Here is a 192900-nt window from a genome sequence, read left to right as displayed (position 1 = left end):
GTCCAGATTTAAATCCAATAGAAAATATGTGGTCACGAGTCAAGGCGATTCGAACTAAGTTTAGAGTTAAAGATATTGATAAATTATTTAAAGATTACTGTAATGATTTATTTGGTATTTAGCTATAAAAAGACCTGCAATGCTGCGTCATTATTCACCAAACGATGCATTTTACTTACCCAACGCATCGGCATTGGCAATCCGGATAATGGTGTATGTGCTGTCACATGAGCCAGTGGACTGCCCACGCGGCTCATAAATTTATTTAAAGAGACTTTATCACGCACGGTTTGATTTGAAGTGTCTAGAAAGGTCATACCGACGATGCCTTTGACCTTTTTATTCTTTGCCGCCACGTGATAGGTCAACATACCACCTGCACTGAGCCCATACAAAACGATAGGACGATTATCTTTTTGTCGCTCGGCTTCAATGAGGTCATTGCCTGCTTGAACCCAGTCATCATAGCGAATTTTTGAGCCCTTTTTGACTTGGGTTAGGCCATAACCGGGCATATCAATAGCGATAGTTTCATAGCCACGCTGTGCCAAAGGATGACCCAAAATCATCGACATTTGTCGACCATTTGTTCCTACACCATGAAACAGAATCACCTTCACTTTTGCCTGTGGATTTCGATAAGTATCTAAGTGAACAGTATGACCCTGCCAATTCCACCACTCTTCTTTAGGGCGCTGCGTTTCATCTAAATGGTATTCTTTGGGTAGATAGTGCTGAATGTTCTGCCAACTGTTTTGATCTGCATAACTTGCTAATGGTTGTGTAGCAGGTAGCTGATCATCTGCAAATGCCATGATTGAAAGTAACGATGCAATGCCACTCATCAACCACTTAAATAAGGCACTCAAAATTTCTGATAAGGTGTCTGATTTTGGAGAAGTCATTTTTAGACAAAATATTTTATGTGTAAATGCTGATGCTAATCAGCGGCAGAAACCGATGCCATGTGTATGTGGGACAGTACTATGTCACTTTATCCAATTATCGTTTTCTCTGCAAAGTGCTTCAGAATATATTTGAAGCAGGACTTACATGCTCCTGTAATAATCGACCTTTAAAATCTTTTAACATTCAAGATTTTATCCTTTAGAAATTCATAACCTTATTTCGATTTTTAATATTGGTAACGCATGAGCCAGTCCATACCACAACGAAACCTTGTCATCTTTCTCACCTTTTTAAGATTAGGGTGTATTGCATTTGGTGGACCTGCTGCGCATTTAGTGTTGTTTTTTCAATATTTTGTGAAACAAGAAAAATGGATAACGGAGCATGAATATGCGCATTTGCTTGCCTTGGCTCAAGTCCTTCCAGGCCCAACAAGTAGCCAGCTCGGCATGGCAATTGGATTTCAACTCAACCGCTATCAAGGTGCTTGTTTTGCATGGTTAGGATTTACTTTACCTTCAGCCCTGCTGATGTGTGCCGCGGCCACTTTAAGTATAAAACTCAGTAATCAACTCTCAACTTTATTCTTTCATGTTATTCAGTTAATTGTACTAGCCGTTGTTGCATGGGCATTTTGGCAAATGATGCGAAGCTTCTGTAAAACAAAATTTCAGTATCTAGTCATGCTTTTAGCTGCATTTTTTATTTATTTCTTTCAATTTTCTTTAAATCAAGTTTTGGTGATTTTATGCGCTGCAATTATCGGTTTAGTTTTATCGTCAAATCAATTACACAGCCAAAAGCCAAATATCGCCGAAACATTTCCACCCAAACATGATAATTTTAGCCGGAATGCACATGAAAATACTTGCACCTCTTGGCTATGGCTTCTCGCCTTTATCAGCCCTTTTTTCGTTCTGCCATTCTTCGATATACAACATAGCAATATATTGGCTTTCAGCTTAGAAAGCTTCTACCGCACAGCATCCCTCGTCTTTGGTGGTGGACATATTATTTTGCCATTTTTACATCAGGACTTTGTCTCTACAGGACTGATCAGTAATGAAAATTTTGACTTAGGCTATGCCCTTGCACAACTCATGCCGGGACCTTTGTTTAGTTTCGCCGCCTATCTCGGCACACTTTTACCCATGACCGATGTGCCAATCTTGAATGCCGCACTCGCGACGTTAGCGATATTTTTACCATCATTTTTATTATTGTTTGGCTTATTACCGTTTTGGAATAAATTGATGAAATACCCGATGCTTTTTGGCACCTTAAAAATAATCAATGCGGCTGTCGTTGGTTTATTACTGTGTCTACTATTTCAAATGAGCCAAAAATACATCATTCAATGGACAGACTTTATATTTGTTGCCGTCGTTATTGCTTTACTTCGCAGCAAACTGCCAGTTTGGTTCAGCTTAATAAGCAGTTTTATCGGCTATTACGCTTTTTTAACTTTTCTGCCTTTTTAAACTTAAGCAAAAAAAACTAGAACTCAAGGAGTAAATTAATCCTCATCGATTAAGCTTGCGCCCTTGACCACGGTCTTCCCCTCGACTTGATCTAGTTGATAATGCTGCACATCACTATACTGTTTGATCATTTCAACCAGCTCATTGGAATGTGTGGTCAACCAAAGCTGCGTATAGCGGCTTGCTTCGGCAATCAGCATCGCCAAGGCAGGTAATAAATCGGGATGTAAGCTATTTTCAGGCTCATTCAGTGCCATGAAATTTGGGGGTCTAGGACTCAATAAAGCCACAGCTAAACACAAAAATCGTAACGTCCCATCTGAAAATTCTGCACTTTCTAAAGGTCTTAAAATCCCTTGCTTTTGCATCATCATTTGAAAGCGCCCACCCATTTCCTGCACATAAAATTGGGTCTGCGGAAAGGCTTTTTCTAGTACTTCAAACAAGGTTTCACTGTTGCCCCGCTCACGCAAGGTTTCAAAAGCTGCGGCTAAATTTGTACCATCATGCGCTAAAACTGGCGAACGAATGCCCACCTGTGGGACACGGATCGGTGAATTTCCACTGACTGAAAACTCATGATAAAAGCGCCAGTTTTTCATGGTCTCACGCACTTGTGAAACTTCGGGATATAAGTGTGGATCGGACAATTGTCCAAACACCGACTCTTCAGGTGTTAAAGACATCGGATAAGCAATCCGTTCTTCATCAACATTTTTAAGAAATGCCGCTTGGTTGGTTCTCTCTAACAACTCACTCATTTTTCGACGTTGATAGCCGCTCAACCAAATTCCTTCAACTTTGACCAAAGGATCGAGTGCAAACAAGGTAATGAGCGGTTCAGGAAAACCAATTTCAAGTTGATATTCATAATGCTCCATCTCCACTGCAAGCTTCATGCGCTTAGGATCTTTCGATCGATCACCCGCACGGTGACCACCTGCCCACATGATTTTTTGAATCCCGCCCTCATTTGCAATAGCTTGGGATAATTGGCCATTTGCAGCTTCATGCAGGAGACGTACAGCTTTATATAGATTGGATTTACCACAACCATTCGGACCACTGACAATATTCAGACGCGATAAGGTCAGATTCATATGATGAATAGATCGAAAACCTTGAATGGTCACTGAACGGATCGTCATAAACTACCTAAAATGAGTTGGAAATGCTGATGATTATAAGTGGATTGACTGTATATTTTGCATGCACTTTATTCTACCCATAGAAAACCCGCAAGCCGAAACTTACGGGTCTTTCATTGTACATTCTAAGTTCAATTTAACCTTAGAATAAGCGGTTCATACCGTTCAATGTTGCAACACGGTACGCTTCCGCCATAGTCGGATAGTTGAATGTGGTTTCTACGAAATATTTAATCGTATTGTTCGGGCTGTTCATCACGGCCTGACCGATGTGAATAATTTCCGCAGCATTATTACCGAAGCAATGAACACCTAAAATTTCTAAAGTATCACGATGGAACAAGATTTTAAGCTCGCCCACGGTGTCACCTGTAATTTGCGCACGTGCCAAATGACGGAAAGATGCCTGACCCACTTCATACGGAATTTTTTCTTCCGTTAACTGTTGTTCAGTTTTACCAATCGAAGAAATTTCAGGAATTGTATAAATACCTGTAGGAATATCCGTTACAGGTGCAATTCCTTCTTCACCGCTCATGTTAGAACCAGCACAGCGACCTTGGTCATATGCAGCAGATGCAAGTGAAGGCCAACCGATTACATCACCCGCAGCAAAGATATTCTCTACTTCAGTTTGATATTGATCATTCACAGTTAATTGACCACGGCTGTTTGGTTTGATACCTACATTTTCTAGGCCTAAACCATCGGTATTACCAGAACGGCCGTTACACCACAAAATCGCATCCGCTTTAATTTTCTTACCACTTTGCAAGTGAAGCACCACGTGATCATCATGTGTTTCAAGATGATCAATCTGCTCGTTGTGGCGAATCAGTACACCCTGCTCACGTAAACGATATGACAATGCATCTGAAATTTCATCGTCTAAATAACTGAGTAATTTGTGCTGTGTATTGATCAAATCGACTTTGTGGTCTAGACCAATAAAGATAGAGGCATATTCACAACCAATCACACCTGCACCATAAATGATGATTTTTTGGATTGAATAATCCAGATCCAAAATTTTGTCTGAATCAAATACGCGAGGATGATTAAAGTCTAAAGCAGCTGGACGGTAAGGACGTGAACCTGTAGCAATCACTAATTGCTGGAATACTAAAGTTTCCGTCATACCTTCATTGCTAAAAATCAAAACAGTGTTTTGATCTTGGATATACGCACGGCCGTGGAAAATATCAATTTTATTACGGTCATAAAAACGTGAATGCGTTTCAACTTGTTGTTGAATCACTTTATGCGCATTACGTAACACCTGTTTCATCGTGAACTGTTTCCATTCACCGACTTTTTGGAACATAGGGTCACGTTGGTAACGTAAAATGCTTGAAACGGTCTGACGTAATGCTTTACTTGGAATTGTTCCTACATGGGTACAGTTACCACCAAGCTGTTCACGCATATCTACAATAGCAACTCGCTTACCTGATTTAGCAAGTTTCATTGCAGCGCCTTCACCCGCAGGGCCAGAACCCAGAACTACCGCATCGTATTTCACGAAAGTTCCACTAACGACCTCTTTCTTACGTGGCATTCAACGCTCCTTTACAAATATTCTTTAATCTAGGCTGTATTATGACGTATATCCTAACTTTTTTGGATATTTAGCTCACATATATTATGTGATAACCACATTTATTATATGAATATCGTTTTCCCCCTATTTAAGCTCAAGTCCGCTATAATGATCGAGCTAATTTTTTGAATATCTCCTTGTCAAAAACAGTGGAAAAGTTGAATATGTCTGAGAACCGTAAACCTGTACAGGGTGTAAAACTTCGTGGCGCAGAAAAAGTCGCTCGCATACCTGTGAAGGTCGTGCCAACGGTTGAAACGCCTCGTAAGCCTGACTGGATTCGGGTCAAAATGGCTGCCCCTGATGAAGTTCAACGTATTAAAACAACTTTACGCGCACAAAAATTACATACCGTGTGTGAAGAAGCGGCTTGCCCGAACTTACCTGAATGTTTCGGTGGCGGTACTGCAACCTTTATGATTATGGGCGATATCTGTACTCGTCGTTGCCCATTCTGCGACGTTGCGCATGGTCGTCCCAATGCTCTTGACCCAGATGAACCACGTCACATGGCAGAAACCATTGCCAATCTTGGTTTGAAATATGCCGTAATTACGTCGGTCGACCGTGATGACCTAGTTGATGGCGGCGCACAGCACTTTGTTGACTGTATTAAAGAAGCTCGTGACTTGAGTCCAAAAACACTTTTGGAAATTCTAGTTCCTGACTTCCGTGGTCGTATGGATGTTGCCCTTCGTATTATGACGGAGTGTCCACCTGATGTCTTTAACCACAACATTGAAACCGTGCCACGTTTGTATAAAGCAATGCGTCCGGGTTCTGACTACCAACACTCTTTAAACTTATTAAAAATGTTTAAAGAATACTGCCCAGATGTTCCAACAAAATGTGGTTTGATGGTCGGTATTGGTGAAACTGAAGAAGAAGTGATCGCGTTATTAGACGACTTAAAAGCACACGATGTTGACTATGTCACCATTGGTCAGTACTTACAGCCCTCTAAAGAACATGCACCGATCGATCGTTTCGTTACACCTGAAGAGTTTGATCGTTACACAGCACATGGTCAAAAGCTTGGTTTCAAAAACATTTGGGCTGCACCAATGGTTCGTTCAAGCTACTTTGCTGACCGTCAATACTATGGTGAGCCAGTACCTGCGGTACGTCGTAAAACTGATCCTGCAAAGAAAATTGCAGTTCAAACGATTGAAGCTTAATCACGCAAAGATTTAAAACATCGCAAATTAAAGCCCTCATTGATTGAGGGCTTTTTTTGTGGCTTTCACACACTCAGCCCAATTCGTTTCCCAATATAAGATCTTTCGAAAATAGTGCGTTCCTTAAACGTTATCCAATATATCGAATCATCCAAGTTTACGTAATGTGACATTTTTTTGCCCGATAGGGATTGTATTGTGATTATTTATTAATCAATCTATTGATAACACTTTATTTACGCTTTCATTATATTCGCGCAATTGTCCAATCATACTCACCAGCCGAGTGATGCCATTTTGACAGTCTCATGCACTTTAAAATCAGAAAGACAAAAGATAAGATCATTTTTAAACGCATGTAGGCTGTTTTAAACGCATAACGCTCTGGCCCTTGTCACTGGAGCCATAACAAATGCTATTTATACTCAGTGCAGTACTCTTTATTTTTGCTCTTTGGGCCGTTTTTTTCTTTGAACTTTCACGAGCTGTAGGCGCAATAACACTGATATTTGTTTCAATTGCACTCGCCTTTTTAAGCCCATGGTCATTAATACTTGGCATCCCGCTTATTGCTTTAAGTTTAGTTATGTTGATTGACCCACTGCGGCTCAATCTGCTCACCAAACCTGCCTATAAAACCTTAGCAAATGCGATGCCGAGTATGAGTATTACGGAACGTGAAGCGTTAGATGCAGGAACAAGTTGGTGGGAAAAAGAGCTATTTATGGGCGCGCCTGATTGGAAAAAATTTGAGGCTTATCCCTACCCTCAGCTCAGCGCTGAAGAACAATCCTTCATTGATAATGAAGTCGAACAACTTTGTGCCATGCTCAACGAATGGGATATTCACCATAAACACAAAGACCTCCCACCAGAGGCTTGGCAATTTATTAAAGATAATGGTTTCTTAGGACTGGTGATTCCAAAATCTTACGGGGGCCGTGAATTTAGTTCATTTGCACAAAGCCGTGTCATGAGCAAAATTGCATCCCGATCACTGACTGCCGCAGTCAGTTGTATGGTGCCCAACTCGCTTGGACCCGGGGAATTGCTTCTACACTATGGTACTGAAGCACAAAAAGACCGATATCTCCCAGGCCTTGCCAAAGGTGAAGAAATTCCATGTTTTGGACTCACCAGTCCTGAAGCCGGTTCGGATGCAGGCGCTATTCCAGATACAGGGGTCGTCTGTTATGGCACCTTTGAGGGACAACAAGTGCTCGGCTTAAACATGAATTTCTCTAAACGCTGGATTACCCTTGCACCGATTGCCACTGTCATTGGTCTGGCATTTAAGTTATACGATCCAGATGGCTTATTGGGAGATAAAAATAAAACGGAATATGGCATCACCTGCGCGCTGCTACCGGCGAGTCATGACGGTGTCGTTACAGGTCCACGTCATAATCCAGGCTCACCGTTTATGAATGGGACAGTTGAAGGCAAAGATGTCTTTATCCCCTTAGATTGGATCATTGGTGGGATTGAAAATGCCGGCAAAGGCTGGCGTATGCTAATGGAATGTTTAGCGGTCGGTCGTGGTATTTCACTCCCTGCATTGTCAACGGCAGCTGGAGAAATGGCATATTTAAATGTCGGTGCATTTGCCAAAGTTCGTCAGCAGTTTAAAATTTCTGTAGGTAATTTTGAAGGTGTACAGGAAGCTTCGAGTGATATCGCATCAGATGCTTATATGCTTGAAGCATTTCGCTATTTGGTGACTTGTGGTTTAAACCAAGGCGGCAAACCTGCTGTAATGACTGCAATGGCCAAATACTATGCCACTGAAACCATGCGTAAAGTAGTCAATCATGGCATGGACATCGTCGGTGGACGTGCCGTGCAAATGGGACCTCGTAATTTTTTAGCTTTGAATTATCAGGCCATTCCCGTATCAATTACCGTCGAAGGCGCCAATATTTTAAGTCGCTCTCTGATGATTTTTGGACAAGGCTCCATGCGTTGTCATCCATATTTATTTGAAGAGCTACAATTACTTCAAGCCGAAGATAAAAACACTGCACTCAATACATTCAACGAAATGCTCTTTAAGCACTTGGGCTATACTTTTAACCGAACTGCACGTGCCTTTGCTTATGCGTTCACTGGTGGCCCATCAGACTCACCTGCTTCAGCAGATGAATTTAGTCGCCCCTACTATAAAAAAATTAATCGATTCAGTGCCGATTTCGCGCTGACTGCAGATATGTGTCTTGGCCTTTTAGCCGGCGATATTAAACGTAAAGAAATGCTTTCGGGACGTTTGGCGGACATTCACTCTTATTTATTTATAGCAACGGCTATTCTTAAATATTATGAACAAGGTCAAAGAAGCGAAGCTGAACAATTACATGCGCAACTTGCATTAGATAAAGCTTTGTACAATGTTGAAGAAGCTTTCCACGGCTTATTTAATAACTTCCCAATGCGACTAGCAGCAAGCGTAGTAAAAATCATCTGCTTTCCGTTTGGACGAGTTGTTGCTAAACCGACAGACCGTTTAAAACGTGAAGTTGCCACTCAAATGATGCTAGACAATACTTTCCGCCAAGAACTGAAAAAGCACGTGTATTACAGCACTGCAGCAGATGAAGTTTCTGGTCGTATGGAAAATGCCTTTTTACAATTGTTGAAAATTGAACCGCTGTGGAACCAATTTAAAAAAGCTGAATCTAAAGGCCAATTTAAAGGTTTAACTTTTGAAGCACATATAGCCGATGCAATTGCACAAAAAGTCATTACTGCCTCCGAAGCTGAACAGCTCAGCACTTACAACATTCAACGCTATGACAGTATGCTCACAGATGTTTTCGATATGCAACTCATCCACGAACTTGAGCTATCCAATCCACATTTAACCATTGCACCAGAAGTGAAAAAGCAACAACACACCGATGATGAACCAGAAGCATTTCTGCGATATTAATCAGCTTCTGCATCGCTTTTAAACTTAATTTTACTCAAAATAAAAGCCATTCCACTGTTAAACAATGGGATGGCTTTTTTATACGACCATCAGCCAATGGTATCGCAGAGTCAAAGGTATAGGCTGTACTGCAAAATTACATCACAGAGGGTTTGCTGCATGTCAAAACAAGATTATGAAAATGGCTTAAAAGTTCGTACTGAAGTTATGGGTGAGAGTTTCGTCAAACGTGCGCAAGACAATACCGTGCCATTTACTCAACCTTTGCAAGATTGGATTAATGAGCATGCATGGGGTTCAACTTGGCAGCGTGAAGGCGTTTTACCCCGTAAATATCGCTCACTGATTACTATTGCATTTTTAACAGCACAAAAAAGTCCGACAGAACTCAAAGGTCATGTCCGAGGTGCTTTAAATAACGGGGCGACTGTAGAAGAAATTCAGGAAGTATTACTTCATAGTTTGCCATATTGTGGTGCACCAGCGACTCAAGAAGCCTTTCGTGCGGCGCTTGAAGTCATTAACGACTATCAAAAATCTGAATAAGATACTGCGTTATAAAACAGTTTTAGAAAACTACGCTTAGCGTGGTTTTCTAAAGGGTTTCATCTTGTTTTTAACTTAGGACCTTAAATGCAGTGAATCCCGAATCAAATCCAGTAGACATTAAAATTATAGAAGAATTCATTCACTTCAAATCGAACTTGATATCCCAATTCTGTAAGCTCAGCAGATAAACTTCGAATCTCTTCTAAAGCTAAATGCTTGGGTAAAACCGTAAATACGGCGGTATTCCCCTGTTTGGCATTTTCCTCAATCAGCAAAGCCAAACGTGTCTTATATAAGGCGATATCTAAATTGGCTTGACTGGATAAAACTTTGGCATGTTCAGCGGGTAAAAAGCTCATATTCTTATACGCTTATCTGATTATTATTGCTTATAAATTAAGCCAAATTCAGCAAAGCGTGCAATGCATTTTTGTAATTGATATTTCAATTTCAAAGCGCATTGTTTGGCGCAAACGAAGCTCTTCAAAGCGATGTGCAAAAAAGGAACTCAAAAAAAATCCCTCATGAAGAGGGATTTTCTATGCTAGCGGGGTAATGGAATATATTGCGAGTCACTGTTTTGAGTTTGCGGTTTACGCTCTCCCACTTGTACCGGCAATGTCATCACCTTTCCGTCTCGCTCAATGTCAATTTGCATAGTGCTCAATGGCGCTTGTTGTGCAACGTAGTTGATTAAATGCGAAGTCGAGGTAATTAGCTCATTATTCACTTTCATGATTTTATCACCACGTTTTAAACCTGCTTGTGCTGCAGGTCCATTGCGAATGACATCTGCGACAATCACGCCATTCACCCGTGGATCTAAAATATTTTCTTGTTTAATTGGAAGTAAACTAATACCTAACCAACCACGTACCACTCGCCCATCTTTTAAAATAGCGTTCAGCACTTGTTGGCACACTTTTGCAGGAATGGCAAAACCAATCCCCAAAGAGCCACCTGACTGCGAGAAGATCGCGGTATTTACACCAATTAAGTTCCCTGCAACATCAATTAAAGCACCACCAGAGTTGCCGGGGTTGATCGCAGCATCTGTTTGAATAAAGTCTTCGTAAGTGTTGATTCCCAAATCTGAACGACCTGTAGCTGAGATAATCCCTTGCGTAACCGTCTGACCCACGCCAAAAGGGTTACCAATCGCTAGGACGACATCACCGACTTCATTGCCACTTAGCTTAAATGGCAAAACCGGTAATTGACTCATTTCAATCTTAATCACAGCTAGGTCTGTATCTGGGTCTGTACCCACAACTTTCGCTTCAGCACGACGACCATCATGTAAAGCCACAACGATCTGATCGGCCTGCGCAATCACATGGTTATTCGTCAAAATATAGCCATCTGGACGAACAATCACACCAGAACCTAAACTATTTTCGTTTTGATTGGTTTGATCTGGAAGTTGATTACCAAAAAACTCACGGTAAACCGGATCATTTAATAAAGGATGATCCAATTGTTTCACTTTTTGCGTAGTGAAAATATTGACAACCGCTGGAGCCGCAACTTTTACCGCAGCACTATACGAAACTACACCGCCTGTACGCGACGTATCAATGAGGGGCTCAACCTTTTCTGCAGGCATTTTGACCCCATCTGGGGCAATGGGTGCTTTAGGTTTTTGAACCTGTTGCCATGTAAAGAAACCGATGATCACAAGTATTAATAATACCCAAGGTAACCATGTAAAGGTCCGACGCACGTCTATATCCTCTAAATTTTATAATTCATTGATGGCTAAATAATTTATATCGTATTGTAATGTAATATTTTCAACAAACTTAAAAATAAACACAGAGATTTGTGATTCTTTAGTTACAATTTAAACAATCGTAAATTTTGATGCATCTTTTTGAGATTTTGGACAGTATATGGCTCAGTTAAGTGAAATTATTCAATGGTGTGATAGCACACTCAAAGCACATGAATTTAAGGACTATGCTCCCAACGGCTTGCAAATTGAAGGCTCAGCAGAAGTGCATAAAATTTTATGTGCAGTTACCGCGTCACAAACAGCGATTGAAGCCGCGATAGCAGCAAAAGCTGATTTGCTATTGGTACACCATGGTTATTTTTGGAAAGGTGAAGCTTACCCAATCACAGGTATGCGTGGCAAACGAATCAAAAGCCTGATCAAAAACGATATTTCACTCGTTGGTTATCACTTACCTTTAGATAGTCACCCTACTTTAGGTAATAATGCAGCGATAGCAGATTTGCTCGAATTAGAGAATATTGAAGCCTTAGATCCTACTGAGCGCAATCCTATTGGCAATGTTGGTTATTTAAAACAAGCCATGACTCCAGCGGCGTTTAAAGAGTTCGTTTCTGAAAGATTAGGATTTGATGCCATTCACCTGGCGGCAGATAAACCCTCTATTCAAAAAATTGGTTTTTGTACGGGTGGCGCACAGGACTTTATTGGCAAGGCGGCTGCATTAGATTGTGATGCGTACATTTCAGGTGAAGTGAGTGAACGCACTTTTTATGAGGCTGAAGAATTAAACGTGCATTATTATGCATGTGGACATCATGCAACCGAGCGTTATGGTGTACAACGACTTGCGAAAGCTATTTCAGAACAGTTCAATATTGAGTATAGTTATTTCGAATTAAATAACCCGATTTAATTTAAATCGTCCTGGTCTTTGGCTCAGTCCTTATACGTATATTTTCAGGCTTTATTCTGTATTGTTATTTATAAGCAATGCGCATTTTACTGCAAGAATCTATTACAATAACGGCACTTAATGTCAAAACCCAGCAAAATGCAAGGAATTGAAAACATGACAACGATTACTTTACCAGCGTTACCTTACGGTTACGAAGATCTTGCTCCTCATATCAGCAAAGAAACTTTAGAATACCATCACGACAAACACCACAATACTTATGTGGTTAACCTAAACAAAGCAATTGAAGGTACTGACCTTGCTGGCAAAACTTTAGAAGAAATCATCACTGCTGTTAAAGGCGATGCTTCTAAAGCTGGTATCTTCAACAATGCAGCTCAAGTATGGAACCACACATTCTACTGGAACTGTATGGCTAAAAACGGTGGCGGTAAAGCTACTGGCGCTTTAGCAGCTAAAATCGACGAAGCTTTTGGTTCTTACGAAAAATTCGCTGAAGAATTTGCAAATGCTGCTGCAACTCAGTTCGGTTCAGGTTGGGCTTGGTTAGTTGCTGACGAAGTAAACGGCAACCTTTCTATCCTTAAAACTTCAAATGCTGACACTCCACTTGCTCACGGTAAAGTTGCTGTGTTGACTATCGACGTTTGGGAACACGCTTACTACATCGATTTCCGTAACGCTCGTCCTAAATACATCTCTACTTTCTTAGAAAGCCTAGTGAACTGGGACTATGCAAACGCTAAATATGCAGGTCAAGCTGCTGGCGTTGAAAAATAAGTTTTAAAACTTATTCAAAAGTCAAAAAAATCACCCTTTTAGGGTGATTTTTTATGCTTTAAATATCATACTGCCACAACAAACAATACTACACAAAAGAATGAATCAAGAGCCATTACTAATCATAAAAGCAAAATATACCAAAATATTAGTGATGTTTATCTTTATCACTATAATCCAGTATGTGAGTTACTCTTATGTTCAAGAATCTATTAAATATAGCTTTAATTCAGCACTAATATTGACTGGATTATCAATTATGGAATTCGTCTTAATTTTACTTATCATCAAAAATGGACTGCCACAAATTAGATTTTTCGAAAGTCATTGTATAATTCAACTTTATATAATGAAAATTCAGTTTAACTATGATCAAATAGAAAGCATATCCATTAACAACACAAAAAGTCACTATAAACTATTACCTGTCGGTAATGAATATTTATTAAGGATTGTATTCAAACACAATCAAAATCTTTTTAATCTACTCCAAAACACCATTAAACCTGTTATGTCTTTTTCTAAATTTCATTTAGACACCTTCGCAAACCATCAAATTTTAGAAATATATTTATTATTCCAAATTATAATTCCTTTAGATCAAGAGAAACGTATAACTACGCTTAAAAATTTAAATCTACAAAATTTGACGATAAAGCAAATCAGCAACCTAGATGATATAAAAAACTTCAAAAATAACCGCTATTTAAGAAAAAATTTCTAGACTTGAACAATAAAAAAACATTCAAATGGTCATTTCATCAAATCTGCTTGACCACTTTAAAATTCATCCCTAAAATGCGCATCAGATTCTCCAATAGCTCAGTCGGTAGAGCGACGGACTGTTAATCCGCAGGTCCCTGGTTCGAGCCCAGGTTGGAGAGCCATCTATTCTTCCATAGCTCAGTCGGTAGAGCGACGGACTGTTAATCCGCAGGTCCCTGGTTCGAGCCCAGGTGGAAGAGCCAGATTCTAAAAAGCCCACTCATTGCGAAGTGGGTTTTTTATCGCCAACTATTTAACAAAGCATACCTACTTTTTTGTTTTTGCTATCCTAAAAAGTATCCGTATATGTACCAAGTTGTCTGATTCGGCTATTTTTAAAACACTTAATTTGATTTTTAAGTATTTTATTTAAATCAGGCTTGACCACCCTCCCATACATCTTTAGAATCCACTTCAGATTCTCCAATAGCTCAGTCGGTAGAGCGACGGACTGTTAATCCGCAGGTCCCTGGTTCGAGCCCAGGTTGGAGAGCCAAATTCTAAAAGCCCACGCATTATGTCGTGGGCTTTTTTTATGCTCTGACTTTTGTTTTAAGATAAGTATAACTTGCTCTATGACCTAAGCTATTCACTTAGCTCTCCGACCACATTAGAAAGAATAGTCAGAGCTTAAGTTTTAAAAACGCTTTATATTAAAGGTGTTTATATTTAATACATTCAGCCTAAATTTCCTTATTTTTTGCAATTCTGACTTGACCTCACTGCATTTGCCCCATAGAATGCGTGCAGATTCTCCAATAGCTCAGTCGGTAGAGCGACGGACTGTTAATCCGCAGGTCCCTGGTTCGAGCCCAGGTTGGAGAGCCAAATTCTAAAAAGCCCACGCATCATGACGTGGGCTTTTTTCATATATGTAGTTTATTCCGTGCCAGATCTAAGTCAGTTCATATTTTTTATTATTGGTTGCTTGGCAACTTTTGCCCTTGTCTGCTTAGTCTTTCCGAGACTGTTTAGAAGCAAACAAAAGTTTTTCCCACGTCGTGTAATCACTGCCTTTGAAAGTAAGATGTTTCATCGTTTAAATGAAGCATTTCCGGACTACCACATTTTAGCACAAGTGGCGTTTAGCGCACTGATCACCACTCAAAATTACAAAATCAGAAATAGATTTAATCGAAAAGTCACTGATTTTGTCATACTTGACCAAACTTACGATGTGCTTGTAATTATCGAACTGGATGACCCCAGTCATATAGGCAAAGAGCAAGAAGATGCTGAACGTGATGCAATGCTTGAAGAAGCTGGCTACCGTGTAATCCGCTACACCAGTATTCCAACAGTTCACACGCTCAGGCATGATGTAAATAAATAGTTGTAAAATACGTAAATCAAAATCAAACATTGAGTGAATGCGCATTGCATTCACATCCACAATGTAAGCTGAATTTTATTGAGCATTTGACTCTTGAACAGCCAGCACTTCTGATACTGCTTGGTCAGCCTCAGCAGCCAAAGCCGCATCTTGAGCTTCTTTTTCTTTAATACGCTCAATCATTTCAGCTTGTTGTTGCTTATACTTTTCTTGGTTTTTAGCATCACTATTGACTGCAAGAAAAGCCATACTGACCAAAAATATAGGAATCAATAGCCCAAGTGCCATCAAAATGATCATCTTTTTGGTATTGGGTTTTGGCTTAACTTCAGACATAACGATTCTTTCATTTACATAAATAATTCGACGCCCAATATAGCAAAAAACAAAATTCGCTCAAGCCTTCATATCATTCTTTGCTCGAACTAACGATGCCCCTCATTTTCACGGATTGAATGATTAACAATCCAATATTCAATAAAAAAAGGAGACATGCTCCTTTTTTATTATTTAAAAACTTAGCTTGAAGCAGCTATACCCGTACAATGTGGACTTTGGCTCGCATCTTTTTGCTCATTGGTTAAATCGATACCTGTACCTGCGGACATTTTAGCTTGAATAAATTCGACCGCTTGCGCATTTCTACAGATAATCGCCTGTGTATGACTTGCATTTGGCACAACGTCTAATTGATAACCTTCAGCATAATTTGCCTCTGGGAAATACTTCGTCGCTTGCGTTTTCATATTTTCAAATAAAGCTTGAGTCACAGGAGGTAATACAGCTTTATCTTCTTCACCTTGAATAATATAAACAGGGGCTTTAATTACTTTGGCAGCAGTTGCATTTGTCGCTGGCTGATTATCATTTAAAAATTTCTGAACAACGGGATCGGTATCGATTTTATTCAAATCAATTCCGTACTGTGAAACCGTATGCGTTGGATCTTTTAAGAATTCAATCACAGCTGCTTTAAACTGTTCTTGCAAACCATTTGCGCCATTTGGATCGGCATAACTTAAACATGCACCGTCATCCCCTGTACGCCCATAGGCTTTTTCTGCAATAACACCGGCATCAGCAGTAAAAATATTTTTTAAATCATAATTTGGCTCATAGGCTTTAATACCTGAACTGGTCAATGCAGCATATGCCAAAAGCTCAGCATAGCCATCTGCAATTTGATCAATTAACGCTTGTGCTTGAACCTCCGAAAGCTGCCCCATACTAAGTGCATAACGCACTTGTGCCAACTGTTCATCCAATCTATTCAATCCATGGGCTTTAGGTTGACCATTTGCATCAACATTTAGTTTTGGATCTAAATAGATCTTAATAATCGTGCCTAAACTCGACGCAGGTGCGGCTGCTACTGCACCTTTATAATTAGTATCGGTATTCGCAAATTCCGCCGTCCCTAAGGATGCATGACCACCTTGCGATTGACCAATCGACATCCACTGACCATTGAGTTGCTTACCATAATGTTCTTTTGCCGCTTTAACTGCAGTAAGCGCCGAATTTGCCGCACTCGATAAATTAAGGTATGGATGAACTCCCTTGGTTCCTAAACCCTCATAGTCTGGTGCCACAATTACATAACCTGCCGCCATAAGCGTGTTAGCTAGAATTTTAAAGCGTGGATGAATTACATTTTTACTTGGCGCACATTCATCTCCAGCTCCGACTGTTCCATGCTCCCATACCACAACACGATAACCATCTTTAGGTTGAGTAGCTTTTGGAAACAACACTAAAGCCGTTGCTGTTGCTGCTTTCCCCTGCACATTGGTCATGTTATACGTCATGACTTTTATGGACGATGTATTGTCTACAGTATCTAAAGCATAATTTGCTTCAGACACAAATGTTGATTTTTGATTCGAAGATGATGAGTCATTATCATCGTCATTACACGCGGTTAAAGACAGCATAGAAACTGCAACTGTCAAAGCTAATGCTATTTTTGAACGTTTCATAAAATATCCTTTTTAATCATTATTCTTTAAACATGAAACTACATGCCTTTTTATTAATGCATAAAAAAAAGCACCCGAATAGGATGCTTTAGTTCATTTTAAAAAGTTTCAGATCAATGACATTAAAGCGTCAGGGCCATGAAAATTCCAATAAAAATCATAAGCCCTACCCAGCGGTTATGGCGAAACGCCCAAAAACATAACTGCGGATCACGGCCTCTGGTTTTAGTCCATTGGTAAATAAAATCGGCAGCCACAGCCAACATTGCAACTAAACCAAATGGCATCAAGAGATCTTCTAAATACAACGCAGAACCAATCAGTACAATGCTTAGCGCCTGTAATAAAGAAATGATTTCTATATCATATTTACCAAATAAAATCGCAGTTGATTTCACGCCAATTTTCAAATCATATTCACGGTCAGTAATGGCATATTGTGTGTCATATGCAACGGTCCACGCCAAATTACCAAAGTACAATAACCAGCAAGTCAAATCAGGTGTTTGCCCCACAGCGGTGTAAGCCATAGGAATCGACCATGAAAATGCCGCGCCTAAAAATACTTGTGGCAGATGCGTGTAGCGTTTCATAAAGGGATAAATGAACGCTAAAAACAATGCACCAAAGGACCAATAAAAAGTTTCTATCGGTAAAAAGAACAACATACATGCGCTAGCAAGTACCAAGATCAAGAACACATATATGGCTTCTTTAGCACTAATCACTCCAGTGGCTAAAGGACGATGTTTGGTTCTTTCCACAGCACCATCGACTTTACGGTCAGCAAAGTCATTAATCGCACAACCTGCTGCACGCATAAATATCGTGCCCAAAATCATGGGAATCAAAATACTGAATTGCGGTGTTCCTTGATTGGCAATCCACAGTGCCCACATGGTTGGCCAAAAAACCAGTTCCGTGCCAATTGGCTTATCGAAGCGACATAAATAGTAATAAGCTTCTAAACGCTGCTGCCAAGTAATCTGTTGCACCACGGCCATGACTGTCCTTCATCTGGTAATGTTATTTCTGCAAATATTGTTCAAAACTCGCTAAAAAAGTTTCCTGAACAATAAATTTACAACCATGCCAAGTATAACAGCTCTGACGTGTCCAACCATCGTCTAGCCACAGTACACGCCGCTCACACTTCGGATTGGTACGCTGAAATAAAAAATGTCCGATCGGTTTTTTACCAATATGCTGAAAAATCCGCGCACGTCCTTGTATGCTAAGGATTGGAAATATACTTTTTGCCTTGACCCACGGCTCAGCTTCACAGCCATATAAATAACTTTCACGTACCCAAGCTGTGTGCTGTATTGGCATTTGTAGCCACCGTGCATCTTGAAGCGTCATACGTTGAAATTGCTCAATACTCGGCTCAACTTTAAATACACCTTGGGCAAAATCTGTTAATTGTTGGGTTAATGAACCCGAAGCATACAACCATGTTCTTAATTCAGGAGACATTCTTTTATCCCGCATTTCGCATGCTTGACGCTGCATATTTCATTTCCCTTTAACCATTTGCTGAGTATAGCGAATCATTAGTGTAACCAACTCAACATCGTTTTTCATGACCAATAGCTTGTTTTCAGTAAAATGAGCAAAACCAAAACAGCTTAAGCACTTCATTACATATGCAATCAACACAAACCTCACATACACAGTATGATGTCGTGGATAACCACTAAATTACACAAGCATAATGTTTCCATTTTACCCGCTACATGTTTTTATTTTTTTCGTTTTACTTTGTGCCAATATCACGGTTCAAGCAAAATCTATTGCCCTCAGTTTTGATGATGGATTAAATCCAGCGTTTAACGCACAAGCGGAACAAATCAATGCTCAAATTTTAAAGCATCTGCATGATCAGCAAATCAAAACTATAGTTTTTCCGAGCCTGATTAAAATTGGTGATTATCAAGGCAAGTAACTGATTCAAGCGTGGGGACAATCCGGCCATCTGATTGGCAATCACAGTGCATTGCACCAAAACCTGAATAAACAAAGTGTCACTGTACACGATTATCTACACAGCATTGAACAGGCGGATACCGTGCTAAAAACGTTGCCGAATTACACACGTATTTACCGCTATCCATTTTTAAAAGAAGGTAATAGCGCTGAAAAACGTGATGCTGTCTATCTATGGCTAGCACAGCATAAATACCGCATTGGCGGAGTCAGTATAGATGCCAGTGACTGGTTTTATAACCAAAAATATCTCGACTATGCCAAACAGCAAGATCAGGACAAATTAGACCCCCTAAAACAAGCGTATATTGCTCACCTGCTTCACCGAGCAGATTATTATGACCAACTTGCCCAGCTCACCATAAATCGTTCACCACAGCATGTTTTACTTTTACATGTGAATGCTATTAATGCCGCATTTTTAAAAGATCTCCTTACCGCCTTTCAGCAACATGGCTGGACTTTTATTTCAGCAGCAGACGCCCTACAAGACCCACTATATTCACAGCGCAGCCAAAACATCCCTGCGGGAGAGAGTGTGATTTGGTCCATTGCCAAAACCAAAGGATTCGAAAACTTACGCTACCCTGCCGAAGATGCGCCATATGAAATCGATAATTTAAAACAGCATGATTTGCAATGATGGTTGGTGAATTGCTAGACATTCAATAAAAATGACCTGCTGTGTTTCAGGTCATTTTTTAAGTTCAATTTTTTTAGTGTTGAATTAAAAGTTATCTGTCTTGGCAATGGCTTCAAACTTGCCTTGCGGCGTTTTTATTAAAACCAACCCTTCGGTCGTAATATAAAAACTTTCAGGGTATTCAAACTCCAATGCCAGCTCTGGGTTTTTCAGCTCGACAAATTGAGCCTGCTTATAACCTTCAACTGTCCGTCCCACTTCCAAATAAGTCACTTCTGAGAAGTTGAGTTTAAATCCCTTTGCCTGATCCGCTGGATCAATCCAAGGGAAAAAACCGGTATGTTTTTTACGTGGTTTTGCCATGTTTAGATATTCATTCAACTCTTTGCTTTATCTTAACCCATCCCATAAAAAAACCCGCACAAGGCGGGTCTTTTTACAGTGAAATTCTGTACAGAATTACAAGCTGTAGTACATGTCGAATTCAACTGGGTGAGTAGTCGTGTTAAGACGACGAACTTCTTCAGTTTTAAGTTCGATGTAGGCATCAAGCATTTCTTTAGTGAACACGCCACCTTTAAGAAGGTAATCATGGTCAGCTGCAAGAGCTTCAAGCGCCATATCTAAGCTATGAGCCACTGTAGGGATTTTAGCTTCTTCTTCAGGAGGAAGGTCGTACAAGTTCTTGTCAGCAGCTTCACCTGGGTGGATCTTGTTTTGAATACCGTCAAGACCAGCCATAAGAAGTGCAGCGAAACCTAAATACGGGTTCATCATTGGATCTGGGAAACGTGCTTCGATACGTTTGCCTTTAGGGCTAGAAACATAAGGAATACGGATAGAAGCTGAACGGTTACGTGCTGAGTAAGCAAGCATAATCGGTGCTTCAAAATGTGGAACTAAACGTTTGTACGAGTTAGTCGAAGGGTTTGTGATTGCGTTCAATGAACGAGCATGTTTGATCACACCACCAATGAAGTATAACGCCATTTCTGAAAGACCAGCGTATTCATCACCAGCAAACAAGTTCTTGCCGTCTTTAGAGATCGACATGTGAACGTGCATACCAGAACCGTTATCGCCAACCATTGGTTTAGGCATAAACGTAGCAGTTTTAGCATATTGGTGAGCAACGTTCCAAACAGCATATTTGAACTGTTGTACTTCGTCCGCTTTACGAACCATAGTGTTGAAGCTTACACCGATTTCAAGCTGGCAAGATGCAACTTCGTGGTGATGTACTTCTACACGACCTGGGCCCATGATGTCTTCAATTTTTGCACACATATCTGCACGCATATCTTGTGAAGAATCTACAGGAGGAACTGGGAAGTAACCACCTTTCACACGTGGACGGTGACCAGAGTTACCCGCTTCGTAATCTTTACCAGTAGACCAAGCAGCTTCTTCAGCGATTAATGTGTGACGCGCGCCAGACATATCGATGTCCCATTTTACTTCGTCAAAAACGAAGAATTCTGGTTCTGGACCAAAGAAAGCTGTATCACCGATACCAGTTGATTTTAGGTATTCTTCCGCACGGCGAGCAATAGAGCGTGGGTCACGTTCATAACCTTGACCAGTTGAAGGTTCGATAACATCACAAGTCACAACAACTGTAGCTTCTGCAAAGAACGGGTCGATAAAACAAGTTTCTGCATCTGGACGTAAGATCATGTCAGATGCTTCAATGCCTTTCCAACCAGCAATTGAAGAACCATCAAACATTTTGCCATCTTCAAACGTATCTTCGTCGATTGAATCTGCTGGGTAAGTTACGTGTTGTTCTTTACCCTTAGTATCAGTAAAGCGAAAATCGACCCATTTTGCGCCACTTTCTTGGATGAGTTGAAGGACCTTGTTCGCCATGCTCATTTTGCTCCGATGATTTTTTTGTGCACACTGAAGTGCGTGTTAGTAGTTGGTAGTTATTAAGCAATTACCGTACCAACTTTTAAAAGCTAAGCTAAAATACTGAATTCCTTATCAGAATAGAAGATTTTAGCTCCTTGCTTTTCGACTATTATACTGTGTGTAACAGTAAATGCACCATATTCAGCCACTCTTCATCACTTTTGTTTAAAAACTTCTCGCAGGTGTATCAAAATAGTGCAACTTGGTTTTGCACCAGTATGCACCAAAATGATTAATCGCTTTCAACGATAAAATTATTAGGATTTTATTCAAGCTTTAAGGTCGAATTTAAATACGATAGAAACTAATGGTTTAGCTAGTTCTAGATGGAAAAATACCAGCGTGATAACTATATTCATGATCGATATTTAGGTTTTTTGAGCCCTTAAAGCACTCTTTTTTTGAAGTAGATTTAACCATTTTGTTTTAATTTTGATCAATCTACCTTTGCATTAATTGTGCTCCATTTTGGTGATTTTGCTTCAAAACGGTTCATATTTTTCCAGCTAGAGCCTGAATTGCAATTTTTAACGACAGTAAGCAGATCTTTTTAAAATATCAATTGAACACATTTTAAACACTTAAATTCAGCCTATTGCTTTGTTCAACTTAAATCCTAAATTTATAAGTCGATAATTTGCTGAAATGATTTCAGTTGCGATGAACTTTGGCGAAATTGTTCAGCAGAAATTGAATAATATTTGCTATGATTGGCTGCATTCTAAATATTTCACTATTTTTCTATTTAAAATATCCACACGATATTTGGGTCAATATACAACTATTTAGAATCATTTCGGACTATTCTAAGCACAGTTAAGTGCATAAATTTCAAAGGTTAATACGCTCATGCTTTTGATGATCGACAATTATGACTCTTTTACCTACAACATCGTCCAATATTTTGGCGAGTTAAATCAGGAAGTAAAAGTTGTACGTAACGATGCCGTGACATTGGAAGATATCGAGCGATGGCAACCGAAGTATTTAGTCATTGGTCCTGGCCCTTGTTCGCCAAGTGAAGCAGGTATTTCAATTCCTGCGATTCAACACTTTGCGGGAAAAATTCCTTTACTCGGTGTGTGTTTAGGCCACCAAGCCATAGGACAAGCTTTTGGCGGCGATATTATTCGCGCTAAAAAAGTGATGCACGGTCGTTTATCTGACATGTATCACAGCGATCAAGGCATTTTCAGCAACCTCCCTTCGCCATTTTCAGCAACGCGTTATCACTCTTTGGTGATTGATCAAGCGACTTTGTCTGAATGTTTAGAAGTGACCTGCTGGACCAATGAAGAAGATGGCACGATGGAAGAAATCATGGGAGTCAAACATAAGACATTGCCTGTCGAAGGCGTGCAGTTTCACCCTGAATCAATTCTTAGTGAACATGGCCATCAAATCTTTAAAAACTTCTTAGAAATTTACGCATAATCGAGTGCAAAAAATATTATGAATATTCAACAAGCTTTAAATAACATCACGAAAAATATTGAACTCACTCAACCTCAAATGGAAGAAGTGATGCGTACCATCATGCAAGGTGAAGCGACCGATGCTCAAATTGGCGCACTCATGATGGGCTTACGCCAAAAAGGTGAAAGTATTGATGAAATCACTGCCGCAGCACGTGTAATGCGTGAATTTGCGATCAAAATTGATGTCAGCGATCTGCCACATTTGGTAGATATCGTTGGCACGGGTGGTGATGGTCAAAACTTATTTAACGTCTCTACTGCGTCTAGTTTTGTTATTGCAGCAGCAGGTGCAACTATTGCTAAACATGGTGGTCGTGGTGTTTCATCAAAATCAGGCTCTTCTGATCTTTTAGAACAAGCAGGGATTAACCTTGACCTTAACATGCAGCAAACTGAACGCTGTATTCGTGAAATGGGCGTGGGTTTCCTCTTTGCACCTAATCATCATAAAGCCATGAAATATGCTGCTGGTCCACGTAAAGAATTGGGCTTCCGTAGTATTTTCAACCTACTTGGCCCGCTTACGAATCCGGCCGGCGTAAAACGTTTTGTGATTGGTGTTTTCTCTACAGAATTATGTCGTCCTATGGCTGAAGTTTTAAAACAACTCGGTGCAGAACATGTCTTGGTGGTGCATTCAAAAGACGGTTTAGATGAAATTAGCCTTGCATCAAGTACTTATGTTGCAGAACTTAAAGATGGCGAAGTCACTGAATGGGAAATTCAGCCGGAAGCTGTAGATATCGAGTCGCAAACCTTAACGGGTCTATCTGTAGATAGTGCTGCGGAAAGTCTAAAATTAATTAAAGATGCTTTAGGTAAAAATAAATCTGCACTCGGTGATAAAGCCGCGAATATGATTGCCCTAAATGCAGGTGCCGGTATCTATGTTTCAGGCTTAACCAAAAGCTATAAACAAGGTGTTGCATTAGCACATGACATTATCTATGGCGGTCAAGCCTTAGAAAAAATGGGCATTTTGTCTGAATTTACTAAAACTTTAAAAGAATACGAAGCTTAAGATTAGGACACAGATCATGGTAGATATCGCCAATACAATTTTAGGTAAAATTGTTGACCGTAAAAAAGAAGAATTTGCAGCCCGTCTTAAACAACGTAGCTATAAAGATATCGAAGAGCTAGCCCAAGCAGCTACACCCGTTCGAGGTTTTGCACAAAACCTCGGCTCTAAACGTCCGGGGGTGATTGCTGAAATTAAAAAGGCATCACCATCGAAAGGCATCATTCGTGAAAACTTTAACCCTGCTGAAATTGCGCAGCAGTATCAAGATGCTGGTGCAGCATGTTTGTCTGTTCTCACCGATGCGGATTTTTTCCAAGGCGCAGATGAAAACATTCAGATTGCACGTACGAACTGTGACTTACCTGCGCTTCGTAAAGATTTTTTAATTGACCCTTATGGCGTAATTGAAGCACGTGCATTACATGCTGACTGTATTCTTTTAATTGTGGCTTGTTTATCAGATCAGCAATTGGAAGAAATGTCTAAAACAGCTTTTGAACATAACTTAGATGTGTTGGTTGAAGTGCATGATGAAGATGAGCTGGAACGTGCAATGCGTCTTTCTGACAATTGTCTACTAGGCGTCAATAACCGTAATTTAAAAACCTTTGATGTTGACCTCAACACATCATTACGTTTGAAAAAGTTACTTGAACCTTCTCGCCTACTCGTGACAGAAAGCGGTATTGCCACACCCACAGATGTTGCCATGATGCAAGAACATGATATTCATGCATTCTTGGTCGGTGAAAGTTTTATGAAGCAGCCACGCCCTGATCAGGCGTTTAAGGAGCTGTTTGGTGTGCCTGATAAAATATAAATGAAATATGTAGGGTGAGTTCGCTCACCCTTTTTCTCCTTTGCATCCATATTAAAAAAATTACACATCCTTTTTATAATTTTTATTCATTTGAGAATTAAAAATAATGAAGTCGATTATTTCTTCTACTCTTCTATTCATTTCATTAATCTTGGTTTCACTACACCAGATGAGTTGGGCAAAAAATATAACTCTGTATACAGGCTCACCGTATCTTATTGACCAAAATCATATCCTCTACTTTAATATTTCCACTATGCCCGAAGGCATCATTGCTGCGCAGATTGACCTAAATCAAATTTTTCCAAATATAAATACTCACGTGCTAAAGGGCAAAAATTATGATTTCAATAAGAATCAAATTGAAATCATTAGTTATCAAGGCTTACCAATAGTCATTAATTACTCAATCAATACTAAAAACAAGAATATTGAAAATTCAACCTATTTTTCTATTTCTAAAGAACATAAAAATTCTTTATCAAAACCAATCAATATTAAATCTCACCCTATTTCCATGGAAAAATTAAATTATTTTGAACAGATTTTTTATAAAGATATCCCTCATTTATTGAAAAAAAATTTAGCTGATGAGCCATATTTAATAAATATATTCATGTTCCATGCAGCAATAAATGATTTTGATGATATGAATGATTTTTTCCAAAATGCGATAAAGAACCTGACACAGAAAAATGATATTGATAATTATGAAAAAGCCAAAAATTTGTATCTTGAATATTTAAATTTTGGTGAAAACAATGAATTTTATGATACCACCTTAATTATGGCGGCTATCGAGCACACAGATATTTCTTTCATCAAAAAAATGAAGCTGAGAAAAATAAATGAACTTGTAGTAGATGAAGTTGAACCACAAACATATTATTTCACTAGATGCTCCCCATTAGGTAAAGCTATCCGCCTAAATCAATATCAGATAATTTCTTATTTACTTGAAAAAGGCGCTTCAACCGAAATCGTGTGTATTTCTAAATTTAATGAAGAACAATCAGCATTAGCTCTTGCAGAACAATATAAAAATAAAAAAGTTATTAAATTAATTAATTCAACTTTGAAGCCCAAATAGGACTTGTAATGAATTAGGAGATCTTCTTTATATAAAGTCTTTCCAGTTCAAATCAGTGCCATTTAAGGCTATAATTGCACTAAATTTTTGTATATTTCCCGTTTTTTCATTATGAGCAAACACGATTCTTCGCTTTCAAAAGATCAGTACAACCTACTGAAATCTTTTAAAAAGCAAATTACGAATCCACATTCCTCAACGATTGCTAAACAGCCTGAGCCAACGCCAAAGACTGTTGAACAAGAGCAGGAAGAAGACTTCGCGCTTTTCCAAAAGCAAATGCAAGGTGTTCAAAAAATGAATGCAGGAAATACTGCAAAAATGGAAAAAGTGGGTCGTAAAAAACCTGATGCGCAAACGTTGGCTAAACGTGCTGCTGCAATTGGTCCTATGGAAACAGATGATGCATTACTTTCTGATACGCAAGCGATGCTCAACCCTGTTGCCAGTCAAGCTGCTTTAAGCTATCGCATTGCAACCTTACAACATAAAGTTTTTGAAGATTTGAAAGCTGGTAATCTACGTTGGTTTGAAGCTGTCGACTTACACGGTTGCACTGTTGAAGAAGCCCGTTCTGCCGTGCTGCAAATTATTCAAATGGCGAAAGATGACAATCAAAACGTCATTAAAATTGTGCATGGCAAAGGTCCAGAAGCAATTTTAAAAACTTATGTAAATAGTTGGTTACGTCAACACCGTGACGTATTGGCATTTGTGAGCGCCCCAGAAAAACAAGGCGGTACAGGTGCTGTACTGGTTCTGCTTAAACGTGCAGAAAAGAACCCACAGTTTAAACAATAATCGGATTTAACTCCAAAAGAAGGCATTGTAATAGTTTTCTGCTACAATGCCGTCCTTGTTCAATCTCTCAGTGTAAGTGAACACGTCTTATGTCTATGCAGCAATCCTACGCAAATATCCTAACTGCCGTTGGTGAAGATCTGAATCGCCCAGGTCTTAAAGATACGCCTATGCGTGCTGCTAAAGCTTTTTCATATCTTACTTCTGGTTATAGCCAGACACTTGAAGAAGTGACCAACAATGCGGTTTTCCCATCCGATAACCGTGAAATGGTCTTAGTTAAGAATATCGAATTCTATTCTTTGTGCGAGCACCATTTATTGCCATTTTATGGCCGTGTACATATTGCTTATCTCCCAGAAGGCAATGTTTTAGGTTTATCAAAATTTGCACGTATTACAGAAATGTTTGCCCGTCGCTTACAAATTCAGGAAAACCTCACTCAGCAGATCGCTGAAGCTGTGGCTGAAGTGACTGGTGCACGTGGTGTTGCTGTGGTGATTGATTCAGCTCACATGTGCATGATGATGCGTGGTGTAGGTAAACAAGAGTCTACAACACGTACCGTTTCTTTTGTCGGTGACTTTAAAACCAATAAAGAAGAACGCCGTGAATTCTTAAGTGCTGTGCCTGAAAGCTATTAATAGAACATTCAGCGTTAGCACTCATAAAAAAAGCCTCGAGCTCTTGAGGCCTTTTTTATTTGTGTTTTAATGTCGCAAATCGTTTGCTTTGATAGCAAAGCACTATTTTCAGGATGAATCATGTCAGATGTATATATTGCCGGTCAGGGTTTAGCGCAAGCCAAACACAGCATAGACTTCCCTCGCCCAGACCGTTTGGTTCAGGGCAATCCTAAACGTGAAACTGCAAGCCTGTATGTACACCCCAATATGGACTGCGGGATTTGGCAATGTGAAGTTGGCGCATGGAATATTGTCTTTGCACCGAACAAACAAGAGTTTTTTACTATCCTTGAAGGATTAGTACGTATTCATGATCAACAAGGCGGATATATCGAGGTTTCCGCTGGCCAAGCGGGCATTATTCCCCCATCGTTTCAGGGCAAGTTTGAAGTTGTCGAAGCCGTCAAAAAATACTATGTGGTTGTCGAAGTTTAAATTACGGTACATCTCGCATAAAGCGTATTTACCCATAAAAAAAACTCCCATATGTGGGAGTTTTTATTCTCAGGATGAATTAGATATACGACAAATGCTTTGTGACTTGAATACAGTTTCGACCATTATTTTTTGCTGCGTACAAGGCATGATCTGCGGCATCTAAGAAACGCTGATAGTCAGGATGTCCATCATACTGCACACAACCAATACTTACGGTAAAACTAAATTGCTGACCTTGTGCCGTTCGGATCAGGCCCTTTTCAATATATTGGCGAATATTTTCTGCAATTTTCATCGCACGGTTTACACCAGTATCCACCAAGAGTAATAAGAACTCTTCCCCACCGATACGGAATGCATAATCGCTACCTTGACTATAACGCTGTAAGGCTTCGGCAATAAATTTAAGTGCAAGATCACCTGCCGCATGACCAAACTTATCATTGATCATTTTAAAATAATCCGCGTCAAAGGCGAGCAAAGACAACGGCGTTTCATTTTGCCGCGCAAAGGTAATTTCACGTGAAATAATCGTACTGAGATAACGACGGTTCAGAAGTTGAGTTAAAGAATCATTGCCAGACTCAATATATTCAGCCACTTGAAATAGTTGATCGACTAAATGCTGAATTTCACGGTTCAATTCACGAATCTGTTGAATCAACTGTTGCAGCTGATCTTTTTCCGTCATCTGCATCGTTTGCTGGGTTAATTGATCGACTTCATAAATTCGGTCAATAATCAGTTGCACCTGATCTGAACCTGAAAAAGCATATGCCGCTTTATTAATGAACCATAGCCCAAACTCTGATTTTGAAAATAAGGGATGATAAAAACCAACATTGCCCGAAAAGATTTTAAACATCAGTTCATTTTCCCAATCGAGCAATGAACCCCGTTGTTTATCTTTATGCACGGCCACATCTTGCATCGCAGAAAATAAGCGATAATTGTGTTTTGTTTCTTGGTTTTTTTCCGTATTGATCTCATAAGATCGGCACATGATTTCAGTGCTGAACCCCATAATTTGTACAATATAACTACACATATGGAGAATATTTTGTGTTTGGTTTAACTCTAAAATTTCAAATATTTTACGTTCTATTTCACGCACACCACGTATGATGAACCATGACGGAATACCAACACGCGCGTGTACCATTCCAACTTTCTGCTGTCTTTTGACTGAGCTTTCAAATTCACCATTCAGTGCGACATTAAACGTTTCTAACAACCATTTTCTTAAAGTGTCGATGAGCCTTTTTTGAATGATATCGTCTTTAAAAAATTCAGCTGACTCTGGCTCACGTGACATTTGTTCATAAAAAACAGTAACTAAATGTTCAACATGCCTTTGGATAAATTGCAATGCTGCAAGATGTTCATTTTCAGTATATTGATCACAAATATCTTTCCAAGCCTGACTTAGACCTGTAATACATTCTTGATTCATTCGGTGACACAAACCACAGCTATTACAAAGCTAGCAATCATACCTTGCTTTACTTACATAAAAAAACAAATTTATTTGATATTTCATATTTTATCTATCTTAAAAATTAATAGAAAAATACATAACTCAATTTCATTTTATTCCAATCTTGATCATCTTGTTGCTGGTATTCGTATCCTAGTCTTAAGGCATGTTGTTGGGTTACGATATATTGTAATTCAGCATCGAGTTTCAGATTCCATTGATGTGTATCTTCCCAATACGGAAGCTCTGCCTGAACCAAACTGTTGAGTTTTTCTGACCAAATATTTTGGCAACCCAGTGTCGGCCCAAGGCCAACTCGCCAGCCCTGATCGAGAGACTTACCGCCCTGCACCTGCATTTGAGACTGCACATAACACAAATGCGTGCGTTCTTGATTGGCCCAGCTATATCCAGATTGAGCTTTTAATTCAGCTACACCATGTTGTTTCGTTTCGCTAAATTGACCTGCATCTACTGACACTTGCTGCCAGCCAAAATTAAAACCCCAGCTTAGCGGTGTTTTAAATGGCGTGATCGGGTTGTAAGAATTGACCGATAAAAAATCAAAATGATTGATCTTGAATTGGTCGTCTCGATATTGGATCGAGCCATCCCAAAACATCAACTGCGTACCAATCCGAAAGCCACCTTGCGGATCGATCAAGTCATGATATGCCTGACGATGCCCGAGTTCGATATATTTTTCACCTTGAACTTCGCCTACTGCGGCTGAAAAATTTCGCGCATGATGTCCATTGACTGGGTCTAGACTTGGCTGCTTAGGTTCAGTCCGTTGTTTGGGTTGTGAAGATTGGCTACGTAAGGCCAAGATTTGACGCAATTTAGGCTGCGTTTCTTCCGCACTCACCTTTCGACCAATCAGTAATAAATACAGATGGTCGTACGCCATTTCCAATATTTTCGCTTGCTCTGCTTCATTAAACTGAGCGACTGCTGTCGACATGTTATCAGGTTCAATTTCAGCGAGCTTATGCGCTTCACGTGCTAAACGATATCCATGTTGCTGCGCTTGTGACAAAAGCTGCGTTTCTAATGCAGGACGATACACCGCTGCTTGAATCAGTTGTTCATCATTGATTACTTTGATCGTCTCAACGGGAATGGAAGCGACTTTAAATTTCTCGGTTAAATTCAGTGTGGGGCGAACCAAATCCATTAAGCCCAATAATCGATATGCACAGTTATCACTGGCGAAATAATAGGGAAAACTTACATTTTGCATTTCCCAAATATGTTTAACCAAATAACTGGTTTCTTGCTCGGTCAGTGCTAGCTCATATTCCCACAAATCACGACTTTCAAAATCACCATATTCTTTCACTTTACGGTAGTACGGCATCAAGGAATATTCACCAGGATATTGCCCTGTTAATCCTTTCCATGCATAAGACCAGTTATCTTCACCTGCAACTGTCGCTGCATAGTTAATGGCATAGGACACCAAATTTAGTTCTTTCTGATCTTTCGGATCGAGACGCAATAAGGTATGTCCAAACATAGAACTTGGATTACCCATAAAGTCTGTGGCGTAAATTAATGTCGCTTTATACGGCTTAATTTTTCCAAACCATTCATCAAACTCAGGGCAACTTACCACAGGTAACTGCTCCGAACGGATGGCTAACTCTTGCATCAGCCACTGACTACGCGCAGGGAAACGACAACGAAAGGCTTGATTAGGTTCGGCGGTTTTAAACAGTGCAGCGACATCTGCCTCTAATTCAGCTTGAGCACTTTGACGGCCATTTTCAGCTAAAAAATAACCTGTATAGGCAACTTCACTTTGTCCTTTATGATCTGTATATAAAAGTCGCTGCCAACTGATGTGTTCAGACAGTTTTTTTGATTGTGCAAGTTCAATATATCGTTGTACCTCAGCGGTTTTAGAGAGGTTTGGATCTACAACTTGCTGAGCATATAAGATACTCGGAATCATAAAGGTACAAAATAAAGCAATTGATTTCATTCAGTTATATTCATATCCATTTTTATATATTTTAGATAATAAAAAACCCTGCCGAAAGACAGGGTTTTAAAAGCATCAATTAAACGTATGCTTTAAGTACTTCGTCTTTCGCCATTACGCTTTGTAATGAAGCAAGTACTTGTAGAGAAGACTGGTTTTCAGCTGAATAGATTTCAGCAAAATTTGCTTTAGACACAGCAAAGAAACGTGCTTTATCTGTCGATTGAATGTTTAAAAGCTCAGCCAAAACATTCAGGCTCTCACCTTGACCAACCGCCATATCACGAGCAAGTGATTCAGCATTTTCATTGGTAAATGTTACTGCTTGAGCAGTCACTGTACCTGTACCGCTACAACCTAAAGTACCAAAGGTGATACCAAGTAACTGGTTAGTAAAAATACCGTTGGTAGTCGCAGCTAAAATTTTAGGAATTTTACCTGATTGACCAGCCCAAACTTGAGAACCAACACCACAACCTACGTCACGGTCAGCAAAAGCAGCTGTAGAACCTAGTGCAACGACTGCAACTAAAGCTAATTTTTTTAACATAGCACTTCTCCAGGGAATTTTATTCCATTGTTTTTAATTATTAAAACATGTGTAGTTTTGATTACACACCTGTAGATTAACTTGATCTTTCAGATAAGGCAAAACATTTTCATCTAAAACTTTTGGCTAAAAATAATACGTTCTTTTTCACTATTTTTTGAGCAACCAAGTACCATTTTCGTCACGTTTTCCAAGGATTTTGAGTACTAAAACCAGACTGAGTAATAACAGCAAATACCAAGAACCGAGTTTACCCCACCCGACCATATGCCATGCATCAACTTGACTTGGATATAACCAAATTTGATAGAAGGTACTGATATTTTCTGCGATCCAAATCAAAAATGCCAAAATCAACAGTACCGGTAACATAGGCAACTGAATCACATGATTTTGTAATTGAAAACTGAGCTTGGTTTTCCAAAAGATCACCACACTCCAAGCAAACAAAAGCATACGGATATCTGGCACAAAAAATTTGGTCATAAAATTAAGATATGACAAAACGGCTAAGCACAGCATATTGCCAAAATGCGGTAAGTTACTAAACGATACCTGATATAGACGTAACGAACGTGCAAAGAAACTCCCCACCGCCGAATACATGAAACCTGCAAACAATGGCACGGTCAGCAGTTTGAAAACCGCAGGCTGCGGATATTGCCATGAGGCAATATGTGGATGGGTCAGAAATATTTCCATCCCCATTGCAAGGATATGAAACAGTGCTATGACTTTGGCTTCCGCCCAAGACTCGAGTTTTAAGCAGAGTAAACACACTTGAATGATCAGTGCATAAAACAATAAATAGTCATAACGGAAAAAGCCAAAATATTCCTGACTTCCCATTGCTGCAGTTAAAGCAAAAGCGATCAGCAGTAATATCCCAAATAAGGCAGCCGAAGCTGCCTTATAAGAGAACTCAAAACACGATTTTATCATCTTGACCACGGTTGAATCCTAAACCAATTTCCCTAAAGCCTTATAAATACTTGGCACTATATTCGTGTACCGTATCAATAAAAGCTTTTGGATTGGCTGGATCTACCCACTGGGTAATACCATGACCTAAGTTCGCCACATAACCGGTTTTTTCACCGTTGGCATATGCGTCATCTAACATAGCACGCGTCGCTTTCGCGATTGCTTCAGGCGAACCATATAATGTTGCTGGGTCTAAGTTACCTTGCAAAGCTGCACGGCCTGCGACTGTTTGACGTGCTACATTTAATGGCGTAGTCCAATCTAAACCAAAAGCATCTGCACCCGTTGCAATCATTGGCTCTAACCATTGACCACCACCTTTGGTAAACAAAATCACAGGGACTTTGCGTCCATCTTTTTCACGCTGTAAACCTGCCACGATTTTTTGCATGTAGTTCAGTGAAAATTCAATGTATTCACGGTGTGCTAATGCCCCCCCCCAACTATCAAAGATTTGTACGGCTTGCGCACCTGCATCAATCTGCGCATTGAGATATTCAGTCACCGCCACAGCCAAACGGTCTAATAAGGCATGCAGCACTTCAGGTTGTGCATACATCATTTGTTTTGTAAAACGGAAATCTTTGCTTGAACCGCCTTCCACCATATAGGTTGCCAGTGTCCAAGGACTGCCTGAGAAGCCAATCAAAGGAACTTGTCCGCCCAAAGCTGAACGAATCGTAGTCACGGCATTCATGACATAATCTAGGTCAGATTTGGCATTAAATTTAGGTAAATTCAGTACATCTTGTTCGGTACGTACAGTTTTATGAAACTTCGGACCTTCACCTGCTTCAAAATACAGTCCCAAACCCAACGCATCAGGTACTGTCAAAATGTCTGAAAATAAAATGGCTGCGTCTAAGTCATAACGACGCAAAGGTTGTAAAGTAACTTCACAAGCAAATTCTGTATTTTTACAAAGGGATAGGAAATCACCCGCTTTTGCACGTGTTTCACGATACTCTGGTAAATAACGGCCAGCCTGACGCATCATCCAAACCGGAGTGGCATCTACCGGTTCACGTAATAAGGCACGCAAGAAACGATCATTTTTTAAGGTCGTCATTCACTTTCCCAACTTAATTCGATATTCACATCATCATATCAAAAAGGTTGTAAATATAATAACTTCTCAAGCATTTAAAAACCGATCATGTTGAGTACCAAAAATGATATTTACACAAAACAACTACTGCATCTCCACTTTTTTTCTGTAATACTTAGCCAGTTTTTAATACACAGTAAATGAATAATTCTTAAGGTTGAATTACATGTTCGTTCGCACCATGCTCGCACTGAGCCTAAGTTGCATATTTGCTGGTACAGCTATTGCCGCATCTACTGCTGAACAACCATTAACGCCAAAAAAAGTGACTAATGTTGCAGTTCAGGATCCCATTGATCCGTTAGCGACTGAAGCTTCATCTGCAACTAGCCAGATTAGCGCTCAAGAACAAGAAGATCTGAACCAAGCATCGCAAACGTTAGACAGCTTGCAACAATCAGAAGATGTTAAAGCCGACATCGGTGCTGCACCTGCTACAGCGACTGCTACAACTCCAACACCAACTTCGCCTGCTGCCAAAGTTGCTTGGGGTTTAAATGACCTAAATAATGCTCAGTGGTATGACAACATTGGTAAAGGTCAATTCCCTGTTTATGCACGTGCGCATGTCATGCTCAATAATGCACATGCTTCACCGGGTGCAATTGATGGTACCAGTGGTAAAAATACCCTAAAGGCGATCGCTTCATTCCAACAAATGAATGGGTTGAAACCTACAGGGACTTTAACTAAAGAAACTTGGGATGCGCTGATTGCGAAACAAGGTTCTAAACCTGCATTCATTGAATACACGTTGACTGATGCAGACTTGAAAGGTCCTTATGCAGCATCAATTCCACACGACTATGCATTACAAGCAAAAATGAAAGGCTTGTACTACACACGTGTGACTGAAATGTTGGGTGAAAAATTCCACATGGACGAAGACTTTTTGAAAAAGTTGAATCCAAAAGCGACATTTAAAAAAGCTGGTGAAAAAATCTTAGTTGCGAATATTCGTAACGAAGTTCCTGAAGATATTCACTTAATCGTTGCACATAAAGGCGCGAAACAACTTTACTTGTTTAATAGCCGCAACCAAATGATCGGTTCATTCCCTGCAACGATTGGTAGTTCAGATACACCATCACCTACAGGTACATACAAAGTTACAGGTGTTGCACCAAACCCATGGTACAGCTACTCACCGTCTAACTTTGTTCAAGGCAACAACAAAAAACCACTTTCATTACCACCTGGTCCAAATGGCCCTGTCGGTAATATCTGGATTGGCTTGAGCAAAAAATCATTTGGTATTCACGGTACACCGAACCCATCTGCTATCTCTAAAACTGCATCACACGGTTGTATTCGTTTGACCAACTGGGATGCAAATGACTTAGGTAAGAAAGTGAAATCTGGTGTGACTGTTAAATTCTTAGAATAATTTTAGTCACGTAAAAGAGCCTGCTTGATGCAGGCTTTTTTTATAGCTGTGCATTCATGTATAAAAAAAAGACTCAATCTTGAATGATCGTTGCAAAAATAGGATGATTTGTCGCTAAAAAACTATATATCCCGATTTAGTTCAATCTTAAAATAGGCACATGTTCAATAATTAAGATAAGGATGAATGCCATGAATGCTTTTTTACATCCAAGTGAAAACCGTGGTCACGTAAAAATGGGCTGGCTTGAGTCTAAACACAGCTTCTCTTTTGGTAACTGGTATGACCCGAAATACATGGGCGTTAGTGCGCTTCGTGTAATTAATGATGACTTAATTGCAGCCCATGAAGGTTTTGGTCAACACCCACATGACAACATGGAAATTTTAACGTGTGTGTTAAAAGGCACCATTACGCATAAAGACAGCATGGGCAACCATGGTGGCATTTCTGCGGGTGAATGGCAGCTCATGAGCGCAGGTACAGGTGTGCGCCATAGCGAAATGAACCAAGGTGATGAAGATGTGCATTTACTACAAATTTGGATCGTTCCAAATGAACGTGATGCTGAACCGACCTATCAACAAATTAAATGTGATCCACGTGATCAACCCAATCAATGGCATTTAATTGTCGGTCCAAATGACAATGCAGCTATGCATATTCGTCAGCAGGCGGAAGTTAAATCTGCATTTTTGACGAAAGGTCAATCTTTAGACATCCATGCAACGCAGCATATCAATTATATCCATGTTATTTCAGGTTCAGTGCAAATTGCTGAACATAAAGTTGAAGCTGGTGGTGCAATTGCGTTCTTAGAAGATAGCCAAATTGAAGCGCTTGAAGATGCTCAAGTGATTTGGTTTGATTTACCCGAAGTTAAATAATTAAAAGCCCTCAAATGTGGGGGCTTTTTTTATGCAGCTTGGCTAAGGCGTTCACTGCGTTTATATAACCACATCAACACTAAAGACGGAATAATAAATCCAGCAGCCACCATGATGCCATGTAGGATTGAGGCATAAGGTTCAGCAAGCATGGCCACATGTTTCATTGGAGATGTCAATGGATGGAATCACTTTAAACATCTCGAAATCAAGCATTTTGAGATGTTTTTAAATGACGCTCAGTAGCTCAACATTTAGATAAAATTCATCAATCAAAGGTGTTTTTATTCTATTGCTGATGCAATCTATCTAATCAGCCTTCAGCTTCCACGCGATAAAAATGATTTTGCATAAACACGTTAAACATAGAGAAAAATAATTGCCGATCTTGTTCAGTTTGAAAGATGCCCCCGAAATAGTCTCGATCTATGGTTAAAATTAAATTTAAGAATGTTGCCTGCTTGGGAACCACTCCCTTTCTTTGGCAATATGCAAAATATGCGCTGACATCTTCAAATAAAATCCACCACTCCTGTGGACTTCCAATCTGAACGCCACCTAATGAATGCTCTAGATCAAACATCGCATTGAGCAGATACTGAAAATTTTGCTGTGAACTTTGAAATTGAAATCTCGGATAATCTGTTGTTAGATTTAAATCGATCAGATGTAAATGGACGCTCCGAGCACGCTCTAATCTACGTTTAACTTTGACATATTGTTGATACCGACGTCGATCTTTTGCTGTGACCGAAGTTAAGCGCGATAAATCCATATTGTCATGCAAATCACTAAGTTTCACTTCACACGCAATTACATTTTTAGCGGTACGCTGCGCAGCTCGAAATCGGTTCTCACCTGCTGCTTTTGTCAGTGCCTGTATCGCATCAATAATATGCGTTTGAAAACCCATAGCGCGAAGCTCATCCGTCGTTGTCTCTGTATCTTCTAAAATGTCATGTAATACAGCGACGATTTTAGCATCGGGATGTTGCACATTTTGCATCACACGAAGTGGATGCTGAATATAGGCTTGACCCGCTTTATCGACTTGTCCGAAATGGCGTTCAGTCGCCAAAGAAATCGCGTTTTCTAAAGTTGAAATATAGAACCTCCCCTTCGTGGTTTTTTTTATTTTGCTCCATCATATTAACCAATGAATATAGATATTAGTAGCTCTAAGCGCGACCTGAACGACACAGATTGACTCGTAAAATGCATATTTTCCAAGACTTTCCATGAGGTAGATCTTTTGCAAATACTTCTATGCCATTCGCGCCAACATTTCCAAAGTAATTTTTTTCACCTCTTCTTTACTTTGCTGAATATGGCTGCGCATTTTCTCCAATGCCGCTGTCACATTATGTCCAAGGATCAATTGTAAAATCTGTTGATGCTCGGCATAAGTGGCTTCAATTCGATAATCTTTAGAAAAATCTAAGCGACGAATAATACGGATTTTTTCACTCACATCCCGATGCACTTTCGCCATTTCACTATTGCCAATCGCTTCAACCAATTGGCAGTGAAATGCTTCATCTTGCATCGATAAAGTTTTTAAATCATGCAAATACTGTTCAGGCTGAATACACCATAAATTTACCAAGTCTTGTAAAGCCTGTTTGAGTTGTTCTGGTTCCATTTTGCAGAGCTGCTCAATGGCATAGCATTCAAGCAAAATCCGTAAATCATAGAGTTCTTCATAGGCTTTAAAATTGAGTGGCTTCACTTCCCAACCGCTACGAAAATGTACTCTTACATAGCCATCTTGCTGTAAACGGTATAAAGCCTGCCGTACGGGTGTACGGCTCACTTCATACAACTCGGCAATTTCAGATTCGGTAAAACGTGCGCCCGGTTTGAGCTGGAAATCAAAAATATCGTTTTTTATTTTTTGGAAAACCAGCTCAGACAAGTTGTCTGAGCTTTTCCCAACAATGGTGGTTGTGGTCATGTTTATTCCATATAAACCAGCGGTTCACCGCTATGTACCGTTTGTCCTGCACGGCAAATAATCGCTTTCACGATACCATCATCATCGGCATAGACTGGAAGCTCCATTTTCATCGCTTCAATAATGGCTACAGTCTCACCTTTCTTCACAGACTGTCCAGCTTCGACAAAAATTTTCCAAATGTTGCCGGTCATCGATGCATTTAAAGCTGCATACTGGCTATAGTCGGTATCATCTTGCAGGATTTCCATTTCCGCAGGTGCATCAAACTCATCTTTCCAGCGTTCAACTTCAGTTGTAAATGCCTGTTGCTGCTGCGCTTTAAATTCTGCAATACTGTCCTTTTCTATTTCCAAAAAGGCTTGATAGGCTGCAAAATCAAATTCAGTTTCTTCAATTTTGATTTCCGCCACACCATTGGCAAAGTCAGCACGGAATTGATCCAGTTCAGCTTCAGTTACTTCATAATATTTAATTTGATCAAAGAAACGTAAGAACCATTGCTGATCACCAAACTGCTTGTTCTTTTTAAACTTATTCCAAATAGGTAAGGTACGACCAATCAATTGATAACCGCCCGGTGAGTCCATGCCATAGATACACATGTACATACCGCCAATACCCACTGTGCCTTCTGCAGTAAAAGTACGTGCAGGGTTATATTTCGAGCTAAGTAAACGATGACGTGGATCAATTGGCACCGCACAAGGTGCAGTTAAATACACATCGCCTAAGCCTAAAATCAAGTAATTGGCATCGAAAATGATGTCTTTGACTTGCTCACGGCTGTCTAAGCCATTAATACGCTGAATGAAATCGACGTTATTTGGCAACCATGGCGCTTTGGCACAAACACTTTCTTGATAACGTTCTACAGCACCTAAAGTTGCCGAATCCTCAAATGCCATCGGCAAGTGAATAATACGGGATGGAATTTTAATTTGGCTCAAATCTCCCATCTCATTTTCGAGACCCAATAAGAACTGAATCAAATTCGCTTGGCTGAAACGCAATCCATCATATTTAATTTGCAGTGAACGTACACCTGGTGAAAGCTCTAAGATGCCATCAATGGTCGCTTCACGAATGAGCTGCATCAGTCGATAAACACGTAAGCGTAATGCAAGATCGAGGACATTTTCGCCATATTCAAGCAAGATGTAACTGTCACCTGCCTGACGATACACCGCTTTCGGCGCATACGCATCTGCTTCACGCACAGCCAATATCCCTTCAGGCTTGCATTCAAAATTGACCAACTCTGACTTTTCAGGTGTTTGAGCAAAGTTTTGAATATCTACAATTTGCTGAACTTCTAAGGCATTGGCCTGTTCCACACTCATTGGATAGAAACTGATGCTGTCATCTGCCTTCAGTTGACCGATCTTCCAAAGTTCTGCTTTGGCAATCGTCACTGGGCAAACAAAGCCACCGAGGCTTGGGCCATCTTTAGCCAAAATCACAGGGAAATCACCAGTGAAGTTAATCGCCCCAATAGCATATTCACAGTCATGCACATTGGATGGATGCAAACCTGCTTCACCGCCATTTTCACGTGCCCAGCATGGTGTCGGGCCTGTTAGGCGAATACCTAAACGGTTTGAGTTAAAGTGCACATTCCATGTTGAAGCAAAAAATTCTTCAATATATTCAGGTTTAAAGAAATCTGGTGCGCCATGCGGGCCATAGAGCACACCAATTTTCCATTCTTTGCCATAGCTTGGAATACGTTCTGCAGCTACAGCTTGCGGTGCTGCTGTTGCAATTTCCAATCCATCTAAAGGCAAGCTTGGATTGACCATTTTAATCATGTCACCTGCACGCAGCACTCGCCCTGCATGACCGCCAAAATTACCCAATGCAAAGGTTGAGCGGCTGCCTAGATATTCAGGTACATTTAGTCCGTTGCGGATTGCAAGATACGTACGGCAACCCGACTCAACTTGTCCAAGTACTAATGTTTGCCCTGCTTTGATGCTGATCGGTTGCCAAAAATCGACATTCACACCATCTAGAGTCGCGCTACATGGCGCACCTGCAATGGCTACAATGCTATCGGCATGAAATTTCAGGCTTGGTCCTTGTAAGGTAAACTCAAAACCTGCTGCCGATTTTGGATTACCCACAACTTGATTGGCCAACTGAAATGCATAATCATCCATCGGGCCTGATGGCGGTACGCCGATATCCCAATAGCCTACACGCCCCGGATAGTCTTGAATCGAACTTTGCGTGCCCGGTTGCAGCACTTCAATTACATTTGGCACATATTTAAAATCATCCAGCAGGCGTGTCCAGATTTGCATATTTTCAAAGCGTGCATCTGATACTACGGTATGTGCATAGTCTAAGTTGGTGCTGATGCCATTCAAGCGGGTTTCCGCCAAGGCTATTTTTAACTTAGCAATCGCACTGTCTCGGTCTGCAGCATGCACAATAATTTTGGCAATCATCGGGTCAAAATATTGTGAAATTTCAGTCCCTGTAGACACCCAAGTATCCACACGAATATCTTCAGGGAAATACACATCCATCAACACACCCGGACTTGGCTGGAAGTTTTTCACTGGATCTTCCGCATAAATTCGCACTTCAATGGCAGCGCCATTGGGCTGAATATTGCTGAGTTTTTCCCAATCTAAAGCATCACCTGCCGCCACTTTCAGCATGCATTCAATCAGGTCTAAGCCCGTCACCATTTCAGTGACTGGGTGTTCAACCTGCAAACGGGTATTCACTTCAAGGAAATACACTTCATCACGGGCAGCATCATAGATAAACTCAACCGTACCTGCGCTGCGGTATTTCACCAATTGACCAAGCTCTACAGCAGCACGGTGCAATTTTTGACGGGTTGCTTCTGGTAAGTGCGGTGCAGGTGTTTCCTCAACGACTTTTTGGTTACGGCGCTGCAATGAACAATCGCGCTCCCCAAAGGCAACGACTTGACCTAAACCATCACCAAAAATTTGTACTTCTACGTGACGGGCTTTATCGACAAAACGTTCGAGGAAAACACCTGCATCCTTAAAGAATTGCTCGCCTAGACGCTTTACACTTTCATACGCATCTTTTAATGATTGTTCATCATCACAGCGGGTTAAACCAATTCCGCCACCACCTGCGGTGCTTTTCAGCATGATTGGATAGCCAATCTCTGCAGCAGATGCGAGTGCTTCATCCAAACTTGCCAATAAACCTGTGCCTGGTGTCATGGGTACATTGGCGGCCGCAGCCAATTCACGTGCACGATGCTTCAAACCAAACTCTAAAATTTGTTCAGCCGTTGGCCCCATAAAGGCGATACCATTTTCCTCACATGCATGGGCAAAATCAGCACTCTCAGACAAAAAACCATAACCTGGAAATATTGCTTCAGCGCCAGTTTGTTTGGCTGCTTGAATCAATTTTTCAATACTTAAATAAGTCTCTGCAGGTTTGATGCCCTCAAGTGAAACCGCCACATCTGCATCTAAGACATGTTGTGCATAACGGTCTGTCTCTGAATATACGGCAACCGACTGAACACCGAGTTTCTTTAATGTACGAATCGCACGAACAGCAATTTCACCACGGTTTGCAATTAAAACTGTTTTAAACATGATTATTTCCCCGAATTTTTTAATTTGATTTTGCTGTTGTTGCTTGCAGTGATTGGATATAGGCGCGCCAGCCGCCAAATTCACTGATATTTTTTGCACCGTTTAGGCCATAAGGTTCACAAATAAAGCCTTTCACCCAACGTCCATCGGCAAGCTCGATATTGCCCATACCCAGTGGTGTTGGAATTTCGGCGACAAATTCACCAAAGCGTGCTTTTGGAATATCCCAAAGCTCGACAATAATTTTTTGACCCGCTTCCTGACGCGCTAAACCTGGTTTCGGTGGTACTGTGCCCGGCAGTGCATAGAGGGCGTAATCGGCAGAAGTCGTTGTGGTTTCAACATGCACGGCTTGGCGTGTTGTCAGTTGGAAATTGAGTGGCATGCCTGTGAGATGTGCGCCTACGACTGCAACTCGAAAATGTTGTGCGGATGGTGCAGACATGACTGAATTTGCTTCAGGCAATGTTTTCGCTACTGCACCGAGTGGTAATTTCAGATGCTTTTGCCATTTTTCGGCAAAATCTGCTAAAGCCGTATCGTGCCAAGCAGGCGCAATTAAAGTAATCCCAAAAGGCAGCCCGTCGGCACGAAAGCCTGTAGGTACAGCGATGGCACTGAGGTCTGCTAAATTGGTAAAGTTGGTATAGGTGCCAAAGTGGCTATTATTTTCAATTGGCGATTCAGCCATTTCAGCCAGTGTGTGAATGGTTGGCGAGCTTGGCACCACTAAGGCATCAAATTGCGCTAAGGTTTGCTGAATGTCTCGAGCCAATTCTTGCTTTAAATATTCGGCGTTATAAGCATCAACCGCAGTGTACTGCTGACCTTTTTGAATAATTTCTAAAACTGTTGGGTCAAAGTCTTGCACCGATGTTTCTAATAAGTCTGCAACTGCAGCAGTTCGCTCTGCGACCCATGCCCCTTGGTAAAGTTGGCTCGCCAATTGACTAAAAGCACTGAAATCAATTTCAGTCAGTTCTGCGCCTAAGTTTTTCAATTCAGTCAGCGCTTGCTGAAATGCATCCGCCGATTGAGCATCGCCAAAAAATTCTAATTGTTTTGGAATGGCTAATTTTAATTGTGTGCTGAACTTTGCACGTGCTGTAGCAGGATTCACACGTGAATAGCTGTCGGTTACATCAAAACCTTCCATAACATCTGCCACAGCAGTTGCATCAGCGACGGTTAAGGCAAAAATTGAAATGCAATCTAAGCTTTTACACGCAGGCAATAAGCCGGTATTTGAAAAGCGCCCTTTGGTTGGCTTTAAACCGACAATATTATTGAAAGCTGCAGGAATACGCCCTGAACCTGCGGTATCTGTACCGAGTGCAATCGGGACTAAACCGCGCGCCACTACACTGCCTGAACCTGAGCTTGAACCACCGCTTACATAGTCAGGATTAAAAGTATTTGGCACTGCACCAAATGGGGAACGTGTACCGACTAATCCTGTGGCAAATTGATCTAAATTGGTTTTGCCTACAATAATCGCACCCGCTTGTTTTAAGCGTTGCACCACAAAGGCATCTTCAGTTTTAATTTCGGTAAATAATTTAAATGCAGCCGTCGATGCAAAACCCACCACATCAATATTGTCTTTCACTGCAATAGGCACACCAAACAAAGGTAAAGCCGTAGCATTTTCAATTTGTTTTAAAGCTTCAATCTGCGCAGTTAATTGTTCTATCGATGCAATTGAAATCCATGCTGGGTCTGCATGGTCAAATTGCTCGACCAAGGCATATAAGTCTTCGAGTTGAATTGTGTTATTCGTGTAGCCCGCTTTCCATTCCGCTAAGGTCCAGCCTAAAGTTTTTATTGAGTTCATTGATGTGCTCATTCTTGTATCCAAGTTTGAATACTGTGTTGCACACATCATGCCAATTATAATTATTCCTTATTTTTCAAAAAGTTAATAAGTTTCACCAATCATTTACCTATTTTATTTAGGATGTACAAAAGGATAAGTGTTCTATTAAGTTTCCAAGCTCCACTATTTTGGTGCATGACTTTTATAATCGTGTTTTCAATAGAATCTTTTCATTTAGATGCAGATATAAATACAGTGAACTTTCTATTTTCAATATTTATAAGTTTTCGATTTAAATATTTTGTATGACTTTGAACTTAGAATAAAAACAACTGAGAAATATTTTGAACTTTATATAGAAAAAGATACATCAATGATGGCTAAAGCAATATTGGGCTTTGAGATTGATCGGGTTGAATAGAAAAGTAGTAATAAAAAAAAAGCTATTGATTCGCAAAATTTAGTTAAACAGTCAAAACTAAAAAATGGTGCGCTCAGCGGGACTCGAACCCACGCCACAGGCTTCGGAGACCTGTACTCTATCCAGTTGAGCTATGAGCGCTTATTTTGGATTGCGCACATCATAACAAAAAAAACTGTAAGGTAAAGCAACTATATAGATGTTAGGCTTTTTTCTGCTTAAGCTTTATACAACGTTCTATTTTTAAAATGCAGAATTCCATACGATTTACTTGGTTTATTTGCCCCGATATCGCACAATACTCACACTATTTATAGAGTGAATTATTTATGACTGATGCACTAACGTTAAAGCAGCTGTCAAAAACCTATAAAAATGGGTTTCAGGCGCTTAAAGGTATTGATTTAACAGTACCCGAAGGTGAATTTTATGCACTTTTAGGTCCCAATGGTGCAGGAAAATCTACCACGATTAGTATTATCAGTTCACTAACCCGTAAAACTTCAGGTACTGTCGAAATTTTTGGGCACAATTTAGATACCCATCCCTCGCATGCAAAGCAGTGTTTGGGCGTTGTACCTCAAGAATTTAACTTTGGTCAATTTGAAAAAACATTTGATATTTTGGTGACTCAAGCTGGTTATTACGGTATTTCTAAAAAGATAGCAGAGAAACGTGCAGAGGAATATTTAGAAAAGCTTGGCCTTTGGGAAAAACGTAGCACCCAAGCACGCATGCTATCGGGCGGTATGAAACGCCGTTTAATGATCGCTCGTGCCATGATGCATGAACCTAAACTGCTGATTTTAGATGAGCCGACTGCTGGTGTTGATATTGAACTACGCCGTTCGATGTGGGATTTCCTCACTGAAATGAACGAAAAAGGCACGTCTATTATTTTAACGACACACTATTTAGAAGAAGCTGAAATGTTGTGCCGTCGAATCGCAATTATTGATCGTGGTGTGATTAAAGAAGACACCAGCATGAAAGGTTTCCTCAGCCAGTTGAATGAAGAAACATTTATTTTCGATCTAGCCGAACCCATTGAACCGATCCATATAGAAATTATTGGTGTCCGTTTCAACTTAGTAGATCCTGTCACCTTAGAAGTCACTATGGATAAAGGCCATACCTTGAATGATTTATTCCAACTCATGGAATCTCAAGGTATTCAAGTTCGAAGTATGCGTAATAAATCTAACCGACTAGAAGAACTATTTGTCCGTATGGTCGAAAAAAATCTTGAAGGTGCAGCACAATGAATTTTAACCAACTGTGTATTGCCCTCTACACCTTAGTGTATAAAGAAATTCGCCGTTTCATGCGTATTTGGCCGCAAACCCTTCTCCCACCGGCAATCACCATGAGTTTGTACTTTGTGATTTTCGGTAATTTAGTCGGTTCACGCATTGGGCAAATGGGTGGTTTTAGCTATATGCAGTTCATCGTGCCCGGCTTAATTATGATGGCGGTCATTACCAACAGCTATGCCAATGTGTCATCCAGTTTCTTTAGTGCAAAATTTCAAAAAAGCATCGAAGAATTAATCATGAGTCCAGTGCCGTTACACATGGTGCTTTGGGGTTATGTGATCGGTGGTGTTTGCCGTGGTGTTTTAGTCGGTTTTATTGTCACTGTGATGAGCCTATTTTTTACTGAATTACACCTGACCAATATCTTCGTAACTATATATACAGTTCTCATTACTTCGCTGCTGTTTTCTCTTGGCGGATTTATTAATGCTGTTTATGCAAAATCTTTTGACGACATTTCGATTATCCCGACTTTCGTCCTGACTCCGCTGACTTATTTAGGCGGTGTTTTCTATGCCATCTCATCACTGAGTCCTTTTTGGCAAAATCTCTCTTTAATCAACCCTGTCGTGTATATGGTCAATGCTTTCCGCTACGGTATTTTGGGCCATAGCGATGTGAATGTCGGCATTTCACTGACAGTTATTACTGCATGTTGCGTTGTACTTTATGGCGTGGCGTATCATTTACTTTCTCGTGGTTCAGGAATGCGTGAATAATGAGTGTAGAACAATCCCTTTTAGGTAAAGACACCAACTACCCAACAGAATATCAACCCGATATTCTGTTTCCGATTGCACGTGCCACTGCACGTGAACAATATGCCCATGTGGAAGGCATCCGCCAAGGTAAAGACTGGTGGCATGTTTTTGAAATTTCTTGGTTAAATGCTTCTGGTGTGCCTCAAGTTGCTATTGGTCGTTTAACTTTGCCAGCAAGTTCAGACAACCTGATCGAATCGAAATCTTTAAAGCTCTACTTTAATAGTATGAACTTTACCAAATTTGATTCTCAGGCAGCGTTTAAAGCAACTGTAGAAAAAGACTTATCAGCAGCAGCCAATGCCGCTGTGACTATTGATCTATTTCATGTCGATGATGTTGAAATTTCAAAACCGCAAGGCATCTGTATTGATGACTTAGAACCCACCCAGTTAGAAAATCATCCAAATGCAGCTTTACTCTCTTTAGATGAAGATGCAGCGCAAGAAGAAGTTGAAATTCAACTTTATTCACATTTATTAAGAAGTAACTGTCCAGTCACGGGTCAACCTGATTGGGGAACGGTATTTATACGGTATAAAGGTACTAAGCCTTGTTATCGTAGTATTCTGGCTTATATTATTTCTTACCGTCAGCATAATGGTTTCCACGAACAATGTGTGGAGCAAATGTTTGCCGATATTTGGCAACATTTAAAACCAAGTCAGCTGATGGTATATGCTGCCTATACACGCCGTGGTGGATTGGATATCAACCCTTGTCGTGTATCGGATTTAACATGGATGCCTCGCCCCATTCGATTGGCGCGACAATAAAAAAATTGAGGTTAGTGATGCCATTTTTTGGTTTTATTCCTTCTGAGGAACTTCTAAGCAGTATCCAAACTGGTCACGCGAAAAAAAATTCGAGTGAACCACTTTATCCTTTACGTGATAAAACAGCTTTGCTGATTAATGAAGAAATCATTGGTGCAACTATATTAGCTCCTGTTCATCTGTTTCCTGCAAGCGACAAGCGCGACACAGCAGAAAAACTGGCTGGCTATGTCAAATCAACAGTCGCTGTATTGTTAAAGCAGCTATTGGGTAAATCTCCGAATGATGTGGTGAAACAATCCATTGAATTTTCAGAACGAAGTTTATTTCAGGACACAGTCGGCGCTCATCGTGTAGGTCTGAGCTTAGATGCAGGACTGGTCACTAACCTTAAGAACAGTTATGCCGAAATTAAATCAGGTGTAGATGTCAATAAAGCTGCTTTTGGTGAACTGTATAAACAGTTTGCTGAAGCTGCAGTACGTCATTTTATGAATGACTTTAATAAAACACTCGATTTAGGCATGATTAAACGTAAAGCAGCCGATATCGGATCTTCTGCCGTGATTAAAGCAATACATATCGCGATTGATAAGATTTTCCCAAATCTAACCAAAGAAGAGCTAGGTGCCCTTGCAGAAGCACACGATGCGATGTTTAACAAATAATTCATGCTACAAATAAAAACCTAGCTTCGGCTAGGTTTTTTTATGGTTAAACGCATAAAACTGAATCCCGATACAATGACTATATATAGTCATGCAAACACAGTTCTAGAATATGAACTGATCTCAATTAAATGACAGTACATTTATATGTACTATTTTTAAAAATCCACACAGAAAAGAAAGAACCTGATTACAAACAGGATTTGAATGCTTGCCGTCATTTTGGCTTAAATTTCAATGCATCCATTTCAATATTCAATCTCTTTCTTTTTTAACATTCAGTCTATATTTCTACTATATATAGCAACGTTTTCAACAGCATTGAAGCGTTGGCGAACAAAAACTATGTAATGAATAAACCACTGCTTGCATATGGGTGTTTTAGACCGGTACCTTTTTAATCCTGTCCCTTTATTTTTAGATATAACATTGCAACTTATGTAGCTTCTAAACAGTATTTCGCAACGCGATAAAGTTTACTCGTTCTGCGTTTTTATGACGCATGAGTTTTAGAGTCATCTTTATTTCAAATGATTTGTGAATATTTGCAAGTTATGTAAATGAATATGTCACTTTTCAATATGTTAACTGCGAAAAAACCCTTTGCTTTGTCTTTTTTTGTATATCTATTTATGAAAGCATGCGCTGTCAGTGGTATCTTAGTTGCTATTGGTAACCTTTACCTTTAATGAGCTATGAAACCAGAAGGTCATCACAATTTTCAGGATCTTTTCCCCTCGAAATTTTGTTCATACTCATCGCTAAAGCAACTGGAAATTTTTTATTTATGCTAAATCGAAATTTTTATAAAAAACTATCACATATTGCCATTATGGCCGGTTCAATTTCACTGACCAGTTTTTGTCAGGCTAACGACTTCCAATCTCATCCGGCATATGCAAGCTTTAAACAAAATGCAATGCAAACCTATGGTCTGAGTGAAAATCAAATTGATTGGGCAATGCAAGGCAGTAAAAACCTACCCAACATTATTAGTATTATGAATAGACCTGGCGAATCAAAGCCTTGGTACCAATACAAAACCAACTTTTTAGCTGAAAGTACAATTCAACGCGGCGTTCGCTTCAAAAATCAATATGCCGACACTTTAAATCGTGCAGAACAACAATTTGGTGTGCCTCAATCCGTGATTTTAGGCATTTTGGGTGTTGAAACAGGCTACGGCAGCAATAAAGGTAATTTTATTACCCGTGATGCTTTGGCGACCCTTGGTTTTGGCTATGAACGTCGTGCGCAATATTTCCAAGATGAACTCGCTGCACTGATTGCTTGGTCATATAAAGATGGTGTTCCAACCAACTCTGTCGTCGGTTCATATGCAGGTGCTGTGGGTTATCCTCAATTTATGCCAAGTAACATTCCAAAATTTGGTGTGGACTACGATGGCAATGGTCATGTTGACCTGCGTAATTCGGCTGTCGATGCCATTGGTTCAATTGCAAATTATTTAGCAAATTATGGTTGGCAGCGTAATCAACCGATTGCTTTTGCTGCTCGCTATAGCGGAAACAACCCAGATGCTATTATTGCAAAGGATTTAAACCAGCCAACACCCTATGGTGTACTCAAGGCTCAAGGTGTAACCCCTATGAATCCATTGGTAAAAATCGATGATCTCGATTTAGTCAATGTCATCCAATTGCAAGATAGTTATGGACCAATTTATTACATCACTTATCCAAATTTTCAGGTCATTACAACCTATAACAAAAGCCGTATGTATGCGACTGCACTATGGCTTTTAGGCACTGAAGTTACCAGTCGATAAGACTGGTTTTTTCTTATAAAGCAAAAAAGTCAACAAATATTTTCACCAAAATGAGCATTTATTCGACATTCTACACACCTTGTTACATTATTGATTGTTTTTTAACCAACTATTGTTAATTTTTTAGACATTTTCAAAGTATTTTAATTAAACACTAGACAGCCTATCGATGGCATGAATATTATCCATCTCGTTAAATGTAGTTGCAAAAGTGAAATATCAGACGTGTTTACATGGATATCAGCGACTTAGTTGAACCAGTAAATATGCCATTGGGAGATAAACAATGCAGTCATCAATTTTTAAATATGCCTTAGCGGTTGCCACGGCAGTTGCGCTAAGTCAGTCACAAGCTGAGATGGTTCAGTCATCATCATTCAATCATGATAATGACAACTCGCGTCTTGCAGCTCGTGTATTGAATAAAGAAGCTCAAAGCTTCAATTCAAACTTTACGAATTTAAGTAGCCTTTCAATCACTGAGCGTTCTGGCGATAAAATTCGTCGTCAAACAATCGCTGCTAAAATCGAAATCCCTGAAGATGAGCCTTCAGTGATTGAAAAGTTAAACACTGTCGCTTCGAATACTGTTCGTAAGTTCACTCAAACTGGTACTGCTTCTTGGTACGGTCGTCAATTCCACGGTCGTAAAACAGCAAGCGGTGAAACGTTTGACATGAACGCACTTACAGCAGCACATCGTAGCCTGCCACTTAATTGCTTTATTCGTGTTACGAATCGCAATAATGGTAAAAGCGTCGTGGTCAAAGTAAATGACCGTGGTCCATTCCATGGTAACCGTGTTCTCGATTTATCTTATGGCGCTGCTAAGCAATTGGGTATTACCAGTGCGGGTACTGCAAACGTGAGCATTGAACGCGTAGACGGTCCAAATTCTTAATTCTCCAATGAAGTGACTGCATTTAACAGACCACGCCTAGCGTGGTTTTTTATTTGTAGCCTCTTAGCCTTTCAAATCTTCAGTAACCCGATTTTGACCCTTACCCCATTCTTGTTTTTATTGGAGTCCTTCCCCATGATTAAGGACTATCATGAAAACAATCAACGAATGGTTTGATGAATACAGCGAAAGTCATCAAAATAAAACCAATAAAATGATTCACTGGATTTGCGTACCTACGATTTATTTTTCAATCGTTGGCATATTGGCACATTTTAGCGCGCTACTTACTGCTGTCTTACTTGCATTAGCATTTATCTTTTACGCACGTTTAAACATTGTGCTTGCTGTTGCAATGGCCGCGTTAACATTAATCATGGCATGGCTAATTTGGGTGTTACCAGTTGGATACGGCTTTTATATCGCACTCTTTGTATTCGCATGGATTGGTCAATTTTATGGCCATAAAATTGAAGGTAAAAAGCCCTCTTTTTTCAAAGATCTCCAATTCCTCCTCATTGGCCCTATTTGGTGTTTAGATACATTTTCAGGTAAAGTACTTGGTAATTGGAAAATACGCCATAAATCGCAAATAAAGAGCATTTAGAGCACGATTAATTTCATGGATCTCTTTTTCAGTTATTCCAGATCGGTTTTCTTCATATTCGATGCTTAAAACCCTATTATTTATAGGTGTATTTATCTCTGGTATTTCCAATCATTTTTTCTATTTATACGACCAAAAAGTCAGTGTTTAAACACTGGCTTTTACTCAATATGATTAATCCAATTTTATGTTTATAGCTTCATCTGAATCATGATCATTTAAATGACTAAAGTTAAAAATGACTACGTGATTTTTATTGATAGGTTTTACCTTGATGCTTTAACCAACCATCCTGATGACGTCCATTAGGATCGTGATGTGTCCAGTGCATCACACCCCCCTGATCTGAATATTCATATTCACCGTAAAATTGAACTGTATCGCCTTTTTGCAAGTTATCAATTCGTGGGGCTAGATCGATATTATGTGCAACTAAAAGGGTTTGACCATTATTTAAGGTCAAAATGAACTTTTGATGGCGACTACCTTCATTATCATCTCGAAGTACCGCTTTCACTCGACCTGTACCCTCAACCTGAACATTACTGAGTTTATTTTTAAATGCATGCGCAATAACATCTTCAGCACTCTGCCCTTTTTGTTGAGCATCTACAGGTTGTACTGATTCTATTTGTGGCTGTGCGTTTTGTTCCGCTGTCGTCTGAACTGGTGCAGATTTTTGTTGTTGTAAATCGATTCCGAAATAAGCGGCTGTAAGCGCAACAATAATTCCGCCGATGGTTAAATTTGTTTTGTTTGCCATAAGATAGTTTAAATCTAAATTTTCAACTCATTATAGTCATTAATATGGATAAAAATAGAATCTATGCACAAGAATGCACACAATATAAAGTTTAAATAGCTTTGAAATCAGTAAAGCTACAGCCATAAAAAAAGCCCTCTAAAACGAGGGCTTTTTTCTACAAATAATCAGAGATTATTTTGCAGCAGCTTGAGCAGCAGCAACTTCTTCAGCGAAAGAAAGTTCAGCTTTTTTCTCAATACCTTCACCAACTTCGAAACGTACGAAGTTAGCAACAGTAGTACCAGTTGCTTTAAGAACTTCTGCAACTTTCTTATCGTTGTCGATAACGTACATTTGGTTCTCAAGAACAACTTCGTTCAAGTATTTCTGAACTGAACCAGTTACCATTTTTTCAACGATGTTTGCTGGTTTACCAGATTCAATTGCTTTCGCTTCAGCAATTTCTTTTTCTTTAGCGATAAGTTCAGCAGAAACGCCAGCTTCGTTTACAGCAACTGGGTTGAATGCAGCGATGTGCATAGCCAAACCTTTACCAGTTTCAGCATCACCAGCATATGCAACTACAACACCGATTTTTAAACCATGTTTGTAAACTGCAAGGTTGTCGCCTTCAACGATTTGAGCACGACGTACTTGGATGTTTTCACCGATTTTTTGAACAAGCGCGATACGAGCTTCTTCAACAGTAGCACCATCTTCAAGTTTCAATTCAGCAATTTGAGCAACGTCAGTTACACCAGCAGCAAGCGCAGCAGCAGCAACTTTAGCAGAGAAACCAGCAAAGTTTTCGTCTTTAGCAACGAAGTCAGTTTGACAGTTCACTTCTAAAAGGATTGCTTTGTTGCCTTCTTGAGCGATAGTGATCGCGCCGTCAGCAGCAATGTTACCCGCTTTTTTAGCAGCTTTAGCTTGACCAGATTTACGAAGGTTGTCGATCGCTAATTCGATGTCACCGCCCGCTTCTGTTAATGCTTTTTTACATTCCATCATTGCAAGACCAGTACGATCGCGCAATTCTTTAACCATGCTTGCTGTAACTGCAGTCATGTTAATCTCCTAAATACGGTAGAAAATGAATTCTTTTTAGAACAGAAACGGCCCAGAGCTGTCTCTTGGGCCGTCTGCATACATGACGCTTACTTTGCCACCATCACGTGTCGCAAAAATGACAAGCTTACGTCAAACGCATTAAGCCTCAGAAGCAGGAGCTTCTTCGCCTTTAGCTTGTGCATTTGCTTGTGATTGAGCATATTCTTTACCAGCAAGAATCGCATCAGCCATAGCAGAAGCGTAAAGAGTAACTGCACGGATCGCATCGTCGTTACCAGGGATAACGTAGTCTACGTTGTCTGGGTTAGAGTTTGTATCAACGATACCGATAACAGGAATACCAAGGTTTTTAGCTTCTTTAATTGCAATTGCTTCGTGATCAACATCGATTACGAATAATGCGTCAGGTAAACCACCCATGTTTTTAACGCCGCCAAGAGCGCGTTCAAGTTTTTCCATCTCACGAGTACGTTCTAAAGCTTCACGTTTAGTAAGTTTAGCGAAAGTACCGTCAGTAGATTGAGTTTGAAGGTCTTTTAGACGGTTGATTGACTGGCGAAGAGTTTTCCAGTTAGTCAACATACCACCCAACCAGCGGTGATCAACATATGGTTGACCTGCACGTTGAGCTTGTTCACGGATGATTGCAGAAGCTGCACGTTTTGTACCAACGAACAAAACTTTGTTCTTTTTGCTAGCCAAGTTGTTAGCAAAGTTCAAAGCATCATTTAACGCAGGAACAGTGTGCTCAAGGTTGATGATGTGAATTTTGTTGCGCGCGCCGAAGATGTATTCGCGCATTTTTGGATTCCAAAAACGTGTTTGGTGACCGAAGTGTGCGCCTGCTTGAAGAAGGTCGCGCATGCTTACGTTGTAATCTGCCATTTTCTTTACCTTAAAGTTTGGGTTAGGCCTCCATATACCCGCATTCTCCACCTAAAAAGGCACCCAGAGAAATGTGTCGATATATGTGCGGATTTTATTGCCCCATCGCACAAAGCTCGTGAAAGATATTCACGAAAAAGCATTTGATAAAATGGGCGGCTATTTATACCATAGTCACATACAAATTTCCAAAAGTTTTTAGAGATCATGAACAGTACTTACGAAGCTCCACGTCGATTAATTAAAACGCCTGACGAAATTGAAAAAATGCGCGTCGCGGGTCGACTGGCGGCAGAAGTTTTGGATATGATCAAACCGCATATTGTTCCAGGTGTGACTACCCTAGAACTTGATACGATTTGTCATGACTATATTGTCAACAAACAAGAAGCTATTCCTGCTTGTTTAGGTTATGGTGCTGCGCCGGGTCGTCCAGCGTTCCAGCACGTGATCTGTACTTCAGTGAACCATGTGGTGTGTCACGGTATTCCATCTGAAAGCAAAAAGTTAAAAAAAGGTGACATCTTAAACATCGATGTCACTGTGATTAAAGATGGTTACCACGGTGATACCAACATGATGTATATCGTAGGCGGTGAAACATCTATTTTAGCGAACCGTTTATGTAAAGTTGCTCAAGAAGCCATGTACCGTGGTATGGCGGTGGTAAAACCAGGCGCAACCATGGGTGATATTGGTAATGCCATTCAACAATATGTTGAATCAGAACGTTTTGGCGTTGTACGTGAATACTGTGGTCATGGTATCGGTACTGTTTTCCATGACGAACCACAAGTTTTACACTACGGTCAACCAAATACAGGCATGATCTTAGAAGAAGGCATGACCTTTACCATCGAACCAATGGTGAACGGTGGCGACTGGAAAACCAAACTTCTTGGTGATAAATGGACTGTCGTGACTAAAGATCATAGCTTGTCTGCACAGTACGAACACACGCTACTTGTAACAAAAAATGGTGTAGAAGTGCTAACTGCTCGCCCCGAAGAAGATCTATCGCGTTTTGTTCAATAAGCAAAGTATTTGAAGCACAAAATTTTATTAAAAATGGTCACACATATTGTGGCCTTTTTTATGCCTTTTTTTTATCCGTGACTTTAAGAATTTGCCATAAAATTTGATTAAAAATTTAAGTAACTCAATGTAAATTTTCTCAATTATATGGTTAGGATAGAATATCACACTTTTTTGCACATTGTTGATTTTGCCACTCCCCATTACTGTGCATTTAAGCTAAGATAGTGTGCTTTTTATTTTTTAATCCCTATAAGAAGGAATACTGCCGTGGACGTACGTCTGTCTGATCGTGTAAATAGCATCAAACCGTCCCCTACACTTGCTGTTACTAACAAAGCTGCTGAATTGAAAGCTGCTGGTAAAAACGTAATTGGTTTAGGCGCAGGTGAACCGGATTTCGATACCCCACAACACATCAAAGATGCTGCAATTGCTGCTATCAACAATGGCTTCACTAAATATACAGCTGTTGACGGTACTCCAGGTCTTAAAAAAGCAATTATTGCTAAATTAAAACGCGACAATAACCTTGATTACGCTGCAAACCAAATCTTGGTTTCTTGTGGTGGTAAACAATCTTTCTTTAACTTGGCACTTGCTTTGTTAAACAAAGGTGACGAAGTAATTATCCCTGCTCCTTACTGGGTAAGCTACCCAGACATGGTGATCATTGCTGAAGGTACTCCTGTAATCGTGAAATGTGGTGAAGACCAACGTTTCAAAATTACGCCTGCTCAATTAGAAGCTGCAATCACTGACAAAACTCGTTTAGTGGTTCTAAACAGCCCTTCTAACCCAACAGGTATGATCTACACTAAAGAAGAATTACTTGCTTTAGCTGACGTTCTACGTAAATACCCTGAAGTTTTAGTTGCTTCTGATGATATGTACGAACCAATCCGTTGGGACGACGAATTCTACAACATCGCAACAGTTGCACCAGACCTTTACGATCGCGTAATCGTTCTTAACGGTGTATCTAAAGCTTATGCAATGACTGGCTGGCGTATTGGCTACGCAGCGGGCCCTGCTAAACTTATTGGTGCGATGAAAAAAATCCAATCTCAATCAACTTCAAATCCAACTTCTATTTCACAAGTTGCTGCTGAAGCTGCATTGAATGGTCCTCAAGACGTTCTTGAGCCAATGATTGAAGCATTCAAACGCCGTCACGACCTAGTTGTGAAAGGCTTGAACGACATCAACGGTATTACTTGCCTTCCTGCTGATGGTGCATTCTATGCATACGCAAACATCCGTCCATTGATTCGTGCAAAAGGTTTAAAATCTTGCACAGAATTCTCTGCATGGTTATTGGAAGAAACTGGTGTTGCAGTAGTTCCTGGTGATGCGTTCGGTCTAGGTGGTTATATGCGTATTTCTTATGCAACTGCAGACGAAGTTCTTGTAGATGCGCTTGCACGTATCAAGAAAGCTGCTGACTCAATCGAAGGCGTAGACGCTGCGATTGCTTCAATTGCTGCTGAAAAATAATTTGATCTAAAGATCAAATCAAAAAAAAACCCGCGAATATCGCGGGTTTTTTATACTCATCAAAAGAATAAATTAATACTCTTCACTTCAACACGCTTTTGATCAATTTTTTTCGCGGTTCAAACTAAATAACAAAGCTCATCCAGCCCATTTGACTTCCTTCAAATCGACTTAAATATTAAAAAACCAAACGATAAAACCTAAAACTAACCTTCATATTCAAATCCTTGGTTTGCATTCTTTTTACATTTTCAGCTATGTTATTTAAATAAGTTTCATTTTAGAACCCAGAACAACCACAAAACTAACCTATCCAGAGATCTACCAATGAACATCAAAGAAATGACTGGACTAGAAATTTTAAAGGCAATGATGCAAGGCCAAATTCCTCCAGCAAGTATTAGCGAAACTATTCCTATGCAGCCTTATGAAGTATCTGAGGGCAGTATTAGCTTTAAGGCTAAAGCAGATGCACGACACATAAATCCGCTAGGCGGCGTGCATGGTGGCTTTGCTGCTACGGTACTCGACTCGGTGACAGGTTGTGCCATTCACACGCTATTAGAGGCAGGTGTAGGTTATGGCACCATCGACTTAAATATAAAAATGTGTCGCCCAATCCCAAAGAATGTTGAACTTACTGCTATAGGAACAGTCATTAATATCAGTAAAAATTTAGGGATTTCTGAAGAGAAAATTATTGATGACAATGGCAAACTTTATGCACATGCAACTGCAACCTGCATGATTATACGTCCTTAATATTTTTATTTTTCTGCTCGCAATTCAATGCGAGCAGATGATGATTCAAACTTAAATTGCTGAATGTAAGGCACGAATTAATTGGCCTTCGCTTAGATCAATGCGATTACTGCCCTTTTGAAAGCAGTAATATTTTAAAGCACTATCTAACTCAACACGAAGTTCTTGTTGTTCTGAAATAGACCATACTTTAGAACGATTTGAGCCTGATAACGCATTACCGGCCAATTGGTATAAATACAAATCTTGCTTGCGTTGCAAAGGCACACGACGGCCATCATCTTGATGTTCAAAACGTAAATGACATGGCGTGTTGATCAACCATTTTTCACTAAACCACAGTTGTAATAAATCACCCAATGCCAAGTCACGTCGACCCAAAGGCCAAACGTCAACGTACGCACCTTCGACAGGTGTTTGATATTGCTCTTGATTACTAATAATGGAAAGATAGTTTTCTTGGTAAAAAGAAAAATTTGAAAAAATCTGAGAAATAGTCAGCGTATTCATTCGCTTTCTCCTGTTTAGCCATTTTAGTGCTGGCAAGTTGGGTTTAAATCCACACTGTTTAAACATATGTTTAAACGCTCTGTTGTTGCATTCAGACTATCAATTGAATTTTTTCTTTGCAAGCCTAAGATTCATTTTTTCTAAAAAATCCTTCTTTTTGTTCAAATAAAAAACATCTATCACGCATTTCTCCTCATATTGGTATTTTTAGCTTGACCCTCTTCAAAATCTGCTTATAATCGCATTCAGATTCTCCAATAGCTCAGTCGGTAGAGCGACGGACTGTTAATCCGCAGGTCCCTGGTTCGAGCCCAGGTTGGAGAGCCAAATTCTAAAGCCCATTTATTTAAATGGGCTTTTTTAATGACTATGATTTACATATAATCTATAAGTCATTGTCATTAAAATAAAAAAATGTTCATTCAAGTTGATGCTGAATCAAATAAAACTGCCTTAAAACACTATCTCACTGCATTCATTTTTCTTTTAATTTTTATCAGCCCATTTGCAATTTATTTGGTGAGCTGCACACCCGAAAGTGAAATTGAGCAACATTTCAAAACACCACCCAATTTATATAATAGTGAATCGAACACCCTTCTTGACAGCAAGCTACAATGGTTGATTCCACCTCAGCAGTTTCAAAATCACAATACTATTCCCGAAATATCTGAATCTGTATTGAACGAGATGACAGAAGGACTATATTGGTCAAGCACACCAATTACGCTGCAAAACCAATCTGATCAGTTATATGTTCATATCGATTTTGCAGGTCAGCAACAAACTCGAAAAGATCTTGAAATTTCGGTACTGCCGTTATGTATTGTTCACGAGAAAGAAACACCATGTATGAAAGCTGGGTTAAATGCAACTGGACAACTTTTTAACATCTCAACTCAAAAAAATACGCAATATCACACACTAGAGACCAATAAGTCATGGATGTTTTATGGCCATGAATTCCAAGAAAATTATATTATTCCACCACAAGCCACTCTCAAATTTTTAGTTAAAGCCAACATCCCTGAACACTTAACCCTGCAATGGCTTAGGCTAAGCATCAGTACTAGCCCCATTGTTGAGAAACAGCAAAATTTTATGCTCATGACGCAAAACAGTATAAGAATAAAATATGCACTTGCTCTATTGCCATTCTTCATATTAGCTTTGATGCACATTTTTCAAGGGTTTGAAAGCCTGCGTAATTTATCTATCGGCGCACTTTCAGCACTTTTATTTGCAATCAACACCATCATTTGGGATATCCATTATATGGTGATTGGCTGCCTGATTTTATGTTTTGCAAGTGTCTGTTATTGTTTTGAGAGCCGATATTATCGATTGCTTTATTTAACGGGTTGTTTACTGATTGCAGGCTATTCGCAGCAATATTATGGTGGTTTTAATAAACACTTTTTCACTCAAACCAGTTTAATTTTATTGATAGGTTTATCGATGTTTTATCTTGAACCTAAAGATAGCTAAATCATTTTCATAAAAAAGCTCCGCAAATCGCAGAGCTTTTTCTCTTTAAATCACATTAAAACTCAAAGTATATTTATATCGTTTTAATGCGTGTTCCTTCATTTCAAAAGGCTGTTGATAATCCATTTTCAGCAAATACTGACCACGATCTGATAGGTTAAAATTCAAATTTCCATCTTGATCAGTTTTAAGCGTTTTATAAACTTTTCCTTCACGGCTGTAATCCGTGGTTTGCTGCAAAATTTCAACCTGTAAACCCGCAACCGCTTTTTTCTGATCTAGCACTTTCAGTTGCACAGGCTCATTATGCTTTATAGCATTTGGATGGGTTTTAAATTGCACATCAAAGCCATCATGTAAATGATTCACCACATGTGTAGAGGTTGCACGGCGTGATACAAAAGTTTCAATGATTTCCTGCGTTTGAATACTTTTGATTTGCGACTTTTTAGTCAACTCGGCTGTATAAATGACATTTGCATTCGCAGTTTTTTGAGGATCACGCACACCATTGATTAACGCTTTCCACTGCTTTTGATCATAAGCAAAACGCGCTGTACTTCCCTGCTTTTCACCGCGAATACGATACGTGCCATCTTGCTTATTTTCTAAACTATAGCTGCTGACTGTTTGCGTTTTTGCCCAATCAGTTTCCGTTAAATGTAGCTTATCACCTGACGGTGTATGCACATGGAAATTAAAGTTTTTAATAGCTATTTCAGAAACAAATGGATTGTCATAAAAACCTGAAAGAATGGCACTGTGATTATTAAATGTTTGATAGTTTAGAGGCGCAACATAAGGATAATGCGCTTCAGCCTGACCAACCGCACACAAAGCGAAACAGAGTAAAGTGAATTGTAATTTCATATTGAATAAGAGAGCTTAAATTGTTTGATTCATAGAGATCGTTTCATTTTAGATTCACCCAAGCATATTGTAAATAATTCTTATTATCACTTGATTTATATGCATAAAAAATCCCCCATTCTGGAGGACTCTTTTATCAGGCTGCTTTAACGGGCACACCACTATGAAAGCGAAATAATTCATCTGGGCTGCTAATCAGATTTTTTTCAACTTCACGAATATGCTCAATACGCATCTGAATATCTTCTTTCGGGTTCTTTAGCTTATTGGTCGTCGCTACGTCCATAGCTAATGCTAAATAGTCCTCATAATGGCGTGATTCAGACTTTAGCAAATAGCGGTAGTAACGCCCCAACTCTTCATCCACATGTGGTGCAAGCGCATAGAAACGCTCGCATGACCGTGCCTCAACGAATGCACCAATCACCAAGATATCAATTAACGCTTCTGGCTCATAAGTCCGTACTTCTTTGCGTAGACCACCTGCATACCGACCAGCACTGATTGCAGTCCATTCCTGACCACGTTTTGCCATCAGTTCCAGCACTTGCTCATAGTGCAGCATTTCTTCACGAACTAGCTGTGCTAGTTTGATTTGTAAATCAGAGAAAAAACTATAACGAAACATCAAATTCATTGCTGTACTTGCAGCTTTCTTTTCACAATTGGCATGATCCTGCATTAGGATATCCAAATTATTTAAAGCTTCATCTAGCCATGCTTTTGGTGTTTCACACCCCAAGAAGCCAATGACTGGCTTCATTAGGGCATCATAATCAATATTTGACATATACTTTACTTAAAAAATTAACGTGCGGCTTTAATCGCAGCTTTCATTTGTTTCACAGACTGTGCCAATCCAATAAATAGAGCATCAGCAATAATCGAGTGACCAATATTCAATTCATGAATTTGCGCAATGCGAGCAATTGGAGTGACATTTTCAATATTTAAGCCATGACCAGCATTCACAATCAATCCTTTAGATGCCGCATATTCAGCACCTTGAATGATACGCTCCAGCTCTGCTTTCTGCGCTTCAGGTGTTTCAGCATCTGCATATGCACCTGTATGCAACTCAATCGTTGGCGCGCCACAGGCAATCGCCGCATCAATTTGAGCAAAGTCAGCATCAATAAATAATGAAACTTCGCAACCAATCGCTGCGAGTGCTTGAGTCGCATTTTTTACATCTTCAAAATGCCCAACAACATCTAGACCGCCTTCAGTCGTGACTTCTTCACGCTTTTCAGGAACAAAGCATACATGATGCGGCTGAATCTCTTTGGCAAATTCAACCATTTCATCGGTCACTGCCATTTCAAGATTCATATGGGTTTTTAATACAGAACGCATACGACGTACATCATCATCTTTAATATGGCGACGATCTTCACGTAAATGCAGCGTAATCCCTTCCGCCCCCGCTTGCTCACAAATAATTGCGGCATTTACAGGATCTGGATAAGTTGTCCCACGTGCATTTCGTAGTGTTGCCACATGGTCAATATTTACACCAAGCAAAGCTGCCATAATTCTTTCCTAATGACGTTGAGTTTGAGAATTCTGTATCCACAATTGACGACTTTTTAATGGACGATCGCCAAGCAAGGAAGTAATCATTTGTCGGTACAACTTAGACAGTAATTGTAACTGTTCAGGATTAAATTCCCCACCTTTTTCATAATCACACATACTTAAAATATGTTGACCTGACAATGTTGCGCGTGAGGCTTTAATGACAGGTTGAAAACCTTCATTTAAATGAAATTGATAATTTTCATGAGGCTGAATTTGCTGTTGATTTGCATCAGTTGAATAATCCAGCGCATAACCCAACTCTTCAAGTAGCTCATGCTCAAACTGTCTAAGGATTTGTCGCAAAAACAGGTCAGGATTTTCTTGCGCAGACATGCATTGGAGTTGTTCTAAGGTGTGTGCATATTGAGCAAATGTCTCTGGCATCTCGACCTCTAAGGGACATAGCCTCAATAAGACTTCATTCAAATAAAACCCTGAAAAAAAAGCATCCCCATAAAAGAATATGGGTTGATTTACAATTTCAAGTTTACTGAAATTTTTAAGTTCAGACTTGCCGGATGCTTGCAAGCAAATCGGTTGATACTGAGGCGGAGGTGTTTGCCTGAGAATACCGTCAACTCGGCCATGCTCCTGCGTAAACAAGTGCACGATATGACTTTTTTCACGATATTTACGATGGTGAATTAAATAACCATGCAGTATCTCATTACGCATGATTTAAAATATTAATCCTTGTCTTTCTTTTTCTTTTCGTCTTCATCTTCTTCATCATCCCCATCTGGAATGACTGCACCTACAACTGCAGCGGTCCCTTTGACCACGCCTTTTGTGGTTTTATAAGCCACTTTGACAGGAACGGTAACGATTTTATGAATACACCCTTGTAGAAACAAAACACATGCCACTACAGCTATTACTTTCATCATTACTCTTCCCTCAAAGTTTTAAATGTCTAGCAATTAAATGTCGCTATAACCCAAGCTTTTCAATGCACGCTCATCATCAGACCAACCACCTTTGACTTTCACCCAAAGTGTTAGCATGATTTTTTGCTCGAACATTTTTTCCATATCTACACGTGCATCCATACCGATTTTCTTCAGTTTGGCACCTTTTTCACCAATCACAATAGCTTTTTGGCCAGAGCGATCGACAAAAATCGTCGCATCAATATAGGTACACGCCGCTTTAGGACGACCTGTTTTTGGATTAATTGTTGCTTCTTCTGTTTTAAACGACTCAATTTGAACCGTTAAATCATAAGGCAGCTCTTCACCCAATTGACGCATGATTTTTTCACGGATAATTTCAGATGCAAGGAAACGCTCTGAACGATCAGTCAATTGCTCAAGTGAATACAGTGGTGGTTGGAACGGCAGATATTTCTCAATCGTACTGCGCAAATGATCCAAATTTGCACCGCGTAACGCTGATACAGGAACAATTTCTGCAAAATTCATTAATTTTGCACGTTCTTGTATCAAGGGTAATGCATGGTTTTTGTTTTCTAGCGTATCAATTTTATTGATCACAAGAATAACTGGCATATCGGCATTTTTTAGCTTCTCTAACACTAAATCATCATTCTGTGTCCATTTGTCTGCATCAATCACAAACAAAACCAAGTTCACATCACGAAGTGCAGAATGTGCCGCACGGTTCATCATTTTATTGATGGCACGAACTTCTTTTTTGTGCATCCCAGGCGTATCAACAAATACCGCTTGAGACTTTTCACGTGAGTCAATACCCACAATTTTATGACGCGTCGTTTGTGGTTTACGAGACGTAATTGAAAGTTTTTGACCCAAAATATGGTTCATTAACGTTGATTTACCAACGTTTGGACGACCAACAATCGCCACAAAACCACTTTTAAAATCGGCAGGGATTTCAGTGCCTTGTGCACTAAAAAACTGACTAATTAAATCGTTACTGTCGCCTTGCGACTCGTGATCAGCATCTACGTGATCGGAATGAGTAGTCATTAAGACTTTTTCTCCAAAATTTCTAAGATTTCTGCCGCTACAGCTTGTTCAGCAAAGCGACGGCTTGAACCTTCACCGTATTTAACAGGGAGCCCTTCGACTGTACATTCAACTTTAAAATGTTGGTTCGGAGCATCACCCTGAATATCTACAACCTCGTAAACCGGGAGAGGTTTTTTACGTGCTTGTAAATACTCTTGCAAACGTGATTTAGGGTCTTTCAGTTGATCGGTCGGTTCAATATGATCTAAATATGGCACATACCATTTAAGAACAATCGGTTCCAGAATTTTTAAATCCTGACAATCGACATAGATTGCACCAATGATCGATTCAACGGTATCCGCAAGTATAGACTCACGATGATGACCGCCAGATTTCAACTCACCTGTACTCAAGATTAATTCTTGACTGAGTTTTAAGTCATTGGCAATTTTTCCTAGCGCTTCCTGACGAACCAGTGTCGCACGCATACGCGTTAGACGCCCTTCATTTTCATGCGGGTAGGCATGGTACAGATAATTGGCAATTATCATACCCAATAATGAATCGCCCAGATATTCTAGGCGTTCATAATTGTATTTATGGCTCACCGATCGGTGGGTCAAGGCCAGTTGTAACAATTCAGGTTGTTTAAACTGATAACCGATACGACTTGCTAAACGAGCTTCATTTAGCTTGGACTGAGCTTTGATCAAAACTTTTCTCGAACTTCAACACAATATCAATATTCAATAAGAAAGGTTTTCTTATTTCATAATCTGTTTTCACTTGTAGACCATCTACATTAGTGACTTGAGCAATATCTTTAAAATTTAAATCACGTACACCATTCATATCTAAACGCTGTGACATTTGTGACTCAAACTTACTCGGAGCAATATTTTTAGGACTGCTCTTCATCAATTCTTCAATTTCATTGTTGACGAGACGGTCGTCAACATACGGTCCCCAAACCGCAATTAAAGCTTTAGCTAAAAAAGCAAACCCAATAATAGCAATTAAAATTGCGATATAAGACGTTCCCCGTTGATGTCTCATTTTATTTTCCTGATGTAAGACTAATCAATACTGCCATTACGACTAAATGAAGGCAGTTTTAAACCAGGTTCCTTATGCATCCACTTGTAAAAAGCACGTCCAGTGAGGTTTTCTTCAGGCACAAAGCCCCAAAAACGACTGTCCGCACTTTGATCGCGATTATCCCCCATCGCGAAATAGTGACCTTCAGGAACCTTAACTTCCCAATATAAACCATTTTCTGTTGAATATTTACCATTTTCAACATAGTTGATAAATGGTGCTTGGCGCGCAACATTGACGCCTTCAAGCTCACGCATGGTAAACGTATGCTTACCCATGGTTTCTTTATGATAAATCGATGTAGGTGTATCAAGTTGATCTTTTTCACGGCTAAATTCTACAGGAACTTTTGCCACCTTTTGACCATTCACACTCAGTTGACCATGATCGTAAATAATATGATCACCTGGTAAACCGACCACTCGTTTAATATAGCTGATGGTTGGTTGTGGTGGATAACGGAATACAATGACATCACCACGCTCAGGTTCACCGACATCAAGAATTTTTTTATTGACGATAGGTAAACGTACGCCATACTGATATTTATTCACCACAATAAAATCACCTGTTTCTAAGGTTGGAACCATAGAGTCAGATGGAATATTAAATGGCTCATATAAGAATGAACGCATCACCAAAACTATCGCTAAAATCGGCCAGAAATCATAAGCCCATGCGATAACGACATTTTCATTCCCCTTACCTTTGGTCTGCCGTTGCTTCCAGACAAACTTATCCAACAACCAAATTAAGAAAAAAATGACTGTGGCAGGAACAAGGATCAAATTAAAGTCAAAATCCATGAGCTCATAAACCTCTATTTATTATCTTTCTACTTTCAATACCGCAAGGAACGCTTCTTGTGGGATTTCGACGCTGCCCACTTGTTTCATACGTTTCTTACCTTCTTTTTGTTTCGCAAGAAGTTTCTTCTTACGCGACACGTCACCACCATAACATTTAGCCAAAACGTTTTTACGCATCGCTTTTACAGTTGAACGTGCAATGATCTGTGCACCAATCGCTGCTTGAATAGCCACATCGAACATTTGACGTGGAATTAAATCTTTCATTTTTTCCACAAGTGCAATACCACGATGGCGAGCATCTTGTCGGTGGCAAATCATGGCCAAGGCATCAACCTTTTCACCGTTGATTAACACATCTACCTTAACTAAAGATGAACTCTCAAAACGCACAAAGTTATAGTCTAACGATGCAAAACCGCGTGAACATGATTTCAATTTATCAAAGAAATCCATCACTACTTCAGCCATTGGGATTTCAAACGTGATCGCTACTTGGTTCGCCATAAACTTCATATTTTTTTGAACGCCACGACGTTCAACACATAACGTCATCACATTACCCAAGTACTCTTGCGGTACCAAGATATGACATTCAGCAATTGGCTCACGTAAATCTTCAACTGTTGAACCATCCGGCATTTTAGAAGGACTATCGATGTAAATAGTTTGACCATTTTTCATCACCGCTTCATAAATTACGGTTGGTGCTGAAGAAATCAGGTCCAGATCATACTCACGTTCTAAACGTTCTTGTACAATTTCCATGTGCAGCATACCCAAGAAGCCACAACGGAAGCCAAAACCAAGTGCATCTGAACTTTCAGGTTCAAAGAACAACGCTGAGTCATTAATTTGCAGTTTGTGCAGCGCCTCACGGAACGGTTCAAATTCACTTGAATCGATTGGGAATAAACCTGCATAGACCTGTGGTTTCACTTTTTTGAAACCCGGTAAGCTTTGAACTTCTGGTGTAGTTGCCAAGGTAATCGTATCACCAACTGGAGCACCAAAAATATCTTTAATACCCGCGATCACGAAACCAACTTCACCTGCTTCGAGCATGTCAGTTTCTGTATGTTTAGGATTAAAAATACCTACTGAGGTGATGATGTGCGTTTGACCAGTTGATTTCATCAACATTTTATCGCCTTTACGCACACGACCTTCTTTAATACGAACTAAAGAAACCACGCCCAAATAGTTGTCGAACCAAGAGTCAACAATTAAGGCTTGTAATGGTGCATTACGATCGCCTTCGGGTGCAGGAATAACATTTACCAGTGTTTCAAGCACCCCTTCAATGCCTAGACCGGTTTTAGCTGAACATGTAGGTGCTTCAGTCGCTTCGATACCAATAATGTCTTCAATTTCTTGAATAACACGCTCTGGCTCTGCTTGCGGCAAATCAATTTTATTTAAAACAGGTAGGACTTCTAAACCTTGTTCAATTGCGGTATAGCAATTCGCTACAGATTGTGCTTCTACCCCTTGTGCAGCATCGACAACCAATAGTGCACCTTCACACGCAGCCAATGAACGTGAAACTTCATAAGAAAAGTCAACGTGCCCCGGTGTGTCAATGAAGTTGAGTTGGTATTCTTCACCATTAGGATGGGTGTAATACAAAGTCACTGACGCAGCTTTAATCGTAATACCACGCTCACGTTCCAATTCCATAGAATCTAGAACCTGCGCCTGCATTTCACGATCTTGCAAACCACCACAAGTTTGAATAAATCGGTCGGCAAGGGTCGACTTACCATGGTCGATATGCGCAATGATCGAGAAGTTACGAATGTTTTTTATATCAACAGATTTTTTAGCTTGCGCCATGGGCTACCTTGGAAAAATAAAAGCGCTATACATGCAATTCTTTATGCATAGCAAAAGCCGAATAGAAATTGCCGAGGATTATAGCAGATGGATTTTTCAAAGTATCGAAAATAATGCATTGCTTTTATGCAAGTCATTCATCCTACATGGAGAACTTGGCTAGTCTTGGTTTGAAATTTTGCGATAAAATCAAACTCAAAGATCATAAGCACTAAAATCCAGCGGATTTAGGCTATCCGCAATAGGTTGATACGCTTGGGTAAAGGTTGGCGACATGCGTTTTGGACGACCTGTGGCAATTTCAATGCATGCCCACTGCGTATTGCCTGTAAATAATATCGCTTTGTCTTTAGGTCGATAAAATACATACTGACGAAATGAATACAACGCATTGATATCATTGAGCCACGTTCGCAGAATAATCTCCTCACCTTCAACTGCTGCTTTGCGATATTGCACATGATGCTCAACAGCAACCATGGCATGCTTCAATTCAATATATTCTTTTAAACCTAAACCCAAGGCTTCAATATGTGCTGTCGCGACATCTTGCATCCAACTGACGTACACCACGTTATTCACATGATTTAATGTGTCGATATGTTCAGCTTGAACTGTAATTTTTAAATCAAAGATATCGCTCATAGCGTCCTGCAAATTTTAAAATATGCTCCACAGTCTACTCATTTTTATCTAAGGGTAAATTGCAAAAACACTAAAGTTAAAAAAACCACTCGCTTGGAGTGGTTTTCATTCAGCAAATCATTATTGAATGCGCATGCCCACAATCGCACGTTGCCCCTGACGAATCAAAGAAACACGTGCAATGCTGCCATTTTTCAATTCTGAAATAACTTTCACAAAATCTTCTGCATTATTCACAGCTTTATTATTAACTTGAGTCACAACGTCACCCGGCTGAATTCGCGCTTGTGCAGCAATACCACTAGCTCGTACATCTTGAATTAATACACCACCTTTCACACTCAGTTGCTTTAATTCATCTGCAGTTAAATTACGAATTGACACCCCAATCACCGGGCCTTTTTTCACAGGTGCAATTTCAGCTTTTGCAGGCGTATCATCTGGTGCAGTGATCAAGGTTGCTGAAATGTTTTGGCGTTTATCATCACGTAATACTTCAAGCTGAATACTTTGATTAGGACCTGTACGATTGAGATAATTCAGTAGTTCGCCAGTACGTGAAATCGGTGTACCATTAAATTTCAAAATGACATCACCCGCTTTAAAGCCAGCTTTTGCTGCGGGTGAATTCGGTGCAACTTGAGTAATCAATGAGCCCTCAGGTTTTGAAAGGTTATAGGATTCAGCAAGATTCCGATCGATATCTTGCAGCATAACGCCTAAGTAAGCACGTGTCACCTTGCCGTTTTTCTTTAATTGGTCTGCAACATCCATCGCCACATCAATAGGAATCGAGAACGATAAACCCATATAACCACCCGTACCACTAAAGATACGAGAGTTCACCCCAACCACTTCACCAGACTGGTTAAATAAAGGGCCGCCTGAGTTTCCGGGGTTCAATGCCACATCGGTTTGAATAAATGGAACCGAGGTTTCTCCCATCATATTGCGCATTTTCGCACTGACAATCCCTGCCGAAGCTGAATAGTCAAAACCAAATGGTGAACCAATAGCCAACACTGGCTCACCTACACGTAAACGGTCAACATTACCTGTGCGTAGCTCTGGAAAATTTGAACCTTTCACCTTTAGCAAAGCCACATCAGTCCGCTCATCACTCCCCACAACGGTGGCATCAATTTCACGGCGGTCATTCAATACGATGGTGACTTTCGATGCATCTTCTACCACATGGTGATTAGTTAATAGATAACCATCTTTACTAATAAAGAATGCGCTTCCATAACCGGTCTTTTCTTGCGGCATTTTTTGCTGCGGGATAACGACCTGATTACCGAAAAAGCGTCGTAATATTTCTGGGACTTGTTGCTGCAAAAGCTCTTCTTGACTAAGCTTTTTAACCACATTCACGCTTACGACAGCTGGGCTGACTTGTTCAACCAAATTGGAAAAATCAACAGGACCCGCTGCCTGAGTCTGCACGCTAGCAACCGTAAACACAGCTGCATAGAGTCCCTTTTGTAAATACGATTTATTCATTGTTAGCATTCACTCAATTGTGCTTATCATTTGAAATACGTTAGTTTTTATCACAATGCAAGTCTAAGCTTCGTAATAAAATGTTTGATGATTATTTATGATAAACAATCTTAAACATTCCTTAAATATTACAGATCTATGAATATTTTTCATTATTTAGTTAATTTATAGTCATTGCGTTTTTAGGCAAAAACAGTTGTGATGATCGGACATTTTTAAAATTAGCTGATGGACATGTCTAATTTAAACACGACACATCAATTTGATGTGATTATTGTGGGAAGTGGCGGTGCAGGCCTAAGTTTAGCCCTATCGTTACCAGATCATTTTAATATTGCTGTTTTAGCTAAATCGACGCTGACGGATGCCAGTACATATTATGCCCAAGGTGGTGTTGCTGCCGTCCTCGATAAAACAGATTCTATTGAACAACATATCAATGACACCATGATTGCCGGTGCGCATTTATGTGAAATGGCAGCGGTAAAACAAACCGTTGAAGGTGGTAAATCTTCTGTCGATTTTCTACTGAATCAGGGTGTGCAATTTACTTTAGACGACCAAGAACAGTTACATCTGACACGTGAAGGTGGTCACTCTCACCGGCGGATTATCCATGCAGCAGATGCCACAGGTCGTGCTATTTCCACAACATTGGTTGAACGTGCGCAAGAAAAAGCCAATATTCATATTTTTGAAAATTTTATTGCAATCGATTTAATCACCGCACAAAAATTAAATCCTGAAGCTGAAAACCGTGCTCTCGGTCTATATGCTTTAGATGAAAAAACCGAAAAAGTACATACCTTTTTAGCACCGTTCACTGCCCTTGCCTGTGGTGGTGCCATGAAGGCATATTTATATACATCAAATCCCGACATTGCGACGGGTGATGGTATTGCCATGGCGTATCGTGCAGGCTGCCGTGTTGCCAATATGGAGTTTAACCAATTCCATCCAACCTGTTTATATCATCCTCAAGCTCGCTCTTTCTTAATTACCGAAGCGATGCGTGGCGAAGGTGCCTATTTACGTCTCCCTGACGGTGAACGCTTTATGCTGCGCTTTGATGAGCGTGCAGAATTAGCACCACGCGATATCGTAGCGCGCGCTATCGATTATGAAATCAAACGTCTAGGAATCCGTCATGTTTGGCTTGATATCACCCATAAACCTGCAGAATTTGTCAAAGAACATTTCCCAACATTGTATGCACGCTTAATGGAACTCGGTATTGATATTACCAAAGAAATGATTCCGGTGGTTCCGGCAGCACACTACACCTGTGGTGGCGTTGTGGTTGATGAAAACAGTCAGACCGATATTCCAGGCCTATATGCCATTGGAGAAACCTCTTATACCGGCCTACATGGTGCAAACCGTATGGCAAGTAACTCCTTACTTGAATGTTTCGTCTATGGTATGAGTGCTTCAACACATATCACAGCACAGCATCAAGGAACTTATCAGGCGCCTCATGTCCCAGAATGGGATGACTCGCAAGTGACCAACCCTGATGAAGACGTGGTGATTTTGCAGAATTGGGATGAACTTCGCCAAACCATGTGGAACTACGTGGGTATTGTCAGAACAACCAAACGGCTTCAACGTGCGCTCCATCGTATTGAAATGCTCAATCGTGAAATTACCGAGTATTACCAAGACTACCAAGTCAGTAAAAATCTGATTGAATTACGTAACTTAGTGTTGGTTTCAGAAATGATTGTACGCTGTGCAATGGAACGTAAAGAATCACGTGGACTGCATTTCACTTTGGACTATCCTGAACAAGCAGCAGAATTACGAAAAACAGTCCTAACTCCACCCAATTTCCAAGTGGAATGTCCATTGGTGAATACAGAACTGGTTTCTTAAACATCTAAAATGTCTAAAAACCATAAAAAGCCGAATGTAAATTCGGCTTTTTATTTGAATCAGCAAATGCAATTGAGCCTTTATAATCGCTTCGGTGGAATAGAATAGCTCCCTGTTATATGTGCAACAGGCTCATCCACACCTTCTGAATACACCAACACCTCACCATAAATTATACTTTTGCCCACTTTTAACAATCGACACTCGCCTATTAAGTCTTTATTGGCTTCTGGTTTTCTTAAAAAATTAATATTCATATTGGTCGTGACCGCAAGCCCTACAATCCCGATCTCCCCCAATATAGCCACATATAGCGCAAAATCAGCCAAAGTCATCATGGTTGGGCCAGATATCGTATTGCCCGGTCTTAGATCTTGTTCTGTAACATGCCAAATTAAGGTCGCGGTTTGCTGTCCAACTTCTTTAATCGTGCAGTTTTTTAAACTTGGGGCAAATTCACGTTGTAAAAAATCAATAATCGCCTGCTTTCGATGCGGCATAAAAAAATCATCCATAACTTATGCTATGAATGATTTTTAAATCAAATACCTAAAGATTACTATGGCATTTTAGATCTGTTGCAAATGCAATAATGCCTGTTGAAAAACCTGTTCAGGTGTTTGCGTCGCATCGAGGCGCTTCATGCGTGCAGGCTCTTTTTCATGGATTTCAGCAAAACCTGAACGCACTTTCTCAAAGAACGTTGCTTTCTCTTGCTCAAATCGATCCAAAGCGCCTCGTTCACGCGCACGTAACATGCCCGTTTCAATTGGAGCATCCAGCCAAAAGGTAATATCAGGCATACGCGCCACAAAACCGTCATTTAAAACTTTCAGTTTTTCTCGGTCCAAACCACGACCTGCACACTGATATGCAAAACTCGAATCTGTAAAACGGTCACATAAAACGATTTTATCTGCAGCCAACGCTGGCAGAATCACGGCTTCTAAGTGCTGCGCACGTGCCGCATACATGAGTAATAATTCAGTATCATTACTCATGGTTTCTTCGTGGTTCACCGAAAGCAACAATGAGCGAATTTGCTCTGCCATAGGTGTACCACCCGGCTCACGGGTTAATACCACATCTTTTGCTAAGTGTTGGAAATGCTCATGTAGTTTACGAATCAACGTGGTTTTACCCACACCTTCCGTGCCTTCAAAACTAATAAACATGCTCACTCCTCAATTTTTCGCACGAATTACCGATAAATACTCTTGTACCGCTCGGTTATGGTCTGACAAATTACTGCTAAATTTATGACCACCGTTACCTGTAGCCACGAAATAGATGTTATTTGACGCATCTGGATGCATCGCGGCTTCAATAGCTTTTTGACTCGGCAAAGCAATCGGTGTAGGTGGTAAGCCGTTGATCGTATACGTATTATATGCAGTAGGTGTACGTAAATCTTGGCGAGTGATATTGCCTTGGTATTTATCGCCCATACCGTAGATCACAGTTGGATCTGTTTGCAAACGCATCCCTTGTTTGAGACGACGCACAAATACACCAGACACTTGCTCAAGCTCACTATCAATACTGGTTTCTTTTTCAATAATCGATGCCATGATCAAGGCTTCATATTTATCTTTATAAGGTAAATTTTGAGCTCGATTGTTCCAAGCCTGATCTAAGGCTTTGATTTGTCTGTTATACAAATCCTTCAAAATTTTGCGATCAGACTCGCCTTTTGCAAAGAAATAAGTATTCGGAGCAAATAAACCTTCTGGGTGTGAATAAGGAATACCCAGTTCCTGCAAAATCTTTGAATAAGGCAGATTGCTAATGTCATGTGTCACCAAAGGGTCATTTTTTAACGCGTCTATCAGTTGCTTAAATGTCGTCCCTTCGATCACTAAAATTCGATTCATTTGCGCATTTTCAGAGTTAGAAATCAGTTTCATGACTTCACGTACGCTCATGCCTTCATGGATTTCATACACACCAGCTTTCAGGGTGTCATTGATCATGAACTTTTGGTACAACTTTAAAATAATAGGAAAATGAACTTGTTTCTCTTTGGAAAGTCGGTCAATAAAACCTGAATAGGTATCCCCTGCACCAATCGCCAACATTTGCTTTTTGCCTTCCACAGGATAGGCTTTAAATAAACTCGACCACAGTAAAATCGCCACAAGTACAACGATACCAAGTAGCACAACCAAACATGCTTTAAATGGAAAACCTGCTTTGGCAGATTTTTTCTTATTTGTTTTTTTAGACGCGGTGGACATATTAACGAATCTGACTTAATTGAAGTGTTCGGAAAAGTTCAATACAAGCTTGAACATCTAACTCAACTCCATTCAGAGTTGATGCAATTTTCATGGGACTTAAAGCATTGCAGAAAAAAACACTCTGAAAATGCGTAATTTCATCCATATTGACGTGACGTTGAGTACATGCAATCTGATGCTGCTGCATCCGTTTTAAAATTTCTGCACGCATGACACCATGCACGCCATTATAACGAAGTTCGGGCGTAATCCATCCTTCATTTGTACGAATAAAACAATTACTGCTCACACCTTCGACAACTGTACCTTGCACATCCGTCACCAAAGCTTCCCCCCATGGGGTTTGATCCAACTCTGCTTTGAGCATGACTTGTTCTAATCGATTTAAGGACTTCAAGCCCACCAAACTTGGCATGGTTAACCCAATGGCTTGATGTAATACACCACTTTCGACATTTTCGTACTCAAAATCTGCAACGGTTTTGGGGTAATAAAACACCCAAACATCTGCTGGATGCTCAGGTAAACTATAGCCACGCTGACCGATACCACGACTCAACACGATTTTCAAAGTGCCATTGACGACATCTTGTTTACGTAACAATTTTAGAGTGTCTTCAATGAGGCTTAAATCTGCATTTAGCTTTAATCGCTCATTACTCAGTTTTAATCGTGCAATATGCAAAGCTAAAAGTTCTATTTGTCCTTGGCGAATACGTGCCGTGCTAAAACAGCCATCGCCATAGTGAAAGGCTCGATCAAGTAAATCAACTTGTTCTATTTGCTGCGCATTTTTAAAACACTGCATACATCGTCATCCCAATTACATCACTTTATTTTAAAAAATAATCGTTCAGCATATATTTCTTTTTTGTTCATATTAAATTCTTTTTTAATTATTTTTTCTGCATAAAAACTACAGATATTCTTGCCTCATCCAACAAAACATGTATAAAAATTGAGGACAACATGAATCTATCGAAATTAAAACTTGGGGTTTTGGCTGCATTCATTTCTGCCACAGCATTCAGTGCATCTGCCAAAGATTTCTTAAATGTGTCATATGATCCAACCCGTGAATTGTATGACAACTTCAATAAAGACTTTAGCGTTTACTGGAAAAAAACCACAGGCCAAGACATTAACTTTAAACAATCTCATGGTGGCTCAGGCAAACAGGCTCGTGCTGTTATTGATGGTCTAGATGCCGATGTCGTCACTTTGGCCTTGGCTGCAGATATTGATGAAATTGCTGCACGTGGTTTAGTTGCAAAAGACTGGCAAAAGAAATTTCCGCAAAACTCAACGCCGTATACATCGACCATTGTGTTCCTAGTGCATAAAGGTAACCCGAAAGGCATTAAGGACTGGGGCGATTTAATTAAACCGGGTGTCGACATTATTACCCCGAACCCAAAAACATCCGGTGGTGCGCGTTGGAACTATTTAGCTGCGTGGGCTTGGGCCAAACACCAAGCAGGTGGTAATGATACAAAAGCCCAAGAATTTGTCCGCCAAATCTATAAGCAAACCAAAGTCCTCGACTCAGGTGCTCGTGGTGCAACAACTACATTCGCTGAACGTGGTATTGGTGACGTGTTATTGGCTTGGGAAAATGAAGCACATCTGGCAGTTCGTGAACAGCCGGGTAAGTTTGAGATTGTGACCCCTTCACTTTCTATCTTGGCCGAGCCACCTGTTGCGATTGTAGAAAAAAATGCCAAGAAGGATGGCAATGAAAATTTAGCCAAAGCATATTTAAATTATCTGTACTCACCTGCAGGTCAAACCATTGCAGCACAGAACTATTATCGTCCACGTAATGCTGCGGTACTGGCAAAATATAAAAATGTTTTTAAACCTTTAAAATTAGTGACTATTGATAAAGAGTTTGGTGGTTGGAGCAAAGTGCAGAAAAAACATTTTGAAAATGGTGGTGTCTTTGATCAAATCGTGAAGATCAATAATTCAAAATAATGCTTTAAATACTGAAAAGCATCTTCCTTTCGAATAAGGTCGATGCTTTTTTTTCATAGACATGCCTTTTATCTTTTTTATTCATATAAAATTCGTTTTTAATTATTTTTTATGCATAAAGATTGGCGCTATTCTTCACCCATGTTACAGATAAAGTAAAAATTATTGAGGTTCACATGAGTATTTCCGCAAAGTTAAAATTGGGTGTTCTTGCTGCAGTCATTTCGACGGTTTCTTTTGGCGCAGCTGCAAAAGATTTTTTAAACGTATCTTACGACCCAACGCGTGAACTCTATGAAAGTGTGAATAAAGACTTCAGCAAATATTGGGAAAGCCGTACAGGTCAAAAAATTAATTTTAAACAATCTCATGGTGGTTCAGGCAAACAAGCGCGTGCAGTCATTGATGGCTTAGATGCCGATGTAGTGACTTTAGCACTTGCAGCGGATATTGATGTGATTGCAGAAAAAGCCAAACTTTTACCTGCAGATTGGCAAAAGAAACTTCCACAAAACTCAACACCATATACTTCAACCATTGTGTTCTTAGTCCGTAAAGGCAACCCAAAAGCAGTTAAAGATTGGGGCGATCTGGTTAAACCAGGCGTGGGTATTATCACCCCAAACCCGAAAACCTCAGGCGGTGCACGTTGGAACTATTTAGCTGCGTGGGCTTGGGCAAAACATCAAGCGGGTGGTAATGATACAACGGCTCAAGAATTCGTCCGTAAGATTTATAAAAACACCAAAGTACTCGATTCAGGCGCACGTGGTTCGACTACGACCTTTGCTGAACGTGGTATTGGTGATGTATTGCTGGCTTGGGAAAATGAAGCACATTTAGCGATTCGTGAACAACCGGGTAAGTTTGAAATTGTGACCCCTTCACTTTCAATTTTAGCTGAGCCACCTGTTGCTGTTCTAGAAAAGAATGCGGAGAAAAAAGGCAATCTTTATTTAGCCAAAGGCTATTTAAACTTCCTTTATTCACCACGTGGTCAGCAAATCGCAGCTCAGAATTTTTACCGTCCACGTAACGCCACAACACTTGCACAATACGCATCAGTCTTTAAGCCACTTAAACTCGTAACCATTGATAAAGAATTTGGTGGTTGGGATAAAGTCCAAAAAGCACACTTTGAAAATGGCGGCGTGTTTGACCAAATCGTCAAAGCCAACAATGGAAAATAAGACCAGTCATTGGCTGAATCAGGAGAACTTGACATGACACATACAGTAATTGTCCCGGGTGTAGGCGGTAGTGAACACGCGCATTGGCAATCTTGGTTACAACGTCAGCTCATGTCTAGCTCTCGTGTTCAGCAAAAGGATTGGAATCACCCTGTACTAAAAGAATGGATTAAACAATTCGTTCAAACCGTACGACCGTTACAGGGTGAAATTCAAATTGTGGCGCATAGCTTTGGTTGTTTAACCACGGTGGCAGCATTGGCCTTGCATCCAGAACTCAATAAAAAAATCAAAAATTTAGTTTTGGTCGCACCCGCCAATCCAGCACGCTTTGGAGAAAACGGCTTTGCACGCGACAGTACAACGGATTACAAAGCATTTTTTCATCAGCTAACTATTCGTGTGCCGACAACGATGTTGATTAGTGAAAATGATCCTTGGCTTGGCTTTGAAGATGCAAAACAACTTGCAGGTGCTTGGAAGCTTTACCCTGTGAATATGGGCGCTGTGGGTCACATTAATGTTGCATCAGGTTTTGGGCCGTTTCCTGAAATTTTCAATTACTTAATTTCAGAAAACCACATGAAACATATCAGCTTTACTGATGAAAACAAGTATTTATTTCAATTTGCTTTTTAAGTACTGAGCATTAAGCTTGTCGCAAAATCATTTATTCAATTTTGCTGACCTTTTAAGTCAGCTTTTCTCATTTTGAGGAGTCATCATGTCGCAGCGATCCCGAGTGCTGCCAGGATTTGGTCTTTCTCTAGGCTTTACCCTAGCGTATTTATCCTTAATTGTGCTCATTCCCCTTTCGGCCGTATTTATTAAATCGTTAGGTATCGGTTGGGAAGGACTATGGGAGATTTTAAGCTCAGAACGTATTTTAAAATCGTTACAACTGAGTTTTAGTGCCGCCATTATTGCTGCGTTAGTCAATGTGGTTTTTGGTTTGCTCTTAGCATGGTGTTTGGTTCGCTATACCTTCCCGGGTAAACGTATTATCGATGCATTGGTTGATTTACCTTTTGCATTGCCAACTGCCGTTGCTGGTATTGCACTGACTTCGTTATATGCACCGACTGGTTGGATCGGTCAGTACCTTGAACCCATTGGCATTAAAGTCGCATATACCCCGATCGGTATTACCTTGGCCCTCATCTTTATTGGTATTCCTTTTGTGGTTCGCACTGTACAGCCTGTACTGAGCGACCTAGAAACTGAACTTGAAGAAGCAGCTTCTGCACTGGGTGCAAATCGCTTTCAGATCGTGACCAAAGTGATCTTACCTATTCTATTTCCTGCGCTGTTAACAGGTTTTGCTTTGGCATTTGCTCGTGGTGTGGGTGAATATGGATCGGTGATTTTTATCGCAGGTAACCAACCCTTCAAGACTGAAATTGCCCCATTGATGATTATCTCTCGCCTTGAAGAATATGATTATGCAGGTGCGACCACGATTGCAGTTGTGATGCTGGTGATTTCTTTTGCTATTTTATTCTTAATTAACTTGGTTCAAGCATGGGCAAGTCGCCGTACAGGGAGAACTGCACGATGAATACGAATAGTAATGCGCTTGCGGAAAAATTACAGTCGCGTGATGCAACGCGTGAACCAACATGGGTTCGTTATACCCTGATCATCATTGCTTTAATTTTCTTCTTAAGCTGCCTGATTCTGCCATTGGTTTTGGTTTTCGTTGAAGCCTTTAAACAAGGTGTTGGCGTTTACTTCCAAGCACTGGTACATCCAGATACATTATCAGCAGTAAAACTTACGTTACTGACAGCTGTGATTGCCGTACCGTTGAACGTCGTCTTTGGTGTAGCTGCGGCATGGTCTGTTGCCAAGTTTAATTTCCGTGGTAAATCTATTTTAACCACGATTATTGATATGCCATTTTCAGTCTCTCCAGTTATTGCTGGCTTAATGTTGGTATTGATTTTTGGTACTCAAGGTTGGTTAGGCGGCTGGCTGATGGATAACGACATCAAAATTTTATATGCCGTTCCAGCCATTGTCCTTGCTACTGTGTTTATTACCGTTCCTTTTGTGGCACGTGAGTTGATTCCATTAATGGAAGCTCAAGGGACTGAGGAAGAAGAAGCAGCTATCGTATTGGGTGCTTCAGGCTGGCAGACTTTCTGGAAAGTGACACTTCCAAATATCAAATGGGGCTTAATCTACGGCGTGATTCTATGTAATGCACGTGCAATGGGTGAGTTTGGTGCTGTTTCTGTAGTTTCAGGTCACATTCGTGGCGAAACCAACACCTTACCGCTACACGTAGAAATCCTTTATAACGAATATACCTTTAGTGCTGCTTTTGCTGTGTCTTCACTATTAGCGCTCTTGGCGATTGTGACCCTGATTTTAAAAACATGGGTTGAACTACGTCAGGAACGACAAGACAAGCGTAAAGAAGATTCACAAGTTTCTTAAGGAATGACCTCATGAGTATTCAAGTAAAAAATATTGAAAAACACTTTGGTGCATTCCATGCACTTAAAAATATCTCTTTAGATTTCCCAGATGGTCAGCTCGTTGCGCTGCTTGGCCCATCAGGCTGTGGCAAAACCACCCTGCTCCGTATCATTGCAGGACTTGAATCTGCCGATAGCGGTCAAGTCATTCTAGAAGGTGAAGATGCCACTAAAGTTCATGTCCGTGAACGTGAAGTTGGTTTTGTATTCCAACATTATGCACTGTTCCGCCATATGACCGTATTTGACAACATTGCTTTTGGTTTACGTGTACGCCCACGTGCAACACGCCCATCTGAAGCCGAGATCAAAAAGCGGGTTACTCGTTTGCTTGATCTTGTTCAGCTTGGTTTCTTGGCTGACCGTTACCCTGCTCAACTTTCAGGTGGTCAACGTCAACGTATTGCACTAGCACGTGCTTTAGCGGTTGAGCCGCGTGTGTTATTACTGGATGAACCTTTTGGTGCATTGGATGCCAAAGTTCGTAAAGAATTACGCCGCTGGTTACGTACCTTGCATGACGAACTCCACATTACCTCTATTTTCGTGACCCATGACCAAGAAGAAGCGCTTGAAGTGGCCGATCAAATCATTGTGATGAATAAAGGCAACGTAGAACAGATTGGCTCGCCACGTGAAGTTTATGAAAAACCTGCAACACCGTTTGTATTTGACTTTTTAGGTCAAGCCAACCGTTTTGAAGGTCAAAATAGCAATGGCCTTATTCAAATTGGTGAAGACCGAATTTTGTTGCCACAAAATGCCAATGCACCGCAAGGCAATGTCATTGCCTTTGCTCGTCCGGATGAACTGCGTATTCATGCACAGCCGCAAGAAAATGCCATCCAAGCGACTTTTGTACGTGAGCTTTGGATTGCAGGTAAAGTCATTGCTGAACTGCATGACCGCCAAGGCAATCTGATCGAAATTTCATTAACGGCTGATGAAGCGAAAGCGCATCAATTCCGCCCAAATCAAACGGTATGGTTAAGTGCAACAAACTTGCATTTATTTGAAAACCAAGTTGCATAAAACAAAAAGTTGGGGCCGTCACAAGCCCCACTTGCTTTTAAGGTAAAATAAAATTATGAATTTCCAACAATTAAGAATTATTCGAGAAACAGTACGTCAGAATTTTAATTTAACAGAAGCATCTGCTGCACTTTACACTTCGCAGTCTGGCGTGAGTAAACACATCAAAGATCTAGAAGATGAACTTGGTGTACAGCTGTTCATCCGTAAAGGTAAACGTTTACTCGGTTTAACCGAACCAGGCCAGTCATTATTGGGTATCGTTGAACGCATGCTTGTAGATGCAGACAATATTAAACGTCTAGCAGATGACTTTAACAAAGTGGATGAAGGGACATTAACGATTGCGACTACACATACGCAAGCGCGTTATGTCTTGCCGCCGATTGTGAACCAATTTAAAAAAGAATTTCCAAAAGTTCATCTAATTTTGCAACAAGCAAGCCCTGTTGAAATTACAGAAATGCTCCTTCAAGGTGAAGCGGATATTGGGATCGCAACCGAATCGTTAACCACCGAAGATAACCTTGCAAGTGTGCCTTACTATAACTGGCAACACAGTATCATCACACCACAAGAGCATCCACTGACCCAAAAATCAAATATCACCATTGAAGATTTGTCGAACTATCCAATTATTACTTACCACGGTGGTTTTACGGGTCGTTCAAAAATTGATAAAGCCTTTGAAGATTCAGGCTTTGATGTTGATATCGTGATGTCCGCACTTGATGCAGACGTTATTAAAACCTATGTTGAACTCAATATGGGGGTTGGTATTGTCAACGATGTGGCATATGACCCAGAACGTGACTACCGTTTAAAACAAATTCCAACCGATATTTTTGGGGTCAATACCACTTGGATTGCTGTTCGCAAAGGACATTTACTACGCGGTTATGGCTATGAGTTTATTTCTTTATGTTCACCAGATGCTGACATCAAAGCGTTGAAAAAAGTCGCTTACCCAGAAGAATGATAGGCCAATTGACGAATTAAAGAGGACACCTACTGTCCTCTTTTTTTGGTAAACACATATTTTATCTAAGTTTTCTTGGCTTTATTTTTAATTTTGATTAAAATACATCCAACACAATAAAAATTAAAACCTTATTACTTCCGACCCATATTTATGAAAAATCAATTCGTCGCAGTGGCAGTCGGTATCGTCTGTCCCATACAAATCATGTATGCAGCAGGGATAGAAAACTCAGATCAATCGATCTCGGCCTTTCTTGAACCCGGAAATTATACTGAAGTCAGTTTCGCTTACGTCGATGCTCAAGTGGACGGCAAAGTTCAAAACCAAGGTTTAATCAGTGAGTTGGGCATCACTGATTTTTCTACAGGGAATCTCGCCCATCAACAATTTTCTGGGAAATTGGCACTCAAAATTCAACCACATAAAAATATTTCTGCGGGGGTGATTTATGAACAACCCTTTCATACCGATATCAGTTATCAATATAGTCCTCGCTTACTAGATGGCTCAAATATCGATATTGAAAGCGCCGATATTAACTTTAGAACGCATAACCTAACTGGACTGGTAGGCTATCAACCCAATAATAATTGGAATATTTATAGCGGTTTAAGCCTACAAACATTTAAAGGTGATTTAAAAATTTCTGGGCAACAATATGCTGCTCTCAATGGCTACCATGCCGATTTTAAACAAGATGAAGCGCTTGGTTGGCTGCTCGGTTTAAGCTATCAAATCCCTGAATATGCTATTAAAACTAGCCTAACCTATCGTTCAAAAATCAAACATGAAAATAAGACCTCTGAATCGACTTTGTATTCAAATGGTCCTTTTCAATTAGTACCAGACACCCATACCTCCATTCAAACGCCACAAAGCGTCAATTTTGAATTTCAAACAGCCATTAGCCCACATAATGTTGTATATGGCACAGTTCGGTGGATTAATTGGAAACATTTCAACATTCAGCCACCGCAGTTTAATGCCGTGCTTCAATACGCAGCACTCGATCCACAATACCGTGATTTAGCTGATATCCAATTGGTGGAATATCAGAAAGATCAATGGTCAGGAAAGTTAGGGATTGCACATCAATTGAATCCGAGTTGGCTCGCTGCTGCAGAGTTTATTTGGGACAACGGGACAGGAAATGCGGCGTCTACCTTAAACCCAAGTGATGGCTATCGAGGTTTAGGTTTAGGTATGATGCATAAATTTAACCCGAACAATTTTCTAGCGACTGGCCTGTATTATATGAAACTCTCAAAACCATCGAATACTGAAACATCTCATATTTCAGGTCTTGCAAGTGTCTCAGACAATGATGCCATGATCTATGGTCTGAAATTTGGTCACAGATTTTAAACGCTTTCTAAAAACAAAAAAAACGAGCCGAAGCTCGTTTTTTTATTTCAGTAAGAACTTACCAATGGTAGCTCACACCTACTTTACCTACTGGAAGCCATTCGTATTTGTCATCTTGTTCGATGCTACGTTCATGATCAGCAAGTAATTTGCGGTCATCAGCAGTACCACCAACAGCCGTTAATTTTGCAGTTGGGTTACCAGTGTAATAAGCACCTACTTCACCAAATACGCCCCAGTTTTTATTCAATTTTGGTGCAAAACCAAAACCTAGGTATGGTGCGATATCGTTATCGTAAGACACTTTACCGTTTAGACGATCGAAAGAAGTTTCTTTACCATCGATTTCGATTTCACCGCTTTTCGCTGTAGATTTCAAACCATATTCAGTGTCGATATAACCTACACCCGCAGCAACATAAAGACCTTGAGCCCATGGATTAGCACTTGCACCCCAAGGACGTACTTCTGCATTTAAGTAAGCTACTTTGTTATCCATATCCATGTCGTATTTTACGCCATCTACAGATAAGTCATCTGACCATGAAATATCACCACCGTTATAACCTAAAGCAAGGCCGACGTATGGGTTCGCAGTCCAAAGTAACGCACCACCATAACCAGTCGTACCCACTTCTAGACGAGCGCCAGTTGGGATAAGTTGGTTTTGATCAAATGCATAGCCATCATGAACTACAGAGGTATCTGCCATTGCAGTACCTGCAGCAGTAAGTAGAGCAGCTACTGTTAATAAACGTAATGATTTCATGTGTTTCTCCTCAAAATAAACTGTTATTCAGATTTTACAGACTTGTTATATGGCACATGTTAAAAGGAAACAAAGCTCAACATTTATGCAAATTTACTGATTTTTTGTTAACTTTTGATACATTTAGATTTTAATATTGATTAATAAAGAGTTTTTGTTTCACTTTTTTAAATATAATAATGATGCTTGAGAACAATTCTGTATATTTTGCGTATTTTTTATACAAACCTTATGAAAGTGCTACATCCATCACTCTTAATTTCTTGGTTTTAGTACTTGCTTAATAATTAATTCCGATCCTAGGCCGATTTACCATCTATTTTTAACTCAATTTAGTGTAAAATCTTGGAAAATTTTTTTCTGGATGGAAGAACATGTCTCAGCTTTCAACAATCATTGAACAAGCGTTTGAAGACCGTGCTAATTTCACTGCAGCTGACTGTCCTGCTGAAGTACGCGCAGCAGTAGAAGAAGTAATCGCTGGCCTAGATAACGGTACATTACGTGTTGCTGAAAAAATTGATGGTGAATGGATTGTTCATCAATGGGTGAAAAAAGCCGTTTTGCTTTCATTCAAATTGAACGACAACAAACCAATGGAAGCTTGTGACTTACGCTTCTATGACAAAGTAGATACTAAGTTCTCTGACTGGACTGAAGAACAATTTAAAGCTGCTGGTGTACGTGTAGTACCACCTGCTGTAGCACGTAAAGGTTCTTTCCAAGCAAAAAATGTTGTATTGATGCCTTCATATGTCAATATTGGTGCATATGTTGACGAAGGTACGATGGTTGATACATGGGCAACTGTTGGTTCATGTGCTCAAATTGGTAAAAACGTACACTTATCTGGTGGCGTTGGTATTGGTGGCGTTCTTGAACCACTTCAAGCGAACCCAACAATCATTGAAGACAACTGCTTTATCGGCGCGCGTTCTGAAATCGTTGAAGGTGTGATCGTAGAAGAAGGTTCTGTGATTTCAATGGGCGTATTCATTGGTCAATCGACTAAGATTTATGACCGTGAAACTGGCGAAATCCACTACGGCCGTGTTCCTGCGGGTTCTGTTGTGGTTTCTGGTAGCCTTCCATCTAAATGTGGTAAATACAGCCTATACGCTGCAGTAATCGTGAAAAAAGTTGACGCGAAAACTCGTGCAAAAACAAGCTTGAACGAATTATTACGCGAAGACTAAGTCTTTATTTCAGCGGAGCATTCGTGTTCCGTGGAGCCTCTATCGCTCCTCGTCTCTACGGTTAGCAATGATCGTAGAGATTTTTTGTTTTTTTATATCTGGTTAATTTTGTTATGAGTACCCTTCGATCTTCCGCTATTCCTGTTTCTGATCCGTCTGCGGGTTTACGTATTACGGAGATTTTTTATTCATTGCAAGGTGAAGCCAATACCGCAGGTTTGCCTACGGTCTTTATCCGCTTAACGGGCTGTCCGTTACGTTGCACTTATTGTGATACAACCTATTCGTTTGAAGGTGGTGAACGCCAATCATTAGAAGAAATTATTCAAACCACTTTAGATTTTAAAACCCCTTATATTTGCGTGACGGGTGGTGAGCCGCTTGCTCAACCGAACGCCCTTCCCCTCATGACTCGTCTGGCCGATTTAGGCTGCGAAGTATCTGTAGAAACCAGTGGTGCTTTAGATGTGTCTAAAGTTGACCCGCGTGTTTCAAAAGTTATGGATTTAAAAACCCCGACATCGGGTGAAGTTGCACGAAACTTGCTTAGCAACTTCGACCATTTAACGCCACATGATCAAATCAAATTTGTGATTTGTAATCGTGAAGACTATGAATGGTCAAAACAGCAAGTTGATCGCTATAAGCTAAACGAAAAAGTCAACACCATTTGGTTCTCTCCGGCCTTTGCCGTTGAAAAAGGCGCTGTTCGTTTACCTCAGCTTGCACGTGATTTAGCACAGTGGATTTTAGAAGACCATCTCCCTGTTCGCTTCCAATTGCAATTACATAAATTGCTTTGGAACGATGAAACTGGTCGTTAAGTTTTAAAGAATTATTTGGAGTAATGCATATGCGCCCTCGTGCCATAGTTTTATTGTCTGGCGGCTTAGACTCAACCACTTGTTTAGCTTGGGCTCAAGCACGTTATGAATGTATCGCCTTAAGTTTTATGTATGGTCAACGTTCTACGACAGAACTGGATGCTGCTCGTGAGTTAACCAAGCAGGCTGGTGTAGAACATCGTGTCATTAATATCGATTTAGGTAACTTAGGTGGCTCTGCGTTAACGGACCATAGCATTGAAGTTCCTGATCATGAACAAGCCGGTATTCCTGTAACTTATGTACCAGCGCGTAACACGATTTTCTTGTCATATGCTTTAGCTGCGGCGGAAGTTTTTGGTGCAGAAGCAATTGTCATTGGTATTAATGCGGTTGATTACTCAGGCTATCCAGACTGCCGTCCAGAGTTTATCGAAGCCTTTGCCAACATGGCTCGCCTTGCAACTAAAGTTGGCGTTGAAGGAAAACCACTTAAATTTGAAACACCTCTGTTACATTTATCCAAAGCAAATATCATTCGCTTAGGTATAGAACATGGCGTAGACTACAGTCAAACGGTGTCTTGCTATCAAGCAGATGACCAAGGTCGTGCTTGCGGTAAATGCGATAGCTGCCGTCTTCGTAAACAAGGTTTCGTTGACGCAGGTATTGAAGATCCGACACGTTACATACCGAAATAACAAGGTAGGGTTTATGAAAAATTTAAAATCAAACATTATTCTTTCTGCTGCTTTCTCTGCAGCTGCATTGTTTGCTTCAGTTGCACACGCTGACAACGACAAGCTTCAACAAGCATATAAGAGCACTAACGTAAAATCTTCGTTAATTAATGTTTGTAAAGAAGAAACTGGCAAAGGTAAAAAACTAACTGCCGCTGAAGTTAGCAAATACTGTACTTGTGCTGTTGAAGCAGATGGTCGTTTAACCAATGCTCAAAAATGGGAAATCCAAAGCACAATCAACCAGAAGAAAAGCCCTGCAACACTCGCTTTTGTTCAAAAACAAAATAAAGACCTTCAAGCATGTTTCGGTCCTCAGTTAACAGGTAAATTAAAAAATTTAACTGAAGAAGCAATGAAATCTGCTCAAGCGAAAAAATAATTTTCGTCTTAAAAAAGCCTGCAAATGCAGGCTTTTTTATTGCTTTAAGTTCAAAGTAAATTCTGTATGATGGTCATATTTCACATACTTTGTTTAAGCCCATTTAGGGATAAGACATGAAAAAGGAAATCTTCATGACTGAAATTAGCTTACCAAATCAAACCTTCCCAACCACCTCAGGTGAAGTCAACCTTGCAGAACTAAACAATGACTGGCTGATCATCTACTTCTACCCTAAAGATTCAACACCAGGATGTACGACGCAAGCCATTGGGTTTTCATGCTTAAAAGATCAGTTTGATGCGCTTAATACACCAATCTACGGCATTTCTCGCGACTCGGTTAAAGCCCATCAAAACTTCACTGAAAAGCAAAATCTAAGCATTGATTTAATCAGTGATAAAGAAGAAGTGCTATGTCAGCATTTTGACGTAATTAAAGAAAAAAATATGTATGGCAAAAAGGTTATGGGCATCGAACGCTCAACCTTTATTTTCCATCATGGCAAGCTGGTAAAAGAATATCGTAAAGTCAAAGCCGCAGGCCATGCAGAACAAGTCTTAGAAGATTTAAAAGCATTACAAGCAGCATAAAAGTAATGATTTGAGCCCGCTCCTTTAGGAATGGGCTCAAACTTAATAAGAAGCTTCTAACTAGAGCAATAATGAGGCTGCAATTCCCCACATCACAACGCCAATAATAAAATCTAAAACTTTCCATGCCTTTGCACTTTGGAAGAGCGGTAATAAATAGCGCGCACCAAATCCGAGGACAAAGAAAAATACCCATGAGGCTGTGATTGCTCCAGTCGCAAAATAGACTACTGTCGATTCAAACTTCGTGGAAATAGACCCAATCAGCACAACCGTATCGAGATATACATGTGGATTTAACCATGTTAAAGCCAAGCAAATCAGTACCAACTTCAATAATTTTGTTTCATTCTTCTCACTGGGCGCTAAACTGCTCGAAGTTTTAAAGGCTTGCAGAAAATGCTGTACCCCATAAACTGCTAAAAACGTTGCGCCCAAATATTTAGCTCCATTGACAATTTCCGGATGACTTTCAACCAATTGGGAGAATCCGAGCACACCTAGTAAGATGAGTATCGAATCAGAAGCAGCACAAATAGCGCAGAGCCAAAAGACATACTGCTTTTTTAACCCCTGCTTGAGAATAAACGCATTTTGCGCACCAATCGCGATAATTAGGCTAAATCCAATTGCGAGCCCTTGCATATAACTGTGCAACATTTTTAACTACACTTTCAAAGCTTTAAATGAATCTTGCTATTATCCAAGCTAATTGCTAAAAATAAGTATTTATAAATAAATATCAATATAACTAAGTTTTTCTTAGTTTGTGAAATTTCTAATGCTCATAGGTGACTCATGTTACAAAGCAAACATAGCGAAGCTTTTCTTGCAGTTGCTGAAACAGGAAGCTTTGAACAAGCGGCACTGCGTTTAAACATTACGGCATCTGCGGTCACGCTCAGGCTGCAAACCTTAGAAAAGAAATTAGGTCATGTACTCATTGTACGTGAACGACCCTGCCGCCCAACACTCGCGGGCCAATCATTATTACATTATTTACAACACAGCAAATTACTAGAACATAATTTTCTGCAAAATCTAACAGGACAAACGGCGAATGCTTTCTATCAAGTCAATATTGCGACCAATGCTGACTCACTTGCGACATGGTTGCTTCCGCTACTCAAAGATCTCTTAATTGAAGAAAAAATCGTGATTCATTTTCAGGTCGATGATCAGTCACAAACACATCATTTATTAGAAGCAGGACTAGTCAATGCCTGTGTTACAACAGAATCAGAAGCCATGAAAGGCTGCGTTGCAGAATATCTGGGTGAAATGCATTATCGCTTTGTAGCAACCCCTGATTTTATCCAAAGATGGTTCGGTCAAGGTGTGACGCGAAATGCGTTAAGGGCTGCGCCTGCACTGATTTTTAATGAGAAAGATGACTTACATACACAATCGATTCAGAAGAATTTCGGACTCAACCCTTCACAATATCCACATCATTTCATTCCCTCTTCAACGGCATTTTTTGATGCCATTACGATGGGCTTGGGCTATGGATGGTTACCCGACTATCAAAGTAAAGACTTATTAGCAGCGGGAAAATTGATAGAGCTTTCAACAGAACTCAGTATTGATCTAGCTTTGTATTGGCATCATTGGAACCAACAATCTGTTCAATTACAAAAATTGACTGCTGTTGTGCTGCAACATGCCAAAGATCATATGTGTTAAACCCTGTAAGACTACGGTTATTCAAGCCGCCATTGGCCTTTGAGCTGTATCAATACTTGCTCACCTACTCCACCGAGTGCTTTACGCATACCAAAATCACTACGCTTAATGGTTGCTAAAGATTGAACATCCAACACTTTTGGATTTTGCGGGCTTGGGGTGAGTGTGGTATCGAAGATCACAGGTTTAGTGATACCACGAATGGTGAGATCCCCTCGAATCATATATTTCGCATAAGCCACGGGTTCGATTTGTTTACTTACAAACTTCACTTGCTTAAATTCAGCGGCATCAAAATATTCACTGCCCAAGATTAATCCCTTTAAGCTTGGATTACTAAAACTGATGCTATCTACATCTAACAGTAAATGCGCTGAACCTTTATGCGGAATTTCAGGATCAAATTTTAGGTTCGATTGAACCTTATTAAAGCGCCCTTCAACAATAGATAGCCCCACAGATTTAATGCCAAATGTGACCTGACTATTAGGCGTTAGCGTCCACTCAGCAGCATGTAGGGGCAATACGCAGCATAAAGCGAAGGCTCCCATATATTTTGCTAAGGTTCCGTGACGCAAATTCATGTTTTTCTCCTGAATAAAACACAGCCTAAAATCACTACAATGTTTATTTTTTTGCTCCATTGTAGTGCTAGAAATTTTAGCGTTTTTTTATAGCAGATTTGTTTTATCCTGAGTCATAAATTTGTGTTGAAGTTGTTTATAAATGTCTGTCTGTTGAAATTTTTTCAAAAAATCGACGGTACCTTGAGGAAAAGCATCATGCTGAATTTCACCACGATAATACGCTTCACGTACCGGTGTCGCTGAAATGGCTCCTTCTAGACTATCCAACTCAACCATTTCCCATTCGGGGAAGAATTTTAAATAATAAGAAGAATCATCTTTAAAATGCCCGATCAAACCGACTTTTGCATTCGTTTCAACTACGTCATTCACCAAAGATTTGACTAACTTTTGCCATTTTTCATCGTTATATACATCAATCACATGTACAAACTTAATTCGCTTCTGATCTTGCTCTGAAAAACTTGAAAGGATCATCTGCTCACGTTCTACAGCCAAAAATGGATTTTTGATATTTCGTTCATTTTGCGCCGAACCCAGTGCTAAAAGCACATATTGACTTTGTTGCAAGGCAATTTTAATGGTTTGCAAATGCGCTAAATGGAACGGCTGAAATCGCCCAATGAAAACCAAATAATCAAATGTATATTTCATATCAAATCAAACTTTTTATGAACTGAGCAGTTGTGCCACAGGCTGAAATATGCGACATAATGTTGAGCATAAAATCAAAACGAAACTTTTACGCAAGGATAGTACGATGACACTGAGCTGTATTCAACAACCCCATGAACATTTGAATGCGAATTTGGACAATGGCGTACTGACCTTAGCCATCAACCGACCTCAGGCGAAGAACGCGCTGTATACAGAACTATATCTGTGGATTGCAAAAGCATTAGATGAAGCTGATGAAGATACTTCAGTGCGTGTAGTTGTACTCCGTGGTCAAGATGCGGACTTCAGTGCGGGCAATGACATGCAAGATTTTATGAAATCTGCTGCTCAAAAAGGGCAAGCTCCAGCTTCTGAAGGCGCACCGTTCATTTTATTAAAATCTGCTGCTCAATTTTCTAAGCCGCTGATTGCTGCGGTTCGCGGTGTTGCCATTGGGATTGGTGTTACGATTCTGCTTCATTGCGATCTAGTCTACAGCGACAATACTGCCCTATTCCAAATTCCGTTTGTGAGCCTTGGTCTATCGCCTGAAGGTGCATCGAGCAAGCTATTGGTTCAACAAGCCGGCTACCATAAAGCGGCGGAATTACTGTTAACTGCTCAGAAGTTTGATAGTGCGACAGCGCTTTCAGCAAATTTGGTCAATAGCATTGAAGAAGATGCTTATGCGACAGCTGCGAAAAAAGCAGCACAGTTATCTGCACTTCCACTAGCGTCTTTGGTTCAATCAAAAGCATTAATGAAACATAATGTAGATGAAATCGTGGCATGGATTGACCATGAAGCTGAAATTTTCATGGATCGAGTAGGCTCTCCAGAAATGATGGAAGCTGTTGCCGCCTTTATGCAAAAACGCAAACCTGACTTCTCTCAGTTCAATTAATGTTTTAATGGAACTAAAAAACCACTCATATTTGGGTGGTTTTTTTCATCTCAGCCCCAATCTATTTTCTAAATTAAAAAACTGGATGTTTCCACATGACTGCAGTATCACAAACTGAAACTAAACCTGAAAAGAAACGCTACTACGAGCCTGCGCCTGAAGGCATCGATATCGAGAATTTTAAAAAAGTTGTACAAAGCCGTCGTTCTGTACGTAAGTTTACCGACAAGGCCATTCCAAACGACGTTTTAGATGAATGCTTAGACCTCGCCTTGCTTGCACCGAATTCATCGAATTTACAACCGTGGACATTCTATGTCGTTCAGAACCCTGCAAAGAAAAAACAATTGGTGAAAGCTTGCTTAGGGCAACTAGCTGCAAAAACTGCTGCTGAATTGATTGTCTGTGTCGCGCGTACCGACCGTGTAGATGAAATGGCAAAACGGAATATTTCGGAATTTCCATTTCCTGAAGCACCTGCAGCGGTACAGAAGTATTACAAGTTTATTCCTTATAACTATAAAACTGGTTACTTCAACGCCCTAGGTAACTTTAAGAAAGTTGCTTTCAAAGTAGCACGTACACTGGATAAACAATTGCCTGTAACAGCATTTAATGAAGCAGATGCTAAACTTTGGGCGAGCAAAACTACAGCATTGGCTTGTGAAAACTTAGTTTTGGCTTTACGCGCCTATGGTTTTGACAGTTGTATGATGGAAGGTTTTGATGAACCTTTGGTGAAGAAGATTTTAGGATTAAATGCACAGCAATACCCAGTGATGGTGATTGGTGCAGGTGAACGTGCTAAAGATGGTGTATTCTTCCCTCAGTATCGTTTTGATCGTGAGCTGTTTATTCAGAAAATATAATTTGCTTTCAAAAGAATAGTCACAACCACAATTAGCTACGTGACTTTAGTTTATAACGCGTAGGTATTACGTTACTTTGAAGGATCAAAGTAACCAAAATCCCTTGTTAGACAGAAGATTCATCCTTGAATCTCTGTCTAACGGGTTACATCCATGTCACCCTTCGTGTATCTACTTTTTTCTATAACTTAAAAATTTAAAAGCATCATTAAAATTGAATATCCACCATTTGAATAAACTCAAATGCTGGCTCTTCATAAGGATGACTTACTTTTAAAGCCCTTGCGACCTCACTCGCTTTATCTTCAGGCACGATGGTTTCCACACGCCATTCAGGGATAGATTCAAGCTGATCCAACTCACCTATAAAAGGATTTGCGCCTTTTACAGGTTTAAATTGCCCCTTCCCTAAAACTTGCCACGCGCAGTGTTCATAGTTGCCTATACCGCCTGCTCCTGCTTCAAATACGGCCAGTTTGGTAGATTCAAGATGTGATTCTGGGACGTAATAGATGAGTTTGAGCATTTTTTTACAGCCTATCGAATTCCAAATTTTATAGTAGAATAACTTTACATTGCCTATTGAGCTAAAAAACACCCATAAAAATATGAATATTATTGACCTCCAACGTATTCTATATCCCATGTCAAAATGCTTACAAACTGTAAGAAAAGACTATTTCTATTTGGGGTATTCAGCTGATCTAGCAATTTCTATTAAAAATATATCAGATGAAAAATGGGAGCTAAAGACGTATGAAAGAGGTCAAATTATTAGCCAGGAATTCTATTTAAGTGAATACATTACTTGTTTAAAACTTTTGCATCATATTGATAAAATTTCCACTGATGATCCAAACACTATGAAACTGATAGATTATTCAGAAGATTGGGCACTTTTAGAAAAAAAAAAGAATTTTATTTTTGTATCCAAAGTTCCAGACCATATCTTTATAGAGACTTTTCAATAAATTTAACCTCTACAGAAATTCAAAACTATAGATCCCTAGGTTGCAATTTTCTTTTTTCATTACAAGCTGAGATTGATGCAAGCATCCCAATCAGAACATCATCAAATTATCATAAAAGGAAAATTAATAATAATTTAGAGAATGAATTATCTAATAGGCTGCTAGATGAATTTGAACTTCTAGATGTTTTTGAATTAAATACTCAAGAAATAGTTAGCACTTCAAAGCAATCTAAATTAATTAATGACTCCACAACATTTATTAAAAACCAAATATCTCAACCACGTTATATTCTTCCATCTATTATTTTCATTTATATAACTCTGAACTACTTTTTCAACAAATAACACATAAAAAAAACCGCCTCACGGCGGTTTCTATATTTCAAATATTACATCTGCAACGCATAACCCAAAACTAAAAACACCAACTGCAAACACACCACTGCACCAAAAAGTTTCCAGCCCTTTCTACGCAGTGCAGACTTATCAACTGCCGAATATTCCACTGTTTTAATCATGTCATCACCTCATCATGAGTGTTGAGACTGAACTCGTTTAGTTATCCATCTTTCTTTTATTTTGCATAGCTATTGTGCATACATTACACACTAGCATGTTTCCACAAATATAAAAGCAAAATCTAAACCAAGTTCAGCATGGGAGACTACAAAAGTTGCAGACACAAAAAACCACCAAATAGGTGGCATAATAATGAGGCATCTTAACCAATGTTTTAATATTTTTCCATAAGGTAAAATTAAGACATTATTTTACCTTATTATTTACTACACAAATTATCATTAGCCAATGTCATTACAGTTCCATCCAGAGCCTGACTAAATGCTAAATGCGCTTTAAAACGTATTTTAGTATTCATGGTAATTGCACTGATATCTTTAACAACCGTCATTGCTCTAGGTAATTCATCTACTGGAAAACGTTCATAGATACACCCTATCGCACGTGATTTCTCAAATGAAATATGTTTAACCTGCGCTAAGTCTAGTTTATTCACTAATAGGCTTTTTTGTAATTGCACTGCATATTGGCTAACTGCCCTTTGCTGCTCTATTTGCTTAAAATTTTGAGTGATATAAAGATCAATGTCATCACGGATACCATTCAGATCTGCATCCACTCCCATTAAATTATTATCGACATTCAGCTGAAGTTGTCCGCCTCTTTTTTCCACTTCATTGAGCTGTACAACATTCTGCCGCCACATATACGCTTCACAGCCATTCAGAAAAATAATACTCGGAATAACAATCAAGGAAATTTTTACTAATTTTTGTAGATTCATAAGCAATGTATTTTTTATTTTAGCAACTCATCTTAAACGAAAAGCTAAACCATTTAAACGGCTGAAAGGTGAGTATCTCTTCGCCATAAAAAAAGCCCCTTTCGGGGCTTTTCAATTTGTTGATTAAATCAATTAACCAATAAATTTACGTGCATTACGGAACATACGTAACCAAGCACCGTCTTGATCCCAATCTTCAGGTTTCCAAGAGTGCTGAATCGCACGGAAGTTACGTTCAGGGTGCGGCATCATAATCGTTGCACGGCCGTCTTTAGACGTTACACCTGAAATCGCTTCTGGTGAACCGTTCGGGTTCATTGGGTAATGCTGTGTTGGGTTGCCTTGGCTATCTACATAACGCAAGATCACTTGATCACCTGCATTCAATGCTGCAATGTTTTCCGCGCTAGCAACCACACGGCCTTCACCATGTGCAACAGCGATAGGAAGAATCGAACCTTCCATACCTTCTAACAATACAGAATTTGATTTTTCAACGCGTACGTTTACAGCACGCGCTTCAAACATCTCTGAAGTATTGCGGTGGAAACGAGGCCAAGCTTCTGCACCCGGAATGAGTGGTGCAAGCTGAGACAGCATTTGACAGCCGTTACAAATACCTAGAGAGAAAGTTTCATCACGGTTGAAGAATTTCTCAAATTGGTCACGAAGTTTAGGATTGAATAATACTGATTTAGCCCAACCGCCGCCTGCGCCCAATACGTCACCGTAAGAGAAACCGCCACATGCCACTAAACCTTCAAAGTCATCAAGACTGATACGGCCAGCAAGCAAGTCGCTCATGTGTACGTCTACAGTGTTGAAGCCGACTTTATCGAATGCAGCAGCCATTTCTACATGACCATTTACACCTTGTTCACGCAGAATCACCATGTTTGGACGGCGTTCATTGATGTACGGTGCTTCGATTGGCTCGTTCAAATCAAATGTTGGTTTTGCAATTAAACCTGCATGTGATTTGTCAGCAATCAACGCATATTCTTGATCCGCAGTTTCTACGTTGTCACGCAGACGTTGGATTTGATGCGACACTTCAGTCCAAGCTTGCTGTAATTCAGCACGGTCTAAGCTCAAACCATTTACAGTTAAAGTATCTGTATCGTTTACAGTACCCACAACCGCAATTGCATCTTTAAGGCTAGACGCTGCAACTTCAGCTTCTAATGCAGCCCAATCCGCTTTGCTGATTTGAAGCACTGCACCAATTTCTTCTGCAAACAAGCTTGCAGTCGATTGATCTTCAAGTGCTGCACCTAAGCGTGAAGCAAACATCATTTCTGCAACAGTTGCCAATAGACCACCATCACCGATGTCATGGTAAGCCTTGATTAGACCACGGTTGTTCCAGTCTTGAACCAATGCAAAGAATGCTTTGAAGTCATCGAAGCTGTCTACGTCAGGTGTTACAGAACCAATTGCTTTATAAACCTGAGCAAGGATCGAACCGCCTAGACGGAATTGACCTTTAGACAAATCAATACGTACCAGTACAGACTCGATATTTTTAAGTTCAGGTGTCAATGTTTTGCGAACATCCGTCACAGGTGCAAATGCTGTGATCACGCCTGACATTGGTGAAGTGACAGATTTGTCTTCGCCTTCGTCATTCCAAGTGGTACGCATAGACAATGAGTCTTTACCTACTGGAATTGCGATACCTAGTGCAGGACACATTTCCATACCGATGGCTTTAACACCTTCGAATAGCGCTTGATCTTCACCTTGTTGACCTGCAGCAGCCATCCAGTTTGCAGACAATTTAATGTCACTGATCTGGTCGATTTTTGCAGACATAATGTTTGAAATCGATTCTGCTACAGATAAACGTGCAGAAGCAGCAGGATTCAACAACGCAACTGGTGGACGCTCACCCATTGCCATTGCTTCACCTGTATAACCGACAAGGCTAGTCGTTGTTACCGCAGCATCCGCTACAGGAACTTGCCACTTACCAACGAACTGATCACGTGCAACCATACCTGTAATCGAACGGTCACCAATCGTGATTAAGAACGATTTAGATGCAACAGTCGGGTTTTTAAGAACGCGGTAAATCGCATCTTTCAAATCTGTTACAGTTTCAGCAGTGAAGTCATCGCCTTTACGTTCAATGGTTTTGTATGAACGGCTCATACGCGGTGTACCGCCAAGCATTACTTGCATTGGCATATCCACAGCTTTGTTTTCAAATAATGGATCGTTCACAGTCAATTGACGCGCTTCAGTTGCTTCACCTAATACAGCGAATGGGCAGCGTTCACGTGCACACAGTGATTCAAATAATTCTAATGAGCTTGGACGAATTGCTAATACATAACGCTCTTGTGCTTCGTTCGACCAAATCTCCATTGGAGACATGCCTTTTTCAAGCGAAGGAATTTTACGTAGATCAAGGATTGCTCCTAACTCGTGATCGTTCACAAGTTCAGGCATTGCATTTGAGATACCGCCTGCGCCTACGTCATGTACAGACACGATTGGGTTATGATCTTCCATGCGCCAGCAAGCATCGATGACTTCTTGGCAACGGCGTTCCATTTCTGGGTTTTCACGCTGTACAGATGCGAAGTCTAGGTTTTCACCCAACTTACCGCTGTCTACAGAAGACGCTGCTCCGCCGCCTAAACCAATCAGCATTGCAGGACCACCTAGTACGATCAGTAAATCGCCTGGTTGAATCGCATCTTTTTCTACATGGTCAGGACGGATGTTACCGTAACCACCGGCAATCATAATTGGCTTATGGAAGCCTTTTACATCGCCATTGACATTTTGTTCAAATGTACGGAAGTAACCATTTAACGCAGGACGACCAAATTCATTGTTAAACGCTGCACCACCCAATGGGCCTTCAATCATAATTTGAAGTGGAGATGCCATACGAGATGGTTTGCCGTAGTTTTCTTCCCATGGCTGTTCAAAGCCTGGAATGTTCAAGTTAGATACGGTAAAACCTGTTAAACCTGCTTTTGGCTTACCACCACGACCTGTTGCGCCTTCGTCACGGATTTCACCGCCCGAACCTGTTGCTGCACCAGCAAATGGTGCAATCGCTGTCGGATGGTTATGGGTTTCCACTTTCATCAAGATGTGAGCGGCTTGACTCTTGTATTTATAAACGTGGTGACCTGTTTCAGCGTCTTGTTTTGGATAAAAACGCTGTGTGTCAAAACCAACTATTACAGAAGCGTTGTCTTTATATGCCGACAATACATCTGTAGGTGATTCTTTATAGGTGTTTTTAATCATTTGGAACAATGACAATGGTTGAACTTCACCATCAATTGTCCATTCAGAACCGAAAATTTTGTGACGGCAATGCTCTGAGTTCGCTTGGGCAAACATCATCAATTCGATGTCATGCGGGTTGCGACCCATTTTTGTGAATGCATCGGTTAAATAATCGATTTCTTCATCAGAAAGCGCAAAACCAAATTCAGAGTTAGCTTTCACCAACGCTTCTTTACCTTGACCCAAAATATCAATTGAGTTTAAAGGCTTTGGTTCAGTTTCAGAGAAAAGTGCCGCAGCATCTTCAATAGCATTGAAAACGCTTTCGGTCATGCGATCATGTAATGCTAGTTTTACTTCATCAGAAACAGCATTTACACCCTTCAAAGTAAACAAAACACCGCGTTCAAGGCGATGAACCGGTGTATTACAGTTGGCAAAAATGTCTGTTGCCTTAGACGACCACGGAGAGATGGTTCCAACACGTGGCGTCACTAAAATTTGGACTTCGTCACTTGCTGCTTGGTGCAATTCAAAAGATTGACCATCGTTGAGAAGCTGTAAAGCGGATTGCTGTTGTTGCTCGTTGAGCGCTTGGTCAAAAAGGTAAACCCATTGACTTTCAATTGATTGAACAGAACTAATTGACGTTAAACGTGATAATAGTTGAGTTTTCTTAAATGAAGAATGTGCAGGTGCACCGGCAACGATAAACATGCTAATTTTGGCTCCACGGGATGATCGAAAAGACCATGCCACAATGTGACTTGAGAGAGCGCATATTCTACTGTGTATTAGTTAAATCAGCTAGATGGGAAAAGCATTTTCTGTTCGAGAATGGCACAAGATTTTTTAAATTTTGTTTTTATTTTCAGTCAAAAAGATTGAATACAGCAGTGCAGCTTAGCACAAAATAAATTGTAAAAAACATTAATCGAAAATTAATATCAAATTTAGAATTTTGAAGCTTTCAAGTCCGCATTACCAATGGGTTTGAATCAGCGAATAGTCTAGCCAATGAATAATATTTATCTTAAAAACACCCTACCTTAATACGAATATTCTACACCTACACCGATACCCTTAAATAAAGTGTCAAGCTATGACGCGACCCACTATTACTTTAGTCACAAGTTTGGCATCATAGTTTTTAGTAAATAACTGAATAATGATAAATGACTCAAATGCGTTGGCTTGAACTGCTTTCTACAGTTCGTATTGGTAGTAATAAACATAGCTCTGAACAGGCACGTAGCCCCTTCCACAAAGACTACGACCGCATTATTTTTTCTCAAAGCTTTCGACAATTAAACCGCAAGACCCAAGTCCATCCCCTCACCCAACATGATGGCATTCATACTCGCCTGACTCACTCTTTAGAAGTGTCTTGTATTGGACGTTCATTGGGGATGCTCGCGGCTGAAAAAATTAAAGATGAACTCCCGATGTGGATTTCACCTGCCGATGTTGGTGCAATTATTCAAGCTGCGTGCTTGGCACACGATATTGGCAATCCACCTTTTGGACATGCAGGCGAATATGCCATTCGAGAATGGTTTGATGATGCATCGCATACCAACTTTTTACAGGACTTAAGCCCTGAAGAAGAAGCCGATGTGCGTCAGTTCGAAGGCAATGCCCAAGGTTTACGCCTACTAACTAAAATTGATTATCATCCGAATGATGGTGGTATGCGTTTAACCTATGCAACTTTAGGTGCATATTTAAAATACCCGTGGCTTTCAAAAACCATTGCATCGCAAGGCAATAAACCTGCGAGCCAACGGGCTAAATTTGGCTGCTATCAGGCAGAAAAAGAAATCTTGCAGCAAATTGCAGAGCAACTCGGTTTAATTCAACTGGGCGAATATCACTACTGTCGTCATCCGTTGACCTATTTGCTTGAAGCCGCAGATGACATTTGTTATGCCTTAATTGACCTTGAAGATGGCATTATCCTCAACATGTTGAACTATAACGAAGTTGAGCCAATTTTCCTTGATCTGGTCGGTGACTATGGCATACCTGCCGAATTGGCGATGACTGATACCACTTGGCAACAAAAAATAGCTGCATTACGTGGTCGTGTGATGAAACGTCTAGTCGAAGAAGTCACGACAGCCTTCGCCCGCCATCATCATGAAATTTTGTCAGGTCAACTTAAAGGCAGTTTATTGCAATATTGCAGTGAAGATATTGAGCGTGGAATTAACCGAGCAAAAGAATTAGCCCGCGATAAAATTTTTGAACATCCACAAAAAGCAGGCTTAGAGATTATTGCGCATCAAAGTCTACAAAATATTTTAGATGCCTTTATTCCTCTAACTACGCCAAATAAAACTTTGAGTTTTAAAGAACAACGACTGATGTCCATTCTTCACCGTTCGGGGGCACATTTTGGGCCGTTGCATTATGAAAACATCATGCAAGTATTGGATATTATCTCTAAATTTTCAGACCATCAGGCTTATAACCTTGCACAAGAACTTCAAGGCAATAAAGTTGGTTTCTTTTAAACCTGAAAAAATGTGAAGGCTAGTAATTCGCTGGCCTTCACGCTAATCTCGCAACAAATTGAAATTGAGCAAATGGCTCAGACTAAACTGAAATAAAGTGAATAAATGACATGATCGGATGTTTAATTGGCGAAGTGCTGGCATTGGAAGCACCAACAGTATTACTCAATGTAAATGGTGTGGGCTATGAGATTGACACCCCACTTTCTACATTTTGCCAACTACAAAAAGGTCAAAAAATTACCCTGTGGACACATCTGGCTGTTCGTGAAGATGCACAACTGCTGTATGGATTTAGCAATGCTCAAGAAAAACTGATTTTTCGCACACTTTTAAAAGTTAACGGCGTAGGCCCTAAAATGGCACTGGGCATTTTATCAACATTAAGTGTTGAAATGCTGATTCACACGGTTGAACATGAAGATGTAAACACTTTAGTCAAAGTTCCGGGTGTAGGCAAAAAGACCTCTGAACGCCTCATGATTGAGTTACGTGATCGCTTTAAAGCCATGGCTTCAGGCACTGCACCAACGAATTCAACTGTTGAACAAATTCAATTTACGGGCAACTCTGCCGTAGCCGAAGCTGAAGCGGCCTTACAGTCTTTAGGTTATAAACCTGCTGAAGCACAAAAACTGATTAATGCCGTCAAAGCTGATTATACTGAAGCCAGCGACATCATTCGCGCTGCATTAAAGTCGATGAATAAATAATTTTTAGTTTCTAATGAGCACTGCATCCTTTGCCTTTTAGAGCTATAGACAGTATGTGAATCACGCAGGCGACAAGGATGTCGCCGTTAAACTGTGCTACAAGGACGTAGCATCAGTTTAACAAATGGGTTTTGTCACTTTTGCCCAGTCAAAAGTGAGAATCGCCTATACAATGGCATTTAAAGTTCAATCGCTTTTTGAGGCTGTGATTCTTCCACAACGATATAGAGATTAGTTAAATAATTATGCAAGACCGTCTTATCAGTGGTTCAGAAAAACCCGAAGACCACTTCGACCGCGCCATTCGCCCAACTTCCCTCGATGACTACATCGGGCAGCCTGTCGTCCGTGAACAAATGGAAATCTTTATCGGTGCTGCACGTGGCCGTGAAGAAGCACTCGATCACACCTTAATTTTTGGCCCACCGGGTTTAGGTAAAACCACACTGGCCAATATTATTGCCCGTGAAATGGGTGGTAACTTAAAATCGACATCAGGCCCTGTCCTTGAGCGTGCAGGCGATTTGGCTGCAATGCTAACCAACCTCGAAGAAGGTGATGTTTTATTTATTGATGAGATCCATCGTCTTTCACCGGTCATCGAGGAAATTCTCTATCCAGCGATGGAGGATTACCAACTCGACATCATGATTGGTGAAGGCCCTGCTGCCCGTTCGATCAAACTGGATTTACCACCCTTCACTCTTGTTGCAGCGACGACTCGTGCAGGCCTACTGACCTCTCCTTTACGTGACCGTTTTGGTATCGTACAACGCTTAGAGTTTTATTCTGTCAAAGACTTAACGCATATTGTGACTCGATCTGCAAACTTGATGGATGTACCCATGACTGCCGAAGGCGCACAGGAAGTTGCACGCCGTGCTCGTGGGACACCTCGTATTGCAAACCGTTTATTACGCCGAGTCCGTGATTATGCGCAAGTTAAAGGTACGGGTGAAGTAACCCAAGAGATGGCTCAACGTGCTTTGGACATGCTGAATGTCGATAAAGATGGTTTAGACACACTAGACCGTCGTTATTTATCAATGCTGCTTGAGCGTTTTGATGGTGGCCCTGCAGGTGTAGAAGCTCTAGCTGCTGCTATGGCAGAAGACTCAGGGACCCTAGAAGATGTGATCGAACCCTACCTCATTCAGCAAGGCTATGTCATGCGTACTGCACGTGGACGTATTGCCACCAATATGGCGTATTTACAGTTTGGGATGACACCACCAGAGCCGAAAGATAAGTAAACGATTATTCACTGAACAACTTTAGGGAGTTAAATGCTCCCTGCATGTTTATTTAAATTTTTAAAATAAATTCAAGCCACTACAAACAATAGACTGATATGATAAATCTTGAGAATAGAATAATTAACAAAATTAATAGCGACTACATTCAAAACCTACCATTAGACAGTGCCATTGAACACATTCCCAGAGAACAACCTATCAGTTCATTTAGCCCAAAACAAATGAGTGATTTTGAAAGCTTATTCCACACCGAATACAATTATTTTATCACTGTCGAATGTGAAAACATTCTTAGCAAAGAAACCATAGAAGTAAGTGAAGATAATATCTTAACTATTAAACAATCGCCTTCTGCATATCATATAAAAAACCTGAGCTTCAACTATACTTCTGCCCTCATTTTTATTGGGATGTACTATCACGACGACGTACAAGCTTTGGTCAAGGAAAACTTTAAGCCAGCAAAAATTAATACATTGTATTTCAGCTTCTCATTCTTTGCTTTAGTCATACTCGTTTATGTGTTTTTCTGGATAGATCAACCTAATAAACTTTTACTCATGCTAGTTATTGGCCTTGGCTTTTGCTGCTTAACGTATATGTATGAATCTTTAAAAGCATTACTCCCAAAGCAACAGAAAAAGAAAATGGAAGAAACTCACTTTCATATTGCGGGATATTTAGCAGCTCATCTACAGGATTTTGTCGATGCAAAATTTAAATTAGATGAACAAACAAATTAAAAGCAGCCACTTTTTAACCAATAATTACAACTACGAAAGTTAAAGATTTACGTGAGTTGAAACCTTGTGCCATTGGACTGATGACTCACGGTGCTAAACTGCCCGTCATTGAAGCACTTGACGAATCATTGAATTATCGCCATTTTTAAATGCTCTAATTCTTTGCTGAAGTGCAGACCAATATTTTTCAGATTTTATAAAGACGGAACACTCTCATGGCGAATAAATTCGAATTCAACATTCGTGTATATATTGAAGATACAGATGCAGGTGGCATTGTTTACCACGCAAATCATATTCGCTTTATGGAACGTACCCGCACAGAATGGCTACGCGCTTCAGGTGTAGACCATTATTGGCATCAAAAGGATTACAACTTTGTCGTTCATAAAATTAATGTGAAATATTCACGTCCTATATTAATGGATGACCTGATTACTGTTACAGCAAGTGTAGTTTCGTGTAAGGCTACGTCATTTGTGTTGCAACAAAATATTTATCGTGGTGATATTATGCTGGCATCAGGTGAGGTAGAATTGGCATGTATCAGTGCAGAGATGAAACCCCGTCGCCTTCCTGATGAAATACGTGAACTGATTCTGAAAGAATTGGAACAAGATTAAAAAAATTATTTGGCACATGTAGTAACTATGGCAACTCAACTAGAATCAACACTCAAAGTTTCAGACCTCATCTTACAAGCAAGTCCTGTCGTACAACTGGTAATGCTCCTGCTGCTCTTAGCTTCGTTATTCAGTTGGTATCTGATTGCCAAGTTACACATGAGTTATAAAAAAGCGCAGGCTGACGATGAACATTTCCAAAAAATCTTTTGGTCTGGTGCCGAACTCAACACTTTATACAACAATGCTCAACTCAACTCGAAACGTGTTGGCCTTGAAGATGTTTTCTATCAAGGTTTAGGCGAGTTTTTCAAACTTAAAAAACGTAATGCCAGCGCAGAACAATCAATTGAAGGTACAGAACGTATTCTTCGTGTGGGTTTAAGCCGTGACCAAGGACATTTAGAAAATGGTTTAGGCGCGCTTGCGAGTATTGGCTCGGTTGCACCCTATGTCGGTTTATTCGGTACCGTTTGGGGCATTATGAATGCCTTTATTGGTTTGGCAGATGTTGACCAAGTCACCCTTGCTACGGTTGCTCCTGGTATTGCAGAAGCATTGATTGCAACGGCCATTGGTCTTTTTGCGGCAATCCCTGCTGTACTTGCATTTAACCATTTTACAGCCAAAGGTGAAGCCGTTTATAACGATCGTGCGCTTTTTGCCGAAGAAATGGTTGCGTTATTACAACGCCAGTCTGTAGGTTCAACTCAGGACAATGACTAATGGCTATTCAACGTTCTGGACGCTTTGAGCGCATCAAAAAACCATTAAAAAGTGACATGAACGTCGTGCCTTATATTGATGTCATGTTAGTTCTTTTGGTGATTTTCATGGTCACTGCACCTATGATCACCACAGGTGTCAAAGTCGACTTACCACAGGCGAATGGCACGCCTATGCAAGCGGAAGATCGCCCTGCGATTGTTACACTTGAGGCGGATGGGACGATCAAACTCGAAGATAAAAATCATCAAAATGATGTACTCACACTCGATGAACTAAAATCTGTTTTAACGGCCTCGCAAAATGAAGCGAGCGAACAGAAAAAGCAAATGAGTGTCCTGATTAACGGCAGTGAATCTCGTCCTTATGGTGAAGTCATGAAACTCATGTCTGCCCTTCAAGATGCAGGTTTAACACAAGTAGGTTTACTGACTGAGCCATTAAAATAATTTATGAAAGATTTCAACAAGCCGCCTTTTAAACAAAAAGCCGTTGCGATTGGTTTCACACTAGGTGTGCATATCGTCGCTGTGGTTGGCTTACTTTATCTTGGCATGAGTAAACCACCTGAGCCCCCTAAAAAAATAACCACTGTTTTGGTAAAACCGGAAGATTTAAAACCTGTAACACGTGAAGTCACTGAGTTTGATGAAACCGCGCATGAAAATGTAGCTGAACAAATCACGCAAACAGCAGAACCTAGCGTTGAACCGGCACCCGAGATTCCAACGGCTGCACCACCTAAGCCAGCAGAACCACCTAAGGCAGATCCACAGATTGCTGCTCAACAGGCACTCGCTGCGGCAAAAGCACAGCAGCTTGCTGAACAAAAAGCTGCGGACAATGCAAAACGTGCTCAAGAACAAGCTAAAGCTGCTGAAGCTGCAAAACTAAAAGCACAACAAGAAGCCAAAGCGGATGCAGCTAAGGCAAAAGCAGATGCTACGGCGAAAGCCAATGCTGAAGCAGCAAAACGTAAAGCTGATGCTGATGCCAAAGCCAAGGCTGAAAAAATCCATGCCGATGCTTTAAGAAAAGCAGAAGCTGACAAAGCCAAAGCTGCAGCAACGGCAAAAGCCAATGCAGATGCAAAAGCCAAGGCCAATGCGGATGCTGCAAAACGTAAAGCAGATGCAGACGCGAAAGCTAAAGCCAATGCGGAAGCTGCAAAACGTAAAGCTGATGCTGATGCCAAAGCTAAAGCCAATGCAGAAGCTGCAAAACGTAAAGCTGATGCTGATGCGAAAGCCAAGGCCAATGCAGATGCGGCAAAACGTAAAGCAGATGCTGATGCAAAAGCTAAGGCCAATGCAGAAGCTGCAAAACGTAAAGCAGACGCCGATGCAAAAGCCAAGGCCGATGCAAAGACTAAAGCCGATGCCGAAGCACGCGAACGTGCAGCCGAAGAAGCCAAAGCTTCATCTGCAAAAAAAGCAGCTGAAGAAGCTGCACAGAAAAAAGCTGAAGCGAAGAAAATTGCTTCAACAGCAAAACGTGATTTTGAAAATAGGATTAAGCGTGCGTGGGATACACCTTCAGACTCTGCGGGTAAAACGGCGTCTGCTCGCGTTACCCTTACGGAAAGTGGTTCAGTTCGGTCAGTGATTGTGAACTCTAGTGATCCTGATATGAAAGCCAGTATTGAGGCTGCTGTTCGAGCTGCTGCACCATACCCAATGCCGAGTGACCCAGATGCAAAACGTGAAGCTCAAAGTTTTACGTCCACCTTCAAGTCATCACGTTAATTTTTAAATCCCTGCAAACCTTGTGGGGATTTTTCATTTACTTATATACTGAATTATATAACATGAAAACATTATTATTATTTTCGACACTAACACTCCTAGGCTCTCAATCATTCGCCGAAAATCGTTCAATTTACATCCCATCTTCGACCATGCCTGACCATATTCCACCTGAACAATTTAATGCTTTGCTGATGGATCATGCTAAAACAACTCAACCTGAGAAATCAGTACAGGACGTAAAAAAGCCTCTTAAACCCATTTCACATGCTCTAAATGAAGAAGATGCAAAGAAAAAAACGGAAGCCAAGAAAATCGCTTCAACAGCTAAACGTGATTTTGAACATAAAATCAAACGTGCTTGGGATACACCACCTGGCTCTAGCGGTAAAACGGCCATTGCTCGCGTGATTTTATCTGAAACAGGTGCTGTCCAAGCTGTCATCGTAAGCTCCAGTGATCCTGATATGAAAGCCAGTATTGAGGCTGCAGTTCGTGCTGCTGCACCATATCCGATGCCTAGCGACCCAGATGCTAGACGTGAAGCACAAAGTTTTACCTCTACATTTAGATCTTCAAATTAAGTTTGATAAATCCGTGCATTGCTTGCGGGGATTTTTTTGTGGTTAAGCAATGAATCACCCCATACCCATTTTTTCTTATCTTCAATAGATCAAGTTTCATCGCTGGTATGATGTTTATTTTTAAGCTTCTACATCCATCCCCCCAGTTCCACCCTTTCCTAAAATGAATACTCAATCGATTGTACCTGTGTGTTTCAATACTTGAGCTTTTATAAAGCTCTAGCCCCGACTAATTGATCCATTCTTGTCTTCGTTCTATATAACGCCGTGTATGTGGGACTCAGCAACATCAAGTATTACTAAAATTTTCTAAACACTTGATTCAAAAATAGAATCTTATAACTAAAGAATTATCATTTTCATTCCAAAATGTGATGTTGTGTTCATGATTTTTAAGCTAGACTTGACGAAACTCGGATAAAATCTCTGCATTTTTCACAGTGTTATAACAGTTCAGTCATATTTTCATGCTTTTAATATCCCAAAATCATGCCATTATGTGACACAACCAAATACAGACAATAACTCACATTTTTAGAGTAATTAGCGAATGATGGAAATGACGCGTAAACATCTTCTTTGCTTAGCCGTATTCACTGCTTTGAGCCCAGTTTTAGTGACTCAAACGCATGCGCAGCTTCACCTCGAAATCACTAAAGCTCCTGAAGAAGCACCTAAAATTGCGATCGTGCCTTTTAGTAATGACTCAAATATTTATCCAGTGGTTGAAAATGACTTGAACCGCTCAGGTAAATTTACCAGTGCCTCTAAAAACTTACCTGCAACTGCAACAATAAATTCACCTAATGCAGAAGCATGGAAAGCTGCGGGCGTACCCTATGTCGTGACAGGCACATCAAAAACAACGGCTGATGGCTCTTATGAAATTCACTACCAACTGTATGATGTTGAAAAAAAACAATACCTGTTAAATGAACTACTCACTGTACCTGCTTCACGTTATCGTCAAGCAGCGCATATGATCAGTGATGCAATCTATCAAGCTTTAACGGGTATTCCAGGTGACTTCAGCGGCCGTATTGCCTATGTATTGCGTAATGCAGCAACACCAGATCAGCGCTATACCCTACAAATTGCAGATACGGATGGTGAACAACCCCGTACCATTTTGACTTCACGTGATCCAATCCTGTCCCCTGCGTGGACGCCTGATGCGAAAAAGCTAGCCTATGTTTCTTTTGAAACCAAACGCCCTGCGATTTACATCCAAGATTTAGCAAGTGGTAACCGTGAAAAAGTAGCAAGTTTCCGTGGCCTGAATGGTGCACCAAGCTTCTCACCTGATGGTAAATCAATGTTATTTACCGCATCGATGCATGGCAATCCTGAAATCTATCAAATGGATTTACAGACTCGCCAATTAAAACGCATGACCAATGACACAGCGATTGATACAGAAGCACGTTATGCACCTGACGGTAAATCATTTATTTTTACCTCTGACCGTGGTGGCTCTCCACAAATTTACACCTACAACTTAAGTGCTGAAAGTGTAAAACGTTTAACTTTCCGTGGCGCTTTCAACGCGCGTGGTACGTTAAGTGCGGACGGTAAAAAATTAGCTTTGGTACATCGTCCTAGCGGTAGTAACTATAAAGTTGCGGTTCAAGACATTGGTTCTGGTGTAACCAATATTTTAACACCAACAAGTTTAGATGAATCCCCAAGCTTCTCTCCAAATGGTCAAATGGTGGTGTATGCAACACGTGAAGCAAACCGTGGTTTGCTCTCGATCATGTCTTTAGATGGTCGTTTCCGCATGAACTTACCAAGTGAACAAGGTGAAGTTCGTGAACCAGCTTGGGCACCGAAATAAACACTGCATGATTTATTCAACAATAACTTTTTAATGAAACATCATAAATAACCGTCATGGAGATCAATATGAAAGCGATGAAACTGATTGCATTACCTGTTTTAGCTACAGCATTAGTAATGACTGGTTGTGCCAGCCGTAAACCTGCAGCAGATGTACAAGCAGGACAAAACCCAAATGGCTCAACCACTGTAAACACTTCAGGTTTAAGTGAAGATGCAGCACTCAATGCACAAAACCTTGCGGGTGCATCATCGAAAGGTGTAACTGAAGCGAATAAAGCATTTTTAGCGAAGCGCGTAGTACACTTTGACTACGACAGTACCGAGCTTAGCAATGAAGACTTACAAACCCTTCAAGCTCATGCCCAGTTCCTTGTTGCTAATGCAAACTCACGCGTTGCTTTAACAGGTCATACCGATGAACGTGGTACTCGTGAATACAACATGGCACTTGGTGAACGTCGTGCCAAAGCTGTTGAAAGCTTCCTGATTACAACAGGTGTAAGCCCTAACCAGCTTGAAGCAGTCAGCTATGGTAAAGAAATGCCAATCAATGCGGGTCATGATGAAAATGCATGGAAAGAAAACCGCCGTGTAGAAATTAACTACGAAGCTGTTCCTCCACTACTTAAATAAGACTTGAATAAGTCTGAGCTAAAAAAAGCACTCATTGATGAGTGCTTTTTTTATTTATATCGTTTCATTTGCATCGTTCTGTGCTTTTACTCATTTTAGCCCTTTAACTCAGGATAAATTCAGTTAGCGACTTTAGAACTTTAAGAAAATATCCAATGAAAATGCAAGTGAACGACTTTAAAAACGAGATCCTTAGCTTTACCAACTAGAAAATTAGCTTAACAATCTAAATCATTATGCTTCTGCTTCTGGATGTTCAGCATTTTCTTTTTCTGTTTGCATCGACTCAATGAGGTCATGTTTATTGAACTTTTTATACTCTGCTTTTGCTTCGTAACTGCTCCAAGCAGCTTTTACGGTATCCGCAGAAATATCGTCTAAATTCAATCCCTCAGTTGCAGTCGGAGTCGCATCAAATTTTTGTGTGGTCATTGTTGTGCTCCCTGTCTTTCGATTTATACATTAGATTCAACATAGCATGTTATTCAGGACTTGCAAGGGTAAAATCACGACAAATAGTCTAGTTTAATTTTTCTTTTCCTTCGTTCTCATCTAAAATGTTGCACAATCACATTTTTATCATTTTTGATAAATTAATATTTGGAGTTTTCCGGTTATGTCAAATCTCACCCTTTCCCAATTTCTACAACAACAAAGTGGTAATCTTACTCCTGCATTAGCACAAGTTATTGAAACAATTGGTAATACATGCAAAGACATCGACCTTCTTTTACAAAAAGGTGCTTTGGCTGGTGTATTGGGTAGCGCGCAACACGAAAACGTTCAAGGTGAAGAACAAAAGAAACTTGATGTCATTTCAAATGATTACCTCATCGATGCATTAAAAGTTCATCCACATGTCGGCGGTCTGGCATCTGAAGAATTAGATGAATTCACGCCAGCTCAAGAAAATGGCGATTATCTTGTCTTGTTCGACCCATTAGATGGTTCAAGCAACATCGATATCAACATGTGTGTTGGCACAATTTTCTCAATTCTTCCTGCAAAAAATGCGGTAACGCAAGCTGAAGATTTCATGCAAGCGGGTGTTAACCAAGCGGCTGCAGGTTATGTACTGTATGGCCCATCAACAATGATGGCTCTAACTGTCGGTGCTGGCGTAGTCTTCTTTACTTTTGATCCAGAAAGCAAAGAATTCTTATTAACTAAAGATGCGATTGCGGTTGCAGCAGATACTAAAGAATATGCAATTAATGCATCAAACCAACGTCACTGGGAAGAACCTGTTAAACGTTATATCGACGAACTGCTTGCAGGTAAAACTGGCCCGCGTGAAAAAGACTTCAATATGCGTTGGGTCGCATGTATGGTGGGTGACATTCATCGTATTCTTTGCCGTAGCGGTATCTTCATGTATCCATACGACTTCAAAGATCCGAAAAAAGCAGGCCGTCTACGTTTAATGTACGAAGCAAACCCGATGAGTATGTTGATGGAACAAGCTGGCGGTGCTTCTACAACAGGCCGTGTCCGCATTCTAGACATCCAACCAACAGAACTTCATCAACGTGTTCCTGTGATTATTGGTTCTAAAAACGAAGTTGACCTAGTTACGTCATACCATAATTAATTTCTTATAACGAAAGTCAGTATTTTTGCTGACTTTCGTGGATATCTCCCTCATGGCTCTGATTTATCTCGAATCAAAAGACAACCCGAAAATTAAGCACCTCCGTGGCTTAATTGAACAAAATGCCTACCGTAAAAAACAAGGTCAAACTGTTTTGGAAGGCACACACTTGGTGTTGTCATGGTTAGACTCAAAACGTCCAATCAAATCGATTTTCACCACTGAACAAGCAATTAACCATGCCGATTTCGACCGCTTTGCGGAACAATATCAAGGTGCGGTGTTCATTCTAAGTGAATCTTTATACAAAGATATCAGTACACTTGGAACATCGATTGCTTGCTTAGCAATTGTGGATTTACCAAGTTCAAGTGAAGCGCTTAACTTCAGTGAAGACACCTTAATTTTAGACAATATTCAAGACCCCGGTAATGTAGGTACCCTACTCCGTTCTGCTGCCGCGGCGGGTATTGAGCAAGTCGTTTGTACCAAAGGCTCTGCATCACTCTGGTCACCGCGTGTATTACGCGCAGGTATGGGCGCACATTTTTCATTAAATACCTTTGAAAATATTGCCCTTGAAGATATTTTGACGAAATTCAAAATTCCAGTGTATGCAACAAGCTCACATCAGTCTGAAAACCTATATAGCAAAAATTTGCGCAAACAATGTGTGTGGATTTTAGGCAATGAAGGTCAAGGTGTTTCTGAGTATGCATTACAACATGCAGAAGCCGTAGCGATTCCTCAACCGGGTGGTCAAGAATCACTAAACGTAGCCATTGCTGGCTCGATCTGTTTTTTTGAAATGGTACGTCAGCGTCAGTAAAATCGTTATTTTATTGTATTTAGCGCTTAAGCCTGAAAAAAATAGACTACACTAGAAAAAATAATAATTCTTTTTGTCAACCTAACCGTTATTTCCATCGTTATTTGTATATGAATATGGAAATAATGGTGGGTATCCGATGACAGGATTTTCCATCTCTATGGATTTAGCACCCAAAAAGTCCGAGACGCAAGACAGCAGTGTTTTAAAAAGCACGGCTGAGTCTCGCCTGAAAAACTTCATGAATGAAGTGACGGGGCGTGCTTTAGTAATGATGGAAAGTGCAACGCACGGTCAACATGGCATTGCCATGGACTTGGTGCAAGAAGCCTTTATTTCCTTACATAAAGCTTATGCTGAAAAGTCCACAGAGGAATGGTATCCCCTGTTTTACACCATTTTAAATAATAAGCTGCAAGATTGGCGTCGAAAGGAAGCACGTCGTTCGCAGCCGTTTTCCCTATTTAGAAAAGTCAGCCTAGATGACGACGATGTCGAAATACAGGATGTGGTAGATGAATCTACACCAAACCCTTTCGACTTTCTGGATCAGGCTGTCACTGCAGAGGAAATACAAGATGCTATCGCAGAACTTCCAGTCCGCCAGCAACAAGCATTTATGTTGCGAGCTTGGGAAGGCTTTGATACGCATACAACTGCAGAAATTATGAATTGTTCCGAAGGCAGTGTGAAAACACATTACCACCGTGCCATTCAAGGTTTACGTACCGCTTTGGCACATTTGAATCCACATATGGGAGGATCATCCGAATGAAACAAGATGATTTCTTAAAGCAAGTAACTTCCAAACTTGATGGACTCGCACAGCACCATAAAGACAAAGCAACTGTCATGAATAACGTGCTTGAAGATATTCATCAGCGCGAAACTTCTCGTTATGGTTTCTGGAAAATGTCTGGCTTTGCACTTGCAGCAGCAATTGCAGGTTTTGTCATTTTACCGAATGCGACTGTACTGGATGACAAACCACAAAATCAGGTGATTTCAACCCCTAAGCTCTCCCCTCAAATGGTGGAAGATCTTGAAATGTTGATGGTTCTGGGTGAGGACAAAGTTCCACATGGCAGCTAAAAAATTAGCAATTGCATTCTGTGCTTTTAGTTTTTTGCAAACCAGTTTTGCTGGCTTTGATCGCTTTTGGATTTTTTCAAAAGATGCAGATACTCAAGTTAATGAAACTTGGGATTCGCTATCTGAAGCAGAACAACAGGCTTTAATTAAAAAGTATCAGGCACTCAAAGAGATTCCTGCAGATCAACGTGTCAGCTTGCAACAGCGCATGGATTGGTTCACCCAACTTCCGGACAGTGAAAAGCAGCGTATGCGCGAAACATGGCAAAAAATGAGTACTTTAGAACGTAAAGAACTCGCGACACGTATGCAAAAAGCTAGTCCTGATGAACGACCTGCTATTCGCGATGAGTATATCAATAAATATTTACAGCCTATCGCTGTCGTTCACTAATTAAAAACAACAGTATGTTGTGAAAATCAAATCCATTACATTGGTTAAGCCATAAAATAAGCCTCTTATCGAGGCTTTTTTTATTGTCTTACTTGCTCAACCTACGCTGACGATACACACCCAAACCAATCAATGCCAACAGTCCAAATACTCCCATTGAGCCACCGCCGCTAGAAGAAGAGTTGGTATTTTTCGCTGTATTCTTAAGAGTCAGAATTGCATTACTTGATGCAATGCCGTCACTATCGATAACGCTATATTCAACAGGATAGTCAAACTGACTAAAGCCATTTTTTACAGAGAAGGTGATTTTGCCACCGTAGCAGGTTTCCTTTAAATAACTTGCTGGACAGCTACCACTATACTCAGCTTCAAAGTTTAAACCTGCTGGGATTTTCGTAAAACGAATTGGAATAATTTGGCCTTCTTCATTTTTATGCCATACCGATTTACCCGCTGGCATAGATGCAACTGGACCATCACCATCATCATTAGCATTTTCTAATAAATTATTGACTGTAACAGACAAATTATTTGACGGACTAATTGTGTATTGGGCAGCTTTGGCCACTGGGGTCATATTTTTAAAGGCCACACGTACTACACCAGAGGATTCCGCCTGACTCCCTGTCTTTTGTTTTAGCGTATATTTACAAAAACCGTATTCGGTAGGTGCTGTTGTTGCCCCACTGGTGCGATAAATAACGATTTGTTTTATTCCCGCATCCCAATCACAGTGTAGGTCATGTGGTGGATTACCCACAATACTTGCTTGGCCTGTACTAGACACCGTAATTTCACTACCAATGCCGATTGGTGAAGTCGTCACGCTGTAGTTTTCAGCATTTAAGGCAATTTGTCGTGTTTCAGCACTTCCATTCACAGACTCTTCTTGAGGTAATGATGCCGGGAACGGATCAAAATAAACCGCACGATATTTAAGGTTATTTTTTAATGCACTGAATACCGCTTCGTACTTTGTTAAATCATCCTGATTGGCAACTTTATATTCTGCATAATCTGGATCGTCGATATCCTTTTTCAAAGCATCAATTGTATTTTGATACTTATCTTGCAGAGCTGTTAAAGACTCATTGGTAATATCTGCCATATCTGCTGCGGTTAAATTCATTAACTCAACCGAACCAATATCACATGTGTTTCTTTGCGTAGGTGATAACTGTAAAGTACCATCTGTGATCCGCAAAATGCCCCGTTGATCCGCATCACTACAGCCGTCTAGGCCAAGATTGATCAAGTCAAAACCACTGCCGATTGCTTTCGGGTAATACAAAGGTAAATACAAGTTATAAGCAGATTTTGTTTGTAGGTCGCTTAATAAAGTCCCCATAGCATAGCTACTTACATCATGGTTTTGCAGAAAGCTTTCCGTACTATTCAGTACACTTTCGGGTAAATAACACTGTGCGGCTGCCAGTTCAAATGCATTATTACTTGCAACAAATTTTTGACCATTATCAGGTACAGCATTATTGAGATAGCGACAAGATTTCCCACCAGTATTGTAGGCCAATACATTGAAATACCAAGCCTTTGTACCATTGTTATCATAATAATAGGTACTAGCCGCATTGTTCTCGACTATTGTATTACTGGTTAAAACGAAGCTAGAAAAAGCACTTAAACGTTCCGTTCCCTGAGAAATAGCACGGATAATACTACCCGTACTTGGATTTGCTTGGTTTTTTGCAATCGTGTTTGCTGTTAGTTCAACTTTGGCATTACCACAGAAGTCCATCACACTATTGCTCGTCGATGAACCATTTTGAATAATACTGCTTTGCTGGAACACAATTTCAGGCTGGGTATCCCCCAAGTTCCCGATACAGTCCATAGCAACAACACTACCTTTAGGTGCGATGTTGCCCTGAACTAAACTGCTCACCAATAATGTTTTTTTCGACATATTATGTGCAACGGAGTAGATTGCACCGCCAGCAACTTTGGCTTGAGAGTTTTCAATTGCACCATTATTTAAGGTAAATGCTCCCCCTAAATACAAGGCACCACCTCGATCTTCTGCCATCCCGCCAGTAAGGCGTACATTATTGACGATAAAGTTGGCTTCTGAGCGTGAAGTATTAAAAATACGCGATTTGCCTTGGGCATTAATCGTCGTTCTAATATCTTCATAGGCAGGAAATTTCTGCGTCAGTAAATTTTTTGAATCATAGTTAAAGCGACTTTTCCCCTCAATCACGATCTGATTGAGCGGAACTAACTCACCTTTGGTCAGAAGATATTCACCTGCTTCAAGTTGAATATAATCGGTCTGCCCATTATTTGGATTACCGACATTACATCCACCAAAAGATTTGTTTTTACGTGCAGTTTCAATCGCTTCACGTAAAGAACATTGATTGAGATTTTCACCATTTTCATCATCAAAGGTCGTAACTTTGATGATGTTACTTGTCGCTGCCATAGATGACATAGCCGCAAGGACCATGACCGCCAGCAATCCTTTTTTATAATTTTTCATGTGCTGTCCTTAATTCTATCCAGACTATTTTTTAAAGCGACGAAATCCAACTAAGCCAAGCAGCGCAAAAATACTCGCCCAGCCTAGAGCACCACCCGAAGTTTTAACGGTTTTACTTTCCATTTCATTGTTTGGTTCTTGGAAAATACGCACTTCTGCAGCTAAATAATTTTTTGCCGAAGTATTAAAACGGGTTGAAGACGTCACCACACGCAATTCAAAAATATCTGCGCCATGCCAATTTCCATTTGGCGTGTATTCAAAATCACCATTCAAATTCAGTGTAAATTTACCTTTAGATTCGGTGCTTTGTACAATTATTGGGCAACCATCTTGCCATGGCTCACCCGTTGAATTTGCCATACCCATCACTTTTGAACATTCTTCTTTTGGAATTAAATCACTGTCACCTAAAGCATCTAAGATATTAAACTTCGCCACTTCACCTGTACGTATGTCTTTACCTAAGCGAGGCATGCTCACAGGAACCACAATTTCGATAGCCCCACGATCACACCAAACATCATCCAAATTACGATTTTTTCCACGCTGATCAGAAGACTCACAATACACATGATGCTCATTGCCATCTGCTGTGGTCTTCCCCTTATTTAATATCGGGCTTGAGAAAATCGTTTCGTAATCTAATAAAATACGAGGACGTAAATAACCAATAAATGCATTATTTGCTGTGGTAAATGGACAGAAAAGTGCATTACGATCTTCTGTTAAGGTTTTACAGCTACCTTCATCTTCACCCGCAATTAAACTCGTCCCAGACCATACATCATTTAAATTTGCAGCAGGCCCAACAGGACAACTCGCAGCCACTAAGTTGTTATAAAAAACAGATTGGTCTGTTCCTGAGTTCACGACTTTACAATCTTGAGCGGTACCACTGAGCGCATTACCAATCACCACACTATTGGCTAAATAAGCATGCTCAGAGGTACTATTTAGTTCGATACCACCACTGTTCTTCAGTACTGTAATATTATTGAGTGCTAAACCATCACGTAAGTTGACAGCAAAACCTTTGTTTTTGAAAAAGGTACTATTGGCAATGATATTTTGAGGGTTACTGAGCACCAACTTGCTGATGTCTGCGAGCCCATTTTGATTGTAAACAATCGCTCGAGCAGAAGTGCTTTCATTATTTTTAAATAAAGATGTATAGATTTCATAAGCAGGTGCTTCTGAGTAAATTGCGCCACCATCTACCGCTTTGTTGTTTTGAAAAATCGTGGTTCGTATATATAGACGGCTGGCTACAGCTGCGCCATCTTCTGAAAATCCAACATTGTAGATTGCACCACCAAGTCGTGCATAGCCATCTTCAAACTTTACATTTTCAAGTGTGAGTTTTTCATTATTAAAAATGATGCCGCCCTTATCAGCGCATTGATCTTGCTTACATCCTTTAAATGAAATTTCTTTAAAATTGATCGCAATTAGTTCTTTTTCGCCGTCATTAATATTAAAAATTTGATCCTTACCGGTCATTTCAATGACGGCATTATTAAGACCGAGTACGACATCTTCATTGACGTTACTGTCATACACCGTTTTCAGGTTCAATTCCGCTTTAATATCAATTTTTTTAGTGAGTTTATAAACTTCATTTTTCTTCAGAGAAATTGAGGCATAGGCGTCTTTACCCCCGCAACCATTATATCCGGCTTCTGGCATACCATTATTGATATATTCTATGGCTTCACGAAGTGAACATTCCTTGTCATCCTTTACAACATCTTCAGTAGTTGTAACGATAATTTCTGCGCTAAATGCATGACCTGCCATGAGAAGCATGCCAATACCTATGCTCTGTTTGAGCATATCCATCTCCTTAAATATTTTTTATCTTTTTATTCTTAAGTTGCACAATCCTTGCAACATTAAAATATTTTTATGTACTTTGTCACAGCTTGAGTAATTACTCAAGAATTTTTATTACTTACCGATATTCATCAATTAGGGCAAAAATTTGTCTTAAATTGGCATGACTCAATTTGACTTTTTCACCTTTTAACATCTGAATCAGTTGTTCTAAAGATCTAAGTAAAATGGATGCCTGATGCGGCCCATGTGCCAACAAATAATCTACAATTTGTTGATCCATATGGATGCCACGTCGCGCCAAAACAGAGTTTACGAGTGCTTGTCGGTCTGCGTATAAACTACCATTTGGTACTTTTACACTGACAGCCTGAGTTAATCGAGACTGTAAATCTGGCAGTTCAAGTTTGAGTTCAATGGGCGCCAGCCGAGATGAAAAGACCAATTGACCACCTTCTTCGTTATTATAATTAATCAGGTGAAAAACAGCTTTTTGCCAATGTGGAACTCCACTGATGGCTTCAATATCATCTAAAGCCACCAAGTCATAGCGATCTAGTGAAGTAATCGCTTCAGTGGGCGCATCGAGCAGTTCAAGCAATGAAACTTGAATTGCTGATTTGCCAATTTCTAAATAAGAATCACATATTGCAGACAGTAAATGGCTTTTTCCTGTGCCAGCTCCGCCATAGATATAGAAACGATTCATTAATCCTGCATGTAATTGACGTACACCATCGATTACATGTCCCCAACTCGGCCCAGAAAAATCACTAATTCGGGCATCGAGCTGAGGTTCTATATCTAACTGCAATTGACGCATATCTATATTTTGGCCTTATCAATCTTTATGTTCTGATCGTTCAATGTTACTCGAAATTTCAGGATCTTGCAGCGAATTTGCAGACTGATTTTTGAGCTCGATATCGACAGCAATTTGATCGGTTTCTACGCTTAATGTGCCAATTTCAGCATCATTCACCACGAGTACATCATTTCGGTATAAATTACTTTTCTCATAATTTTCACGCGCATGACGTAATAACACCACAATAATCGCTGCGACTGGTAATGCAATGAGCATTCCGAGCAGTCCTGCCAATTGTGCGCCTGCAAGTACTGCAAAAACCACGGCTACTGGAGACAAACCAATTTTGTCACCCAGTAAGAACGGCTGTAGGATATAGCCTTCTATCGCCTGTCCCACCATGAAGACAACTAAAACTAAGGCTAAATGCACCCAATCCAAACCGAATTGGAACAAGCAAGCCACAATTGCCGAAATAATACCAACCGCAAAACCCAAATACGGAATAATACTGGCTAGACCCGCAATCATCCCAATGATGATACCAACCTCAATACCGACTAATTGAAGTCCAACCGCATATACAACGCCCAATAAGAACATCACCAAGAACTGGCCTTTTACAAATGCGCCAAGAACTTCATGACATTCGCCTACGATGGTTAATGTGCTTTTTTCGTATTTGCGTGGAATAAGACGACGCATGTTTTCTAACATACGTTCCCAGTCTAATAGGAAATAGAAAGCTATGATTGGAATTAAGACAATCGTGCCACCAATCTGTATGAAATTCAGACCCGATTGTGCCACTTTTAACAACATGGCTTGGATACTGTCTGCACTATAGTTGGTTTGAATATACTCCATGATCGCTGCTGACATTTGCTCTGTATCAATTTCCATCGGTACAAGATTAAATGTCTCTGATAACCACGGCAGGAATGTATAGTTGACCCAATGAATATTGCTTGGAATATTGTTTTTCGCATACATCAACTGTTCCCATACCAGTGGTACGAGGAACCACATTGCAAGGAATATAGCGACACCAATTCCAATAAAGACCAAACTGATAGATAACCAGCGCGGCAAGCCAATATTATGTAATTTATCGACTAAAGGGCTAAATAAATATGCAATTAGAAATGCGCCGATAAAAGGAACAACTACAGGCTTTAATAAGTATAAAACCCATATGATCAATGCTATCCCAGCAAGAATAAATATTCGGCGCAAGGTGCGATCACCCATATAAAGTCACCTTTTTTCAATGTAATCGTTATAGAAAGGAAAATATTTTAATAAAGATAACATTTTAGTGCGAAATAGCATAAGAGTTTTGCATATTCAGGTTATAATCCCCGCGCGAATGCGGAGACTTCATTATGAGCAACTCAACTTCTACCCCAAACACTGGTTTAAGCTACAAAGATGCAGGTGTCGACATTGAAGCGGGCGACGCGTTAGTCGATCGTATCAAATCTGTCGCGAAACGTACTGCACGTCCTGAAGTGATGGGCGGCCTAGGCGGCTTCGGCGCTCTTTGTAAAATTCCTAAAGGTTATGAAGAACCTGTTCTCGTATCTGGCACAGATGGTGTTGGTACAAAATTACGTTTAGCATTGAATTTGAACCGTCATGACACAATTGGTCAAGACTTGGTTGCAATGTGCGTAAACGATCTTCTTGTATGTGGTGCTGAACCACTGTTCTTCCTTGACTACTATGCAACTGGCCACCTCAACGTTGACGTTGCAGCAAATGTTGTGACTGGTATCGGTGCGGGTTGTGAACTTGCAGGTTGTGCATTGGTTGGCGGTGAAACTGCTGAAATGCCAGGTATGTATGAAGGCGAAGACTATGACCTTGCAGGTTTCTGCGTAGGTGTCGTTGAGCAAAGTAAAATTATTGATGGCTCTAAAGTTAAAGCGGGTGACGTTTTAGTTGGTGTTGCATCTTCTGGCGCACACTCAAACGGTTACTCACTTCTTCGTAAAATTTTAGATGTGAAAAACGTTGACCTTACTCAAATCGTTGATGGTCGTCCACTTGCAGATACAGCAATGGAACCAACTCGTATTTATGTAAAACCAATTCTTCAGTTATTGAAAGAAGTTGATGTACACGCAATGGCACACATCACTGGTGGTGGTTTACCGGGTAACTTACCTCGCGTACTGCCAAATGGTGCTCAAGCGGTAGTAAATGAAGCATCTTGGGAATGGCCAGAATTGTTCAAACTACTTCAAAAAGAAGGTGCTGTTGAACAATTTGAAATGTACCGCACATTTAACTGTGGGGTGGGTATGGTTCTCGTAGTTGATGCAGCAGATGCTGACAAAACTGTTGAATTACTCAACAGCCTTGGCGAAAAAGCATTCACAATGGGTCACATTGCAGACAATGCTGAATCTGTTGAAGGCGCTGACGAAAAAATCCGTGTAGTTTTCGCATAAGCAACGTTCATGATTAAAATTGCTGTACTTGTTTCAGGCAGCGGATCTAACCTGCAAGCCCTGATCGATGCCAATCTATCAGGTCAAATCGTTGGGGTAATTTCCAATAAACCTGATGCTTTTGCACTGCAACGTGCAGAAAAAGCAAAGATTGCAACTGCAGTCATTGAACACAAACAATATCCAAGTCGTGAAGCTTTTGATGATGTGATGCATCAACAACTGCTCGACTGGGATGTTGACTTGGTGATTTTGGCAGGCTTTATGCGCATTTTAAGCCCAAAATTTGTCAAAGCATGGGAAGGGAAAATGATTAACATCCACCCTTCTTTGTTACCAAATTATAAAGGCATGCATACTCATCAACGTGTGTTAAACACTGGTGATGTCTTCCATGGCTGTACAGTTCATTACGTGACTGCAGAGCTAGATGCCGGCCAAGCGCTTGCTCAAGGTGTGCTTAAAGTCAATGTGCATGATCATGCTGAAAGTCTGGCAGATCGGGTTCACGTGCTTGAGCATGTGATTTATCCTCAAGTCGCAGAATGGATCTGTAATGGTACGATCCAACATACTGCTGATGGGGTGTTATATCGCAATCAACCGATGCAAGCACCTGTTCAATTCTGCAAGTTTTAAAATCAGTTTTTATCTATTTTAAAAAGAAATAAAAAACGCATCCTCGGATGCGTTTTTTTATTTGAGTACATTCAATCATTCATGTTTGGCATGAACCGCTAACATTTGTTTGATTAACTCAACCGTTTCTACTGGTTTTTCTAAGGGAAACATATGACTGCCGCTAACCACTTTAAATGGAATCGCAAATTTTTTCTCGACCATTTGGGGAAAGTGACGTGCCAAAAATGGCCCCTGCTCTGCAATTAACTGCTGTACAGGTACTTGCGGTTGAGCATGAGGTAACCACCACAGTGAAGGATTAGTTCGAAAAATATGAACTTCATCATCACGTGAAATCGTCAACTCCACCCCACCACGCAGTTTATCGTCCATCAAGGCATGATCAATATAAGCTTGATAACAGTCTGGATCGAAATCTTTATAAAAACCTTTCGGCCTTAAAAGCTCTGCTGTTTGTTCACGGCTGTCCCAATGATCACGACGACGCTTCGACAATCCTGCTGGGGACATTTTATCGAGGACTTTAAGTTTGAGGAGTTTTGCGATGTGCAAAGCAAAAGACTCTTTCCCCATGATCATAGGCGGATCAATCATTAACACTTGTTCAAACAATTCTGGGCGTTGTAAAGCAGCCTGAAATGTTAAAACCGAACCTAATGAATGACCTAATCCAATCACCTTACGACCATTGGCCTGACGTACAATACTGTCAATGACTTGCTGTGTTAAGCTTTTCCAATGGTTATCGATTGGGTAACGCTTATCTGGCCCAAGTAGCGGCACATAGATCACATCATATTCATCACTCAATAAATCAAACAATTTTTGATAAACCCGTGATGGCACGCCATTGGCGTGCGCAAAGTGAATTAGCGGTTTCATTGTAACTTCGTGCTGTTTTCAGATTGAACCTGTTGTGACAATGCGCTTGCCAAACCTTGACCAAATGAACTTCCCATACGACCAAGTACAGAATCAAATGGACTATTTTCAATGGTGTAGTTCACAGCTTTTTCAGTTTTCAACTCACGTTTCAGGCTATTTAAACTACCTGTACGGTCAGCAATACCCAGCTTCACAGCCTGATCACCTGTCCAAAATAAACCTGAGAAAATAGCCGGATCATTCGATTTTAATTTCTTACCGCGACCTTCTTTCACGGCATTAATAAAATGCGCATGAACGTTATCGAGTACACCTTGAACATGTGCTTTTTGTGCAGCATCGACAGGTTGAGTCATGGATAAAATCGCTTTGTTCTCACCCGAAGTCATGGTGCGATCTTCTACACCAAACTTTTGCATCAAACCACTAACGCCATAGTTCGGCATGATCACGCCAATTGAACCCACTAAACTTGAAGGATTGACAATAATTTCATCTGCGGCAGAAGCAATATAGTACGCACCTGAAGCACCAGTATCACCAATAATGGCATACAGTTTTTTATCGGTATGGGCTTTTTTCAAGTACTGAATTTCTTGCCAGATTTCATCAGACTGAACAGGTGAACCACCCGGTGAATTAATATTTAAAACAACCGCTTTGCTTTGTTTATTTTCATAAGCTTTTTTCAAAGCTTTGATGGTATTTGCGCTGTTTACACTTTGCTTGTCCGCTGCAATGGTCCCAATGATATCAACCACGGCAATATGTGAACCCGCTGTTGCTGCAGGATCTGATGATGACATGCTGCAACTTTTCGCCATCGCAATGATAATAAATAGCAAATAAGCAAAGGTTAAAAATTTAAAAAATATACCCCATCTACGTGCTCTACGTTGTTCCTCAACGGAAGAAAGCACGGCTTTTTCTAATATTTTCCATTCATTTCCAGTTGGCTGCTGGATATTGTTTGAAGAACTTTGCTGTTTTTCTTCAGGTTTTGGTGGCCATTCGGACATAAAAAAACCCATTTGATCGTTAATTTGTAGTCATTATATACACGCTAATCGCTATAACTGTCTAATCAATTCATTTTCCCCTATAATTATTTTAAATTTTCTTTCATTTCTTTCAGACTTAAATAAGATGACCGACCAAAATTCACAGGACACCACATATCACCTGTTAAAATTTATCAGCCGTCAACCTATTCAAATTTCTAGATTAATTGCAAAAGGTTTGGCTGGGTTAGTCAATGTTTTAAAAATCTCTAAAACCTACTCTACGATTCAACGCAATCTTAAAATTGCATTGCCTGAATTATCAGAGTCAGCTCGCATTCAACTCACTAAACAAGCGATTCGAAACGAACTTTGTTCTTATTTTGAATTTTTTAACATTTGGGGTGCAAGTACAGAAAAAAATATTCAACGAATTCATCACGTACATGGCGCTGAATATTTACATGAAGCGCTCGCCCTACAAAAAGGCGTTGTACTCGTGGTACCACATTTTGGTACTTGGGAAATCATGAATGCATGGGTTGCGCAATACACTCAAATGACCATCATGTACAAGCCGGTAAAAAGCGAATCTGCCAACAATTTTGTCCGTGCTGCTCGAAGCCGTGAGCAAGCAATATTGGTTCCTACGGATGAATCAGGTGTACGTCAGATTTTCAAAGCCTTAAAACAAGGTGGGACGACTGTGATCTTGCCAGACCATACCCCCAATGCCGGCGGCGAAATGATTCCATACTTTGGTATTCCACTAAAAACCAGCAACTTAAGTGCAAAACTAATTCAAAAAACCAAAGCACGTGCGCTCTTACTATATGCCATTCGTAACGATAATCATGGTTTTGATATGCATATCGAACCTATGGATGAGAATATCTATCAAGGCAATGCAGATGATGGCTCAATAGTTATCTTTAAAGCAGTGGAAAATCTAATTCATCGTTATCCAGAGCATTATCACTGGAGCTATAAACGCTTTAAAGCCAATCCAAAATTGAGAAATCTATACAATATTAGTGATGAAGAAGCCGATCAACGCATTCGTGATATTCGTGAGGAATATCAAAGACAGCAAAAAATGAAAAATGTGACAGAATGACATTTCAAGCAATATACTTGAAGTAGTTTTTCTATTCGGATTCTTTAGATAGCCTGCGATATAGATCGAGCCATTTATACTTTGTCCGCTCTTCAATTATTTCAATTTGCTGTTTATTTTGCTTGAAATGAATACTTCCACTTTGTTCAGTTTGCAAGAGTGGAATGTCTAATTGTTTGAGACGTGTTTGGGTCATCTTTGCAGGATGTCCATAACGATTAAAGCGCCCTGCGGAAGCAATCGCCAACTTGGGCTTAAAATGGTTTAAAAACGCATAGGATGAACTGTGCCGACTACCATGGTGTCCGAGCACCAAGACATCGATTTTTAGGTCTGGATAATCACTTAATATTTGATATTCAGTCTCCCAACCCGCATCCCCCATCAATAGAAAATGTCGTGGGCCATTGACGCCTTTGACCGTGACATATAGAACACAAGAACGTTCATTGGCATTCCATTGGGCATTTGTCAGATCTTCAGGCTTTGGCGAGAGTATTTCAAAATAGACTTGCTGATCCCAATTCCACTGCTGACCACGCTGACATAAGCGCTGTGGAGCTTGGTTCGTGGTTTGTACCCGCTCATTACTTGAAAGCTGCCCAATATCAAGCTGTTGCTCCAATGAGAAAAAGCCACCGCTATGGTCTTGATCTAAATGAGTCAATAACACCCGATCTAGTCGATGAACTCCATTCACACTCAAAAATGGCCGGATGATATTCTGCCCGACACTAAATTGACTTTCATCATAGTTTCCACCGAAGTCCACCATCATATGATGATCTACAGAACGGATATAGATCGCCTGCCCTTGCCCTACATCTAAAATTGAAAGTTGAAAGTTTGCTGAATTTCTCCATGGGATAAACAGTGCAAAAAAGGCAATGACCGCCCAATATTTTGGCAAGATACCTTCAGGTAAAAATAAGATTACTATAACGAGTATCAACAGTATGATTTGAGTTGACGTCAATGCGACATCTTGCATTTTTGGTGCAAAGAGTCGATCTAAGCCATAAAGAAATACATGCAATATCTCTAAACACAGATCATTGATTAAAAAAACCAAATGCGCCAAAGGTGTAGAAATATATGAAAGTGCCCCTCCGATGATATCTAAAGGAACCACCACTGCCCCTAACCACGGGATGGCGAATAAATTACTTAAGGGACTAATCCATGTGACTTGCTTGAAAAAAATCACCATCAATGGAAATAAGGCGACAAAGATTTTCCATTGTGATTCCACCATCAACCACATTGAATGCTTTAACTTTTGCCAAAAACTGACTTCTGTTTGAGCCAGTATATGCTTCCTTAAGGTTTGATATATCCGCAGTAAAATAAAGCATGCGCCATAAGACAACCAAAATGCCGCGGATAAAATACTAAAGGGATCCACGAGCAATAAAATGGCGGCACTAAAAACCAGCAGTTGAAAAGGCTGAATGGTTTGCCGTAACAAAAGCATGCTACTTGCGACAAGGCAGATCGTCAGCGTTCGTAGCGCCGGTATTTCAAAACCGGTAAATGCACAATATAAAAGGACACAGAAGATAAAGGGCACGACCAATACATATTGTTTAGGCCATTTGAGATAAATTTTGGGACAATATTTACGGATACCCAACTGCATCGCCCAACAGAGCATGCTGGCAAAAACCAGTACATGCGGACCAGAGATCGCCAATAAATGACTCATGCCAAAACGTTGAAATAATTCACTGGTTCCTTCAGTCAGTAAACTTTTATCACCTGTAAGCAATGCTAGCAGCAAGCCATGATTTCGTAACGGTTGTTGATATATAAACGCTCTTAAATATAAACGCTGCTGTTCGACTTTTATTTTGAACTGATGTAACACACCTTGATGTCGTTGATACTGCTGGCCATAGCCCATCGCAGTCATATGTTCGGGTGATATTAATTCGACCGACTTCACCTTTAAACTGGCATGTATATTTTGCTGTATGCTCCACCGTTCTTGGTCAAATGCACCTTCGGTCACATAACTTTGCGTAGGCCGCAATTCACCATACATTCGATAGTACTGTCCAGGGACCAACTGGATCGTCTGCTCATGACTTTGCAAAATTGAATTGGGTAAATACGCCATAAAATATTGAATCTGCTGATTCAGATTGAGCACTTCAATTTTTTGCTGAATCGCTTGGTCTTTGAGTTGGCTGATCTGTGGAATATACGCAATAAACTCGCCTTGTCTGCTCTGATGCTCAACCCATGCCAAACGCTGATCGAGTTGAGTATTGGCGAAACTGAAGCCGAGAACTGCACCCATACAAAGATTTGTACTGAGCTGTAAGAATTTCGAAAAGATACTTTTTAGTTTTGGTGAAATACAAAGCTGTAAACCTAGCCAAATCAGGACAATAAAAAGCAACTGAGCTGTCGAGATATGTGGGTTCCAAAACGTGAACCCCATAAAAGAAATGCCTAAAATCCAGCCAATACAAAAGCTTTGTAACATGAGTCATCATTATTTTTATTATGTGCTGGCAATAATAAAGCCCACCGAGGTGAGCTTCAATCAAACAATCTTAATCCACTAATTTTTGTGAAATCAATTTAGCGATTAGTCATCTACCCATAAACCATCTTGCATATGCAAAATCGCATCAGCAGATTGAGCTAAATATTCGTCATGGGTCACGATTAACATGGCCATGTTAAATTCTTTACGCAACTCAGATAGTAACTCAAAAATCTTTACCGCGGTTTTGCGGTCTAAGTTCCCAGTTGGCTCATCAGCCATCATCAACTTAGGTTTTGCTACTAATGCACGAGCCAAAGCCACACGTTGACGTTCACCGCCTGAAAGCTCACCCGGTTTGTGCGTCATACGATGCGAAAGTCCAACACGTTCCAACAGGTATTCAGCTTGCTGCTTGACTTCTTTGAAATTACTCGACTTACGTAACATTAATGGCATCGCCACATTTTCAAAGGCGGTAAATTCAGGTAGTAAGTGATGGAATTGATATACAAAACCTAAATGCTCATTACGAATATATCCACGCTCTGCTTCACCTAAAGTGTCAAAGCGTTGACCATTAATCAACACTTGACCCGATGTTGGACGATCTAAGCCACCCAATACATGCAACAACGTACTTTTACCAGAACCACTTGACCCCACAATCGAAACAAACTCACCCGCTTTGACTTGTAATGAAAGTCCACGAATCACATCGACTGTAGACTTCCCATCAGTAAAAGATTTGGTAATGTTTTGGGCATCTAAAACTAAATTACTCATAGCGTAGAGCCTCTGCAGGTTGAACTTTGGCTGCACGTAAAGCCGGATAAATAGTCGCGATAAAGCTAAGACCCAATGATAAGGACACAATCACCACAACATCTTGCCATCTTAAATAAGACGGTAAATAGTTGATGAAGTAAGCATCAAACATATTTAAGCCCAGTGTTGTATTCAACCAACCAACAAAATTACTAATACTCGATGCAGCGATAATCCCTAAAATTGCCCCAGACACCGTACCAATCACCCCAATCACTGTACCTTGCACCATGAAGATCCGCGTGATTGTAGCCGGTGAAGCGCCTAGTGTACGCAAAATGGCAATATCGGATTTTTTATCAGTGACCACCATCACCAATGAAGACACGATATTAAATGCTGCAACCAATACAATCAGGAACAGCAATAAACTTACCATTGCCTTTTCCATTTGAATCGCACTGAACAGGTTGCCGTGTGTATAAGTCCAATCTGAAGCATAGAAGCTTGCTGGTAGATCACGCACAATTTCTTGAGAGACTTGTGGTGCTGCAAAAATATCATCCAACTTCATACGGATGCCTTGTGCACCATCTGGCAGTCTTAATAAAGTTGACGCATCGTTCAGGGCCACATAGCCCATCATCGAATCAACCTCTGCACCAATACTGAAAATACCCACAATTTTAAATCGTTTAAAACGCGGAACGACCCCAGCCGGCGAAGGAGTTGCTTCGGGAAGCACCAAGGTCACACTGTCATTCAAGCCTAAACCTAAGGCATCTGTCATTTGCTTGCCAAGGACAATACCAAACTCACCTTTTTTCAGGTTATCGATACTGCCTTCCACCATATGGTCTTGGATAATTGATACCTTTTTTTCATACTGCGGTTCAATCCCACTGACCATAATGCCAGACACTTGACCTTGTGCCGTCAACATTCCCTGTAATTGGGTGAATGGTGCGACCCCTTGAACATGCTCATGTTGCTCAATTTTTTTTGCAAGTTCAGGCCAATTTGTTAAAATTTGTGTTGAAGAAACAGTGGCTTGAGGTATCATTCCTAAGACACGAGTTTTCAGCTCACGATCGAAACCATTCATCACAGATAAAACTGTAATAAGGACTGCCACACCAAGCGTGAGGCCGATCATGGATACCAGAGCAATAAAAGAAATAAAGTGGTTACTGCGCCGAGCGCGAGTGTATCTCAACCCTATATACAGCGAGATTGGTTTAAACATAACCATCTAGTCCGAGGTAATATATTATGGAAAACTTACAGCATCAAAGCGTTCAAACTGAACGCCGTGTAATGTCGCGTATCGATGCTGCTTTGCGCATCAACTATCAGATTATCTCTGATGATGTTGCACTGAATGATCCTTACGATCCTAATTTTGTATTGCCGCGCTATTTTCTACTACTTGCTGAATTAGATCAATTTGATCATGCACTCAACTACGAATTAGAACAATTAGCTGAGAAAGATCAACAAATTGCTCGAATCTTATCCTTATTTAACCAAAAGTTAAACCTTATTACGGGTTCTTTATACGACGCAATTGTACAAAGCATGTTACCAGTGCCTGAGCATGTGAATTTTTCAGAGACTGGTTTGAGCTTTTTTAGCGAACGCGCGATTAAAGAAGGTAATTATATCCATGTGACCTTAAGCCACCCTGAAAATTTCTTCCATATTGCGGCAACTGCGCAAGTGGTTTATAGCCGTGAAGAAGAAAGCAACTTATACCGTACGGGTGCCTATTTTATCACACTGCTCCCTCAAGACCGCGTCAAACTTGCAGAGTGTATCGCACTGACCCAAAACAAAGAGTGATTTTTAATCAATGTTTTAATTTGTGGGCGAGCTCTCTGTTCGCCCGAAAATCTTTATAAAAATAAACAAACAAGCCTGATAATAGAATCACAGCACCAAGTAAAACCATCAATGATAATTTTTCATCATTCAGTAAAGCACCAAAGAGCATAGCAAGCATGGGTGTGAGTACCGTTGTTAAAGACAAAGTTGTCGCCTTGATGTTTTGTACCAGTTTGAAATAACAAAACATTGCAATCAATGAAGCCATAATCACTGCATAAAATAAGCCAATGAGCGCTTTAGTTGAAGGCATCTGTGTCGGTGCATACTGCCATATAAACGGTAGCATCGCGGCAGAAAATAGTGCTGAGATAAGAATCGAACCTGTGGCTTGAGACATGGGCTGCAAAGGTGCATTGACTTTTTTCACCCAAAAAATCGACATACAGTAGACGAATACGCTCATTAACATTAAGACGATGCCAACAGGCTGTACGTGCTGATCACTGCCGCCTAAGCAAATAATGGCTAAACCACAGACGGCAATCAACATCCCCATCCATTGCAAGCGATGCAGATAGGTATGAAAGAAGAAACGACCGATCAGACCCGTCATAATTGGTGCCAAACCAAACATCAGGGCAATAATGCCTGAGCTGAGATAGGCCGTTGCCATATAGGTAAAAATCTGAGAACCAATAAAACTAAACGCCCCCGCCAAATAACTGTGCAGCGAGTTTTTATCCATCGGCAGTTTATGTTTAAAAATAAACAATAATGCGACAGCCAAGGGTAATGCGATAAAAAAGCGTAATGTCAGTGCCCAAAACGCATTGATATCACTGACACTCCAAACGATGGCAAGTGGCGTGGTCGACCAAATAAAGACCAACAACGCATAGGTGGTCGCTAGATTTGTTTTAGATGGCATGGTTTTTACTTCTGCGCCGTTTTTCGTTTTTGCTTTTGAATGGTTTGATCTAAGCTACTAGAAAATTCGCGCTTATCTCGTTCAGAAATCGGTGCTGGACCACCGGTTTGCACACCTGCGCCCCGTAATGTATCCATAAAGTCGCGCAAGTGTAGACGTGCTTTGACATTTGCTGTGGTATAAATCTCACCGCGTGGATGTATCGCTATACCGCCCCGCTCAATCACTTCAGCAGCAAGTGGAATATCCTGTGTCATTACGATGTCGTGCTCTTTCATGCGCTGAATAATTTCTTTATCCGCTGCATCTGCCCCGCTCATGACTTGAATCGAGTTAATCCGCACCGACGGCGTTATCCCAACATTTTGATTGGCGACAAAAGTGACTTCTAACTGGTAACGATCAGAAGCCCGAACAATTACATCACGTAAAATGCGTGGTAACGCATCTGCATCCACCCATAATTTAAATGGCAGCACTGATTTTCCATTCACTTTTAAACATGACTCATAGTAACAAATCTACATGACAATTTGGGGATCTGCATCCGCTGAATGGATCTACATTTCTCTAATCATGAGAATCGAAAAGCTGCAAATTGACTCCAACTTGGGCTTATTTTCCAATGCTTTTACATTTAAATCCTACTGAAAACATTTTTTATGCATGATTTCATGATAAATATGACGTCGGTGACTTGAAAATTTCAAATAACCCTCGATTTATTAATTATGAAACCAACCCAATATCAATTGTGCATATGAAAAAACAAAATAGCCCTGAAATTATCACTATTGAAGATCAAACTTTTGGTAGTCATGTTGAACATTGGAATTTGCTTACAGGCAACCCGACAACGGATGTACCAGTTTGGCTGGGTCAGGCATTAGATGCACCCATTATGCCGATGGGCTTATGCGCACAAGAATCTGATATGGATCAAAGTACCTGGCTGATTCAAGGTCCATCACAAGCGTCGATTCAACTGTGCCAAGTGATTGCGGTAGAAAATAATAAACCTAAAGCCGTTAAAACTGCATTTCCAAGTTTTGATAGCCCATATAAAACCAAAGCCACCATTGAACGTATTATTACCTGTAAATCCAATACACAAGCAGTGCTTTGCCTCGACTTAGGCGCAAATACCAGTGTGTATGCTTTTGATAGTTTATATAGCGTCAATCACGACCAATATGAAAAAGATGCAAGCTACAGTGTGCAACTCAATGCTTGGGCCTATGAACTCGAAGCTGTCGCAGAACATGAACAGCTTGTCGTTGATGATCCTGCATCGATTAAACATCATCGTGCTTTAAACGATATCTTGGCAGCAAATAATGGTGTTGCCCCTGCAGATTTACACGAACAAATTAAAGCATGGCAACCAAAGTCTGAAGATGACAAAGCGCCAGTGACCGTCGATTTTTCTAAAATGGTTGCATACCTATATGGTGAAAATCTTGGCCAAGAAGACGAAGCATGGTTCCAAGGGCATATTGTTGGCAAAACCGCCATGCAATTTAAAGAGCAAGACTACACGCTGTATGATGTGACCTTAATCCACGAAGAAAACCAAGAAGCGGTGATTGTTCGTGTTGCAACACGAAATCCGGCGCATAAAGATTTCAATGTTGGGCAATATATTCGTGGCAACCTGTGGATACAAGCCAATATTTACGCGAAATCTGCCTAATTTGAATTCAAAAAACCTATTTCAAATAAAAAAAACCGCCTCAGTGCGGTTTTTTTTATTTCTCGCTAATCATGTGTAATCGCTGAATATTTAAATGATTGAATATTTTTTATCCACAAGCTAGTCGATTTATTCTATTTTTAAATTCAAATTAAAATAACTTACCCACAATATTAAATTCAAAATAATGCTAATAAATAAATCCATCTGCAAAAGATAAAATATAAAAATCTAATATAAATAAATAAGATAGGAAATTTATGAAACTAAATTTAGCAATTCGGTTGCTTATTTTTAAATGAACTAAATAGTTTAGTAAGTTTATGGCAGATAGTACTTTATTTAATCAAATAATTATGTTAAAAATGCGTTTAAGAAATAGTAATTAACGATAAATAGATCGGAAAGAATATCTATGAAAGTCGTGCAAGAAGAAAACTTATCACAAGTTGACCATCACATGGAATCTCGATATCAAATCGAGCCAATGTCCTGCTTATTTTTTATGTTAGGTATGCTGATTTGTGCATACGTGTTACATACTTTTATTTTTTAATCTATTCAATAAAAAAACCGGCATTTGCCGGTTTTTTTATGCCTTTAGGATTATGCGTTGCGTTTTGCAAAGTCATCCATAAAGTTAACCAGTGCTTGAACGCCTTCTAGCGGAACAGCATTATAAATACTTGCACGCATACCACCCACTGAACGGTGACCAGCTAAATTCAGCAAGTGGTTTTCTTCAGCTTCTTTCAAGAATTGTTTTTCCAATTCTGGATTCGCCAAAGTAAATGGTACGTTCATGATTGAACGGAATTCTTTTGCAATTGGATTTGCATAGAAATCGCTTGAATCAATATAACCATAAAGCAATTCAGCTTTTGCCATATTCGCTTTATAAATTGCGTCTACACCGCCCTGCTCAAGTAACCATTCAAAAACGAGGCCAGATAAGTACCATGCATAAGTTGATGGTGTATTCACCATTGAACCATTTTTCGCTTGAGCTGAATATTTCAAGATACTTGGAATATCTGCTTTCGCTTGATCCAATAAATCATCACGAATAATCACTAAAGTTAAACCAGCCGGACCAATATTTTTCTGAGCGCCTGCATAGATTAAACCGAACTTAGATACGTCTAATGGTGCAGATAAAATGCTCGATGAAAAATCGGCAACCAATGGTTTGTCCGTTTCAGGAATGTTGGCAAACTGAAGACCACCAATAGTTTCATTATCTGCATAATGCACATAAGCCGCATCATCAGATAAGTTCCAGGTGCTTTGATCAGTAATAGCAAGTTTACCGTCAATGGTGGTACCCGCTTCAACAACATTAATGTCGCCATAACGCTGTGCTTCTTTCAACGCTTTTTCAGACCAAATACCCGTGTGGATATAGTCTGCTTTGCTGTTTTTACCCAATAGGTTTAATGGGATCGCAGAGAATTGAAGTGATGCGCCACCTTGAAGGAATAACACTTTATAGTTGTCTGGAATATTCATCAGCTTACGAAGATCAGCTTCTGCTTTCTCTGCCACAGCGACATAGTCTTTACTACGGTGGCTCATTTCCATGATCGAAAGGCCTTTGCCTTGCCAGTCAAGCATTTCAGCTTGAGCTTTTTCTAAAACGGCAGTGGGTAATGCAGCAGGACCAGCACAGAAGTTGTACGCGCGCATGAGTTTTCCTTTCAAAGTGAAACACAATAAAATGATGGCATTTAACCATATCTGACGCGTGCTTGCAGTAGTTAAAGCTGAAAATATTCCAATGCTGTCTGACATTTGAAGTCAAATTTTCAATAAAGATCAAAATTAATTCTTCTTAATTCAAATTATTAGATTTACTGATATTTTTTATCCCTTGAATTGATGCTAATTTAAGGTCTTGATGTGCGAAAATGACGTGCGCTGCGAAGATAAAATTCATTTACACATGTATATGAAACAATACAACAACTTAGTGAATTTACCCAACTTCATCACAATGACTATAATGAACCCATCCTAGCTGTGAGTGTGTTTTTATGCCTCTACCTCGAACAGATTATTCTATAAAAATTAAACATACATTTCGTTCAGGATTGCTGCTTGGCCTTGGTTGTTTGAGTGTTTTTTTTAGCCCGACAGTACTTGCGCAAAGTATCAGTTATAGCCAAGCAGAACAAAGTCTACTCACTAGTTCTTTTAGCACTCAGGCCAACCAAGCGCTACAACAATCTGCCGAACTTCAAGCTCAGGCCATTAAAGGCCTTGGTTTACCTCGTGTGGATTTAAACGTCCGTGCCTATGCCTTTCATAATGAACTCGATATTCCTCTCGGCGCCTTAAAAAACAACTTAGAACAAACGCTGAGTAATGGCATTAATAATAAAATTGATGAAAGCTTACCGAGTGATTTGGCAGACCCATTAAAAGACAGTCTGCAACAGCCAATCCGTGATGGTGTCGGATTAATTCCAGATTCTTCCCAAGTGGTCTTAGATGATCAAGTGATCCGCCCTACCGTTTCCGTAATGATGCCGCTGTATACCGGTGGGTTAACGTCTAGCGCCAAGGAAATTGCCAATATCCAAGCCAAACGCAGCGCGATAAGCAGTGAACAACAACAAGATGTGCAACGTTTTGAATTAATCCAAGCCTACTTCAATGCTCAATTACAAAAAAAATTAGTCGAAAGCAGCCGCTTCAATTTAAATGCGATGCAACAACACTATGCCAATGCGCTCAAAATGGAACAACAGGGTTTTATTAGCAAAGGCCAGCGTATGCAATTTGAAGTGGCGAAGAATAATGCTCTCAGAACTTTTCAAAATACTGAAGCGAATCTCCGCTCTAGCTTATTTAAGTTAAACAACTTAATGCAAAGCAGCCAAATTACTGATCTTACAACGCCATTATTTATCAATCAGCAACACAATCAAAATATAACCGCCTTACTAAAAAGTTATCAGGATCAGTCTAGTTTGGTGCGTAAAATGCAATTGGACAGTCAATTGGCTGGTGCTAATGTGAAAGCCCAAAGCGCAGCAAAAAAACCCAACGTCTTTGCCTTTGGTGAATATAGTCTCGACGATAAACAAAACTGGATCGTTGGTGTTGCCGCTCGCTACAACTTATTTTCAGGTATTGATAAAAACAAATCCGTACAAGCTGCTGAACTTCAACGCTATGCATCTGAGTTAATGACTGAGCGTACCAAACAAGAAATTGAAAGCCTGATTTATAGCTCATTTAATGAAGTCACCAGCGCTCAACAAAGTCACCTGTTGTTGCAGCAAAACCTAAAAGCTGCTCAAGAAAATTTAAGAATTCAACAGCTTTCATTTAAAGAAGATATGGGTACGGCCACACAAGTCATTGATGCACAAAATGCATTGAACGGGCTACAAAGTGAAATGGCACTTAATGCCTATAAATACGTGATGTCACTCGCAACACTGCTACAAAGTCACGGGAGCATTGACCAGTTCCAAAGCTATATCAATCAATCACACACCGACTATATTCGCTAAGTTTAGCCGAGGGGAAACAATATGAATCAGGAACCAACTGATCACCAAGAAGATGCCTCTGCGAATGCTGAAACATCCCAATCCAATGTCTCGAGTTCAAACGTTTCGTCTACAGCAAATACTGCTGAGGATACTCCAAAGAAAGTGAATACCAATACTGATGCAGAGACGAAAAAAAGCTCAGTGCAAAGTCGCAATAAATCTGCTTTGATCAAGCTCGTGATTGGCATTGTCTTAGTTCTGCTTTTGGCATTGATTGCATTTGGCTTATGGAAAAGTTATCAGCCCAAGCAGGTTGAATTACAAGGTCGAGTTGAGGCTGAAACCATCCACATTAGTACCAAAGTACCTAGTCGTATTGAAGAAATATATGTGCATGACGGTGAAAAAGTACAAGCAGGTCAAGCACTGGTTCGTTTAACCAGCCCCGAACTCGATGCAAAGAAACAACAGGCTTTAGCTGCACTTCAATCTGCGCAAGCACTGCAATCCACAGCTGAACGTGGCTCTCAACAAGAAAATATTGATAGTTTATATGCCAATTGGCAAAGTCTAAAAGCACAGCAACAATTGGCGCAAGCCACCTACCAACGTGGTCAAAACCTCTATAAAGAAGGTGTCATTTCACGACAACGCCGTGATGAAATGCAAGCTGCCGCAGTCTCTGCTGCACAAATGACAGAAGCGTCTTATCAACAATATGCGCGTGCAAAACGTGGCAGTACACCGCAACAACAAAGCTCGGCAGATGCCCAAGTCAAGATTGCGCAAGCCGCGTTGGCCGAAGCAAATGCACTTGAGGCTGAAACCAAATTGTTTGCACCGTCCAATGGCACCATTTCAAAAACCTATGGCAAAGTTTCAGAATTAGTTGCGATGGGTGTGCCCGTTGTAAGCCTGATTCAAGATGATAGCTTATGGATTAGCTTAAATGTCCGTGAAGACCAGTATGCTCAAGTGTATCAACTCAAGACCATGCAAGGATTTATACCGGCGCTAAACAAATCTGCCGAGTTTAAAATTGATCACATCGAAGCCGAAGGTGAATTTTCAACAATCAAAACCACGCGACAAACGGGCGGCTATGACATTCGTAGTTTTAAAGTCCAACTGAAACCCGCTCAGCCGATTGCTGACTTAAAAGTGGGTATGAGCGTTTTGTTTAAAATTGAAGAGCGTAAATAATGTTTAGGGGCATTCTGCGTGAGTTTCGCTATTTGATGCAGCATAAATGGGACTTGTGTATGGTCACACTTGCCCCTGCCCTTGTGATTTTGCTCTTTACCAATATGTTTGCTCAAGGCAAACCAGATCATTTACCCATCGCGATCATAGACCAAGATCAAAGCAGTTTAAGCCGTAACATTACTCATTTTGCGCAGCTGAACCATACCTTAAAAGTAGCCACCATTACACCCAGTATGGATGATGCTGAAAAGCTTTTAAATCAGACTCAAATTTGGGGCTATATTCATATTCCTGCTGGTGCAGAGCAACGACTGGTTCAAGCAAAAGATGCAGAAGTCAGCATTGCCTATAACCAAAGCTATTTTAGTGTCGGCAATAGTATTTCATCAGCCATGCTGCTAAGTACATTGCAAGCCATGGCCGATTTTAGTGGTCATCAGTATTTAGAAAATACAATTCCCTACCTCGATGCACCGACACCCAATGTCAAAATTTCACCTTTATATAATCCAGGTTTAAATTATGAGTTCTATTTAGAGCCGTACATGATTCCTGCGATTCTGCATTTATTACTGTGTTGCTGTGTCGCATTTTCAGTCGGTCAAGAAATCAAATATGGCACTGTAAATCAATGGGTGAAACCGACTTCTGTCTTTCAAGCTTTAATCGCTAAAAATCTCAGTTATGTTTTCATTTTTACCGCTTGGACTTGGGCGTGGATGTTCTGGCTAATCGTGTTTCGAGGGTGGTTTGTTCAGGGTTCATTACTGCTAATTTTGCTCGGGCAATTGTTTTTTTATACAGCCTATGCCTTTATCAGTTCTACTGTAGTTTTGGCGACACGTGATCTCACCAAATCTTTTGGTTTTATTGCGGTATATGGTGGCTCATCACTGAGTTTTGCAGGGGTGACATTGCCGCTGAATAACGCGCCGATGTTTACAAAATTCTGGGCCAATATTATTCCCTATACGCCTTATGCCAAATTACAAACAGAACAATGGGTCATTGGTAGCCCAATCTCCATTTCAATCACACCGCTTGTCACCCTGATCATTTACTGTCTGTTCTATTTGGTTCTTGCCAGCTTCTTTTTACGGAAAGTACTGAAGGAGCAAAGCATATGAATAAAATCGTGTCATTTCTATCAACTTTGCTCAGACACTATATTCAAACCTTTAAAGATATTGTTAAGCACAGTTCGATTTTTACCACCTTAGTGCTTTCTGTTTTTCTTTACAGTTTTTTTTATCCCATTGCTTATCAAGCGGAACACGCAGAATCGCTCCCCATTATTGTGGTGGATGAGGAACAAAGCATACTCACCAATACGATTATTGGTGCTGTAGCCAATAGTCCCAATGTAGAAATTCTAGCTGTGACTGGTAATTTTGCGGAAGCTGAAAATATGCTCCGAAGTCAGCAAGCTGACGGGATTTTACTGTTGCCGAGTAATCTTTCAAATAGCATTCGCCGTGGTGAAACCGGTGGAATTGGTTTATATCTCAGTGCTGCAAACTTTCTAAAGACGCAAAAAATTGGCTTAGGTTTAGCCAGTTCGATGGAAAATGCTCTCGGCGAATATGCAGAAAAATTCCAGAACATATCCGATTTTAGCCCAGCTTTATCTATCCATAAGATTCCATTGTTTAATCCACTTTCAGGCTACGGCAGCTATATTTTCCCAGCGGTTGCACCCTTAATTATTCATCAGACGATTTTATTGGGTCTGTGCATGCTGATTGCGACCTATCGACAAAACACCACTTGGCGTCCGAGCTATACACAATTGGCTGGCATCTTCTTGTGTATTTTGACCATAGGAACGTTGGGATGCTTCTATTTATTTGGTTTTACCTTTTGGCTGAACGACTATCCACGGGGTGGAAATTTTTGGGGCATGTTCATTGCTGTGCCCATCTTCCTCAGTTGTATTATTGCGATGACACTCTTTCTAGCCACCTTTCTTGACCTGCCAGAACGTGCAGGACATCTCATCGTTTTTAGTTCTATTCCGCTATTTCTACTTTCGGGAACGGCATGGCCACATGCAGCTATGCCTAAATGGATGCAAATACTCGCTCAAGCATTACCTTCGACCCAAGGCATTCAAATGTTCCTTCAACTCAATCAGATGGGTGTGCCTACAGTAATCGTCATCCCAAAACTGCTTTACCTCACAAGTATTGGACTGATTTTTTTATGTCTTGCTGTTTGGCGTTTAAAGTTTGCCAAAAGATAAAACTGTTTGTGCTGTAAGACATGTCTGGTCTCAAGCGAAATGCGTTCAAACCTATTCATCATAGACTCGAACGCTTTGTATATAATCATGTCTGAAATTTTAATGCTTTCTGCCACCTATTAACTGTATGCTGTTGGCGTCACAGTCGATGCTTCATCCACTTGAATATTAAAATCATCTGCATCTAAGGTGATCTCAGTAACCAAATCATCAGATTCTTTTTCTGCAGCGTTTTCAAGCCAGAATCCTTTCACTTTATCGTCCCCATCATGACCTGCAAAGACCACACTCATATACAGTTCTTTTTGCGGATAATCATATTTATACACAATTGTTGTGGTCTTACCTTCTCCCAGCCGAGTATTTGCCATTCGCTGAATCACTTCCGCTTCAGCGCTAGGTTGACCTACAGGAATCAACTTTTTCATACGTGAAAACAGCTCTGGATCTGCTAGCATCGCATCACGAACATTTTCTTCAACCAATGCCAAAAAGCTGTCTTGATGGGGTTGGTGTAGTGCTGCGAATAATTTTTCTGACTTGGTACGCTGGGAGCTTGTCTCACTTGGTAGGCTTGATTCGAATTTTGCAATCAAGAAATCGCCAATTTTTTCACAAGCCGTTATAGGTAAGATTAAAGCGATGATGACGACTAATTTTTTCAACACCGTACAAGCCCTCTGCTTATTATTAAAATATATAAAGTTAAAATTTATTTCGAATAATCTGTGTGATTTATAGAATTTTCACTGATTTATCTGCTTCACAAGTATAAAGCAAACTTCTATATAAAAATGAAAAATACAGGCTCACATTTAGTTTTTTCGATCTTTCTAGGTAAATCAGAGATTTTGTGAAGTGTTTATTAATAACTCAATTTTATTCGTTTTATAAATTAAATTTAACAATAAAATCGTTTATACGACTAAAAATGATAATTTATCGATCAAACAGTTTGGTTTTGATCAAAATCGTTGGCTGTATTCTCATATAAACTGCAAAATATTATCGTATTTATCTCCCAAATTATTCAGAACTTTTTGTCATGGCGGATTCAGTCTATCTGCAACATTTGTTCGTGGATGACTGTGGGCTTTTTTCTCCCAAATCTGACATAAGAGCTGATGTATGAAAAAGATTAAGGTGAGCCTTGCCTGGCAAATCGTGATTGCTCTCATTCTAGGTATACTTGTTGGTGCTTTCCTACACTATTCTCCTGAATATCGTGATGCTTTAGTTAATAACTTTTTGACTCCTTTGGGCTCAATTTTTATTAACCTCATTAAGATGATCGTTATTCCGCTTGTTGTGTCGATGCTTATTTTAGGTATTGCCAATACAAGTCACGGTAGTAACTTAGGTAAACTTGGTTTCAAAACAATTATTTATTTTGAAATCATTACCACCGTTGCTATTTTAGTCGGTTTAGTTGCAGCCAACGTATTCCAACCTGGTGCCGGCATTGATATGTCTGCATTGACGCATGTCGATATTTCAAAGTATCAAGAAACAACACATGAAGTCAGTGAACATTCTCATGGTTTGATTCAAACAATACTTTCACTTATTCCATCTAACTTTTTTGCAGCTTTGACTAGTGGTCAAATGCTCCCAATCATCTTTTTCTCTGTGATGTTTGGTGTAGGTTTAGGTGCGCTTGATCAAGAAGTAAAACAACCTTTAATTAAAGTGTTGACCGCTGTTTCTGAAACGATGTTTAAAGTTACGCACATGATCATGATGTTTGCACCTATTGGTGTATTCGGCTTGATTGCTGCAACTGTTGCGAATTTCGGCTTCAGCTCACTTGTGCCACTGCTTAAACTCGCAGTTTTAGTTTATGGTGCAATCTTCTTCTTTATTTTCATTGTATTAGGTGCAGTTGCTAAATTCTGTGGCTTCAGTGTTTGGGCCATTATCAAGATCTTAAAAGATGAATTGATTCTCGCGTATTCAACTGCAAGTTCTGAAACTGTCCTACCCCGTATTATGGAAAAAATGGAAGCTTATGGTGCTCCGAAACCGATTACCAGTTTCGTGATTCCAATTGGCTATTCATTTAACCTCGATGGTTCGACCCTATATCAAAGTATTGCAGCTATCTTTATTGCTCAGCTTTACGGGATCGATCTGACAATCACCCAACAAGTGATTCTAGTACTGACCTTGATGATTACGTCTAAAGGGATTGCAGGTGTACCTGGCGTTTCTTTCGTGGTCTTGCTAGCGACTCTCGGCAGTGTCGGTATTCCACTTGAAGGTCTGGCATTCATTGCGGGTATTGACCGTATTTTAGATATGGCACGTACTGTACTAAATGTGATTGGTAACGCGCTTGCTGTACTGGTGATCAGTAAATGGGAAGGCCAATTTGATACTGAAAAACAAAAAAATTATGCCGCTAATCTAAAAGATGCCGCTTAATTTAATGACATAAAAAAGGACGCTTCGGCGTCCTTTTTTACAGCTTTGTTTTATTTTTTACCAAACTTTATTTATTTTTTTCGCCAAAAACTGAAATATTAAAATCTCGAATTTTGTTACTTCCTGCAGGTTTATCAAAACTTACATCATACTGTACAAGGTTTTTATTGGTATAACCGTACTCATAAGTGACCGTATATAAAGACGGTTTTTCAGTCGATTTTTCAATGTGCTTAGCCACTATATTTTTGCGTGAGTAATCTTGTTTCGGAATACCTCGTGCAAATTTACGCAGCTCTTTTTCATTCTGTTCAAACTTCGCTTTGAGTTCTGGTTCAAAGTAAGTGTACAGCTTTTCAAAATTGCCTTCACGTAATTGATCATAGGCAGCTTGGGCTACTTCAGTCTGTTCAACACTTGGGTCTGGTATTGCATTTAATGCTTTTTGGCCAATTTGGTCACAGCCGCCAAGCCCAATAAGTGAAGCCATTGCAAAATATTTTAATTTCATATTGTACTCATCAATCTAAAATTATCTGTCTATAAAAAAGGACGCCGTAGCGCCCTCTTTTCTAAATCTTCAATTAGTCTTCTTCAGGCTCATTGAGATCTGATTCATTGTCATTTTGATCAATAATCGTTGAGTCATCGACAAGCTGCTCAGTTTCGATTGCTTCCACTTCTTCAAAAGTTTCGTCTTCTTCAACTGCTTCGATCGCAACAACACCGACCAAGATTTCGCTTTCACCTAAACGGATCAAACGAACACCTTGAGCATTACGACCTGTTTGTGCCACTTCAGACGCACGTGTACGAACCAACGTACCACCATCTGAAATTAACATTAGCTCTTTAGACGCATCAATCGCTACCGCACCAACAAGTTCACCGTTACGTTCAGATGTTTTAATTGCAATAACACCTTTACCGCCACGTTTCTTAGTTGGGAAGTCATCTACTGGTGTACGTTTACCATAACCATTAGCTGAAGCACAAAGTACTTCACCAGTTTCAGGAACAACCACCAATGACACAATACGGCTAATGAGAGCTGAATCAGAGGTATCTTCATCATCAGACTCTACATCCGCATCTTCAGCGTCTTCAGCTTGAGCTGCTGCACCAATGGTCACGCGCATACCACGAACACCTTTGGCAGAACGACCCATTGAACGCACGTCAGTTTCTGCAAAACGAATGGCTTTACCTTCGTTTGAGAACAACATGATTTGTTGTTCGCCGTCGGTAATGGCAACACCGATTAAGGTGTCATCACCATTGAGTTCAATCGCGCGTAGACCGTTTGAACGAACATTCGAGAATTGTTCTAACTCAACACGTTTAATCGTACCGTATTCTGTTGCCATAAATACGTAGAAGTTTTTACGAACGGCTTCCGCTTGCTGTGCAAAGTCATTGATGATTTCGTCATCAAGATCAGTCGTAGACAACTCTAGGCCCAATTGTTTCAACTGAATACGAAGTGCATCAGATAAATCATCTGCACCATCTTCAGTCTCGGCAAGTGCGGCTTCTAAGCCTACAAAATGACTGTTAATCACTTCATTGGTTTGTAGCTGTGCACTATTGGCTTTTACAAATGCTTTAAAGTCAGCCAAACGTTCTTTAAATTTCTTCGGCGCATCGACTACAGGTAAAATAGCGGTGATGGTTTCGTTTTCATCTAATGGTAATAAGTTCACCATTGGACGACCTTTCGCACCACGAGATGCTTGAGGCACTTCATACACTTTCAGACGATAAACTTTACCTACATTGGTAAAGCAAAGCACTGTTGCGTGGTTTGAAGTCACGATCAAATGCTGGATGTAATCGTCTTCTTTCATTGAAGTTGCAGACTTACCACGTCCACCACGACGCTGTGCAGCGTAGTCTGACAATGGTTGAGTTTTTGCATAGCCTGATTTAGAAACAGTCAGTACCATTTGCTCTTCAGGGATTAAATCTTCACGAGAGAAGTCGATACGTGATTCCACGATATCGGTACGACGTGCATCGCCATATTGTTGAAGGATTAAAGCCAATTCTTCTTTAATCACATTCATCAATAAGTTGAAATCGTTCAAAATTGCCGTGTATTCAGCAATTTGACCAAGAATTTCTGTATATTCAGCTTGTAACTTGTCTTGTTCTAGACCGGTTAAGCGATGTAAACGAAGTTCTAAGATCGCACCCACTTGGGTTGGAGACAGACGATAAATAGCACCTGTTAAACCAAATGGGCGTGCTGGATCTTCGCCTTCAATTTCATCTGGACGGACAGATACCGCGCCTGCTTTTTCAAGCAATGCAACAACACCACCGCCTGCCCACTCGCCCGCTTGTAAACGTTCACGTGCTTCGCTAGGGTTTGCAGATGTTTTGATGGTTTCAATGATCGCATCGATATTTGCGAGTGCAACCGTCAAACCTTCTAAGATATGTCCACGTTCACGTGCTTTACGCAGTTCGAACATGGTACGGCGTGTAACCACTTCCTGACGATGACGGATAAACGCTGCAATAATATCTTTCAAGTTCATTAATTTAGGCTGACCATTATCGAGGCAGACCATGTTAATGCTGAATGAATTTTCTAATTGGGTATTTTGGAATAAGTTATTTACAATCACTTCAGCGTTTTCACCACGCTTCAAGTCAATTGCAATACGCATCCCTTCTTTATCTGATTCATCACGAAGTTCAGAAATACCTTCAAGTTTTTTCTCTTTGACCAACTCAGCAATACGTTCAATGGTTTTTGCTTTGTTGACTTGATAAGGAATTTCAGTGAAGACAATCGTGCTACGGCCCGATTTTTGGTCTTCTTCAATGTGATATTTACCACGGATATGCAAACGGCCTTTACCAGTACGGTACGCATCGACAATGCCAGATTTACCGTAAATGATACCGCCTGTAGGGAAGTCTGGACCAGAAATGTGTTCCATTAATCCTTCAATGCTGATGTGCGGATCGTTGGCATAAGCAAGACATGCATTAATGACTTCTGTCATGTTATGCGGAGCCATATTGGTTGCCATACCTACAGCAATACCAGCTACACCGTTAATCAACAAGTTAGGCACACGTGTTGGCATGACTTGTGGAATACGTTCAGAACCGTCGTAGTTGTCTTCCCACTCTACGGTATCTTTCTCAAGATCCGCTAAAAGTTCGTGGGTCAATTTACGCATACGAACTTCGGTATAACGCATTGCTGCTGCACTGTCCCCATCGACAGAACCGAAGTTACCCTGACCATCAACCAATTGGTAGCGTAAGCTGAAATCTTGAGCCATACGAACAATAGTTTCGTATACAGCTAAGTCACCATGTGGGTGATATTTACCGATGACGTCACCGACTACACGGGCAGACTTTTTGTAAGCTTTGTTGTAGTCATTGCCCAATTCGTGCATTGCAAAAAGCACACGACGGTGAACAGGTTTGAGACCATCTCGGACATCTGGCAACGCACGTGACACAATCACGCTCATTGCATAATCGAGATATGAGCTCTTCAGTTCATCCTCAATGGCAATCGGTCTAATTTCCGATACGCTCATGCATACTCCTTGTTATACAAGCAGAATTCTGCCCGCATTTATATATCGTAAATCTGTAAAAATTAGTTCAAAAAACACTGAACCAATATCAAAAATCAAGTCGGACAGTATAGCATAAAAACCCTGATTTTTGTGCCAATCATCTTGCACTAGAACCATGATTTTTTGTATTTATTTTAAGCATTTTGATTTTATTTGCTGTGAAAAAAACCTCTACGAATAGAGGTTGTTTAATGTTCAAAAGATTTCTTTTCGAAGCTTCAAATTTAGGGGCATAAATGTGATAAAAATCACTCTTTATGATATTGCATAACCTCTAATTCTTGAGGCACATGATCCTGCTGCATCCATGGGTATGCTGTTAGAAACAAACCTAAAATAAGCAGAAATTCATAAACTTCTTCGATGAAATCTTTATAAGCCAAATCGTACAAAAATAAAAAACTGAGACTTCGACTATGCTCAACTGCATCAGAAATAAATAAGCCCAATATCACCAAGCCCAATGGCCAAATTGGTAAAGCCAAGGTTTTTAAGTTACGTGCGATTTCTTGGCGTAAATAAGGCGAAAACAGCATAAAGACGACAGGTGCAATCATGAATACCTAAATTAAACGAAAATAAGGTTTAGGCACATCAGGAAAATAGTCACGCCCCCAGCTAATGCTACGACCAAATAGCAACAACCACCATGCGACAGCCCACAACCAAAATTGTTTCTTTCCATCTTGCATTTCAAGTGGTCGAATATAGAAAAAAGTAAAAATCGCAAAAAACAGCAATAACAATGCTTGGACCGATTCAACTGCTGTAACAGTCATTCCATCAAATAAAGGAAAAGAGATACTTTGTAAAACAGGAAAAAGTAAACAGCAGATCATCAGCACCAATACATTGATTGGTAACTGAAAATCAAATTTCAAAGGGAGACTCCGCCTAAAGGCAAGTTCAATAAAAAAGCAATGTGAACACAAAATATACAATCCTTTAAGCTTGCTTTAAGTTTAAGATTCAAACTTGAAGGATAAATTTTTATTATTTTATTTTAAATCTTTGTATTTTTTTATAATTTATTAATCTCCATCCTATTACCAAGCGATTGCGCCTGCTTACTTACCATTTAAGTTTTAACATACAAATACCTTACGCTAAAGTAGTGTCTAATACCAATAATAAGAAACACCATATGAATTTTGAACTACTAAACTAAGAATCCACTACCCTCATAAGCATGAAACATCTAAGTGCAAATTTATATATGTACATTTACGTATAATTAATCGATTAAACATTGCCAAGAAGACCTACTAATTCTTCAAACAATAAAAACGCCCCTAAACCATAAGCTTAGGAGCGTTTTGAACTGCGTTCAGAAATTAGATTTTAGATACTAATTCTGGAACAACAGTATTCAAATCACCCACTAACCAGTAGTCAGCTACTGAGTTAATTGGCGCTTCTTCATCTTTGTTGATCGCAACGATCACTTTAGATTCTTTCATACCTGCCAAGTGCTGAATCGCACCAGAGATACCTACAGCGATGTACAAGTCAGGAGCAACGATTTTACCTGTTTGACCCACTTGCATATCGTTTGGTACGAAACCAGCATCAACTGCTGCACGAGATGCGCCTTGCGCAGCACCAAGCTTGTCCGCTAATGGATCAAGAACAGTGTGATAGTTTTCACCTGAACCAACACCACGACCGCCTGAAACAACAATACGCGCAGCTGTTAATTCTGGACGTTCTGATTTCACGATTTCTTCAGAAACGAACTTAGAAATACCAGCATCACCAGTAGATGCAACAGCTTCAACTGCAGCAGAGCCGCCTTCGCTTGCAACAGCATCAAATGCAGTACCACGAACAGTCGCAACTACAACAGACTCGCCAGACTCTACAGTTGCAATCGCGTTGCCTGCATAGATTGGACGTTTGAAAGTTTTAGGACCTTCAACAGCAATGATGTCAGTGATCATGCTTACGTCAAGTAGCGCAGCGGCACGTGGAAGTACGTTTTTGCCCGTTGTCGTAGAAGCAGCAAGGATGTGAGTGTAACCCGCACCGATAGAAGCAACTAATTTAGCAACGTTTTCAGCCAATTGATTAGCATAAGCTGCGTCGTCAGCAAGTAATACTTTGCTTACACCCGCAACTTTAGCTGCTTGATCTGCAACTGCTTGAGCGCCTGAACCAGCTACTAATACAGTGATATCACCACCGATTTTTTGCGCTGCAGCAACAACGTTAAGAGTTGCACCATTTAGTGCTTTGTTGTTGTGCTCAGCGATAACTAAAATACTCATGATTTTTATCCTTCTGTATTAGATCACTTTCGCTTCGTTTTTCAATTTATCTACAAGCTCGTCTACAGACTTCACTTGTACGCCCGCTTTACGTTCTGCAGGAGCTTCAACTTTAACAGTTTTAAGCTTAGTTGCAGGTGAAACGCCATAATCAGCAGGTGACTTAGTATCAAGCGGCTTTTTACGCGCTTTCATAATGTTTGGAAGAGCAGCATAACGTGGCTCATTCAAACGCAAGTCAGTGGTGATAATTGCAGGAAGTGCAAGTTCAACAGTTTGTAAACCACCGTCGATTTCACGAGTCACTTGTACTTTGTCGCCTTCAACTTTAACTTCTGAAGCGAAAGTACCTTGGCCAGCACCTAAAAGCGCACCAAGCATCTGACCAACTTGGTTAGAGTCGTCATCAATTGCTTGTTTACCAAGAAGGATCAATTGAGGTTGTTCAGCGTCTACAACACCTTTTAGGATTTTTGCAACTTCAAGTGCACCTAACTGGCTGTCGTCAGCTTCAACAAGGATACCGCGGTCTGCACCAAGCGCCATAGAAGAACGGATTTGTTCTTGAGCTTCTTTAGGACCAATAGAAACAACAACGATTTCTGAAACAGTTCCTTTTTCTTTTAAACGAACCGCTTCTTCCACTGCGATTTCACAGAATGGGTTAATTGACATTTTAACGTTCGTTAAGTCAACACCACTGTTGTCCGGCTTAACGCGAACTTTAACGTTGGCATCAACCACACGTTTTACAGCAACAAGAGCCTTCATGTAATCCTCGGCTGTTTTAGCAAATGTAAATGTTGAGAAAAGTTATATTAACTCTTCACTTTAAATTTTTTAGGTGCCCTATCTTGCAATGTGTACGGCATTTCGGTCAAGTCACAATTATCGAAAGACCTGTAAAAAAGCGTAATTTCCTTGAACTTATCGTTCACATTTTTTAAAGAATGCTTCAGTTATTCAAAAAAACGCATTATTCAGTTATTTTTTAAGCATTGATTTTTATTATTTTTTTACTTGATTTAGCTCATCAAAAGATCTGATTTAATATCAATTTTCGATCAATCTTTCTGAAATAGAGCTTTCCCTCTACACATTCGGCAACATATCTAAACTTGTCATTTAAGATAGAAGCATAATGAATTTAGCGCTAATTTCACTTTTCCGAAGCTAATTGGTGGGTTTTTCTCTCTTTCTTATTCTTAATATGTGTCGATATTCACCACATATAAAAAAACCTCCGCCTTCACGAAGGTTTTAGTTAAGGCAATTATTTCTATTTACATTTGCTGTTTTTAATTGGCAATTAACCATGTCGCAGCAAGAGCCAATAAACCGCCTGATGTACCATCAACCCACTTTTGTTTGCGTTCATCAATTTCAGTTTTTTGTGTAATACGTGCAAAGACCACACTTAAACTACAATACACCACAAAAATCAGCCCAATAAAAATGAAGGACAAAATCAAACCTTGACTCACGGTATTCGCTGATTTATCGATAAATTGCGGCAAAATTGCAAAATAAATCAACATACCTTTCGGGTTCAGCAAAGCCGTAAAAAAGCCTTTTTTAATCGGGTTTGACGCTGACTTTTTCTCAATACTTAATTTTTTACTGCTAAATACTGAACGTAGCAAATGCGTCGCCAAATATAAAAGATAAGCAATCCCCAACCAGCGGATTGTTTCAAACAGTAGTGGAAATGACACGATAATCGCAGCAATACCCAATGCCACCAAAATCGAGTGAACCAAATAACCTGAACACACACCTACTGTAGCCATCATGCCTGCTTTTGCATCCTTACCCATCACTTGTGACAGGATAAAAAGCATATCGGGTCCTGGTGTGAAAATAAGGGGAATTACCGTTAAGGCAAATAAAGCAAATACAGACATTTCAATTTTCCCTTTCTATGTCCTGAAAGTGAAATTAGTATGTTTGAATCGCTTTAAAATAGGATATCAAATATTCTATAATAGATATTATTTTTAGAATTATATTCTATTTTATGAAGACACCTTCTAAGTCAATTCTAGTTAAACTGGATCGTATTGATAAAAATATCATTCGCGCACTTCAAAATAATGGTCGTATGCAAAATAATGACTTAGCCAAGGAAATTGGACTCTCTCCTTCTTCTTGTTTACGTCGGGTCAAATTACTCGAAGAAGCAGGTGTGATTCAGAATTACACCACCGTGGTCGATCCACAAAAGATTGGCTTTCAATTAATTTTGTTCTCTCGTATTTGGTTAACTGGGCAAGATGCTGAAACCATCGATACTTTTATCGAAGCCATGAAAGAACTTCCTCAAGTCATGGAGTGCTATATTATTTTGGGTGAGTGCGATGCAATGCTCAAAGTTGTGGTGCCTGACCTAGAAAGTTACCGTAAATTTCAGTCTACTCACTTAACCAAGAAAAATGGCATCACCAGTGTAAAGACTGATTTACCAAGCCAAATCATCAAACAAAGCTTCCAGTTACCGTTAGAAGATTTATAAACAGAAATTGGTCTGCCAAGGAACAACTCAAGCATCAGAAACGACGAGGCTGATACTACAAGCTTGCCAATGTAGTGACGGATTACCTTCACAACCTCGAATGCAAATACTTAGCTATGCGGTATTTCATTATATTTTAAGCAAAGAAAAATAATGATTTGCGGCAATTGAATAGGAAATATCTAGGAGGTCTTTGAGCTCAATTGCTCAAGTAGGAAAACCATTGATTTTTAGGCTCACACTATCAAGACTGAATGAGTTGAATTACTGAGCAGCGAAACGGATTGGCATTTAGAAATTTTTGTTTAAGCAACTAAGCTATGCAAAGAAGATTAACACTCTAACGCTCTGCTCACAAGCATCACAACATGTCATGGAGCGAGTGATATAAGGGCTAAACATCCAAAACCAATGAAGATAGCCCTTGAGTTGTTTATTTGACCAATGGTTTAGGCTGGCTGATTTTCCAAAAAGTCACGATGGATGTGGCTTAGGTCAATAAGTTCATACTTTGCCAAATCAAAAATACGCCAAATGGTGAGGGCATCTTCTTTACTGTCAAATTTAGCAGTTGCTTTATTGGTAAGCTGCCATTGTTTATCCGAAATCCAAATAAAGTATTGGCCCGTCGCCGCATTAAACGCCTGAACTTTTCCATCGGCATTAATCCCTTGTAGCTGCGCACCTTCAGGTAATACAGCTTCTATTTCAGGCAAACCAATTTCAACGAAGTGCTTGATTTGGCGTAAGCCGTATCCTGCAAAAATTTCTTTTTGCTGACCATTTAACTGGTCATATTTTTCTTGAATATCTGAAATCATGGTATGGCCTATATATTTTTTTAACGGTACAGCAATTTAGTAAATAGCGAATTTCACTTCGGCACTTACGTCAATTCAATAATGGACAATTTTTATACCCGATAATTTGAATTTTTATAATGCGACAATAGTTCAAAATGTCGGTCAATTTTACCAATATTTTTTCACATCCTTATTTAACTTTCATGAAGCAGACCACTTTAGGATGCAAAATATGAAATCTAGCCTATAAATTTAAGCAATATTTAGACCACTACGAGCTAAAGTCGTATTTGCAATTGTTACGAATCTTTATGCTGCGCCCGTGGATGGGCTTGATCATAAACTTGTGCCAATCGATCAAAATCCACATGGGTATAAATTTGTGTAGTGGTTAAATTACTATGCCCCAACATTTCTTGTACAGCACGCAAGTCACCACTATTGGACAACATATGGCTAGCGAAGCAATGACGCAATAAGTGTGGATGTAAATCGACATTTACACCTGCACGTTGAGCTTGAAATTTAACTCGATTTTCAATTTGCCTTACCCCGAGTGGATTACCTTTTTGGGTGATAAAAACTTGGGCTTCTGGGACAAAATCACCATGCCATGCAGGATATAATTGCAACCAATGCATCACAGCCTCTTTTGCTTTAGAACCAAAAGGTACAATGCGTGTTTTATTGCCTTTACCCGTAATACGTAACAGTTGGCGATTAAAATCAATATCTCGAATGGTTAAGCCCTGCACTTCAGCCAAACGTAAACCACTTGAATATAGCAACTCCAAAATCGCTTTATCACGTATCCAAAGTTGCCGTTGAGTTTCACTTTCTGGCTCAGGCTGTTCCATGATTTGTTTAATGGTTTCAATATCGACCAATCCAGGTAAAGGACGTGATTGGCGTTTGAGCTGAAAATCATCTGCGGGGTTGAAACTAAGATAATCCCCTTGTTCTGCCCATTTCATAAATTGGCGTATCGAAGATAACATGCGCTGTAAACTACTTGGACTGAGCTGAAACTGTTCCACTTTATGAGCAACAAATTCACGCAGATCTGACTTTTCAACATCATGCAGTGGCAAGTTGCGTATTGTACAAAATTGGAGAAAATCACTGACATCACGCTCATACGCTTGCAATGTATGTTTAGACTGATTTTGAATTTCACGTTCCTTCAACCACATAGTCAGTAGTTGACTCTGATCCATCGTCATCTGTCTTCTCCCATTTCAACATGTGCTTTAGCGTTGCAGTACGTTCACTAAAGCGATTTTACATATCTATTTTATGAAAAGAGTCTAGCAAAGAACCCCTTAGGCTTACCATCAACACGTTGGTAAAAAGCTTGCGTTTCATTAAGCAAATACCCTTCTACACCATCCGCACTGTGTGGATTGACATGGATCAGATCCACTGGGCATTGCTCTTTTAAACTATCCTGTGTGATACGACCAATTTTACTGTGCAATTCTTGAATTTGTTGTTCAGATAATCCTGCTTCTAAATCTAATCCGATCAACAAAGTCGGTGAATCATCTCGAGCTTGATTCAGCATTTGCGCTAAATAAGCAGCTTTTACCACACGCTCTGTGCCGAAAAAAATGCTTAATTGATCAATCATAAACTGCGGATATTCCGCCGGCTGACCAATTAAAACTTCCGTATCTTCCGTAACTTCATAGTTTTCTGAGGGCTGAATATACTGCCCGTTCAGCAAATGTTGAATTTCTTCTGGTACAAAGTCCTTCGTCGCATCAGGTGATTGTGGATTCAATACAAGCCTTGCCCCCATGGTCATTTCAAATAATGCCTTGGTTGGTAGCCGGATATACGACTCCTCTTCAGATATTGCCAACCGCATTTTTTCCAAGGACGTAAAAAATGGGATGACGCAATCATAAGTCTCATCTTCCCATGATTTCAATTGAACACTGTCACCTTCATCCAAGATCAAATCTTCGGCAATACGTGAATCACGTCCCCCTGTTGTTCCCACACAATACACTTTGGCTGCCAATAACTGAGCTAAAAATTCTGGGCGATACGCGGGTTCATGTAAGGCTTTATGAAAAAGTTGCTCTAAGATTTCTTCTTTTATTTCTTCGTTTATTTGTTCCATGTTGATTCCAATCCCATTGAATTATAATTTTTTATTCACTTTTTATTTTGTGAAAAAAGCCCTGAATGAATCAGGGCTTGGAGTTTAACCTTGGAAGTAACTTAAGTCTAAGCGTCCTTCGTAAACTGTTGCGGTTGGTCCGGTCATCCAGACCACACCACCTTCTTGCCACTCAATTTGCAGCTTACCACCTGCCAACTCTATTTCGACCGAATTGGCTAATAAGCCACGACGCATACCTGATACTGCCGCTGCACAAGCACCTGTACCACAGGCCATCGTTTCACCGACACCACGTTCAAATACACGTAAGCGTGCATGTTTCTCATCCACAATTTGCATAAAGCCAGCATTTACTCGCTGTGGAAAACGCTCATGCGATTCGACTTGTGGACCAATTTTAGCAACGTCTGCGGTAATGACATCAGGAACGATCGTCACTGCATGCGGATTACCCATACTCACCACATCAATGGTGAGTTGTTCATTATTCGCCAATGCAATGTCGTATAAGTTTTCAGGCTCTTCCGCAATAAATGGAATTTCATGCGGCAAAAAGCGAGGATAACCCATGTTAACGCGCACCCAACCATTTGCACCTAATTCAGGCTCTACGATACCTGACTTGGTTTGTACTTTGATTTTGGTTTTGCTGGTCAACTTACGTTCATGCACAAAGCGCGCAAAACAACGTACGCCATTACCGCATTGTTCAACTTCAGAACCATCTGCATTAAAAATACGGTATTTAAAATCGACGTTGGGTAAATCTGGTGGTTCTACAATCAAAAGCTGATCAAAACCAATACCAAAATGACGGTCGGCCAAACGCTGAATCGTCACTGTATCTAAATAAGCCCGTTGGCTAATCAGATCGACCACCATAAAGTCATTGCCAAGGCCATGCATTTTGGTAAATTCTAATAACATCTCGAATTTCTCCTTAAGGCAATAAACGTTCACGTTCCCATAATGATTCGATGGTTTCACGCTCACGAATCAAATGAGGCTGATCACCGTCAACCATTACTTCAGCAGCACGTCCGCGGCTGTTGTAGTTTGAGCTCATGACAAAACCATAAGCACCTGCACCCAATACTGCAAGCACGTCATTTTCTTGAATCGCCAACTGACGTTGCTTACCGAGGAAATCACCGGTTTCGCAAATCGCACCAACAACATCCCAGTCTTTCTTTTCTGTATCTGTACGAGGTGTTACTTCCTGAATATCCATCCATGCTTCATATAAAGCGGGACGTATTAAGTCATTCATTGCAGCATCAATAATCGCAAAATTACGATGATTGGTCGGTTTGAGTAAATCAACTTTGGTTAACAACACACCTGCATTTGCAGAAATACTACGCCCCGGTTCCATATACACCTTAAGGCCTAATTTCTCTAAAGCTGGACGCATTGCCTGAGCATATTCTTCAACGGTTGGCGGAACTTCGTCTTTGTACGTTACGCCTAAGCCACCACCGATATCGATATGTTTTAGATGAATACCCATCTCTTTCAGTTGATTGATCATCACAATGACACGATCAAGTGCATCAACAAAAGGCTGAGTTTCAGTCAACTGTGAGCCGATATGACAATCAATCCCGATAATCTCAAGATTTGGCAATGATGCCGCATACGCATAAGTTTCAAAAACGCTGTCTGAAGGAATACCGAATTTATTTTCTTTTAAACCCGTAGAGATATAAGGATGGGTTTTAGCATCCACATCTGGATTTACACGCAATGAAATCGGTGCTTTCTTACCCATTGCAGCAGCAACTTTTTGGATTCGATCCAACTCTGCATGTGATTCAACGTTAAAACATGCAATACCCACGTCCAATGCTTTTTGGATATCGGCTTCAGTTTTACCCAAACCTGAGAATACAATTTTAGAAGCTTCACCACCGGCTTTTAACACACGTGCGAGTTCTCCACCCGTCACGATATCAAAACCAGCGCCCTGCTTGGCAAGTACGTTTAACACCGCAAGATTAGAGTTTGACTTTACCGCAAAACAAATTTGATGGTCGATAAAGCTAAATGCACGATCCATATCTGAATAATGCTTTTCAAAAGTAGCTTTTGAATAAACATAAAGCGGTGTGCCATATTGCTGTGCAAGCTGTTGTAAAGAACATTGCTCTGCATGCAATACCCCATTCGTACGGGTGAAACTCATGAAAGTATCCTTTCTATAAAAGCATTAAGGTGTAGGGTTAGAATTTGAAGATTCCGATTCAGTTGCAACAGGAGCCGCTTGTTTTTCCTGCTTTTGCTGTGCAGGCGTATCTGGATAAATCAGATATTTTGCGCGCTTATCTGCATTTGCATCTGAAGGTAAATGCAATGCACCAGACTGACCACAAGCGGTCAGCAGCACAGCACTTGCTAATACAATAATTTTATAATTCATAAAACGATACATAAACGTACCTAATGAAAAGATTTTTCCGAGTATAACGTGATCAACCCGCGGATAAAAGAAAAGCCCTGTAATTCCAAGTGAGCTTTTTGCCATTCTGCACTAAATTTAAGCAAAATTTGATGGTGCTGTTTTCAATCCTTATTTGTCTTTATTTCTAGCTCGATCAGGCTATTGATTTCACTGAAATAGCATATCAATTTGAATGCTGTTTAATACAAATCGAAACGCTAATAAACAGTCTGTTTTAACTTAAAATAAGTCCATATCCAAATAAAAAAGCTGCCCCCTCAGGAGCAGCTTTTTATGTTTTTACATCAGATCAAAAATGTAAATTAATGGTGCTTTTTCTTATAAAAACCGAAATAGCCAATAATCAAAATGATGAACCAAATTGGGCTCACCATGAGCGCTTTCATGGTATCTGCTTCTAGCGACAAGACATAAATCATGCCGATGAAGAAGATAATCACAAGCCAGCAAGTATATAAGCCACCTGGTAATTTAAAGGTTGATTTCGCATGCAGCTCAGGACGAGTTTTATAGTAAACGATATAGCTCCAGATAATCATGAGCCATACGCAGATAAATAAAATCGTAGAAAGTGTAGTTGCTAAAGTGAAGGCTTCAACCGTGTTCGGTACGAAATACTGTAATGCCGCACCCAACAGTAAACAAACTGCCGAGAAATACAACGCATTTGCCGGAACTGCACGTGAGTTTAGACGGCCAAACGCTTTTGGACCTTGCTCTTCACGAGATAAACCAAACAACATACGTGAAGTCGAGAACACACCACTATTCATCGATGACATAACTGATGACAACACAACCAAGTTCATAATAATCGCAGCAGCAGCAATACCGGCTTGGCTAAACAAGTTCACGAATGGTGAAATGCTTGGGTCAATGGCATTCCATGGCGTAACGGACATCACAATCACAAGTGCCAGCACATAGAAAATAATGATACGAATCGGAATCGAGTTCACAGCTTTAGGCAAGTTGTGTTCTGGATCTTTGGTTTCTGCTGCCGTAGTACCCACGAGTTCTACGCCGACAAAGGCAAAAATGGCGATTTGGAAACCTGCCAAGAAGCCAGTTACTCCTGTTGGGAATAGACCACCATGTGACCATAAATGTGTGAATGATGCGATTTCACCTGTCGATGAGGTAAAACCGGTAAAGATCATCCAAAGACCGACACCAATGAGCACCACGATTGCAATAATCTTAATCAGTGCAAACCAAAACTCTAATTCACCAAAAAGTTTAACCGTAACAAGGTTTAAACCCATGATAAACACAATGGCGGCAACACTGATCATCACCCCTTCTTCGGGCGAGAACGGGTTACCTCCATTAAAGAATTGCAGGTAATAAATGATGGCCGATAAATCAGCAATCCCTATAGTGATCCAGCACAGCCAATAGGTCCAACCCACAAAATAACCTGCCCACGGGCCGATTAAGTCGGTTGCAAAATCGATAAAAGATTTATATTCAAGATTTGATAGTAATAACTCGCCTAATGCACGCATGACGAGGAAAACCATAAAACCAATAATCATATAGATAATAAGGATGGACGGACCAGCTAAACTGATGGTCTTTCCTGACCCCATAAATAAACCTGTACCAATCGCACCACCAATCGCAATCAATTGCAGGTGTCGGTTGGACAGGCTTCGTTTCAAATCGCCGCTATCGGCGTGCGATCCATGACTCTCATTTGACATTATTTAATTCAACTTCGCGTTCCAATTGCGACAAATTAACGTAAAAGTTTCAGAAAATACAAAATTATTTTTCATCATCTATATTTTCGGATTAAGTGACAAAGTTAATTTATTTTTCTTATATATAAAAATCTTAACCTCTATCCCAAATTCAAAGCGACAAACAAAACAACAATTTACTTGTAAAAACTTCAATTCTATGCAAAAAATATTTTCCCAACGATAAAAAATTTATGCCAAAAATCATGGAAGTTTCTAACAATGGCATATCAATTGCTACAGATATCAAAAATGTAGCATTCACTCAGGACCGATAAGAAGAAAGATACTATGCAAGATCTACACACACTCATGAATACACTCAGCGGTTGGGTCTGGGGCCCATACATGTTGGTCCTCATTGTCGGAACAGGTGTATTCCTCACCTTCCGTTTACTATTCTGGCAATTCCGCATGTTGCCTTTAGCATTTAAACAAGTGTTTGGAAGGCATGAACATGCCAAATCACATGAAGGCGATATTTCACATTTTGCCTCACTTATGACTGCTTTATCTGCAACCATCGGTACAGGTAATATCGCAGGCGTTGCAACAGCCTGCGTCCTTGGTGGCCCCGGTGCAGTATTTTGGATGTGGATGACAGCCCTCTTTGGTATGGCAACCAAATATGGTGAAGGCGTACTCGCAGTCAAATATCGCGTAAAAAATGAAAATGGCGAAATGAGCGGCGGTCCAATGTACTACATTGAACGTGGACTGAAGTGGAAATGGCTCGCTGTCATTTTTGCCCTCTTTGGTACTTTAGCCTCTTTCGGCATTGGCAGTTCAGTACAGTCCAATACGGTTGCCCTCGCTGTTGAAAATAGTCTCGGACTTGAAACGTGGATTACAGGTATTGTTATTACTATTCTGTCTGCTTTAGTAATTCTCGGCGGAATTAAATCCATCTCTAAAGCATCCTCTTATATCGTACCTATTATGGCTGTCGGTTATGTATTGGGTGGACTAATCATCATTTTAAATAATCTTGAATTGGTCATTCCTTCTCTCAAATTAATCTTTACCTATGCATTTACTGGCGAAGCTGCGGCAGGTGGTGCGATTGGTGCGGCTATTCGTTATGGTGTTGCCCGTGGTGTTTTCTCTAACGAAGCAGGTATGGGTTCTGCACCTATTGCCGCGGCTGCTGCGAAAACGGATCACCCTGCACGTCAAGGTTTAGTTTCAATGACAGGTACATTTATCGATACGATTATCGTGTGTTCTATCACCGGGATTGTTTTGGTCATGGGCTTTATTATGGCAGGCAACAGTTTTGGCGACCAAACTGGTGCAGTTTTAACTATCAGCGTATTTGATAAATTATTACCGGGTTTTGGCGGCTTGATCGTCACCTTCGGGATTATTTTCTTTGCATACTCAACCATTTTAGGTTGGAGTTACTATGGTGAAAAATGCTGTACTTACTTACTTGGTGAAAAGTTTGTCTTGATTTACCGTTTGATTTACATCGCTTCAGTCTTTGTAGGCTGTGTGGCGACTCTTGATCTTGTGTGGTTATTTGCCGATACCTTTAACGGTTTGATGGCTGTACCAAACTTAATTGCGCTGTTGTTACTTTCTGGTGTTATTGCCAAAGAATCGAAGGACTTTATTGCACGTCGTAAATCAGGTGAACTGTACTAATCCTTTCACGCTACTAAACAAAAAGCCACGTGAATTCACGTGGCTTTTTTATTCGGACTGATAATCGATATTTACTTATTGAATCGTACCGATTTGACCATCATCAAATTTGTCGTTTTTCGTGTTGCTTTCATTGGATTCATCCTTTTGATCTGACTCAGCATCTTCAATAAAGCCTTCGCCAAATTGGTCACCAAACTCATTTTCAGCATATTCAGAATCTACAGCACTGGCTTCCATCAGATCCGCTTCGATTTCTAAGGCAATTTCCAAGGATAAAGAAAAGAACAATACCCCCTGAATTTTCATGTTCCCTTGTTCATCTTCAAGATATTCACTGAGAGTTTTATATGCAGGGCTGCTTTCATCAAAAGGTACGTCAAGGTATAAATCACCTGTATAGCTATCGATCAAAGACTCACCTTCTAGCCCCATACAAGGGAAATACTCGAGATTTTGCAGGTCAAACCAGTGCATAACGTCATTACGTACCGTATTTTTCTCAGGATGTTGATGATCATATTCTTCAAAATGCACAAATAACACATCACGATTTTTTTCACGTGCAATGGCATCGATATGTCGTAATAGTTCAGTCATGTGGTGACCCATTTCAAAAAATATAATGCGCTATTATAAAGTGCTTACTATATAAAAGTGCAGCTATTGAAAATAAAACGACATCAATTGACCTTCAACAGTCATTTCATGCGATAAAAACTTGGTTTTTCGATGTATTCACCGCTATGCTGTGACTCAATTTGAGTTTGTGCACAGTAAATATTATGGCGAAAGCAAAAAGTGTCTATCGATGTGAACAATGTGGTGCTGATCATCCCAAATGGGCCGGTCAATGTACCGAATGTGGTGAATGGAATTCATTAGTCGAAGTCAATATTGCACCCGCCGTTACACACCGTGCACAGCCTAAAATGGGCGGTGGCTATGCAGGTCAAGCCGCTGCTGTGACCACCTTAAATCAAGTTTCTGTTTCGCATGAAACCCGAATGGCAACAGGTATTGGTGAATTTGACCGTGTACTCGGTGGTGGACTGGTCACAGGTTCAGTTGTGCTGATTGGTGGTGACCCCGGCATTGGTAAATCCACTATTTTGCTACAAACCGCAACCTATATGGCGGCGAGTAAAAGTTCTGCCTTATATGTCACAGGTGAGGAATCTTTGTCTCAGGTGGCGCTACGTGCCCAGCGCCTAGATTTGCCGACCGATCAACTTAAAGTCATGGCAGAAACCTGTGTCGAGCGTATTTGCGAAGTATTGGCACATGAACGCCCTGCCGTGGCCATTTTAGATTCGATCCAAACCCTATACACCGAAACACTCCAGTCTGCGCCGGGCGGTGTTTCCCAAATTCGTGAATCGGCTGCACTCCTGACCCGCTTTGCCAAAAATAGTGGCACTGCACTGTTTATTGTCGGTCACGTAACAAAAGAAGGTTCTTTGGCCGGCCCTCGCGTGCTTGAGCACATGGTCGATTGTGTTTTGTATTTTGAAGGTCAGTCTGACTCTCGCTTCCGTATGATTCGTGCGGTGAAAAACCGTTTTGGTGCGGTCAACGAGCTTGGGGTATTTGGCATGACTGATAAAGGTCTGCGTGAAGTATCAAACCCATCCGCTATTTTCCTTAGTCGTTATGATGAAGCCATTCCGGGTTCCATTGTCATGATTAGCCGTGAAGGTACACGCCCACTTTTGGTTGAAGTTCAGGCTTTGGTAGATGATGCGCACGGACAACCTCGGCGCGTGGCCTTAGGTTTAGAACAAAACCGTTTAAACATGCTTTTAGCCGTTATGCACCGTCATGGTGGCGTACAAACCGCAGGACAAGATGTCTATGTCAATGTCGTCGGTGGCTTAAAAATCACGGAAACCGGTTCTGACCTTGCGGTACTTTTAGCCTGTGCCTCTAGCTTAAGAGCTAAAGCCCTGCCACAGCATTTGGCGGTATTTGGCGAAGTCGGACTTTCAGGCGAAATCCGTCCTGTACCCAATGGACAGGAACGACTCAAAGAAGCCATTAAGCATGGTTTTAAAACCATTATTTTACCTCGTGGTAATGCACCGCAAAAACCCATTTCAGGTGTAGAGATTATTTCTGTCGCACGTTTACATGAGGCGTTGAGTCAGGCAATTACGCTGACCGATGAGTCTTAGTCACGTTGATTAGTTTATTTTGAATGAATTTTCAATTTTTTACCGATGTTCTATTGAAATTCAATACAAATGGCGGCATAACTAGATGGCTATTTTAACTTTATATAGATATAGGAAAATTTGATGGAAGTTCGACAGCGTGGTTTGATGACTGCTCTTTTAACAGCAGCCCTTTTGGTAGCGCCGATTGCAGAAGCGAAACGTGCCGGTGGTGGTAAAAGCCATGGTATGAGCCGTCAAGCTGCTCCAACTCAGTCTTATCAGCAACCTCGTCAATCTGCTCCTGTTCAACAGCCTGCAACTGCTGGCGCTCCAGCAAAATCTGGCTCGAATGTGGGCGGAATGGTTGCTGCTGGTGTGGCTGGTGCTGCTATTGGTGCAGTCGCTGCAAATGCGATGGCCGATGACAATAACGGTCAAGCAGCTTCTGAAGCGCAAGCACAACAACAGGAAGAGAAAGGTGGTATTCCAGGCTGGATCTGGATTTTACTTGCCGCTGCTGTTGCCTTCTTCATTTTCCGTAAGATGGGCGCAAAAAAAAAACTAGCCACTAACAATCCGTATGCGCCAAACAGCGGTGCAAACAATGCACCGTTTGGCCAACAAAATGCTGCACCTCGTGCAGGCAATGACAATACGAATATTTTTGGTAATTCTGTAGGCGGTAATTCAGCAGCTTCAAATGCTCCATTTGGTGCAGCTGCAGCAACGAACGCGCCTTTTGGTGCTGCCTATACCAACAGCGGCAATCAATTGCCTGATGGTACAGAGCCAGCAACATTTTTACGTGTTGCACGTCAGCGTTTTAACCACATTCAATCGATGAATACGGCAAGCAACATTTCTGAAATTCAGCGTTACTTAACGCCTGATCTTTACCAGTCTATGTATAACGACATTATGGCGAATAAAGATGAAGACGTTGCTGAGTTTTCTAACTTAAATGCTATGGTGGTCGATTCTGCTAACGAAAATGGTCAATACGTTGTAAGTGTGCGTTTTACAGGTACTGTAAGTGAAGACTTAAATAGCCTGCCACAGCCTTTTGCTGAAGTATGGCATTTTGTTAAACCTGCGGGTTCTGATCAAGACTGGTTAGTTGCAGGCATTCAACAAGAGCAATAATGTAGACACATAAGCATTCTTGCATTCTAAAATAGCGACTTCGGTCGCTATTTTTTCGCCTTTAATTCCCCTCTTTTTAAATCCATTTCTACTCAGCATGCTGAAAAATCAATAATTTTGTGAATACATTATTCTAATTATTAATAATAATTGTTATCATTTAGATTAACTTTAATACAATTCCCAAGCGCTTAAGTATTTTATGAATAGCTCACCACCTGAGGCACTCGTGACACCCCTCACATCTGCGCTGCCTAAAACGCGTAAAGACACCCCCTCTCTATTGACCTATCGATTGATGATTTTCTATCGCTTTGCCCTCGCTTTAGTGGGCGGATATGTTGTAGCGATGCTATCTGCCATCGTAATCGCAGATGTATTTAGCGAAGACCGTGGAAGTGCAGCCATGAGTGCAACTTTAATTTCATTTATCCTGTGGAGCTGTGCATTTATTTGGGTCTTTATGGTGAATAAAACCCTCAAAGCAACTTTAGGCATTGTGATCCCTGCGGTGTGTTTGTATGCCATTTACATGATGATGGGAAGCTAAAATGCGTGTTGATGCAAAAGTAGAGGGGCCTCGCCAGTCCATGTCTTGGCTGCATACATGGGCTAGCCTAATCTTAGGTTGGTTGCTGTATGCTATTTTCCTGACCGGAACCCTGAGCTTCTTTAAAAATGAAATCAATGTTTGGATGACACCTGAGCTGCATCAATCTGTTCCAGCCAGTTCACAAGTCCAACAAACTGAAGTCGCACTGAATTATTTACAGCAAAATCATCCGAATGCAGGTGCTTGGAATATTTTGCTGCCAAATACGCGTCAAAATGCCACCTTAATTACCGTTCGTGAACAAGGTGAAGACCCTCGCGCACGCCGTGGTGGTAAACAAATCTACATTGATAGTGCTACAGGTGAAGTGCTTGAGCCGCGCGATACGCGTGGTGGTAATTTTCTCTATCGTTTCCATTTCGAACTTTATGGTATGCCACGTATGTGGACGCGATGGTTTGTCGGGATAGCGACACTGTTGATGTTAGTTGCCATCATTAGTGGTGTGATTACTCATAAAAAAATCTTTAAAGATTTCTTTACCTTCCGTTCAGGTAAAGGACAACGTTCTTGGCTAGATGCACATAATGCAACCGCAGTATTTGCGCTTCCCTTCCACATCATGATCACCTTTAGTGGCCTGTTGCTGCTGTTATTTACGATCATGCCTTGGGGGATTGAGCGTATTTATGAAAACCGGGGACAATTTTTACAAGAACAAAATCGTGCCCTAGTTCAAGAAAATAAACCTGAAGGACGTGAATCTGCCCAAGGACGCGAAGAACGTGGCGAACGCCCACAGCAAGCCCGTGCCAATTCTGCGCAAAACCAAGGCGAAAATCGTGCTGAGGGCCGTGGTGAAGGTCGAGGAGATCGTCGCTCTAAACGTGAAGAGCAACCTGTCGTTGCTGCGCCGTTGACCAACTTAGCGCCAATCGTGACTGCGGTTCAGACTGAATGGAAAACCAATCCGATTAGTACCGTTAGCATCATTGCACCAAATACAGACCAAGCTAAAATTGAGCTACGTGCCTTACATGGTGAAAGTGTCGCGTATCGAAATGTCTATGCAAGCAAACAATTTGATGGCGTAACTGGCAAAGACCTAACTGATGAAAGTGCCAAGTTAAAGCACCCTTCTGTACCGATGGGTATTTACAATGTAATGACTACGCTGCATGAAGCACGCGGTGTAGATTTAGCACTACGTTGGCTGCTGTTTATTTCAGGGATTGTAGGCACACTGATGGTCGCTACAGGTCTCATTCTGTGGTGTGTAAAACGTGCGCCGCAACAGCAAAAACAAGGCTTTAAATCATTTGGCTACCGCACGGTTGAAGTGACCAATATTGCAGCGATTATTGGTTTGCCGATTGCCTGCGCAGCATTTTTCTATGCCAACCGTTTTATTCCCGCACAACTTGAAAACCGTTCGGAATTAGAAATTCGTAGTTTCTTTATTGTTTGGCTACTAACGCTTATTTATGCGATGTTCCGTACGCATCGTCAAGCGTGGCTAGAACTTTTAGCTTTTGCCACAGCAATTTTTGCCTTACTGCCGATTGTAAACTTCATGACTGGTGGTCAACCGCTTTGGAATACCATGGCAAATGGCCAATGGATGATTGCCTCCTTTGATCTTGCAATGTGGCTTTTGGCTATCTTGTTTGCCTATTCATTTTACAAAGTGAAAAAGCATAAAGGACTGCCTGTTAAAAAAGCGCGTGCCACAAAGGAGGCTGAAGCATGATGTTCTTTCTCCTGATTTGGGCACTGAGTAGCTTAGGTTTTTTTGCCTTGGCATGCAGCATGTCTAAACATCAAAAGCAGTTCTACAGCAAAGAACTAAGTGTGGGCCAAACACGGTTAGCCACGTTAGTCGGCTGGGCGCTATTGATTATTGCCTTGATAATTTGCCTCTCACTTGGCACGCCGAGCAATAACATCAGTTATTGGTTTGGCGCGCTGACCATTGCGGCTTTATTTGTCGGGCTATGTATTAGTTATATCGCTGAATATTTTTGGAAAATTATTGGTGCATTGGTTGTCGTATTTGTATTGTCAGCAGTGTTATTGAAATTTTAATTCATTGGACAACGATCTCTAAACATTCTCCAAACATTGAAAGCTAATTTTCGGATTGGCTTTTTTCATGCCAACCGATTAGGCTATGCCTATTCTGCTCTTTTGGATTACACATGTCTGAACTTTCGATCTCTCCTGCTTTATATAACCGCGCCATGGCAGGAAATAAAGATGCTCAATTTGAACTGGCTGAAATTTATATGCAAAGTGAAAATGATGAGCATGTTGAACTTGCTGAAGAATGGGCACTCAAAGCAGCTCAGTTAGGTCATGTAGAAGCGATGTATTGGCTGGGTGAAGGCTATGCAGTCTATGCCAAAGACATGCTCGAAGAAGATCCTGAAGAATCTAAAACCTATTTTGAGCATGCACACCGCTGGTTAGAACAAGCGGCAAAACATGACCATCCTGCTGCAATTTTAGAACTCGCCAATTTTTACCGCCGTGGTGATGTGGTGGAAAAAGATGTCGCTAAATCCATTGAACTGGTTGAACAATCTGCAAAATTAGGTGAAGTTCAGGCCATGCGTGACTTAGCTTTTATTTATGCCAATGGCTTAGGCATCGACGCTGATGAAGAAAAAGCAGATTTTTGGAATGAAAAAGCCAATGTGGCTGAGCAGTAATCCAATTCTTTTCTAAAAAATAAAGCCCATCTCATGATGGGCTTTTTGCTTTTAACAAAATGGCTCAGCTCGCCACATAGTCATTTACATCCACCGTAATGACTTGTCTGCAAATGCCCTCTGCCCCACGCTGCTGTTCAAATACGTCTGCTGGCATGGCATCAAAACTGTCAAAGAAACTGATTTCTGCTTCGTCAATGTCATACACCAAAGAATGATTCCCCACGCCCTCTAGGGTGTCGTAATAGACAATCACAAACTGATTTTGTTCAAAAGCCTGCTGAATTTGTGCATAGCCAATTGCAGGCAATATAGGCAGTTCCAATTGGTCTGCTTCTGCATAGCTGCGTTTTTCACTGTCTTGCAGCTCAGGATCATGCTCTGTGTAAAACTTTACTTGGAAGCCAAACTTCTTTAACCCAACGGCTAAACCAATGGTTGTTGTGCCATGGTCAGCTTCATAAGCGCAAACTTCGATGAGCTGCTGAATGTCTGCATCTATACCTAAGTGCTGCAGCAACATCCACACTGCATAAATGCCGCCATTGGCTTCTAAATTTGCCAACTCATCAGGTATTTCCATCGACATATATCAAAACTCAAAATTGCTTATGGACGATGATAAACAAATCGCAGCAGTTTTGCCTGCAAGTTTTAATCCAGACCTGATTTCACATGCACAAAAATAATGTCCAAATCTTGTTTGGGCACAAAATTCTTTTCAACCATTTGAAACTGCGTAGCGCTGATTTTCTTCACTTTACCTGCCCAGCAAAAAGAAACCAACTCTCCTGCATCACGCTCGATAGTCAGTTTAAAATCTTGAATAGGCTTTGCCCAATTGGCGCCTGTTTTTAAGATATAGCCCAATGCTTGAAATGGTGCATGCTGTGATTTAGCCTTTCTGAGTCCTGCCTTAAAGTTTTGATCCATACAATAACTTTTATTATATTCATCAGGATATAAAGCCACAGACCCACCCACTAGCGGTGCATATTGATGCTGTACACGTGTGAGCGCATTGGCTTTAAACGTTTGCTTCCAGCTATAAATCACCTGAGATGACCATGAAATTTCTTCACTCAAATCTTTGGGCAATACTTTTTGCAGCGCTGCATTTTTACAGTTTCTAAGCTTTGCCTCAAAAGTTTTATATTCAACATCTTGCCTGCTCCACGGATTCAGCATGTCTTTTTCCGTAAATCCGCATTGCTTAAAACTCTCAGTCATATCAATCGGCGCTGTTTTCTCATCTTTTTGAATAAAAGTGCGTACGTGCATTTCAGGCTGAATCGTTTTTCCATTCACTTGAACTTTAAAACTTTTGAGCAGCTTTTCTGTATTGGCAAAATCAGATTCAAAGAAGTTTTCAACTTTTGGCAACGGAAATAAGACCGTTTCAGTCACATCTTTATTGCTTAAATTTTTGAACTGATAATCGACCTTAATGATTTTTTTACTAATAAACAGGTCTTCACTGAACATTTGAATGTCTTTACTTTTCAGATACTGTACACCGCCTGTTGCCACGTAGCCTGTTGAGTCGTTGGCCGCGACAATAACAGGCCAAAACATCAATAAAGCCATTACGGGTTTAATCATTATTCTTATACTCCTGACCGATTTATGAAATTTAAATATTCGCGACGTAATTTTACAGATCAAAAAACCTATAAGTCAGATATTAAGCATTTTCGGATTGGAACTCACTCTATTTCCAAGTACAATACTGCCCTAGTCGAGGGATGCTGCGACTTTCTTATAGGCACTAAATATAAGATCGCTAGGCTCGACGATTCGGTTGGACACTCGTTCCAATCAACAACGGCATCCGCGAACTGAATGATCAATTGTTTTTATTAAGGAGATCGTGATGAACGCGGTTAATGCTTCATTTACAGATTACAAAGTTGCCGATATTTCACTAGCTGACTACGGCCGTAAAGAAATCAAACTCGCAGAAGCAGAAATGCCAGCCCTAATGGGTCTTCGCAAACGCTATGCAGCGGCTAAACCGCTTGCTGGCGCGAAAATCCTAGGCTGTATCCACATGACTATTCAAACTGCAGTTTTAATTGAAACTCTAGTTGAATTGGGCGCAGAAGTACGCTGGACTTCATGCAACATCTTCTCTACTCAAGACCACGCTGCTGCTGCAATCGCTGCTGCCGGTATTCCTGTATTTGCTTGGAAAGGCGAAACTGAAGAAGAATACATGTGGTGTCTTGAACAGCAAATCAATGTGAACGGTACACCTTGGGATGCCAACATGATTCTGGATGATGGCGGTGACTTAACTGCGCTTGTTCACGAAAAATATCCTGAAGTGATTGCTAAAATCCACGGTATTACAGAAGAAACCACTACAGGTGTTCAACGTCTTTACGAAATGCACCGCGACGGTACTTTAAAAGTTCCAGCGATTAACGTAAATGACTCTGTCACTAAGTCTAAAAACGACAACAAATACGGTTGCCGTCACTCTCTAAATGATGCAATCAAACGTGGTACAGATATGCTTTTATCTGGTCGTCGTGCGCTTGTAATCGGTTATGGTGACGTAGGTAAAGGTTCTGCTCAATCACTTCGTCAAGAAGGCATGATTGTACGTGTCACTGAAGTTGACCCTATCTGTGCAATGCAAGCATGCATGGACGGTTTCGAAGTTGTTGCTCCGTATAAAAATGGCATTCAAACGGGTAAGAAAGAAGACATCAACCTTGATCTTCTTCAAAATACTGACTTGATCGTAACAACAACTGGTAACTACCACGTATGTGACGCTGCAATGCTTGATTCATTAAAAGCTGGCGCTGTAGTTTGTAACATCGGTCATTTCGATACTGAAATCGACACAAACTACTTACGTGGTTATAAGTGGGTTGAAGTTAAGCCACAAGTTCACCAAGTGTATCGTTCAGAAAATGAAAATGATTACCTTATTCTTCTTTCAGAAGGCCGTTTGGTGAACCTTGGTAATGCAACCGGTCACCCTTCACGTATTATGGACGGTTCTTTTGCCAACCAAGTATTGGGTCAAATGCACCTATTCGCTGAAAAATTTGCTGATCTTCCTGAAGATCAAAAACAAGCTGCGATCCGCGTAGAACTTATTCCTAAGAAATTAGACGAAGAAGTTGCTGCTGCAATGGTTGCAGGTTTCGGTGGCGTATTGACGACTTTGACTCAAGAACAAGCGGATTACCTCGGTGTTCAAGTTGAAGGCCCGTTCAAAGCTGAGGCTTATAAATACTAAGTTTTATAAATACCTCTCCCTAACCCTCTCCTGAGCGTGCTTCAAGCACTGCTTTGAAGCTCAGCGCAAGAGAGGGAACTCTTCATTGTGAAAGCAAATTTGTTGTTAACTCCAAATAACTATTACTTTCATAATGGAAGTCCCTTCTCTTGCGCCATATATGGCTCAGGGAGAAGGTTAGGATGAGGGGATTTTTTTAAATAAAAGTATTTATAAAAAAAGGATTTGAACATGTCAAAACAGATTCCTATTTCCTTTGAGTTCTTCCCGACCAAAACTGATGCGGGCGCGGAAAAACTTAAAGTTGTACACCAAGAACTACAATTATTAAATCCTGAATTTTTCTCTGTAACATACGGTGCAGGCGGTTCTACCCGTGAACGTACTTTGTCTACATTGAACGACTTCAACGGTAAAGGCACACCTGTTGCCCCTCACCTTTCTTGTATTGGTGACAGCAAAGAACGTATTGCCGAATTGCTGGATTTGTATAAGTCACAAGGCATTGACCGTATTGTTGCGCTGCGCGGTGACTTGCCGTCTGGTCAAGTGGGCTTGGGCGAATTGCCTTATGCAACAGATCTTGTGCGTTTCATCCGTGAACATACTGGTGATCACTTCAAAATCGAAGTGGCTGCTTACCCAGAAATGCACCCACAAGCGGACAGCTTTGATCTCGACATCAAACGTTTCTGCGACAAAGCCAATGCGGGCGCTAACGCAGCACTCACCCAGTTCTTCTTTAATCCAGATGCCTATTTCTACTTTGTAGAGCGCATTCAAAAAGAAGGCGTGAACATTCCTGTCGCTCCAGGCATTATGCCGATTACCAATGCAAGCAATTTAATTCGTTTTGCTGATGGTACAGGTGCAGAAATTCCTCGCTGGATTCGCAAACAGCTTGCGACTTATGGCGACGACACAGCGTCAATCAAAGCCTTTGGTCATGAAGTGATTGTAAAACTTTGCGAACGCCTGATTGCTGGTGGTGCGCCAAGCTTGCACTTCTATACCATGAATACCACTGACCCTACACGTCAACTTGTGAAAGACCTCGGTCTTGCATAAGACATTTCGACCTTTTTGAGAGTAAAACTTTAATGCCACGTTTTTATATTGAAGCTGATTTAACTGTTGATACGACTGTTGAATTAACGGAAACAGTGTTTCATCACTGGGTAAAAGTTTTACGTGCTCAAGTGGGCGAAACTGCCACTTTGTTCAATGGGCAAGGTGGCGAATACCATGTTGAATTGGTTGAAGTCGCTAAAAAGTCGGCTGCCGTCCAAGTTTTGCAATTCAATCCAAGCAATCGCACACCACATTTTACAGCACTATTGGGTCAAGTGATGAGCAAAGGCGACCGCATGGATTATGCAATTCAAAAAGCGGTGGAACTCGGTGTTTCTGAAATTCAACTACTCACATCCGAACGTTGTGAAATGCGTTTGAAGTACGATCGTGATCAAAAGAAACTCGACCATTGGCAAAGCATTGCTATTGCTGCATGTGAACAATGTGGTCTCAACATTGTCCCTAAAGTACTTGCGCCCCTTTCCCTTGAAAAATGGTTGGAGAGTAATCTACCGACAACCAAGTTGGTACTCGCACCCAATAAAGATGAAGTTGATGTATTAGCAGATGCTGACCCGCACTTTGCCTTACTGATTGGTCCTGAAGGTGGCTTGAGCGAAGCCGAGATCAGCGCAGCAAATGAGAAAGGTTTTGTGAACTGGTGTATCGGTGAACGTGTCCTTCGCACAGAAACTGCACCTGTAGTTGCACTTTCAATTTTAAATTATAAATTTATTTAATTTTTACTCGATGGTTCATCTGAAAGCATCAATGATGGCATCCTTGATATTGCTTTTTATTTGTAACGCAATTACCCTAGAGTCAATAAAAACAAATGATTTGTTACTAAGAATAAACAAATACTCTCAGGAACAATACAAATACAACGATCTAAATTTGGTTAAGGCAGGGTTTTTATATTCATGACGTATAAACAAGATGAATATATCAAGCAGTACAATCATACTGCTCAAATTGCGAACACGATTCGCCATAGCCGCTATTTTTTAGTCAGTATTCTGATTATTTGCTTATATATTTTTTCGATATATCAAATTTTTTATAAATCACCATCTTTATATTTCAATATTTGGTTTATTTTTACCGAAGTTTTTGTCAGTTTATGCTGGCTGATGAGCACCGTTTATTTTAAACCTGAACAATATTCACTGATGATTGCGCATCGTTGGCTACAATTTCAGTGTTTTTCAGTCGGTACGCTTATTGCGAGCGGTATCTTTTTAATTTTTTACTATTTACCTGCGACCAATCAAAGCTTTGAACCGATTCAGGCCTTAACGCTCTCAGCCCTACTCTTGATCGTGACGCAAACCTTTGGTTTGACCTATTTAACGCAAAAACTCAATTATTTTTGTTTAGCCTTTATCCCGTCTATCGTGCCGTATCTGATTGCACAGTTCTTTTTCTTAGATAGTTCAAATCACTTATTTAGCCTGAGTATTAATTTTGGGCTCATTGTGATTCTAATGTGCGCCATGACGTCATATCGGATTCACCGTCGTGTGTCGACCTTACATGCAAAAAACAACCTACTGGTTGATAGTGCCAAGCAACAAGTCAAATGGACTGATGAACTGTGTCAGCAGCTCCAAGATGAAGTCAACAAATCACGTGACATCGAATTACAATTACAACTAGGTAACCAAATCCTTGAACAAAAAGTCAAAGAACGGACCTTCGACATTGAGCAAATGAACAAGGATTTAGAAAACCAACAGGCCAATTTAGTCCTTGCACATGAAATTGCAGGTTTACGTCCTTGGGATTGGAATATCAAGGATCGTAAAATCGTTGTCACCAACTATAAGCAAGAAAAAACCCTTAGACATTCGAAAGAGCATCAGCAACAGTTACAACATGTGATCCATCCTGATGATATCCCTCATTTTAAGTCGGCAATGATTCAACATCTACGTGGATTTAAAGACCGTTATGAGGCCACCTATCGGATTCAAAACAGTCAAGGAAAATGGAGTTGGGTACATGATATTGGACGGGTCATTCAACGCGATCCAGATAATCGTAAGCCATTGCGCATGGTCGGTATTCGACGTGATATCCATCAAGAACGGACATCACAAGAACGTTTAAAACTTGCAGCTAGTGTACTCGAACAAGCCGCTGAAGGAATTTTCATTTTAAATGAAGAGCTGTGCTATATCGAAGTCAATCCGTTTTACGAACAATTAACCGGATTTAACTACGACCAAATTATTGGCAAACATCTTTTTGATATCACAGCGAATTACAAATCAATTCAACGCAGTATGCACTACTCGATCATTAAACAAGTGCTGAAAATTGGTGAATATGATGGTGAATTGCACGAAAAATTTCTTTCAGGTAAAGAACTGACGCTATGGATGCATATTAATGCGATTACCGATGATCAAAATCGCGTCACCCATTATATCGGGATCGTTTCAGACCTGACCGAACGTAAATTGCAAGAACAACGCTTATCATATTTAGAAAACTATGACACCTTAACGGATTTACCGAACCGTTTTTATTACAACTATCAACTGCATCAATATTTAGTTTCGCAGCAAGATTCGATTAAACAGTTGGCTGTCATTCGTTTAAACATCGATCGTTTCCGTCCATTAAATGAATATCTCAGCAACAATGGTGGTGATGAACTGTTACGCCAAGTCGCACAGCGTTTACGTCTAACCAATGCCGAAGCTCTGTTTGTCGCACACTTAAATGGCGATGATTTTGCGATTGTGTATGAAATCTCGCACATCCGCCCTTCAGTACAAGAACATTGTGAACGCATCAATAAAGCTTTTAGCATTCCATTTAATATTTTTGGTCAAGACCATGTCATCACCTTATCGATGGGTGTTGCGTTCTATCCTGAGCATGGCCGTCAGTTGGATTATCTGAATAATTGTGCAGAACAAGCGCTAAGCGAAGCAAAAAATTTGGGCGGCAATACCACACGTTATTATTCCAATGAAAATACCGCATTATTAGAGCAAGGGATCTTCTTGGAACGAGACTTGCGTAAAGCCATTCAAAATAATGAGCTGGTGGTGTATTACCAACCGAAGATCAATTTCCGTGATAAAAATATTTATGGTTTTGAAGCCTTAGTGCGTTGGAATCATCCTGAAAAAGGCTTAATACCACCGGGCTTATTTATTCCTCTAGCAGAACAAACCAGTTTAATTTCGGATATTGGGCGTTTTGTCCTGCAAAAAACCGCGCAGCAAATTCGTTTTTGGAACAATTTGGGTTATCAAAATATTTGTGTATCCGTCAATATTGTCGCGCAGCAACTGCGCCGTGGACAATTGTTAAATGATCTTGATGAAGCGATAGATGCCAATCAGATTGATGGTGCCAGTCTGGAACTGGAAATTACAGAATCTTCTTTGGTCGAAAATCTAGATTCAGTACGTGAACTGTTAAATGAAATCAAAAAACGTAAGATCAATATTTCACTTGATGACTTTGGTACGGGCTATTCTTCTCTATCCTATCTAGCTGATTTTCCAATTGATATCTTAAAAATAGACCGCAGTTTTATCTCTAAAATTGGTGAAAATAAACAATTGGCCATCGTTAGTGCCATGATTGCCATGGGTAAAGCGATGGGCATGACGGTAGTCGCTGAAGGGATTGAAACTGAACAGCAGTTACAGTATCTACAAGACTTAGAATGTGACATTGCTCAAGGCTATTTTTTCTCTAAGCCACTGCCACAAGAAGAGGCAACCGTGTTCCTTGAAAATAATATCTCTTCGCCTGCTTATACTTACTTAATATAAGTCACTATGCCTGAGCTATAAGATTGTCTGAAAAAGACGCGACTTCGACTGTCCCAACTGTGCAACTAATGTTATATTCAAGCGGATAAAGCAAGCATTGCAGCTTTATATTGGATAAACAAAACACAATCGAGATACAGATGGACGATCAATCTTTAAAACAGCAGGCTTTGTATTATCACGAATTTCCAACTCCGGGGAAAATCAGCGTTACACCAAGCAAACAATTGGTCAACCAACACGATTTAGCCCTCGCATACTCGCCAGGTGTCGCTGCACCTTGTTTAGAAATTGAACGCGACCCATCTACTGCTGCACTTTACACAGCGCGCGGTAATCTTGTTGCTGTAGTCAGTAACGGTACAGCCGTACTGGGCTTAGGTAACATTGGTCCTTTAGCGTCAAAACCTGTTATGGAAGGTAAAGGCGTTCTATTCAAAAAATTCGCTGGTGTTGATGTTTTTGACATTGAAATTGCTGAAAACGATCCAGACAAAATCGTAGATATCGTTGCAGCATTGGAACCAACTTTCGGTGGTATCAACCTTGAAGACATCAAGGCCCCAGAGTGTTTCTACATCGAGCAAAAACTTCGTGAACGCATGAATATTCCTGTGTTCCATGATGACCAACACGGTACATCAATCATTGTGGGTTCTGCATTACTGAATGCACTTCAACTCAATGGCAAAAAAATTGAAGAAATCAAAATTGTCGCTTCTGGCGCAGGTGCTGCTGCCCTTTCATGTTTGAACTTACTTTGCGCACTTGGCGTGAAAAAAGAAAACATCGTTGTGGCAGATTCACGCGGTTTATTGACGACTAAACGTGAAGGCTTGGATGAGTCGAAAAAGGCATACGTTCAAGACATCGAAGGCTCTCAGCTTGCTGATGTAATGGAAGGTGCGGACATGTTCCTCGGTCTTTCAGCAGCAGGTATTTTGACCAAAGAAATGGTTAAAGTCATGGCGAAAGATCCGATTATCTTTGCCCTTGCTAACCCAGACCCTGAAATTCTTCCTGAACATGCACATGAAGCACGTCCAGACGTGATTATGGCAACTGGTCGTTCAGACTATCCAAACCAAGTGAACAATGCACTTTGCTTCCCTTATATTTTCCGTGGTGCACTAGATGTTGGCGCAACTACGATTAATGAAGAGATGAAGATTGCTTGTGTACATGCGATTGCTCGCATGGCGCATGTCGAAGCTGATGCTGCATCGTATGGTGAAAAATCTGCTTCATTTGGTCGTGATTACCTGATTCCGCGCCCATTAGATCAACGTTTGATTCTTGAAATTGCACCTGCAATTGCACAAGCAGCGATGGATTCTGGTGTTGCAACTCGTCCGATTCAAGACTTCTCTGCATATCGTCAACGTTTATCTGAATTCGTCTACAACTCTGCGTTTATGATGAAACCAATTTTTGCGCAAGCGAAAACTGATCCGAAACGCATTGCATATGCTGAAGGTGAAGATTTACGTGTACTTCGCGCGGTGCAAATTGCTGTTGATGAAGGTTTAGCAAAACCAATTCTTGTCGGTCGTCCTGCAGTCATTGAAGCGAACATCAAGAAATTAGGTCTACGTCTTGAAGACGGCGTGAACATCACTATCGTCGATCAAGAGAAAAACCCTGATTACGATAAGTTTGCTGACGATTACTACAGCATCATGCAACGTAAAGGTGTAACACCTGAATACGCTCAGCGTGAAGCACGTCGTCGCTCTACCCTGATCGCTGCAATGCTGGTTCGTCATGGTGTGGCTGACGGTATGCTATGTGGTACTTATTCTAGCTATGACATTCACTTAGACTTCGTCAGCAATGTGATTGGGCTAAAAGAAGGCCGCAATAACTTCTTTACGCTGAATGCATTGATGCTTGAAGATCGTAACTTGTTTATTGCCGATACTTACATTAACCGTAACCCAACAGCTGAACAACTTGCTGAAATGACCATTTTAGCGGCTGAAGAAGTCCGCCGTTTTGGTATTACGCCGCGTGTAGCATTGCTTTCTCACTCAAGTTTCGGTTCTGACCAAAATGATCCTAGCGCTCAAAAAATGCGTAAGGTTTATGATATTTTGTCAGAAATTGCACCTGAACTTGAGGTTGAAGGTGAAATGCATGGTGATGCCGCATTGGATGAAAATATTCGTCATTTCGCATACCCGAACTCACGTTTTAAAGGTTCTGCGAACTTGCTGATTATGCCTAATCTGGATGCAGCGAACATTTCGTTCAACTTGTTGAAATCAACTTCAGGTAGTAACGTGACGATTGGCCCAATTCTTTTGGGTGCTGCAAAACCCGTTCATATTTTAACGCCAACAGCGACAACTCGCCGTTTAGTGAATATGACTGCATTGACTGTTGCAGAGATTCAAGAAAACGAAAAATTAGCACTCTAATTTAGTTGACCTGAACACACTTTGTGACTTGAGAAAACCTCTGTTCTGTAGCATGATTGCTCTAAGAATAGAGGTTTTTTCATGCAAGTTTATTTAGTAGGCGGTGCAGTTCGAGATCACTTGCTCGGGCACCCCTATCACGAAAAAGATTATGTCGTTGTCGGTGCAACGCCGGAACAATTACTTGCTCAAGGTTATCAACCTGTGGGTAAAGATTTCCCTGTTTTTCTTCATCCAGAGACCAAAGACGAATATGCCTTAGCCCGTACAGAACGTAAGTCTGGACATGGGTATCATGGCTTTGAATTTTATACCGACGTCAATGTCACACTCGAACAAGATCTCATTCGACGTGACCTCACGATCAATGCGATTGCCATGGATGATGCTGGCCAAATTTATGATCCCTACCATGGTCAACAAGATTTAGAGCGACGCATCCTTCGCCATGTGTCTGATGCCTTCGTCGAAGATCCTTTGCGAGTTCTGCGGATTGCACGTTTTGCAGCACGTTATAAAGCTTTAGGTTTTAAAGTGGCTGAAGAAACACTTGCGCTGATGCAAGAGCTTGCCAAATCTGGCGAGCTTGAAGCCCTCACACCTGAACGCGTATGGAAGGAAACATCCCGTGCATTAATGGAAGACCATGCAGATGAATATTTTGAAGTCTTAAGAGCCTGTGGCGCTTTAAAAGTCTTATTCCCTGAAATTGATGCGTTATACGGTATTCCACAGCGTCCTGAATATCATCCTGAAATAGACTGTGGTATTCATACCATGATGTCATTGCAGCAAGCCTGTCGTGCCAATTATTCTTTGGATGTTCGTTTTGCTGTACTGGTACACGACTTGGGCAAAGCACTCACTCCAGTAGATGAGTTACCACGCCATATCATGCATGAAGAACGTGGGGTAAAACCGGTTACCGAAGTCTGTGACCGTATGCGTGTACCCACCAATACCAAGCAATTGGCCATTTCAGTATGTAAAGAGCATTTAAAATGCCATCAAGCCTTGAGTTTAAAACCGGGGACATTATGGCGTCTGTTACAACGTATGGATGTACTACGCCGTCCTGAACGCGTAGAGGCCTTTGTACAAGCCTGTGAATGTGATTCACGTGGTCGCTTAGGTTTAGAGGATCGTGCCTATCCGCAAGCTCAATACGTTTTAGATGCCATGCAGGTGGTTCGTAATATTAAGGCTGCCGATCTTCCACCTGATGTATCAGGGCCGGATATTGGTGAAATGCTGATTGAACGACGTATCCAAGCCATTGCAGAACTAAAAACCAGTCAATATGCAGTTGAAGCATAATTAGAGCACCTTCGGGTGCTTTTTTAATTTACCTTTTCTATATTTTCCTTTTCTATATTTTTAAAACTTTAACTTTTGCAATATTTCACCTTGCCCTTTCAGATATAGATAAGCTTTGAAAAATATCTGCATTCACATCAAGGCTCATTCATCTATGCTCTAAGGAAAACAAACCATCGAGCTGACAATATGCATCCCCAAATTCGTCCACTACACCTCCCAAAAGATCTCCTCGACATTCATCAACTCACACTCCAATTGGGTTATGAAATACCACCAGAGCGACTCCAACAGCATTGGCAGTTGATTCATTTGGATAAGCATTATCAAACCTTGGTGATGATGGCTGATGACCGCGTCATTGGTTATGCAGGTTTTATCCAACAATACAGTTGGGAGTTTGAGGAAGGATTTATTCGGATTCAGGCTTTTGTCATTGATGCCAGTTATCGCGGTCAAGGTTTAGGGCGACGCTTCATGCAAGCCATTGAGCAAAGCGCTCGGCGACAAGGTCTAAAACGTATTTTACTCAACAGTGGTAATCGTCCTGAACGCTATGCCGCACATGCTTTTTATCAAAATTTAGGGTTTGAAGCCTATAGTTTGGGTTTTACTAAACATTTAAATTGATCGGCCAATTTTACCATCAGCCGATCAAGACATTTTTTAAGAAATATCAGCTGGGAAACTAATGACTTTTTCAAGTTTTAACTGATTCGTTGCCACCATTAGCAATCGATCAATGCCTAAGGCTATACCTGCACACTCACTCATATACGGTAATGCAGCAAGCAAATATTCATCAATCGGCATCACATGCAAGCCAAGTTTAGCGCGCTCTGCATTATCCGCCTCAAAACGACGGCGTAAAACGTCTGCATCAATCAGTTCATCATAAGCATTTGCTAACTCTAAACCTTCGATATATAGCTCAAATCGTGCTGCAACCAATTCACCATCTTCGTCCACACGGGTTTTCGCCAAAGAAGCCATTTCCGGTGGAAAATCTGTAAGGAACACTGGCGTATCAAAACCGAGGCTCGGCTCAACATAATGCGAGAACAATAAATCGATATAGCCTAAACGGTCTTCACCCAGATCTAAGCTTAGCCCCACACGACGACAGCAATCTTTCAGATCTTGTAAAGAAGCTTGTAACGGGTTCAAATCCAAACGATCCATAAAGGCATGCTTATAGCTCAAAATAGTTGGACGAACTTCACCAAAGCGCTGTTTCAAAGTTTCATTCAATAAGTCCGTCACTTCAAACATCAAGTCTTTTAAGCTAAAACCCGGACGGTACCATTCCAACATGGTGAATTCACTGTTGTGTTTACGTCCATGTTCATCATCACGGAAAACTTTACAGATTTGGTAAATAGATCCACTGCCACTTGCCAACAGACGTTTCATGGCAAATTCAGGTGAAGTTTGCAAATAATGCGTTTGCTTTTGACCATTCACATGGCGCTGAGCCTGTACCGATGCTAAATGCACATCGGTGACACCCGCTTGAGAAAGCACAGGTGTTTCCACTTCTAGTACATCACGTGCCGCAAAAAACTGGCGAATTTGAGCATACATCGTGGCACGTGCACGAAGTGCAGTGAGTTCACAACTCGGCTGAAAGTTCATTTGACTCATGCTGCTGGGCCTCCATGCGCAGCCCATTCACGGCGTAAAGGATAGGTTTTACGTAAATAATCAAAGGCTTTTTGATCCACCTTGCCGTCTTTTAGGCAAGCACGTAAGTTAGCATCATCACGAGCGATATCATAAATATCTTTTAAATAACGCTGTAATACCGTCTTAAAGTCAGCACCAGTAAAATACTGCTCACAGACGGGCAACTGACTTTCAAAAGCTTTATTTATCAGTTGATTGAAAGTTTGACAGAATGCTTCATAGATCATCTGTGTGCCACGTGCTTTACCTTCCAAGCTATAGCCCGCAATATGTGGTGTCACCACGTAAATTAAATCTAACAACGCTGCTGAAATCTCTGGCTCATGTTCAAAAACGTCTAAGACCACTTTACGCTGAGTCTGTTGAATATCGGCAATTAAGGCAGCTTCTTCGACCACTGGCCCACGCGCGGAATTAATCAAAATCGCTGAAGGCTTCATAGCAGCAAGCGCAGTAGCATTAATTAAATGATAGGTTGGATATTCACCCTCTTTGGTCAGTGGCACATGAGTACTAATCGCATCTGCATTTTTTAACAGTTCTGCAAATTCAACTTGTTTCACCTGATCAGATTGCACAAATGGATCATAGCCAATGACATTCCAACCTAATAATTCTGCCATGACAGCCAAACGTGAACCGACATTACCTAAACCAACGATACCCAAGGTAAATTGTTCATTTGCATTCAATAATTCAGGTTTAACGTACAGCAATGCCGTAATCACATATTCAGCAACCGCTTGTGCATTACAACCTGCGGCATTTGACCAAGCAATGCCCTGCTTTTCTAGAGCGGTAATATCTAAATGATCTGTTCCAATCGTAGCACTACCGACAAATTTGAGTGCGGTCTGTTGAATTAACTCTGCATTTACCTGAGTCACCGATCGCACCAATAATGCATCGGCATCTTTGACATCCTCATGGGTCAATGTTCGACCTGACGCTTGCTTTATTTCACCAAATTCGGCAAAAAAATACTCAGTAAATGCCAGATTTTCATCTGCAACGATTTTCATAGTTCATCTCATAGTTCCACTATGAACATGATAACGCGTTGATCAAGCCATGACTATTCTTCTGCACATAAGGCATAGCGCCTATACTCTATGAGCTAGATGATTGAAAATTATATTATCTGCAATAATCTGAGTGCTGATCTTCAATTAAAGACAAGGCCGCCTGCCAAGCCACTTGAATAATGGGCTCGGCCATCGGATTTTCAAACTGCTGCAACGTATGTTCACAAACCTTCGGACTCGGATAATGCAATGTAGCACTCGACAACGCTTTTACTTGAATTTGACAAGCCCGTTCTAAAAAGTAAATTTCATGAAATGCCCGTGCCACACTATCTCCAGTCGCAAGCAAGCCGTGATTGCGTAAAATCATGCAGCGATAATGTCCCATATCTTGTACCAGTCTTTCACGCTCTTCAGTTGAAAAGGCAATACCCTCATATTCATGATAAGCAATGTTCTGATAGAACTTTAACGCATGTTGTGAGATTGGCAATAATCCATGTTCCTGTGCAGAAACTGCCACGCCATCTGCAGTATGCGTATGAATCACACAATTAATATTTGCACGCGCATGATGTAAGGCCGAATGAATTACAAAGCCGGCGACATTCACCATCTTCCCTGCATCATAAGTTTCAATAATTTTTCCTTCATGATCAATTTTGACCAAATCAGAAGCTGTCATTTTGTCAAAGGTCACACCATAACGATTAATCAAAAAATGCTCCGGTTCATGACTTAAACGCAGGCTGATATGAGTATCAATTAAGTCGGTCATTTTATAATAAGCCACTAAGCGATACAGTGCCGCCAATTGACAACGCGCTTGCCATTCCAGTTCATGAATAAGCTCTGGTTTTTGCATGGATGAATTCCTTTTCTAAATCGATTGATCTTGTTTTCTGTTTATTGTGAATAATTAATAGCATGTCATATCCATGCTGTATATCAGCTTCGCCTGTCGAAAAAATAATTCAAAAATTTTAGGCAAAAAAAACCCCAATGTAAAACATTGGGGTTTTTTGAATATGGCGGAAGCGGTGAGATTCGAACTCACGGAGGACTCGCGCCCTCATCTGTTTTCAATTTATTAACACTTACACTTTACTGGGCTTTATTAACATTCAGTAATCCATACATTCCTTAAAAAAAACAAGGCATAAAACACTTGCAAGGCATTTAGCTAAAGTCGAAACCCACAGAAACAACAAAGCGACTACTATTAAGTTAGTAGCCGCTTTTACACCCATTCTTTCTTATGATGAGTGGGAAGCAATTGCTATGCCTCAACAACAGCAGTTACTTAAGGAAACTAGACATGATTAAATTTTTCGATAATTATTTAATTCTTCCAGTTAATAAAGAATTAATAATCAGTCTAAGTACCATCCACCACCCATACACTGTGGCTATTGATGATGAGTGTCCATCATCTAATAATCCATGAGCAACTTGGTTTCTTAAATTAAATCCTAAAGCCTCAGTAAATATACATTTTATTTCAAAAAGCAAATCCTCACCAAATACTTCATTTGCTTCAGGTAAAGCCATTAACGTACTTAATCCATTTTCATTTTCAATTCCCTGTTTATCAGTATTTCTTGTATGTGCGCCAACTTTTAAAAGTTCATTTCGTACAATATTCTCTAATTGAGGGCATAATAAATGAATTGCTGTTCCAAATTCTTCTTCGAAGCCAAACCACAGCGCATTACCTGTTAACTCAGCTCTCCCATCTGGTACGAGCGGTGATTGCTCACAAATAGCAATTAGTAAGTCTTTTGTAAATCGATGTTCTAAACATAGTTGTCGTAATGCAGGGATGATACTACCTTGTACTTTTAGTTGAACATCGGTAGTAAAATGCTGATACATTTTACTATGCAATAAAAGTTCATTTTCCGGATGATCTAGGCTGACTTCATTATTAAGCGCTGGAATGCGTGCAATAGTTCTCCCATCTGCACTCATTTGAGATTTTACAAATATACTTTCAAAGACACTCATTCCAATTAATTCTTTTGAAATAGTTTTTAGATTCTGATAATTAGCACCACTAAAACCACAGAAATAAACTAAAGCCTGCTGAGGGTTTTGTTTACCTGCCACATGAGCAATTGATGATTCAACTAATGGTGAAATATCATATTTTTCAGTTTCAAATGTGACCATTTCATCAAGCGTAGCCTGTCCCGATGTAATTTTTTTTGTTTTTATATTTTGGATCTTTTCTTCTACTTGAAAATTAGTCCTAAATTTCAAAGGTATGTCTCTATAAGCTTGAATTGCATTTTCGTAAAATGAATTGGCAACCTGATATACGCTGAATTATCAGGAGACTTTCCCTTGGGAGATTCTAGGCAGCCAACTTATAAAAGTCTTCGGCCATTTGATTTGGTGTCTTAAAACCCAAACCCTTTTGAATTCTTCGATGATTATAAAATAACTCAATGTATTTTATAATATCTGCTTTGGCTTCTTCTCTGGTTTGATAGTTGTAATGATGCACTAACTCATTTTTCAGTATTCCCCAAAAGCTTTCAATCGGTGCATTATCGTAACAGTCTCCGCGCTTGCTCATTGAACCTTGAAAACCATATTGCTCAAGTATATTTCGATATTCATGGCTGCAATATTGACTTCCTCTGTCTGAATGCACAATCAGTTCTTTGGTTGGTTTTTGATTGTGAATAGCCATATTTAGCGCATTACAAACAAGCTGTGTTGTCATGCGCTCATTTAAGCTATAGCCAACCACTTGCTTCGTGTAAAGGTCTTTTACCGCTGCTAAATACAGCCATCCTTCAACAGTCCATATGTACCTAATATCACTTGACCATGCTTGATTTGGTCTAGTCATTGAGAATTGTTGCTCCAGCAGGTTTTCATAGATCGCTCGATTATGGTCACTATTCGTAGTCCTTTTAAAACGCTTGTGTCGCTTACAATACAGGTGGTTCAGCGCTTTTATCTGACGTATAGCGTACATACTCATTTTTATACCCTGAGCTTGTAAGTATTTGGTTAATCGAATATAACCATAGCTCTGCCTGGTCTCCTCATGGGCTATTTTCACCAATATCGTCTGTTGATTTCGTTGAATCGTTCTTTTGCTCACGCCTCTCTTGAGCCAATCATAAAAACATGAAACTGAAACATGAAGTAATCGAGCCATTAAGGTAATTGGAAAAGAATATCTTTTTTGTTTCATATAGGCGTACCTTACTGACTTTCTTTGGCAAAGTACGCTGCTGCCTTTTTTAAAAATTCACGTTCCATTTCAGCTATTTTGAGCTGTTGTTTGAGTTTTTTATTTTCTTCGAGTAGAGCGTTTAGATCAGGTGAATACTGTTTTGTACCTGCTAAAGTTCCAGCCTTTGCTTTGGTATTCCAATTTGAAAGAGTTTGCATTGAAATGCTAAGTTGTCTAGCTGTTTCCGAGACATTGCCTTGATTGGCTTCAATTAATTTGATGGCTTCAGCTTTAAATTCTGTGGTGTAAGTCTTGTGTTTCTTGCTCATGGTAAACTCCTGATGAGTGTGTTTAGTTTACCAAGTTAAAACCTCCTGTTTTTTCAGCACACATCAACCATATTACTATCAGAAATTCTTAAATCAGCTTCTAATTCAAAAGTCTCTGCAATTTCAACCAAAGACTTAACCCAATCATTTTCTAAATTACACTTTTTATATTTTTTTGATGCTAATTGATAATAATCTCTAGCCTTAAGATAATCTTTTTGTACTTTGAATGTAGTTGCTCTATTAAATAATGATTCAGCAACTTCTTGAGCAAAATCATTATCAATTTTCATTTTATGCATCAAATCTGCTATCCAAAAATTCATATATTTTAAATTTGAATATTCAGAAAGAAATGCTGAAAATAATTTTGCTTTAATACTTTCTAAACGCTCATGATCTTTGAGTTGTAGACTTAATTGTATTGCTCGTGACAAATAATTATTTACACCTTTATGCCAAGACTCTTCATCAATTTTACATTGAAGATATAAGTCTATTGTAATCCTTGCATGTTCAGGGTTACGTGGTCTATGCAGCAACCAAAGTAAATCAGCAAGCCTAGCTTTCAAAAATGGCTCAGTAGCAACCCTCAGAAGGCTTTCAAAAGTTACCAAATCATCTACAGTAAAATCATCGGGGATAGTTGATCTCTGACCAGTTTGAAAGTTTTCTATATAAGCCTTGTAAGGTTCATTTATACTATTTACAAGAGACATGGATGTAGCTTTGGCTAATAACCCAAAAATCTGGGCACTATCTGTTTTGTCTCGTGCTTTTAATTCTTGTTCTTTATGACGCAAACTATTAGATATTTCAAAATAAATATCATACATTTCGTTTGAAGAAATATATTCCCATTCAGCTTCTAAAAACAACTGCGCTACATTTTCCATTTTCCCCTCCGAAATACTTTACTTGATAATGAGTGTAATTTTTAAATTTTATTTTGAGAATTAAATTCAATATTAGTGCTTATTATTTGCTTACGCCAATCAATCCCCAGAAACAACAAAGCCCTGAAAATATCAGGGCTAAGTCATGTGAATTTGGCGGAAGCGGTGAGATTCGAACTCACGGAGGACTCGCGCCCTCGTCGGTTTTCAAGACCGGTGCATTAAACCGCTCTGCCACGCTTCCATGGCCGCTATCATATAAATAAAAATTCAGATTGGCAAATTATTTTGCCTCATTTTGAACACTTGGCGAATCGTTCATACAAAATTTAGGCGATTGTAAAATTTTGGCTTCGAGCTGAAAAATAGAAGCTCAATCAAAATTTATTGAATTGAGGTCAAGGCTAATTGCATTACCTCAATTTACGCACATAAAAAAACCCTGATGCTAAAAACATCAGGGTTTTTGAATTTGGCGGAAGCGGTGAGATTCGAACTCACGGAGGACTCGCGCCCTCGTCGGTTTTCAAGACCGGTGCATTAAACCGCTCTGCCACGCTTCCATGGCCGCCATCATATAAATAAATTTCAGCAATGGCAAATTATTTTGTAAAAAACACGTCCAATTGAACAAAATAAGAGCAGTTTGTTATTTTTCAGTACTTTCGCCCATTTCATAACGAATTGAATTGATATACCAACATTTTTTTCCCAGTGGGGTCAGGACTTCGACCTCATCATCCACTTGCTTGGACAGGAGTGCTCGAGCCATAGGTGAATCAATTGAGATATGCTGTGGATGATGATCATAAATTTCATCTACCCCCACGATCCTTAACGTTTTTTGTTCGCCTTCATCATTTTCAATATCGACCCACGCCCCAAAATAGACTTTCCCTTTTTGTTCGGGTGAGTAATCGATAATACGAAGCTCTTCCAAACGTTTTCCCAAATAGCGTACACGTCGGTCAATTTTGCGTAACAATTGCTTATTATATTGATAATCCGCGTTTTCCGAACGGTCGCCAAGACTGGCCGCCCAGTTCACTTTTTTGGTAATTTCAGGTCGTTCTTCATGCCATAAATGTTGAAGTTCAGCGACCAATAAATCGTGTCCACCACGGGTAATTAAGTTAGATTTCATGATGATTTTTCGGCCTTGAGCAAGCGCTGATTTTTACAAAACATGCCTATTTTATCCTCCATTTCTACACAGGCAAAGTATATAAAATTTATTCGTAAACAAAATCAATTATTTATGTTACATATTTTAATATTTTTTCGTACAAAATTTGACAAGTATTTTTTTGCTTATTATTATGCGCACATCTTTTAGGCTTGTTTAATTTTTATCCAGTGTAGATTTTCTACACATTTCCCGAAAACCCCTAGTCATTTTTGAATGACGTCATGACTGCCCAACCCTTATTGAATTTATCAAACTTGAAAAAGTCTGAGGCGTGTTTGCCTTTGCTTTTTAGGGCATAAATTACTTGTAGCGGAGACAACATGCACAGTAGTTCAACTTCTGGGTCGAGGCTTTGCCTTAACTCTTTTAACTCTCTCCCATTTAAAGCGCTTGCACTCAGTACTGTCTTAATTCCTTTTCACAGTATTAATGCCAGCAAAACAGCTCATCAATATGATGCTGTCGTCAACAGTAATAAACTCACTGTTGTTGCCGTTGCCAATCCTGACATTGTTTTTCAGGATGGTAAACATCGACATGGTTTTGGTTACGACCTTGCACGTAACTATGCAGAAAGTTTAAATGTCCAATTAGATTTTAAAACAGTGAATGACAATGCCACTGCTTTAAAAATGGTTGCCAAAGGTCAAGCCAATTTTGCTATGACCACTGCCGAAATGAGTACCATTGAAGCCAAGCATTTGACGTCATTTTCAGCCAGTTGTGGTGATACCGTTTCTTTAAAAAAGAATGGTTTAAACAGCAACTTAAACTGGGTATTTAAAAATGCAGATGATCCACTCAGCCAAACCGCGAGTGGCTTTATTTGCCGTGCCAAACAAAATGGCGCAATTGGACAGTTGGCATCATTCTACAACCGTAATGTGGTCAAACAAGATTCTTGGAATGTGATTCAACGTGATTTAAGTAAACGTATGCCGATCTATAAGGCAAGTTTTAAAAACACGGCCAAGCAATACGACCTAGACTGGCATTTATTGGCAGCAATTGGTTATCAAGAGTCTTACCTCAAACCTGACTCGGTATCCCCAACGGGTGTTCGTGGCATTATGATGCTGACCAACAGTACAGCAAAAGCCATGGGTGTGAGCAACCGTACAGATGCGACTCAAAGCATTCAAGGTGGTGCAAAGTACTATGACCAAATGCTAAACCGTTATAGTAACATTCCGTACCCTGATCGTAATTGGTATGCCTTAGTGGCTTATAACATGGGTCCTGGTGCTGTAAGTCAGATTCAAAAGCGCATCCAATCTCAGGGTAAAAACCCAAATAAGTGGGTGAATTTATATGCTTATCTAGACCGTAACAAGGCCAGCAATGGTCGTTATCGTCAAGCTGTGCAATATGTCACGCGTATTCGTGCGTATTTGGAACATATTAAAACCACACCACAACTGGTGAATATCTAATATGCGTCCACCTAACATTTACATGTGAGCGCACAAAAAAAGCTTACCTTCGGGTAAGCTTTTTTCGTTTTAAACTTAAGCAGTTTGCTCAAGTACTTTTTTGAACAAATCTTTTTGCTCAGTACTTGGTTTTGCTGTTTGCAATGCCATCAATTGTGACATATCACCTTGTACTTTTATTTTGCCCGTCATAAACGCTTGCATCGCTGCAGCCATATCAAACTCAAGGAATACTTTACGTAAAGTTTCAGCATCCATGTTCAACGTTGTTTTCGCGTTTGAAGATAAACCTTTTTTAATTGCACCACCATCTAATGACAATTCAGTATTGCCTGCAGCGTCAGCAACCACAAGGTTAATTGCAAGATTAGCCAATGCAGGTGGTAAGTTTAAATCACCAGCTTGAGCTGTCAGAGTTTCTACAGTTGAAAACCAATCATCAGTTAAAAAAGCAGGCATGATCTTTCCTCAATTTATTTTGTTCGTGTGTGTTGCCGTTCCGGACAACATCAGTGCAAGCATATTTTGCTTGAGGCTTGTTATAGCATGATCATTTGCGAAAAGGCTAAAGTTTTTTGTACGCACCGTTCAATATTTAACTGTTTAACAACAAAATAAGAAAAATCATAAGCATAAAAAAGGCATTCCGTAGAATGCCTTTTGCGTGATGAAGTTTTCGGCTTAATCTGCCATAAAACCTAAGTTCACCATATTAATGCGTTTGCTTTCAGGCTCACCTTCTTCAGTTGAACAACTTTCGCTATTTTTGAAGTCAAATTCGCGTTGTTCATCCAAGGCTTCAAAGTCGAATAACTCACGGTCTGCCAGTTGTGAAGGCGATACATTTTGCAATGCGCCAAAAATACTGTGTAAACGTTTTGGAAATTCTTTATCCCAAGTACGCAGCATGTCATTTAGCATCGCACGTTGTAAGTTTTCCTGTGAACCACACAAGTTACATGGGATAATTGGGAACTTACGCATTTCTGCATACTTGATAATGTCTTTTTCTTCCACATAAGCCAGTGGACGAATCAAAATGTTCTTTTTATCAGAAGACAATAATTTCGGTGGCATGGCTTTTAAGCTACCGCCATGGAACAAGTTCAAGAAGAACGTCGCCAAAATATCATCACGATGATGACCTAAAGCCACTTTCGTCGCCCCAATTTCTTGAGCAAAGCCGTATAACGAACCCCGACGTAAACGTGAGCATACTGCACAATACGTTTTACCTTCTGGGGTTAAACGTTTAGTAATGCTGTAGGTATCTTTTTCTAAGATGTAATACGGAATTTTGTTTTCTTCTAAATAACGTGGCAATACTTCTTCAGGGAAACCCGGTTGTTTTTGGTCAAGGTTGACCGCAACCACATCAAAATTAATCGGTGCGATACGCTTAAACTGCAACAAAATGTCGAGCAAGGTATAACTGTCTTTACCGCCTGAAATACAGACCATCACCTTGTCGCCCTCTTCGATCATTTTAAAATCACGAATGGCATGACCGACCTGACGGCGTAGCTTTTTCAATAAACGATAATACGCAGAGCTAGTTGGTAGTTCTGGTTTGAAATTAAATCCTTGTTCGGACTCAACTGGCGAGAACATAGACGAGTTAAACCTAAAAAAAAATACCGCGCAATTTTATCCGATTCGCAGACTTCTCGCATCAAAAGAATGTAATTTCCGAAAAAACTAAAAATACTGTCATGATCACGTCATCCTCAGCGCATTATTTTATACGGTCGAGTTCATTTTTTAGGCGAAACGCTTATCTTTTGGACTTTTCCACAGTTGTCCACAAAAGCTGTGGATAACTTTGTGGATTTTAAATGACTTGACAAGGTGAGCTGCCCTTATTTTAAGGCTTCTATTTAAATTGATCATTTTTTGATCAATTTATTATCCCTTACTTATCAATGCTTTAGATGTGTCAAGTTATGCTCATTAAAAAAAAAATAAATATTTTTTTTGATTATTGAATCATCAAAATGACTTGATTTTTACAAAGTAAAGAAGAAATCAGCCCTCGAAGCCTTTTCATCTGATTTTTTTTTGATAAACTCTATTTTAACTGTTTGGGGGCAGAATTTTTTTCTTCACAATAAAATGAAAAACAATACTTGGACTTTGGGGCTGTTATTAAGTGGAAGTGTGGCTATCAGTTTAGCTGCACCGAGCATTTTTGCCGGCCAAACGATCTATCAATTACGTGAAAGTAACGGCACAACGCTACTAACCAATAAACAAGGCCGCTATAGCAATCTGAAAGTCGAGAAAAAAACCTACTATCCGGACAGTAATATCCATAGTTATAGTAACTGGGGCTCAAATGAAGCGTCTGTGTTACCAAGTTATAGCCGTAATAAAAATGCCTTTGACAATATTATTAAACAAGCCGCGGCCCAGCATGGTGTATCCGAAGGTCTAATCAAAGCGGTGATGCATACCGAATCAGGTTTTAACACCAATGCACGCTCGCCTGTCGGTGCGCAAGGTTTAATGCAACTCATGCCTGCTACTGCACGTCGCTTCAATGTATCAAATGCCTATGATCCACATCAGAACATTATGGCTGGTGCGCGCTATTTATCTTGGCTGCTGAAACGTTTTAATGGTAACACCTCACTTGCCTTAGCAGGTTATAACGCAGGTGAAGGCAATGTCGCAAAATATGGTGGCATCCCTCCTTTTCGTGAAACTCAAGACTATGTCCGCCGTGTCACTAGCCGCTACAGCAACCTATATGCTGGTAGTTTAAGTGTCTCGGGTTCGAGTAGTTCAAATAGCACTTCAAATAGTGGTCGGATTATTGCCAGTTCGGACAATTATCATGCCGCTGCCCCTACTGTAGCCAAGTCTCCAGCACGTCAAATTATTCAAACGGACAATGGTAGTTTTACCGATGCACCTTCAGGTTCATTTGCGACAGCAAATGCTTCTGCCTCAGCGCGCATTTATTTCAATGAATAAAATCACTGATTTTGTAAAATTGCATCTGTTTTACTAATTTTTCCTTGAAATTTTAAGACTTTCACCTCATATTGAGTTTAATGATTTTTATTTGTAAATCAGATCATTTTTCTATAATAAGAGGATTTACCCAATGATGCGGATTGGTTTGTTCTTGCTGACCAACCTCGCGGTACTGGTTGTAGCTGGCATAATCTTGTCACTCTTCGGTGTCGGTAGTTACCACGGTGCAGGCGGCTTAAACTTAGGCAACTTGCTCGTTATCTGTTTTGTGTTCGGTATGGTGGGTTCGATGATCTCACTATTCATGTCAAAATGGATGGCGAAAAAAACCACGGGTACAGAGCTGATTGACCCTAATGCACCACGTAGCCAAGCTGAAGCATGGTTACTCAACGAAGTTGCGCAACTAGCACAACGTTCTGGTATCAAAATGCCAGAAGTGGGTATTTTCCCATCGTACCAGTCAAATGCCTTTGCAACAGGCTGGAACAAAAATGATGCTTTAGTGGCGGTTTCTACCGGTCTACTGGAGCGTATGAACAAAGATGAACTCCGTGCCGTACTCGCTCACGAAATTGGTCACGTAGCCAATGGTGACATGGTGACCCTTGCTTTGGTGCAAGGTGTAGTCAACGCCTTTGTCATGTTCTTTGCACGTGTAGCAGGTGACTTTATCGACCGTAATGTCTTCGGTCGTGAAGATGGTGAAGCACCGGGTATCGCATATTTCGTCATTACGATTGTATTAGATATTGTCTTTGGTATCGCAGCGTCTGCCATTGTGATGTGGTTCTCTCGCTACCGTGAATACCGTGCCGATGAAGCTGGTGCGCGTCTAGCAGGTAAACAAGCGATGATTTCTGCCCTATTACGTTTACAAGCAGAATCTGAAATGCCAGATCAAATGCCAAAAGAAATGAAAGCCTTTGCTATTTCTGCGGGTCAAGAACAAGGTTTCAGCTTAGCTGCATTGTTCCAAACACACCCAACGATTGAACAACGTGTTGCGGCTTTACAACAATTAGATTGCCCATAATCGAGCATCTAATGTATGTCGTAAAAAAGCCTCCCTATGGAGGCTTTTTTAAGTCTAATTTTTTCCGAACATTTACTGTCTTATCAATAATCTTTCAGTTGAACGATCTTTCAATTGAATAGCCTCTCATTGATCGCGCTCAAGCAACAAGGCATTTCTATCTACAATACTCCATTAGCCTTTAACCATTGCCAAAGCAATGAACCACCCATATAAATTGCAAAGATAAAGACTAATAAGAAAATCATCCCGAATATATCTGGGATATGGATCCATATCCATGCAACCACAGGGTTGCGCCAAAAAGCAGATTGCTGTTGTTTCTGTTCTAATTTTTCATGTAAAAACGGATGTACCACATGTTGATCTGTACTGATTTGATATTCTTCACGAATGTGCGTATGTACAACATCTAAAGCTTTACGGCTCGGTCGAATAAACACATCAAAGATCGTCCCTGCAACAGGAATAAACCCCACGACAGCATCTATAACTGCGAGTTTCATCACACCATTTAATTTGGCTTGTGGTACGCCAATCTGTTTGGCTTTATAGACGGCATAACAGGTCAAGACAAATCCTGCGATATCACCAGCTACGGGAATGGTACTCAACGCTGCGTCCGCACCTACCCCTTGTCGAGTAAATGGAATCCGAACCACGGAGTCCATCATATTGGCAAACTTTGCGAGATCGCGTTCAAGACGAATGACTTCTTGCTTTGACATTTTTTGTTTTAATGGTTCAGTCATGTTTTATCCAATAAAAACCGTGTAAATCACTGAGATTAAAACATATTAGAAGTCTTCAATCTGTAGCAAAATGCTAATCTCTATAAATTGAGCAATTGTGAAGCAATCATCAAATACACCACCACGCCTGTCGCATCACAAATCGAGGTCACCAAGGGTGCAGATGCACTTGCAGGATCGAGCTTCAACTTATTGAGTACAAAGGGCAAACTCATGCCAATTAAACAACCGAGCAATACGATACCCATCATACTTAAAGCCAAGACCAAAGCGACGGTTGCATCACCACGGTAGTAGCCTAAAATCGATACAGCAATGGCCATGGTTCCACCGAGGCAAAGCGCGACGAGCGTCTCCCGACCCAATAAATAAAACCAATCACGAATTTTTACATCCCCAGTGGCAAGCGCTCGCACCATTAAGGTTGCAGACTGTGAACCTGCATTGCCTCCACTTCCGACCAATAAGGGTAAGAAAAAAACCAAGACGATATGTGCGGCAATGATGTCTTCATAATATGAAATGCCTAATCCGGACAATAAGCTGCCAAAGACCAATATCACCAACCAGAACACCCGCTTTTGATACAACTTTAAAATCGGTGCTTTATTAATGCTCATACCTGGTTCGGTACTCACCGCACTGGCTTTTAAAAAGTCTTCAGTGGTTTCAGCCTGTACCACATCCATCGCATCATCATAGGTGACAATCCCCATCAAACGCTGGGCATGATCCACAATCGGCAAGGCCATAAAATCATATTCTGCCAATTTTCGAGCAATACTTTCTTGGTCTTCATCTATCCAGCCGGTCACCACATCTTTGGTCATCACCTGTTGAATCCGTGCATCACGATCGGCCTGCAAAATTTGCCGCAGTGAAATCACCCCTTCTAATTGAGACTGATCATTGGTGACATAAATTAAATACAGGGTTTCACGGTCATGCGGTTCATGGCGTAAGGCCTCTATAGCTTGTTGCATGGTAAAGTCAGCAGGCATACTGACATAGTCTGAACTCATGATTGCACCTGCAGACTCTTCTGCATATGCAGATAACGCCTTTAGATGCTCTTGGGTATCTTGATCAAGTTGTTGATAAATCCGATCTTGTTCTGCATCAGTTAAACTTTTATATAAGTCCGTTGCATCATCAGAATGCATATCATCAAATAGTTCAATTTGTAGACGCAGTGGATAACGTGAAATCAGCTGTCGCTGTGACTCAAAAGGGAAAAACTCAAATACCAAGCCTTGATGGTCTAAACCTGAAAGTAACTCGATTTGATCTTCGATTGGAAATTGCTGAATTAAACGAGCCTGATCAGCGTAGTTCAGAGGCTGTAAAGCGAAAACTGCTGCTGCATAATTTTGTTGTTGCAGCAAAGCTGAAATTTCACGCTGTCTTTGTATTAAATCCGCCATTCAACTCACTCTTATTTTAATCTTTCTATGTAGTGCACATTTTGAAGGATAAACTGAAGAGTTTCAAATCTCTTCAATATGTTCTCGGTGAACGTTGTTTGCGAAAATTCGCTGTGAAAATTCCCTGCCGAAAGTTTGATGACATAAATTTGGCGATATAAAAAAAGCCACCGCGATTTACTCAAGCTTGAACGGCGGCTTTTACTAGAGCGATACGCTGTGCGTGAATTATTTCTAAGTTTCAGACACCGGTTTGATTTTAAAAATAGAGCGGACCATCACATATAGCTAAATACCAAATAAATCATTACAGTAATCTTTAAATAATTTATCAATATCTTTAACTCTAAACTTAGTTCGAATCGCCTTGACTCGTGACCACATATTTTCTATTGGATTTAAATCTGGAC

176 protein-coding genes, 8 tRNA genes and 5 pseudogenes are annotated in these 192900 nt (G+C 40.3%); 95 read left to right on the top strand and 94 right to left on the bottom strand.

The annotated features are described in order from the left end of the window. Nucleotides 1-125: 125 nt before the first annotated feature. A pseudogene (locus FTU65_RS04465) lies at nucleotides 126-815 on the bottom strand (alpha/beta hydrolase); the annotation flags it as partial. Nucleotides 816-1151: 336 nt separating this feature from the next. Here FTU65_RS04465 and chrA point away from each other — a divergent pair. Further along, the gene (chrA, locus tag FTU65_RS04460; RefSeq protein WP_180022622.1) at nucleotides 1152-2390 is read left to right on the top strand and encodes a chromate efflux transporter; all 1239 of its coding nucleotides are present in this window, start codon (nucleotides 1152-1154) and stop codon (nucleotides 2388-2390) included. A gap of 35 nt (nucleotides 2391-2425) precedes the next feature. Here chrA and FTU65_RS04455 read toward each other — a convergent pair whose 3' ends face one another. After that, the gene (locus FTU65_RS04455) at nucleotides 2426-3538 is read right to left on the bottom strand and encodes an AAA family ATPase (RefSeq protein WP_111885530.1); all 1113 of its coding nucleotides are present in this window, start codon (nucleotides 3536-3538) and stop codon (nucleotides 2426-2428) included. A gap of 142 nt (nucleotides 3539-3680) precedes the next feature. Further along, the gene (gene sthA / locus FTU65_RS04450) at nucleotides 3681-5096 is read right to left on the bottom strand and encodes a Si-specific NAD(P)(+) transhydrogenase (RefSeq protein WP_078190237.1); all 1416 of its coding nucleotides are present in this window, start codon (nucleotides 5094-5096) and stop codon (nucleotides 3681-3683) included. A 206-nt stretch (nucleotides 5097-5302) separates the two neighbouring features. Here sthA and lipA point away from each other — a divergent pair, with 206 nt between their 5' ends. The 3 genes from lipA to FTU65_RS04435 all read left to right on the top strand — a co-directional run bounded on the left by lipA (nucleotide 5303) and on the right by FTU65_RS04435 (nucleotide 9788). After that, on the top strand, nucleotides 5303-6316 hold the full coding sequence (gene lipA / locus FTU65_RS04445; RefSeq protein WP_180004941.1) for a lipoyl synthase: 1014 nt from the start codon (nucleotides 5303-5305) through the stop codon (nucleotides 6314-6316). A gap of 412 nt (nucleotides 6317-6728) precedes the next feature. Beyond that, nucleotides 6729-9242 carry an acyl-CoA dehydrogenase gene (locus FTU65_RS04440; protein ID WP_180064992.1) on the top strand — a complete coding sequence of 838 codons (2514 nt, stop codon included), beginning with the start codon at nucleotides 6729-6731 and terminating at the stop codon, nucleotides 9240-9242. A 159-nt stretch (nucleotides 9243-9401) separates the two neighbouring features. Beyond that, complete coding sequence (locus tag FTU65_RS04435; RefSeq protein WP_180010435.1) at nucleotides 9402-9788, top strand: carboxymuconolactone decarboxylase family protein; 387 nt, start codon at nucleotides 9402-9404, stop codon at nucleotides 9786-9788. A 104-nt stretch (nucleotides 9789-9892) separates the two neighbouring features. Here the strand turns inward: FTU65_RS04435 and FTU65_RS04430 are convergent, their stop codons facing one another. Continuing rightward, nucleotides 9893-10150 carry a hypothetical protein gene (locus FTU65_RS04430; protein WP_078191893.1) on the bottom strand — a complete coding sequence of 86 codons (258 nt, stop codon included), beginning with the start codon at nucleotides 10148-10150 and terminating at the stop codon, nucleotides 9893-9895. 185 nt (nucleotides 10151-10335) lie between these two features. Further along, a complete protein-coding gene (locus FTU65_RS04425; protein WP_180064993.1) occupies nucleotides 10336-11514 on the bottom strand; it encodes a S1C family serine protease in 1179 nt (392 codons plus the stop codon). 169 nt (nucleotides 11515-11683) lie between these two features. Here FTU65_RS04425 and FTU65_RS04420 point away from each other — a divergent pair, with 169 nt between their 5' ends. The 7 genes from FTU65_RS04420 (at nucleotide 11684) to FTU65_RS04390 (ending at nucleotide 15323) form a co-directional block, all read left to right on the top strand. Next, entirely contained in the window at nucleotides 11684-12442 is a 759-nt protein-coding gene (locus FTU65_RS04420) for a Nif3-like dinuclear metal center hexameric protein (protein WP_180064994.1), read from the top strand. A gap of 156 nt (nucleotides 12443-12598) precedes the next feature. Continuing rightward, complete coding sequence (locus tag FTU65_RS04415; protein ID WP_078192384.1) at nucleotides 12599-13225, top strand: superoxide dismutase; 627 nt, start codon at nucleotides 12599-12601, stop codon at nucleotides 13223-13225. Between the two features lie 811 nt (nucleotides 13226-14036). After that, nucleotides 14037-14112 (top strand) — tRNA-Asn (locus FTU65_RS04410). A gap of 5 nt (nucleotides 14113-14117) precedes the next feature. Beyond that, nucleotides 14118-14193: transfer RNA gene (locus tag FTU65_RS04405), tRNA-Asn, on the top strand. 217 nt (nucleotides 14194-14410) lie between these two features. Next, nucleotides 14411-14486, top strand: a tRNA-Asn gene (locus tag FTU65_RS04400). Nucleotides 14487-14742: 256 nt separating this feature from the next. Beyond that, nucleotides 14743-14818: transfer RNA gene (locus FTU65_RS04395), tRNA-Asn, on the top strand. Between the two features lie 22 nt (nucleotides 14819-14840). After that, nucleotides 14841-15323 carry a DUF2726 domain-containing protein gene (locus FTU65_RS04390; RefSeq protein ID WP_218949648.1) on the top strand — a complete coding sequence of 161 codons (483 nt, stop codon included), beginning with the start codon at nucleotides 14841-14843 and terminating at the stop codon, nucleotides 15321-15323. Between the two features lie 75 nt (nucleotides 15324-15398). On the opposite strand, the gene FTU65_RS04385 is transcribed toward FTU65_RS04390, so the two are convergent. The 4 genes from FTU65_RS04385 to FTU65_RS04370 all read right to left on the bottom strand — a co-directional run bounded on the left by FTU65_RS04385 (nucleotide 15399) and on the right by FTU65_RS04370 (nucleotide 18814). Further along, on the bottom strand, nucleotides 15399-15659 hold the full coding sequence (locus FTU65_RS04385; RefSeq protein ID WP_180064996.1) for a hypothetical protein: 261 nt from the start codon (nucleotides 15657-15659) through the stop codon (nucleotides 15399-15401). Nucleotides 15660-15841: 182 nt separating this feature from the next. Then, nucleotides 15842-17302 carry an alpha/beta hydrolase gene (locus tag FTU65_RS04380; RefSeq protein ID WP_180064997.1) on the bottom strand — a complete coding sequence of 487 codons (1461 nt, stop codon included), beginning with the start codon at nucleotides 17300-17302 and terminating at the stop codon, nucleotides 15842-15844. Nucleotides 17303-17424: 122 nt separating this feature from the next. Then, entirely contained in the window at nucleotides 17425-18306 is an 882-nt protein-coding gene (gene ubiA, locus FTU65_RS04375; protein ID WP_180064998.1) for a 4-hydroxybenzoate octaprenyltransferase, read from the bottom strand. Between the two features lie 22 nt (nucleotides 18307-18328). After that, the gene (locus FTU65_RS04370) at nucleotides 18329-18814 is read right to left on the bottom strand and encodes a chorismate lyase (RefSeq protein ID WP_111884531.1); all 486 of its coding nucleotides are present in this window, start codon (nucleotides 18812-18814) and stop codon (nucleotides 18329-18331) included. A 202-nt stretch (nucleotides 18815-19016) separates the two neighbouring features. On the opposite strand from FTU65_RS04370, the pseudogene FTU65_RS04365 reads away from it, so the two are divergent. After that, nucleotides 19017-19931: pseudogene (locus tag FTU65_RS04365) on the top strand (polysaccharide deacetylase family protein). A gap of 84 nt (nucleotides 19932-20015) precedes the next feature. On the opposite strand, the gene FTU65_RS04360 reads toward FTU65_RS04365, so the two are convergent. Both FTU65_RS04360 and glnA read right to left on the bottom strand, forming a co-directional pair. Further along, nucleotides 20016-20294 (bottom strand): hypothetical protein, encoded by a 279-nt coding sequence (locus FTU65_RS04360; protein ID WP_111884533.1) that lies wholly within the window; start codon nucleotides 20292-20294, stop codon nucleotides 20016-20018. Nucleotides 20295-20390: 96 nt separating this feature from the next. Then, nucleotides 20391-21806, bottom strand: a complete 1416-nt coding sequence (gene glnA / locus FTU65_RS04355; RefSeq protein WP_171319222.1) for a type I glutamate--ammonia ligase — start codon at nucleotides 21804-21806, stop codon at nucleotides 20391-20393. Nucleotides 21807-22694: 888 nt separating this feature from the next. Here glnA and FTU65_RS04350 point away from each other — a divergent pair. The 7 genes from FTU65_RS04350 to FTU65_RS04320 all read left to right on the top strand — a co-directional run bounded on the left by FTU65_RS04350 (nucleotide 22695) and on the right by FTU65_RS04320 (nucleotide 28179). Further along, entirely contained in the window at nucleotides 22695-23279 is a 585-nt protein-coding gene (locus FTU65_RS04350; RefSeq protein ID WP_218949484.1) for an aminodeoxychorismate/anthranilate synthase component II, read from the top strand. Between the two features lie 18 nt (nucleotides 23280-23297). Continuing rightward, complete coding sequence (gene trpD, locus FTU65_RS04345; protein ID WP_168379163.1) at nucleotides 23298-24344, top strand: anthranilate phosphoribosyltransferase; 1047 nt, start codon at nucleotides 23298-23300, stop codon at nucleotides 24342-24344. A 16-nt stretch (nucleotides 24345-24360) separates the two neighbouring features. Next, entirely contained in the window at nucleotides 24361-25167 is an 807-nt protein-coding gene (trpC, locus tag FTU65_RS04340) for an indole-3-glycerol phosphate synthase TrpC (RefSeq protein WP_180064999.1), read from the top strand. Nucleotides 25168-25336: 169 nt separating this feature from the next. Then, nucleotides 25337-26257, top strand: coding sequence for a hypothetical protein (locus FTU65_RS04335; RefSeq protein ID WP_257222589.1), 921 nt, complete (start codon nucleotides 25337-25339; stop codon nucleotides 26255-26257). Between the two features lie 111 nt (nucleotides 26258-26368). Further along, nucleotides 26369-27058 (top strand): Smr/MutS family protein, encoded by a 690-nt coding sequence (locus FTU65_RS04330; RefSeq protein ID WP_078190270.1) that lies wholly within the window; start codon nucleotides 26369-26371, stop codon nucleotides 27056-27058. Between the two features lie 95 nt (nucleotides 27059-27153). Next, nucleotides 27154-27702, top strand: a complete 549-nt coding sequence (folE, locus tag FTU65_RS04325; protein WP_171262632.1) for a GTP cyclohydrolase I FolE — start codon at nucleotides 27154-27156, stop codon at nucleotides 27700-27702. 120 nt (nucleotides 27703-27822) lie between these two features. Further along, nucleotides 27823-28179 carry a cupin domain-containing protein gene (locus FTU65_RS04320; RefSeq protein WP_078191972.1) on the top strand — a complete coding sequence of 119 codons (357 nt, stop codon included), beginning with the start codon at nucleotides 27823-27825 and terminating at the stop codon, nucleotides 28177-28179. A gap of 79 nt (nucleotides 28180-28258) precedes the next feature. On the opposite strand, the gene FTU65_RS04315 is transcribed toward FTU65_RS04320, so the two are convergent. The 5 genes from FTU65_RS04315 to hemE form a co-directional block, all read right to left on the bottom strand. After that, nucleotides 28259-29635, bottom strand: a complete 1377-nt coding sequence (locus FTU65_RS04315) for a diguanylate cyclase (RefSeq protein WP_180066397.1) — start codon at nucleotides 29633-29635, stop codon at nucleotides 28259-28261. A gap of 106 nt (nucleotides 29636-29741) precedes the next feature. Next, nucleotides 29742-31616, bottom strand: a complete 1875-nt coding sequence (locus tag FTU65_RS04310; RefSeq protein ID WP_373886723.1) for a DUF4105 domain-containing protein — start codon at nucleotides 31614-31616, stop codon at nucleotides 29742-29744. A 109-nt stretch (nucleotides 31617-31725) separates the two neighbouring features. After that, on the bottom strand, nucleotides 31726-32196 hold the full coding sequence (locus FTU65_RS04305; protein ID WP_078190276.1) for a DUF3015 family protein: 471 nt from the start codon (nucleotides 32194-32196) through the stop codon (nucleotides 31726-31728). A 150-nt stretch (nucleotides 32197-32346) separates the two neighbouring features. Next, a complete protein-coding gene (locus tag FTU65_RS04300) occupies nucleotides 32347-33138 on the bottom strand; it encodes a DUF817 domain-containing protein (RefSeq protein ID WP_180040834.1) in 792 nt (263 codons plus the stop codon). Between the two features lie 40 nt (nucleotides 33139-33178). Further along, nucleotides 33179-34249, bottom strand: a complete 1071-nt coding sequence (hemE, locus tag FTU65_RS04295) for a uroporphyrinogen decarboxylase (protein ID WP_078191978.1) — start codon at nucleotides 34247-34249, stop codon at nucleotides 33179-33181. A gap of 205 nt (nucleotides 34250-34454) precedes the next feature. On the opposite strand from hemE, the gene FTU65_RS04290 reads away from it, so the two are divergent. Together FTU65_RS04290 and FTU65_RS04285 are read left to right on the top strand one after the other, a co-directional pair. Continuing rightward, nucleotides 34455-35675, top strand: coding sequence for a L,D-transpeptidase (locus FTU65_RS04290; protein ID WP_180066393.1), 1221 nt, complete (start codon nucleotides 34455-34457; stop codon nucleotides 35673-35675). A gap of 191 nt (nucleotides 35676-35866) precedes the next feature. Beyond that, nucleotides 35867-36562 (top strand): pirin-like bicupin family protein, encoded by a 696-nt coding sequence (locus FTU65_RS04285; protein ID WP_168379153.1) that lies wholly within the window; start codon nucleotides 35867-35869, stop codon nucleotides 36560-36562. 29 nt (nucleotides 36563-36591) lie between these two features. Here the strand turns inward: FTU65_RS04285 and FTU65_RS04280 are convergent, their stop codons facing one another. The 6 genes and pseudogenes from FTU65_RS04280 to FTU65_RS04255 form a co-directional block, all read right to left on the bottom strand. Continuing rightward, a complete protein-coding gene (locus FTU65_RS04280; RefSeq protein WP_180040818.1) occupies nucleotides 36592-36729 on the bottom strand; it encodes a hypothetical protein in 138 nt (45 codons plus the stop codon). A 536-nt stretch (nucleotides 36730-37265) separates the two neighbouring features. Beyond that, nucleotides 37266-37667 (bottom strand): annotated as a pseudogene (locus tag FTU65_RS16230) (guanosine-3',5'-bis(diphosphate) 3'-pyrophosphohydrolase); the annotation flags it as partial. A 159-nt stretch (nucleotides 37668-37826) separates the two neighbouring features. Then, nucleotides 37827-38516, bottom strand: coding sequence for a GntR family transcriptional regulator (locus FTU65_RS04270; protein ID WP_180065003.1), 690 nt, complete (start codon nucleotides 38514-38516; stop codon nucleotides 37827-37829). 2 nt (nucleotides 38517-38518) lie between these two features. Then, nucleotides 38519-42118, bottom strand: a complete 3600-nt coding sequence (gene uca, locus FTU65_RS04265; protein ID WP_180065004.1) for an urea carboxylase — start codon at nucleotides 42116-42118, stop codon at nucleotides 38519-38521. Between the two features lie 19 nt (nucleotides 42119-42137). Then, nucleotides 42138-43952 carry an allophanate hydrolase gene (gene atzF / locus FTU65_RS04260; RefSeq protein ID WP_180065005.1) on the bottom strand — a complete coding sequence of 605 codons (1815 nt, stop codon included), beginning with the start codon at nucleotides 43950-43952 and terminating at the stop codon, nucleotides 42138-42140. A 468-nt stretch (nucleotides 43953-44420) separates the two neighbouring features. Further along, nucleotides 44421-44496, bottom strand: a tRNA-Arg gene (locus FTU65_RS04255). A 188-nt stretch (nucleotides 44497-44684) separates the two neighbouring features. Here FTU65_RS04255 and FTU65_RS04250 point away from each other — a divergent pair. The 7 genes from FTU65_RS04250 (at nucleotide 44685) to FTU65_RS04220 (ending at nucleotide 51173) form a co-directional block, all read left to right on the top strand. After that, nucleotides 44685-45620 (top strand): ABC transporter ATP-binding protein, encoded by a 936-nt coding sequence (locus FTU65_RS04250; RefSeq protein WP_168378014.1) that lies wholly within the window; start codon nucleotides 44685-44687, stop codon nucleotides 45618-45620. Continuing rightward, the gene (locus tag FTU65_RS04245; protein ID WP_180023368.1) at nucleotides 45617-46390 is read left to right on the top strand and encodes an ABC transporter permease; all 774 of its coding nucleotides are present in this window, start codon (nucleotides 45617-45619) and stop codon (nucleotides 46388-46390) included. Before FTU65_RS04250 ends, FTU65_RS04245 begins: the two co-directional genes overlap by 4 nt. Then, nucleotides 46390-47208: an NADPH-dependent 7-cyano-7-deazaguanine reductase QueF gene (gene queF / locus FTU65_RS04240; RefSeq protein WP_180065006.1), complete on the top strand. Its 819-nt coding sequence runs from the start codon at nucleotides 46390-46392 to the stop codon at nucleotides 47206-47208. The genes FTU65_RS04245 and queF overlap by 1 nt, the downstream gene beginning before the upstream one ends. Nucleotides 47209-47225: 17 nt before the next feature. Then, on the top strand, nucleotides 47226-47876 hold the full coding sequence (locus FTU65_RS04235) for a hypothetical protein (protein WP_078190308.1): 651 nt from the start codon (nucleotides 47226-47228) through the stop codon (nucleotides 47874-47876). A 787-nt stretch (nucleotides 47877-48663) separates the two neighbouring features. Next, nucleotides 48664-49665 (top strand): lytic murein transglycosylase B, encoded by a 1002-nt coding sequence (mltB, locus tag FTU65_RS04230; RefSeq protein ID WP_078191987.1) that lies wholly within the window; start codon nucleotides 48664-48666, stop codon nucleotides 49663-49665. A 286-nt stretch (nucleotides 49666-49951) separates the two neighbouring features. Further along, nucleotides 49952-50566 carry a septal ring lytic transglycosylase RlpA family protein gene (locus FTU65_RS04225; RefSeq protein ID WP_180022476.1) on the top strand — a complete coding sequence of 205 codons (615 nt, stop codon included), beginning with the start codon at nucleotides 49952-49954 and terminating at the stop codon, nucleotides 50564-50566. A gap of 151 nt (nucleotides 50567-50717) precedes the next feature. Then, nucleotides 50718-51173, top strand: coding sequence for a DUF962 domain-containing protein (locus tag FTU65_RS04220; RefSeq protein WP_180065007.1), 456 nt, complete (start codon nucleotides 50718-50720; stop codon nucleotides 51171-51173). A gap of 253 nt (nucleotides 51174-51426) precedes the next feature. On the opposite strand, the gene FTU65_RS04215 is transcribed toward FTU65_RS04220, so the two are convergent. From FTU65_RS04215 to rpsB, 3 genes are all read right to left on the bottom strand, one after another. Beyond that, nucleotides 51427-51936: a DUF3465 domain-containing protein gene (locus tag FTU65_RS04215; protein ID WP_180065008.1), complete on the bottom strand. Its 510-nt coding sequence runs from the start codon at nucleotides 51934-51936 to the stop codon at nucleotides 51427-51429. Nucleotides 51937-52110: 174 nt separating this feature from the next. Continuing rightward, on the bottom strand, nucleotides 52111-52986 hold the full coding sequence (gene tsf / locus FTU65_RS04210; protein WP_180066391.1) for a translation elongation factor Ts: 876 nt from the start codon (nucleotides 52984-52986) through the stop codon (nucleotides 52111-52113). A gap of 141 nt (nucleotides 52987-53127) precedes the next feature. Next, on the bottom strand, nucleotides 53128-53874 hold the full coding sequence (gene rpsB, locus FTU65_RS04205; protein ID WP_078190314.1) for a 30S ribosomal protein S2: 747 nt from the start codon (nucleotides 53872-53874) through the stop codon (nucleotides 53128-53130). 207 nt (nucleotides 53875-54081) lie between these two features. On the opposite strand from rpsB, the gene map reads away from it, so the two are divergent. The 3 genes from map (at nucleotide 54082) to FTU65_RS04190 (ending at nucleotide 57168) form a co-directional block, all read left to right on the top strand. Then, complete coding sequence (gene map / locus FTU65_RS04200) at nucleotides 54082-54909, top strand: type I methionyl aminopeptidase (protein WP_168378021.1); 828 nt, start codon at nucleotides 54082-54084, stop codon at nucleotides 54907-54909. Nucleotides 54910-55179: 270 nt separating this feature from the next. Next, nucleotides 55180-56406 (top strand): pyridoxal phosphate-dependent aminotransferase, encoded by a 1227-nt coding sequence (locus FTU65_RS04195; protein WP_111883988.1) that lies wholly within the window; start codon nucleotides 55180-55182, stop codon nucleotides 56404-56406. Between the two features lie 327 nt (nucleotides 56407-56733). Continuing rightward, complete coding sequence (locus tag FTU65_RS04190; protein WP_180009940.1) at nucleotides 56734-57168, top strand: PaaI family thioesterase; 435 nt, start codon at nucleotides 56734-56736, stop codon at nucleotides 57166-57168. Between the two features lie 51 nt (nucleotides 57169-57219). Here the strand turns inward: FTU65_RS04190 and FTU65_RS04185 are convergent, their stop codons facing one another. Then, entirely contained in the window at nucleotides 57220-57678 is a 459-nt protein-coding gene (locus tag FTU65_RS04185) for a hypothetical protein (protein WP_180007643.1), read from the bottom strand. A gap of 251 nt (nucleotides 57679-57929) precedes the next feature. On the opposite strand from FTU65_RS04185, the gene FTU65_RS04180 reads away from it, so the two are divergent. Continuing rightward, nucleotides 57930-58005, top strand: a tRNA-Asn gene (locus FTU65_RS04180). A gap of 87 nt (nucleotides 58006-58092) precedes the next feature. Beyond that, nucleotides 58093-59166, top strand: coding sequence for a hypothetical protein (locus tag FTU65_RS04175; RefSeq protein ID WP_180009941.1), 1074 nt, complete (start codon nucleotides 58093-58095; stop codon nucleotides 59164-59166). Nucleotides 59167-59211: 45 nt separating this feature from the next. On the opposite strand, the gene FTU65_RS04170 is transcribed toward FTU65_RS04175, so the two are convergent. From FTU65_RS04170 to FTU65_RS04115, 12 genes are all read right to left on the bottom strand, one after another. Next, nucleotides 59212-60036, bottom strand: coding sequence for a DUF4198 domain-containing protein (locus tag FTU65_RS04170; RefSeq protein ID WP_180009942.1), 825 nt, complete (start codon nucleotides 60034-60036; stop codon nucleotides 59212-59214). Nucleotides 60037-60172: 136 nt separating this feature from the next. Then, nucleotides 60173-60826, bottom strand: a complete 654-nt coding sequence (locus tag FTU65_RS04165) for a tRNA-(ms[2]io[6]A)-hydroxylase (RefSeq protein ID WP_078190322.1) — start codon at nucleotides 60824-60826, stop codon at nucleotides 60173-60175. 17 nt (nucleotides 60827-60843) lie between these two features. Further along, nucleotides 60844-61569: a pyridoxine 5'-phosphate synthase gene (gene pdxJ, locus FTU65_RS04160; RefSeq protein WP_180066389.1), complete on the bottom strand. Its 726-nt coding sequence runs from the start codon at nucleotides 61567-61569 to the stop codon at nucleotides 60844-60846. Between the two features lie 9 nt (nucleotides 61570-61578). Further along, on the bottom strand, nucleotides 61579-62295 hold the full coding sequence (gene recO / locus FTU65_RS04155; RefSeq protein WP_180066401.1) for a DNA repair protein RecO: 717 nt from the start codon (nucleotides 62293-62295) through the stop codon (nucleotides 61579-61581). 8 nt (nucleotides 62296-62303) lie between these two features. Further along, complete coding sequence (locus FTU65_RS04150; protein WP_180066387.1) at nucleotides 62304-62504, bottom strand: NF038104 family lipoprotein; 201 nt, start codon at nucleotides 62502-62504, stop codon at nucleotides 62304-62306. Nucleotides 62505-62537: 33 nt separating this feature from the next. Next, entirely contained in the window at nucleotides 62538-63566 is a 1029-nt protein-coding gene (gene era, locus FTU65_RS04145; RefSeq protein WP_180007638.1) for a GTPase Era, read from the bottom strand. Next, nucleotides 63566-64264 (bottom strand): ribonuclease III, encoded by a 699-nt coding sequence (gene rnc, locus FTU65_RS04140; protein ID WP_111883979.1) that lies wholly within the window; start codon nucleotides 64262-64264, stop codon nucleotides 63566-63568. The genes era and rnc overlap by 1 nt, the downstream gene beginning before the upstream one ends. Further along, complete coding sequence (locus FTU65_RS04135) at nucleotides 64236-64607, bottom strand: DUF4845 domain-containing protein (RefSeq protein ID WP_168378031.1); 372 nt, start codon at nucleotides 64605-64607, stop codon at nucleotides 64236-64238. Before FTU65_RS04135 ends, rnc begins: the two co-directional genes overlap by 29 nt. 20 nt (nucleotides 64608-64627) lie before the next feature. Then, entirely contained in the window at nucleotides 64628-65455 is an 828-nt protein-coding gene (lepB, locus tag FTU65_RS04130) for a signal peptidase I (protein ID WP_111883978.1), read from the bottom strand. A gap of 21 nt (nucleotides 65456-65476) precedes the next feature. Next, a complete protein-coding gene (gene lepA, locus FTU65_RS04125) occupies nucleotides 65477-67294 on the bottom strand; it encodes a translation elongation factor 4 (RefSeq protein WP_180007636.1) in 1818 nt (605 codons plus the stop codon). Nucleotides 67295-67489: 195 nt separating this feature from the next. After that, nucleotides 67490-67939, bottom strand: coding sequence for a thioesterase family protein (locus FTU65_RS04120; protein WP_078190331.1), 450 nt, complete (start codon nucleotides 67937-67939; stop codon nucleotides 67490-67492). A gap of 120 nt (nucleotides 67940-68059) precedes the next feature. Continuing rightward, nucleotides 68060-69442 (bottom strand): Do family serine endopeptidase, encoded by a 1383-nt coding sequence (locus FTU65_RS04115; protein ID WP_168378034.1) that lies wholly within the window; start codon nucleotides 69440-69442, stop codon nucleotides 68060-68062. Between the two features lie 228 nt (nucleotides 69443-69670). On the opposite strand from FTU65_RS04115, the gene nadB reads away from it, so the two are divergent. After that, nucleotides 69671-71317 carry an L-aspartate oxidase gene (gene nadB / locus FTU65_RS04110; protein WP_180009945.1) on the top strand — a complete coding sequence of 549 codons (1647 nt, stop codon included), beginning with the start codon at nucleotides 69671-69673 and terminating at the stop codon, nucleotides 71315-71317. An 80-nt stretch (nucleotides 71318-71397) separates the two neighbouring features. On the opposite strand, the gene FTU65_RS04105 is transcribed toward nadB, so the two are convergent. From FTU65_RS04105 to pabC, 4 genes are all read right to left on the bottom strand, one after another. Next, nucleotides 71398-71817, bottom strand: coding sequence for a PaaI family thioesterase (locus FTU65_RS04105; protein ID WP_180009946.1), 420 nt, complete (start codon nucleotides 71815-71817; stop codon nucleotides 71398-71400). A 69-nt stretch (nucleotides 71818-71886) separates the two neighbouring features. Beyond that, nucleotides 71887-72492, bottom strand: a complete 606-nt coding sequence (gene tmk / locus FTU65_RS04100) for a dTMP kinase (RefSeq protein WP_180009947.1) — start codon at nucleotides 72490-72492, stop codon at nucleotides 71887-71889. A gap of 9 nt (nucleotides 72493-72501) precedes the next feature. Further along, nucleotides 72502-73554, bottom strand: coding sequence for an endolytic transglycosylase MltG (gene mltG / locus FTU65_RS04095; protein WP_180066385.1), 1053 nt, complete (start codon nucleotides 73552-73554; stop codon nucleotides 72502-72504). Between the two features lies 1 nt (nucleotide 73555). Then, on the bottom strand, nucleotides 73556-74365 hold the full coding sequence (pabC, locus tag FTU65_RS04090) for an aminodeoxychorismate lyase (protein ID WP_180066383.1): 810 nt from the start codon (nucleotides 74363-74365) through the stop codon (nucleotides 73556-73558). A gap of 161 nt (nucleotides 74366-74526) precedes the next feature. Between pabC and FTU65_RS04085 the strand changes: the two genes are divergently transcribed. From FTU65_RS04085 to FTU65_RS04050, 8 genes are all read left to right on the top strand, one after another. Then, complete coding sequence (locus tag FTU65_RS04085) at nucleotides 74527-75534, top strand: sulfate ABC transporter substrate-binding protein (RefSeq protein ID WP_180054964.1); 1008 nt, start codon at nucleotides 74527-74529, stop codon at nucleotides 75532-75534. A 176-nt stretch (nucleotides 75535-75710) separates the two neighbouring features. After that, nucleotides 75711-76724, top strand: coding sequence for a sulfate ABC transporter substrate-binding protein (locus FTU65_RS04080; protein ID WP_078192016.1), 1014 nt, complete (start codon nucleotides 75711-75713; stop codon nucleotides 76722-76724). Between the two features lie 33 nt (nucleotides 76725-76757). Further along, the gene (locus tag FTU65_RS04075) at nucleotides 76758-77363 is read left to right on the top strand and encodes an alpha/beta hydrolase (protein WP_180003264.1); all 606 of its coding nucleotides are present in this window, start codon (nucleotides 76758-76760) and stop codon (nucleotides 77361-77363) included. Nucleotides 77364-77448: 85 nt separating this feature from the next. After that, entirely contained in the window at nucleotides 77449-78282 is an 834-nt protein-coding gene (cysT, locus tag FTU65_RS04070; protein WP_180003266.1) for a sulfate ABC transporter permease subunit CysT, read from the top strand. Beyond that, nucleotides 78279-79166: a sulfate ABC transporter permease subunit CysW gene (gene cysW, locus FTU65_RS04065; protein ID WP_078192018.1), complete on the top strand. Its 888-nt coding sequence runs from the start codon at nucleotides 78279-78281 to the stop codon at nucleotides 79164-79166. The genes cysT and cysW overlap by 4 nt, the downstream gene beginning before the upstream one ends. A gap of 11 nt (nucleotides 79167-79177) precedes the next feature. Further along, nucleotides 79178-80239, top strand: a complete 1062-nt coding sequence (locus FTU65_RS04060; protein WP_111883965.1) for a sulfate/molybdate ABC transporter ATP-binding protein — start codon at nucleotides 79178-79180, stop codon at nucleotides 80237-80239. A gap of 55 nt (nucleotides 80240-80294) precedes the next feature. Continuing rightward, on the top strand, nucleotides 80295-81218 hold the full coding sequence (locus FTU65_RS04055; RefSeq protein WP_180009951.1) for a CysB family HTH-type transcriptional regulator: 924 nt from the start codon (nucleotides 80295-80297) through the stop codon (nucleotides 81216-81218). A 153-nt stretch (nucleotides 81219-81371) separates the two neighbouring features. Further along, nucleotides 81372-82586 (top strand): OmpP1/FadL family transporter, encoded by a 1215-nt coding sequence (locus FTU65_RS04050; RefSeq protein ID WP_257222597.1) that lies wholly within the window; start codon nucleotides 81372-81374, stop codon nucleotides 82584-82586. A 58-nt stretch (nucleotides 82587-82644) separates the two neighbouring features. Here FTU65_RS04050 and carO read toward each other — a convergent pair whose 3' ends face one another. Further along, a complete protein-coding gene (carO, locus tag FTU65_RS04045) occupies nucleotides 82645-83355 on the bottom strand; it encodes an ornithine uptake porin CarO (protein ID WP_180009952.1) in 711 nt (236 codons plus the stop codon). 374 nt (nucleotides 83356-83729) lie between these two features. On the opposite strand from carO, the gene dapD reads away from it, so the two are divergent. From dapD to FTU65_RS04020, 5 genes are all read left to right on the top strand, one after another. Continuing rightward, nucleotides 83730-84551 carry a 2,3,4,5-tetrahydropyridine-2,6-dicarboxylate N-succinyltransferase gene (dapD, locus tag FTU65_RS04040; RefSeq protein WP_078190347.1) on the top strand — a complete coding sequence of 274 codons (822 nt, stop codon included), beginning with the start codon at nucleotides 83730-83732 and terminating at the stop codon, nucleotides 84549-84551. Between the two features lie 113 nt (nucleotides 84552-84664). Next, nucleotides 84665-85375, top strand: a complete 711-nt coding sequence (gene queE, locus FTU65_RS04035; RefSeq protein WP_180009953.1) for a 7-carboxy-7-deazaguanine synthase QueE — start codon at nucleotides 84665-84667, stop codon at nucleotides 85373-85375. Between the two features lie 29 nt (nucleotides 85376-85404). After that, nucleotides 85405-86076 carry a 7-cyano-7-deazaguanine synthase QueC gene (gene queC / locus FTU65_RS04030; protein ID WP_180009954.1) on the top strand — a complete coding sequence of 224 codons (672 nt, stop codon included), beginning with the start codon at nucleotides 85405-85407 and terminating at the stop codon, nucleotides 86074-86076. 13 nt (nucleotides 86077-86089) lie between these two features. After that, nucleotides 86090-86497, top strand: coding sequence for a hypothetical protein (locus tag FTU65_RS04025; RefSeq protein ID WP_078192024.1), 408 nt, complete (start codon nucleotides 86090-86092; stop codon nucleotides 86495-86497). A 134-nt stretch (nucleotides 86498-86631) separates the two neighbouring features. Next, nucleotides 86632-87090 (top strand): peroxiredoxin, encoded by a 459-nt coding sequence (locus tag FTU65_RS04020; protein ID WP_180003271.1) that lies wholly within the window; start codon nucleotides 86632-86634, stop codon nucleotides 87088-87090. A gap of 60 nt (nucleotides 87091-87150) precedes the next feature. On the opposite strand, the gene FTU65_RS04015 is transcribed toward FTU65_RS04020, so the two are convergent. Further along, a complete protein-coding gene (locus FTU65_RS04015; protein WP_180066382.1) occupies nucleotides 87151-87750 on the bottom strand; it encodes a LysE/ArgO family amino acid transporter in 600 nt (199 codons plus the stop codon). A 138-nt stretch (nucleotides 87751-87888) separates the two neighbouring features. Here FTU65_RS04015 and FTU65_RS04010 point away from each other — a divergent pair, with 138 nt between their 5' ends. Beyond that, entirely contained in the window at nucleotides 87889-88776 is an 888-nt protein-coding gene (locus tag FTU65_RS04010; RefSeq protein WP_180009956.1) for a LysR family transcriptional regulator ArgP, read from the top strand. A gap of 17 nt (nucleotides 88777-88793) precedes the next feature. Here FTU65_RS04010 and FTU65_RS04005 read toward each other — a convergent pair whose 3' ends face one another. Both FTU65_RS04005 and FTU65_RS04000 read right to left on the bottom strand, forming a co-directional pair. After that, nucleotides 88794-89360, bottom strand: a complete 567-nt coding sequence (locus tag FTU65_RS04005; RefSeq protein WP_171262626.1) for a YceI family protein — start codon at nucleotides 89358-89360, stop codon at nucleotides 88794-88796. Nucleotides 89361-89447: 87 nt separating this feature from the next. Then, entirely contained in the window at nucleotides 89448-90017 is a 570-nt protein-coding gene (locus FTU65_RS04000) for a nicotinate-nicotinamide nucleotide adenylyltransferase (RefSeq protein ID WP_180009957.1), read from the bottom strand. Between the two features lie 106 nt (nucleotides 90018-90123). Between FTU65_RS04000 and FTU65_RS03995 the strand changes: the two genes are divergently transcribed. Both FTU65_RS03995 and FTU65_RS03990 read left to right on the top strand, forming a co-directional pair. Continuing rightward, complete coding sequence (locus tag FTU65_RS03995) at nucleotides 90124-90924, top strand: enoyl-CoA hydratase-related protein (protein ID WP_180009958.1); 801 nt, start codon at nucleotides 90124-90126, stop codon at nucleotides 90922-90924. Between the two features lie 95 nt (nucleotides 90925-91019). Continuing rightward, nucleotides 91020-91793 (top strand): nitroreductase family protein, encoded by a 774-nt coding sequence (locus FTU65_RS03990; RefSeq protein WP_180009959.1) that lies wholly within the window; start codon nucleotides 91020-91022, stop codon nucleotides 91791-91793. Nucleotides 91794-92001: 208 nt separating this feature from the next. Here the strand turns inward: FTU65_RS03990 and FTU65_RS03985 are convergent, their stop codons facing one another. Then, nucleotides 92002-92319 (bottom strand): NGG1p interacting factor NIF3, encoded by a 318-nt coding sequence (locus tag FTU65_RS03985; protein WP_078192030.1) that lies wholly within the window; start codon nucleotides 92317-92319, stop codon nucleotides 92002-92004. Nucleotides 92320-92368: 49 nt separating this feature from the next. Between FTU65_RS03985 and FTU65_RS03980 the strand changes: the two genes are divergently transcribed. Further along, on the top strand, nucleotides 92369-92764 hold the full coding sequence (locus FTU65_RS03980; protein WP_180009960.1) for a hypothetical protein: 396 nt from the start codon (nucleotides 92369-92371) through the stop codon (nucleotides 92762-92764). A gap of 391 nt (nucleotides 92765-93155) precedes the next feature. Here the strand turns inward: FTU65_RS03980 and FTU65_RS16225 are convergent, their stop codons facing one another. From FTU65_RS16225 to purL, 3 genes are all read right to left on the bottom strand, one after another. Further along, nucleotides 93156-93284 carry a KGW motif small protein gene (locus tag FTU65_RS16225; protein WP_257222543.1) on the bottom strand — a complete coding sequence of 43 codons (129 nt, stop codon included), beginning with the start codon at nucleotides 93282-93284 and terminating at the stop codon, nucleotides 93156-93158. Nucleotides 93285-93544: 260 nt separating this feature from the next. Then, nucleotides 93545-94069, bottom strand: a complete 525-nt coding sequence (locus FTU65_RS03975; RefSeq protein ID WP_180009961.1) for a hypothetical protein — start codon at nucleotides 94067-94069, stop codon at nucleotides 93545-93547. 132 nt (nucleotides 94070-94201) lie between these two features. After that, the gene (purL, locus tag FTU65_RS03970; protein WP_180009962.1) at nucleotides 94202-98038 is read right to left on the bottom strand and encodes a phosphoribosylformylglycinamidine synthase; all 3837 of its coding nucleotides are present in this window, start codon (nucleotides 98036-98038) and stop codon (nucleotides 94202-94204) included. Between the two features lie 458 nt (nucleotides 98039-98496). On the opposite strand from purL, the gene FTU65_RS03965 reads away from it, so the two are divergent. The 11 genes and pseudogenes from FTU65_RS03965 (at nucleotide 98497) to pal (ending at nucleotide 108702) form a co-directional block, all read left to right on the top strand. Next, nucleotides 98497-99837 carry a deoxyguanosinetriphosphate triphosphohydrolase gene (locus tag FTU65_RS03965; protein ID WP_180009963.1) on the top strand — a complete coding sequence of 447 codons (1341 nt, stop codon included), beginning with the start codon at nucleotides 98497-98499 and terminating at the stop codon, nucleotides 99835-99837. Between the two features lie 110 nt (nucleotides 99838-99947). Next, complete coding sequence (gene ruvA, locus FTU65_RS03960) at nucleotides 99948-100550, top strand: Holliday junction branch migration protein RuvA (protein WP_180009964.1); 603 nt, start codon at nucleotides 99948-99950, stop codon at nucleotides 100548-100550. Nucleotides 100551-100795: 245 nt separating this feature from the next. After that, a complete protein-coding gene (gene ruvB, locus FTU65_RS03955; protein WP_168378058.1) occupies nucleotides 100796-101803 on the top strand; it encodes a Holliday junction branch migration DNA helicase RuvB in 1008 nt (335 codons plus the stop codon). 98 nt (nucleotides 101804-101901) lie between these two features. Beyond that, nucleotides 101902-102549, top strand: coding sequence for a hypothetical protein (locus FTU65_RS03950; RefSeq protein ID WP_180009965.1), 648 nt, complete (start codon nucleotides 101902-101904; stop codon nucleotides 102547-102549). 215 nt (nucleotides 102550-102764) lie between these two features. Beyond that, nucleotides 102765-103172: a tol-pal system-associated acyl-CoA thioesterase gene (gene ybgC, locus FTU65_RS03945; RefSeq protein WP_078190367.1), complete on the top strand. Its 408-nt coding sequence runs from the start codon at nucleotides 102765-102767 to the stop codon at nucleotides 103170-103172. Nucleotides 103173-103199: 27 nt separating this feature from the next. Then, complete coding sequence (gene tolQ / locus FTU65_RS03940; protein WP_078192037.1) at nucleotides 103200-103898, top strand: protein TolQ; 699 nt, start codon at nucleotides 103200-103202, stop codon at nucleotides 103896-103898. Further along, nucleotides 103898-104347, top strand: a complete 450-nt coding sequence (gene tolR / locus FTU65_RS03935; RefSeq protein WP_180009966.1) for a protein TolR — start codon at nucleotides 103898-103900, stop codon at nucleotides 104345-104347. The genes tolQ and tolR overlap by 1 nt, the downstream gene beginning before the upstream one ends. 3 nt (nucleotides 104348-104350) lie before the next feature. Continuing rightward, complete coding sequence (tolA, locus tag FTU65_RS03930; RefSeq protein ID WP_180009967.1) at nucleotides 104351-105643, top strand: cell envelope integrity protein TolA; 1293 nt, start codon at nucleotides 104351-104353, stop codon at nucleotides 105641-105643. 278 nt (nucleotides 105644-105921) lie between these two features. Then, nucleotides 105922-106227, top strand: a pseudogene (locus tag FTU65_RS03925) (cell envelope integrity protein TolA); the annotation flags it as partial. 553 nt (nucleotides 106228-106780) lie between these two features. Beyond that, entirely contained in the window at nucleotides 106781-108064 is a 1284-nt protein-coding gene (tolB, locus tag FTU65_RS03920; RefSeq protein WP_171319182.1) for a Tol-Pal system beta propeller repeat protein TolB, read from the top strand. Nucleotides 108065-108132: 68 nt separating this feature from the next. Further along, complete coding sequence (gene pal, locus FTU65_RS03915; RefSeq protein WP_168378062.1) at nucleotides 108133-108702, top strand: peptidoglycan-associated lipoprotein Pal; 570 nt, start codon at nucleotides 108133-108135, stop codon at nucleotides 108700-108702. A 234-nt stretch (nucleotides 108703-108936) separates the two neighbouring features. Here the strand turns inward: pal and FTU65_RS03910 are convergent, their stop codons facing one another. Beyond that, nucleotides 108937-109134, bottom strand: coding sequence for an NF038105 family protein (locus FTU65_RS03910; RefSeq protein WP_078190373.1), 198 nt, complete (start codon nucleotides 109132-109134; stop codon nucleotides 108937-108939). 184 nt (nucleotides 109135-109318) lie between these two features. Here FTU65_RS03910 and FTU65_RS03905 point away from each other — a divergent pair, with 184 nt between their 5' ends. The 5 genes from FTU65_RS03905 to FTU65_RS03885 all read left to right on the top strand — a co-directional run bounded on the left by FTU65_RS03905 (nucleotide 109319) and on the right by FTU65_RS03885 (nucleotide 112608). Further along, nucleotides 109319-110293, top strand: coding sequence for a class 1 fructose-bisphosphatase (locus tag FTU65_RS03905; protein WP_078192041.1), 975 nt, complete (start codon nucleotides 109319-109321; stop codon nucleotides 110291-110293). A 52-nt stretch (nucleotides 110294-110345) separates the two neighbouring features. Then, a complete protein-coding gene (locus FTU65_RS03900) occupies nucleotides 110346-111122 on the top strand; it encodes an RNA methyltransferase (RefSeq protein WP_168378063.1) in 777 nt (258 codons plus the stop codon). A 160-nt stretch (nucleotides 111123-111282) separates the two neighbouring features. Then, nucleotides 111283-111897 carry an RNA polymerase sigma factor gene (locus FTU65_RS03895; protein WP_111883945.1) on the top strand — a complete coding sequence of 205 codons (615 nt, stop codon included), beginning with the start codon at nucleotides 111283-111285 and terminating at the stop codon, nucleotides 111895-111897. Beyond that, complete coding sequence (locus FTU65_RS03890; RefSeq protein WP_078190377.1) at nucleotides 111894-112214, top strand: hypothetical protein; 321 nt, start codon at nucleotides 111894-111896, stop codon at nucleotides 112212-112214. The genes FTU65_RS03895 and FTU65_RS03890 overlap by 4 nt, the downstream gene beginning before the upstream one ends. Continuing rightward, the gene (locus FTU65_RS03885) at nucleotides 112204-112608 is read left to right on the top strand and encodes a DUF3106 domain-containing protein (RefSeq protein ID WP_078190378.1); all 405 of its coding nucleotides are present in this window, start codon (nucleotides 112204-112206) and stop codon (nucleotides 112606-112608) included. Before FTU65_RS03890 ends, FTU65_RS03885 begins: the two co-directional genes overlap by 11 nt. 88 nt (nucleotides 112609-112696) lie before the next feature. Here FTU65_RS03885 and FTU65_RS03880 read toward each other — a convergent pair whose 3' ends face one another. The 4 genes from FTU65_RS03880 to cxpE form a co-directional block, all read right to left on the bottom strand. Continuing rightward, nucleotides 112697-115111, bottom strand: coding sequence for a CSLREA domain-containing protein (locus FTU65_RS03880; protein ID WP_180066399.1), 2415 nt, complete (start codon nucleotides 115109-115111; stop codon nucleotides 112697-112699). A 24-nt stretch (nucleotides 115112-115135) separates the two neighbouring features. After that, nucleotides 115136-116947 (bottom strand): rhombotarget A, encoded by a 1812-nt coding sequence (gene rbtA, locus FTU65_RS03875; protein WP_180065014.1) that lies wholly within the window; start codon nucleotides 116945-116947, stop codon nucleotides 115136-115138. A 118-nt stretch (nucleotides 116948-117065) separates the two neighbouring features. Further along, nucleotides 117066-117770, bottom strand: coding sequence for a DnaA regulatory inactivator Hda (hda, locus tag FTU65_RS03870; RefSeq protein ID WP_078190380.1), 705 nt, complete (start codon nucleotides 117768-117770; stop codon nucleotides 117066-117068). A gap of 18 nt (nucleotides 117771-117788) precedes the next feature. Beyond that, nucleotides 117789-119006 carry a chloramphenicol efflux transporter CxpE gene (cxpE, locus tag FTU65_RS03865; protein ID WP_180040181.1) on the bottom strand — a complete coding sequence of 406 codons (1218 nt, stop codon included), beginning with the start codon at nucleotides 119004-119006 and terminating at the stop codon, nucleotides 117789-117791. 134 nt (nucleotides 119007-119140) lie between these two features. On the opposite strand from cxpE, the gene purM reads away from it, so the two are divergent. Together purM and purN are read left to right on the top strand one after the other, a co-directional pair. After that, nucleotides 119141-120211 carry a phosphoribosylformylglycinamidine cyclo-ligase gene (purM, locus tag FTU65_RS03860; RefSeq protein ID WP_180065015.1) on the top strand — a complete coding sequence of 357 codons (1071 nt, stop codon included), beginning with the start codon at nucleotides 119141-119143 and terminating at the stop codon, nucleotides 120209-120211. A 9-nt stretch (nucleotides 120212-120220) separates the two neighbouring features. Beyond that, nucleotides 120221-120850 carry a phosphoribosylglycinamide formyltransferase gene (gene purN, locus FTU65_RS03855; RefSeq protein WP_180021923.1) on the top strand — a complete coding sequence of 210 codons (630 nt, stop codon included), beginning with the start codon at nucleotides 120221-120223 and terminating at the stop codon, nucleotides 120848-120850. Between the two features lie 75 nt (nucleotides 120851-120925). On the opposite strand, the gene FTU65_RS03850 is transcribed toward purN, so the two are convergent. Both FTU65_RS03850 and sppA read right to left on the bottom strand, forming a co-directional pair. Further along, a complete protein-coding gene (locus tag FTU65_RS03850; protein WP_180065016.1) occupies nucleotides 120926-121735 on the bottom strand; it encodes an alpha/beta fold hydrolase in 810 nt (269 codons plus the stop codon). After that, nucleotides 121732-122757 (bottom strand): signal peptide peptidase SppA, encoded by a 1026-nt coding sequence (gene sppA / locus FTU65_RS03845; protein ID WP_078190385.1) that lies wholly within the window; start codon nucleotides 122755-122757, stop codon nucleotides 121732-121734. Before sppA ends, FTU65_RS03850 begins: the two co-directional genes overlap by 4 nt. A 127-nt stretch (nucleotides 122758-122884) precedes the next feature. On the opposite strand from sppA, the gene FTU65_RS03840 reads away from it, so the two are divergent. Further along, nucleotides 122885-123856 carry a lysophospholipid acyltransferase family protein gene (locus FTU65_RS03840; RefSeq protein WP_180066380.1) on the top strand — a complete coding sequence of 324 codons (972 nt, stop codon included), beginning with the start codon at nucleotides 122885-122887 and terminating at the stop codon, nucleotides 123854-123856. A 31-nt stretch (nucleotides 123857-123887) separates the two neighbouring features. Here FTU65_RS03840 and FTU65_RS03835 read toward each other — a convergent pair whose 3' ends face one another. From FTU65_RS03835 to FTU65_RS03825, 3 genes are all read right to left on the bottom strand, one after another. Next, nucleotides 123888-126347 carry a DNA internalization-related competence protein ComEC/Rec2 gene (locus tag FTU65_RS03835; protein WP_180009974.1) on the bottom strand — a complete coding sequence of 820 codons (2460 nt, stop codon included), beginning with the start codon at nucleotides 126345-126347 and terminating at the stop codon, nucleotides 123888-123890. 105 nt (nucleotides 126348-126452) lie between these two features. Beyond that, on the bottom strand, nucleotides 126453-127136 hold the full coding sequence (gene lolD / locus FTU65_RS03830; protein ID WP_111883937.1) for a lipoprotein-releasing ABC transporter ATP-binding protein LolD: 684 nt from the start codon (nucleotides 127134-127136) through the stop codon (nucleotides 126453-126455). Then, on the bottom strand, nucleotides 127129-128364 hold the full coding sequence (locus tag FTU65_RS03825) for a lipoprotein-releasing ABC transporter permease subunit (protein WP_180065018.1): 1236 nt from the start codon (nucleotides 128362-128364) through the stop codon (nucleotides 127129-127131). Before FTU65_RS03825 ends, lolD begins: the two co-directional genes overlap by 8 nt. Before the next feature lie 26 nt (nucleotides 128365-128390). Here FTU65_RS03825 and FTU65_RS03820 point away from each other — a divergent pair, with 26 nt between their 5' ends. Further along, a complete protein-coding gene (locus FTU65_RS03820) occupies nucleotides 128391-128960 on the top strand; it encodes a PilZ domain-containing protein (protein ID WP_180065019.1) in 570 nt (189 codons plus the stop codon). 7 nt (nucleotides 128961-128967) lie between these two features. Here the strand turns inward: FTU65_RS03820 and FTU65_RS03815 are convergent, their stop codons facing one another. Further along, on the bottom strand, nucleotides 128968-129873 hold the full coding sequence (locus tag FTU65_RS03815) for a DMT family transporter (RefSeq protein ID WP_180009975.1): 906 nt from the start codon (nucleotides 129871-129873) through the stop codon (nucleotides 128968-128970). Between the two features lie 5 nt (nucleotides 129874-129878). Beyond that, on the bottom strand, nucleotides 129879-130367 hold the full coding sequence (locus tag FTU65_RS03810; RefSeq protein WP_373683441.1) for a YaiI/YqxD family protein: 489 nt from the start codon (nucleotides 130365-130367) through the stop codon (nucleotides 129879-129881). Between the two features lie 266 nt (nucleotides 130368-130633). Between FTU65_RS03810 and FTU65_RS03805 the strand changes: the two genes are divergently transcribed. Next, on the top strand, nucleotides 130634-131566 hold the full coding sequence (locus FTU65_RS03805; RefSeq protein WP_180009976.1) for a hypothetical protein: 933 nt from the start codon (nucleotides 130634-130636) through the stop codon (nucleotides 131564-131566). Between the two features lie 606 nt (nucleotides 131567-132172). Here the strand turns inward: FTU65_RS03805 and serC are convergent. Next, nucleotides 132173-133252: a 3-phosphoserine/phosphohydroxythreonine transaminase gene (serC, locus tag FTU65_RS03800; RefSeq protein ID WP_078192058.1), complete on the bottom strand. Its 1080-nt coding sequence runs from the start codon at nucleotides 133250-133252 to the stop codon at nucleotides 132173-132175. 347 nt (nucleotides 133253-133599) lie between these two features. On the opposite strand from serC, the gene FTU65_RS03795 reads away from it, so the two are divergent. Genes FTU65_RS03795 through FTU65_RS03780 form a run of 4 tightly spaced genes read left to right on the top strand, consistent with a single transcriptional unit; the run spans nucleotide 133600 to nucleotide 138517 of the window. Continuing rightward, a complete protein-coding gene (locus tag FTU65_RS03795; RefSeq protein WP_180063725.1) occupies nucleotides 133600-135087 on the top strand; it encodes a TolC family protein in 1488 nt (495 codons plus the stop codon). 21 nt (nucleotides 135088-135108) lie between these two features. Next, the gene (locus FTU65_RS03790; RefSeq protein ID WP_180066377.1) at nucleotides 135109-136272 is read left to right on the top strand and encodes an HlyD family secretion protein; all 1164 of its coding nucleotides are present in this window, start codon (nucleotides 135109-135111) and stop codon (nucleotides 136270-136272) included. Then, on the top strand, nucleotides 136272-137402 hold the full coding sequence (locus FTU65_RS03785) for an ABC transporter permease (protein WP_180003320.1): 1131 nt from the start codon (nucleotides 136272-136274) through the stop codon (nucleotides 137400-137402). The genes FTU65_RS03790 and FTU65_RS03785 overlap by 1 nt, the downstream gene beginning before the upstream one ends. Further along, the gene (locus FTU65_RS03780; protein ID WP_180066375.1) at nucleotides 137399-138517 is read left to right on the top strand and encodes an ABC transporter permease; all 1119 of its coding nucleotides are present in this window, start codon (nucleotides 137399-137401) and stop codon (nucleotides 138515-138517) included. The genes FTU65_RS03785 and FTU65_RS03780 overlap by 4 nt, the downstream gene beginning before the upstream one ends. 119 nt (nucleotides 138518-138636) lie before the next feature. Here FTU65_RS03780 and FTU65_RS03775 read toward each other — a convergent pair whose 3' ends face one another. Further along, nucleotides 138637-139185, bottom strand: coding sequence for a hypothetical protein (locus FTU65_RS03775; RefSeq protein ID WP_180065021.1), 549 nt, complete (start codon nucleotides 139183-139185; stop codon nucleotides 138637-138639). A 460-nt stretch (nucleotides 139186-139645) separates the two neighbouring features. On the opposite strand from FTU65_RS03775, the gene gltP reads away from it, so the two are divergent. Continuing rightward, nucleotides 139646-140941, top strand: coding sequence for a glutamate/aspartate:proton symporter GltP (gltP, locus tag FTU65_RS03770; RefSeq protein ID WP_180066373.1), 1296 nt, complete (start codon nucleotides 139646-139648; stop codon nucleotides 140939-140941). 67 nt (nucleotides 140942-141008) lie between these two features. Here gltP and FTU65_RS03765 read toward each other — a convergent pair whose 3' ends face one another. The 7 genes from FTU65_RS03765 to FTU65_RS03740 form a co-directional block, all read right to left on the bottom strand. After that, nucleotides 141009-141452 (bottom strand): DUF3887 domain-containing protein, encoded by a 444-nt coding sequence (locus FTU65_RS03765; RefSeq protein ID WP_180039637.1) that lies wholly within the window; start codon nucleotides 141450-141452, stop codon nucleotides 141009-141011. A gap of 73 nt (nucleotides 141453-141525) precedes the next feature. After that, the gene (gene gyrA, locus FTU65_RS03760) at nucleotides 141526-144510 is read right to left on the bottom strand and encodes a DNA gyrase subunit A (protein ID WP_180039635.1); all 2985 of its coding nucleotides are present in this window, start codon (nucleotides 144508-144510) and stop codon (nucleotides 141526-141528) included. A 290-nt stretch (nucleotides 144511-144800) separates the two neighbouring features. Further along, the gene (locus tag FTU65_RS16220) at nucleotides 144801-145109 is read right to left on the bottom strand and encodes a hypothetical protein (RefSeq protein ID WP_257222954.1); all 309 of its coding nucleotides are present in this window, start codon (nucleotides 145107-145109) and stop codon (nucleotides 144801-144803) included. Nucleotides 145110-145115: 6 nt separating this feature from the next. Continuing rightward, nucleotides 145116-145433 (bottom strand): hypothetical protein, encoded by a 318-nt coding sequence (locus FTU65_RS16215; RefSeq protein ID WP_257222953.1) that lies wholly within the window; start codon nucleotides 145431-145433, stop codon nucleotides 145116-145118. Between the two features lie 453 nt (nucleotides 145434-145886). Then, the gene (locus FTU65_RS03750; protein WP_180066371.1) at nucleotides 145887-146819 is read right to left on the bottom strand and encodes an FAD-binding protein; all 933 of its coding nucleotides are present in this window, start codon (nucleotides 146817-146819) and stop codon (nucleotides 145887-145889) included. Between the two features lie 18 nt (nucleotides 146820-146837). Further along, on the bottom strand, nucleotides 146838-147590 hold the full coding sequence (locus FTU65_RS03745; protein WP_078192067.1) for an electron transfer flavoprotein subunit beta/FixA family protein: 753 nt from the start codon (nucleotides 147588-147590) through the stop codon (nucleotides 146838-146840). Nucleotides 147591-148117: 527 nt separating this feature from the next. Next, the gene (locus FTU65_RS03740) at nucleotides 148118-148723 is read right to left on the bottom strand and encodes a LysE family translocator (RefSeq protein WP_168378266.1); all 606 of its coding nucleotides are present in this window, start codon (nucleotides 148721-148723) and stop codon (nucleotides 148118-148120) included. A 113-nt stretch (nucleotides 148724-148836) separates the two neighbouring features. On the opposite strand from FTU65_RS03740, the gene FTU65_RS03735 reads away from it, so the two are divergent. Further along, nucleotides 148837-149331, top strand: a complete 495-nt coding sequence (locus FTU65_RS03735) for an Lrp/AsnC family transcriptional regulator (RefSeq protein WP_180056054.1) — start codon at nucleotides 148837-148839, stop codon at nucleotides 149329-149331. Nucleotides 149332-149780: 449 nt separating this feature from the next. Here FTU65_RS03735 and FTU65_RS03730 read toward each other — a convergent pair whose 3' ends face one another. From FTU65_RS03730 to FTU65_RS03700, 7 genes are all read right to left on the bottom strand, one after another. Next, complete coding sequence (locus FTU65_RS03730) at nucleotides 149781-150152, bottom strand: hypothetical protein (protein WP_168378267.1); 372 nt, start codon at nucleotides 150150-150152, stop codon at nucleotides 149781-149783. A gap of 281 nt (nucleotides 150153-150433) precedes the next feature. Then, the gene (locus FTU65_RS03725; RefSeq protein ID WP_180008330.1) at nucleotides 150434-151357 is read right to left on the bottom strand and encodes a tyrosine recombinase XerC; all 924 of its coding nucleotides are present in this window, start codon (nucleotides 151355-151357) and stop codon (nucleotides 150434-150436) included. A gap of 71 nt (nucleotides 151358-151428) precedes the next feature. Further along, on the bottom strand, nucleotides 151429-152262 hold the full coding sequence (locus FTU65_RS03720) for an enhanced serine sensitivity protein SseB C-terminal domain-containing protein (protein ID WP_180065025.1): 834 nt from the start codon (nucleotides 152260-152262) through the stop codon (nucleotides 151429-151431). An 84-nt stretch (nucleotides 152263-152346) separates the two neighbouring features. Next, a complete protein-coding gene (dapF, locus tag FTU65_RS03715; protein ID WP_111883917.1) occupies nucleotides 152347-153192 on the bottom strand; it encodes a diaminopimelate epimerase in 846 nt (281 codons plus the stop codon). 13 nt (nucleotides 153193-153205) lie between these two features. After that, entirely contained in the window at nucleotides 153206-154450 is a 1245-nt protein-coding gene (gene lysA, locus FTU65_RS03710) for a diaminopimelate decarboxylase (RefSeq protein WP_180065026.1), read from the bottom strand. A 24-nt stretch (nucleotides 154451-154474) separates the two neighbouring features. Continuing rightward, nucleotides 154475-154684 carry a lipoprotein gene (locus FTU65_RS03705; RefSeq protein WP_372491094.1) on the bottom strand — a complete coding sequence of 70 codons (210 nt, stop codon included), beginning with the start codon at nucleotides 154682-154684 and terminating at the stop codon, nucleotides 154475-154477. 344 nt (nucleotides 154685-155028) lie between these two features. Then, nucleotides 155029-156432, bottom strand: coding sequence for an amino acid permease (locus FTU65_RS03700; protein WP_180009988.1), 1404 nt, complete (start codon nucleotides 156430-156432; stop codon nucleotides 155029-155031). Between the two features lie 330 nt (nucleotides 156433-156762). On the opposite strand from FTU65_RS03700, the gene FTU65_RS03695 reads away from it, so the two are divergent. Continuing rightward, nucleotides 156763-158118: a sodium:alanine symporter family protein gene (locus FTU65_RS03695; RefSeq protein ID WP_180065027.1), complete on the top strand. Its 1356-nt coding sequence runs from the start codon at nucleotides 156763-156765 to the stop codon at nucleotides 158116-158118. 243 nt (nucleotides 158119-158361) lie between these two features. On the opposite strand, the pseudogene FTU65_RS03690 reads toward FTU65_RS03695, so the two are convergent. Continuing rightward, nucleotides 158362-158718, bottom strand: a pseudogene (locus FTU65_RS03690) (hypothetical protein); the annotation flags it as partial. A 185-nt stretch (nucleotides 158719-158903) separates the two neighbouring features. Here FTU65_RS03690 and radA point away from each other — a divergent pair. The 6 genes from radA (at nucleotide 158904) to FTU65_RS03660 (ending at nucleotide 164681) form a co-directional block, all read left to right on the top strand. Continuing rightward, entirely contained in the window at nucleotides 158904-160292 is a 1389-nt protein-coding gene (gene radA, locus FTU65_RS03685; protein ID WP_180003350.1) for a DNA repair protein RadA, read from the top strand. A gap of 123 nt (nucleotides 160293-160415) precedes the next feature. Next, nucleotides 160416-161417: a Tim44 domain-containing protein gene (locus FTU65_RS03680; RefSeq protein ID WP_180020733.1), complete on the top strand. Its 1002-nt coding sequence runs from the start codon at nucleotides 160416-160418 to the stop codon at nucleotides 161415-161417. 202 nt (nucleotides 161418-161619) lie between these two features. Continuing rightward, nucleotides 161620-161967: a hypothetical protein gene (locus FTU65_RS03675; protein ID WP_180003354.1), complete on the top strand. Its 348-nt coding sequence runs from the start codon at nucleotides 161620-161622 to the stop codon at nucleotides 161965-161967. A 1-nt stretch (nucleotide 161968) separates the two neighbouring features. Continuing rightward, nucleotides 161969-163720 (top strand): PepSY domain-containing protein, encoded by a 1752-nt coding sequence (locus FTU65_RS03670; protein ID WP_180065029.1) that lies wholly within the window; start codon nucleotides 161969-161971, stop codon nucleotides 163718-163720. Next, a complete protein-coding gene (locus FTU65_RS03665) occupies nucleotides 163717-164055 on the top strand; it encodes a DUF3325 domain-containing protein (RefSeq protein WP_180065030.1) in 339 nt (112 codons plus the stop codon). The genes FTU65_RS03670 and FTU65_RS03665 overlap by 4 nt, the downstream gene beginning before the upstream one ends. A 113-nt stretch (nucleotides 164056-164168) precedes the next feature. Then, nucleotides 164169-164681: a tetratricopeptide repeat protein gene (locus FTU65_RS03660; RefSeq protein ID WP_180003360.1), complete on the top strand. Its 513-nt coding sequence runs from the start codon at nucleotides 164169-164171 to the stop codon at nucleotides 164679-164681. A gap of 64 nt (nucleotides 164682-164745) precedes the next feature. On the opposite strand, the gene FTU65_RS03655 is transcribed toward FTU65_RS03660, so the two are convergent. Together FTU65_RS03655 and FTU65_RS03650 are read right to left on the bottom strand one after the other, a co-directional pair. Then, nucleotides 164746-165270, bottom strand: a complete 525-nt coding sequence (locus tag FTU65_RS03655; protein WP_180065031.1) for a cysteine peptidase family C39 domain-containing protein — start codon at nucleotides 165268-165270, stop codon at nucleotides 164746-164748. Nucleotides 165271-165335: 65 nt separating this feature from the next. Continuing rightward, nucleotides 165336-166283 carry a DUF4424 family protein gene (locus FTU65_RS03650; protein ID WP_180065032.1) on the bottom strand — a complete coding sequence of 316 codons (948 nt, stop codon included), beginning with the start codon at nucleotides 166281-166283 and terminating at the stop codon, nucleotides 165336-165338. Nucleotides 166284-166554: 271 nt separating this feature from the next. Between FTU65_RS03650 and ahcY the strand changes: the two genes are divergently transcribed. The 7 genes from ahcY to FTU65_RS03615 all read left to right on the top strand — a co-directional run bounded on the left by ahcY (nucleotide 166555) and on the right by FTU65_RS03615 (nucleotide 177178). Further along, nucleotides 166555-167937: an adenosylhomocysteinase gene (gene ahcY / locus FTU65_RS03645; RefSeq protein WP_078192086.1), complete on the top strand. Its 1383-nt coding sequence runs from the start codon at nucleotides 166555-166557 to the stop codon at nucleotides 167935-167937. Nucleotides 167938-168168: 231 nt separating this feature from the next. Next, entirely contained in the window at nucleotides 168169-169005 is an 837-nt protein-coding gene (gene metF, locus FTU65_RS03640) for a methylenetetrahydrofolate reductase [NAD(P)H] (RefSeq protein ID WP_168378282.1), read from the top strand. Nucleotides 169006-169037: 32 nt separating this feature from the next. Then, on the top strand, nucleotides 169038-169751 hold the full coding sequence (locus FTU65_RS03635; RefSeq protein ID WP_180055741.1) for a 16S rRNA (uracil(1498)-N(3))-methyltransferase: 714 nt from the start codon (nucleotides 169038-169040) through the stop codon (nucleotides 169749-169751). A 183-nt stretch (nucleotides 169752-169934) separates the two neighbouring features. Next, entirely contained in the window at nucleotides 169935-172811 is a 2877-nt protein-coding gene (locus tag FTU65_RS03630; RefSeq protein ID WP_180065033.1) for an EAL domain-containing protein, read from the top strand. A gap of 140 nt (nucleotides 172812-172951) precedes the next feature. Then, nucleotides 172952-175231 carry an NADP-dependent malic enzyme gene (locus tag FTU65_RS03625; protein ID WP_078192090.1) on the top strand — a complete coding sequence of 760 codons (2280 nt, stop codon included), beginning with the start codon at nucleotides 172952-172954 and terminating at the stop codon, nucleotides 175229-175231. Nucleotides 175232-175312: 81 nt separating this feature from the next. After that, on the top strand, nucleotides 175313-176548 hold the full coding sequence (locus FTU65_RS03620) for a multifunctional CCA addition/repair protein (protein ID WP_180020723.1): 1236 nt from the start codon (nucleotides 175313-175315) through the stop codon (nucleotides 176546-176548). 189 nt (nucleotides 176549-176737) lie between these two features. Beyond that, on the top strand, nucleotides 176738-177178 hold the full coding sequence (locus FTU65_RS03615; protein ID WP_180049066.1) for a GNAT family N-acetyltransferase: 441 nt from the start codon (nucleotides 176738-176740) through the stop codon (nucleotides 177176-177178). A gap of 36 nt (nucleotides 177179-177214) precedes the next feature. Here FTU65_RS03615 and epmA read toward each other — a convergent pair whose 3' ends face one another. From epmA to greB, 9 genes are all read right to left on the bottom strand, one after another. Continuing rightward, a complete protein-coding gene (gene epmA / locus FTU65_RS03610; RefSeq protein ID WP_373683566.1) occupies nucleotides 177215-178183 on the bottom strand; it encodes an EF-P lysine aminoacylase EpmA in 969 nt (322 codons plus the stop codon). A gap of 5 nt (nucleotides 178184-178188) precedes the next feature. Beyond that, nucleotides 178189-179256 (bottom strand): 4-phosphoerythronate dehydrogenase, encoded by a 1068-nt coding sequence (locus FTU65_RS03605; RefSeq protein ID WP_180066369.1) that lies wholly within the window; start codon nucleotides 179254-179256, stop codon nucleotides 178189-178191. A 115-nt stretch (nucleotides 179257-179371) separates the two neighbouring features. Further along, nucleotides 179372-180124: a class II aldolase/adducin family protein gene (locus tag FTU65_RS03600; protein WP_180066367.1), complete on the bottom strand. Its 753-nt coding sequence runs from the start codon at nucleotides 180122-180124 to the stop codon at nucleotides 179372-179374. A 473-nt stretch (nucleotides 180125-180597) separates the two neighbouring features. Then, nucleotides 180598-181521 (bottom strand): DUF4209 domain-containing protein, encoded by a 924-nt coding sequence (locus FTU65_RS03595; RefSeq protein WP_180066365.1) that lies wholly within the window; start codon nucleotides 181519-181521, stop codon nucleotides 180598-180600. 94 nt (nucleotides 181522-181615) lie between these two features. Further along, nucleotides 181616-182781, bottom strand: a protein-coding gene (locus tag FTU65_RS03590) for an IS3-like element ISAba22 family transposase (protein ID WP_180066363.1) whose coding sequence is annotated in 2 segments (ribosomal slippage) — nucleotides 181616-182523 and nucleotides 182523-182781 — 1167 coding nt in all. Because the reading frame shifts where the segments join, the coding sequence is not laid out codon by codon here. Nucleotides 182782-182834: 53 nt separating this feature from the next. Beyond that, nucleotides 182835-183677 carry a hypothetical protein gene (locus FTU65_RS03585; protein ID WP_180066361.1) on the bottom strand — a complete coding sequence of 281 codons (843 nt, stop codon included), beginning with the start codon at nucleotides 183675-183677 and terminating at the stop codon, nucleotides 182835-182837. A 154-nt stretch (nucleotides 183678-183831) separates the two neighbouring features. After that, a tRNA-Ser gene (locus FTU65_RS03580) sits at nucleotides 183832-183921 on the bottom strand. Nucleotides 183922-184150: 229 nt separating this feature from the next. Next, nucleotides 184151-184240: transfer RNA gene (locus tag FTU65_RS03575), tRNA-Ser, on the bottom strand. Between the two features lie 86 nt (nucleotides 184241-184326). Further along, nucleotides 184327-184821 carry a transcription elongation factor GreB gene (gene greB, locus FTU65_RS03570; RefSeq protein ID WP_180003371.1) on the bottom strand — a complete coding sequence of 165 codons (495 nt, stop codon included), beginning with the start codon at nucleotides 184819-184821 and terminating at the stop codon, nucleotides 184327-184329. 365 nt (nucleotides 184822-185186) lie between these two features. Here greB and FTU65_RS03565 point away from each other — a divergent pair, with 365 nt between their 5' ends. Beyond that, on the top strand, nucleotides 185187-186299 hold the full coding sequence (locus FTU65_RS03565) for a transglycosylase SLT domain-containing protein (protein WP_180008382.1): 1113 nt from the start codon (nucleotides 185187-185189) through the stop codon (nucleotides 186297-186299). A 75-nt stretch (nucleotides 186300-186374) separates the two neighbouring features. Here FTU65_RS03565 and FTU65_RS03560 read toward each other — a convergent pair whose 3' ends face one another. Further along, the gene (locus tag FTU65_RS03560; protein ID WP_078190434.1) at nucleotides 186375-186758 is read right to left on the bottom strand and encodes an SCP2 sterol-binding domain-containing protein; all 384 of its coding nucleotides are present in this window, start codon (nucleotides 186756-186758) and stop codon (nucleotides 186375-186377) included. 222 nt (nucleotides 186759-186980) lie between these two features. Beyond that, a complete protein-coding gene (gene ttcA, locus FTU65_RS03555; RefSeq protein ID WP_168378304.1) occupies nucleotides 186981-187910 on the bottom strand; it encodes a tRNA 2-thiocytidine(32) synthetase TtcA in 930 nt (309 codons plus the stop codon). Between the two features lie 501 nt (nucleotides 187911-188411). On the opposite strand from ttcA, the gene FTU65_RS03550 reads away from it, so the two are divergent. Both FTU65_RS03550 and htpX read left to right on the top strand, forming a co-directional pair. Beyond that, a complete protein-coding gene (locus tag FTU65_RS03550) occupies nucleotides 188412-189275 on the top strand; it encodes a lytic transglycosylase domain-containing protein (RefSeq protein ID WP_180007505.1) in 864 nt (287 codons plus the stop codon). Between the two features lie 133 nt (nucleotides 189276-189408). Then, entirely contained in the window at nucleotides 189409-190314 is a 906-nt protein-coding gene (gene htpX / locus FTU65_RS03545; RefSeq protein WP_078190437.1) for a protease HtpX, read from the top strand. Nucleotides 190315-190475: 161 nt separating this feature from the next. Here the strand turns inward: htpX and FTU65_RS03540 are convergent, their stop codons facing one another. Next, complete coding sequence (locus FTU65_RS03540) at nucleotides 190476-191066, bottom strand: DUF4112 domain-containing protein (protein WP_180049076.1); 591 nt, start codon at nucleotides 191064-191066, stop codon at nucleotides 190476-190478. Nucleotides 191067-191146: 80 nt separating this feature from the next. Beyond that, nucleotides 191147-192490, bottom strand: a complete 1344-nt coding sequence (gene mgtE / locus FTU65_RS03535; protein ID WP_180007504.1) for a magnesium transporter — start codon at nucleotides 192488-192490, stop codon at nucleotides 191147-191149. Nucleotides 192491-192900 lie beyond the last annotated feature (410 nt).

Origin of the sequence: Acinetobacter sp. YH12129 (genome assembly GCF_013418685.1) — a bacterium.
GTDB classification, from domain to species: domain Bacteria; phylum Pseudomonadota; class Gammaproteobacteria; order Pseudomonadales; family Moraxellaceae; genus Acinetobacter; species Acinetobacter amyesii.
The sequence above is the reverse complement of the archived record's forward strand: the minus strand, read 5'-3'. Positions and strand labels throughout refer to the sequence as shown.

Bases quoted from the DNA above. Each gene is read 5' to 3' on its own strand.
- chrA (WP_180022622.1), top strand. From the start codon at position 1,152: ATGAGCCAGTCCATACCACAACGAAACCTTGTCATCTTTCTCACCTTT.
- FTU65_RS04455 (WP_111885530.1), bottom strand. From the start codon at position 3,538: ATGACGATCCGTTCAGTGACCATTCAAGGTTTTCGATCTATTCATCAT.
- sthA (WP_078190237.1), bottom strand. From the start codon at position 5,096: ATGCCACGTAAGAAAGAGGTCGTTAGTGGAACTTTCGTGAAATACGAT.
- lipA (WP_180004941.1), top strand. From the start codon at position 5,303: ATGTCTGAGAACCGTAAACCTGTACAGGGTGTAAAACTTCGTGGCGCA.
- FTU65_RS04440 (WP_180064992.1), top strand. From the start codon at position 6,729: ATGCTATTTATACTCAGTGCAGTACTCTTTATTTTTGCTCTTTGGGCC.
- FTU65_RS04435 (WP_180010435.1), top strand. From the start codon at position 9,402: ATGTCAAAACAAGATTATGAAAATGGCTTAAAAGTTCGTACTGAAGTT.
- FTU65_RS04430 (WP_078191893.1), bottom strand. From the start codon at position 10,150: ATGAGCTTTTTACCCGCTGAACATGCCAAAGTTTTATCCAGTCAAGCC.
- FTU65_RS04420 (WP_180064994.1), top strand. From the start codon at position 11,684: ATGGCTCAGTTAAGTGAAATTATTCAATGGTGTGATAGCACACTCAAA.
- FTU65_RS04415 (WP_078192384.1), top strand. From the start codon at position 12,599: ATGACAACGATTACTTTACCAGCGTTACCTTACGGTTACGAAGATCTT.
- FTU65_RS04390 (WP_218949648.1), top strand. From the start codon at position 14,841: ATGACGTGGGCTTTTTTCATATATGTAGTTTATTCCGTGCCAGATCTA.
- FTU65_RS04385 (WP_180064996.1), bottom strand. From the start codon at position 15,659: ATGTCTGAAGTTAAGCCAAAACCCAATACCAAAAAGATGATCATTTTG.
- FTU65_RS04380 (WP_180064997.1), bottom strand. From the start codon at position 17,302: ATGAAACGTTCAAAAATAGCATTAGCTTTGACAGTTGCAGTTTCTATG.
- ubiA (WP_180064998.1), bottom strand. From the start codon at position 18,306: ATGGCCGTGGTGCAACAGATTACTTGGCAGCAGCGTTTAGAAGCTTAT.
- FTU65_RS04370 (WP_111884531.1), bottom strand. From the start codon at position 18,814: ATGCAGCGTCAAGCATGCGAAATGCGGGATAAAAGAATGTCTCCTGAA.
- FTU65_RS04360 (WP_111884533.1), bottom strand. From the start codon at position 20,294: ATGGCAAAACCACGTAAAAAACATACCGGTTTTTTCCCTTGGATTGAT.
- glnA (WP_171319222.1), bottom strand. From the start codon at position 21,806: ATGAGCATGGCGAACAAGGTCCTTCAACTCATCCAAGAAAGTGGCGCA.
- FTU65_RS04350 (WP_218949484.1), top strand. From the start codon at position 22,695: ATGCTTTTGATGATCGACAATTATGACTCTTTTACCTACAACATCGTC.
- trpD (WP_168379163.1), top strand. From the start codon at position 23,298: ATGAATATTCAACAAGCTTTAAATAACATCACGAAAAATATTGAACTC.
- trpC (WP_180064999.1), top strand. From the start codon at position 24,361: ATGGTAGATATCGCCAATACAATTTTAGGTAAAATTGTTGACCGTAAA.
- FTU65_RS04335 (WP_257222589.1), top strand. From the start codon at position 25,337: ATGAGTTGGGCAAAAAATATAACTCTGTATACAGGCTCACCGTATCTT.
- FTU65_RS04330 (WP_078190270.1), top strand. From the start codon at position 26,369: ATGAGCAAACACGATTCTTCGCTTTCAAAAGATCAGTACAACCTACTG.
- folE (WP_171262632.1), top strand. From the start codon at position 27,154: ATGCAGCAATCCTACGCAAATATCCTAACTGCCGTTGGTGAAGATCTG.
- FTU65_RS04320 (WP_078191972.1), top strand. From the start codon at position 27,823: ATGTCAGATGTATATATTGCCGGTCAGGGTTTAGCGCAAGCCAAACAC.
- FTU65_RS04315 (WP_180066397.1), bottom strand. From the start codon at position 29,635: ATGAATCAAGAATGTATTACAGGTCTAAGTCAGGCTTGGAAAGATATT.
- FTU65_RS04310 (WP_373886723.1), bottom strand. From the start codon at position 31,616: ATGATTCCGAGTATCTTATATGCTCAGCAAGTTGTAGATCCAAACCTC.
- FTU65_RS04305 (WP_078190276.1), bottom strand. From the start codon at position 32,196: ATGTTAAAAAAATTAGCTTTAGTTGCAGTCGTTGCACTAGGTTCTACA.
- FTU65_RS04300 (WP_180040834.1), bottom strand. From the start codon at position 33,138: ATGATAAAATCGTGTTTTGAGTTCTCTTATAAGGCAGCTTCGGCTGCC.
- hemE (WP_078191978.1), bottom strand. From the start codon at position 34,249: ATGACGACCTTAAAAAATGATCGTTTCTTGCGTGCCTTATTACGTGAA.
- FTU65_RS04290 (WP_180066393.1), top strand. From the start codon at position 34,455: ATGTTCGTTCGCACCATGCTCGCACTGAGCCTAAGTTGCATATTTGCT.
- FTU65_RS04285 (WP_168379153.1), top strand. From the start codon at position 35,867: ATGAATGCTTTTTTACATCCAAGTGAAAACCGTGGTCACGTAAAAATG.
- FTU65_RS04280 (WP_180040818.1), bottom strand. From the start codon at position 36,729: ATGAAACATGTGGCCATGCTTGCTGAACCTTATGCCTCAATCCTACAT.
- FTU65_RS04270 (WP_180065003.1), bottom strand. From the start codon at position 38,516: ATGACCACAACCACCATTGTTGGGAAAAGCTCAGACAACTTGTCTGAG.
- uca (WP_180065004.1), bottom strand. From the start codon at position 42,118: ATGTTTAAAACAGTTTTAATTGCAAACCGTGGTGAAATTGCTGTTCGT.
- atzF (WP_180065005.1), bottom strand. From the start codon at position 43,952: ATGAACTCAATAAAAACTTTAGGCTGGACCTTAGCGGAATGGAAAGCG.
- FTU65_RS04250 (WP_168378014.1), top strand. From the start codon at position 44,685: ATGACTGATGCACTAACGTTAAAGCAGCTGTCAAAAACCTATAAAAAT.
- FTU65_RS04245 (WP_180023368.1), top strand. From the start codon at position 45,617: ATGAATTTTAACCAACTGTGTATTGCCCTCTACACCTTAGTGTATAAA.
- queF (WP_180065006.1), top strand. From the start codon at position 46,390: ATGAGTGTAGAACAATCCCTTTTAGGTAAAGACACCAACTACCCAACA.
- FTU65_RS04235 (WP_078190308.1), top strand. From the start codon at position 47,226: ATGCCATTTTTTGGTTTTATTCCTTCTGAGGAACTTCTAAGCAGTATC.
- mltB (WP_078191987.1), top strand. From the start codon at position 48,664: ATGCTAAATCGAAATTTTTATAAAAAACTATCACATATTGCCATTATG.
- FTU65_RS04225 (WP_180022476.1), top strand. From the start codon at position 49,952: ATGCAGTCATCAATTTTTAAATATGCCTTAGCGGTTGCCACGGCAGTT.
- FTU65_RS04220 (WP_180065007.1), top strand. From the start codon at position 50,718: ATGAAAACAATCAACGAATGGTTTGATGAATACAGCGAAAGTCATCAA.
- FTU65_RS04215 (WP_180065008.1), bottom strand. From the start codon at position 51,936: ATGGCAAACAAAACAAATTTAACCATCGGCGGAATTATTGTTGCGCTT.
- tsf (WP_180066391.1), bottom strand. From the start codon at position 52,986: ATGACTGCAGTTACAGCAAGCATGGTTAAAGAATTGCGCGATCGTACT.
- rpsB (WP_078190314.1), bottom strand. From the start codon at position 53,874: ATGGCAGATTACAACGTAAGCATGCGCGACCTTCTTCAAGCAGGCGCA.
- map (WP_168378021.1), top strand. From the start codon at position 54,082: ATGAACAGTACTTACGAAGCTCCACGTCGATTAATTAAAACGCCTGAC.
- FTU65_RS04190 (WP_180009940.1), top strand. From the start codon at position 56,734: ATGAACATCAAAGAAATGACTGGACTAGAAATTTTAAAGGCAATGATG.
- FTU65_RS04185 (WP_180007643.1), bottom strand. From the start codon at position 57,678: ATGAATACGCTGACTATTTCTCAGATTTTTTCAAATTTTTCTTTTTAC.
- FTU65_RS04175 (WP_180009941.1), top strand. From the start codon at position 58,093: ATGTTCATTCAAGTTGATGCTGAATCAAATAAAACTGCCTTAAAACAC.
- FTU65_RS04170 (WP_180009942.1), bottom strand. From the start codon at position 60,036: ATGAAATTACAATTCACTTTACTCTGTTTCGCTTTGTGTGCGGTTGGT.
- FTU65_RS04165 (WP_078190322.1), bottom strand. From the start codon at position 60,826: ATGTCAAATATTGATTATGATGCCCTAATGAAGCCAGTCATTGGCTTC.
- pdxJ (WP_180066389.1), bottom strand. From the start codon at position 61,569: ATGGCAGCTTTGCTTGGTGTAAATATTGACCATGTGGCAACACTACGA.
- FTU65_RS04150 (WP_180066387.1), bottom strand. From the start codon at position 62,504: ATGATGAAAGTAATAGCTGTAGTGGCATGTGTTTTGTTTCTACAAGGG.
- era (WP_180007638.1), bottom strand. From the start codon at position 63,566: ATGACTACTCATTCCGATCACGTAGATGCTGATCACGAGTCGCAAGGC.
- FTU65_RS04135 (WP_168378031.1), bottom strand. From the start codon at position 64,607: ATGAGACATCAACGGGGAACGTCTTATATCGCAATTTTAATTGCTATT.
- lepB (WP_111883978.1), bottom strand. From the start codon at position 65,455: ATGGATTTTGACTTTAATTTGATCCTTGTTCCTGCCACAGTCATTTTT.
- lepA (WP_180007636.1), bottom strand. From the start codon at position 67,294: ATGGCGCAAGCTAAAAAATCTGTTGATATAAAAAACATTCGTAACTTC.
- FTU65_RS04120 (WP_078190331.1), bottom strand. From the start codon at position 67,939: ATGAGCGATATCTTTGATTTAAAAATTACAGTTCAAGCTGAACATATC.
- FTU65_RS04115 (WP_168378034.1), bottom strand. From the start codon at position 69,442: ATGAATAAATCGTATTTACAAAAGGGACTCTATGCAGCTGTGTTTACG.
- nadB (WP_180009945.1), top strand. From the start codon at position 69,671: ATGGACATGTCTAATTTAAACACGACACATCAATTTGATGTGATTATT.
- FTU65_RS04105 (WP_180009946.1), bottom strand. From the start codon at position 71,817: ATGCCGCATCGAAAGCAGGCGATTATTGATTTTTTACAACGTGAATTT.
- tmk (WP_180009947.1), bottom strand. From the start codon at position 72,492: ATGTTTATTAGTTTTGAAGGCACGGAAGGTGTGGGTAAAACCACGTTG.
- mltG (WP_180066385.1), bottom strand. From the start codon at position 73,554: ATGTCCACCGCGTCTAAAAAAACAAATAAGAAAAAATCTGCCAAAGCA.
- pabC (WP_180066383.1), bottom strand. From the start codon at position 74,365: ATGCAGTGTTTTAAAAATGCGCAGCAAATAGAACAAGTTGATTTACTT.
- FTU65_RS04085 (WP_180054964.1), top strand. From the start codon at position 74,527: ATGAATCTATCGAAATTAAAACTTGGGGTTTTGGCTGCATTCATTTCT.
- FTU65_RS04080 (WP_078192016.1), top strand. From the start codon at position 75,711: ATGAGTATTTCCGCAAAGTTAAAATTGGGTGTTCTTGCTGCAGTCATT.
- FTU65_RS04075 (WP_180003264.1), top strand. From the start codon at position 76,758: ATGACACATACAGTAATTGTCCCGGGTGTAGGCGGTAGTGAACACGCG.
- cysT (WP_180003266.1), top strand. From the start codon at position 77,449: ATGTCGCAGCGATCCCGAGTGCTGCCAGGATTTGGTCTTTCTCTAGGC.
- cysW (WP_078192018.1), top strand. From the start codon at position 78,279: ATGAATACGAATAGTAATGCGCTTGCGGAAAAATTACAGTCGCGTGAT.
- FTU65_RS04060 (WP_111883965.1), top strand. From the start codon at position 79,178: ATGAGTATTCAAGTAAAAAATATTGAAAAACACTTTGGTGCATTCCAT.
- FTU65_RS04055 (WP_180009951.1), top strand. From the start codon at position 80,295: ATGAATTTCCAACAATTAAGAATTATTCGAGAAACAGTACGTCAGAAT.
- FTU65_RS04050 (WP_257222597.1), top strand. From the start codon at position 81,372: ATGAAAAATCAATTCGTCGCAGTGGCAGTCGGTATCGTCTGTCCCATA.
- carO (WP_180009952.1), bottom strand. From the start codon at position 83,355: ATGAAATCATTACGTTTATTAACAGTAGCTGCTCTACTTACTGCTGCA.
- dapD (WP_078190347.1), top strand. From the start codon at position 83,730: ATGTCTCAGCTTTCAACAATCATTGAACAAGCGTTTGAAGACCGTGCT.
- queE (WP_180009953.1), top strand. From the start codon at position 84,665: ATGAGTACCCTTCGATCTTCCGCTATTCCTGTTTCTGATCCGTCTGCG.
- queC (WP_180009954.1), top strand. From the start codon at position 85,405: ATGCGCCCTCGTGCCATAGTTTTATTGTCTGGCGGCTTAGACTCAACC.
- FTU65_RS04025 (WP_078192024.1), top strand. From the start codon at position 86,090: ATGAAAAATTTAAAATCAAACATTATTCTTTCTGCTGCTTTCTCTGCA.
- FTU65_RS04020 (WP_180003271.1), top strand. From the start codon at position 86,632: ATGACTGAAATTAGCTTACCAAATCAAACCTTCCCAACCACCTCAGGT.
- FTU65_RS04015 (WP_180066382.1), bottom strand. From the start codon at position 87,750: ATGTTGCACAGTTATATGCAAGGGCTCGCAATTGGATTTAGCCTAATT.
- FTU65_RS04010 (WP_180009956.1), top strand. From the start codon at position 87,889: ATGTTACAAAGCAAACATAGCGAAGCTTTTCTTGCAGTTGCTGAAACA.
- FTU65_RS04005 (WP_171262626.1), bottom strand. From the start codon at position 89,360: ATGAATTTGCGTCACGGAACCTTAGCAAAATATATGGGAGCCTTCGCT.
- FTU65_RS04000 (WP_180009957.1), bottom strand. From the start codon at position 90,017: ATGAAATATACATTTGATTATTTGGTTTTCATTGGGCGATTTCAGCCG.
- FTU65_RS03995 (WP_180009958.1), top strand. From the start codon at position 90,124: ATGACACTGAGCTGTATTCAACAACCCCATGAACATTTGAATGCGAAT.
- FTU65_RS03990 (WP_180009959.1), top strand. From the start codon at position 91,020: ATGACTGCAGTATCACAAACTGAAACTAAACCTGAAAAGAAACGCTAC.
- FTU65_RS03985 (WP_078192030.1), bottom strand. From the start codon at position 92,319: ATGCTCAAACTCATCTATTACGTCCCAGAATCACATCTTGAATCTACC.
- FTU65_RS16225 (WP_257222543.1), bottom strand. From the start codon at position 93,284: ATGATTAAAACAGTGGAATATTCGGCAGTTGATAAGTCTGCACTGCGT.
- FTU65_RS03975 (WP_180009961.1), bottom strand. From the start codon at position 94,069: ATGAATCTACAAAAATTAGTAAAAATTTCCTTGATTGTTATTCCGAGT.
- purL (WP_180009962.1), bottom strand. From the start codon at position 98,038: ATGTTTATCGTTGCCGGTGCACCTGCACATTCTTCATTTAAGAAAACT.
- FTU65_RS03965 (WP_180009963.1), top strand. From the start codon at position 98,497: ATGACTCAAATGCGTTGGCTTGAACTGCTTTCTACAGTTCGTATTGGT.
- ruvA (WP_180009964.1), top strand. From the start codon at position 99,948: ATGATCGGATGTTTAATTGGCGAAGTGCTGGCATTGGAAGCACCAACA.
- ruvB (WP_168378058.1), top strand. From the start codon at position 100,796: ATGCAAGACCGTCTTATCAGTGGTTCAGAAAAACCCGAAGACCACTTC.
- FTU65_RS03950 (WP_180009965.1), top strand. From the start codon at position 101,902: ATGATAAATCTTGAGAATAGAATAATTAACAAAATTAATAGCGACTAC.
- ybgC (WP_078190367.1), top strand. From the start codon at position 102,765: ATGGCGAATAAATTCGAATTCAACATTCGTGTATATATTGAAGATACA.
- tolQ (WP_078192037.1), top strand. From the start codon at position 103,200: ATGGCAACTCAACTAGAATCAACACTCAAAGTTTCAGACCTCATCTTA.
- tolR (WP_180009966.1), top strand. From the start codon at position 103,898: ATGGCTATTCAACGTTCTGGACGCTTTGAGCGCATCAAAAAACCATTA.
- tolA (WP_180009967.1), top strand. From the start codon at position 104,351: ATGAAAGATTTCAACAAGCCGCCTTTTAAACAAAAAGCCGTTGCGATT.
- tolB (WP_171319182.1), top strand. From the start codon at position 106,781: ATGGAAATGACGCGTAAACATCTTCTTTGCTTAGCCGTATTCACTGCT.
- pal (WP_168378062.1), top strand. From the start codon at position 108,133: ATGAAAGCGATGAAACTGATTGCATTACCTGTTTTAGCTACAGCATTA.
- FTU65_RS03910 (WP_078190373.1), bottom strand. From the start codon at position 109,134: ATGACCACACAAAAATTTGATGCGACTCCGACTGCAACTGAGGGATTG.
- FTU65_RS03905 (WP_078192041.1), top strand. From the start codon at position 109,319: ATGTCAAATCTCACCCTTTCCCAATTTCTACAACAACAAAGTGGTAAT.
- FTU65_RS03900 (WP_168378063.1), top strand. From the start codon at position 110,346: ATGGCTCTGATTTATCTCGAATCAAAAGACAACCCGAAAATTAAGCAC.
- FTU65_RS03895 (WP_111883945.1), top strand. From the start codon at position 111,283: ATGGATTTAGCACCCAAAAAGTCCGAGACGCAAGACAGCAGTGTTTTA.
- FTU65_RS03890 (WP_078190377.1), top strand. From the start codon at position 111,894: ATGAAACAAGATGATTTCTTAAAGCAAGTAACTTCCAAACTTGATGGA.
- FTU65_RS03885 (WP_078190378.1), top strand. From the start codon at position 112,204: ATGGCAGCTAAAAAATTAGCAATTGCATTCTGTGCTTTTAGTTTTTTG.
- FTU65_RS03880 (WP_180066399.1), bottom strand. From the start codon at position 115,111: ATGAAAAATTATAAAAAAGGATTGCTGGCGGTCATGGTCCTTGCGGCT.
- rbtA (WP_180065014.1), bottom strand. From the start codon at position 116,947: ATGCTCAAACAGAGCATAGGTATTGGCATGCTTCTCATGGCAGGTCAT.
- hda (WP_078190380.1), bottom strand. From the start codon at position 117,770: ATGCGTCAATTGCAGTTAGATATAGAACCTCAGCTCGATGCCCGAATT.
- cxpE (WP_180040181.1), bottom strand. From the start codon at position 119,006: ATGGGTGATCGCACCTTGCGCCGAATATTTATTCTTGCTGGGATAGCA.
- purM (WP_180065015.1), top strand. From the start codon at position 119,141: ATGAGCAACTCAACTTCTACCCCAAACACTGGTTTAAGCTACAAAGAT.
- purN (WP_180021923.1), top strand. From the start codon at position 120,221: ATGATTAAAATTGCTGTACTTGTTTCAGGCAGCGGATCTAACCTGCAA.
- FTU65_RS03850 (WP_180065016.1), bottom strand. From the start codon at position 121,735: ATGAAACCGCTAATTCACTTTGCGCACGCCAATGGCGTGCCATCACGG.
- sppA (WP_078190385.1), bottom strand. From the start codon at position 122,757: ATGTCCGAATGGCCACCAAAACCTGAAGAAAAACAGCAAAGTTCTTCA.
- FTU65_RS03840 (WP_180066380.1), top strand. From the start codon at position 122,885: ATGACCGACCAAAATTCACAGGACACCACATATCACCTGTTAAAATTT.
- FTU65_RS03835 (WP_180009974.1), bottom strand. From the start codon at position 126,347: ATGTTACAAAGCTTTTGTATTGGCTGGATTTTAGGCATTTCTTTTATG.
- lolD (WP_111883937.1), bottom strand. From the start codon at position 127,136: ATGAGTAATTTAGTTTTAGATGCCCAAAACATTACCAAATCTTTTACT.
- FTU65_RS03825 (WP_180065018.1), bottom strand. From the start codon at position 128,364: ATGTTTAAACCAATCTCGCTGTATATAGGGTTGAGATACACTCGCGCT.
- FTU65_RS03820 (WP_180065019.1), top strand. From the start codon at position 128,391: ATGGAAAACTTACAGCATCAAAGCGTTCAAACTGAACGCCGTGTAATG.
- FTU65_RS03815 (WP_180009975.1), bottom strand. From the start codon at position 129,873: ATGCCATCTAAAACAAATCTAGCGACCACCTATGCGTTGTTGGTCTTT.
- FTU65_RS03805 (WP_180009976.1), top strand. From the start codon at position 130,634: ATGAAAAAACAAAATAGCCCTGAAATTATCACTATTGAAGATCAAACT.
- serC (WP_078192058.1), bottom strand. From the start codon at position 133,252: ATGCGCGCGTACAACTTCTGTGCTGGTCCTGCTGCATTACCCACTGCC.
- FTU65_RS03795 (WP_180063725.1), top strand. From the start codon at position 133,600: ATGCCTCTACCTCGAACAGATTATTCTATAAAAATTAAACATACATTT.
- FTU65_RS03790 (WP_180066377.1), top strand. From the start codon at position 135,109: ATGAATCAGGAACCAACTGATCACCAAGAAGATGCCTCTGCGAATGCT.
- FTU65_RS03785 (WP_180003320.1), top strand. From the start codon at position 136,272: ATGTTTAGGGGCATTCTGCGTGAGTTTCGCTATTTGATGCAGCATAAA.
- FTU65_RS03780 (WP_180066375.1), top strand. From the start codon at position 137,399: ATGAATAAAATCGTGTCATTTCTATCAACTTTGCTCAGACACTATATT.
- gltP (WP_180066373.1), top strand. From the start codon at position 139,646: ATGAAAAAGATTAAGGTGAGCCTTGCCTGGCAAATCGTGATTGCTCTC.
- FTU65_RS03765 (WP_180039637.1), bottom strand. From the start codon at position 141,452: ATGAAATTAAAATATTTTGCAATGGCTTCACTTATTGGGCTTGGCGGC.
- gyrA (WP_180039635.1), bottom strand. From the start codon at position 144,510: ATGAGCGTATCGGAAATTAGACCGATTGCCATTGAGGATGAACTGAAG.
- FTU65_RS16220 (WP_257222954.1), bottom strand. From the start codon at position 145,109: ATGATTGCACCTGTCGTCTTTATGCTGTTTTCGCCTTATTTACGCCAA.
- FTU65_RS03750 (WP_180066371.1), bottom strand. From the start codon at position 146,819: ATGAGTATTTTAGTTATCGCTGAGCACAACAACAAAGCACTAAATGGT.
- FTU65_RS03745 (WP_078192067.1), bottom strand. From the start codon at position 147,590: ATGAAGGCTCTTGTTGCTGTAAAACGTGTGGTTGATGCCAACGTTAAA.
- FTU65_RS03740 (WP_168378266.1), bottom strand. From the start codon at position 148,723: ATGTCTGTATTTGCTTTATTTGCCTTAACGGTAATTCCCCTTATTTTC.
- FTU65_RS03735 (WP_180056054.1), top strand. From the start codon at position 148,837: ATGAAGACACCTTCTAAGTCAATTCTAGTTAAACTGGATCGTATTGAT.
- FTU65_RS03730 (WP_168378267.1), bottom strand. From the start codon at position 150,152: ATGATTTCAGATATTCAAGAAAAATATGACCAGTTAAATGGTCAGCAA.
- FTU65_RS03725 (WP_180008330.1), bottom strand. From the start codon at position 151,357: ATGACGATGGATCAGAGTCAACTACTGACTATGTGGTTGAAGGAACGT.
- FTU65_RS03720 (WP_180065025.1), bottom strand. From the start codon at position 152,262: ATGGAACAAATAAACGAAGAAATAAAAGAAGAAATCTTAGAGCAACTT.
- dapF (WP_111883917.1), bottom strand. From the start codon at position 153,192: ATGTTATTAGAATTTACCAAAATGCATGGCCTTGGCAATGACTTTATG.
- lysA (WP_180065026.1), bottom strand. From the start codon at position 154,450: ATGAGTTTCACCCGTACGAATGGGGTATTGCATGCAGAGCAATGTTCT.
- FTU65_RS03705 (WP_372491094.1), bottom strand. From the start codon at position 154,684: ATGAATTATAAAATTATTGTATTAGCAAGTGCTGTGCTGCTGACCGCT.
- FTU65_RS03700 (WP_180009988.1), bottom strand. From the start codon at position 156,432: ATGTCAAATGAGAGTCATGGATCGCACGCCGATAGCGGCGATTTGAAA.
- FTU65_RS03695 (WP_180065027.1), top strand. From the start codon at position 156,763: ATGCAAGATCTACACACACTCATGAATACACTCAGCGGTTGGGTCTGG.
- radA (WP_180003350.1), top strand. From the start codon at position 158,904: ATGGCGAAAGCAAAAAGTGTCTATCGATGTGAACAATGTGGTGCTGAT.
- FTU65_RS03680 (WP_180020733.1), top strand. From the start codon at position 160,416: ATGGAAGTTCGACAGCGTGGTTTGATGACTGCTCTTTTAACAGCAGCC.
- FTU65_RS03675 (WP_180003354.1), top strand. From the start codon at position 161,620: ATGAATAGCTCACCACCTGAGGCACTCGTGACACCCCTCACATCTGCG.
- FTU65_RS03670 (WP_180065029.1), top strand. From the start codon at position 161,969: ATGCGTGTTGATGCAAAAGTAGAGGGGCCTCGCCAGTCCATGTCTTGG.
- FTU65_RS03665 (WP_180065030.1), top strand. From the start codon at position 163,717: ATGATGTTCTTTCTCCTGATTTGGGCACTGAGTAGCTTAGGTTTTTTT.
- FTU65_RS03660 (WP_180003360.1), top strand. From the start codon at position 164,169: ATGTCTGAACTTTCGATCTCTCCTGCTTTATATAACCGCGCCATGGCA.
- FTU65_RS03655 (WP_180065031.1), bottom strand. From the start codon at position 165,270: ATGTCGATGGAAATACCTGATGAGTTGGCAAATTTAGAAGCCAATGGC.
- FTU65_RS03650 (WP_180065032.1), bottom strand. From the start codon at position 166,283: ATGATTAAACCCGTAATGGCTTTATTGATGTTTTGGCCTGTTATTGTC.
- ahcY (WP_078192086.1), top strand. From the start codon at position 166,555: ATGAACGCGGTTAATGCTTCATTTACAGATTACAAAGTTGCCGATATT.
- metF (WP_168378282.1), top strand. From the start codon at position 168,169: ATGTCAAAACAGATTCCTATTTCCTTTGAGTTCTTCCCGACCAAAACT.
- FTU65_RS03635 (WP_180055741.1), top strand. From the start codon at position 169,038: ATGCCACGTTTTTATATTGAAGCTGATTTAACTGTTGATACGACTGTT.
- FTU65_RS03630 (WP_180065033.1), top strand. From the start codon at position 169,935: ATGACGTATAAACAAGATGAATATATCAAGCAGTACAATCATACTGCT.
- FTU65_RS03625 (WP_078192090.1), top strand. From the start codon at position 172,952: ATGGACGATCAATCTTTAAAACAGCAGGCTTTGTATTATCACGAATTT.
- FTU65_RS03620 (WP_180020723.1), top strand. From the start codon at position 175,313: ATGCAAGTTTATTTAGTAGGCGGTGCAGTTCGAGATCACTTGCTCGGG.
- FTU65_RS03615 (WP_180049066.1), top strand. From the start codon at position 176,738: ATGCATCCCCAAATTCGTCCACTACACCTCCCAAAAGATCTCCTCGAC.
- epmA (WP_373683566.1), bottom strand. From the start codon at position 178,183: ATGAACTTTCAGCCGAGTTGTGAACTCACTGCACTTCGTGCACGTGCC.
- FTU65_RS03605 (WP_180066369.1), bottom strand. From the start codon at position 179,256: ATGAAAATCGTTGCAGATGAAAATCTGGCATTTACTGAGTATTTTTTT.
- FTU65_RS03600 (WP_180066367.1), bottom strand. From the start codon at position 180,124: ATGCAAAAACCAGAGCTTATTCATGAACTGGAATGGCAAGCGCGTTGT.
- FTU65_RS03585 (WP_180066361.1), bottom strand. From the start codon at position 183,677: ATGGAAAATGTAGCGCAGTTGTTTTTAGAAGCTGAATGGGAATATATT.
- greB (WP_180003371.1), bottom strand. From the start codon at position 184,821: ATGAAATCTAACTTAATTACCCGTGGTGGACACGATTTATTGGTCGCT.
- FTU65_RS03565 (WP_180008382.1), top strand. From the start codon at position 185,187: ATGCACAGTAGTTCAACTTCTGGGTCGAGGCTTTGCCTTAACTCTTTT.
- FTU65_RS03560 (WP_078190434.1), bottom strand. From the start codon at position 186,758: ATGCCTGCTTTTTTAACTGATGATTGGTTTTCAACTGTAGAAACTCTG.
- ttcA (WP_168378304.1), bottom strand. From the start codon at position 187,910: ATGTTCTCGCCAGTTGAGTCCGAACAAGGATTTAATTTCAAACCAGAA.
- FTU65_RS03550 (WP_180007505.1), top strand. From the start codon at position 188,412: ATGAAAAACAATACTTGGACTTTGGGGCTGTTATTAAGTGGAAGTGTG.
- htpX (WP_078190437.1), top strand. From the start codon at position 189,409: ATGATGCGGATTGGTTTGTTCTTGCTGACCAACCTCGCGGTACTGGTT.
- FTU65_RS03540 (WP_180049076.1), bottom strand. From the start codon at position 191,066: ATGACTGAACCATTAAAACAAAAAATGTCAAAGCAAGAAGTCATTCGT.
- mgtE (WP_180007504.1), bottom strand. From the start codon at position 192,490: ATGGCGGATTTAATACAAAGACAGCGTGAAATTTCAGCTTTGCTGCAA.